The sequence below is a fragment of the Bacillus sp. UMB0893 genome (genome assembly GCF_002858905.1).
In the GTDB taxonomy this organism is placed as follows: Bacteria; Bacillota; Bacilli; order Bacillales; family Bacillaceae; genus Bacillus_P.
The window spans coordinates 1-228276 of the sequence record NZ_PKLB01000007.1 but is presented as its reverse complement, the minus strand read 5'-3'; the positions used below and the strand labels follow the sequence as shown (position 1 = coordinate 228276).

Annotated in this window: 259 protein-coding genes, 1 other RNA gene and 4 riboswitches (1 of these 264 only partly in view); of the genes, 43 read left to right on the top strand and 217 right to left on the bottom strand. The window is 39.7% G+C overall.

Features of this window, described 5'->3' with window-relative positions:
• Positions 1 to 596, top strand: the 3' portion of a protein-coding gene (locus CYJ36_RS16630) for a DUF4397 domain-containing protein (protein ID WP_101568375.1). It extends 166 nt beyond the left edge of the window; only the last 596 of its 762 coding nucleotides appear in the window; its start codon lies off the left edge, out of view; the stop codon is at positions 594 to 596.
• A gap of 170 nt (positions 597 to 766) precedes the next feature.
• Positions 767 to 982: a hypothetical protein gene (locus CYJ36_RS16625; RefSeq protein WP_101568374.1), complete on the top strand. Its 216-nt coding sequence runs from the start codon at positions 767 to 769 to the stop codon at positions 980 to 982.
• A gap of 51 nt (positions 983 to 1033) precedes the next feature.
• Here the strand turns inward: CYJ36_RS16625 and ypmT are convergent, their stop codons facing one another.
• From ypmT to CYJ36_RS16605, 5 genes are all read right to left on the bottom strand, one after another.
• Positions 1034 to 1231 (bottom strand): protein YpmT, encoded by a 198-nt coding sequence (ypmT, locus tag CYJ36_RS23410; protein WP_142382719.1) that lies wholly within the window; start codon positions 1229 to 1231, stop codon positions 1034 to 1036.
• 11 nt (positions 1232 to 1242) lie between these two features.
• Positions 1243 to 2361, bottom strand: coding sequence for a S1C family serine protease (locus tag CYJ36_RS16620; RefSeq protein ID WP_101568373.1), 1119 nt, complete (start codon positions 2359 to 2361; stop codon positions 1243 to 1245).
• 15 nt (positions 2362 to 2376) lie between these two features.
• A complete protein-coding gene (locus CYJ36_RS16615) occupies positions 2377 to 3525 on the bottom strand; it encodes an FxLYD domain-containing protein (protein WP_101568372.1) in 1149 nt (382 codons plus the stop codon).
• Positions 3526 to 3934: 409 nt separating this feature from the next.
• A complete protein-coding gene (locus tag CYJ36_RS16610; RefSeq protein ID WP_101568371.1) occupies positions 3935 to 4519 on the bottom strand; it encodes a YpmS family protein in 585 nt (194 codons plus the stop codon).
• A 25-nt stretch (positions 4520 to 4544) separates the two neighbouring features.
• Positions 4545 to 5333, bottom strand: coding sequence for an SGNH/GDSL hydrolase family protein (locus CYJ36_RS16605; RefSeq protein WP_185772822.1), 789 nt, complete (start codon positions 5331 to 5333; stop codon positions 4545 to 4547).
• A 326-nt stretch (positions 5334 to 5659) separates the two neighbouring features.
• Here CYJ36_RS16605 and CYJ36_RS16600 point away from each other — a divergent pair, with 326 nt between their 5' ends.
• Complete coding sequence (locus CYJ36_RS16600) at positions 5660 to 6823, top strand: oxalate decarboxylase family bicupin (protein ID WP_101568369.1); 1164 nt, start codon at positions 5660 to 5662, stop codon at positions 6821 to 6823.
• Between the two features lie 88 nt (positions 6824 to 6911).
• Here CYJ36_RS16600 and CYJ36_RS16595 read toward each other — a convergent pair whose 3' ends face one another.
• Complete coding sequence (locus CYJ36_RS16595; RefSeq protein ID WP_101568368.1) at positions 6912 to 7496, bottom strand: SCO family protein; 585 nt, start codon at positions 7494 to 7496, stop codon at positions 6912 to 6914.
• 111 nt (positions 7497 to 7607) lie between these two features.
• Positions 7608 to 8585: a nucleoside hydrolase gene (locus CYJ36_RS16590; protein WP_257962508.1), complete on the bottom strand. Its 978-nt coding sequence runs from the start codon at positions 8583 to 8585 to the stop codon at positions 7608 to 7610.
• Positions 8586 to 8699: 114 nt separating this feature from the next.
• Between CYJ36_RS16590 and CYJ36_RS16585 the strand changes: the two genes are divergently transcribed.
• Positions 8700 to 9182, top strand: coding sequence for a PCYCGC motif-containing (lipo)protein (locus CYJ36_RS16585; RefSeq protein WP_101568498.1), 483 nt, complete (start codon positions 8700 to 8702; stop codon positions 9180 to 9182).
• Between the two features lie 57 nt (positions 9183 to 9239).
• Here the strand turns inward: CYJ36_RS16585 and CYJ36_RS23765 are convergent, their stop codons facing one another.
• From CYJ36_RS23765 to ilvA, 4 genes are all read right to left on the bottom strand, one after another.
• Positions 9240 to 9401 carry a hypothetical protein gene (locus CYJ36_RS23765; RefSeq protein ID WP_180850385.1) on the bottom strand — a complete coding sequence of 54 codons (162 nt, stop codon included), beginning with the start codon at positions 9399 to 9401 and terminating at the stop codon, positions 9240 to 9242.
• Between the two features lie 184 nt (positions 9402 to 9585).
• Positions 9586 to 10428 (bottom strand): DegV family protein, encoded by an 843-nt coding sequence (locus tag CYJ36_RS16580; protein ID WP_101568366.1) that lies wholly within the window; start codon positions 10426 to 10428, stop codon positions 9586 to 9588.
• Positions 10429 to 10607: 179 nt separating this feature from the next.
• A complete protein-coding gene (locus tag CYJ36_RS16575) occupies positions 10608 to 10859 on the bottom strand; it encodes a DUF2535 family protein (RefSeq protein WP_101568365.1) in 252 nt (83 codons plus the stop codon).
• A gap of 99 nt (positions 10860 to 10958) precedes the next feature.
• Positions 10959 to 12227 (bottom strand): threonine ammonia-lyase IlvA, encoded by a 1269-nt coding sequence (ilvA, locus tag CYJ36_RS16570; protein ID WP_101568364.1) that lies wholly within the window; start codon positions 12225 to 12227, stop codon positions 10959 to 10961.
• A gap of 115 nt (positions 12228 to 12342) precedes the next feature.
• On the opposite strand from ilvA, the gene CYJ36_RS16565 reads away from it, so the two are divergent.
• Positions 12343 to 12540, top strand: coding sequence for a hypothetical protein (locus tag CYJ36_RS16565; protein WP_101568363.1), 198 nt, complete (start codon positions 12343 to 12345; stop codon positions 12538 to 12540).
• 36 nt (positions 12541 to 12576) lie between these two features.
• Here CYJ36_RS16565 and iadA read toward each other — a convergent pair whose 3' ends face one another.
• Positions 12577 to 13746 carry a beta-aspartyl-peptidase gene (gene iadA / locus CYJ36_RS16560; protein WP_101568362.1) on the bottom strand — a complete coding sequence of 390 codons (1170 nt, stop codon included), beginning with the start codon at positions 13744 to 13746 and terminating at the stop codon, positions 12577 to 12579.
• A 115-nt stretch (positions 13747 to 13861) separates the two neighbouring features.
• On the opposite strand from iadA, the gene CYJ36_RS16555 reads away from it, so the two are divergent.
• Positions 13862 to 14974 (top strand): sigma 54-interacting transcriptional regulator, encoded by a 1113-nt coding sequence (locus CYJ36_RS16555; RefSeq protein ID WP_257962507.1) that lies wholly within the window; start codon positions 13862 to 13864, stop codon positions 14972 to 14974.
• A complete protein-coding gene (gene trhA, locus CYJ36_RS16550) occupies positions 14958 to 15599 on the top strand; it encodes a PAQR family membrane homeostasis protein TrhA (protein WP_101568361.1) in 642 nt (213 codons plus the stop codon). Before CYJ36_RS16555 ends, trhA begins: the two co-directional genes overlap by 17 nt.
• Positions 15600 to 15890: 291 nt before the next feature.
• Here the strand turns inward: trhA and CYJ36_RS16545 are convergent, their stop codons facing one another.
• The 3 genes from CYJ36_RS16545 to CYJ36_RS16535 all read right to left on the bottom strand — a co-directional run bounded on the left by CYJ36_RS16545 (position 15891) and on the right by CYJ36_RS16535 (position 17930).
• Entirely contained in the window at positions 15891 to 16373 is a 483-nt protein-coding gene (locus CYJ36_RS16545; RefSeq protein ID WP_101568360.1) for a dihydrofolate reductase, read from the bottom strand.
• Positions 16370 to 17164, bottom strand: a complete 795-nt coding sequence (locus tag CYJ36_RS16540) for a thymidylate synthase (RefSeq protein ID WP_101568359.1) — start codon at positions 17162 to 17164, stop codon at positions 16370 to 16372. The genes CYJ36_RS16545 and CYJ36_RS16540 overlap by 4 nt, the downstream gene beginning before the upstream one ends.
• A 61-nt stretch (positions 17165 to 17225) precedes the next feature.
• Positions 17226 to 17930 carry an anthrax toxin lethal factor-related metalloendopeptidase gene (locus CYJ36_RS16535; protein WP_101568358.1) on the bottom strand — a complete coding sequence of 235 codons (705 nt, stop codon included), beginning with the start codon at positions 17928 to 17930 and terminating at the stop codon, positions 17226 to 17228.
• Between the two features lie 302 nt (positions 17931 to 18232).
• Between CYJ36_RS16535 and CYJ36_RS23760 the strand changes: the two genes are divergently transcribed.
• Positions 18233 to 18388 carry a hypothetical protein gene (locus CYJ36_RS23760; RefSeq protein WP_180850383.1) on the top strand — a complete coding sequence of 52 codons (156 nt, stop codon included), beginning with the start codon at positions 18233 to 18235 and terminating at the stop codon, positions 18386 to 18388.
• 49 nt (positions 18389 to 18437) lie between these two features.
• On the opposite strand, the gene CYJ36_RS16530 is transcribed toward CYJ36_RS23760, so the two are convergent.
• From CYJ36_RS16530 to CYJ36_RS16455, 16 genes are all read right to left on the bottom strand, one after another.
• Complete coding sequence (locus CYJ36_RS16530; protein ID WP_101568357.1) at positions 18438 to 19214, bottom strand: TerC family protein; 777 nt, start codon at positions 19212 to 19214, stop codon at positions 18438 to 18440.
• 257 nt (positions 19215 to 19471) lie between these two features.
• The gene (locus CYJ36_RS16525) at positions 19472 to 19996 is read right to left on the bottom strand and encodes a phosphatidylglycerophosphatase A family protein (RefSeq protein ID WP_101568356.1); all 525 of its coding nucleotides are present in this window, start codon (positions 19994 to 19996) and stop codon (positions 19472 to 19474) included.
• Positions 19997 to 20012: 16 nt separating this feature from the next.
• Positions 20013 to 20600 (bottom strand): YpjP family protein, encoded by a 588-nt coding sequence (locus CYJ36_RS16520; protein ID WP_101568496.1) that lies wholly within the window; start codon positions 20598 to 20600, stop codon positions 20013 to 20015.
• A gap of 404 nt (positions 20601 to 21004) precedes the next feature.
• Positions 21005 to 21130, bottom strand: coding sequence for a YuzL family protein (locus CYJ36_RS16515; protein WP_101568355.1), 126 nt, complete (start codon positions 21128 to 21130; stop codon positions 21005 to 21007).
• Between the two features lie 27 nt (positions 21131 to 21157).
• A complete protein-coding gene (locus CYJ36_RS16510) occupies positions 21158 to 21940 on the bottom strand; it encodes a class I SAM-dependent methyltransferase (protein ID WP_101568354.1) in 783 nt (260 codons plus the stop codon).
• A gap of 192 nt (positions 21941 to 22132) precedes the next feature.
• Positions 22133 to 22567, bottom strand: a complete 435-nt coding sequence (locus CYJ36_RS16505) for a BrxA/BrxB family bacilliredoxin (protein ID WP_101568353.1) — start codon at positions 22565 to 22567, stop codon at positions 22133 to 22135.
• Positions 22568 to 22640: 73 nt separating this feature from the next.
• Complete coding sequence (gene ilvD, locus CYJ36_RS16500) at positions 22641 to 24353, bottom strand: dihydroxy-acid dehydratase (RefSeq protein WP_224773262.1); 1713 nt, start codon at positions 24351 to 24353, stop codon at positions 22641 to 22643.
• Positions 24354 to 24536: 183 nt separating this feature from the next.
• Positions 24537 to 25301: a type I methionyl aminopeptidase gene (gene map, locus CYJ36_RS16495; protein WP_101568351.1), complete on the bottom strand. Its 765-nt coding sequence runs from the start codon at positions 25299 to 25301 to the stop codon at positions 24537 to 24539.
• 32 nt (positions 25302 to 25333) lie between these two features.
• Positions 25334 to 26044, bottom strand: a complete 711-nt coding sequence (locus tag CYJ36_RS16490) for a class I SAM-dependent methyltransferase (RefSeq protein WP_101568350.1) — start codon at positions 26042 to 26044, stop codon at positions 25334 to 25336.
• A gap of 78 nt (positions 26045 to 26122) precedes the next feature.
• The gene (locus CYJ36_RS16485) at positions 26123 to 27241 is read right to left on the bottom strand and encodes a conserved virulence factor C family protein (RefSeq protein WP_101568349.1); all 1119 of its coding nucleotides are present in this window, start codon (positions 27239 to 27241) and stop codon (positions 26123 to 26125) included.
• Positions 27242 to 27314: 73 nt separating this feature from the next.
• The gene (locus CYJ36_RS16480) at positions 27315 to 27968 is read right to left on the bottom strand and encodes an HD domain-containing protein (protein WP_308315344.1); all 654 of its coding nucleotides are present in this window, start codon (positions 27966 to 27968) and stop codon (positions 27315 to 27317) included.
• Between the two features lie 327 nt (positions 27969 to 28295).
• Entirely contained in the window at positions 28296 to 29144 is an 849-nt protein-coding gene (locus tag CYJ36_RS16475) for a DegV family protein (RefSeq protein WP_101568348.1), read from the bottom strand.
• A gap of 209 nt (positions 29145 to 29353) precedes the next feature.
• Entirely contained in the window at positions 29354 to 30208 is an 855-nt protein-coding gene (locus CYJ36_RS16470) for an amidohydrolase family protein (RefSeq protein ID WP_101568347.1), read from the bottom strand.
• 44 nt (positions 30209 to 30252) lie between these two features.
• The gene (locus tag CYJ36_RS16465; RefSeq protein WP_101568346.1) at positions 30253 to 30741 is read right to left on the bottom strand and encodes a glutathione peroxidase; all 489 of its coding nucleotides are present in this window, start codon (positions 30739 to 30741) and stop codon (positions 30253 to 30255) included.
• A gap of 12 nt (positions 30742 to 30753) precedes the next feature.
• On the bottom strand, positions 30754 to 31281 hold the full coding sequence (locus tag CYJ36_RS16460) for a hypothetical protein (protein ID WP_219621112.1): 528 nt from the start codon (positions 31279 to 31281) through the stop codon (positions 30754 to 30756).
• Positions 31256 to 32941, bottom strand: coding sequence for a formate--tetrahydrofolate ligase (locus tag CYJ36_RS16455; protein ID WP_101568344.1), 1686 nt, complete (start codon positions 32939 to 32941; stop codon positions 31256 to 31258). Before CYJ36_RS16455 ends, CYJ36_RS16460 begins: the two co-directional genes overlap by 26 nt.
• A 131-nt stretch (positions 32942 to 33072) precedes the next feature.
• On the opposite strand from CYJ36_RS16455, the gene metA reads away from it, so the two are divergent.
• From metA to CYJ36_RS16440, 3 genes are all read left to right on the top strand, one after another.
• Positions 33073 to 33981 carry a homoserine O-acetyltransferase MetA gene (gene metA / locus CYJ36_RS16450; protein ID WP_101568343.1) on the top strand — a complete coding sequence of 303 codons (909 nt, stop codon included), beginning with the start codon at positions 33073 to 33075 and terminating at the stop codon, positions 33979 to 33981.
• A 164-nt stretch (positions 33982 to 34145) separates the two neighbouring features.
• Complete coding sequence (locus CYJ36_RS16445) at positions 34146 to 35291, top strand: diglucosyl diacylglycerol synthase (protein WP_101568342.1); 1146 nt, start codon at positions 34146 to 34148, stop codon at positions 35289 to 35291.
• 55 nt (positions 35292 to 35346) lie between these two features.
• Positions 35347 to 36360, top strand: coding sequence for a metal-dependent hydrolase (locus CYJ36_RS16440; RefSeq protein WP_180850382.1), 1014 nt, complete (start codon positions 35347 to 35349; stop codon positions 36358 to 36360).
• 52 nt (positions 36361 to 36412) lie between these two features.
• On the opposite strand, the gene CYJ36_RS23755 is transcribed toward CYJ36_RS16440, so the two are convergent.
• The 3 genes from CYJ36_RS23755 to CYJ36_RS16430 all read right to left on the bottom strand — a co-directional run bounded on the left by CYJ36_RS23755 (position 36413) and on the right by CYJ36_RS16430 (position 38071).
• Positions 36413 to 36589 carry a hypothetical protein gene (locus CYJ36_RS23755; RefSeq protein ID WP_180850380.1) on the bottom strand — a complete coding sequence of 59 codons (177 nt, stop codon included), beginning with the start codon at positions 36587 to 36589 and terminating at the stop codon, positions 36413 to 36415.
• Positions 36590 to 36680: 91 nt separating this feature from the next.
• Complete coding sequence (locus tag CYJ36_RS16435) at positions 36681 to 37376, bottom strand: AIM24 family protein (protein ID WP_101568340.1); 696 nt, start codon at positions 37374 to 37376, stop codon at positions 36681 to 36683.
• Complete coding sequence (locus tag CYJ36_RS16430; RefSeq protein WP_101568339.1) at positions 37373 to 38071, bottom strand: class I SAM-dependent methyltransferase; 699 nt, start codon at positions 38069 to 38071, stop codon at positions 37373 to 37375. Before CYJ36_RS16430 ends, CYJ36_RS16435 begins: the two co-directional genes overlap by 4 nt.
• Positions 38072 to 38190: 119 nt before the next feature.
• Here CYJ36_RS16430 and CYJ36_RS16425 point away from each other — a divergent pair, with 119 nt between their 5' ends.
• On the top strand, positions 38191 to 38418 hold the full coding sequence (locus tag CYJ36_RS16425) for a DUF3892 domain-containing protein (RefSeq protein WP_101568338.1): 228 nt from the start codon (positions 38191 to 38193) through the stop codon (positions 38416 to 38418).
• Between the two features lie 14 nt (positions 38419 to 38432).
• Positions 38433 to 38585, top strand: a complete 153-nt coding sequence (locus CYJ36_RS23750; protein WP_180850378.1) for a hypothetical protein — start codon at positions 38433 to 38435, stop codon at positions 38583 to 38585.
• Between the two features lie 231 nt (positions 38586 to 38816).
• On the opposite strand, the gene CYJ36_RS16420 is transcribed toward CYJ36_RS23750, so the two are convergent.
• The 3 genes from CYJ36_RS16420 to CYJ36_RS16410 all read right to left on the bottom strand — a co-directional run bounded on the left by CYJ36_RS16420 (position 38817) and on the right by CYJ36_RS16410 (position 39700).
• Positions 38817 to 39014, bottom strand: a complete 198-nt coding sequence (locus CYJ36_RS16420) for a hypothetical protein (RefSeq protein ID WP_101568337.1) — start codon at positions 39012 to 39014, stop codon at positions 38817 to 38819.
• Positions 39015 to 39090: 76 nt separating this feature from the next.
• On the bottom strand, positions 39091 to 39357 hold the full coding sequence (locus CYJ36_RS16415; RefSeq protein WP_101568336.1) for a phosphocarrier protein HPr: 267 nt from the start codon (positions 39355 to 39357) through the stop codon (positions 39091 to 39093).
• A gap of 70 nt (positions 39358 to 39427) precedes the next feature.
• Positions 39428 to 39700, bottom strand: a complete 273-nt coding sequence (locus tag CYJ36_RS16410; protein WP_101568335.1) for a hypothetical protein — start codon at positions 39698 to 39700, stop codon at positions 39428 to 39430.
• Between the two features lie 218 nt (positions 39701 to 39918).
• Here CYJ36_RS16410 and cspD point away from each other — a divergent pair, with 218 nt between their 5' ends.
• Positions 39919 to 40119, top strand: coding sequence for a cold-shock protein CspD (gene cspD / locus CYJ36_RS16405; protein WP_029280415.1), 201 nt, complete (start codon positions 39919 to 39921; stop codon positions 40117 to 40119).
• A gap of 57 nt (positions 40120 to 40176) precedes the next feature.
• Here cspD and CYJ36_RS16400 read toward each other — a convergent pair whose 3' ends face one another.
• Entirely contained in the window at positions 40177 to 40383 is a 207-nt protein-coding gene (locus CYJ36_RS16400) for a hypothetical protein (RefSeq protein ID WP_101568334.1), read from the bottom strand.
• Between the two features lie 212 nt (positions 40384 to 40595).
• On the opposite strand from CYJ36_RS16400, the gene CYJ36_RS16395 reads away from it, so the two are divergent.
• Positions 40596 to 40862: a DUF2564 family protein gene (locus CYJ36_RS16395; protein ID WP_101568333.1), complete on the top strand. Its 267-nt coding sequence runs from the start codon at positions 40596 to 40598 to the stop codon at positions 40860 to 40862.
• A 57-nt stretch (positions 40863 to 40919) separates the two neighbouring features.
• On the opposite strand, the gene CYJ36_RS16390 is transcribed toward CYJ36_RS16395, so the two are convergent.
• Together CYJ36_RS16390 and CYJ36_RS16385 are read right to left on the bottom strand one after the other, a co-directional pair.
• Positions 40920 to 41096, bottom strand: coding sequence for a zinc-finger domain-containing protein (locus tag CYJ36_RS16390; RefSeq protein ID WP_101568494.1), 177 nt, complete (start codon positions 41094 to 41096; stop codon positions 40920 to 40922).
• Positions 41097 to 41110: 14 nt separating this feature from the next.
• On the bottom strand, positions 41111 to 41773 hold the full coding sequence (locus CYJ36_RS16385) for a reverse transcriptase-like protein (RefSeq protein ID WP_101568332.1): 663 nt from the start codon (positions 41771 to 41773) through the stop codon (positions 41111 to 41113).
• A gap of 481 nt (positions 41774 to 42254) precedes the next feature.
• Here CYJ36_RS16385 and CYJ36_RS16380 point away from each other — a divergent pair, with 481 nt between their 5' ends.
• Both CYJ36_RS16380 and CYJ36_RS16375 read left to right on the top strand, forming a co-directional pair.
• Positions 42255 to 42656 (top strand): reverse transcriptase-like protein, encoded by a 402-nt coding sequence (locus CYJ36_RS16380; RefSeq protein ID WP_101568493.1) that lies wholly within the window; start codon positions 42255 to 42257, stop codon positions 42654 to 42656.
• Positions 42653 to 43555: a DMT family transporter gene (locus CYJ36_RS16375; RefSeq protein WP_308315329.1), complete on the top strand. Its 903-nt coding sequence runs from the start codon at positions 42653 to 42655 to the stop codon at positions 43553 to 43555. The genes CYJ36_RS16380 and CYJ36_RS16375 overlap by 4 nt, the downstream gene beginning before the upstream one ends.
• 27 nt (positions 43556 to 43582) lie before the next feature.
• Here CYJ36_RS16375 and CYJ36_RS16370 read toward each other — a convergent pair whose 3' ends face one another.
• The 13 genes from CYJ36_RS16370 to CYJ36_RS16315 all read right to left on the bottom strand — a co-directional run bounded on the left by CYJ36_RS16370 (position 43583) and on the right by CYJ36_RS16315 (position 55626).
• Positions 43583 to 43858 (bottom strand): DUF6123 family protein, encoded by a 276-nt coding sequence (locus tag CYJ36_RS16370; RefSeq protein ID WP_101568331.1) that lies wholly within the window; start codon positions 43856 to 43858, stop codon positions 43583 to 43585.
• 79 nt (positions 43859 to 43937) lie between these two features.
• A complete protein-coding gene (locus CYJ36_RS16365) occupies positions 43938 to 44597 on the bottom strand; it encodes an NAD(P)H-binding protein (RefSeq protein WP_101568330.1) in 660 nt (219 codons plus the stop codon).
• Between the two features lie 67 nt (positions 44598 to 44664).
• A complete protein-coding gene (locus tag CYJ36_RS16360; RefSeq protein WP_101568329.1) occupies positions 44665 to 45561 on the bottom strand; it encodes a 5'-3' exonuclease in 897 nt (298 codons plus the stop codon).
• Between the two features lie 125 nt (positions 45562 to 45686).
• Positions 45687 to 45830: a hypothetical protein gene (locus tag CYJ36_RS23745; protein ID WP_180850376.1), complete on the bottom strand. Its 144-nt coding sequence runs from the start codon at positions 45828 to 45830 to the stop codon at positions 45687 to 45689.
• Positions 45831 to 45911: 81 nt separating this feature from the next.
• Positions 45912 to 46178, bottom strand: a complete 267-nt coding sequence (locus CYJ36_RS16355; RefSeq protein WP_101568328.1) for a DUF2533 family protein — start codon at positions 46176 to 46178, stop codon at positions 45912 to 45914.
• The gene (locus CYJ36_RS16350; protein WP_101568491.1) at positions 46162 to 46362 is read right to left on the bottom strand and encodes a hypothetical protein; all 201 of its coding nucleotides are present in this window, start codon (positions 46360 to 46362) and stop codon (positions 46162 to 46164) included. The genes CYJ36_RS16355 and CYJ36_RS16350 overlap by 17 nt, the downstream gene beginning before the upstream one ends.
• Positions 46362 to 49943, bottom strand: coding sequence for a dynamin family protein (locus CYJ36_RS16345; protein ID WP_101568327.1), 3582 nt, complete (start codon positions 49941 to 49943; stop codon positions 46362 to 46364). Before CYJ36_RS16345 ends, CYJ36_RS16350 begins: the two co-directional genes overlap by 1 nt.
• Before the next feature lie 308 nt (positions 49944 to 50251).
• Positions 50252 to 51070 carry a class I SAM-dependent methyltransferase gene (locus CYJ36_RS16340; protein ID WP_101568326.1) on the bottom strand — a complete coding sequence of 273 codons (819 nt, stop codon included), beginning with the start codon at positions 51068 to 51070 and terminating at the stop codon, positions 50252 to 50254.
• A 412-nt stretch (positions 51071 to 51482) separates the two neighbouring features.
• Complete coding sequence (locus CYJ36_RS16335) at positions 51483 to 52712, bottom strand: cation:proton antiporter (RefSeq protein ID WP_101568325.1); 1230 nt, start codon at positions 52710 to 52712, stop codon at positions 51483 to 51485.
• A gap of 16 nt (positions 52713 to 52728) precedes the next feature.
• Positions 52729 to 53217 (bottom strand): cation:proton antiporter regulatory subunit, encoded by a 489-nt coding sequence (locus CYJ36_RS16330; protein WP_101568324.1) that lies wholly within the window; start codon positions 53215 to 53217, stop codon positions 52729 to 52731.
• Positions 53218 to 53360: 143 nt separating this feature from the next.
• The gene (locus CYJ36_RS16325) at positions 53361 to 53987 is read right to left on the bottom strand and encodes a metal-dependent hydrolase (RefSeq protein ID WP_101568323.1); all 627 of its coding nucleotides are present in this window, start codon (positions 53985 to 53987) and stop codon (positions 53361 to 53363) included.
• Positions 53988 to 54299: 312 nt separating this feature from the next.
• Complete coding sequence (locus tag CYJ36_RS16320) at positions 54300 to 54935, bottom strand: FMN-dependent NADH-azoreductase (RefSeq protein ID WP_101568322.1); 636 nt, start codon at positions 54933 to 54935, stop codon at positions 54300 to 54302.
• A gap of 250 nt (positions 54936 to 55185) precedes the next feature.
• A complete protein-coding gene (locus CYJ36_RS16315) occupies positions 55186 to 55626 on the bottom strand; it encodes an SgcJ/EcaC family oxidoreductase (protein WP_374702818.1) in 441 nt (146 codons plus the stop codon).
• A gap of 142 nt (positions 55627 to 55768) precedes the next feature.
• On the opposite strand from CYJ36_RS16315, the gene CYJ36_RS16310 reads away from it, so the two are divergent.
• Complete coding sequence (locus CYJ36_RS16310) at positions 55769 to 56065, top strand: hypothetical protein (protein WP_101568320.1); 297 nt, start codon at positions 55769 to 55771, stop codon at positions 56063 to 56065.
• 335 nt (positions 56066 to 56400) lie between these two features.
• Here the strand turns inward: CYJ36_RS16310 and CYJ36_RS16300 are convergent, their stop codons facing one another.
• The 4 genes from CYJ36_RS16300 to CYJ36_RS16285 form a co-directional block, all read right to left on the bottom strand.
• Positions 56401 to 56955, bottom strand: a complete 555-nt coding sequence (locus tag CYJ36_RS16300) for an isoprenylcysteine carboxyl methyltransferase family protein (protein ID WP_101568318.1) — start codon at positions 56953 to 56955, stop codon at positions 56401 to 56403.
• A complete protein-coding gene (locus CYJ36_RS16295; protein ID WP_101568317.1) occupies positions 56952 to 58052 on the bottom strand; it encodes a type III polyketide synthase in 1101 nt (366 codons plus the stop codon). The genes CYJ36_RS16300 and CYJ36_RS16295 overlap by 4 nt, the downstream gene beginning before the upstream one ends.
• A gap of 179 nt (positions 58053 to 58231) precedes the next feature.
• On the bottom strand, positions 58232 to 58798 hold the full coding sequence (locus CYJ36_RS16290) for a GNAT family N-acetyltransferase (protein WP_101568316.1): 567 nt from the start codon (positions 58796 to 58798) through the stop codon (positions 58232 to 58234).
• A gap of 85 nt (positions 58799 to 58883) precedes the next feature.
• Positions 58884 to 59534, bottom strand: coding sequence for an MtnX-like HAD-IB family phosphatase (locus tag CYJ36_RS16285; protein WP_101568315.1), 651 nt, complete (start codon positions 59532 to 59534; stop codon positions 58884 to 58886).
• 106 nt (positions 59535 to 59640) lie between these two features.
• Between CYJ36_RS16285 and CYJ36_RS16280 the strand changes: the two genes are divergently transcribed.
• A complete protein-coding gene (locus tag CYJ36_RS16280) occupies positions 59641 to 60399 on the top strand; it encodes a L,D-transpeptidase family protein (RefSeq protein WP_101568314.1) in 759 nt (252 codons plus the stop codon).
• Positions 60400 to 60462: 63 nt separating this feature from the next.
• Here the strand turns inward: CYJ36_RS16280 and CYJ36_RS16275 are convergent, their stop codons facing one another.
• The 14 genes from CYJ36_RS16275 to CYJ36_RS16205 form a co-directional block, all read right to left on the bottom strand.
• On the bottom strand, positions 60463 to 60753 hold the full coding sequence (locus tag CYJ36_RS16275; protein ID WP_101568313.1) for a DUF3219 family protein: 291 nt from the start codon (positions 60751 to 60753) through the stop codon (positions 60463 to 60465).
• A 685-nt stretch (positions 60754 to 61438) separates the two neighbouring features.
• Complete coding sequence (locus tag CYJ36_RS16270) at positions 61439 to 62749, bottom strand: nucleobase:cation symporter-2 family protein (protein ID WP_101568312.1); 1311 nt, start codon at positions 62747 to 62749, stop codon at positions 61439 to 61441.
• Complete coding sequence (locus CYJ36_RS16265) at positions 62746 to 63336, bottom strand: xanthine phosphoribosyltransferase (protein ID WP_101568311.1); 591 nt, start codon at positions 63334 to 63336, stop codon at positions 62746 to 62748. The genes CYJ36_RS16270 and CYJ36_RS16265 overlap by 4 nt, the downstream gene beginning before the upstream one ends.
• A gap of 117 nt (positions 63337 to 63453) precedes the next feature.
• Positions 63454 to 63555, bottom strand: a riboswitch (purine riboswitch).
• 387 nt (positions 63556 to 63942) lie between these two features.
• Entirely contained in the window at positions 63943 to 65514 is a 1572-nt protein-coding gene (locus tag CYJ36_RS16255; protein WP_101568309.1) for a carboxypeptidase M32, read from the bottom strand.
• 146 nt (positions 65515 to 65660) lie between these two features.
• Positions 65661 to 67598, bottom strand: a complete 1938-nt coding sequence (locus tag CYJ36_RS16250; RefSeq protein ID WP_101568308.1) for an ATP-dependent DNA helicase — start codon at positions 67596 to 67598, stop codon at positions 65661 to 65663.
• 270 nt (positions 67599 to 67868) lie between these two features.
• Positions 67869 to 68057, bottom strand: a complete 189-nt coding sequence (locus CYJ36_RS16245; RefSeq protein ID WP_101568307.1) for a hypothetical protein — start codon at positions 68055 to 68057, stop codon at positions 67869 to 67871.
• A 59-nt stretch (positions 68058 to 68116) separates the two neighbouring features.
• Positions 68117 to 69268, bottom strand: a complete 1152-nt coding sequence (locus tag CYJ36_RS16240) for a THUMP domain-containing class I SAM-dependent RNA methyltransferase (RefSeq protein ID WP_101568306.1) — start codon at positions 69266 to 69268, stop codon at positions 68117 to 68119.
• Positions 69269 to 69523: 255 nt separating this feature from the next.
• Positions 69524 to 69914: RNase P RNA component class B (gene rnpB, locus CYJ36_RS16235), an RNA gene on the bottom strand.
• Between the two features lie 71 nt (positions 69915 to 69985).
• Positions 69986 to 70291, bottom strand: coding sequence for a cell division regulator GpsB (gpsB, locus tag CYJ36_RS16230; RefSeq protein ID WP_101568305.1), 306 nt, complete (start codon positions 70289 to 70291; stop codon positions 69986 to 69988).
• A gap of 76 nt (positions 70292 to 70367) precedes the next feature.
• Positions 70368 to 70934, bottom strand: a complete 567-nt coding sequence (locus CYJ36_RS16225; RefSeq protein ID WP_101568304.1) for a DUF1273 domain-containing protein — start codon at positions 70932 to 70934, stop codon at positions 70368 to 70370.
• A gap of 65 nt (positions 70935 to 70999) precedes the next feature.
• Positions 71000 to 71416, bottom strand: a complete 417-nt coding sequence (locus tag CYJ36_RS24670; RefSeq protein ID WP_308315328.1) for a CotD family spore coat protein — start codon at positions 71414 to 71416, stop codon at positions 71000 to 71002.
• 344 nt (positions 71417 to 71760) lie between these two features.
• Positions 71761 to 73020, bottom strand: coding sequence for a ribonuclease H-like domain-containing protein (locus CYJ36_RS16215; protein WP_101568303.1), 1260 nt, complete (start codon positions 73018 to 73020; stop codon positions 71761 to 71763).
• Positions 73011 to 75296, bottom strand: a complete 2286-nt coding sequence (locus CYJ36_RS16210; protein WP_101568302.1) for a DEAD/DEAH box helicase — start codon at positions 75294 to 75296, stop codon at positions 73011 to 73013. The genes CYJ36_RS16215 and CYJ36_RS16210 overlap by 10 nt, the downstream gene beginning before the upstream one ends.
• Positions 75297 to 75513: 217 nt before the next feature.
• Positions 75514 to 76014 (bottom strand): PTS sugar transporter subunit IIA, encoded by a 501-nt coding sequence (locus tag CYJ36_RS16205; RefSeq protein WP_101568301.1) that lies wholly within the window; start codon positions 76012 to 76014, stop codon positions 75514 to 75516.
• A 229-nt stretch (positions 76015 to 76243) separates the two neighbouring features.
• Here CYJ36_RS16205 and CYJ36_RS16200 point away from each other — a divergent pair, with 229 nt between their 5' ends.
• From CYJ36_RS16200 to CYJ36_RS24470, 4 genes are all read left to right on the top strand, one after another.
• Entirely contained in the window at positions 76244 to 76648 is a 405-nt protein-coding gene (locus tag CYJ36_RS16200) for an Hsp20/alpha crystallin family protein (protein WP_101568300.1), read from the top strand.
• An 84-nt stretch (positions 76649 to 76732) separates the two neighbouring features.
• The gene (locus CYJ36_RS23740) at positions 76733 to 76891 is read left to right on the top strand and encodes a hypothetical protein (RefSeq protein ID WP_180850374.1); all 159 of its coding nucleotides are present in this window, start codon (positions 76733 to 76735) and stop codon (positions 76889 to 76891) included.
• Between the two features lies 1 nt (position 76892).
• Positions 76893 to 77144, top strand: coding sequence for a sigma-G-dependent sporulation-specific acid-soluble spore protein CsgA (locus tag CYJ36_RS16195; RefSeq protein ID WP_101568299.1), 252 nt, complete (start codon positions 76893 to 76895; stop codon positions 77142 to 77144).
• A 12-nt stretch (positions 77145 to 77156) separates the two neighbouring features.
• On the top strand, positions 77157 to 77291 hold the full coding sequence (locus CYJ36_RS24470; RefSeq protein ID WP_257962505.1) for a hypothetical protein: 135 nt from the start codon (positions 77157 to 77159) through the stop codon (positions 77289 to 77291).
• Positions 77292 to 77388: 97 nt separating this feature from the next.
• Here the strand turns inward: CYJ36_RS24470 and CYJ36_RS16190 are convergent, their stop codons facing one another.
• Positions 77389 to 77682: a phage holin family protein gene (locus CYJ36_RS16190; protein ID WP_101568298.1), complete on the bottom strand. Its 294-nt coding sequence runs from the start codon at positions 77680 to 77682 to the stop codon at positions 77389 to 77391.
• Between the two features lie 82 nt (positions 77683 to 77764).
• Positions 77765 to 78220, bottom strand: coding sequence for a YppG family protein (locus CYJ36_RS16185; protein WP_101568297.1), 456 nt, complete (start codon positions 78218 to 78220; stop codon positions 77765 to 77767).
• A 180-nt stretch (positions 78221 to 78400) separates the two neighbouring features.
• Between CYJ36_RS16185 and yppF the strand changes: the two genes are divergently transcribed.
• Both yppF and CYJ36_RS23735 read left to right on the top strand, forming a co-directional pair.
• Complete coding sequence (gene yppF, locus CYJ36_RS16180) at positions 78401 to 78592, top strand: YppF family protein (RefSeq protein WP_101568296.1); 192 nt, start codon at positions 78401 to 78403, stop codon at positions 78590 to 78592.
• A 118-nt stretch (positions 78593 to 78710) separates the two neighbouring features.
• A complete protein-coding gene (locus CYJ36_RS23735) occupies positions 78711 to 78887 on the top strand; it encodes a hypothetical protein (RefSeq protein WP_180850372.1) in 177 nt (58 codons plus the stop codon).
• A 247-nt stretch (positions 78888 to 79134) separates the two neighbouring features.
• On the opposite strand, the gene CYJ36_RS16175 is transcribed toward CYJ36_RS23735, so the two are convergent.
• Together CYJ36_RS16175 and CYJ36_RS16170 are read right to left on the bottom strand one after the other, a co-directional pair.
• Positions 79135 to 79503 carry a DUF1798 family protein gene (locus CYJ36_RS16175; RefSeq protein WP_180850370.1) on the bottom strand — a complete coding sequence of 123 codons (369 nt, stop codon included), beginning with the start codon at positions 79501 to 79503 and terminating at the stop codon, positions 79135 to 79137.
• Positions 79504 to 79559: 56 nt separating this feature from the next.
• Entirely contained in the window at positions 79560 to 79808 is a 249-nt protein-coding gene (locus tag CYJ36_RS16170) for a hypothetical protein (RefSeq protein ID WP_101568294.1), read from the bottom strand.
• A gap of 194 nt (positions 79809 to 80002) precedes the next feature.
• On the opposite strand from CYJ36_RS16170, the gene sspM reads away from it, so the two are divergent.
• On the top strand, positions 80003 to 80104 hold the full coding sequence (sspM, locus tag CYJ36_RS16165; RefSeq protein WP_101568293.1) for an acid-soluble spore protein SspM: 102 nt from the start codon (positions 80003 to 80005) through the stop codon (positions 80102 to 80104).
• A 150-nt stretch (positions 80105 to 80254) separates the two neighbouring features.
• Here the strand turns inward: sspM and CYJ36_RS16160 are convergent, their stop codons facing one another.
• Complete coding sequence (locus CYJ36_RS16160) at positions 80255 to 81262, bottom strand: DUF2515 domain-containing protein (RefSeq protein ID WP_101568292.1); 1008 nt, start codon at positions 81260 to 81262, stop codon at positions 80255 to 80257.
• Between the two features lie 144 nt (positions 81263 to 81406).
• Here CYJ36_RS16160 and recU point away from each other — a divergent pair, with 144 nt between their 5' ends.
• Positions 81407 to 82000, top strand: a complete 594-nt coding sequence (recU, locus tag CYJ36_RS16155; protein WP_101568489.1) for a Holliday junction resolvase RecU — start codon at positions 81407 to 81409, stop codon at positions 81998 to 82000.
• 42 nt (positions 82001 to 82042) lie between these two features.
• Positions 82043 to 84697, top strand: a complete 2655-nt coding sequence (locus CYJ36_RS16150; protein WP_101568291.1) for a penicillin-binding protein 1A — start codon at positions 82043 to 82045, stop codon at positions 84695 to 84697.
• Between the two features lie 133 nt (positions 84698 to 84830).
• On the opposite strand, the gene CYJ36_RS16145 is transcribed toward CYJ36_RS16150, so the two are convergent.
• From CYJ36_RS16145 to CYJ36_RS16055, 19 genes are all read right to left on the bottom strand, one after another.
• Positions 84831 to 85478: a cupin domain-containing protein gene (locus CYJ36_RS16145; RefSeq protein ID WP_101568290.1), complete on the bottom strand. Its 648-nt coding sequence runs from the start codon at positions 85476 to 85478 to the stop codon at positions 84831 to 84833.
• A 181-nt stretch (positions 85479 to 85659) separates the two neighbouring features.
• Positions 85660 to 86193: a YpoC family protein gene (locus CYJ36_RS16140; RefSeq protein ID WP_101568289.1), complete on the bottom strand. Its 534-nt coding sequence runs from the start codon at positions 86191 to 86193 to the stop codon at positions 85660 to 85662.
• A complete protein-coding gene (nth, locus tag CYJ36_RS16135; RefSeq protein WP_101568288.1) occupies positions 86177 to 86848 on the bottom strand; it encodes an endonuclease III in 672 nt (223 codons plus the stop codon). The genes CYJ36_RS16140 and nth overlap by 17 nt, the downstream gene beginning before the upstream one ends.
• A gap of 24 nt (positions 86849 to 86872) precedes the next feature.
• A complete protein-coding gene (locus tag CYJ36_RS16130) occupies positions 86873 to 87580 on the bottom strand; it encodes a DnaD domain-containing protein (protein ID WP_180850368.1) in 708 nt (235 codons plus the stop codon).
• A gap of 183 nt (positions 87581 to 87763) precedes the next feature.
• Positions 87764 to 89056 carry an asparagine--tRNA ligase gene (gene asnS / locus CYJ36_RS16125; RefSeq protein ID WP_101568287.1) on the bottom strand — a complete coding sequence of 431 codons (1293 nt, stop codon included), beginning with the start codon at positions 89054 to 89056 and terminating at the stop codon, positions 87764 to 87766.
• A 114-nt stretch (positions 89057 to 89170) separates the two neighbouring features.
• Positions 89171 to 90358 carry a pyridoxal phosphate-dependent aminotransferase gene (locus CYJ36_RS16120; RefSeq protein ID WP_101568286.1) on the bottom strand — a complete coding sequence of 396 codons (1188 nt, stop codon included), beginning with the start codon at positions 90356 to 90358 and terminating at the stop codon, positions 89171 to 89173.
• Positions 90359 to 90370: 12 nt separating this feature from the next.
• Positions 90371 to 90862: a cell wall elongation regulator TseB-like domain-containing protein gene (locus tag CYJ36_RS16115; protein WP_101568285.1), complete on the bottom strand. Its 492-nt coding sequence runs from the start codon at positions 90860 to 90862 to the stop codon at positions 90371 to 90373.
• A gap of 11 nt (positions 90863 to 90873) precedes the next feature.
• The gene (locus CYJ36_RS16110) at positions 90874 to 91044 is read right to left on the bottom strand and encodes a YpmA family protein (RefSeq protein ID WP_070878095.1); all 171 of its coding nucleotides are present in this window, start codon (positions 91042 to 91044) and stop codon (positions 90874 to 90876) included.
• Positions 91045 to 91234: 190 nt separating this feature from the next.
• A complete protein-coding gene (gene dinG / locus CYJ36_RS16105; protein ID WP_101568284.1) occupies positions 91235 to 94027 on the bottom strand; it encodes an ATP-dependent DNA helicase DinG in 2793 nt (930 codons plus the stop codon).
• A gap of 263 nt (positions 94028 to 94290) precedes the next feature.
• Entirely contained in the window at positions 94291 to 94674 is a 384-nt protein-coding gene (gene panD, locus CYJ36_RS16100; RefSeq protein WP_101568283.1) for an aspartate 1-decarboxylase, read from the bottom strand.
• Between the two features lie 43 nt (positions 94675 to 94717).
• Positions 94718 to 95566, bottom strand: a complete 849-nt coding sequence (panC, locus tag CYJ36_RS16095; protein ID WP_101568282.1) for a pantoate--beta-alanine ligase — start codon at positions 95564 to 95566, stop codon at positions 94718 to 94720.
• Positions 95563 to 96402, bottom strand: a complete 840-nt coding sequence (panB, locus tag CYJ36_RS16090) for a 3-methyl-2-oxobutanoate hydroxymethyltransferase (protein ID WP_101568487.1) — start codon at positions 96400 to 96402, stop codon at positions 95563 to 95565. The genes panC and panB overlap by 4 nt, the downstream gene beginning before the upstream one ends.
• A 427-nt stretch (positions 96403 to 96829) precedes the next feature.
• Positions 96830 to 97813 (bottom strand): biotin--[acetyl-CoA-carboxylase] ligase, encoded by a 984-nt coding sequence (locus CYJ36_RS16085; protein ID WP_101568281.1) that lies wholly within the window; start codon positions 97811 to 97813, stop codon positions 96830 to 96832.
• The gene (locus CYJ36_RS16080) at positions 97798 to 98997 is read right to left on the bottom strand and encodes a CCA tRNA nucleotidyltransferase (protein WP_101568280.1); all 1200 of its coding nucleotides are present in this window, start codon (positions 98995 to 98997) and stop codon (positions 97798 to 97800) included. The genes CYJ36_RS16085 and CYJ36_RS16080 overlap by 16 nt, the downstream gene beginning before the upstream one ends.
• The gene (gene bshA / locus CYJ36_RS16075) at positions 98990 to 100135 is read right to left on the bottom strand and encodes an N-acetyl-alpha-D-glucosaminyl L-malate synthase BshA (protein WP_101568279.1); all 1146 of its coding nucleotides are present in this window, start codon (positions 100133 to 100135) and stop codon (positions 98990 to 98992) included. The genes CYJ36_RS16080 and bshA overlap by 8 nt, the downstream gene beginning before the upstream one ends.
• Positions 100132 to 100872 (bottom strand): bacillithiol biosynthesis deacetylase BshB1, encoded by a 741-nt coding sequence (gene bshB1, locus CYJ36_RS16070; RefSeq protein ID WP_257962504.1) that lies wholly within the window; start codon positions 100870 to 100872, stop codon positions 100132 to 100134. The genes bshA and bshB1 overlap by 4 nt, the downstream gene beginning before the upstream one ends.
• Complete coding sequence (gene mgsA, locus CYJ36_RS16065; protein ID WP_101568278.1) at positions 100835 to 101263, bottom strand: methylglyoxal synthase; 429 nt, start codon at positions 101261 to 101263, stop codon at positions 100835 to 100837. The genes bshB1 and mgsA overlap by 38 nt, the downstream gene beginning before the upstream one ends.
• A 13-nt stretch (positions 101264 to 101276) precedes the next feature.
• On the bottom strand, positions 101277 to 102074 hold the full coding sequence (gene dapB / locus CYJ36_RS16060; RefSeq protein ID WP_101568277.1) for a 4-hydroxy-tetrahydrodipicolinate reductase: 798 nt from the start codon (positions 102072 to 102074) through the stop codon (positions 101277 to 101279).
• Between the two features lie 13 nt (positions 102075 to 102087).
• Complete coding sequence (locus CYJ36_RS16055) at positions 102088 to 102417, bottom strand: nucleotide pyrophosphohydrolase (RefSeq protein WP_101568276.1); 330 nt, start codon at positions 102415 to 102417, stop codon at positions 102088 to 102090.
• 149 nt (positions 102418 to 102566) lie between these two features.
• On the opposite strand from CYJ36_RS16055, the gene CYJ36_RS16050 reads away from it, so the two are divergent.
• Positions 102567 to 103439: a YitT family protein gene (locus CYJ36_RS16050; protein WP_101568275.1), complete on the top strand. Its 873-nt coding sequence runs from the start codon at positions 102567 to 102569 to the stop codon at positions 103437 to 103439.
• A gap of 74 nt (positions 103440 to 103513) precedes the next feature.
• On the opposite strand, the gene ypjB is transcribed toward CYJ36_RS16050, so the two are convergent.
• The 35 genes from ypjB to CYJ36_RS15875 all read right to left on the bottom strand — a co-directional run bounded on the left by ypjB (position 103514) and on the right by CYJ36_RS15875 (position 142299).
• The gene (gene ypjB, locus CYJ36_RS16045) at positions 103514 to 104323 is read right to left on the bottom strand and encodes a sporulation protein YpjB (protein WP_101568274.1); all 810 of its coding nucleotides are present in this window, start codon (positions 104321 to 104323) and stop codon (positions 103514 to 103516) included.
• A 100-nt stretch (positions 104324 to 104423) separates the two neighbouring features.
• Entirely contained in the window at positions 104424 to 105017 is a 594-nt protein-coding gene (locus tag CYJ36_RS16040; RefSeq protein ID WP_101568273.1) for a DUF1405 domain-containing protein, read from the bottom strand.
• 74 nt (positions 105018 to 105091) lie between these two features.
• Positions 105092 to 105859, bottom strand: a complete 768-nt coding sequence (locus tag CYJ36_RS16035) for a menaquinol-cytochrome c reductase cytochrome b/c subunit (RefSeq protein WP_101568272.1) — start codon at positions 105857 to 105859, stop codon at positions 105092 to 105094.
• Between the two features lie 74 nt (positions 105860 to 105933).
• Positions 105934 to 106608, bottom strand: coding sequence for a menaquinol-cytochrome c reductase cytochrome b subunit (gene qcrB, locus CYJ36_RS16030; protein WP_029280290.1), 675 nt, complete (start codon positions 106606 to 106608; stop codon positions 105934 to 105936).
• Between the two features lie 3 nt (positions 106609 to 106611).
• On the bottom strand, positions 106612 to 107121 hold the full coding sequence (locus CYJ36_RS16025) for a ubiquinol-cytochrome c reductase iron-sulfur subunit (protein WP_101568271.1): 510 nt from the start codon (positions 107119 to 107121) through the stop codon (positions 106612 to 106614).
• A 141-nt stretch (positions 107122 to 107262) separates the two neighbouring features.
• Complete coding sequence (locus CYJ36_RS16020; RefSeq protein WP_101568270.1) at positions 107263 to 107718, bottom strand: YpiF family protein; 456 nt, start codon at positions 107716 to 107718, stop codon at positions 107263 to 107265.
• A 305-nt stretch (positions 107719 to 108023) separates the two neighbouring features.
• Positions 108024 to 114860 carry a type I pullulanase gene (pulA, locus tag CYJ36_RS16015; RefSeq protein ID WP_101568269.1) on the bottom strand — a complete coding sequence of 2279 codons (6837 nt, stop codon included), beginning with the start codon at positions 114858 to 114860 and terminating at the stop codon, positions 108024 to 108026.
• Between the two features lie 328 nt (positions 114861 to 115188).
• Complete coding sequence (locus tag CYJ36_RS16010) at positions 115189 to 115731, bottom strand: ReoY family proteolytic degradation factor (RefSeq protein WP_101568268.1); 543 nt, start codon at positions 115729 to 115731, stop codon at positions 115189 to 115191.
• 82 nt (positions 115732 to 115813) lie between these two features.
• Positions 115814 to 117079 (bottom strand): tetratricopeptide repeat protein, encoded by a 1266-nt coding sequence (locus tag CYJ36_RS16005; protein ID WP_101568267.1) that lies wholly within the window; start codon positions 117077 to 117079, stop codon positions 115814 to 115816.
• Positions 117080 to 117260: 181 nt separating this feature from the next.
• Positions 117261 to 118157: a hypothetical protein gene (locus tag CYJ36_RS16000; RefSeq protein WP_101568266.1), complete on the bottom strand. Its 897-nt coding sequence runs from the start codon at positions 118155 to 118157 to the stop codon at positions 117261 to 117263.
• A gap of 263 nt (positions 118158 to 118420) precedes the next feature.
• Entirely contained in the window at positions 118421 to 119701 is a 1281-nt protein-coding gene (gene aroA / locus CYJ36_RS15995; RefSeq protein ID WP_257962516.1) for a 3-phosphoshikimate 1-carboxyvinyltransferase, read from the bottom strand.
• Between the two features lie 32 nt (positions 119702 to 119733).
• Entirely contained in the window at positions 119734 to 120846 is a 1113-nt protein-coding gene (locus CYJ36_RS15990) for a prephenate dehydrogenase (protein ID WP_101568264.1), read from the bottom strand.
• Positions 120847 to 121017: 171 nt separating this feature from the next.
• Positions 121018 to 122100, bottom strand: coding sequence for a histidinol-phosphate transaminase (hisC, locus tag CYJ36_RS15985; protein WP_101568263.1), 1083 nt, complete (start codon positions 122098 to 122100; stop codon positions 121018 to 121020).
• A gap of 52 nt (positions 122101 to 122152) precedes the next feature.
• The gene (gene trpA / locus CYJ36_RS15980; protein ID WP_101568262.1) at positions 122153 to 122971 is read right to left on the bottom strand and encodes a tryptophan synthase subunit alpha; all 819 of its coding nucleotides are present in this window, start codon (positions 122969 to 122971) and stop codon (positions 122153 to 122155) included.
• Complete coding sequence (trpB, locus tag CYJ36_RS15975) at positions 122934 to 124163, bottom strand: tryptophan synthase subunit beta (protein WP_101568261.1); 1230 nt, start codon at positions 124161 to 124163, stop codon at positions 122934 to 122936. Before trpB ends, trpA begins: the two co-directional genes overlap by 38 nt.
• Positions 124144 to 124800 (bottom strand): phosphoribosylanthranilate isomerase, encoded by a 657-nt coding sequence (locus tag CYJ36_RS15970; protein ID WP_101568260.1) that lies wholly within the window; start codon positions 124798 to 124800, stop codon positions 124144 to 124146. The genes trpB and CYJ36_RS15970 overlap by 20 nt, the downstream gene beginning before the upstream one ends.
• Complete coding sequence (trpC, locus tag CYJ36_RS15965) at positions 124793 to 125554, bottom strand: indole-3-glycerol phosphate synthase TrpC (protein WP_101568259.1); 762 nt, start codon at positions 125552 to 125554, stop codon at positions 124793 to 124795. The genes CYJ36_RS15970 and trpC overlap by 8 nt, the downstream gene beginning before the upstream one ends.
• Positions 125544 to 126563, bottom strand: coding sequence for an anthranilate phosphoribosyltransferase (gene trpD, locus CYJ36_RS15960; RefSeq protein ID WP_101568258.1), 1020 nt, complete (start codon positions 126561 to 126563; stop codon positions 125544 to 125546). Before trpD ends, trpC begins: the two co-directional genes overlap by 11 nt.
• Complete coding sequence (gene trpE, locus CYJ36_RS15955; protein WP_101568257.1) at positions 126544 to 128079, bottom strand: anthranilate synthase component I; 1536 nt, start codon at positions 128077 to 128079, stop codon at positions 126544 to 126546. Before trpE ends, trpD begins: the two co-directional genes overlap by 20 nt.
• Positions 128080 to 128407: 328 nt before the next feature.
• Positions 128408 to 129886, bottom strand: coding sequence for a PH domain-containing protein (locus CYJ36_RS15950; RefSeq protein ID WP_101568256.1), 1479 nt, complete (start codon positions 129884 to 129886; stop codon positions 128408 to 128410).
• Between the two features lie 2 nt (positions 129887 to 129888).
• A complete protein-coding gene (locus CYJ36_RS15945; protein WP_101568255.1) occupies positions 129889 to 130383 on the bottom strand; it encodes a PH domain-containing protein in 495 nt (164 codons plus the stop codon).
• A 139-nt stretch (positions 130384 to 130522) separates the two neighbouring features.
• Entirely contained in the window at positions 130523 to 130891 is a 369-nt protein-coding gene (gene aroH / locus CYJ36_RS15940) for a chorismate mutase (RefSeq protein ID WP_101568254.1), read from the bottom strand.
• Positions 130888 to 131976, bottom strand: a complete 1089-nt coding sequence (aroB, locus tag CYJ36_RS15935; RefSeq protein ID WP_101568253.1) for a 3-dehydroquinate synthase — start codon at positions 131974 to 131976, stop codon at positions 130888 to 130890. The genes aroH and aroB overlap by 4 nt, the downstream gene beginning before the upstream one ends.
• A complete protein-coding gene (gene aroC, locus CYJ36_RS15930) occupies positions 131976 to 133148 on the bottom strand; it encodes a chorismate synthase (RefSeq protein WP_101568252.1) in 1173 nt (390 codons plus the stop codon). Before aroC ends, aroB begins: the two co-directional genes overlap by 1 nt.
• 101 nt (positions 133149 to 133249) lie before the next feature.
• Positions 133250 to 134017 carry a CheR family methyltransferase gene (locus CYJ36_RS15925; RefSeq protein ID WP_180850366.1) on the bottom strand — a complete coding sequence of 256 codons (768 nt, stop codon included), beginning with the start codon at positions 134015 to 134017 and terminating at the stop codon, positions 133250 to 133252.
• Positions 134018 to 134282: 265 nt separating this feature from the next.
• Complete coding sequence (gene ndk / locus CYJ36_RS15920; protein WP_101568250.1) at positions 134283 to 134729, bottom strand: nucleoside-diphosphate kinase; 447 nt, start codon at positions 134727 to 134729, stop codon at positions 134283 to 134285.
• Positions 134730 to 134828: 99 nt separating this feature from the next.
• Entirely contained in the window at positions 134829 to 135791 is a 963-nt protein-coding gene (gene hepT, locus CYJ36_RS15915; protein ID WP_101568249.1) for a heptaprenyl diphosphate synthase component II, read from the bottom strand.
• Between the two features lie 30 nt (positions 135792 to 135821).
• The gene (locus CYJ36_RS15910; protein WP_101568248.1) at positions 135822 to 136517 is read right to left on the bottom strand and encodes a demethylmenaquinone methyltransferase; all 696 of its coding nucleotides are present in this window, start codon (positions 136515 to 136517) and stop codon (positions 135822 to 135824) included.
• A gap of 1 nt (position 136518) precedes the next feature.
• Positions 136519 to 137325 carry a heptaprenyl diphosphate synthase component 1 gene (locus tag CYJ36_RS15905; protein ID WP_374702823.1) on the bottom strand — a complete coding sequence of 269 codons (807 nt, stop codon included), beginning with the start codon at positions 137323 to 137325 and terminating at the stop codon, positions 136519 to 136521.
• Positions 137326 to 137438: 113 nt separating this feature from the next.
• Positions 137439 to 137666 (bottom strand): trp RNA-binding attenuation protein MtrB, encoded by a 228-nt coding sequence (mtrB, locus tag CYJ36_RS15900; protein WP_101568247.1) that lies wholly within the window; start codon positions 137664 to 137666, stop codon positions 137439 to 137441.
• A gap of 176 nt (positions 137667 to 137842) precedes the next feature.
• Positions 137843 to 138409 (bottom strand): GTP cyclohydrolase I FolE, encoded by a 567-nt coding sequence (gene folE / locus CYJ36_RS15895; RefSeq protein WP_101568246.1) that lies wholly within the window; start codon positions 138407 to 138409, stop codon positions 137843 to 137845.
• A 464-nt stretch (positions 138410 to 138873) separates the two neighbouring features.
• A complete protein-coding gene (gene hbs / locus CYJ36_RS15890) occupies positions 138874 to 139152 on the bottom strand; it encodes a non-specific DNA-binding protein Hbs (RefSeq protein ID WP_029280242.1) in 279 nt (92 codons plus the stop codon).
• Positions 139153 to 139674: 522 nt separating this feature from the next.
• On the bottom strand, positions 139675 to 141153 hold the full coding sequence (gene spoIVA, locus CYJ36_RS15885; RefSeq protein ID WP_101568245.1) for a stage IV sporulation protein A: 1479 nt from the start codon (positions 141151 to 141153) through the stop codon (positions 139675 to 139677).
• A gap of 197 nt (positions 141154 to 141350) precedes the next feature.
• Positions 141351 to 142070 carry a hypothetical protein gene (locus CYJ36_RS15880; protein WP_101568484.1) on the bottom strand — a complete coding sequence of 240 codons (720 nt, stop codon included), beginning with the start codon at positions 142068 to 142070 and terminating at the stop codon, positions 141351 to 141353.
• 28 nt (positions 142071 to 142098) lie between these two features.
• Positions 142099 to 142299 (bottom strand): DUF2768 domain-containing protein, encoded by a 201-nt coding sequence (locus tag CYJ36_RS15875; protein WP_101568244.1) that lies wholly within the window; start codon positions 142297 to 142299, stop codon positions 142099 to 142101.
• Between the two features lie 168 nt (positions 142300 to 142467).
• On the opposite strand from CYJ36_RS15875, the gene CYJ36_RS24465 reads away from it, so the two are divergent.
• Positions 142468 to 142599, top strand: coding sequence for a hypothetical protein (locus CYJ36_RS24465; RefSeq protein WP_257962503.1), 132 nt, complete (start codon positions 142468 to 142470; stop codon positions 142597 to 142599).
• 338 nt (positions 142600 to 142937) lie between these two features.
• Here the strand turns inward: CYJ36_RS24465 and CYJ36_RS15870 are convergent, their stop codons facing one another.
• From CYJ36_RS15870 to CYJ36_RS15850, 5 genes are all read right to left on the bottom strand, one after another.
• Complete coding sequence (locus CYJ36_RS15870) at positions 142938 to 143972, bottom strand: NAD(P)H-dependent glycerol-3-phosphate dehydrogenase (protein ID WP_101568243.1); 1035 nt, start codon at positions 143970 to 143972, stop codon at positions 142938 to 142940.
• A 15-nt stretch (positions 143973 to 143987) separates the two neighbouring features.
• Positions 143988 to 145298, bottom strand: a complete 1311-nt coding sequence (gene der / locus CYJ36_RS15865) for a ribosome biogenesis GTPase Der (RefSeq protein WP_101568242.1) — start codon at positions 145296 to 145298, stop codon at positions 143988 to 143990.
• Positions 145299 to 145658: 360 nt separating this feature from the next.
• Entirely contained in the window at positions 145659 to 145850 is a 192-nt protein-coding gene (locus tag CYJ36_RS15860) for a capping complex subunit for YIEGIA (RefSeq protein ID WP_101568241.1), read from the bottom strand.
• Positions 145847 to 146743, bottom strand: a complete 897-nt coding sequence (locus CYJ36_RS15855; RefSeq protein ID WP_101568240.1) for a YIEGIA family protein — start codon at positions 146741 to 146743, stop codon at positions 145847 to 145849. The genes CYJ36_RS15860 and CYJ36_RS15855 overlap by 4 nt, the downstream gene beginning before the upstream one ends.
• A gap of 1 nt (position 146744) precedes the next feature.
• On the bottom strand, positions 146745 to 147338 hold the full coding sequence (locus CYJ36_RS15850) for a YphA family membrane protein (protein WP_101568239.1): 594 nt from the start codon (positions 147336 to 147338) through the stop codon (positions 146745 to 146747).
• Positions 147339 to 147467: 129 nt separating this feature from the next.
• Here CYJ36_RS15850 and CYJ36_RS15845 point away from each other — a divergent pair, with 129 nt between their 5' ends.
• On the top strand, positions 147468 to 147599 hold the full coding sequence (locus CYJ36_RS15845) for a YpzI family protein (RefSeq protein ID WP_101568238.1): 132 nt from the start codon (positions 147468 to 147470) through the stop codon (positions 147597 to 147599).
• A gap of 209 nt (positions 147600 to 147808) precedes the next feature.
• Here CYJ36_RS15845 and fni read toward each other — a convergent pair whose 3' ends face one another.
• The 9 genes from fni to prsW all read right to left on the bottom strand — a co-directional run bounded on the left by fni (position 147809) and on the right by prsW (position 155772).
• Entirely contained in the window at positions 147809 to 148882 is a 1074-nt protein-coding gene (gene fni / locus CYJ36_RS15840) for a type 2 isopentenyl-diphosphate Delta-isomerase (RefSeq protein WP_308315326.1), read from the bottom strand.
• Positions 148883 to 150028: a 30S ribosomal protein S1 gene (gene rpsA, locus CYJ36_RS15835; RefSeq protein WP_101568237.1), complete on the bottom strand. Its 1146-nt coding sequence runs from the start codon at positions 150026 to 150028 to the stop codon at positions 148883 to 148885.
• Between the two features lie 131 nt (positions 150029 to 150159).
• Entirely contained in the window at positions 150160 to 150744 is a 585-nt protein-coding gene (locus CYJ36_RS15830) for a lysophospholipid acyltransferase family protein (protein WP_101568482.1), read from the bottom strand.
• 5 nt (positions 150745 to 150749) lie between these two features.
• Complete coding sequence (gene cmk, locus CYJ36_RS15825; RefSeq protein ID WP_101568236.1) at positions 150750 to 151421, bottom strand: (d)CMP kinase; 672 nt, start codon at positions 151419 to 151421, stop codon at positions 150750 to 150752.
• A 107-nt stretch (positions 151422 to 151528) separates the two neighbouring features.
• Positions 151529 to 151717 (bottom strand): YpfB family protein, encoded by a 189-nt coding sequence (locus CYJ36_RS23730; protein WP_257962502.1) that lies wholly within the window; start codon positions 151715 to 151717, stop codon positions 151529 to 151531.
• A 41-nt stretch (positions 151718 to 151758) separates the two neighbouring features.
• Complete coding sequence (locus CYJ36_RS15820; protein WP_101568235.1) at positions 151759 to 152415, bottom strand: flagellar brake protein; 657 nt, start codon at positions 152413 to 152415, stop codon at positions 151759 to 151761.
• Positions 152416 to 152663: 248 nt separating this feature from the next.
• Complete coding sequence (ypeB, locus tag CYJ36_RS15815) at positions 152664 to 154007, bottom strand: germination protein YpeB (protein WP_101568234.1); 1344 nt, start codon at positions 154005 to 154007, stop codon at positions 152664 to 152666.
• Between the two features lie 13 nt (positions 154008 to 154020).
• Complete coding sequence (gene sleB, locus CYJ36_RS15810; RefSeq protein ID WP_224773422.1) at positions 154021 to 154923, bottom strand: spore cortex-lytic enzyme; 903 nt, start codon at positions 154921 to 154923, stop codon at positions 154021 to 154023.
• Positions 154924 to 155118: 195 nt separating this feature from the next.
• On the bottom strand, positions 155119 to 155772 hold the full coding sequence (prsW, locus tag CYJ36_RS15805) for a glutamic-type intramembrane protease PrsW (RefSeq protein WP_101568233.1): 654 nt from the start codon (positions 155770 to 155772) through the stop codon (positions 155119 to 155121).
• A 277-nt stretch (positions 155773 to 156049) separates the two neighbouring features.
• On the opposite strand from prsW, the gene CYJ36_RS15800 reads away from it, so the two are divergent.
• Positions 156050 to 157018, top strand: a complete 969-nt coding sequence (locus CYJ36_RS15800; RefSeq protein ID WP_101568232.1) for an asparaginase — start codon at positions 156050 to 156052, stop codon at positions 157016 to 157018.
• Between the two features lie 114 nt (positions 157019 to 157132).
• Here CYJ36_RS15800 and CYJ36_RS15795 read toward each other — a convergent pair whose 3' ends face one another.
• The 11 genes from CYJ36_RS15795 to CYJ36_RS15745 all read right to left on the bottom strand — a co-directional run bounded on the left by CYJ36_RS15795 (position 157133) and on the right by CYJ36_RS15745 (position 167245).
• The gene (locus CYJ36_RS15795; protein WP_101568480.1) at positions 157133 to 158101 is read right to left on the bottom strand and encodes a YpdA family putative bacillithiol disulfide reductase; all 969 of its coding nucleotides are present in this window, start codon (positions 158099 to 158101) and stop codon (positions 157133 to 157135) included.
• 91 nt (positions 158102 to 158192) lie between these two features.
• A complete protein-coding gene (locus tag CYJ36_RS15790; RefSeq protein WP_101568231.1) occupies positions 158193 to 159464 on the bottom strand; it encodes a Glu/Leu/Phe/Val family dehydrogenase in 1272 nt (423 codons plus the stop codon).
• Between the two features lie 481 nt (positions 159465 to 159945).
• On the bottom strand, positions 159946 to 160542 hold the full coding sequence (locus CYJ36_RS15785) for a genetic competence negative regulator (protein WP_101568230.1): 597 nt from the start codon (positions 160540 to 160542) through the stop codon (positions 159946 to 159948).
• Between the two features lie 132 nt (positions 160543 to 160674).
• On the bottom strand, positions 160675 to 161589 hold the full coding sequence (locus CYJ36_RS15780; RefSeq protein ID WP_101568229.1) for a MerR family transcriptional regulator: 915 nt from the start codon (positions 161587 to 161589) through the stop codon (positions 160675 to 160677).
• A 138-nt stretch (positions 161590 to 161727) separates the two neighbouring features.
• On the bottom strand, positions 161728 to 162120 hold the full coding sequence (locus CYJ36_RS15775; RefSeq protein WP_101568228.1) for a hypothetical protein: 393 nt from the start codon (positions 162118 to 162120) through the stop codon (positions 161728 to 161730).
• A gap of 40 nt (positions 162121 to 162160) precedes the next feature.
• On the bottom strand, positions 162161 to 162796 hold the full coding sequence (locus tag CYJ36_RS15770) for a CBS domain-containing protein (protein ID WP_101568227.1): 636 nt from the start codon (positions 162794 to 162796) through the stop codon (positions 162161 to 162163).
• A gap of 67 nt (positions 162797 to 162863) precedes the next feature.
• Positions 162864 to 163322: a DUF2663 family protein gene (locus tag CYJ36_RS15765; protein ID WP_180850362.1), complete on the bottom strand. Its 459-nt coding sequence runs from the start codon at positions 163320 to 163322 to the stop codon at positions 162864 to 162866.
• A 109-nt stretch (positions 163323 to 163431) separates the two neighbouring features.
• Positions 163432 to 164112, bottom strand: coding sequence for a LysM peptidoglycan-binding domain-containing protein (locus CYJ36_RS15760; protein ID WP_180850361.1), 681 nt, complete (start codon positions 164110 to 164112; stop codon positions 163432 to 163434).
• The gene (locus tag CYJ36_RS15755) at positions 164099 to 164701 is read right to left on the bottom strand and encodes a CPBP family intramembrane glutamic endopeptidase (RefSeq protein WP_101568224.1); all 603 of its coding nucleotides are present in this window, start codon (positions 164699 to 164701) and stop codon (positions 164099 to 164101) included. The genes CYJ36_RS15760 and CYJ36_RS15755 overlap by 14 nt, the downstream gene beginning before the upstream one ends.
• Positions 164702 to 164705: 4 nt before the next feature.
• Entirely contained in the window at positions 164706 to 166187 is a 1482-nt protein-coding gene (locus tag CYJ36_RS15750; protein WP_101568223.1) for a RecQ family ATP-dependent DNA helicase, read from the bottom strand.
• Positions 166184 to 167245, bottom strand: a complete 1062-nt coding sequence (locus tag CYJ36_RS15745; RefSeq protein WP_180850359.1) for a helix-turn-helix domain-containing protein — start codon at positions 167243 to 167245, stop codon at positions 166184 to 166186. The genes CYJ36_RS15750 and CYJ36_RS15745 overlap by 4 nt, the downstream gene beginning before the upstream one ends.
• Before the next feature lie 293 nt (positions 167246 to 167538).
• On the opposite strand from CYJ36_RS15745, the gene CYJ36_RS15740 reads away from it, so the two are divergent.
• Positions 167539 to 167787, top strand: a complete 249-nt coding sequence (locus CYJ36_RS15740) for a ferredoxin (protein ID WP_029280187.1) — start codon at positions 167539 to 167541, stop codon at positions 167785 to 167787.
• A gap of 263 nt (positions 167788 to 168050) precedes the next feature.
• On the opposite strand, the gene CYJ36_RS15735 is transcribed toward CYJ36_RS15740, so the two are convergent.
• The gene (locus CYJ36_RS15735) at positions 168051 to 168632 is read right to left on the bottom strand and encodes an ECF transporter S component (protein ID WP_101568221.1); all 582 of its coding nucleotides are present in this window, start codon (positions 168630 to 168632) and stop codon (positions 168051 to 168053) included.
• 153 nt (positions 168633 to 168785) lie between these two features.
• A riboswitch (FMN riboswitch) is annotated at positions 168786 to 168927 on the bottom strand.
• Positions 168928 to 169117: 190 nt separating this feature from the next.
• Between CYJ36_RS15735 and serA the strand changes: the two genes are divergently transcribed.
• Positions 169118 to 170695: a phosphoglycerate dehydrogenase gene (serA, locus tag CYJ36_RS15730; RefSeq protein ID WP_101568220.1), complete on the top strand. Its 1578-nt coding sequence runs from the start codon at positions 169118 to 169120 to the stop codon at positions 170693 to 170695.
• A 140-nt stretch (positions 170696 to 170835) separates the two neighbouring features.
• Here serA and CYJ36_RS15725 read toward each other — a convergent pair whose 3' ends face one another.
• From CYJ36_RS15725 to CYJ36_RS15625, 21 genes are all read right to left on the bottom strand, one after another.
• Positions 170836 to 172089: an ATP-binding protein gene (locus CYJ36_RS15725; RefSeq protein ID WP_101568219.1), complete on the bottom strand. Its 1254-nt coding sequence runs from the start codon at positions 172087 to 172089 to the stop codon at positions 170836 to 170838.
• A gap of 282 nt (positions 172090 to 172371) precedes the next feature.
• On the bottom strand, positions 172372 to 173184 hold the full coding sequence (locus CYJ36_RS15720; protein ID WP_101568218.1) for a histidinol-phosphatase: 813 nt from the start codon (positions 173182 to 173184) through the stop codon (positions 172372 to 172374).
• 66 nt (positions 173185 to 173250) lie between these two features.
• The gene (locus CYJ36_RS15715) at positions 173251 to 174111 is read right to left on the bottom strand and encodes a M23 family metallopeptidase (RefSeq protein WP_101568217.1); all 861 of its coding nucleotides are present in this window, start codon (positions 174109 to 174111) and stop codon (positions 173251 to 173253) included.
• A gap of 224 nt (positions 174112 to 174335) precedes the next feature.
• Entirely contained in the window at positions 174336 to 175490 is a 1155-nt protein-coding gene (locus CYJ36_RS15710; RefSeq protein ID WP_101568216.1) for a hypothetical protein, read from the bottom strand.
• Positions 175487 to 176023: an RNA polymerase sigma factor SigX gene (gene sigX / locus CYJ36_RS15705; protein WP_101568215.1), complete on the bottom strand. Its 537-nt coding sequence runs from the start codon at positions 176021 to 176023 to the stop codon at positions 175487 to 175489. The genes CYJ36_RS15710 and sigX overlap by 4 nt, the downstream gene beginning before the upstream one ends.
• Positions 176024 to 176138: 115 nt before the next feature.
• Positions 176139 to 176717 carry a cob(I)yrinic acid a,c-diamide adenosyltransferase gene (locus CYJ36_RS15700; RefSeq protein WP_101568214.1) on the bottom strand — a complete coding sequence of 193 codons (579 nt, stop codon included), beginning with the start codon at positions 176715 to 176717 and terminating at the stop codon, positions 176139 to 176141.
• A 190-nt stretch (positions 176718 to 176907) separates the two neighbouring features.
• The gene (locus CYJ36_RS15695; protein WP_101568213.1) at positions 176908 to 177423 is read right to left on the bottom strand and encodes an ECF transporter S component; all 516 of its coding nucleotides are present in this window, start codon (positions 177421 to 177423) and stop codon (positions 176908 to 176910) included.
• 14 nt (positions 177424 to 177437) lie between these two features.
• A complete protein-coding gene (locus tag CYJ36_RS15690; RefSeq protein ID WP_101568212.1) occupies positions 177438 to 177857 on the bottom strand; it encodes a DUF4430 domain-containing protein in 420 nt (139 codons plus the stop codon).
• A gap of 163 nt (positions 177858 to 178020) precedes the next feature.
• Positions 178021 to 178221: riboswitch (cobalamin riboswitch) on the bottom strand.
• 89 nt (positions 178222 to 178310) lie between these two features.
• Positions 178311 to 180116, bottom strand: coding sequence for an ATP-binding protein (locus CYJ36_RS15685; RefSeq protein WP_101568211.1), 1806 nt, complete (start codon positions 180114 to 180116; stop codon positions 178311 to 178313).
• The gene (locus tag CYJ36_RS15680; RefSeq protein WP_101568210.1) at positions 180113 to 180835 is read right to left on the bottom strand and encodes a response regulator transcription factor; all 723 of its coding nucleotides are present in this window, start codon (positions 180833 to 180835) and stop codon (positions 180113 to 180115) included. Before CYJ36_RS15680 ends, CYJ36_RS15685 begins: the two co-directional genes overlap by 4 nt.
• Before the next feature lie 151 nt (positions 180836 to 180986).
• Entirely contained in the window at positions 180987 to 182162 is a 1176-nt protein-coding gene (gene ccsB / locus CYJ36_RS15675) for a c-type cytochrome biogenesis protein CcsB (RefSeq protein WP_101568209.1), read from the bottom strand.
• A 19-nt stretch (positions 182163 to 182181) separates the two neighbouring features.
• Positions 182182 to 183825, bottom strand: coding sequence for a cytochrome c biogenesis protein ResB (locus tag CYJ36_RS15670; RefSeq protein WP_101568208.1), 1644 nt, complete (start codon positions 183823 to 183825; stop codon positions 182182 to 182184).
• A gap of 16 nt (positions 183826 to 183841) precedes the next feature.
• Positions 183842 to 184363: a thiol-disulfide oxidoreductase ResA gene (gene resA / locus CYJ36_RS15665; RefSeq protein ID WP_101568207.1), complete on the bottom strand. Its 522-nt coding sequence runs from the start codon at positions 184361 to 184363 to the stop codon at positions 183842 to 183844.
• Between the two features lie 99 nt (positions 184364 to 184462).
• On the bottom strand, positions 184463 to 185188 hold the full coding sequence (gene rluB / locus CYJ36_RS15660; protein WP_101568206.1) for a 23S rRNA pseudouridine(2605) synthase RluB: 726 nt from the start codon (positions 185186 to 185188) through the stop codon (positions 184463 to 184465).
• Positions 185189 to 185492: 304 nt separating this feature from the next.
• Positions 185493 to 186020, bottom strand: a complete 528-nt coding sequence (locus CYJ36_RS15655; protein WP_101568205.1) for a spore maturation protein — start codon at positions 186018 to 186020, stop codon at positions 185493 to 185495.
• Between the two features lies 1 nt (position 186021).
• Positions 186022 to 186615, bottom strand: coding sequence for a nucleoside recognition domain-containing protein (locus CYJ36_RS15650; RefSeq protein ID WP_101568204.1), 594 nt, complete (start codon positions 186613 to 186615; stop codon positions 186022 to 186024).
• Positions 186608 to 187762, bottom strand: a complete 1155-nt coding sequence (locus CYJ36_RS15645; RefSeq protein ID WP_101568203.1) for a D-alanyl-D-alanine carboxypeptidase family protein — start codon at positions 187760 to 187762, stop codon at positions 186608 to 186610. Before CYJ36_RS15645 ends, CYJ36_RS15650 begins: the two co-directional genes overlap by 8 nt.
• A 218-nt stretch (positions 187763 to 187980) precedes the next feature.
• Complete coding sequence (locus CYJ36_RS15640; protein ID WP_101568202.1) at positions 187981 to 188469, bottom strand: YpuI family protein; 489 nt, start codon at positions 188467 to 188469, stop codon at positions 187981 to 187983.
• 33 nt (positions 188470 to 188502) lie between these two features.
• On the bottom strand, positions 188503 to 188907 hold the full coding sequence (locus tag CYJ36_RS15635; protein ID WP_180850357.1) for a hypothetical protein: 405 nt from the start codon (positions 188905 to 188907) through the stop codon (positions 188503 to 188505).
• Positions 188908 to 189011: 104 nt separating this feature from the next.
• Entirely contained in the window at positions 189012 to 189596 is a 585-nt protein-coding gene (scpB, locus tag CYJ36_RS15630) for an SMC-Scp complex subunit ScpB (RefSeq protein ID WP_101568201.1), read from the bottom strand.
• Positions 189589 to 190350, bottom strand: a complete 762-nt coding sequence (locus tag CYJ36_RS15625; protein WP_101568200.1) for a segregation/condensation protein A — start codon at positions 190348 to 190350, stop codon at positions 189589 to 189591. The genes scpB and CYJ36_RS15625 overlap by 8 nt, the downstream gene beginning before the upstream one ends.
• A 218-nt stretch (positions 190351 to 190568) precedes the next feature.
• Here CYJ36_RS15625 and CYJ36_RS15620 point away from each other — a divergent pair, with 218 nt between their 5' ends.
• Both CYJ36_RS15620 and CYJ36_RS15615 read left to right on the top strand, forming a co-directional pair.
• Positions 190569 to 190664 carry a YjcZ family sporulation protein gene (locus CYJ36_RS15620; protein ID WP_101568199.1) on the top strand — a complete coding sequence of 32 codons (96 nt, stop codon included), beginning with the start codon at positions 190569 to 190571 and terminating at the stop codon, positions 190662 to 190664.
• Between the two features lie 279 nt (positions 190665 to 190943).
• Entirely contained in the window at positions 190944 to 191477 is a 534-nt protein-coding gene (locus CYJ36_RS15615; protein WP_101568198.1) for a DUF309 domain-containing protein, read from the top strand.
• 17 nt (positions 191478 to 191494) lie between these two features.
• Here the strand turns inward: CYJ36_RS15615 and CYJ36_RS15610 are convergent, their stop codons facing one another.
• From CYJ36_RS15610 to CYJ36_RS15570, 8 genes are all read right to left on the bottom strand, one after another.
• Complete coding sequence (locus CYJ36_RS15610; protein ID WP_101568197.1) at positions 191495 to 191845, bottom strand: GNAT family N-acetyltransferase; 351 nt, start codon at positions 191843 to 191845, stop codon at positions 191495 to 191497.
• A gap of 190 nt (positions 191846 to 192035) precedes the next feature.
• Positions 192036 to 192500: a 6,7-dimethyl-8-ribityllumazine synthase gene (ribH, locus tag CYJ36_RS15605; RefSeq protein WP_101568196.1), complete on the bottom strand. Its 465-nt coding sequence runs from the start codon at positions 192498 to 192500 to the stop codon at positions 192036 to 192038.
• A gap of 16 nt (positions 192501 to 192516) precedes the next feature.
• Positions 192517 to 193713, bottom strand: coding sequence for a bifunctional 3,4-dihydroxy-2-butanone-4-phosphate synthase/GTP cyclohydrolase II (locus tag CYJ36_RS15600; RefSeq protein WP_101568195.1), 1197 nt, complete (start codon positions 193711 to 193713; stop codon positions 192517 to 192519).
• A 14-nt stretch (positions 193714 to 193727) separates the two neighbouring features.
• Complete coding sequence (gene ribE / locus CYJ36_RS15595) at positions 193728 to 194372, bottom strand: riboflavin synthase (RefSeq protein WP_101568194.1); 645 nt, start codon at positions 194370 to 194372, stop codon at positions 193728 to 193730.
• Position 194373: 1 nt separating this feature from the next.
• Positions 194374 to 195465 carry a bifunctional diaminohydroxyphosphoribosylaminopyrimidine deaminase/5-amino-6-(5-phosphoribosylamino)uracil reductase RibD gene (ribD, locus tag CYJ36_RS15590; RefSeq protein ID WP_142382717.1) on the bottom strand — a complete coding sequence of 364 codons (1092 nt, stop codon included), beginning with the start codon at positions 195463 to 195465 and terminating at the stop codon, positions 194374 to 194376.
• 146 nt (positions 195466 to 195611) lie between these two features.
• Positions 195612 to 195757: riboswitch (FMN riboswitch) on the bottom strand.
• A gap of 362 nt (positions 195758 to 196119) precedes the next feature.
• A complete protein-coding gene (locus CYJ36_RS15580) occupies positions 196120 to 196833 on the bottom strand; it encodes a nuclease-related domain-containing protein (RefSeq protein WP_101568192.1) in 714 nt (237 codons plus the stop codon).
• Positions 196811 to 197020: a hypothetical protein gene (locus CYJ36_RS15575; protein WP_101568191.1), complete on the bottom strand. Its 210-nt coding sequence runs from the start codon at positions 197018 to 197020 to the stop codon at positions 196811 to 196813. Before CYJ36_RS15575 ends, CYJ36_RS15580 begins: the two co-directional genes overlap by 23 nt.
• A 119-nt stretch (positions 197021 to 197139) precedes the next feature.
• On the bottom strand, positions 197140 to 197574 hold the full coding sequence (locus CYJ36_RS15570; protein ID WP_101568190.1) for a peptidylprolyl isomerase: 435 nt from the start codon (positions 197572 to 197574) through the stop codon (positions 197140 to 197142).
• A 193-nt stretch (positions 197575 to 197767) separates the two neighbouring features.
• On the opposite strand from CYJ36_RS15570, the gene CYJ36_RS15565 reads away from it, so the two are divergent.
• Positions 197768 to 198649 carry a DUF1002 domain-containing protein gene (locus CYJ36_RS15565; protein ID WP_180850355.1) on the top strand — a complete coding sequence of 294 codons (882 nt, stop codon included), beginning with the start codon at positions 197768 to 197770 and terminating at the stop codon, positions 198647 to 198649.
• Between the two features lie 61 nt (positions 198650 to 198710).
• Here the strand turns inward: CYJ36_RS15565 and lysA are convergent, their stop codons facing one another.
• The 19 genes from lysA to spoIIM all read right to left on the bottom strand — a co-directional run bounded on the left by lysA (position 198711) and on the right by spoIIM (position 214699).
• Positions 198711 to 200033: a diaminopimelate decarboxylase gene (lysA, locus tag CYJ36_RS15560; RefSeq protein ID WP_101568189.1), complete on the bottom strand. Its 1323-nt coding sequence runs from the start codon at positions 200031 to 200033 to the stop codon at positions 198711 to 198713.
• A gap of 131 nt (positions 200034 to 200164) precedes the next feature.
• Entirely contained in the window at positions 200165 to 201640 is a 1476-nt protein-coding gene (locus CYJ36_RS15555; protein ID WP_101568188.1) for a spore germination protein, read from the bottom strand.
• Positions 201600 to 202205: a stage V sporulation protein AE gene (locus tag CYJ36_RS15550; RefSeq protein WP_101568187.1), complete on the bottom strand. Its 606-nt coding sequence runs from the start codon at positions 202203 to 202205 to the stop codon at positions 201600 to 201602. The genes CYJ36_RS15555 and CYJ36_RS15550 overlap by 41 nt, the downstream gene beginning before the upstream one ends.
• Before the next feature lie 9 nt (positions 202206 to 202214).
• Positions 202215 to 202565 (bottom strand): stage V sporulation protein AE, encoded by a 351-nt coding sequence (gene spoVAE / locus CYJ36_RS15545; RefSeq protein ID WP_101568186.1) that lies wholly within the window; start codon positions 202563 to 202565, stop codon positions 202215 to 202217.
• Positions 202565 to 203587 (bottom strand): stage V sporulation protein AD, encoded by a 1023-nt coding sequence (gene spoVAD, locus CYJ36_RS15540; RefSeq protein WP_101568185.1) that lies wholly within the window; start codon positions 203585 to 203587, stop codon positions 202565 to 202567. Before spoVAD ends, spoVAE begins: the two co-directional genes overlap by 1 nt.
• Positions 203588 to 203605: 18 nt before the next feature.
• Positions 203606 to 204061 carry a stage V sporulation protein AC gene (gene spoVAC, locus CYJ36_RS15535; protein ID WP_101568184.1) on the bottom strand — a complete coding sequence of 152 codons (456 nt, stop codon included), beginning with the start codon at positions 204059 to 204061 and terminating at the stop codon, positions 203606 to 203608.
• 14 nt (positions 204062 to 204075) lie between these two features.
• A complete protein-coding gene (locus CYJ36_RS15530; RefSeq protein WP_101568183.1) occupies positions 204076 to 204501 on the bottom strand; it encodes a stage V sporulation protein AB in 426 nt (141 codons plus the stop codon).
• The gene (locus CYJ36_RS15525) at positions 204488 to 205111 is read right to left on the bottom strand and encodes a stage V sporulation protein AA (RefSeq protein WP_101568182.1); all 624 of its coding nucleotides are present in this window, start codon (positions 205109 to 205111) and stop codon (positions 204488 to 204490) included. Before CYJ36_RS15525 ends, CYJ36_RS15530 begins: the two co-directional genes overlap by 14 nt.
• 345 nt (positions 205112 to 205456) lie before the next feature.
• The gene (gene sigF, locus CYJ36_RS15520) at positions 205457 to 206215 is read right to left on the bottom strand and encodes an RNA polymerase sporulation sigma factor SigF (RefSeq protein ID WP_101568181.1); all 759 of its coding nucleotides are present in this window, start codon (positions 206213 to 206215) and stop codon (positions 205457 to 205459) included.
• Positions 206216 to 206226: 11 nt separating this feature from the next.
• Entirely contained in the window at positions 206227 to 206667 is a 441-nt protein-coding gene (gene spoIIAB / locus CYJ36_RS15515; protein WP_101568180.1) for an anti-sigma F factor, read from the bottom strand.
• On the bottom strand, positions 206664 to 207017 hold the full coding sequence (gene spoIIAA, locus CYJ36_RS15510) for an anti-sigma F factor antagonist (protein ID WP_101568179.1): 354 nt from the start codon (positions 207015 to 207017) through the stop codon (positions 206664 to 206666). Before spoIIAA ends, spoIIAB begins: the two co-directional genes overlap by 4 nt.
• Before the next feature lie 142 nt (positions 207018 to 207159).
• Entirely contained in the window at positions 207160 to 208320 is a 1161-nt protein-coding gene (locus CYJ36_RS15505; protein ID WP_101568178.1) for a D-alanyl-D-alanine carboxypeptidase family protein, read from the bottom strand.
• Between the two features lie 118 nt (positions 208321 to 208438).
• Complete coding sequence (locus tag CYJ36_RS15500; RefSeq protein WP_101568177.1) at positions 208439 to 209743, bottom strand: pyrimidine-nucleoside phosphorylase; 1305 nt, start codon at positions 209741 to 209743, stop codon at positions 208439 to 208441.
• A 17-nt stretch (positions 209744 to 209760) separates the two neighbouring features.
• Entirely contained in the window at positions 209761 to 210588 is an 828-nt protein-coding gene (locus tag CYJ36_RS15495) for a purine-nucleoside phosphorylase (RefSeq protein WP_101568176.1), read from the bottom strand.
• Positions 210589 to 210601: 13 nt separating this feature from the next.
• A complete protein-coding gene (gene deoB / locus CYJ36_RS15490; protein WP_101568175.1) occupies positions 210602 to 211789 on the bottom strand; it encodes a phosphopentomutase in 1188 nt (395 codons plus the stop codon).
• A gap of 445 nt (positions 211790 to 212234) precedes the next feature.
• Positions 212235 to 213128 carry a site-specific tyrosine recombinase XerD gene (xerD, locus tag CYJ36_RS15485; protein ID WP_101568174.1) on the bottom strand — a complete coding sequence of 298 codons (894 nt, stop codon included), beginning with the start codon at positions 213126 to 213128 and terminating at the stop codon, positions 212235 to 212237.
• Positions 213129 to 213134: 6 nt separating this feature from the next.
• Complete coding sequence (locus CYJ36_RS15480; RefSeq protein WP_101568173.1) at positions 213135 to 213359, bottom strand: YqzK family protein; 225 nt, start codon at positions 213357 to 213359, stop codon at positions 213135 to 213137.
• Positions 213360 to 213472: 113 nt separating this feature from the next.
• A complete protein-coding gene (fur, locus tag CYJ36_RS15475; protein WP_101568172.1) occupies positions 213473 to 213934 on the bottom strand; it encodes a ferric iron uptake transcriptional regulator in 462 nt (153 codons plus the stop codon).
• Positions 213935 to 214048: 114 nt separating this feature from the next.
• A complete protein-coding gene (gene spoIIM / locus CYJ36_RS15470) occupies positions 214049 to 214699 on the bottom strand; it encodes a stage II sporulation protein M (RefSeq protein WP_101568171.1) in 651 nt (216 codons plus the stop codon).
• A 123-nt stretch (positions 214700 to 214822) separates the two neighbouring features.
• Here spoIIM and CYJ36_RS15465 point away from each other — a divergent pair, with 123 nt between their 5' ends.
• Positions 214823 to 215386 (top strand): GNAT family N-acetyltransferase, encoded by a 564-nt coding sequence (locus tag CYJ36_RS15465; RefSeq protein ID WP_101568170.1) that lies wholly within the window; start codon positions 214823 to 214825, stop codon positions 215384 to 215386.
• 244 nt (positions 215387 to 215630) lie between these two features.
• Here the strand turns inward: CYJ36_RS15465 and CYJ36_RS15455 are convergent, their stop codons facing one another.
• From CYJ36_RS15455 to CYJ36_RS15445, 3 genes are read right to left on the bottom strand one after another with little or no spacing between them, the layout of a single operon-like run.
• The gene (locus CYJ36_RS15455; RefSeq protein ID WP_101568168.1) at positions 215631 to 216245 is read right to left on the bottom strand and encodes a VanZ family protein; all 615 of its coding nucleotides are present in this window, start codon (positions 216243 to 216245) and stop codon (positions 215631 to 215633) included.
• Between the two features lie 46 nt (positions 216246 to 216291).
• Complete coding sequence (locus tag CYJ36_RS15450) at positions 216292 to 217473, bottom strand: endonuclease Q family protein (RefSeq protein WP_101568167.1); 1182 nt, start codon at positions 217471 to 217473, stop codon at positions 216292 to 216294.
• A 1-nt stretch (position 217474) separates the two neighbouring features.
• Complete coding sequence (locus tag CYJ36_RS15445) at positions 217475 to 218026, bottom strand: NUDIX hydrolase (protein WP_101568166.1); 552 nt, start codon at positions 218024 to 218026, stop codon at positions 217475 to 217477.
• A gap of 226 nt (positions 218027 to 218252) precedes the next feature.
• Between CYJ36_RS15445 and mciZ the strand changes: the two genes are divergently transcribed.
• Both mciZ and CYJ36_RS15435 read left to right on the top strand, forming a co-directional pair.
• Positions 218253 to 218375: a Z-ring formation inhibitor MciZ gene (mciZ, locus tag CYJ36_RS15440; protein ID WP_070877628.1), complete on the top strand. Its 123-nt coding sequence runs from the start codon at positions 218253 to 218255 to the stop codon at positions 218373 to 218375.
• A 68-nt stretch (positions 218376 to 218443) separates the two neighbouring features.
• Positions 218444 to 219349, top strand: a complete 906-nt coding sequence (locus CYJ36_RS15435; protein WP_101568165.1) for an aldo/keto reductase — start codon at positions 218444 to 218446, stop codon at positions 219347 to 219349.
• A gap of 316 nt (positions 219350 to 219665) precedes the next feature.
• On the opposite strand, the gene CYJ36_RS15430 is transcribed toward CYJ36_RS15435, so the two are convergent.
• The 7 genes from CYJ36_RS15430 to CYJ36_RS15400 form a co-directional block, all read right to left on the bottom strand.
• Positions 219666 to 219872, bottom strand: a complete 207-nt coding sequence (locus CYJ36_RS15430; RefSeq protein WP_101568164.1) for a hypothetical protein — start codon at positions 219870 to 219872, stop codon at positions 219666 to 219668.
• A 192-nt stretch (positions 219873 to 220064) separates the two neighbouring features.
• Positions 220065 to 220526 (bottom strand): spore coat protein, encoded by a 462-nt coding sequence (locus CYJ36_RS15425; protein WP_101568163.1) that lies wholly within the window; start codon positions 220524 to 220526, stop codon positions 220065 to 220067.
• A gap of 1 nt (position 220527) precedes the next feature.
• Positions 220528 to 220707: a hypothetical protein gene (locus tag CYJ36_RS15420; protein ID WP_101568162.1), complete on the bottom strand. Its 180-nt coding sequence runs from the start codon at positions 220705 to 220707 to the stop codon at positions 220528 to 220530.
• Positions 220708 to 221222: 515 nt separating this feature from the next.
• Positions 221223 to 221477, bottom strand: coding sequence for a DUF3886 domain-containing protein (locus CYJ36_RS15415; RefSeq protein WP_101568161.1), 255 nt, complete (start codon positions 221475 to 221477; stop codon positions 221223 to 221225).
• A 67-nt stretch (positions 221478 to 221544) separates the two neighbouring features.
• Positions 221545 to 222213: a 3-oxoacid CoA-transferase subunit B gene (locus CYJ36_RS15410; protein ID WP_101568160.1), complete on the bottom strand. Its 669-nt coding sequence runs from the start codon at positions 222211 to 222213 to the stop codon at positions 221545 to 221547.
• A gap of 14 nt (positions 222214 to 222227) precedes the next feature.
• On the bottom strand, positions 222228 to 222923 hold the full coding sequence (locus CYJ36_RS15405; RefSeq protein ID WP_101568159.1) for a CoA transferase subunit A: 696 nt from the start codon (positions 222921 to 222923) through the stop codon (positions 222228 to 222230).
• 17 nt (positions 222924 to 222940) lie between these two features.
• On the bottom strand, positions 222941 to 224128 hold the full coding sequence (locus tag CYJ36_RS15400) for an acetyl-CoA C-acetyltransferase (RefSeq protein WP_101568158.1): 1188 nt from the start codon (positions 224126 to 224128) through the stop codon (positions 222941 to 222943).
• A 377-nt stretch (positions 224129 to 224505) separates the two neighbouring features.
• Between CYJ36_RS15400 and CYJ36_RS15395 the strand changes: the two genes are divergently transcribed.
• Positions 224506 to 225411, top strand: coding sequence for a hydroxymethylglutaryl-CoA lyase (locus CYJ36_RS15395; protein ID WP_257962515.1), 906 nt, complete (start codon positions 224506 to 224508; stop codon positions 225409 to 225411).
• A 57-nt stretch (positions 225412 to 225468) separates the two neighbouring features.
• Here the strand turns inward: CYJ36_RS15395 and CYJ36_RS15390 are convergent, their stop codons facing one another.
• On the bottom strand, positions 225469 to 225777 hold the full coding sequence (locus CYJ36_RS15390) for a DUF5316 family protein (protein ID WP_101568157.1): 309 nt from the start codon (positions 225775 to 225777) through the stop codon (positions 225469 to 225471).
• 114 nt (positions 225778 to 225891) lie between these two features.
• Between CYJ36_RS15390 and CYJ36_RS24460 the strand changes: the two genes are divergently transcribed.
• Both CYJ36_RS24460 and CYJ36_RS15385 read left to right on the top strand, forming a co-directional pair.
• On the top strand, positions 225892 to 226020 hold the full coding sequence (locus tag CYJ36_RS24460; RefSeq protein ID WP_257962498.1) for a hypothetical protein: 129 nt from the start codon (positions 225892 to 225894) through the stop codon (positions 226018 to 226020).
• A gap of 132 nt (positions 226021 to 226152) precedes the next feature.
• A complete protein-coding gene (locus tag CYJ36_RS15385; protein WP_101568156.1) occupies positions 226153 to 227088 on the top strand; it encodes an alpha/beta hydrolase in 936 nt (311 codons plus the stop codon).
• A gap of 372 nt (positions 227089 to 227460) precedes the next feature.
• On the opposite strand, the gene CYJ36_RS15380 is transcribed toward CYJ36_RS15385, so the two are convergent.
• Both CYJ36_RS15380 and CYJ36_RS15375 read right to left on the bottom strand, forming a co-directional pair.
• Positions 227461 to 227703 (bottom strand): DUF2552 family protein, encoded by a 243-nt coding sequence (locus CYJ36_RS15380; RefSeq protein ID WP_101568155.1) that lies wholly within the window; start codon positions 227701 to 227703, stop codon positions 227461 to 227463.
• Between the two features lie 13 nt (positions 227704 to 227716).
• On the bottom strand, positions 227717 to 228040 hold the full coding sequence (locus CYJ36_RS15375; RefSeq protein WP_101568154.1) for an iron-sulfur cluster biosynthesis family protein: 324 nt from the start codon (positions 228038 to 228040) through the stop codon (positions 227717 to 227719).
• Positions 228041 to 228276 lie beyond the last annotated feature (236 nt).

The following is a 228276-nucleotide window of genomic DNA, read 5'->3' as shown; positions in this document are numbered from 1 at the left end:
AGACGCAATTAGAGCCTGGAATGTCAAAAGTCCGTGTGATTCATGCTTCACCTGACGCTCCGGCTGTAGATATTTATGTCAATGGAAAATTGACACTGCAAAATGTAAAATTCAAGCAAATCAGTGACTATCTTCAATTGCCTGCCGGGCAATACCGTATTGACCTGTACGCCGCAGGAACAACGAACCGTCCTGTCCTGACAGATATGTATATGCTTCTTCCAGGAATCACATATACTATTGCTGCAGCTGGGAATCTTTCTGCTTTAAGGCTTATTCCTTTCGTCGACAGAACTTTCGTCGCTGCCGGAGAATCAAGTGTAAAATTCATTCACTTATCTCCCGATGCTCCCGCAGTAGATGTAGCAGTAAAAAATGGAGATATACTATTCAAAAACGTTCCATTTTTAGAAGCTACTAAAAATGTGAAGGTGGAACCAGGAAGGGTTGATTTAGAAGTTCGAATTGCCGGAACTGATAACGTCGTTCTGACTGTTCCAAAAGTGCAATTTAAAGCAGATACAGCTTATACTATTTTTGCAGTGGGCTTCGCGAACGGAACGCCGCCATTAGAAGCGTTAATCGCGATTGGGTAATATATTTAGGTATTTTAACAAAATGTAAAAATAATAAGCAAATGTAAAAAGCATGTTCAGTTTTTGTAAAATTGACATTTTTTCTCCAAAAATCGATTATGATGAGTTTGACCAGCTGACAGGCCGGTTAAAAATCTCATTCAGATAGGTTACAAGGGAGGAAAAAGAAAATGAAGAAAGACATGCTATTAAAAGTTGGGGCTTCTTTATTGGCTATATCACTAATGACTGCTTGTAACGACACAGAAACAGACGCACCTGAAGAAGATACAACAACTGAAGAGGGTACAACTGAAGAAGGTACTACTGAAGAAGGTACTGAAGAAGGTACTGAAGAAGGTACTGAAGAAGGTACCGAAGAAGGCACTGAAGAAGAAGGACAATAATATTAAGAAGATATACGAAGAGGAGGCTCCAGGCCTCCTCTTTGTAACATATTAGCCTTTTTGCCGGCTGCTTTTTTCATCTTTTAAATGAAGAGAGTATATAGCGGCGCTCAAGAAAATTGTGCTATAGGAAACATTCAAAAAGACTTCATCCATTTTTTCATCTACATAAGCCAAGTAAGCGATTCCCCCAAAATATAGGGAAATAAACAAGCCGATAATACTAAATAAAAAAAACCCGTTCTTCACTGCACTTCACCTCATTTCTTTTTCTTTTCTGCCACAATCTTCGCCTGCTCATTTTCATAAGCCACAACAAATGATGCTCTATATGTTTTTTCAGCTATTTTTCCGTCTGCTTTTTCCTCAGCTGTTATTTCTGCATTGACCTGAACATTTTCGCCTTTTTTGTCTGTTTGAAGATCAAGAATTTTAATCGAAGCAAGGTTTTTGAACTGATTTCGAAAGGCTTCATATGTCAATTCAGATTGCCAGCTGCTGCCCAATAACGAGTAGGCTGTCACAAAATCATGAAAGTCTAGACTCTCTATGTAATAGCTTATGAGATAATCAGCTGTTTCTAACTTTTTATTTTCACTTATTTCTTCAGAATCGTCAAGACCTATATCTGCAGGCAGGGACTTCATCGGATTTTCAGACCAGCTTTCAGCAAGCGGAAGAATATCTTCTATTGGAATGCTAAAACCAATCTCTCCTTCTTCCATTTTCGCAGAATTCATACCAATAACATAACCATTTTCACGGTCCAGCAGAGGTCCGCCGCTATTTCCGGGTGCTATCGGTGCAGATATTTGATGTACCCCTTTATAAGTATACGGCGGTAAATCAAAGTCTCTGTTCGTTCCGCTTATAATTCCTGTCGTCACTGTGTTTTGCAATCCAAGCGGACTCCCAAGCGCAAGAATTTCCTGCCCTAGCTCCACTTCAGCATTTGCAGAGATTCTAACAGGATCCTGTTCCTTTAATCCTTCAACTCTTACTAATGCAACATCTGTTTCGGTACTGATTCCAATGACTTCCCCATTATATCCCTTTGCATCAGTCGTTCTCACTTTAACATTTTTTTCACCAGCTACGACATGTGCATTCGTGAGTACATCTCCCCGGTCATTATAGAGAAATCCCGAACCAACTGTTCCATCTGCAAGTTCGACCATGACGACTTTTTTTTGGGTTTCCCTGATGATTTCTTTTAAATCCAATTGTGTTTTCTGCTGTTCTCCATTCTTATCCTGAAGAATTTCAGACTCGGCAAAAACTCGATCTGATGCTTGATTTTTCATGTATAAATATCCGTAAATTCCTCCCGTTATTATGATCAGAGTAAGTGTAATACTAATCAGCCAGTTTTTTTTCATAATCCTTCCCTTCTCCTAATTCGCAAACCACGATATATTTTTAATCTTCAACGTTATTTTTTCATTAACCCCGTATGTAATATGCTCAAAATCAGCTTCCATTCCAGGTTTTACTTCATTAGGATAAACGTTCGTTTTCCCTTTCTCAATTTCTTTTCCTTCTTTATTCAAAACTGTAAATTGAACGGTTATCGAATGAATAGGATGACTGGAAGTATTTATTATTTTCCCGGTTGTTGTTGCATCGCCGAATTCGTCAACCTTGACCTCAATGTTCGATATGTCAATTGCCTCTGCTTTCAAGCGCTCTTCCTCTTTGGCTGCAGATACAGCTTTTTCAATTCTTTTTTGTTCAGCTTGCTCAAATGATGCTTTTTCAGAAATGATTTTTTCCTTTAATGATAGGAGTTTTTCATTATCCCCGTCGTATTGAAGAGCTTTATCCACTGTCACAATGGCAGAATTAAATTGCTTATTAGAGAGGTCCTTCTCCGCTTTTACCGAGCCGATCATCACCATTTTGGATTGAATTTGTTCTTTCACCATGTCTGCTTCAATGTCATCAAGCACTGATACAGTTTTCAGCTGCTCAGCAAGCTCATCAATGGAATTTAGTTTATTTATTTGCTGTTTGACTTCCCCAACCGTCACATTCACATCTGCTTTTATTAGATCTTTTTGAATGGTGCTGAATAAAGGCGAAGAGTGAGGACTTACTATTCTCGTAAGGGTTTCAATTTCCTTTGCAGCTTGTTCCAAATCGTTATTTTGGATAAGTTCATTGATGTAATCCATATCCTGATGATAATCTTGAATGCGTGTAATTAAATCTTTTTCATTCTTCAGCACTTCATAATCATTTCTTAAGCTGATGCCCTTTTCTGCATATTGCAGTGCTTTGTCAAAGTTACCTTTTAAAGCTGATTGCTCTGTTTTCTTTTGCAGGGCAATGACTTCTTCATTTATTGCTGCCTCGTAATGATATCCAGCCAGCAATAGACCTGAAACGAAAACAAGACTGGCTGCTGGAAGAATGTACAAGACTCGTTTTGATGTTCGAGATAAGTTTCGTTCTTGATCATTCATATATAATTTTTTACCGCAGTTTGGACAGTAATTTGAAAATCCATCAATTTCCGTTTCACCGCAGTGAAGACATTGCATCGGGGCATCCTCCTATACTGGCAGATTTTATCCTCTTTATTCCGACATTTTCTTCTATAAGTATACATGGTTCGCAATATATCTACTATTTGAACAGTTTTTAATTAGCAAAAAAGGTCATACCAAATACCCGCAACTTACTAATTACACAAAAAGAAAAGGTTTACTTCAACCGCTTCCAAAGAGATTCACTCTGCATCCTTAAATGATTTCCATAAAAATATGAATGAAATTCATTTGAATGTTCGATTATTATGCCATTTGAATCATTTTCTGCAAAAGTGCATGAGCATTGTTTCAAAGTAAGGTTTGCAGAATCGCATACCGTATTTATTCTTAGCTCTCTATTAAATATAGTGATAAAAATAACACCTTTTCCTAAATGGAATAAGGTGTTACCCGAACGTAATCAGTCCTGCAAGTCCATTGGAACAAATAACTTAAATTTAATATCATCATTTTTAAGATCAAACGATTCTGCTTTAGCACGCAAATTATTTTTAAATTTCAGCTCAGTAATTTGAACGTCTATGCTTTCATTTTTAGGATCAATATATACATACTCAGGCAATGGATATTCCTTTTTAATATAGCTCATTACATATGGAACCGGGATTGGCAATCGGCCGATAGATAACCGTTTCACTTTAAGGAGCATGTTTCCGTCCTCTTTTACTTGAGGATCAAATGATAGTGTGAGGTCAATTTCTTTATTGAAGGCCCTTACCTTTCCAAATAAATTGACTTCTTCATCTAGTTCCACACGATAGTTTAACTCATCAGCTCTTGCTTCTTTTACTAAGTAATAGTTTATCAGCTGATTCAAGTCTTTTTTAGAAGAGCTAACTGTAAATGGAATTGTATCTGAGTTTATTTTCTCAGTTGATTCCGTCTTTGGCCGTTCGGCTGGAAGAAACGGTGAAACCACTACAAAGAGCAAAAAAATAAGGTTTAAGCTTAATAAGGTGATAAAGGCTATTTTCCATTTTTTCATTTCATATCATCCAATCTGAATACATCTAGTCTGAGAGGCTTGAATAAACTCGGTCTGCTATTAATGAATACCCTGTTTCACTCGGATGAAACTCATCTGTATAAAGAAGATTTGCAACACTTTTTCTTGAGAATATATCTTCAATAGGAATGAAGATAGCATTGCCGTCTTTCATGACAATGGAAGACGATGTTCGGTTCCACTCTTCTACAATGGTGTCAATCTCACCGAGCTCAGGAAGCATCAATTTAAAAGGATTATACAAGCCAGTATACACGATGACCGCATCTGGATTAGCGGTGCGCACCGTTTGAAATATTTTTTTCATTCTTTTTTCAAAAAATGGCTGTTCTTCCCGATAAGGCTCCAGCTCCAAATCCATAATATGATTTCTGGTAACCTTCATAATATCATTTCCGCCTATCGTCATTAGAATGATATCTGCTTCTCTAAGCTTTTCAAGTACTTTTTTCTTTTGTAATACCTTCAATAAATCCGTTGTTTTATGGCCTTTAACGCCAAAGTTAGCTACATCGACAGACGAAATATTCTCTTCTTTCTGAAGAAGATCGCTGACATCTCCGACATATCCTCCGTTATTTTCAGTATCTCCAACTCCAGCAGTTAATGAATCTCCAATCGCAACAACAGTCAGATTGCTTGGGACAAAATTTCTGGGGATGGGTTTCTTCATAAGATGTTCTTGAACATTATCCGGTTTAACTGGTATATTTGAAGACTTCATGGATAAAGGATTGCATCCTGACAGAAAGAGAAAACCGCCTATAAATATAAGCTTTAAACCTCGAATCATCATCACCATCCCCCTTTTCTTCCTTCTTTTAGCCTATGATTATATCATGTATTTGCGTTCACTTCATCCATTAATAATTTGCAGAACGATTGATATTGGACATCAAATAATGTTTTTCCATGACAAAATGGAGCACATCAAAAATATAACTGTTCTTCATGGTAGAGAGTACACAAAATTTATTACATTTTTCAGTCTATACGTCTGCCTTTTTTTCTGCTCATTCCTTATTTGATTGATTCTTATCAATAATTATCATCGCTTTATAAGCATATATAGTTAAAGCAGAGCAAAAATGCTGGACATAAAAGGGAGGAGAATGTTTAATGAAACGACCCCCGCAGAGAACAATGGATCAAAAGATACCACAGCCAATAAGAGATGACGGTGCAGGCGCAACTGACCTTGGCCCCCGTGATATTATGCGTGACATTGAGAACCCTGATTTACTGGTTCCGCCTGTAACTGATGCCGGAAGTGTACCGAACTTAAAATTCTCTTTCTCAGACACACATATGCAATTAAATCACGGGGGCTGGTCCCGTGAAATCACGATAAGAGAATTGCCGATTGCCACAACGCTTGCAGGTGTTAATATGCGTCTGACACCCGGCGGAGTAAGAGAATTGCATTGGCACCAGCAAGCGGAGTGGTCTTACATGATTATGGGTAAGGCAAGGATTACTGCGGTTGACCAAAATGGCAGAAATTTTATAGCAGATATCGAGCAAGGTGATCTTTGGTATTTCCCGCCTGGAATCCCCCACTCCATTCAAGGACTGGACGGGGGATGTGAGTTTCTGCTTGTTTTTGATGATGGCAGCTTTTCTGATCTAAATACGTTTTCAATATCCGATTGGTTTGCACACACACCTAAGGAAGTTCTTGAAAAGAATTTCGGTGTAACGGAAAACGCTTTTGCTCACATCCCAGCACAGCAAAAATATATTTTCCAGGCTCAAGTGCCCGGACCTCTAGAAAGTCAAATCGTACAAGATCCGCAAGGCGTTATTCCAGAAAACTTAACCTATAAACTGCTTTCGCAAGAGCCAATCGTGACACCGGGTGGATCTGTAAGAATCGTTGATTCAACTAACTTTCCAATATCAAAAAAAGTGGCAGCAGCCCTAGTTGAAATTAAACCAGGTGCAATGAGGGAAATGCATTGGCATCCGAATAACGATGAGTGGCAATATTACCTTACAGGCACAGGCCGCATGACTGCATTTGCAGCAAACGGAAGAGCCCGCACATTTGATTATCGTGCAGGTGATGTAGGTTACGTTCCTTTTGCATATGGACACTACATTGAAAATACTGGCAGCGACAGCCTTTGGTTTCTAGAGATATTCAAAAGTGATTCGTTTTCAGACGTATCATTGAATCAATGGATGGCACTAACTCCGCATGAGTTAGTTCGTAATAATTTAAATGTCGGGCCCGAACTTCTCGACGCGCTTCGCAAACAAAAATGGCCTGTCGTCAAATAATAGGTGCAAGGTTAGATTTTTACCAAAAATCGGAATTAGACACTCGTATTAATCTTATACAAAAAAAATCCGCTGGCTGCGGATTTTTTTACTGGATTTTTTTTACATCTTCTATTATTTCGTCATACGGAGTATTTTCAACTCCATTATAATCCTTCATTACTTTTCCATTTTGATCAATTAAATAAAACAAAGTACCGTGTATTACTTGATCTTGTCCCTCAGGTTTCTGAACAATCGTTTTAAAACTGTTTTTTGCAAACTGATCGATGTCCTCTTGTGAATATCCTGTTAAGAAATCCCAATTTTCAAGGGATAAAGGATATTTACCTGCAAATTCTTTCAATTTGTCGGGTGAATCCACTTCAGGATCGACACTGAATGATACGAACCTGACATCTAATCCTTCTTCTTTTAATTGCTTTTGCAGCTCAGTCATATGTGCAGTCATTGGAGGACAAACCGTATCACAGCTCGTAAAGATAAAGTCAGCTATCCAGATTTCCCCTTTAAGATCATTTAAACTGACAGTCTTTCCATCTTGATTTTGATAGGAAAAATCATCAATCTCATAGTTTAACGCGCCTTTAATTCCATTCGTTCCGCATGCTGATAAGAGACTAAATGTAAGGACGATAAATAGTATAAATAAGCTCCTGGTACTTTTATTCATTTCAAGGTGTCACCTTTCATCCGTAATCTATCATGGAAAGTGTACCAAATCATTGAAAGAATGGAAAGCGAATGAATGAAAGTGGTTTCACTTTTCATAGATTCGACACAATTACCTTTTCATTACCTTGAGAAAATCATTCAAAAAGACATCATAGTTAAATTTGATGGCAATTCGATGGATCGGATAATCGGCAAGCTTCTGATAAGGTCTAAAATCTGCAATACTCTGACCTCTTGCATCTCCCGGTTCAAAAATAATTCTGACCGGCTTCTCAACCAGTGTAACAGCACCCTGATTCCCCACACCCCATAATGTCAGCAAGTCGTGTATTGGTCCACCTGCAATTTCAGGAGTGTTTTTTTTATAAAAACTAGTGTAATAATCAATCATAGGTTTCAAAAGCTTGCCAACCTCATCATTGTTCTCCCTATAATATTGATCTAAATCCTGAATCTTTTCAGGAGGAATAATGGCATAATTTGTTACGTTGAGAGGAAATATCGTAACTTTTTCAGCAAGCGTCATTACCAGATTTGCTGCAAATGGATCACCATAAAAGTTAGCTTCTGCTATAGGTGTTACATTCCCTGGATAAAGGAAAGCTCCTCCCATTACAAAAATCTCCTTTACCATACCCATTACGGTTGGATATAGAACAAAGGCAGTTGCGAGAGATGTTAGCCGTCCTACATTGACAATGGTTAGATTGTAATTGTACTGAATGATAAGACTGCGTATCAGCTCAAAATTTTCAAATTCCTCACCAGAAGAGTCAAATTCATGGGCGAGCGGACCAAAGCCCTGCACTCCATGTATTTCAGGATAAAAAACAGGGTTTTCGCCTGTTAAAGGTCTTGCTGCACCGCCGATAATGGGGATATCCACAGTTTTGGTCAGGAAATTTAAATAACGTGCGCTGTTTATGGCTGTCTGTTTGGATACATTTCCATAGTCCGCTACAATGCCAATAATATTTATCTGGTCATCATAATACCCGTACATTAATGCGACAATATCATCTATCCCAAAATCACCAAAAAACAGAACGTTTTTAGCTGCCATCATTCCCCCCCTCGCTGATTTCATAAATTGTTCAAAAGTTCTTTTCTCTTTTTCCATTAAGTATGCTGCGATATGGTAGAGTATGAGTAACAAAAAAAAGCAGGTGAAAAAATATTGAAACAGAGAGTCCAATTTTTGATGACGACTTTTATGGCAGGATCTGTCCTGCTCACTGGATGCTCAGACTCTGCAAATCAAGAAGATAAGCAAGAGCATAGCGAACATCAATCATTCAAAAACAATGGGGATATCCAAGAAAAAACCTCATCAACAGGTGTGCTTCCGAATTTTCTGGATGATCAGCCTGATGAAATTAAAACGCTATACGCCGCTGCGGGCAAACACGAAGAATTATTAAGCTATATGCCATGCTATTGCGGCTGCGGAGAATCTGCGGGACATCAGGATAATGGGAATTGCTTCATTAAGGAACGGATGGAAGACGGTTCGATCGTGTGGGATGATCACGGAACGAAATGCGGAGTTTGTCTGGAAATCGCAGCCAGAGCTATTATTGAACATGAAAAAGGCATGTCAATGAAAGATGTCCGCGAAATGATTGATGAGCAGTATAAGGATGGCTATGCAGAGCCTACTGACACAAAAAAACCGAAAATATGAACAGCAAAAAACGGAATCCTTTGCTATAGGGTTCCGTTTTCTAACTTGGAACGTATATCAATTTCCACCATGTGTGTTCATTGAATTTCTGGAAATAACCTCTCCGATATGCTCATCCTGTTTTGATTCGTCCGGTAGACTCATGCCTGATTTTTTTTCAAAGAAGATAGCGATCGCACCAATTACCAGCAAAGGACTTATTAATAGTAACCAAAACATACTATTCACCCGCTCTCTTAGGTTTCACTTTGTATTATTATATACGTTTGAAGTTCAATAAAGTTTCAATTTTCAGAAAAATAAAATTGTTAGTGTTAGCAGAAGAAGATCCGTAATCAAAGAAAAATCAGAGATTATCTTTTTCGCAAAATGAAAAACGCATGGAATCCCATGCGTTTTCTATTTATTCAGCAAAATACATAAATCCGATTGCCCCTGGGCCAGTATGAGTTGAAATCACTGGTGTCGTGTAACAAATGTCAATCGGGAAGTCAGCATTCATTTCGAGCAGAGCATTCTTTAAGTTCGTTGCAAGCGCCATAGAATCAGCATGAGCAATACCTACAGCTTTTACTGTTTTGTTTTTTACATCTTCAGCAAATTGCTTAGTTAAAAATTTTACGATTTGTGAATGACTGCGCACTTTTGTAATAGGTGTGTACACCCCGTCTGCAAGGGAGGCAATCGGCTTGATATTAAGCAATGAACCAATCATTGCTTTTCCTCGGCCGATTCTGCCGCCTTTAACAAGGTTATCAAGTGTGTCGACTGTTACATATAGATGGCTATTCTTGCGAATGTGCTCAATCCGCTCAAGAATTTCCTCTTTGGCAGCACCTTGCTTGGCCATTTTCGCGGCTTCAATCACTTGAAAACTTAAGGCTCTTGATATAAACATGGAATCGATGACGGTGACATCTGCTTCCGTCATATCTGCGGCCGTTTCAGCTGAACGAACGGTCCCGCTCATGCCGCCTGTCATATGTATTGAAATAATGCTGCTCCCGTCTGCACTAAGTTCTTTGTAAACCTCAGCAAACTTCCCAGCGGAAGGCTGTGAGCTTTTCGGCAGCTCGTCCGTTTGTTTCATCTTATTTATAAATTCAGCAGGCTCTATATCCACTCGATCAAGATACGATTCTCCATCTATCACAATTGTCAGAGGGACAACATTAATCTCATATTGATCAATGATGTCCTGGCTCAAATCTCCGGTTGAATCAGTTACGATTTTAACCTTTGTCAATGATATCACTTCCCTATTAATCTAACTATCTTGTATTATACCCTCAATTAGTATAGTTTCAATCTAATTTGTTTACAATTTATTAACACTTCATAATTAGTATTTTTGATTCAGACATGAATTTTTATTCTTTTTCAACAAAAAAAGACCGCACTTTATTTGTACGGTCCCATGACTTGCTATGCGTTATGTTTTAAAATGTCAGTTTGAAAGATGGCTTCATAATCAGGCCATTTTATTACTTTCTTTAAGTATTCCCTGAATGAATAAACAGCATTAGGGTTCTTTTGAGCCGTAATCTTTGTTAAAAACGTCTGCAGTCGGATTTGAACGAGAAATCGGTATTGATTATCTTCCTCCAATACTGGAATATCTGTGATCTTTACCTTATGTCCATTTAACAGCTTGAACTCTAGGCTCTTGAATAACAAGTTATCAATCCTCTTTTTCACCCGTTTCCTATATTATACCTCAGGAAAATGCAGAAGTCTGTCTAAATGTGTCACGAAACAATAAAATTTTCAGGAGAATCAGATAAATAGATGAAACAGGCTGCTGTCTTTTTTCACTTCTGTAAACGGGAAACCTTTGCGCTGCATTCTGGATAAAAGGCCGTCATAATCTTCTTTAAGCTTAAGTTCAATGCCGACAAAGGCTGGACCGCTGTCACGATTATTCTTTTTAGTATATTCAAACCTGGAAATGTCATCGTTCGGTCCGAGCACTTCATCCAGAAATTCTCTCAGGGCACCTGCACGCTGAGGAAAATTCACAATAAAATAATGCTGCAGACCTTCATACATGAGGGAGCGTTCTTTCATTTCCTGCATGCGGCCAATGTCATTATTGCCTCCGCTTACAATACATACAACATTTTTCCCTTTTATTTGGTCACGGTAAAAATCAAGTGCAGCAATTGGAAGCGCACCTGCAGGCTCAGCAACAATTGCATTCTCGTTGTATAAACTTAAAATAGTTGTGCACACTTTTCCTTCTGGCACAAGGACGTGATCGGCCACAGCCTCTTTGCAGATCGAGAAAGGAAGGTCTCCGATTCGTTTTACGGCTGCTCCATCTACAAATTTGTCGATCTTCTCCAATTCCACAACTTCACCGGCTGCAATCGATTCCGCAAAAGACGGAGCTCCTTCTGGCTCAACCCCAATGACTTTCGTTCCAGGGGAAACTTGTTTAAAATAAGTGCCGACTCCTGATATTAGACCGCCTCCGCCGATACTTGCAAATACATAATCAATTTCAGCATCGCAGTCATTCATAATCTCTATGGCAACGGTTCCCTGCCCGGCGATAACGTCTAAATCATCAAACGGGTGAATAAAAGCTCTTTCTTCAGACTCACTGCATTCTCTCGCCTTTTTATAAGAATCATCAAAGGTATCTCCGGTTAAGATAATTTCTATATTTCCTTTGCCGAACAGTTCTACCTGTGAAACTTTTTGTCTTGGAGTTGTAGATGGCATAAAGATCTTGCCGTGTATATTCAATTGTTTGCAAGAATACGCAACGCCCTGCGCATGATTGCCTGCACTTGCACAAACAATACCATTAGCTGTTTCTTCCTTCGAAAGCTGCTTAATTTTGTTGTAGGCCCCTCTTAATTTAAAAGAGCGGACTATTTGCAGATCTTCACGTTTCAAATATACATTGCAATCATATTTTTCAGAAAGGCGTTCATCTTTTTGAAGAGGTGTATGTAACACAACATCCTTTAACAAATGGTGCGCCTTTAAGATGTCTGCCACATGAAGAACTGGTTCAAGATTCATCATTTGTTTCATCCGTAAATTCCTTTCTGCATCTTTGATTTAATTGGAACATTATATCATGAATATTCTAAATTTAAAGTTTATATTTAAAAATTCTTACATTTTTTTAACATAAGGTGGTTTTCTAATGGAAATTGAGATAAAGTCAGCGGGCTGTGCCATTCCCTGTCTTATTACAGCAGATGCAGATATCGGGAAATATATGATTCGAAAAGAAGATACAAGCGGTGAAGTGTTTAATTCGCAGGGAGAATTAAAACAATGGATTAATGAAAATTTGGTTGAAGAGATCAATCACAGCATGGACGTATGCTTGAACTCCTAAAAAGGGATTGATGCTCTTTGCATCAATCCCGGACCGTTACTCAAATGTACCTTTAACAAGTGCTTCCTTTTCATGAACCATTAACGTTCCTTTTGCAAAAACAGATGAAATTTCAAGCGATTTTTTATCAACGAGAACTAGATCTGCTGCTTTTCCCTGTTTTACTTCTCCTTTATCTTTCAGTTTTAGAACAGCTGCAGGGTTTAATGTAATGACACGCAGCGCCTTTTCAATCGGTACATTTTCCAAAAGAATGGCGTCTTTTACTTCTTTGTATAAAGAAGAAACTTGTCCGATCTGCAAACCGATCAGCACCCCATGTTCATCAAATTCAGGCAAACTGGCTTGTCCGTCTGAAGTAAAGGTAATGTTTTCAATTGGAACACCTGCATCCAGCATTTCTTTAAGACCACTGCTGCATTTTACTTCTCCCTTTTCAAGGAACCGTCTCACAGTGCTAGTTGTAAAATCAACATAGCCTCCGTTTTTCGCGTATTCAATCCCCGCTTCAAACAGATTACGGTTACGATTGATGTGGGTAGGGTGAAACGTTTTTACAGGTATATCCGTTTTTTCCACTACATCCTGCAATAATGAAAGCTTTGATGGACTATCGCCTAAGTGAACATTTACAATTCCAGCTTTGCCTGAAAGCATCCCGCCAATTCTGGCTGCAGATGCAATTTTAGCCATTTCTTCGAGTGTAGGCTGTGAGGAACGGTGATCGCTAATGGCAATTTCGCCAGCGCCAATAATTCTGTCAATCAATATAATATCATCTTCAATTTTCCCAGTGAGTGTTTTCACTGGAACCTGATAGCTGCCAGTATGCACGAAACATGTGATGCCCTCTTCTTCAAGGCCTCTTGCTTTTGCAATCAGACTTTGCATCGTTCTTGTCGTGCCATCTGTCCCGATGACACCAACCAGAGTCGTAATTCCGTTCATTGTCGCTTGGGTTAGCTGAATTTCTGGTGTTCTCGTGCGGTAGCTTCCTTCACCGCCCCCGCCTATTATGTGAACATGTGAATCAATAAAACCCGGAAATATGTACTGTCCATCCGCATCGATGATTTTAACAGGTATAGCTGATGGCCATTCAATAGCATCTTCAATAAAACCAATTTTCTCATCTGTGATAAGAATATCTTTTTTTCCTATATACTCTGGCGCATAAACTTCTCCATTTTTTATCAATGTAAGCAAAATCATCTCTCCTAATGTTAGCTTGATCATTATCTATTTTCTGAAAAAAATTACTTATTGGTTCCATTTAGTTGTATTTGGGTGTTATAATAAACCCAATTCATAAATCCGGGAGTTGAAAGACATCGATAATCAATTAACAGCAGCCTATACATTCGATGAAATCATTGGAGAGCATTCCTTAATGATCGAAAAAAAATTTATAGCAAAAAAACTTGCAAGAGCTGATTTACCGATTATTATAGAAGGTCCAACCGGAAGTGGCAAGCAGATGTTTGGCAACGCCATCCATAATGAGTCCAATCGAAAACTGCTGCCTTTTGTATCAGTGAATTGCAGCACATTTTCAGATGAACAGCTTCAGTATGAACTTTTCGGATCGGAACACGATGAAAAAGCAGGACTTTTTGAAAAAGCTGAAGGCGGTACTATTTTTCTAAATGATATTTCAAGCATCAGTCTGCAGCTTCAAGCTCAATTGCTGAGAGTGCTTCAAGAAAGACAAGTTCAAAGAATTGGATCTGCCCATTTTAAACTAGCGGATGTCCGAATCATCGCCTCATCTGCAGCCGCTCTACAGCCATTAGTAGCAGAAGGAAGCATGCGTGAGGACTTATATTATCATTTAAATGTCCTTAGAATTACACTGCCTTCTTTAATTGATCGCAGCAGTGACATTCCCCTTCTCGCTGCTTCTTTTTTGAAGAAGCGACAGCAAGCTTTGCGGATAGACAAAAAAGTAATGGATATTCTAATGAAATATCATTGGCCTGGAAATGTGCTTGAACTGAAAAACATATTCGATTATTTAATGACAGTGTGTGATGGCCGTTCGATTCAGCTGCATGATCTGCCGAAAGAACCTTTTTTAACCAAAGAGCCGAATAAACAGAAAAAAGAAACGAAAAACCAAAAGGATAAGCCGCTGACGCTTATGGATAAACAAGAATACCTCTTTATATTAGAATCCATTCGTGCAAGCAATGAAGAAGGAGAACCCGCAAGCAGGCGAATTATTTCGGACAGCAGCAAAAATTCCCGCCATCCGCTCACACCGCAGCAAGTTCGTCACAGACTCGATTTTTTAGAAAAAAATGACTATATAACAAAAGGCCGTGGTCGTGCCGGGACAAAAATCACGCTTGAAGGCTTGGATTTTCTGCAATCATTAACCGAAAATCTTCAAACGATCCAAAAGGAGGCAAACCAAAATGCAATACTCGATTAAAGAAGAAATTGCAAATGCCATAACACACGGAATTGGAGTTCTCCTGAGCATTCCGGCTCTCGTTTACTTAATTATTTTCGCATCTAAGTATGGCGATGCATGGCATGTCGTCAGTTTTTCGATCTTTGGCGCTACAATGATTCTCTTGTATCTCTTTTCAACCTTATTGCACGCCATCCCACATCGAAAAGCAAAAGATGTCTTTGAAATCCTGGATCATTCAGCCATCTATTTACTGATTGCAGGCACGTACACACCCTTTCTTCTCGTTCCTTTACGCGGCACATTAGGATTTACCCTGCTTGGTATCGTATGGGGGCTGGCCATTGCAGGAATCGTACTTAAAATATTCTTTGTTAAGAAATTTATCATCCTGTCAACACTTGCCTATATTTTAATGGGCTGGCTGATAATCATTGCGATTAAACCGTTATATGCATTTTTAAGCCCTGAAGGATTCACTCTCCTCCTAACTGGCGGGCTGCTGTATACAATCGGGGCTATCTTCTATGTATGGCGCAGAATTCCATATCATCACGCCATTTGGCACGGCTTTGTATTAGCAGGGAGTGCAGCTATGTTTTTCTGCATCCTGTTCTATGTGCCGGATGTGCCGTTTATCTAAGTTCGAAAAAAGAGACCCATTCGCGGTCTCTTTTTTTTGATTTACACTAAGATGGAATACATATAAGCACGAATGAGCCAGCCCAATCTTTTGGCAGCTTATGAATAGTTTTATCCTGTTTTTTAACAGATAAACGATGTTCGATCTTCTTCACTCTGTTTAACGTCGGCAATCTGCAGATTAAGATCCAACTCCAAAAATAACGGGAAACAACATTCTTAACATTCTGAATGATCCACCAGCTGCGTTTAAAAAAAGCCTCCCGTCTAAAGGGAGACCGCTGATTCGCTTCTATTTTTCAAAAATGAGAAACTCATAATCATAAGGATTTTTTTCATCTTTAGGACCTTTTTCACGATAAATGATTTTGTACTTCTCTTCTTTGAACTCAGGAAAATAAGTATCTCCCTCAAACGTATTATGAATTTTTGTTACATAGAGCCTGTCTGCTATGTGCAGGCACTCTTTGAAAATCTCGGCTCCGCCGATGATAAAGAGATTCTGATCTGTATAAGCTTCATTTACTAGTGCTTTGTCAAGAGAATGAATGACCGTCACACCTTCATGTGAAAACCGCTCATTTCTTGTAAGTACAATATTTTCTCTCCCTGGAAGCGGTTTTCCAATGGATTCAAACGTTTTTCTTCCCATTAAAACCGGTTGTCCCATCGTTGTCTTCTTGAAATAAGCCAAATCCGCCGGTATTCTCCATGGAAGGTCATTATTACGTCCAATCAGCTGATTTTCGTCCATCGCAACAATCATCGAAATCATACGCTCACAGCCCCTTTTATGTGCGGATGAGGATCATATCCTTCTAATGTGAAATCCTCATATGTAAAATCAAAAATAGATTTCACATCAGGATTCAGTTTCATTTGTGGAAGGGATCTCGTTTCTCGGCTTAATTGAAGGTCTATCTGCTCAAGGTGATTTTTGTAAATGTGAGTATCTCCCATTGTATGTACAAACTCACCTGGTTCTAAATTCGTTACATGGGCAACCATCATGGTTAACAATGCATAGGATGCAATATTAAAAGGCACTCCTAAAAAAACATCTGCTGAGCGCTGATACAGCTGACATGAAAGCTTGCCATCAGCAACGTAAAACTGAAAAAAACAGTGACATGGCGGCAAAGCCATTTTATCAACATCTGCAGGATTCCAGGCGCTTACGATTAAGCGGCGTGAATCTGGATTGTTCTTAATTTGTTCAATCAAATTTGAGATTTGATCAACGGTTTGTCCGTCCGCGCCTGCCCATGACCGCCACTGATGTCCATAAACAGGACCAAGCTCCCCATTCTCATCAGCCCATTCATTCCAGATCCGTACGCCATTTTCCTGTAGATACTGTACATTTGTATCACCGCGCAAAAACCAGATTAATTCATGTATGATTGACTTTAAGTGAAGCTTTTTGGTTGTCAGAAGGGGAAATCCTTCTTTTAAATCAAATCGCATTTGATAGCCGAATGTACTGATTGTTCCTGTTCCAGTCCGGTCCTCTTTTAATGTTCCATTGGCCAGAACATGCTTGCATAAATCCAAATATTGCTTCATTTAACGACACTTCCTTCATTTTATTCATAGTGATAATTGTATAGGAAGTCTTATGTGTTTTCTAGAGACTTTTATATAGATTGGCAACAAATCTGTAGGATAGCGGCGCCTGTTCACGCAGCTTCTCCTTCGTGCTTTCATTTAAATAATACATTGCAAAAATTTCCGCAAAATATTCTTCTGGAAAATGCTCAAAGTATGTTTTTCCGGGAAAAAGCATGTGCGCCTCTTGTTTCCATATATTCAAATATAGAGGATTGCTTCTTACATTTGAAAAAACATTGCGGTCAGCCGCATGAGCGAACTCATGAAGCTCTAGTGCGACTGAACCATGCCCCATTCCATACTTGCTGTGTCCGATTTTCACGTAAACGAATTCATCGTCACTCATCCCAGGCACGCTGTCCCATGTTGAATTTTCCGCATAGCCCCGGGGAGTAAGCCCTGCTAAATGCTTAAGACCGTCCTCATCTGTCAGATCACCAGTGAAAAATTTGATTTTTACATTCTGCTGAAGGGCTCTTTTTAAAATGACCGGGTGAACACGATTCAGGTTATGAAGCATGAAGACTGTATCAGCCTCAGAAATAGAATGTTCAGGCAAATATATCATTTGCAGCAGCGGAGAGTTTGAAGAAATGGAACCCTCAGAAGAGAAGGAATGATCTTTAAGCAGGATTCCTGATGGAGCGTCTGCAAAAACAAATTGATAGATTGAAAACACCACCCCAAACGAGATGATGAGCACTATTAGTTTTATTTTCATATCATATGTAAGACTCCTTAAAGGATTTTCATAATGTTCCGGTAAAGTGAAATTTCACTCAGTGGGGTTTTCGCTGGGTTTTCGCTGAACCTTTCGGACCTTTACGGGCAGTTATCCCCAACTTACCTCTTCGATTTCTCTGAGTCTTAAAGAGAAGCAATTACTGCCCGTTAAGGCGGGGAAAATATATATATATGAAAATAGTAACATATAGTTTTTGGAGGGACTAGACTTTTTACCCTGTAACTTTTATGCAAACTTCACCATATGATGGAAATTATAATGGAAATTAGGTGAATATCATGAGGTTGTTAATAAACAGGAATATCCCTTATAAACAAAGACAGCAGCTGACACAAGAAGTCATAGAGGTTATGACTCTTAAAAGCTATATGATTCTGGATGGCTTGACATCGATTGGACTGATATCGATTTTTTATTTGTATTTCAGCAGCTGATAGCCAAAACAAAAAAAGCCGCATGAATGCGGCTTTGTAAACTGACGGATTAAACGCCAGTGCTTTTGCTTTGGTTTGATTTATTTCTGAAGTAGTTAAGCACGAATGTACCGATAAACATAACTAATATAATGATAAAGAATACAGAGTGCTCAATATGAATATGTGCAACGCTTAAACCCATTTTGACAGCGATAAGCGCAATCAGGATATAAGCAGTTGTTTCGAGTTCAGGAACTCTGTCGATCAGCTTAAGGAATACACCAGCAACTCCACGCATCATCAGAACGCCAAGTACTCCTCCTAAAAGAAGAACCCATACTTGTTCACTAACTCCGAATGCAGCAAGCACGCTGTCTACAGAGAATGCAATATCCATTAATTCAACGGCAACAACCGTTCCCCAGAATGTACCGAATAAACGGATAAGAAGACCTTTTTTGTTAATTCCGCCGTGTTCTTCTTCACCTTCGTCACTTTGTTTTGATTTATCAATAAAGTACTTTACAGCAAGCCAAGCTAGATATGCAGCACCTAAGATCTTAACCCACCATAGTTTAATTAAGAATACACCGACACCGATCGCAATGAATCGGAAAATGTATGCTCCAAGCAAACCGTAGAATAAAGCTTTTTTTCGTTGCTTTTCTGGTAAATGTCTTACCATTACAGCAAGTACTAGTGCATTATCTGCTGATAGTAATCCTTCCAGAATAACTAATGTGCCAATAAGTCCCCAAGCAACTGGATCTGTAAGAACTTGTCCCCACATTTCCCAATTGAAAAATTGTGCGTACGTGTCAAGCATTCCTTGCAAAATAGACATCTGCCATTTCCTCCTAAACATTACGTTAACTTTTTCATTATACTGAATAAAAGATTGCTTGTTAAGTATTTTGATCTTTCTTCGCTAAATTGACATATCTTGTTTTGACTTCGCCTCCCATTTGTTTATATACGAATGACTATTAAAAAAGTTTCAAAATATCCGATGCCAAATAATTCATCTTCCTATTATACCAACGTACTTTCACATACTGCCAAAAGAAAAAACGCATTATTTGCAATGCGTTTTGATATTCCTTATACAATTGTAGGAGTCTGGCGTCCATCTGCAATATCCCGGGCACGATGCGCCATCCGGCTTGCTGCAGCGGCTGCAAGGGCTGCAACTAAATCATCAAGAAATGTATTTACCCGGTTGCCGCTGTGTTCATCAAGCGCTTTTATGATTCCAAACTTCTCCTTATCCAAATAACCAAAGTTTGTTAAACCGATCGAGCCATAGACATTTACGATGGAAAGCGGAATGATCTCATCTATGCCGTAAAGAGGTTCATCTGTTTCAATGAGATGCTGCAGAGGCTGAGGCAGCATCTTTTGCTCTGCCAGCTGATCTAGTGCCAAACCTGTTAGAACCGCATGAACAATTTCACGTTTATTTAACACCTTCTCCACATTTTCAACACAATCTTCGAGCGTAATATTCGGAATGTATTTGCGCTGCAGCGTCATGACAATATCCGCAATATCCTCTAACGTTACACCCCGATCAATCAGCATTTCTTTTGTTGTTTTCACCATTTCATCGATTGTGTATTTGCTCAAAAGTCATTGCACCCCTTTAGTGTGTCATCCAATTTGGCGGCATATTCTGATTCCAGTAAATACTGCCAAGCTCGTGATGCTTTTGAAATGAGTCGTGGTGAGTATGATAATGAAAATTAAACCAATATCCCTGCTGCGGGGGATGATCGCGGCGCACATGAAACCTTAAGACGTCCTGTCCTGTTTGTTTGTTGTAAAGATGAAAAATTTTCTCGCCTTTCCCATCTGCAGGTTTTTTTGAGATAACCAAATCCCGAACATCTTCATCAGAGTATTCATCTGTATATTGGATGATGGCTTCCTCCATCTTCGGCAGAATAACAAGACGGAATTCATCTTCGATAACTGAGCCGATTCTGTCACCGAATTTTTGAAAGGATTGAGTTTCAGCAGCTTCTAAAAAAGATGATAGATACGTTTCTTTCTCTTGAAATTCGTAAGCGGTTTCATCATTTAAATAATGCCTGTGTGAGTTGGTTAATTTAGCGGCTGTATCTTCTTCAGAGGAATGTTCCTCGACTGTGAGGGCAGCTGGAGGAGCAACCAATCCAAAGGTTGCAATCGTAAATAAGATGACAAGCGTTTTTCTTAGCCATTTGTTCATCATGGTTTTCTTCCTCCCAGTCTTCCTATTATAATATTATTCTATCATAGATAAATTCTAAATTTATAGAATTTTTTTGTGAAAAGATAAATTCTATTAACGTGTAAGGGTTTTAAAAACAGATAAAAAAGTTTACACTATAAGAGATGTTGGAAATAAAATACTTCTCACATATTGGAGTGAATAATAATGGGCTTTGAATCAGTATTTATTATTGCATCTTTCGTGACGCTTGCTTATTTTATTTTCGCAGAGATTACTGATTAAAAAAGCTCATGGCGGCCGCCATGAGCTTTTTTAATTTGTTCGCAAAGATTGTTGTTTTTCGTAATAAAGTAAAGGTTTTGTGCTTGAAGTTGACCTTGAGAAAACGAGTGAAAAGCAAATGATTTAGAAAAGATCCGTTATTTTTTCTGTTTTTTATTTGCTGATGATTGTTTTCGGCCAGTTTCACTTACTGTAGTACCTTGGCCTTCAGGTTCCGGTGAACCAAGCTGTGATTTTGATGGATCGCTTTTTCGTTTTGACATTGGATGAGCACCTCCTCATCCTATTTTTTACGAATCTTCCATTTCTATCACACCAAAATGAAATTTTGCCGTTTTCCGTTTGAACACTTCAAAACCAAACGAATCAAATGACGGGCTTTTCCAATGGTTTTTTAATACAACTCTCTTTGCTGCAACCCGTTTTGCTTCTCTGATGACTTCATCCGTCAGCGGCTGATCGAAACTTAAGGTTCTTAATTGTTCAATTCCATTTGATTCTTCTATTTCTTCATCAAACATCGGATCAAAATAAACGACATCAAATGCGTTTGTTTTCAATGATTTTAAGTAATCTAAATGATTAATATGCGTAACATTAATTCTCCGCATACTTTCATCAAATTCTGAAATGCCTGTTTCCCACTTATTGAGTCCTGTTTTTACAAGATACGCAACCAGTTTCCTTGCTTCTGCAGCAGTGACGATTCCTTTCTCTCCGACTGCAAAGCTTGCAATGATGCTGTCTGAACCAAGTCCAAGTGTACAATCTAAAAAGCGGTCTCCCTTTTTTAAGTCTGCAGCAGCAAGCAAGGGATCGCTTTCCCCTTTCTGTACCCGCTTCAGACGAAACATAGCGGAATTAGGATGAAAGAAAAAGGGATTTGGCGTGTTCAGTTCATGGAGCTCGAGCCGATTTTGACCAACTACGAGAACATCAGAATGATATGCTTCCTTCATTGCTATTACCGATTTTTTCTTACGAGGCTTATACTCAGCTTTTAGATCAAAAGCAATCATTTCCGCCATTTTGATCATCATCAGATTTGTCCTTCCGGCTGTTGTCACGATCAATCTTTTTCACTCCGTATCGTTTTATCGTTTGCGGCTAGAAACCTGGGAACCGCACGGGGTATTTATCTGCCAAAATAACCGGTATATCCCTGAAATTATCATTATATCGCCCAAATTAAATATAAATACATTTCGGCAAAATCCTTCCTTTTCTAAAAGAGAAAAAGGATGCCATCTAGACATCCTTTATCACTACTTATTAGATTGAAACGCATTTAAAAGATTTTCCATAATATGTTCAATGGAACTTCCTTCAATTTCATGACGCGGAATAAAGTGAACCACTTCTTTGCCTTTAAGCAATGCCATAGATGGAGATGATGGCTCCAGTCCTTCAAAGTAATCTCTCATGGCAGCAGTTGCTTCTTTATCCTGGCCGGCAAAAACAGTCACAAGGTTTGCAGGGGCATGATCGGTTTGCATAACAGCCTGGGTGGCAGCCGGTCTTGCAAGTCCTGCCGCACATCCGCAAACGGAATTTATAACAACCAATGTGGTACCTTCTGCCTTTTCCATGAAATCTATTACTTCTTCTTCAGTTGTAAGTTCATTAAAACCAGCGTTTGTAAGTTCCGCACGCATAGGCTTCACCATTTGACGCATATATTCTTCATATGCCATTGACATTGTTTATTCCTCCTAAACCTTCGCATGTAGTAAAAGAATACTACAGGAAGAATAACAATTCAACATCCGAGCCTCAGTGTGTTTTTTGCGGTTCTTTAACATCTTCAAATGCATCTGTAACCGCACCTTGAGATGCACATGAAACCGTTCTTGCGTATTTCCCTAACACTCCGCGTTTGCGAAGCGGCGGAGCAGACCATGTAAGTCTTCTTTCTGCCAATTCTTCATCTGAAACGTGAAGGCGCAGCTCTCGGTTATCACTATCAACCGTAATTAAGTCGCCTGACTTTACAAGTGCAATTGGTCCGCCTACTTGAGCTTCTGGTGTGATATGACCTACTACAAGGCCATGAGTGCCTCCTGAGAAGCGGCCATCTGTCAGAAGAGCAACACTCTCTCCTAAACCCTTCCCTACAATGATGGAGGAAAGAGATAGCATCTCAGGCATTCCTGGACCGCCTTTAGGCCCTTCGTAGCGGATAATCAGAACGTCGCCTGCAACAATTTCATTGGTTAATACAGCTTCTGTTGCTTCCTCTTCTGTATCAAACACTTTTGCTGGACCTGTCATCTTCGTCACTTTGAGGCCGGAAACTTTGGCAACAGCTCCGCTTGGAGATAAATTCCCCTTTAAAATGACAAGCGGGCCATCTTTTCTCAATGCCTGTTCAAGTGGATAAATAACTTTTTGACCTTCTCTCAGACCTTCCTGATCTCTAAGATTTTCTTCAATTGTTTTGCCTGTAACCGTTAAACAGTCACCATGCAGCAGCCCATGCTCAAGTAAAAGCTTCATGACGGCTGGAACACCGCCTGCTTCGTGTAGGTCCTGCATTACATATTTTCCGCTAGGCTTCAGATCTGCAATGTGAGGAACTGTTTTTTGTATGCGTACAAAATCGTCCAAGGATAGATCAACATCGATTGAGTGCGCGATCGCCATCAAATGTAGAATGGCATTTGTTGAACCGCCTAAAGCCATTACAACAGTAATTGCATTTTCAAATGCTTTTTTCGTCATGATATCTTTTGGATAAATGTCTTGCTCAAGCATGCGATAGACAGCTTGGCCAGCTTCATAGCAATCATTTTCCTTATATTCTGATTCAGCAGGGTTTGAGGAACTGCCTGGTAAGCTCATTCCCATCGCTTCAATTGCAGAAGCCATTGTGTTTGCAGTATACATTCCCCCGCATGATCCTGCGCCTGGACATGCATGACACTCAATTTGATGCAATTCTTCGCTGTCAATATCTCCGTTGTTGAATTTGCCAACTCCTTCAAATGCGGAAACAATGTCGATATCTTTTTCATTCAGTCTGCCCGGTTTAATCGTGCCGCCATATACGAAAACAGCTGGAACTTCCGCACGTGCTATAGCAATCATACAGCCTGGCATGTTTTTATCACACCCGCCGATTGCGACAAACGCATCTAAATTTTCAGCTCCAACAACGGTTTCAATTGAATCTGCAATGACTTCGCGGCTTGGAAGAGAGTAGCGCATCCCTTCAGTTCCCATAGAAATCCCATCAGACACAGTAATTGTGCCAAAAATAAGAGCTGCACCGCCAGCCGAATTTGCACCTTTTTTAGACAGCTCTGCAAGCTTATCAATATGTATATTACAAGGAGTAACCTCACTCCACGTAGAGGCAATGCCGATCATCGGCTTTTTGAAATCCTCATCCTGCATCCCTACCGCACGAAGCATGGCACGGTTTGGCATTCGTTTCATATCATCGCTGATTACCTTACTTTTGATTCTTAAATCCTTTTTGCTCACTTTCATCACCCCGTTAAAATGTATTGTTATATACTATAGTCCGAATTCTTTAGTATTTCAACAATATTCGCATAATTTACAAAAATAATAAATATTTATTATTAGGTCAACAGAAAATTTTAATCTTTGTTAAAGCGGTTACACCATTAAAACAGATCAGTCTTTAAATAAAAAAGCGATCTCCTAGGAAATCGCAATCTCTTTTTGATCTGTTAAAATTAATGGTCCATTTTTCATAATGGCAACAGTATGTTCATATTGTGCAGACAGTTTGCCATCAACAGTCCTTGCTGTCCAGCCATTATCGTCCATTTTCGAATACCATGTGCCTGCATTAAGCATTGGTTCTATCGTAATAACCATTCCTTCTCTAAGTCTTAGCCCTTTGCCCGGTTTTCCATAATGAAGAACGGTGGGCTCTTCATGCATTATTTTTCCGATTCCATGACCTGTAAAGTCTCGTACTATAGAAAAAGACTCTCCCTCTGCATAAGACTGAATTGCATGGCCAATATCACCTAGGCGATTTCCGGCAACAGCTTGCTCAATTCCTTTATACATCGCGGTTTTAGTCACATCCATTAATTTTTGTGCATCTTCAGATATGGTGCCTGCAGAATGGGTCCAGGCAGAATCAGCCAATGCCCCGTTTAAATTGACAACAAAATCAATCGTCACGATGTCTCCGTTTTTCAGCGGCTTTTTGTTCGGAAACCCATGGCAAATCTCATCATTGACAGAAGCACAAGTTGCATACTCATATCCTTTATATCCCTTCTGTTCAGGAGTTGCCCCATGTTTCTTTAGATAATTCTCTACAAATGCATCAATTTCAAGTGTAGTCACGCCTGGTTTAATAAATTGCGCCACCTCTTTATGACATGCAGCCAAAAGTTTGCCGGCCTCATGCATTTGCAAGATTTCTCTTTCACTTTTTAAAATAATCATTGTTTTCTTCTCCTCTTTCGACATTATCTTAATCATTTTCTGGATGTAGCTTTTACGATAAGAAAATGCGGATTCGTCATGACGTATTCATAGTTTGTCGGATGATTTCTTTTAAAATTCTCTGTGCCCCGTGGTTCAGATAGAGCATCAATCGCAAAATAGCAGCTCGTATCCGTTATGATTTTCTCCATCGGCTTTCTGTAAAAACTGACTTCAACCGTCATACCAGCTTTCTTCCAAACGTCATGCAGCAGAACTTCTTCAAAATAGCTTTTGCAGTCAAAGTTTTTAAAATCCATAAATGGATGATGGGTTGAAAATAATAAAATCCCTTTTGGTTTTAACACTCTGCTGAATTCTTTGAATATTGGCATCCAGTCCTTACAATAGTGGAGAGTTAGGGAACTAACAACCATATCAAATGTATGATCATCAAATGGCAATGGTTCATTCAAGTCGTGGCACAATATACTGGCTGCGCCTCCAACTCTTCGCTTTGCCGCTTCTGCCATTTCATGACTGATATCAATAGCAGTAACATTCGCTCCTTTTTCAAGAAAGGTTTCAGTGTACCAGCCTGCAGAACAGCCTGCATCCAGAATATTCAGCCCGCCCAGCCGCTCAGGAAGCATCTTCATCATGGCAGGCCGTTCATAATCCGTATTGTATGGGCTATCGTAATCAACATTCTTTTCATAAGCGCCGGCTAATTTATCAAATGCATCCCTGGCAGAATATGTCATTCACGGACTCTCCCTTTCTTTTTTACTCTAAAAAAGACTAAATCGTGTGCTGATTTAGTCCCTTTTTATAAAAATAGGTTACTGTCTGCTTTCAGTCATTTGCTTCCAGACGGAGCCTTTTGCTTCTTCTCCGCCTTCAATTCGTTCAATTGCCATTTTCACTTGAAGACTCACTTCAAATTCAGGGTCATTTTCTGCTTCTTTGAGAGCGTCCAATGCTTTTTCATCGCCAACTTCATATAGGAACATGGCTGCTCTCCATCTGACAAGCTTATTTTTATCCTTGAGAGCGAGCATCATTTCTTGCATCGCACTTGGATCGCCAATGTCTGACAGGCAATCTCCGGCTGTTCTGCGCACAGTAACGGACTTGTCTTTTAGCGCTTTGTATAGGTATAGAAGGACTGACGGTTCTTCAATCATTCCTAAATAGACCGCCGAAAGTCTGCGAATGGACGCTTTCTCATCATCAAGAGCTTTGTCTAAAACCGGCAAATCGCTTTCTTTAGGTTTCATCTGTTCCAAATGGGCATATCGAACCGTCCAATCAGGATCATCGAGCATATCCAGTGTAACCTCATATGATTTACGGGCTGGTACAGGTTCTGATTTATCTTTTTGCAAAAGGGCTTCTGTCATTTTAGTTAAACGCTCATCGCTATATGCAGCAGAAAGCTCCTCGACTACATCTTTTCCGATTTCATCAAAATCGCCGTATCTGACACCTTGTTCCTTCCACTTTCTTTCAAGAACGACATTGTCAGCATTTTGCTGTGCTTGTAAGACAGCTTTTTGAAATCGTTCCGGCAGACCGAATCTCCGCTCTGCTTCTCCATCAGAAAGCTTCACTTGCATAGGAATCCCGCTGAACATTTGGATATGCACATTTACTTCTCCAAAATGGTCATTGATTTGCGCCTTGCTGCCGTCTTCTTCAACACGTTCTCCGAATGCTGCTCGGACTTTTGGCAGAATTTCCTTCCAGTCGAATTTTGCATTGCGTTCCACTGCAAGAAAATCCGCTACGTGATACACGCCTTTTACACCTTCCACTTTAAGGATCTCCTGAATGACAGCAGGTGCTCCGTCTGCCGTTTCTTTTTTATAATTATTGCTTTTTCCTCCGGGAAGCTCTTCGTCTAAAATAACCTTCATTGTATTTGGACTTGGAGTCGGTTCAATCGATTTAATATTCAAAGCCATGTCACTCCTTGTTTTCACTCTGTTCTTATTCTATCACAGGAAAAAGGAGTCTTTCCATTTAGAGAAACTAAGCCTGATTGCTCCGGCGGGGTCCTTCCCATTCAAGAAAGAATTGTGATAAATAATTCAGCATAAATTGATGCCGCTGCTGAGCGACAATTTTACCTTCTTCTGTATTCATTAAATCTTTCAGTTTTAGCAGTTTTTCATAGAAATGATTAATTGATGTGGATTTCATATTTCGATATTCATCATATGTCATGCTGTCGCGGGCTGGTATGGCCGGATCGTAAATGAGATTTCCTTTTGAACCGCCATATGAAAACACTCTTGCAATTCCAATCGCACCCATTGCATCAAGTCTATCAGCATCTTGAACAAGCTGTGCTTCAATCGACGATACAGGTTCGCCAGTTCCGCCTTTATATGAAATAGTTGAGATTACTGACAGCACTTCCTGAATGGAATCGCGGTCCAGTCCTTCATTATCTAAAAACTGTTCCACATCATCTGTTTTCAAGCGGATTTCAGGACTGAGCTTATCATCAATGACATCATGCAATAGCGCTGCAAGTTCAACAACAACCTCATTGCACGAGTATTTTTTCGCAAGAGTAACAGCGGTCCTTCTTACCCTGTCAATATGCATCCAGTCATGTCCAGTACCTTCCGCTTCAAGTTGTTTTTTAACAAATGCCTCTACATTTTCTATTAATTGCACCAATTTGACACTTCCTATTCTATCAACGGTTAATGCTCTTCCCCGCCGTTTTTTGCAAAGGCTGTTTTCGCATTGATTGTTGTTTTTGGTTATAATTTTGCCCGTGGATTTTACGCTGCAGACACTTGCTTTCCGCGGGGAGGGATGTGAGCCTCTTTTTCCCTCAGGAGTCAAGTGCCTTCCGCTCCAACCCACTCAAAGTTTATAATCATTTTTTCTAAAAGCAACAAACTTTACGAAAATTGCAAAAGATGCAGGTTGCTAATTTACGGCAAATATCAGAGCTGGTTACACAAATCTTTACTAGATCTTAGCAAAAACTGAGTGTTAATCTGTAATAAACCACGATACTCCAACTACATCTTCACCTGTATGAACGCCAATCGTTGTACATAATGGAACAAGCTTAAGATGAATGTCCGGAAATTCCTTTTTGATGACATCGTATAATTTTGAAGACTTAACCCGTTTGGAGCTGAATAAAATGGCCACCTCATCAATGGCATGATTTTGATTTCCTTCTCTAATAAGATTTACAATATACTGAAACGCTTTTTTCTCTGACCTTACTTTTTCAGCTGTAGTAAGCTTGCCAGACTCTACCCTGATAATGGGCTGAATATTCAGCAGGCTGCCGAGATAATATTGTGTCCCGGTCATTCTGCCGCTTTTATGCAGTCTTGTTAAGTCGCCGATTAAGACATACGTTCGATGATTTTCACGTATTTTTTCAAGCTTAGAAGCGATTTGATTGATTTCGATTCCCGCTTCATGCATTTTCATTGCCGCCTTTACCAGCCTTGTTAAGGGCTCTGTTAATGTCAATGAATCGACAACTGTGACCGGAATGTCAACTTCAGCAGCAGCCTGTACAGCCGATGTATATGTACCGCTAAGCAGACTTGACAGATGAATCGAAACAATTTCATCATACTCATCTGCAAGCTTTTTATAAAGTTCCACAAACGTACCCGGTGATGGCTGTGATGTTGTGATTGCATTCGAGGAATCTTTCAGCAAGACATAAAGATCTTCTGCCTTTAGGTTTACCCCATCTAAATATTCTTCATCATTTATGCAAATAACCATTGGGACCCAGTAAACATCCGGATGGTCTGTCAGTTCCTCATCAATACTCGCTGTACTGTCTGTTACCCAAGCAATTTTTCTTCCCATTTATGACTTCCCCTTTGCATTTTTTTAAACGTTTCCCATCTTCAATTATTATGCAAAAACCTTTAAGAATCCTCTATTAGAGCATTTTTTTATTTGGTTCTTTCTAAAACGCTATTCAATCCAATTCAGTACGTTTAATCGTTTTATTAGAAGAGAGCACGAAATTTTAATAATAGACGTGCATGAGTTTACCTTTGAAGAAAAAAAATCTATGCGAACACAGCCTTTATTTTTGGAAATAAATGAAGAGCTGTATCATAAAAAAATGCCTGATGATGCTTTTCAGGGATTATTTCTTTGAACAAATCAATATAAGGCTTTACTCTGATTAATGGCCAATCCGTACCAAACAGCAGCTTTTCATAATGGTCACAATAGGCTAAAGCATGAAGAAGATGATCAAAAAATCTCGTATTCTTCTTTTCAGCGATATTTTCTTCAGTCCCTACGATCAAGCCTGATAAATCAGCAAACATATTTTCATTTTTATAAACAACTTCCGCACCATCAAGGACCCACGGATCACCCAAGTGCGCCATCATAAATTGAATGTCCCGATGACTAACGGCCACTTCATCCAGTGTAAGCGGAAGGCTGTACTTTAGCAGTCCCCGGTCAGAATAGGTATCCCCTGTGTGGAAAACGACAGGCAATTGATAAGCTTTAGCCAGCTCATAAACAGGTCCGTAATTTTTGTCATAGGCATAGTATGGATAATAGCCCAAGTAAATTTTGATCCCTGCCGTCTGTTTCTGCTGCAATGATTTTTCCAGAGCCAGCAGATTCTTTTCGTCTAATTTTTCCGGGTTAATACCCGGACAGCAAAAGAAAGATGCCGGCATCGATCCATCAAGATCTATCCCCATTGGAGTTTCGGCTGCCGGGTCCGGAAAAGAACCCGCTTTTGTTTCCGTTACTCCCATTGCAATTGCTGCCACAACACCTGCATCCTTATATTCCTTTTGCAAACCCTCTATCGAATAATCAATAAGAGATAGTGTGTCTGCCGTTTGTTTAAAGCTTTGAATTTTAGAAACATGCATATGGGCATCAATGATTTTCATGCTTTATCCTCCTATCGGCACGTAAAAGAAAAGAAGCCGATTGCTCAGGCTTCCTCTTTTAACAACTGCTGAATTTTTTCTTCCATTTCCTTTGGATCTGTGTTAGGTGAAAATCTTTCGGCAGCTTTGCCGTTTTTGTCCACGAGAAATTTCGTGAAGTTCCATTTCACTGCTTTTGAACCGAGTACACCTGGAGCCTCTTTTGTTAAGTGATTAAAGAGCGGATGAGCATCTGACCCATTAACATCCACTTTTGCATACATAGGAAATGTAACCCCGTAGTTCAATTCACAGAAGCTTTTGATCTCCTCTTCATTTCCAGGCTCCTGGCTCATAAATTGATTGCACGGAAATCCAAGGATTTCCAAACCTTCCGATTGGTAAGTCTCGTAAAGCTCCTGCAGCGCTTTATATTGGGGTGTGAACCCGCATTTGCTCGCTGTGTTCACAATGACCAGCACTTTTCCTTTAAAATCGCTCATTGATTGTTCCACACTATTTATTGTCTTGATTTTAATATCGTATATACTCATCAATTCATCTCCTTATCTCTTTTTTTCAATTTCATCAAGAGTATCGATGGCATGTTCAGCCATAGCTATTAAGTCATCCATTTGGTCTTCTCCAATAAGTCTTCTAAAATCAATGACAAACGTATGCTTATAAGTTTCTGCCGGTATAGTGTGTGATAGATGATGAGTGACTGAGTGATGTGCCCCCCAATTTTCTATCACAATGGACCTGGCATGAGTTTGATCATAGGGTGAGTATACATGAAATTTCAAGTGGACTTCACATCCAGGATTTGATTCCTTCTTGAGAAGCTCTCCCGACAATTGTGATGTGCTCATTTTTAAACTAAATTCAGCAGCAGCATTACGATTTCCTTCTTTTAAAGAAAATGTGTTTTGATAGGTTCTAGACATAGCTGCCAAGTCAACTATGTCTTTACGCTTGATGACTTCTATGATGCCTTCGAGGTCTGCATCATAGATTTCGCCTTCGAGGACAACCTTCAAGTTATCAAAAGCAGTTGGATCAAACATCTTAAAATAGCCCTGTTGCCTTTCCAAAGTCGTCGACATTCATGCTAAGCGCGGCAGGTTTTTTAGGGAGTCCAGGCATTGTCATGATATCTCCTGTTAAACAAACGATGAAGCCTGCTCCAATTGAAGGTTTCAGTTCACGAATTGTAAGGGTAAAATCCTTTGGCCGGCCTAAAAGCTCAGGCTGATCCGACAAAGAATATTGGGTTTTTGCCATACAGACCGGCAAATTCGACCATCCATAGCCTTCAAATTCCTTTATCTGCTTTTCAGCTTTAGAGGAAAAATCTACGCATTTTGCACCATAGACAGTTTGAGCAACTTTTGTGATTTTGTCTTTGATGCTATCGTTTAAATCATATAAGAAATCAAACTGATTTTCTTCTTGATCGATTGTTTCCAGTACTTTTTCCGCAAGCTTAATTCCTCCAGCACCGCCTTTTTCCCATACCTCAGTCAGGGCAGCCGGATGTGAATGCTCCTCACACCACTTCATAAGTGCAGCGGTTTCTTCCTCTGAGTCTGTAATAAAACGATTCACTGCTACAACGTAAGGCAGACCGAACGACTGAATAGATTCAATATGCTTAGCAAGATTTTCTGCTCCAGCAAGCATTGCTTCTTTGTCGGATTGTCCAAGCTGATCTTTCGGTACACCTCCGTGCATTTTCAAAGCCCTGATTGTCGCAACAATGACGACGGCAGATGGAGAAAATTCTCCAGCTCTCGTTTTTATATGCAGGAATTTCTCTGCTCCAAGATCTGCACCAAATCCTGCTTCAGTGACAACATAGTCCCCTAGCTTAGCAGCCATTTTTGTTCCCAGCAGACTGTTGCAGCCATGTGCAATATTGGCAAATGGACCGCCATGAATGATGGCTGGGGTATGTTCAAGAGTTTGAACAATGTTTGGCTTGATTGCATCTTTTAAAAGAAGGGTAAGAGCCCCTTCGAATCCTAATTCGCCAACTGTTACTGGTTCTTTATGATAAGAAAATCCGATAACAATCTTAGATAGTCTTGTTTTTAAATCATTCAGGTCTGCTGCCAAACATAAAATAGCCATGATTTCGGATGCTACTGTGATATCAAAATGATCCTCACGCGGTGTACCATTCGCTTGCCCGCCTAAACCAATCACTACATTCCTTAGTGCACGGTCATTCAAATCCAAAACCCTTTTCCACATGATTCTTCTCGGATCAATCTGACATTCATTTCCTTGGTGAATATGATTGTCTATCAATGCTGCAAGTGCATTGTTAGCAGTTGTGATCGCATGGATATCACCTGTGAAATGCAGGTTAATATCTTCCATCGGAATCACTTGTGAAAATCCGCCGCCGGCTGCTCCCCCTTTTATTCCCATTGTAGGACCTAATGATGGCTCTCTCATGGCAATGACAGCTTTTTTATTCAGCAGATTTAGTGCTTGCCCAAGACCAACAGTAACTGTGGACTTCCCCTCGCCTGCAGGTGTCGGATTAATAGCTGTTACCAAAATGATCTTACCGTCAGGCTTTGTTTTTAGCCGATTTAATAATTCCAAAGAAATTTTAGCTTTATATTTTCCAAAGTATTCAATTTCATCAGCTGTCATATCAAGTGCCCCAATTACCTCTTCAATCGGCTTGATTGGTGCTTCTTGAGCGATTTCGATGTCTGATTTATGTTTTGTAATTAACACACAGCGCCCTACTTTCTCCTATTAAATATGTATTTCTCGCACAATTGTAACATAAAAGCAAATTGAATTATTATTCTAAACTTTCTATAATAGAGAAAACTTAGAATGTAATAGAAAGTTGAGGTTCGTTCATGCCAATTAATATTCCAGCCGACCTTCCAGCCAAAGAAATTCTTGAAAAAGAGAACATTTTCATAATGGACGATAAGAGAGCCTATCAGCAAGACATCAGGCCATTAAATATTGTCATTTTAAATATTATGCCCGAAAAGCAAAAAACAGAGGTGCAATTATTGAGACTTCTCGGCAACTCGCCGCTGCAGCTTAATATTACTTTTTTGCGGCCAAAAACTCACGTTTCAAAAACAACGAAGCAGCAGCATCTCGAACAATTTTACACAACGTTTGAAACAATCAGGCATAGAAAATTTGATGGAATGATTATTACTGGTGCTCCAATCGAGCATTTGGAATTTGAAGAGGTTTCATACTGGGAAGAACTAAAAGAGATTTTCGAATGGACAAACAAAAATGTCACCTCAACTTTGCATATTTGCTGGGGTGCACAAGCAGGACTTTTTTATCATTACGGCGTAAATAAATATAGTCTGCCAGAAAAATGCTTTGGTGTTTTCAAGCATGACATTTGTAATCCTTCTGTAAAAATTGTCAGAGGTTTTGATGATCAATACTATGTGCCACATTCTCGGCATACGGATATAAAGAGACAAGATGTTGCAGCCATCGCTGAACTGGAAATTGTCAGTGAATCTCCTGAAGCAGGCGTTTGTCTTGTCGCCTCAAAAGATGGAAAACAAGTATTTTTAACAGGTCATCCTGAATATGATTTGCTCACATTAAAAGAGGAATACGAACGTGATGCGGCAAAAGGAATGAACACAAGCATTCCGCTGTCTTATTTTCCAGACAATGATCCTGCCAGAAAGCCTGTTCAAAAATGGAAGTCTCATGCTCACCTATTGTTTGCAAACTGGCTGAACTATTGTGTTTATCAAGAAACACCATATGAGTGGGAGTAGGGAAGATAATTTTTCCATATGCACGAATTGGTTTTATTTGTTAAAATTTAAGCAGAATTTAATTAAATTTTTATTTAAACTTTATATTTCAGCAATATTCGTATGTTACGCTTGTAATAGTAATCGTACTTCATGTGTTTTAGAATAAATTTGAGGTGAATGCATTGTTAAAAAAACCAAAAGTGTTGATTTTAACAGCGAAATACGGGAATGGACATGTTCAAGTTTCAAAAACACTAGTAAAGCAATGCAAGGACTTGGGGATTGAAGAAGTGGTCGTCTCGGATTTATATGCAGAATCAAATCCAATCTTTACAGAGATTACTCAATACCTTTATTTAAAAAGCTTTACAATCGGCAAACAGTTTTACCGTATGTTTTATTATGGAGTTGATAAAATTTACAACAAAAAACTATTAACTCTATATTTTAAGCTTGGCAACAAAAGGCTGCATGAGCTTATTGAAAAAGAACAGCCTGACATCATTATTAATACGTTCCCTATCATCGTAGTGCCTGAATACAGAAGGCGCACAGGGATTGTTATCCCGACTTACAATGTTTTAACAGATTTTTGCCTTCATAAAATATGGGTTCATAAAAACATAGACAAATATTATGTTGCAAGCAAACGGGTAAAAGAGAAAGTCATGAGTCTCGGAATACATCCCGCTGCAGTAAAAGTAACCGGCATTCCGATCCGCTCACAATTCGAAGAAAATTTAGATGAAGATGCCATATATGAAAAGTACAATTTAGACAAAAAGAAGAAAACTCTGCTCGTAATGGCGGGAGCTCACGGAGTATTAAAAAATGTAAAAGAGCTGTGTGAATCGTTTATAGAGAATGAAAACCTGCAGACAGTAGTCGTTTGCGGAAACAACAGTGCATTAAAAGAGAGTCTTGAAGGCATTTCAGGAAAAAATAAAGAGAACTTAAAACTTCTTGGCTATGTTGAGCGTGTAGATGAATTATTCCGGATTGCATCATGCATGGTCACGAAACCAGGGGGAATCACACTCAGCGAAGCTGCTGCAGTTGGTGTTCCTGTCATTCTCTATAAGCCTGTACCGGGACAGGAAAAAGAAAATGCGTTATTCTTCCAGGAAAATGAAGCAGCGCTAGTTGTAAACCGTTCTGAAGAAGTATACGATGCGGTCAGCAAACTCCTGCAAGATGATAAAAAGCTTAAGCGAATGAAACGGAATATAAAGAAGCTGCATCATCCGAACTCATCTTTAACCATAATGGAAGATATCGTAAAAGAAGCTTCTCTATTTAAAGAGAATAAATATATAAAAGCACAATAAACTAAACTGTCATTGCTTTCAGGATGGAGGGGAAATGAAATCCTGGAGGTCACATATGGATACAGGCACACATATTACGATGGGATTTGGTTTAGCTGGTCTTGCATATCTTGATCCTGCGGTCTCAGCTCAGCCAGAACTGGCATCAGCTGTCTTGTTTGGCACTGTACTCGGCTCAAATGCGCCAGATTTTGATTATGGCATCAAGATTGTTAAAGGAAATGGCATGTATACCGAACATCATCGCGGCTTCTCTCACTCCATACCTGCATGGTTTCTGTGGACCGGGTTCTTAACAGCCCTTATTTATCCATTTTATTCGAATCTATCGTCCTTGGATTTCCTGCATTTGTCAGGCTGGATTTTTCTTGCTGTAATTCTGCATGTGATGTTTGATATTTTTAATGTATATGGAACTCAGGCGGGAAGGCCTTTTACAAATAAATGGCTTTCGCTTAACTTTATTCCATTATTTGACCCGCTGATTATCTTTTTACACTTATTAGGCTTTGCTCTTTGGGGCTTGCTCCAGTCTCCCGGAATGATTTTTTTGATTGTCTATGGTTTGATAGGACTGTATTTGATAGAACGTTATTATAGTTCAAAAAGAGTTTTAACCCGAGTAAAAAAACAGACCGAAACGAATGGAACAATCACGATTATTCCTACTATTCTCTGGTCGGTCTGGCACATCGTGATTGAAACAGAGACTGAATTCCAAGTCGGCGAAATGCGTTCAAGAAATATCGTATGGATTCATTCTTTTGAAAAGAATGACCAGGATCCTGATATCATTGCTATCGCCAAAAACGAAAAAAATATAAAGCACTTCTTAAATAATTCAAAGTATGTTCATGCTGTGGCAATTCCAATCCACTCTGGATATGAAATTCGATTTTTCGATCTGCGCTTCCGGACAAAAAATCATTATCCATATATGGCCGTATGTCAAATGAATTCCACCCGCGAGATTGTCTCGTCCTGTACAGGATGGTTTCATCAAACAGAAAAAATAAAAAACAAGCTGCTTACACAAGAACGAGCAGCAAAGACGCGGATTCAAGCGTAAAAAACAAAGGATGACCTATTGAACGCAGTTTGCGTTTATAGTCATCCTTTTCTTATTGTTCTTTTTTTAATTCTTCTTCAAAGTAAAAGGTAGATGGATATTCCTTAAGAATGTAAGAGTAGCGATTCATATTTTTTATATACTTTGATTGCATAACGGTCACAATTTCACCTGTTTTCACAATTTGAACAGATTCACCATTTTGAAACTTGCTGGCATTACTCTTCATTCTGCACTTCCTTTCAACATATTCCTATTATACCATAGCAAGAGGAAGGATTTTCAGGAAAGAAGACAACTATACATCCAGAGCTGATCTATTAACTTGTTGTATCTCTGAAGTAAACCTCTTCATATGGCTGGACAACAACAAATCCTTCACCTGAGAACTTCATTTGAATGGATTCTCCGCTTCCCCGTCCCAAGAATGTTTTAAACGAAATATCGGTAACGAATTCAGGTGTTAAACTCCCTGACCACGCTACTGTGGCGTTTGGATCCGTATAAACAGGGTCACCTTGTTTGACAATTAACGTCAAAGGTTCATAATGAGATGTTATCGCAATCATTCCTCTGCCTTCAAGCTTCACATTAAAAAGACCTCCTGAAAGCATTCCAGCTATTTTTCTCATCATTTTAATATCCCATAAAATCGAGGGTTCAAATGCAAGCAAATCATTTCCATTTACAAATAATGTTTCTCCATTCAGATTGAGAATGGATATTTTCTTCCCCTGATCAGCTAAATAGAGCTTTCCCGAGCCTGTTGCCTTCATTAAGGAGGTGCCTTCACCTGTGAAAGCTTTTTTGAATAATTTACCAATACCATGCTCAAGAATTCCTTCACGCTCATACTTTATCTGGCCTCTGTATGAAACCATCGCACCTGCCTTCGCCCATATTTGTCCATTTAAATTGATCTCAAGCAGCCGCTCCGTTTCAAGTTCAAATAAGCCTTGTCCTTTGTCCTTCTGTTCTGTCTTCTCCACGAATTCCTCAATTGAATATCGGTTCATACGTTCCCTCCTTCTTTCTTTTGAAGCATAAACAGCCATAAAAAAGAGAGTGACTGCTTTAATTCAGGTGACAGCTTACCAATCATATCTTCGGTCACTCCCCGTTTGTAAACTCCCTGACTATCAGCCAGTTCCCATCCGTTCTCAAGCGCCATTTTTTCAAACTCCCAAGGCATCATTGTATTACATATCACAGGTTTTCCGTAAAGCCTGTCAAAGCTGTTTGTTCGGGGATGAGCTGTAGGACCTAATATGGCGATACATAAATAGCCATCATTTTTCACCACTCGTTTTAATTCGTTTAAAGCAGCTAATGGATCTTCTGTCCACTCAATACAGTTAATTGTCAGCAGCGCATCCGCTTTTGCATCTGCAAAAGGAAGGTCCAGCATATTGGCCTGAATAAATTCGAGCTTATCTGGTTTTTCATGCTTTTTCGCGAGTTTAATCATTTCAGGTGAAAGGTCAACTCCAGTGACGTTCATCCCCTCTCTCGTCAGAAGATAAGAACCATATCCGTCTCCACAGCCAATATCAATAACTTCAGCTTCCGGGTTCACGTACTTCGAGAAAAAAGGCACGATCGAACTTCTGCTACCCGAATCCCACATTTCTTTGCTTCCTTTATTCCAGAATGCAGCGCGTTCATCCCACTTCTTTTCAGCTTCTTTTTCCCAATCATATGTATTCTTCATATTCAATCAGCTCCAAATTTTAGCATTCTCTACTTATTTCTAGAAATCATCCGGAAATCCTTTTCTAACGAATATTTCAATGTAACTGTTAAACACTATTCAAGAAAGGGGTGCTGATCATGCAGAAAGAATCCTTTGTAGCCGCACAAAAAAACGGAGACGGAGATCTAGTATCATTTAAAACCTCTGCCGGAAGAACATTATCCTATCAAGAAGCACTCATGGAAATTGACAGAGGTGCTATTGAAGGTGTAAACACCTTTAAAGGAAAAGACGGAGAAATGTACATTCGAAGCAATCCTGACCACAATAAAGCAAATAATCTAGATTCTCTACCACCATTTTAAAAGGAGACCTATTTATGACAAAAAAAGTAAACAAAGGCAGCGAAAACGGCAACTCGCCTAAAAAAGGCCACTTTCAAGAAGAGTTCGGCCAGGAAATCATATCAGGTGATAACAGCAAAGGAAACAAACGTAACAAGGATCAGAAATCAAAGACTTCAAACAAGTAAGGCGAAAAAGCCAGTCCGTTATACTGTGGACTGGCTTTCTGTTGGCGAAAACTGTGTTAATCAGTGACCCCCCGCATTTTCGCACTTCGTGTTTGACTGATCACTTTTTCTTTCTGAGCTGCCCTTTCCCTTTTATAAGCGCTGACAACTTATTTTTGACCGTTCAGCCTATTTTCCCTATGCGAATACAAAAAAAAAAACGCAGGCACCAGCCTGCGGGCCACAGGTATCTTAATCTTCCCTGTCAAACTCATTTCCATTTCTTCCTTTGTCAATCGTTATCGCTGCCGTTTCATTATTCATATACAACGGTACTTGCATTTTATCTCCATTGTCGTAAAATGCTTCGTTGATCTTGTCATTTGCTTCATTTACTTCTTCTGCTTCTTCGCTGCCAATGTAGGATGTTTTCTCTTTTTTTTCATGCATATGCTCGCCTCCATTCGTTCCTAGCCTTCCCTATACAACAAAAAAATCTCCCTGAATGAAGGAGATTTTTGACTGATTATTCGCCTAATTGTTCAGCAAGGATTACTCTCTCTACTGCTTCGATTGCATCTTTTTCATCGCTGCCTTCTGCTGTTACAACGACTGTTGTTCCTTTAGAAATACCAAGTGACATCACACCCATAATTGATTTTAAGTTTACAGTGCGTCCGTTTGCCTTTAGGTTTACATCAGCTGTAAATGAGTTGACTGCATTTACAAGTGAAGTTGCCGGACGTGCATGTATACCTGAATCACTTGTAATATTAAATGATTTTTGTTCCATCGTACTGCCCCTCTCCGATTTGTTAACAAAACATATTATAATCGATTTCTCATAAAAGAGAACTGTTTTTTTATGCAAGTTTGATGATTTCTTCCTGAAGAATGTAGCTATGAAGATAGATGGTGCATGTTTCTGTATTCTTTTTCTCAATAATAATCGTATTTTGAAGCGCGTCCTTAATAATAATGAGCCGTTCCCGTTCAAACTGAGGCATGGTTTTCATTGCCTCAAGCTGTCTGCATGCCAGGAGAAAACGCTCTTCACTCATTTTGCGGTCTTTTTTAAAAATAACCTGCATATCTCCAATGCTTGTTTTATACACGTTTTCCACATCCCTTTTCAAGTCATTTCACCCTATATTAAAAATATCTGAAATTTCAGTAAAAATCTATAGGTAACTTGACGACAAATTTCCAATAGTGTATATTATAATCATCATTTGGCGAATAGTTTGTGAAATAGAGTGATTTCAACTTTTGTTTACGCATACATATTTTGCTTTGTGATAAATATTTCCAGGTAGCAAAACCTTGTGCTACAGTATTAGGAGGATAAAGTACTATGCAAAACGGCAAAGTTAAATGGTTCAACAACGAAAAAGGATTTGGATTTATCGAAGTTGAAGGCGGAGACGATGTATTTGTACATTTCTCAGCAATCGAAGGAGACGGCTACAAATCTTTAGAAGAAGGCCAGGAAGTTTCTTTTGAAATCGTAGAAGGCAACCGTGGACCACAAGCTGCTAACGTAGTGAAATTATAATTACTAACGTAATTTATATCTGATCATATACGAATGCAAGAAAGAGGCTGAGTTTTCTCAGCCTCTTTCTTTCGTTAAATCTTGGCTGATCATTAAATACTCTACTGCCTTCAGGTTTTGTTTAAGCTTCTTTTCAATTCTTGTTACTTCAAATTGATTGAAGACATTACCGTTTTTCGCCATAAAAATGAGCATGTCTAAATCCCCATATATCTCATAAAATGCATTTTTCACATCTTCATTAATGCTGATATTCGTCCTCATCATGTCCGCTCCTTTTACCTTCATTATCGTCTGTATAGTCTAAAAGTTTCAATTTTATTTTATTTTCTACATATTTCTGTTATAAGGAACGAAATTCCTTCTTTTTAACGAATAATTATATATTCAGAAAATTTAATTTGTTTCTTTAGACTCATGATTCAAATGTATATTTTATGAAAGATGTCGAACGCTATGTAGTGGAGGTGACGAACATGGATCAGATTAAACATACGGGTCTTATCAGTGGCTTCAATAACTTAAAACAATTAGAAATGGCTGTTGCGGCAGCGCAAAAAATGACAGGCTCTGCAACGATGAGCATGGATCCTGAAGCGATTCAAAACGCAGAACAGGCATTGAATGATGCCAAGGCACTCTATCAGACTGCAGGTGATACTGGCGTTGACCAAGCCTTTCTGAGCAACCAGAATGAACTGCTGCTGCAATGTGAGCATCAGCTGAACGAGGCAAAGTCCTGAACCGTATTTATTATAATAAGAAATAAAAAATCCGCTGATTCTTTATCAGCGGATTTTTTATGTTAATTTTTTTCCGAAGTCTTTAATCATTTGGCCTACCGTACATTGTTCAATGCAAAAAGCGTGAGCATAATTTTTTCCGTATTCTTTGCGAAAGGTTTTTTTCAATAAACAATCTGTACAATATGTGTCCAGAAGCTGATCAATTTCTCCAACAACTTGTTTTTTCTCCAATTCATTCATCTCCATCAATCACTGTCCAATTTCCATTCACTTGCTACGGATATCCCCTTTAATCCTTGTGATGCAAGCTTATCGGCTTCCTCATTCTCTTTTCTTGATATGGGAACATAGGCTGGGAGTATTTTCATTTTTTTCAGGGCTGCTTCTATTTTATCCAGCCAATTGTTATGTGCGTCTTCATAGCATGGCCATTCTCCTGATAGCTGCTTCAGGACAACTTGTGAGTCTCCTTTAAAGGTGACATCCTGGTGACGTACACCCAGTTCTTCAAGCTGCCGGACCATATAGAAAAATGCCATATATTCCGCCTCATTATTCGAATCGGCACCCTCAGCCTTTGCACTGAATCTCATTCTTGTTCTTTTGTCATTAAGCGTGTAAAAAACAACGGCTCCTAAGCCTGCTTCTTTCGTCTGTTTATTATAATTCCCATCGAAATAAGCTTCTACCTCTGTCGGCTCGTAAGCTACTTCTATTTTTAATTTCTTTAATTCTTTTAGTGACCACGAAGTACCCCTTGAATCAATGAAATCAAGAGACTTCATCCGGCCTGTTTTTTCAAGATCATCCCCGATTGAGATTGCTGAATCAAGGTCTGTTTCATCAGAGGTGAAAAGTATGCTCGTTTTTTTCGGGCTGCTGTACATCCATTGTATTTGATATTTCACATGTCCCACTCCTCAAACGGTCCTGAGCTTGTCATGTATTAGTTTTGCTCATACCATCAAATGTATTCACTGTGCTATAATCATATTCGGTTATTCCTATTTGCAGCGTTAATGATTGTATGGCTCGTTTTTTATGTTAATCAATTTTATCATTGTTTTTTTATTTTATAAACTATTCGGCAATAGCTGGTTGTTCATCTGGATGGGAACTGCAACTGGCTGTTTTCCAAAGGCTGTTATCGTAAAGTTTGTTGCTTTTAGAGAAATGCTTAAAACCTTTAGTGGATTGTAGCGGAAGGCACTTGACTCCTGCGGGAAATAGAGGAGAATGGGAAGACCCCACGGGCATAGCCGAGGAGGCTCCATCCCTCAAAGCGGAAAGCAAGTTGCCTGCAGCGGAAATCCACGGGTTATATTTATAACTAAAAACAACAATCAATGCGAAAACTGCCTTTCCAAAAGAGAAGGAGCTGAAGTTAAGTTGATAGAAGTTTATGTCGATGGTGCCAGTGCAGGAGATCCTGGTCCGTCTGGAGCTGGCATTTTTATTAAAGGTCATGGAAAAGGAGAGCAGCTTTCGATACCCCTTGGTTTGATGACGAACCATGAAGCGGAGTATCATGCATTGATAAAAGGTCTTGAGATTTGTCTTGAAAAAGGCTTTTCCATCATATCAGTAAGGACCGATTCACAGCTTGTCCAGCGTGCCGTTGAGAATGAGTATGTAAAAAACCAAGCTTTTATCCCTCTTCTTGAAAAAGTGATCGTGCTTTCCTCTCAATTTGACTTATTTTTTATTAAATGGATTCCAAGTAAGCAAAACAGTGTTGCTGATCAGCTATCGAAAGCAGCCATTCGCATGAATGAAGAAAACGAATCATGATGATTAAAAAATCTGTTATTGCTGATCTCAGTCTGCTGCTGGTTGCATTTATATGGGGATCTACCTTTGTCATTGTTCAAAAAGCCATTCACATCATGCCGCCCAACTTTTTTAATGGCATACGATTTTTTGCCGCTGCAATCATTTTGACGATAATTTGTTTGATGGTAAATCGTTCCAGGCCATCAAAGGAAACACTTTTAGCTGGAATGGCACTTGGAAGCTTCTTGTTTTTAGGATATGGATTTCAGACTGTTGGCTTATTGTATACCACATCATCAAAAACTGGATTCATCACCGGATTGAGTGTAATTATCGTACCGCTATTATCCATTTGGCTTCTAAAGGAACGTGCAAGGAAAACGGTTTATCTTGCCTCAGCGCTTGGCACAACTGGATTATACCTATTAACGTTAAGTGATTTTTCAACGATGAATTTGGGGGATCTTCTCGTTTTGTTTTGTGCCATTGCTTTTGCCCTGCATATTATTTTCACTGGTAAATTTTCTGGAAATCATGATGCTTGGATGCTTACGATTGTTCAGCTGACAACGGTTTCCGTATTGAGTTTTTTCGCTTCTGGACTGTTTGAAGCTCAAACTGTAAAAGAGAATTTCAGAAGCATGTTCACGTTCGATGTCCTATTTGCTCTTATCATTACAGCTTTATTTGCTACTGCCTTCGCTTTTTTTGTTCAAACGAAGCTTCAGCAATATACAACTGCTGCAAGAGTCGCTCTCATCTACGCGTCAGAGCCTGTTTTTGCTGCACTAACCGCATTTCTGTATATCGGTGAGCGTCTTACATCATTTGGGCTAATTGGCTGTCTTCTTATTTTGTCAGCAATGGTTGTGGCGGAATGGAAACTGGACAGCGGGGAAAAATCGCTTTCATCATAAAAATCTCGGGAAATCTCCCGAGATTTTTTAAATTATATGAAGATTTTGTGCAATGTGGATTGCCTGCTTCCGTGTTGCTGCCTTTTCTTTAGTCAGCGTTTCAAGGAGAGACACGAAAAAAGATCCATCAAATTCTTTTTGTGCTTTTAACGTTAGTTCAATTGCAATAATCACCAATTCATCCTCTGCACCTGTGTAATGCTTGCCGAATTCAATGAAGCCACGCGCATCTTCCTTCAGCTGAAATCCTTTCCCTTTTAAGTGCAGCAAAAAATCAGCTAGTGACTGTTTCGTTTGTAGCAATGGGGACCCCGCCTTAGGTGTAAAGTATAATCTTCTCTAATTTTAGCCGATGGAAGAATTAAATTCCATACGATTTTTGTTAGTAATAGCCCTGCTCCTGAATTTCATCTGACTGAAACGTAATGACAAGGGGATCTTTATTTTGTGCTTCCTTCACCATCGCTTTTGCAACAGTTTTCGCATGGATCGGCTTCATCATTTTTAATTTTCCGATAAAAGCAAATCCAAGTCCTTTATAGAGCCATTCCCCCATCTTTTCACCAAAACGGAACTCTTCTCTCTCACCAAGCAGCAAAGATGGCCTGAATACGATGACAGAAGGAAGTCCCATATTCCTGAGGGCATCTTCCATCTGTCCCTTTACCCGATTATAGTAGAAAAGCGAATCACAATCAGCTCCAATCGCTGAGACAGCAAGCACTTTTTCAACACCATGCTGTTTAGCAAGCTTGGCTGCTTCCACTACATATTCATAGTCGACTTTATAGAACTCTTCCTTTGTTTTCGCTTGTTTCATTGTCGTTCCTAAACAGATAAACAATTCATCTACAGCAAATTCTTCTTCCTGTTTTGCTAAATGATCGAAATCCGTAACGATATTTTTATATTTAGCATGTTCCCGGATTAATGGTTTCCGTGTAATTGCCTTTACCTCTGCGTACTGCTTTGATTCCAGCAGGAGACTCAGAAGTTCACTTCCAATCAAACCAGTAGCTCCAATAATCATCGCTTTCTTCATGATCGCCACTCCAATCTTATAATTAGAATCATAAAGGAATATGGGCTATTAATCAAAAAAAGAGAGGTCACATTGCCTCTCTTACAGCAAGGGCATCTGATAAAAACGTATGAAGCCCTCTAAGTTCAATCTCTTCTATCATCTTAATTGCCCGTGTATGTTCAACATTTAACAGTGCTTGATCAAGCTTGCATTCTACTGGAACATCACATGAAATTTCAGCAAGCTTTCTTGATAAATGCAGCATTTCGATGTCCTGCTCAATTTTGGTGCGCTGTGCTTTTGTCAGTTCTTCCAAGCTGCTGAGCAAGACTTCAATTGATTTGTATTTAGCAATCAGCTTATAAGCCGTCTTTTCTCCGATTCCGCGAACGCCAGGATAATTATCACTGCTGTCGCCCATCAGACCCTTAACATCAACAAGATGTGCAGGCAGGATGCCAGTTTCTTCAGTAAAGAAGTCATGTGTATAAATTTTATACTGTCCAATTCCTTTTTGCATAAGGACGACTTGTACACCTTCGCAAAGTAATTGAAGCAAATCACGGTCACCAGTTAAGATTGAAACATTCATTTCATTTCCATATTGTTTTGCAAGCGTCCCGATGCAATCATCAGCCTCAAAACCTGCAAGTCCAATATTTGGAATATTTAAAGCTGCCACTACTTCTTTTGCTAAATCAAATTGTGGCAGCATTTCTACCGGAGCTTCCGGTCTATTTGCTTTGTAATGATCGAACAATTCCGAACGGTATGTTTTGCTCCCCATATCCCAGCAGCAAATGACATGACTTGGATTAAAATGTTTAATAGAAGCAAGCAAATGTTTTAAGAAACCATTAACGGCATTCGTAGGAATCCCTTTGCTGTTTATCATAAAGTTGCCGTATACAGATGTTGCATAAAACGCTCTGAAAAGAAGCGCCATGCCATCGACGATAAGCAAATGCTGTTTTTCATTCATATAATTGAAAACCCCTATCTAAAAAATTCAAGTACCTCTATCATACCATAATTTTAGGATAAGGCTGTAAGGGAAAAACATGAAAAAGGCCCTCGCGTCACGCGATGGCCATCTTGGGGAAAAACTTATTTAAACTCTTCGTTTTTTTTGCTGTTCATTTTCTTCACTTCATTCTCTGCATAAGAAGCGAATTCTTCATTAAAACCATTTTTCTTTTTGGCATTATTATTTCGCTGTGCATTTGCATTTCCGCTTTTTGTTTTGCCCATTCGTAAGCACCTCTTTTCAGTTGTGTTATGAATTAGTTTTTCCGAAAAGGGTTCCAGCTTACACACAGTATTTATTGGTTATTAGCTTTTATATTTACGATCAACAAACTCCTGCACCATTTCATCTGACACGATTTTTCTTGTTGGAATGATCCCTTGTTTTGCAAGTTGGTTGATTTCAGCTGTTACTGCATTAATGCCGCTCACAGAAAATGGCTGTGATTGCTTGCATTGCTGAATTGCCTGCTCAATAAGAGCTTCTCTTCTTTCTTCAAGCACTATAAATTTGGATACAATCGCATGCTGTTTTTTACTGTGTGCTGATATTTCTTCATGTACGTTCGTCATTAGGCAGATCTCCTCTTTTTTTCATCAGTTTAATCACGGTGTCTGTTGGTGTCCAGCAATCAAATGAATAGTCAGGCTTTGTTTCAAAACCGAGCCGTTTGCAGCGGTAGGTCATTCTTTGATCTGTCCTTGTGCTTTGAAAATGAATGCACGTGGCACAAACCTGATATTTATTACTTATCATCATACAGCATCCCGCTCCCCAAGCTCTATAATAATTTGCTTAAGAGCTTGGTTCCCGTCTTGATAGCGGGTCAAATCTTCGATTGAATAGGCTGAAAGCAATGCTTCGTAAAAATTTTCTGCTTGATTGGTCAGGTTTTGAATAAGCATTCTGCATTCTTTCATGAATAAGCCGCAGTAATATTCACCGAATTGATTTTCATGAGCAGATAAAATATCAGTAATGGGCTGATCAAGCTTTATCTGCAGGTCATCGCTCATGTTTTTCTTCTCATTCTTCTCGAAAAATGATTTCGTATTTTTAAACTTTTTCAGCGGCTGCCGGATTTCACTGGTATTCATTTCTTTTAAAGCCACATACAGCTTCGGAGTTTCAAACGAAGCAAGGTCAGGCAGTACTGTACGAAGCTGGATATTCACTAATGCCATTTCTTTGGAATGACGTTTGAAGACGTCGTTAAGCAATATATGACTGTATTTTTCAAGCCGCAATGTCGTCGCTTGAAGCTCCTGAACCAGATGAAACTGAAGAGAAACAAGCAAGTCTTGAAGACAGTTCTCAAGAATTTCTTTTGTCTGCCTAGTTGCACCTGCAAAAGCACCAGGATGAAACGCTTCTTTAAATAAATCTGGGAACCTGAGCAAAGTCCGTTGTTTCACATAGAAAAGCTGCTCTTTTATTTCCTGCAGGACTTGTTTTTGTTCAAGCTCATGAAGCTGCGAACTGAGCATTGAAACAATCTCTGTCCGTTCTTTTGCGAGTTTCTCTTTTTCAATCTGTCTTTTTTCCAGATCATCATCCGCTGCATCCAGAATGGATTGCAGCTGCTGCTGTGCAATGGACAATTCCACTTTGGCTGACATGATCATTGAGGCAGATAGATCATTATTTATATAGTGCATAAAGTCATCTTGAAACACATAAAATTCTGACGTGCTTGGATCAGACGTTTTTTCCAGTTCCATCATACTTGAAATTCCATACAAGCGCGGATTTCGAATCTCATGCGTCAACAGCTGTCCTGTAATATAATCTTTTACCATCTCGATTTCTTCTTTGCTTTCTGCTAGATCAATTGCGTTAATAACAAAGAACATTTTATCCATTGCAAATGTATCTTTAACTCTTCCAAGCTGCTTTAAAAATTCGCGGTCCCCTTTTGAAAAAGGATGGTTGTAATACGTGACAAAAAGGATGGCATCTGCATTTTTAATGTAATCAAAGGCTACTTCCGTGTGTCTCGAATTAAACGAGTCTGCTCCTGGCGTATCAACAATGGTTATACCATTTCGTGTCAGCGGGCTGTCAAAGTAGATGATGACTTCTTCTACCGTACAGGCTTTCTCTTCGTTTGCCACAAATTCTTTATATTCCGCCCGGTCCACCACTTTTGTTGTTCCGCTGAAAGATGGAAAATCTCTGAGTGCGCTAATATAAAGAGGCAATAGTGATTTCAGTCTTTCATTTGCACCAGACAGCTTCTCCAACTCAGATAGAGCAGTCCCTGCAGATGCAGCTTCAATTGAAAAGAGATCGGCAATTTCCTGCAATAGCCCTGCTTCTGATTTGAATTTAACTTCAATTAAACCGTGCGGCTTATCAGCTGTAACCGGTACTATTTTATTGATTGTAGCTGTTGTCGGCGTCGGAGAAGATGGTAATAATTTTTCTCCAAGAAGGGCATTTGCAAAAGAAGACTTACCTGCGCTGAATGCCCCGAATAAAGCAACTGTAAATGTCTGATTCCCCAGGGAATGAGCTTTTTCCAAAAGAGATGATGACAGCATATTAAAGCCAGGAATATGTTCCACTATTTCTGAGGCTTTCTTTAGCTGCTTTGAAAAGAAAGTATGGTCAACTTCCTGTACAGCTGCCGATTGCTCTTCAATTTTTTTTGCATCTACAGTTAAAATAGGCTGCAGGTTTTCAAGTACGCCTTCAACCGGTTCCATCATTGGATTTTCAGCCATCCAATCTGAAAGACTGATATCAGTCGAGCTTTGAGGATCCATTATTTCATATAAGTCATTCTTAACTTGTTCGAAAGAGATCAGCTTATGATACATTTCATTCATTTCCTCAAGCTGTTGATTCGCTTCTTGTACCTCATTTTCAAGATTCCCGATTTGATCTCCGCTCTTGTTTTTTAATTGAAGTTCAATTTCCTCCAGCAATGGCAGTATCTGCTGTTTGCATTCTTTTTTCACAGCTTCGCTTAAATCATTTGAGTATGTAAGTGTATATTGAGAATTGACTGTAGCCCCCTTTTGAAGGGATTCCTGCAGCAGCTGGGGTTTTATCTCAACTTTAAATGAATGTATTTTGTTTAATAGAACAGAATCATGAATTTCATATTCAGTGATTTTCTTCTTCATAAGCTCAGAAAGATGCCACGTGACTTGCGACTGCAAATGGTCTGTCAATTCCACAAACAGCTCAGTCTCCCGTTTTAGGCGTTCCTCAGCCGTTTTTGCTTTTGAGAAGAAAAGGCCGACTTTAAAGTCAGGCTGGGACGCAGCTATGAATAATTCCGCTTTTGATCTTGTCTCAAAAGGGATGAGATTTGCATTCTTCAAAATATATTGCAGCTGCTCTTTCATTTCAAAAATAGCACCGCTTACTGTCCTTAATAAGGCTTGAAGCGCAGCAGATGATATTTCTTTTTTTGTTTGTACCTCTTTCAATTGCTGGATTAATTCATCTGCGTGAATATCTTTTATCTCCAGGTCATCCTCTTTCCACTGCAAATATTCATCTGCCAATGATTTCAGAGTTACCTGCGCATTATCTAACACGAGATGATCTTGCTTAATTGTTTCACGGATTAGCTTTTTAACCGTTTCCAGCTGATTGAGAGGGTTTTTTGAATCAATCAGAGATGTATAAAAGATATGATTCCTTAAAAGCCCTGCCCCTCCAAATGTCATTTCAATCTGTGATTTAAAATGAGAAAAAGAAACTTCTTCTTCACGATGTTTGTCAATTTGATTCACAATAAGGCATACATTTTTGCCTTTGTGTATCATTTCACTAATAAATGCTACATTTTCTTCTGATTGAACGTGGTTATAGTCTGTTACATAAAAAATTAAATCAGCAAGGTGCATTGTCGACTCGGTTGACATTCGATGAGCTGCATCTGTCGAATCAATGCCAGGTGTATCCATAATCACCACATTTTCAGGTAACGCTTGATATGTATCGCTTATTTCCACTTTGATGATCTCGTCGCCTTGCTTGCAGTAATCTTTTACTTGCTGAATAGAATATTCTCCAGCCAGTTTCAAAAGATTTCCGCTGCTGTCATGCAAAATAACAGACTTTTCCCCTTTTTGAAGCAAGACAACATTGGCGCTTGTCGGAATCGGGCTTGTCGGCAAAATCGCTTCTTCCAGAATTGTATTGATCATCGTAGATTTCCCTGCGGAAAAATGTCCTGTAAAGGCAATATGCTTCGTATCTTTATGAACTTTATAGATTAGCTCTTTTATTTTATCCCCTGCTGCAGTATTTTCTTTCACTTTTTCAAAAATAGCAGCTGTGCGCGGAAGCAATTGATGTTTTAACGTTTTCGTGCTCATTGCATAAACCCCTTTGTGTAGCGTATACTGCTATTTTACTTGATTTTTTGCCTTTTTCCCATCATATTATTGAATGAGTGAATTGTTCTTTCCTTAATTTGAAACTTTTTTTACAATAGGTCCTCCCTGCAGCCTACTGACAACCCGAGTTTCCTATAAGTTTATTACTCGACTCGTGTTTACTGACGGAGTCAGCAGCGTTGATCATGATGAAATTATTATACAGACAAATTAGGTGGAAAAAGGGTGACTTGGCATCGTGCTCAAGTCACCCTTTTAAATGTTTACTTTTTCTCAAAAAAGTAATGTTAGATTTTCTTTCCTATATACAGCAGATGTGAAGAAATTCCAAGCAGATAAGGATCCTTTGCTGTCTCGATCAGAAGCTCGGTCAGTTTGTTTAATTCAGAGTCCCCTTTCTCACGCCACAGGTTCCAGCTGCTCTCATTCAACGCTGCACCGAGACCGGTTGAACCAATCAATTTGCTTGTTTGAAACCCATTCGATTCCATGAAAGGACAAATGTCTTCTACGTTATAGAAGTAGGCTCCTGTAAATCGCCCTTTTTCTTGATGGTTAAAAATTCCTGTTTCTAAAAAAGTACGGATTGATTCAATTGAATCATTTGGTCTCCAATTGTCTGGCGTTTGAAGAGAAGCATACATATGATGAGACCTGGATCTGAAAGCGACAAAAACATACCCATCTTTTTTAGTGATCCGGTTAAGCTCTTTTACCGCTTTATGCCTCGCTTCATCTGTCTGCAAATGATAAAGAGGGCCCATCATAAGGGCGGCATCGAATGCTGCATCTGGAAATAGAGTCAGATTTGCTGCATCTGCTGTGTAAAAACCATTAAATTGATTGGAGAGATTAAGCTCCTTCGCTTTTTCTTCTGCTAGAGCAACAAGCTTTGGAGTTACATCTGAAAGGGTGATTTGATACCCATTTTTGGCAAGTGCCATGGAGTATTTTCCAGGTCCAGCACCATTATCCAAAATGTGTGCGTTCTCTGGCAAATAGTGTTTTATGTAATGGAAGTTCACAATAAATTCTAATGGCTCACGGTCTAGCCGCGTCCACTCTCTTTCAGCAAAGCCTGTATAATAGTTAATCACCGATTCCATCCTGCTGCCCCCTATCATTCCGTCAAAATATTTACAATTATACCATTATCATTCCATTTTCTGTTATCAAAATGGCTAAAAATGGACGTAAATAGGAGTTTGATAATGAAACCGATCTTTTTGATAATTGGATCATGGTTTTCGCTCATATAATCACATTTTTGAAAAAGAATGACTCTTTTTTAATAGTTGGACTGGATTTTTGATGTATTATCTTCAACCTGCCCGTCTTTAGATGTTTTCGCATGAATGTTGTTATAGTTATAAATTTTACCCGTGGATTTCCGCTGCAATCCACTTAAGGATTAATCATTATTTTAAAAGCAAAAAACGTTTTGATAAAAGCCTTGATATTAAAAGAAGCTGCCGCAATGACAACTCCGATTCATTTCGTACTGTTTATCAAAACAATTTAATTTTCCGGCTGTTTCACCTTTTGAATGGTATTCTTCGGAACTTTCCATTTAAAGATTTTATTAAGGACATTGTAAATTGCTTTCGATTCTTTTGTTAACAACGGTCCGAGAATCGCTAATATTAAAACATATAATGCGGAGAATGGTTTTAAAATCGGCATTAATCCGCCTGCTATTCCTAAGTTAGCCATGATGATTGAAAATTCACCGCGGGAAACGATGGTCAAGCCAATGTTTAATGAACCTTTGTGAGATAATCCAGCTCTTCTGCCTGCTATCATACCCGCTGTAATATTCCCGAGAATCGTTAACACAACGGCACCTAAAGCAAGCCATACAGCTCCACCCAATGAAAACGGATCAATGCTTAAGCCAAAGCTGAAGAAAAAGAGAGCTCCAAAGAAATCACGAAATGGAACGACTAAATGTTCAATGCGATCGCTGTGTTCTGTTTCTGAAAACACAAGACCTAATAAAAGGGCGCCAATTGCTTCAGCAACATGGATTGTTTCTGAAAAACCGGCTACAAAGAAGAGGGATGCAAAAACGACGATGATAAATATTTCATCAGATGAAATATTTAATAGTTTGTTGAGAATTGGTGTTGCTTTCCGGGCAACGATGAAGAACAATAACATGTACCCGAGGGCAATAAGAATTGAGGTTACCGCTCCGCCAAATGACGTTGCATCTCCAAGAACGAGGCCTGATATGACTGATAAATAAACAGCTAAAAAGATATCCTCAAACATGATAATTCCCAAAATCAGTTCTGTTTCCGTATTACCGGTTCTTCTTAAATCGACCAATACTTTAGCGACAATCGCGCTTGAAGAAATCGTAATAATACCGGCAATAATCAGAATTTCAAGCAGAGGAAAACCTGCCAGAAATGCAAATAGCAATCCTAAGGAAAAGTTAATTGAGATATAAATTGAACCCCCAATAACAATTGACTTGCCTGATTTTATTAATTTTCCGATAGAAAATTCCAAACCGAGGTAGAAAAGGAGAAATAGCACACCCATGCGTCCCATAAATTCAATGATTTCGGCACTCTCTATGAAAGTTAAATCAATGACTCCTATTTTGGGAGCGTGAGGCCCTACCACCATGCCAAGGACAATAAGGAATGGGATAATGGAGAATTTAAACTTACCTGCCAATAGAGCTGCAATTGCAACTAAAACTAATGCTGTACCAACTTCAAATACTAAATGATCCATCTATACATACTCCCCCTTAAGTAGATAATAAATTTTTAATTAACGCTTTCAAATCCTTTCTTTCTCCTGAAATAACTAAAGTGTCACCAGCTTCAATCATCGTTTCCGGTCCTGGATTCAATACCTTTTTCTGATTTTTTTTCATGATAGCGATTACCGTTACACCGTACTCGTTTCGGATATCAATGTCTAAAATGGATTTATTCATTGCAGGAGCACCAGGCTCGACTTTGAACCATTCAATCACAAGGTCATCAAGAGCTATTTCAATGGACTCCAATGCTTTTGGCTTGTAAACCATGCCGCCCAAAATGGCTGCAATTTGTCTTGCTTCAGAATCATTAAATGTAACACTTGAGATGCTTTCTTCATGATCATCACTATCAAAATGATAAATCTCTCTTCTTCCATCATCATGAATCACGATGACAATTTTCTCATTGGTTTTCGTGATGACTTCAAACTTTCTGCCGATTCCCGGCAATTCACTTTCTCTGCAATTCACACCTATTCCTCCTTCACTTTTGGGCAAAAAAATAGAGGCCTTTTAATAAGGTCTCCAATTTTCTTACTTTCATTGTATCGAATTTTTTTGATGTATTCAAATAGTTTGTATGTTTATTCACAAAATGATCAAAGCTTACTCCATTAAAGCTCTTTTGATGAAAAAGGCAAAAAGTATTTAACCCCTCTGCGATTAAATGGAAGCATCTTCATATCTGCAAGCAAATGACTCCCATAACCCGCAGTGCTTACTAGAAAAGCTCCATCCAATCCAATCGCCTGCTCAAATTGAAAGGCAATCACTGCAAAAAAACCAAGGCCTAACAATGAATGGGTATAGCTTCGATGAGGAACAAAGGAAGCAATCACGATAAACACTCCAAGCAAAATAAGCCAGTTTTCCTGAAGTGAGATTCCTCCTGCAAGAACTCCAAAGCCAGTCATTGTCAGCATGTGCCTTTGTCTTATAAAAGCAGAAAAGACAATGATTGCAGCTCCTGCTCCCATTCCAATCCAAATTTCACTGCCTCTCCCTTGAAAAAAACTATACATGATCATTAAAAAACCAATAACCTGAGCCAATGTACGAATAAAACGATGGGAAAAAGTGATGCGGTTGCTCAATTTACCATCGATATCAATATCAGGCATCAATGCGGCCAGACCTCCAAGACCTGATAAGATAAGTGTTGTCTGAAAATCAGTCTGCATTGAGCTTGCGATCACAAACCCTGTTCCAGCCCCAATGGCCATGTGTGCTGTCCCGTTCATAGATGTTTAGAATCTCCTTTTTGTTTGATTCTCCTATTCTAATATAAAAATGGAATACTGGGAGGATTTTTTATTAGAGAAAGTTTCATTGAGGAAATTATTATACACCAATGAACCACACTGGGGATTTATCGTCAAAATTGAAGGATATACCCGAAATTTTCAATATATCGCCCAAAAATCTCAATATAAAGACGTTTTGACAAAATTCTTCATCTATTTCAAAAATTATCTTACCTGAACGTTCCAAAAGGTATAAAATGACGCCAAAAACTCCATAAAAAAAGATCCCCAATTGGAGATCTTTTCTGCTTAGAATGTATGTGCCAAGTCTTTAGCGCGTGCAATTCCATTTTCTTTAATTTCTTGAGCTTTGTCAGGCATTGCAGCGTGACCTTCGATGAATAAGCCTTCAAAAGATGGAACTCCGAAGAAATTCATCATGATGCCCAGGTAACGGTGTCCCATTTCCATTTCAGCTGCCGGGCCTGTTGAGTAAATGCCGCCGCGAGCTTGAATGTGAAGAGCCTTTTTGTCAGTTAATAAACCAACTGGACCTTGCTCTGTGTATTTGAATGTTTTTCCTGCAACAGCTACTGAGTCAAGATATGCTTTCATCACTGGAGGGAATGAGAAGTTCCAAAGCGGTGTTACGAAAACAAATTTATCAGCTGAAATAAATTGTTCGCTTAGCTCAGATAGACGGCCTACTTTGCCTTTTTCTTCTTCAGAAAGCTCTTCAAAGCCTTTTCCTGTTTGAAGCTTGCCCCATCCGCTGAATACGTCAGCATCGATATGCGGGATATTTTCTTTATATAGATCGATGTGTACGATCTCGTCATTTGCATTTACCTCTTTGTATGTGTCAAGGAATGCTTTTCCTGCAGCCATACTGAAAGAAGCTGTATCGTCGTGCGGGTGTGCTGTGATGTATAAAACTTTTGCCATTTTGTCATTTCACCTTTCTTTTTTTTAAATTAGAGACATTTTATTATTGATTTAAATTGTAAAATTAAAACAATAATTTATGAATCTTTAAATTAAAAATCTTTAATTCGAGATAATAATATCTGAGATTTGTTTTTTTGTCAATCGATTTGATTTCAAAATAAAATGATATAAAAAAATGTCACCTAATATAAAGGTAACATGCTTAACTATGAGTATTCGATAAGGTCTCTGCCATCGACACCGTTCATTACGAAAGCAATTGTCTCAGCTCTTCTGTCATTTCTTCTACTAAGTGAGGTCTGCCGTGAAACATTGCAGGTGTATTCTGAAAAAGCTGGATCAGCCATTTATTCTCCTCTTTAACGGCAACTAGAGTGTGATGTGTATTTACATCTGGGTTAAGATCTGATTTTCCATGCGGCACCATTCCTGCAATAGCGCGTAAAACAGCTGCATCAGGACCGAGGAAACGAATGTTCTTCACTTTGGTTACAAATGGAGCAGTAGGATGATTTGAAAATATGTGGCTAAGATGAGAGAAGATCTTCTCCCGTCCAATCTCCTGACTGCCATCAAATCCAATTATCTCGCCTTCCATAGTAAATAAATCTGCCATTTCACGGGCATTTCGGCTGTTCCATGCCTCTATTAGCTGCTGATAGACAGAATGTATTTCGTTCGAAATCAAAATCATTTCCTCCTAAAACTTCAAATTCACTTAAGATTTCATTCAATATAGAACGATGATACCATATTTTTTTCAGAGCTCTCTCATATAAAATATCTATAGTTGAATACTATAAAAAAATGGTTACACGAGGATGATACTAATGACCGAATTTCCTGTGATTCATACAAATATTTGGGATGCTGTCATTGCTGTTCCAACAGTATTGATAGTAACCCAGCTATTAAAAATCCTGTTCCATATACCTGGAAAGTTTGTTCCGACCATAGCCGGGCTTCTGGGACTTGGAATCTCTATTTTATTCAGCCATCCCCATCATTTATCAGCAGGCATATTTATGGGGTTTTTTTATGGCGGTGCAGCGGTGGGATCTTACTCTTCACTAAAAACATCAATCCTTGCTTTTCGTGAGCATTCTAAGTATAGACATGAGCCATGATGAAAATACAAAAAAAACTGCCTTATAGGCAGCGGATTTATTCAAGCTGAAGTATTTACTTTTTTAAGTATGTAACCAATTAACAAGCTGTAGGCTAAGACGGTTCCTAATAAGAAAAACATTGTCATTGTCTCACACAACCTTTTCGATGAGAATGATTCTTAACGAAAGTGTATCACGAATGAAAATCATTTTCAACAACAAAAGCGAAAGCGCCCTGGTCAGCTCGCAAAGAAAATAGGAATTTCACGGGGAAGGCGCTTTTTGCCTTTTCCGGGAAATTGTCTTTTTCACAGTGAGCTAGGCACCGTAGCTGGATGATGTTTATCTCGCAATTACTCTTTTCTGGGAAGAAACCTTCTTTTAGTCATAAACAATTCTTCATAATCTGTATGCTGCAGCAATGCTTTTTCTTCTGCTGGAATACGGATGGCCATGATCACGGCATTGAGGACTGTAAATAGTATGGCCGTGGCATATGCTTGAAATAAAACTGGCAAAAAGAGAATTTCTACAGCGACAACCAAATAGTTTGGATGCCTCATAAATTTGTATGGACCTTTTGCAACGACTTCAAGATTCGGTACGATTATGATTTTCGTATTCCAATTTGATCCGAGGCTGAAAACGGCCCAGTATCTAATGATTTGGGTAATTGCGATAATCGGCAGAATTACCAGCCATAGCGGTGAAACTTCCTTATTAAAAACAATCACTTCAATCATTAAGGAAAATAGAAACAGGATATGCACAGCTACAATTATAGGGTAATGTTTTTGTCCGTATTCTTCTCCCCCCATTGTTTTCATATATGCTTCGTTTCGCTTCGCAATAAATAATTCAGTCAGTCTTTGAAGAATGATAATGACAAGAAAAATATAAAAGATCATGCTACCTTCTCCCACTCGACCAGTAAAAGCTCAGAGCAAAAGCCTGGCCCGAGGGCTGCTATGATTCCTAAATCAGAATCATCTGCAAGCGTGCTGGTTAAATATTGCTCGATGACATACATAACGGTTGCAGATGACATATTTCCATGATTTCTCAAAACGTTTTTGGAAACTTCCAGCTGGCTTTCTTCAAATCCGAGACTGGCCTGGTATGCCTGAAGCACTTTTTTGCCGCCTGGATGGGCTAAAAAGTGCTTTATTTCGCTGAGGGGAACTTGTTCTTCTTCCAGATACCTTTCAACAGTCTCCCTGAGCCAATTTTTTATAATACTTGGAATATCTCTGGAAAAAATAACATAAAAACCGTTGTTTTTAATGTCCCACCCCATGACCTCTTCGGAATCTTTCATGAAAGTTGATCTCGTAGAGCGTGTTTTTGGTACGTTTATGAGTGCAGAAATGTCATCCAAAAGAACATCTTCACCAGCCAGAAGTGTGCAAGCTACACCATCAGCAAACAATGAGGTGCCGATGAAGTTGCTTTTCGAAAGATCGTCATGCTGAAACGTAAGGCTGCATAATTCAACGCAAACGACAAGCACCTTAGACTGCGGATATGCCTTGCAGTAATCATGAGCTCTTGCTAGACCTGAAGCTCCCCCTGCGCAGCCAAGACCCCAAATTGGAACCCTCTTTGTTGACTCTCTAAACGGTAATTGATTCATAATTTTTGCATCAATGCTGGGTGTGGAAATGCCTGTGCTTGAAATAAAAAAAATCACATCAATTTCTTCAAATGCAATGTCTCTTTTCAAAAAATTCTTCGCAGTCAAACAGTTTACGATCGCGTCACTGCCGAGTGCTACAGCTGCTTCTATATAGGTATTATTTTTATCTTCAAAAGAATGCTGAGCAGTATACCATTCAAGATTTTTAACGAACTGTCTGCTTTCAATATCGCCATTTTTAAACGCAGGCAGCAGTCTGTTTATATCTTTAAAAGTACCTTCAAACAGTTCCTTTGCAAATTCAACTGTCGCCTCTTGGGGCAGCTTATTAGGCGGTATGCTCTTTCCAACCGACAAAATGTATGCCATAAACACACCTCATTCTCACCTGTTTGAGGTTATTTTTTCCATTATCACGTTTATTTATGTAGAAATTCCCACCCAAACGAAAAAAAGCTCTTCCCTGTAATGGGAAAAGCAACGTTTTAAAGGAGTTGTTGTTGTGCTCTTTTATTATACCCTGAAATCCATGATTGAAAAGAAAAGATTTAATGGGAATTATTGTCTAATGTGTTTGAAAAGAAGTATGCCATGTGGATTTCATCATCAAACTTCCCGTTCAGTACGGCTTGTTCCCGCTGTATTCCTTCAACGACAAAACCGTACTTCTTATACAGTTTCAGCGCAACTTCATTTGAAGCAAACACAGTTAAGCATAGTTTGTGAAGACTGTTTGTGCGGCACCATTCTAATGTGGCGCTCATCAGTTCTTTTCCAATTCCCAGTCCTTGAGCTGAATCGCCAAGCCATGTCCGAAAAAGTCCTGTATGCTTTTTCATCTCCAGCTCGCCGCGAATCACTCTGGCAATCCCCACTATTTTCCCTTTAAGTTCAACGCCAAGATAAAGATTATTTTTTTCTTTCATATCTGAAATAAAATCTATTTCTTCTTGAATGGTTCTTGGTCGCTCTTTTTGTATGTAAGCGCCAGAATCAATGATGCTTTTTACAGCTTCGATGATGTCCTGTGCATCTTCTTCTCTTACTTTCCGCAAAGTCACCTGCTCACCGTTTTTTGCTGTAAAGACTGTTTTTTTTACCTCTTGAGTTATCATGACGTCAGCTCCTTCTTTTTAGTATATCTCTGGCACCCAAGAAGTAACACATTATACAGCGTATCTCACTTCTTTTCAAAGAATCTTACATCAGTCTTCCCTTTTCGCGCAAATAGGCTTCTACATCCTTAAAATTGTTCACACCGATATATTTGATCCCCTTCTCTTCTAACAGCTCACACAGTGCATCCTTTGCAAAAGTAACGTCTGCATAAACAGCCGGATGTGAATCTGGCTCGCTGTCTCCAAAAAAATAAATGGTTTCATACTCTTCTTTTAACTTTACGATCACTTTGGATTTATCAATCCCATAACGCTCTGAATATTTCCAGTCTTCTTTATCAATTTTCAAATGTACATTCCGGCTATGAAAATATCCTTCATTTGAAAAGATTTCTACATTTTCTGCCCCTATTTCATTCAAAATATGGCGGATGTAATAATCCGTCCCTGCACTTAAAACATAGAAATCCCCGCCGTTTTTTTCAACCAGCTTTATAAAATCCCGGATGTGTTCATCAATTGGCAGCAGCTTTATCGCCTCAATTAAAGCGTCCTCATCCTGATGAATGGATGCAAAAACTTGACTTAGAAAATCAATATCAAGCAGCTTTCCAGACTTCCATTGTTTATACAGCTCCCTTCCTTCTGGAAAATAATTCTCTAAAACAAGATGATAAAAATCTTTTTTCGAAATCGTTCCATCGAAATCAGATACAAAAGCCCATTTTTTCATACAATTCCACTCCTGAATTTTTATTTTTTTCGATTGGAAATAATTTGAAGCAACCTTCATATGATGAAGTAATTGCGTTTTATTTTGACATCAAAGGGGTTACTCAATGAAAAAAATTCTTCTCATCTTCACTCTTGCCATCGTCATGTTTTTTGGTGCTGGAATCAGCAAAAGTTCTGCTGCAGGAAGCGACTTTATTATCATCAACAAGTCAAACAACCAGCTCGCTTTTTATCAAAACAGCAAACTGAAAAGCGTCTTTAAAGTTGCGACTGGCAGACAGCCTTCTTATACGCCTGAAGGAAAGTTTAAGATTGTTAGCAAGATTGTGAACAGACCGTATTACAAAAAAGGAATTCCTGGAGGAGACCCTCGGAATCCTCTGGGCAATCGCTGGCTTGGCATTAATGCACGGGGAACTTGGGGAACGACTTACGCCATTCATGGCAATAATAACCCAAGTTCCATTGGAAAGTACATCAGTGATGGCTGTATTCGAATGTATGACAATGAGGTCGAATGGCTTTACGGTCAGGTGAATATGAATACAACTGTCATTATTACGTCATCCGGCAAAACATTTGATTCCATTGCACTTGCAAACGGTTATAAAATCAGCGGCAGCAATGGTACTCCTTCAAAACCTGCATTTTCATCCGGGCAGAATCTTAAAAAAGGCAACCGCGGAAGTGATGTAAAGGTTCTGCAGCAGCTATTAACCTCCCGCGGCTACAGCACGAAAGGCATAGATGGCATTTTCGGGAACAATACGGATCAGGCAGTAAGAAAGTTCCAAAGAGATAAAAAGCTGAGCGTTGACGGAATCGTCGGACCTGCTACAAGAAAAGCACTTAGTATGTATTAAAAAAGCTGCAGATCAAGAATTAAAAAGAAAGCCCTAAAACTTGTTTTAGGGCTTTCTTTTTGTTTAGACCTCTATTAATTCCAGATGAAAATCGCCAACTGCACCTTCTTCATACAGGTTGATAAGGGACGTGATATAGTTGCTGATCGTGCCTTGAAATGCAAGGTTGACGCCAGGGACATTCACTTTAAAATTCTGATTATATAATAGAGTTGTAATCTCATGGTATTCTGATGATTTAACTTTAAAATCCAATGTGATTTTGTGCAATGCTCTTCCTTCTTTAACAACCACTTCATGTTTGAAAGAATAGGGTTTGATTTCTGTGTGATTTAATAGAACTGTATCTGTCATTGCAGTCACATCTCCTGAAAGTTGATAGAGAAATCGTACCACTCTTTCCAGACTTTTTACAAAAATTTTGCCTAGTGCCCTTTAATCTTTGGAGACCTCAGTGCTGAACATTCATTGATCATAAATATTTCTGCCTGAAACTCTGTAAAATATATGTGCGTTCTCCCTGCTTTTGTGGGCTCATCAATATTTATCCTCACTCATTTTTCCCGCGCTTCCTGCCAATAATCTTCAAAATCCGTACAGCAAATTTTCCCCAGCACCTGTCCTACCAATGGACAAATCTCTTAAGCTGAGATAAGGACCCCAAAGGAGCTCTTTGAGGCACAAAATACGCTCTAAAGCAGAAATATTGGTCTCACTGGCGCACTTTGAAGGCACAAAATACGCTCTTAGGCCGAAATATGGGACTCAACGGAACCGATTGAAGTCCAAAATTCTCACTTAAACAGATATATGGACCTCAATAGCGCACTTTGAGGACCTAAATACTCTCTTATACAAAAATATGGGACTCAACGGAACCGATTGAAGTCCAAAAAACTCTTTTATACAGATATCTGAACCCCAACGGAGCACAACTCCTTCTATCCCCTATAATAAAAAATCGAGTTTGAGAAGACTAATTTTATACTTTTTTTATCTTACAAAAAAAATCCTCACAGCACTGTGAGGACACAAATGATTAAGAAGCCTGCTTACCTTCTAAGTTCACAAGACCGCTTTTCTTTTCCGTACGAATGACGTTAAAGAGAATGTTTAATAGGATGGCTGTTAAGCTTCCGGCGACAATCCCGTTGTTCGTTACTATTTTAACGGATTCCGGCAAATTAGCAAACATGTCTGGAACAGCTGTAACACCAAGTCCCATTCCTACAGAACAAGCAATAATCAGCAGGTTTTCCTGTGAAGCAAATTCAACATTGCTGAGCATCTTGATGCCATAAGCGATCACCATGCCGAACATTGCTACCATTGCCCCTCCAAGCACTGCTTCAGGAATAATAGTTGTAAATGCGGCAATCTTCGGAACAAGTCCAAGTACCATTAACATTCCTGCTGCAGTGTAAATGACATTTTTAGATTTAACACCTGAAAGTGAAATAAGCCCGACATTTTGAGAATAAGCCGTGTAAGGAAATGCGTTAAAAATGGCTCCAAGCAAGTAGGCAACACCCTCTGCACGATATCCTTTAGCAAGGTCTTCTTTTGTAATCCTCTGCTTCGTAAGATCTCCCAGAGCAAAATACACACCTGTTGACTCAACCATACTTACAATTGCAACTAAAATCATTGTAAGGATCGGTGCAATTTCAAACGTCGGGGTTCCAAAGTAAAAAGGCTGGCCAATTTGAAACCATGTGGCATCATAGACTGGCTGCATATCCACTTTTCCCATAAAAGCGGCAGCGACTGTTCCGGCGAGCAAACCAACTAAAATAGATATCGACCGAATAAACCCTGTGAAGAATCGATATAAGAGAATGATAAACATTAGGACGCCAAAAGCCAGCCCAATGTTGGCAATCGAGCCAAAATCAGGAGCACCTTGACCTCCAGCCATATTGTTCATGGCAACAGGAATTAATGTTATACCAATGATTGTTACGACAGATCCTGTAACGACAGGCGGGAAAAATTTCACAAGCTTGCCGAAAACAGTTGAAATAAGGATGACAAAAATCCCGGAAACTAGGATAGCACCGTATATGGAAGAAATGCCATACTCTGTTCCGATCGCAATCATTGGTCCTACTGCCGTAAATGTACAGCCGAGAACGACCGGCAAGCCGATCCCAAAAAATTTATTTTTCCACACTTGAAGAAGTGTGGCTAATCCGCACATAAAGATATCAATGGAAACAAGATACGTTAGCTGTTCTGCTGTAAGACCAAGTGCACTGCCAACGATAAGCGGCACAATAATTGCCCCCGCATACATAGCAAGAACATGCTGAATGCCTAATGAGAAAACTTTCAATGACCCATTCTTCATACTGCCGCCTCCGTTTCTTCAAGAAATTGAACTTCATTATTTTCCAATGACTTTATTCTTGCGAGTGATTCAACACGCAGTCCTCTTTCACGAAGCATTTTACCGCCTTCTTGAAACGACTTCTCAATCACAATTCCAATTCCGGCAAGTGAAGCCCCAGCTTGTTCAACTATTTCTGCCAGTCCCAGGGCAGCCTGTCCATTTGCAAGAAAATCATCAATAACTAAAACACGGTCAGATGAAGTCAAATGCTGGTTTGAGACAGCAATCGTATTTTCCTCTTGTTTTGTAAAAGAATAAACAGACGCCGTTAGAAGCTGATCCGTTAACGTCAGTGATTTCCGTTTTCGCGCAAATACAACTGGAACGTTAAGCTCAAGAGCTGCCATTACAGACGGTGCAATCCCTGAAGATTCTATTGTAACAATTTTTGTGATGCCTTCGTTTTTAAAACGGGCTGCAAACTCTTTTCCCACTTCTTTCATTAAGAATGCATCAATTTGATGATTCAAAAAGGAATCTACTTTCAGTACTTGATTCGAAAGAACCTTGCCCTCGTTTATAATTTTATCTTGTAGCAGCTTCATTAAGATATCCCTCCAAATATGCAAAAAACGGCATTGTCTCACATAGAGTGAGACAATGCCGTCATATCCGGAACAAAAGAAAGAAATCCTCATATTAATCAGGAGTTTTTTCGAATAGAAACAACACTGCTCACTCATAGTCAGATGTTTTACGGTCATCCGGTAGAAACTTGCAGGCCATATCCCTGCGATTATATGAGTGCTCGTTTATTTGATTATTTGCATTATAACAAGGAATTTTACGATTGGGAAGTATTTTTTCACGAAAAAAACGAATAATACAATCACAAATGATTTCAATTATTCGTATTTTTCTATTAAATCGCTTCATTTTACATGATAAAATGGACGAAAAAGACATTCAAGTATTCTCGCCCTTTGCCTGCCCTGTGATAATAAAGCAGCATGCAGGAACGTTCCATTTTCGTGGTGAAGAATGCTTTTTATTTCTGATCCGTCAAAGATTGAAAGATAATGTTTTATTGCTTCCTATGCTTTACCACTGAACATTAATAACGGTGTAATTTTTGATCATTCATACCCATCTCTCCTTTACCAATAAAATAAGACCGCACTATAATCAGGATAATGTGCGGCCTTTTCCTTTTACTTAGCTTTTTCTAATTGATACAGCTTAGAATATTTCGTTTCAAGATGATCGATTAAATATTGCGCATTCAAACCTTCGCCTGTAACATCATGAAGAATTTCAAGCGGCTGTTTCATTTTTCCGTATTGATGAATGTTTTCAGTCAGCCAGTTTTTAATCGTTGCAAATTCCCCAGTTTCAACAAGTTCATCAAAGTTTGGCAGATCCTTCTGCATCGCATTTTTAAACTGTGCTGCGTACATATATCCCAACGCATATGAAGGGAAATAGCCGAACATACCGCCTGCCCAGTGAACATCCTGCAGAACGCCCTCTCCGTCATTTGAAGGCGTTACACCTAAGTATTCTTCATATTTCTCGTTCCAGATACGAGGAAGATCTTCAACTTGAATTTCATCATTGAATAAACCTTTTTCAATTTCATAGCGAATCATGATATGCAGCGGATATGTCAATTCATCTGCTTCAATACGAATAAGCGATGGTTTTGATTCGTTTATCCCTCTGTAGAAATCCTCTAATGAAACGTCATCGAATTGCCCTGATGAATGCTGTTTCAGTGAATCATAGTAACGGTTCCAGAATCCTGGGTTTTTCCCGATGAATTTTTCATAAAAAAGAGATTGTGACTCATGAATTCCCATGGAAGTTCCATCACATAAAAGCGTACCTTCTAGGGTCTCAGAAATATTTTGTTCATAAATCGCGTGTCCGCACTCATGAATCGTGCCAAATAGTGCAGTCCGGAAATCTTTTTCGGCATACTTCGTTGTCACCCTGACATCCCCGCGGTTCAGACTGATCGCAAATGGATGCACTGTTTCATCGAGACGTCCTGCTTCAAAGTCGTAGCCAAGTTCCTTTAGGAAAAATTCAGAGATTTCCCGCTGCTTTTCTTTTGAAATCGGCTCGTAAAGAAAACTAGTTTGTGGCTGATTCGGCGAATTTGTAATGGCTTTAACAAGAGGAACAATACGCTCTCTTAATTGACCGAAAACACGATCCAGCACATCAACCGTTACCCCTGGTTCATATTGATCTAAAAAAGTATCATATTTGTTGTCTTTATAACCCCAGTACTCGAGGAATTTTTTATTTGCATCAACAAGTTTTTTCAAATAAGGAGCGAACATACTAAAATCTGATTTCTCTTTTGCTTCTTCCCATACCGATTCTGCTTTAGATTTAAGGATGACATATTCCTTAAACTCATCTTGCGGAATCACTTTGTTCAGCTTGTATTCTTTCTCACATTCAAGTGCTGCCTTGTATGCAATTTCTGAAACCTCATTTTTTGCCTGCAGGACTTGATCAATATAGGACCTCATTTGATCTGACGTGATCATTTGAAAGACTTCAGTTGACAGCACTCCAATAGCCTGCGATCTCTGATCTACTGCTTTTTTTGGCGCACCTGTTCTTAAATCCCAGAACATTAGGGAAATCGCTTCATTATAGCTTTTCATTTTTTGAAGATATTCTAAGAATTCTTTTTCAGCGGATTGAATAGACAATCTGTTCACCCCTTCGAATTTGTATGTAAATAAATAGTAATAATTTTCTAACATTTTTAGATTAAATGAACCCTCAGGTTTTTGTCAACCGTTTTACAGACTGGAGAGTCGGTTTTATGCTCCATTTACCGCTTGACGCACTTATTCCATAAGTGATGCACTAATTTTCAACAATAAAAAAAGCGAAGGAATCCCTTCGCTTAAACGATTTCTGCCTCAACAGGCAAAATAGCTTTTACTTGATCTAATACGTTCAAATCACGTTCGTTTGATAAGAAAATCGAAATTTGTCCTTGATCAGAGCTTGTTCTGATCAGACGTCCGATCCCCTGCTTCAGTCTTAAAATCATATATGGGAGGTCTACATTTATAAATGGATCAGCTGAGCTATTGCGTTTCGCTTCAAATACAGGATCTGATGGAGGAAACGGCAGTGACCACAGGATAACATTAGAAAGAGATGGACCTGGAACATCTAGACCTTCCCACAAATGGACTGCACATAAAACAGACGTTTCGTCATTTTGAAACTCAGATACAAGCTGGCTGATTTCCTGATCGCCTTCAAATAAAAATGAATATGAACTGCCATTGCTGCTCACATGCTTTTTAAAGACTTCAAGTTCCTCCATTGCACTAAACAAAACGAGAGCACGCCCATTTGACTTCTCAATTTCTTTAAGAGCCCGATCACATTTTATTTTGTTTAAATCTTGAGCAGATGATAAGTTATGCAAGGATATTTTCATATTTTCCTCATAATCAAACGGAGACTCCACTGTAAGGGATAAGTAATCTTTAATTCCAAGGCTATTTGCTATAAATTCAAATGATTTATCACTTGATAAAGTAGCAGATGAGAAGATATATGGCTTCTTCTGTGAGAAAACTTTATCTCTCAGCACTTCTTCAACTGTTCTCGGCATGATGATCAAAGAAAAATCTTCATCACGCGTTTCAATCCAGTAGATGGCCCCTTTTTGCTGATTAAACAAAGAAATGGAGAATTCCATTGAATCCAAATATTCTTCAACGATTTTCAGCTCATAGGAATCTATCGTATACATTTCACTTTCAAATACAAGTGCTTCTCCGATTTCTGAGAGCATTCGGTGCAGCTGAACCCCTTGTTTTTTTAACGTATCATTCATAACTATTTTAGAACGATGTGATCCCGGCACTTTCTCAGATGCCGCAAGCAGGCCCTCAAAAAATTCTTCATTAATGACAAGTGTGTCTTCTACGAGATGTGCAAACTCTTCGCGAATATCATTTTGCAGCAATCTTTCAAGAAGTATCGCTAAAGTGCTGCTTTTCACACGGTATGTTAATGCTTTTTGAGCTGCATACTCAAGCAGATGCCCCTCGTCGAAAACAACACAGCTATGCTCTGGAAGAAGCGGCAGCTGGCCTTCTCGTTTTCTTGAATCAATTGTCCAAATATGCTCCATGTAAAAGTCATGTGAACAGACAATTAGATCAGCGGCTTTTCTATAATGATCACGCGATAATGTTAAACCGCAGCGGTGTCTTTGATCGCATGACAAACAGTCTTGAAATGAATCATAATTAATCGCATTCCATTCTTCATCTGTCAAGTGCGGGTATTCTTTCCGGTCGCCATAGTGCTGGAAAGATTGCATGCCTGCTTTTTCATGCACGAAGGATGGCAGGGATTCAAATAAATCAAGGTAGATGTCTTCCCCCGTTCTCTGTACGGTTTGATCCAATTTCTTCAGACACAAATATTGATCCTGTGACTTGCCAAGGCGTACATCAATATTCAAGTCCAGATGCTTCCGCAGTTTTGCAATGTCTCCTTCATTTTTAACGAGCTGTTCGATCAAGGTTTCGTCAGCACATGCTACGATGGCCGGTTTTCCGACATATCTTGCATAGCTAATTGCATAAAGCAAGTAAACAAGTGTTTTTCCCGTTCCAACACCCGCTTCTGCAAACATTACATTTTTTTCCCGAAACGCTCTTTCAAGCTGAAAAGCCATAAAAATTTGTTCATCTCTAAGTTCAAAGCCTTTTTCAGGCAAAATATCATAAAAAACATCGCCGATCCAATTGTTTAATCCTTCATAGAAGTTTTCATTTTTTGATACGGCAAAAGGCAGACGTGACGTCGGCATGTATCAGATCCCCCACATTCTTTTATACTCGAAAGGTCATTATTTCACTTTATGCCTGTATAGTCAAGATTTCAACATTAAGCATAGGAAAAGCGCAAGCGCCCGTTTAGCGCAGGCAGACAGAAAAGAATCCGGCAGAAAAGTCCGGTTTTGACTTTTTTGACGGATTTGTTTGGCCGGGGAGTTAGGCGATTCCGCTCGTCATCAATGCGCAAAATATACTTTTTCACTTTAAAAAAGATAGGCTTTCGTTATCAGAAAGCCTATCCTTTATCTGTTGTATAACGTATCTATCATTACTTTTTGATCAATTGCAGAAGCATGGGCAAAAGCTTTAAGAAAATCAGAACGAGCACTATTCAGTGATTGAGCTGCAGCTTCTTGCCCGTTTTCAACAAGCGATAGATAAGAAGACGACAACGCCTTCGAAATTAAGTTAAAGTCTTCGTTTACGTGCAAAAAGACCACCCCTTGAATTTTATCAATACTGATTCTATTGTATTCAAGGATGATTCATACTATACCTGCTTATTTTCACGAGGAGGACGTTTACCCCAAAATTGATAATAATCCGTTTCAATAAAGCCATTAAACAGTTTTCGTTTTTTTGTCGCTTGCTTGCCGTAAAAATGCTCGAAGCTTTTATGTGAAGTCAGCATGTAAACAGACCATGTGTCATAAGGTGCAAGCGCACGGCCTAATTGCTGATACATTTCCTCAACTTCTTCTTTTTCACCGAGCCGTTCCCCATACGGCGGATTGCCGACAATCACTCCGAACTCTTTTCGTGTCGTAAAATCACTGACTTGCATTTGTTTAAATTGAATAATTCCCCCGAGACCTGCTTCATCTGCATTTTCATCGGCAATCCGGATCATGCGGTGATCAATATCATAGCCTGCAATATCAAGAGGCTGATCGTAGTTTGCAAGGTCCTCAGCTTCAACTCTGGCATTATTCCAGTGCTTCTTGTCAATCCAATTCCATTGTTCCGAAATAAATTCACGATTAAAGCCAGGTGCAATATTTTGACCGATCAAAGCTGCTTCAATCGGGATCGTTCCTGAACCGCAGAAAGGATCAGCGAATGGACGATCAGGTGTCCAGTTTGTCAGCATGACAAGAGCAGCCGCCAATGTCTCTTTTAAAGGGGCTCCGCCTTGATCAAGCCTGAATCCTCTTTTATGAAGACCGGCACCGCTTGTATCAATTGTAAGCGTGGCTGTGTCTTTTAAAAGTGCAATTTCCACTTTAAAAACAGGACCTGATTCTTCATACCAATCTGATGTTTTTTTATAATGCAGCTTTAATTTTTCTACGATCGCTTTTTTTACAATTCTTTGACAATCCGGCACACTATAAAGCTTTGACTTCACTGATTTTCCGGTAACGGGAAATTCTGCCTTCTCTGGAATAATCTCTCCCCAGTTCAATGCTTTCGTTTTTTCAAAGAGCTCATCAAATGAATAAGCTTTAAATTCAGCTACCTTCAGCTTGACACGATCAGCCGTGCGCAGCCATAAGTTCACGCGTGGTATGTCTTTCTCTTCTGCTTGAAATGTTACTTTTCCGTTCTCAGTCGTGCATTCATAGCCTAAATCCTTTACTTCCTTGGCAACAAGCGCTTCAAGACCCATTGCAGCAGTTGCAATTAATGTGACTTTTCCCAAAGAAAATCACCTTCTTTTCTTTATTAAAATGTTTGTATGTCTTCTCAAAGATTGTTGTTTACTGCAGTTAAACATGTTGTCGTTTATTCGACAGGATACCGTGCTCTTTCCACAAAAAAGCTTTCACTGAAAAAATCGATTAAAGATACCAAATAAAATTGTTATTTTCGAATTGAGCCAGATGTTTTTATGTAAATGAAAAGCTCTCATCTAATGAAGAGAGCCTGTTTCTCATTATGGTAACCTATAATAACGTTCTGTAAGCCATGTTTTGTCCCTTTGTACTGCAATCGGCCGGTATACCTCGTACTCCGGTGGTAATCATCTATCTACAGAAGCTATGCTTCCGGCCTTCTCCTTGTTCAATTCCTAAGAGAAGGTGCCCCTACCTATATTTGGGTTTCTCGCTCGAGGGGTTTACCGCGTTCCACTCTTCAGGTTTCCCGGAAGACTACGTCACTGTGGCACTTTCAAGGTATTCAAGCCATATCCCAAAGGGACTTAGGCTTTTTCCCTGCCGTCAGCCAAGATCCTTGACTGCCCTAGCTTATGACTTCGCTAGGCACGAACACTACGGGCATCTCAGCACCGTGCGAGCATGGACTTTCCTCTACAGCCCTAAAGACTGCAGCGATTACCTGAACGTTATTATTTTTTAAGAACAAGTATTAGTATAGTTAATTAATACGATTATTGCAAGTGGAAATAAATTGGAAATCAATCGTACAGCTTGCTGCCAAATACGTGCTTCTCCAAGTTGGATAATCGTTTTAAAATATCAAAGTTTGTCGTATTTGTCTGTACCGGCTGTGCCTGCTTGCGGTTAAATGAATCTTCAAGCTGCTTTGTTAACCGGAGGTTTTCCTGCTGCAGCTCTTCAATTTCCTGATGGAATGTTTCATAGTCTTTAATGACCAAGTCTAGAAATTTATCAACATCTTCTGGTTTATAGCCGCGCATTCCTTGTTTAAATTCTTTTTCTAAAATTTCTTTAGCCGTTAATTTAATTTTATCAGAAAGCATCTCTCTCACCTCGTCACACTGAAATCATCACTACATATTTTTTCACATTCTAATTGCCGTTGTCAATTTATCATCTCTAAGTTGACCAAAATCCATCCGACTTGCTCTGTTCTTCTTCTACAATCATCTGAAGATCTGAAAAAGAAATCATCATTAATGAATATTCGTTTGCTTCTGACCATTTTCTGGCGGTTTCAAGCAAAAATTTTGGTGAACCATGATTATCTTCATCATAAACAAGCAGCAATCCTTCACTTTTCGAAACAAAAAATTGATTTTTCAAACGAAATTGGTTTGGATTTTCGTATTTTCTCTTTGTGATGCTGTCAACAAAATCCGCTTGAGACAAAATGAATTCATAGGCTTCCTTATTGTCTTCATTCCAGTTTTCTTCCTGGTTTAAAAAAGGTGTTAGCACACCCAGCTTTAATTCATCATACTCTAACTGTAATTCAAAGACAACCTCTGCTGCCCAGAGCTCCACACCTAGCTGTCCGCTAATCAATACCCATTCTAAGCCTTCTTCAATCAGAGGACGCAGTGATTTTTCAATAGCTTTTTTTATGTATATGACAGCAGGATCATCTTTTTTAAAGATTCCCAGCTCAAATGGCTTGTAGCCTGAAATCGTCAGAACTTTCATCTGTGTCCGTCTCCCTTCTAAAGAAGATAGGAGCTGACATGTTGCATCAGCTCCTACTAAAGATGTTAACGGCCGTAAGGACTAAATGGTGGTCTTGGACCGCCGCCGCAGTTGAATTGTTGGTTGGAAACTTCATTTACAAAAGATTGTGTTTGAGGGAAGTAATGTTTATGCTGGTACATCTGATGGTTAACTACAGTAGTATGAGTAGGATGAATGTGCGGAACAACTGTTGTAGAACAAATATGCTTTACACAGCATTTTGTTGGATGAACAATCGGCGGACACATATTTGCAGGTCCCATTGGCCCCATCATGCTTGGTGATACCATGCTTGGAGCTGGCATATTCGGTCCCATCGAACTAGGTGATACCATATTTGGCATATTCGGTCCCATCATGCTCGGCGACACCATATTTGGCATATTCGGTCCCATCGAACTTGGCGACACCATATTTGGCATATTGTTATTAGGCATCATGTTTGTTGGTCTCCTTTCCTTCATTTCTTATCTGTCTTACAGTGATAGTCTATGAAGAAAAGTGTGTACATGTACTGATATAAAAACCTATTTTTTACAAGAATGCATAGAAACTGTCTTTGAAGTTTGAAAAGATGAAAACTGTAGCAAATAAAACGATGAAAAACAAGTAGAAAATCCCTTTATACATATTCCGCTCACCTCAGGTAAATAGTGTGTACAGTCGTTTATTTTACACGGTTCTACACAGTTCTACAATTACCTATTTGCATCTTCGGAAAATTTCACAATATCGACAAATTTTCTGCGAAAAAGTGCTGTTTTTGCGCTTACCCGGGGAATAATTACTCAAGTTTATTTCCTAATCTCTTCATTCTTTTTAACAGTTCCATTTTTACCTTTTCTGAGTTCGTTTTTAGAGCTTGATCCTTATCTTTAATTGTTAAATAGGCAGTTGTCGCATAAGTTAGGGCAAGCTGATAGTTTTTTTCCTTATGTTCATAGTATTTGGCAAGCTCAACAGCTGCTTTTGCTTTCTGCCTCATGCTGGATCCTTCTGCCACAGATTTAAATAAAGGCAATGCTTCCTGCATGCTTTTGTTCCTTTTATAGTGCATGGCCATTTCGAATTTCGCCTCAAATTCCCTTGTTTCACTTCGGTCTGCAACAGCTTTAAATGTGTCGAAAGCTGTTTGATTATCACCTGATGCAAGAAGCCATCTGGCCACCTCAAATTGTTCTGAATCCGATGCTTCGACACCCGGGAACAAGATTCGGTATGAAAGATGAATATAAAGCGAAATCAGTGAAAGGATGTCAATTTCATTATGTGTCAGAACTCCTGAAATTTGGTCAGGATCCTGCGTTTGTACATAGCTGAAATAAATCATGGGAGCAAGGTAGCCCGGAACATCATGTTCACGCTGAATCATCAGGATTTCCCGTTCGACAATGCTGAGCTTGACAGAATCCAGCCTGTCTTTCCACAATCTTCTCGCCGCATGAAATAAATCAAAGTGGCCAAAAGCGGGCAGTCCAGGCACTAGATCCCGAACGAGCGTATGACGTGTTTTCACTTGTGGCCAGTCGAATGCTTTGCCATTATAGGTAACAAGTGTCTTTGTATTCACATCACTTAAAAAGCTTTGATACAAAGCAACTTCATTTCCCGGCTTCGGCAGAAAGTGCTGTTTCACCACAATCCTGTCTTGAAAGACTTGCGCATGTCCGAGCAGAAAAATCGTGTTTCCTGCCCCTCCCCCAAGTCCCGTTGTTTCCGTATCAAAGAAAAACAAGTCAAATGAATCGTGGTCTTTACTGGACAGTGGATGTAAACTTTCACTATTATTCCACAGAGAAACGGCTCTGTGAAATTCTCCAAGCTGATAGAGACCATGTTGATAATCGAGCGGATACGTTTTTTCTCTAACAAAGCAATATTGCCCATCAAACCAAAACGGCTTCGCATCTAGGTTTTCCCACTTCTCTATATACGGAATTTCATCTGTTTCTCTCTTGTCAGAATGGATTTCCTCTGAAGGTGCAGAATTCTCAGCAAGCGCCATATGAGATTTTAAACGATTTAACTTTCCTTTTAATGACAAGAATCTTCTGCTCCTTTTAATTGAAATAATAGACGAAGGGTATCTTCTTTTTGGTGTTCTGAGCCTTCCAGTCCTGTACACGAAGGACAGCCAGATTCGCAAGGACAGCTTCGGATCATGGTCAAAGCCTCTTCAAGCACCGTCTCCATCGTATCGTAAACTTTGTTTGCAAGTCCGACTCCCCCTGGATAGCGGTCATAGAGGAACACGGTCGGCTTTTCGTTATGAGTCGCCTTCAATTGCGGAATCACGCTTATATCAGAAGGATCACACATTACACTTAACGGAACGATATGATTTAGAGCATGTGATATACCAAGAAGTGCTTCCTCGAGCCTATCCTTTTTCATTGCAGCTGTAAGTTCATCTGATAAGCTGATCCATGCTGCATTTGTATGAAGCTCTTCCTCAGGGAGGTGAATCGGTCCAGAGCCGATATTTTCATGTGTATCGAATTTAATTTTTTTAAAAATGGTGGCCATCGCCTGAACGGTTACATCTCCAAATCCGAGCTGATGAGAATGCTTTCTTCTCGTTTTATCTTCTTCAAGTACCTTTAATTGAACGGCGAGATTAGCGTCTGTAAAATAATCAGCATCCACTTCTCTGACAAAAGCTTTTTTTTCTTCCCAATCAAGCTTTTCAACCTGATATTGAATCCCCTGGTGCAAATAGATTGCTTCGTCATGCAGCAGTGTCATCGCACTGAACCTGTCCATTTCTCCAATAACTTTTACATGTGCAGTATTTGACTGATCAATGATAATGACATTTTCCTGTGAGGCTGACCTTAGACTGATGTTATGAGCCGGAAAGGAATCGTTCATCCAATGATACCGTTCACGATTATAATAAAGGACTTTTTCTTCTGTCAAAAACTCAAGGATATCTTCAAGTTCTGTATTTCCAAAGGTTTCGCCTTGTTTAAATGGCAGCTCAAAGGCAGCACATTTTACATGATCAACTAACACAATTAGATTATCAGGATTTATGATTGCTGTTTCAGGATTTTGCTTAAAAAAGTAGTCTGGGTGCTGAATAATATATTGATCAATAGGAGTTGATCCGGCCACCATGACAATAAGCGCCTCACCGCTTCTTCTTCCCGCTCTACCTGCCTGCTGCCAGGCACTTGCAATGGTTCCTGGATATCCGGTCATAATACACACTTGCAGCTGTCCAATGTCAACGCCAAGTTCTAAGGCATTCGTACTGACGACACCAAGAATTTCACCATTCCTGAGGCCACGTTCAATTTCACGCCGCTGCTTCGGCAAATAGCCTCCGCGATAGCCGCGAATGGTCTGTTTCCCTACCTCTCCTTTTATGAGCTCCTGCAAATAAGTTAAGATAATTTCAACTCGCACTCTGCTTCTTGCAAAGACAATAGTCTGTATTTTATTTTTTAAAAGTTCGCTTGCAATCTTTCTGACTTCGAGCGTTGCACTCTTTCTAATATTCAGAGGTTTGTTAACAATCGGAGGATTGTAAAAAAGAAAATGCTTTCTGCCTGATGGCGCACCGTTATCATCAACAAGCGTCATCTCTGTTTCCAGCAGATTTTCTGCAAGCTCTTTCGGGTTTGCAATTGTAGCAGATGTGCAAATAAACACAGGACTGCTTCCATAAAACTCGCAAATGCGTTTTAATCGCCTTATGACATTTGCAACATGACTGCCAAAAATCCCTCTATATATATGAAGTTCATCTATGACGATATATTTTAAGTTTTCGAAAAGGGAAACCCATTTTGTATGATGCGGTAAAATCGCAGAATGGAGCATATCAGGATTCGTCATCACAATATGACCCGCTTTACGGATTACGTTTCGAATCGTTGGAGCAGTGTCCCCGTCATATGTATAAGAATTAATATTTACGCCTAATTCAGTGATTAGCTCGTTCAATTCACTTTTCTGATCTTGCGCAAGTGCTTTTGTCGGAAACAAATAGAGTGCTCTGCTCGTTTCATCATCCAGAATTTGCTGAAGAACCGGCAAATTGTAGCAGAGAGTTTTCCCTGATGCTGTAGGCGTTACCGCAACAAAGCTTTTTTTCTTATTTGCAAGCTCATAGGCCGTTGCCTGATGAGTATATAATTGCTGAATCCCTCTTGCCGATAGAGCATCAGTTAATCGATGGTCAACACCAGAAGGCATTTTGACTGTCTTCGCTTCTCTTGGTTCGATCGTTTGGGCATGTACAACCTGATGTTTAAACTGGTCATCCTTTTTCAGGAAATCAATGATTTCTGCCAGTGACTGCTTACGTCGCATTCGTTTCACCTCTTCTTCCATTTTAACAGAATAAACGTTCGATTTTAAGCAGAATCAATATTTATTAATGGAGGAAAAGAAAACCAAGACTTTGCAATTAATGACCAGAAGAAACGCGCTGAAGCCGGACGCAGATACCTATTTTCAATATCCACAGCCTTTTTCCTTTTATAATTTCCTGAAAAATAAAGAAAAAGCGGACCGCAGCCCGCTTTCCTCATTTCACTTTTACTTCAAGTACTTTTGCACTGCCTCGTGCAACTTGACCTAAATCTGATTTTACAACATTTTCAATGATATCACCGTTTGTGATGATGATTGGTGTAATTGTGCTAGCCGCTTTTTCTTTTATCAGGTTAAGATCAAACGTAATTAATTTATCACCGACTTTTACTTTGTCGCCTTCTTTTACAAATGCTTCAAAGCCTTCACCGTTCATAGAGACAGTTTCAAGGCCAATATGCAGAAGAAGTTCCATACCTGTAGCACTTTTTATTCCGATCGCATGCTTTGTATGGAACAGCTGAATAATTTCTCCATCTACTGGTGAAACAAGCACTCCCTCAGCAGGCTCAATCGCCATTCCGTCACCCATCATTTTTTGAGAAAAAACCGGATCTGGAACATCTTCAAGGTTCAATAGTGATCCTGTCAGAGGAGCATATACCGTTTCCTCAGTTTGTTTTTCTGTTTTTTTGCCAAATAGTTTTTTAAGCATTTTCATTCTCCTTTTAGTTTAAGCTACTATTATTAGAAATACCCTGTACCCCTGAAATTAAACGCTTACCGCACTGCCTGACCTAGTAAAAACATCCATCCAATGCAGATTCAATTACCCGTCCCCTTTCAATAAACACCATTATTTAACCATAAAACGCTTAAATCAAGCAACCAAATCGGCCTTTCTTTCATACTTTAGCGTAAAAGAATACTTGGAGGGTCTAACAATGAAGGAAAACGATCAAAAGCGTTTTTTTGAAATAGCTGAACGCTTCTTTAACGATAATCCCCTGAAGGAATATACAAATGAAATAAAACAGCAATTCCAGCAAGGAATGAACATCCCTTACATGAACATCTCAGTTCTTGAAGAGGAAAACAAATTTATTGTTAAAGCAAAGCTGCCCGGCATAAAAAAAGAACAAATTCACTTTGACTTGCATGAACGCTATTTAACCATTACGATAACACATTCTGAAAAAGCCGAAGTTCGGCAGCCAAACATGTATAAAGCATCTCATACACATAAAAAACTATCAAAAACCGTTTTATTGCCCTTTGAACCAGATCGAAATGTACTCGAAGCTTCAATTAAAGATGAAAGTCTGATCATTTCATTTCCTGTAAAATAATAGAAGTTTCCAAATCCCTGACCAAAAATTAACACTATAATTTGACCGGACCTATAAGAAACTAAAGGCAGGAGGTGCTGGACCATGAAAAATGAGCACACAACAAGAATTAGCGCTGAACCATCGGAATCCCCAAGGCTGGTTATAAAAACAAATTTAGATGCTTCATCCCCTGCTGAAGAGAATCCTTATTATGAGAAAAGCGATAAAGAAAAAGCAAAAGCCTATTTTGAGGAGCAGTAAAATGGATAAATCATTAAGCTATTTGCGTGAAGTCTTATCAAATTATTTAGACGAGCATGAGGTAAGCAGACATTTGTATCAAAAGCTCTCGAAGCACTCTTTTGAAAATGAAGAACAATTTGCCAGAGCTTTATCTAATAAGGAACAATCCTTCTTGAATCAAATGCTTCCCCATGAAATCAAACATGCAATGGGAGAGCAGGATTACTTGCGTGCCGGCCAGCTCAATGAAGTGTATGAACAATTATTATAGAGGTGTACTTTTATGAAAAATCAAGGAACAAAACAATACAGCAATACCGATATTAGCAAAGTAAAACAGCTCAATGCCGAGTCCGGCATGTCCTATCAGGAAGTGAAGCAGGCACTGGCCGAAAAGTATATTCAGAATAAAAAGTGAGTTAGAGCCGTTCTGACCAAGGAGTCAGGCACTGGAATAGGTAATTTTTTTCCTGCAGCATAAAAAAACGCGTGAGATAGACTACACGCGTTTTTTCTTATTCTTTTTGCTCATTGGATCTTTCGACAACAGATTGCTTATATGCTTGATGAGTCGTAATCGCTGCCCCGGCTGCAATAAATCCATTTGCAATGCTGCTTACCGATAATCCGAGTGTGAAAATACTGGCTAGGATGCCTGCTCCAAGCAAGATCCAAATGATCATCCAATCTTGCACTTTAGGTGTTCTTTTCAATGCATATCCTAAAATCATTAAAGCCGGAACGACAATTACTAATTGCGGATGGACACTAATCTGATCGAATATACCTGATAGTGCGGATGTAACCATTTTTGATCTCTTCCCTTCACTATGCTTGGATTACTGGAATTTCTTAATCTTCGGTAAACATGCAGATATCTTTTTTCAGCCACTACACTTTAAACATCGAAGTTACACCTTTTACTAAGGAACTCATTTGATTCACAGCTCCCATCATCTGTCCCGCTGTGTCCATTACTTTGTTGAAATCCATTTGCCCGTCCGGTTTTTTGAATTGCGACATAACGGTTGAGATTCCGCCTGTTTGATTTTTCGGATTTGGCATTGGCTTTGGATATGGATTAGCATACATGGACTGTGCAGGAAAATTTTGAGGCTGCTGGGCATGATATCCTTGCACCGGATACCCATTCATTACAGGCGGCAATTGACTTTGCTGATAAAAAGCTTGAGCTTGATTATGCGGCATTTGTTGATAATTATGTTGACCCTGAGGCAAATATGTCGGGTTTTCATATGGCAGGTATCCTTCGTATGGATAATAGTAGCTGATTCTTTCTTTTCTTCTTCTGTGATTTTTAAACGATTCTGGTCCACTCGAAAACATTTTAATTCCCCTTTCTGGTACATTAGGCTATTTCATAGGTATGCAAAAAAAACGTCTTCGTGCTTGACTAATTGAACTGATAAATGTGTCAATTTATGTCGGAAGTCTAAATTTTACAAAAAATTCACAATAAAAAATGACATGTTACTATATGGATAAGGGAATGGGAGGAGATTTAAGATGAATTTGGAAAGCATTAAATCTGTATTTTTCGAAGCTAAGCAATATGAATCAACAAGCATGAGTGAGCTATTGAATTTCATTAAAACCATGTACATCAAAGGCGACTTATCCATCAGCGAGTACAGAAAAGCCGTTATGCTGCTTGAAACGTCCGAAACATCTAATCCCGAACAAACAACACAAGTATAGTTATTTTCTTAAATCAGCGAGGAAGCCCCTCTCTGATTTTCTTTTTTTAATACATAAAGCACTCTATTTGAAACCATATTAGTAATGGATTCTTATTTATAATATGGAGGTTTTCTAAATGGGAAGAGGCAAGGATTTCAATCACCAGAAAAAGGGACAGGATCGGACAATTTCAAAAAAAGGACAGCCTGTGCCAGCTAAACATTCAAAGGATGTTGAATACGCAATTGAACCCGTCGCAAGTGAAGGAGAACCTGCTGTTACCTTTCAGGAAGCTCGTGAAATTGATGAGTAACTGAATTCTATTAGTTGAAAACCGGTGATACTTTCGCCGGTTTTCTTTTTTCCAGTAAAAGCAAATAGTGCAGTTGCCTAGGTTCAGGACAGACTGATAATGCTCTGACCGCGGATTTAGGAAGGTTAGCTGAATATCAATGCTCCGAAATTTATATCATGTAAATGTAAAACCATGATGCACTTTTTTCTACTGTGAAGCACTTTACGACAATTCTATAGTCTCTTAACAAAGAAAAAGCCCCTATTTAAACGGAGCTTTCTTTACGTATATGATCGATGACCTGTTCAATGACATAATCAACAGATTGCTTCATGTTTTTAAATCGGATCGGCTTTGAATCTTTATAAAAGGATTGCAGCACCAGCTGTTCAAAGTTTTCTACTGTGGAATCAATCTGAACGGGAAAAAGGTATTTCGGCCTTGCATCTATCCGCCATTTCAATACGTCTTCCTTCCATTCATTCATGGTTTTCATTGCCTCTTCAAATGCAGGCTTTACTTCATTAAAAAAATCAACCTCTTCTTTCTTTTTTGCATCATTTTCAAATCGGCTGACACATTCGCCTGTTATATGAAGAAGTTTATTCGAATTGTTAAGAATTTTGTTTTCCATGTTCCGTTCACCTCTATGGGGTATCTTACCAAACATGGACATGAAATGCCATCGTTCTAATAACTCAATCGATATGAGGCATGCGCTATGGAGTTTGCATCTTCCCTGTTCTTTTCATCCTGAATAAATTGCTGCAGTTCAAATAAATGCTGATTTGCGCTTTCCAGATTTTCAGAAAATTCCTCTTCACTCTGACATATGGTTTCTGATACTCTCTTCTGTATGGCAAGCTCTAATTTCGTCATCTCTTCATCAAGTTCCATTAACAATTTTTCAACAACCATTTTAGGTACGAGGTGCTCCACGCTGACTCCTCCTTTCAATCTACCGTTACTATTCGAGAAGCTTCTCCTCCCTCCCTTCAAGAGTGACAAAACTAGTTCGCATTCGGCAAAGAAAGAAGAAAATATTGGAAAAAACGTATTTTTCGACACCTTCATATGCGACAAGAAGTATGAAATGTTTCTGCGTGCAAACAATACGATTAGGAGGTGTTGACATGGCAAAAGAAACGAAAAAGAAGCAGCAAAAACAAACTCAGCAAACTTCGAAGAATGATTTAGATAAAAAGCTTGGAGGGCCAAATCGCCCTTCGACTTAATGAAAAGAAGCTGGGTAAAGTTTTTTTTAGCAGTAAGGTTAGTTGGGTTTCAAAACGATTGAATCTGCTCTTGCACATCGATAAGAAGCTCCAAATCTGATTGTAAATCTATATTGGTTTTAGAAAAGAGCCTAAAAAAGCAAGGATGCATTAATCCTTGCTTCTTTTTCCTTTGCTGAACAAGTACTCCTTTAATAAGGCAAAGGCATGCATCTCATTTTGTTTTTGCCGAAGCCAATACGTAAAATCTGTTTTTTTCGGTTTAGCCAGGGGTTTATACCATTTCTTCACTGACTGGCCATGAAACCAATTTCTCTCTTTTACGTCTAATTGGTGAGAGATTACCGGAAAGGCTGTTCTTAGAAAAGGTGAAATCCGTTTACAATCAATATCTGAATATTTTTCATAATCATACCTGGAACCCGTATGAACATTCCTTTCTGAAAAAGCAAAAAATCTTGAATAATAGTCTGGATGAAAAAGCAGCCATGATAGATTTCGCCCAAGTTTAATCCGGCTGTCAAGACTTCTGAAATTGTGCACGGAAAATCCAAATAACCTGCCTTCTATAGTCGGAAAAACGACTGTGCTAAAATGAAAGAGGTCCTGAAAAAGAAAAAGAGGCGAGTGAAAGACCTTTTTCTTGAAGATAGACTTTTCAATTATCGGCTTCTGGATTAAGTTCTGTTCATTGATTATTAATGAGGTCATCAGTCTTTCTTCCTTTTTCGTATTCCAGAAAAAAAACCATTCCTTTATCATAAATGAAGAAACATGGAACTCCTTAAGCAAGTGAAACATCGGACGCTGCAGTGTTTTTGAGATCTCGTATAGCATCAGCTGAGGATATGCATCAGAAAAAATAAGCCAGTTTGCATCCTCATACGTTAAAAACAAAGCTTTAATCATTTTTTTATTTAAAACTTTTTGAAACCAAGTGCCTTTTAAATCCGTCATACAGTAGCCGGCATTTCTGGAAACCATGCTTGCAAGGAAAGACCATTTAATTTCAGGGTTTCTTTTATAATATTCTTGATAACTTTTTGTTCTTGAAATATTGTCGTAATTTTTTCTTGCTGTCGTATTCTTTATAAGTGCTATAATATTATTTTCTTCCTTTGTTCTATGAATGGCTGCTTCAGAGTGAAAGTCGTGCATGTCGTCACCTCACTTCTATAGCGTATCCCAGAAAAAGCTGTAGTACACATACGCGACGTTAACAAAATCGAAACTTTTTCGCCATGTCTTTTTCATTTTTTTTGATATGATAAGTAGTAGTTTTACCTGAGGAGGGAAGAAATGATTTTTCGTTATCCTAACGGAAAAACGTATAATCCAAGTTCGGCTTCTCCTAAAGAGCGCCCTCAAAAAGAGACTTACAGCAATAGAGGGATGTCACTTGAGGAGGATTTGAACGAGACAAATCTTTATTATTTAGACAGAGGAATCGCTGTTATTCATAAAAAACCTACCCCTGTTCAAATTGTAAATGTTGATTTTCCAAAACGAAGTGCAGCTGTTATCAAAGAAGCCTATTTTAAACAATCGTCAACAACAGACTATAATGGTGTTTATAAAGGGAAATATATTGATTTTGAAGCAAAAGAAACTCAAAGCGCCACTTCATTTCCGCTTCAGAATTTCCATGAACACCAAATCAGGCATATGAAAATGGTGCTGGATCAAGATGGCATATCCTTTGTCATTCTTTCTGCCTTCCAATCATTTTATTTAATGGAAGCAGCCATACTCCTTGAATTTTGGGAAAGAAAAGAAAGCGGCGGCCGAAAATCGATCACAAAAAAAGAAATCGAGTTAACAGCCCACCCTATTCCGCTTGGCTATCAGCCTAGAATTGATTATATTAAGGTATTGGAAAAACTATATTTTCTCTAAATCCTTTAAAGCGGATCTTGTAAATGAAAGGTTGGAAATGCAATGTCAGATCAATATAAAAGCCGTGAAGAGCGCAGAAAGGCGCTATCACAAAACAGCAAAAGCAAAAACAAAAAACCAAATAAACCAGAACGAGGTTCCATTTGGAAACGAATTCTATTCATCCTCGTCTCCATCGGACTTATTGGCATGATTGCAGGCGGAGCGACCTTTGCCGTTATCGCAGCCGGAGCACCGAAGCTAGATGAGAAGAAATTAAAGGATTCATACTCTTCAACGATTTTTGATAAAGATGGAAATGAAATAACCGAAGTCGGCGCTCAAAAACGAACCTATATCTCATATAACGATATTCCCAAAAAGCTTGAAGAAGCCGTTTTAGCAACCGAAGATGCCCGGTTCTATGAGCATAGCGGGGTTGACATCATCCGCCTTGGCGGGGCTGTAGTTGCCAATGTCACACAAGGTTTCGGCTCACAGGGCGGAAGTACCATCACTCAGCAGGTTATTAAGAATTCATTTTTCACACATGAAAAAACTATCACCAGAAAGGTTCAAGAACTTTGGATGGCCTTTCAATTAGAACAAAAATATTCTAAACATGAAATTTTAGAAATGTATTTAAATAAAATCTACTACCATCCTGAATATTACGGAGTAGGCAAAGCTGCAGAAGGATTTTACGGCAAAGAACTTAAGGATCTTGAATTGCACGAGGCTGCAATGCTTGCCGGCATACCGCAAAGTCCAACTAGATTTGATCCGAGAAAAAATCCTGAAGCTGCTGAAAAAAGACGAAACATCGTACTTAATTTAATGGTAAAGCAAGGATTTATTACAGAACAGGAAGCGGAAGAAGCGAAAAAAGTTCCTGTCCAGTCTACAGTCGTTGCTGAAAAGGAAAAATCAAATCCATACAGCGCTTACGTGGAAGAAGTCATTGAGGAAGTAAAAGATAAGACGGATATCGATGTGAGCTCAGCTGGCGCAAAGATCTATACAACACTCGATACAAATGCACAAAAATATGTAGAGGACCTGTTAAATGGAAATGAAATCAGCTATCCTGACGATAACTTCCAGGCAGGTGTAACCCTCATTGATACAGAATCAGGCGAAATCCGCGCAATTGGCGGCGGACGCAATCAAAATGTCGGGGACTTCAACTATGCAATTGATACGAGAAGACAGCCTGGGTCCACCATTAAGCCTGTTCTTGATTATGGTCCGGCCATTGAATACTTAAAATGGTCGACATACGAACAAATTGTTGATGAACCATATACTTATTCAAACGGAGTCAAAATCAATAACTTTGACAGAAGCTTTAAAGGACAAATGACAATCCGCGAAGCTCTCGCACAGTCCCGGAATATCCCTGCTTTAAAAGCGATGCAGGAAGTAGGACTTGATAAAGCACGCGATTTTGCAGTAGGACTTGGCATACCGCTCGAAGAGGAAATTCCGGAAGCCTATGCAATTGGAGGCTTTAGAGACGGCGTCTCCCCTCTTAATATGGCAGGAGCGTTTGCTGCTTTTGGCAACAATGGAATTTACACTGAGCCTCATGCTGTTACAAAAGTGGTTCTCAGTGACGGGACAGAAATTGACCTATCTCCTGAACCTGAATCAGCCATGAGCGATTATACGGCTTATATGGTAACGGATATGATGATTTCAGTCGTAGAGAGAGGAACAGGAACTGCTGCAAGAGTTCCTGGCGTAACAGTGGCGGGGAAAACAGGTACAACGAACTTCAGTGATGATGAAAAAGCAAAATACGATGTACCTGCAGGCGGTGCAAAAGACAGCTGGTTTGTGGGCTACACCCCAAAATATGCAGCAGCTGTGTGGACTGGCTACATGAAAAATGATGAAAAAATGCATTTGACGAAAACCGACCAGCAGCTTGCAAAAAAAATCTTTAAAGAAGTCATTTCTGAAGTCTCAGATGGTGACAGTTCTAATTTCAAAAAGCCAAATTCTGTTTCAAGGGTTACGGTTGAAAAAGGATCTAACCCTCCGAAACTAGCGGGTGAATTTACACCTGATAATAAGAAAATCAGTGAGTATTTTGTAAAAGGCACTGAACCTACAAAGGTTTCTGAAGAATATAAGAGAATTGCGAAGCCTTCTGACTTCCAAGTCGATTACGATCAGGAGAAGAATGAAATTCTCCTTAGCTGGAACTATACCGATGACCTAAAAGATGCCGTATCGTTTGAAATCAGTCAATCCGTTGATGATGGACCTGCACAAGTCATCAACAAAACCAAAGATACAAGTATGGTCATTCCTAATGCCGTACCTGGGGCAACCTATAAATTCCAAGTTTCAGCAGTAAGCGATGATGACAGCTCAAACCGCAGCGATGCCGCAGCAGCTGTTCTCAAAGTTCCTGAAGCCATCATTGAAGAACCAGTTGAACCGGAAGAACCTGAAGAAGGTGAAGAACCGGAAGACGGTGAGGGATTACCTGATGAGGGATTACCTGGTGAAGGTCTCCCTGGTGAAGGTGATGGAGATGACGGCGGAGATGGTGATGGAGAGCAGCCGCCTGTTGAACCTGGTGAAGGCGAAAATCCAGAAGATCCAGCCAACCCGATTGTCCCCCTTCCTCCTGGTAATGGAAATAATGGGAATGGGAATGGAAATGGCAACAATAATAACGGAACTACAGAAGGAACAAACGATTAATAAGCCTATGAACCCCCTGCTTTTTTGCAGGGGGTTCTGTTATTTAAGTAGAAAGTTTTAGGATCCTTTTTAAAGGTAAAAGACAAATCTTTTTACCTCCTTCTTCTTGTTGTTAGCTTATTTAATTTATCTTTTAGGGCCAATATTGCTGATGCTGAGGGAAATATGGAGTTTGTTGGAATTGCGGTATATATTGCAGCTGTTGATACTGCGGATTTATATTTTGTCGTGGTATATTTTCATATTCTCTGTTGCAGTTCTTGTATGGACCTATATATGTTGTGGGTTTAACTGGTTCAATTGCTTGTTTCCATTGACTTTCATCCATACAATACGTATGCGCCATGATATTTGCAGGAGTGAATTTTAATAGGTCAGAACCTAAAATCACTTCTGGAGTTGATGCATCAAAGATTGCCAAAAGATGAGTATTATCAACTGAAGCTACCTCATAATGCCACCAGCCTTGTGGAACATTTGCCACTTGTCCAGGTGTAATTGAGAAATTCAGAATTTGTTTTGTAAATGGATTCAGAATTGATACAATTGCAGCACCAGAAATACAATAGACTAGCTCAGCTGCATTTTGGTGATAATGCGGTTCTACAACATTATCAGCACTTAGAAAAATGTCCAACAGTGACACATTTTCCAGTGTATTCAACTGTTTTACACCTAATACATTAATATAATTTTTGTTATCTTTTCTGAATAAAGGACTTTTATTAACATCAAACGTGTATTGAACGGATGGAGATGTATAATCCATATATGAAACCATAACCTCACCACTCCTATTAAGTGTAAGAGAAAACTTTATAGGCATGTTATGCACTTCCAATTAGTTCCGTGAATTCAGTTTAATAGGAGTGCGAAACATCATGGATAATAATTATTCAAATATCGTCAAGCCCTATAACAAAAAAAGCGCACGGACCTATACTGATCCATACGCATAAACTTTATAATTTGTTCTTATTAGTCATAGCATTCTTTTTATAGAACTGCTTAAGTGTTTCTTCTATAAGCTGCTGCAGCTGAACAAATGAATGATACTGCTCAGGCTTGGAAATAAGATATATAAGCCTTTCAGCTGCGTTGATTGGTTTAATTTGCAGGCTTCCCATATCAGAATGCATTACATCCAAATGATCGACAGGTCTATCGTTGCTCCAATTAAGCAGACAGATCAGGATAGAGATTCCATGATTCATATCCGCTTTGTCTGCGTTTCTTGCTTTCGCTTGAAATTGGTTTATTATTTTGAGCTGAACGGCATCCCATTCCTTCAGCAGAAGCGGCACATATAATGCTGAATTTGTCCATGGAGAGATTGCCATATCTATGTTGGCTTTTGCACAAATATCATAGAAAAAAGGATTGTTTCTTAATACTTCTTCGATTGAATTTCCAGAAAGGTCAGAAACGCATTGCACCTTTTCTGAAAAAAATGGTTCATATCTAAAGTCTTTCGGAAGTTCAATTGACGGCAGCATGTGTTATGCTTCCTTTTTTCATTCTCTTTTGGCCTTCTCTGCACATGTGAAGGAGCGGACATTCTGTACATTTAGGTGCCTGGGCTTTACAGTGATATCTGCCGAAGAAAATCAGGCGATGATGCGTTATCGACCATTCATCCTTTGGAACTTTTCTCATCAGCGTTTTTTCCACCTCAAGCACTGAATCTTTCCATTTGCAAATCGCGAGCCTTTTGCTGACTCTTTCAACATGTGTATCAACAGCAATTGCCGGAACTCCGAATGCTACAGATACAACGACGTTGGCCGTTTTTCGGCCTACACCGGGAAGCTTTGTCAGTTCATCACGGTCTTTTGGTACAATTCCCCCATATTCTTCAAGCAACAGCGTGCAAAGCTTTTGAATATTTTTCGCTTTATTTCGATACAAGCCGATTGACCTGATATCATTCTGCAGTTCTTCTATTGATACAGATAAATAATCCTCAGGTGTTTTATATTTTTCAAAAAGCTGTTTCGTGACCTTGTTTACAAGAACATCTGTACACTGTGCAGACAGTGCAACAGCGATCACCAGCTCAAAAGGGTTGCTATGTTTCAATTCACAATGTGCATCAGGAAACAGCTCTCCCATCATATCAAGAGCTTCCCTGATTTGTTTCATATTCAGCATGATATCACCTGTTTAGTTTATGATTTAGCTTTCCAGCCAATTATAAAAAGGCACTTTCCGTTTATATTCTTCGTCGCTGCTTTGATTTTGTTTGGCAGGCTGAGCCTGATGCTGGCGGAATCGTTTTCCATAATTCCTCGCCTGATCAATCGTTCTGATGCCATTTTTCTTCCATTCAAAAAGAATTCTGTCAATATATCTGAAATTCAATTTTCCGGATATCACAGCTTCTTTTAATGCGGCTTTAATAATGAGCGGATCGTGATAATCCTGATCCATCCAAATCGAAAGCGTCTCAACTTCAAATGGTGAAAGAGGCCTTCCAAATTCACTTTCAAATACAGGATACAAATTAATGTTATCCTGCTCCTGTTTTTCTTCTGTTTTCTTCTCATTTTTAGACATCATAAATTCGTACAATTTTCCCCAGAGAGGTTTTAAAGAATACCGTTCATACTTAATGGAAGATTGTTCATATTCCTCGATGTCCAGAAATCCTCTTTGCATTAAGCTTCTTAAAAGGGAGGTACATGCAGATGTCGTGATGGACATATGATTTGAAAGTTCGTTCGGGGTAGGAAACTGATTTCCGCTCTGAAGATGCAGATTGACTTGCAGCAGTAAAATCAGCTCTTCTTCTTTTACTCCAAGCTGATGGTAGTACATGATTAAAGACGCAGGAACAGATAAGGATCCATGCTCTTGCATCTGAACAAATTGTTCTTTCTTCAATTCGAGTCACCTCTCCTGAATAGTATAACACGTCCTCCCTGAAAAACGCTGCATGTTTTCCATTAGGATCTTGTTACCAAAGCGGGGGCAACTATTCAGCGCTCAGCCGCCAAAAAATCTTTTTTTTTATTTGCTATCAAAAAAACAAGAGCCTCCTTCAAGAGGAGACTCACACTATTTTTATTATGGATAAAGCCGGTTAAGCAAACGAGGGAACGGAATGGATTCACGGACATGTTCCACTCCGCTGATCCATGCAACCGTACGTTCAAGACCTAAACCAAAACCTGAGTGCGGGACAGATCCGAATTCACGAAGCTGTAAGTACCATTGATAAGCCTCTGGTGAAAGATCATGCTCATCTAAACGGCTTTTTAATAGCTCATGATCGTGAATTCGCTGTGATCCGCCAATGATTTCGCCGTATCCTTCTGGCGCAATTAAGTCTGCACAAAGTACAACATCATCACGGTCAGCAGCAGGCTGCATGTAAAAAGGCTTAATTGCAGTAGGATAATGTGTAATGAAGACTGGTTTATCAAAGCTTTCCGCAATCGCTGTTTCATGCGGTGCTCCAAAGTCGTCACCCCAATTGATATCATCAAAGCCCTTTTCGTTAAGGAACTTGATCGCATCATCATAAGAGATGCGAGGGAAAGGCGCTTTAATTTTTTCAAGTTTAGACGTGTCACGTCCGAGTGTTGTTAATTCAAGCTTGCAATTCTCAAGTACACTTTGCACGATATAAGAAACGTAATTTTCTTGAACGACAAGGTTGTCTTCAAATTCATAAAACGCCATCTCGGGTTCAATCATCCAAAATTCAATTAAGTGGCGTCTTGTTTTTGATTTTTCAGCACGGAATGTCGGTCCGAATGAGAAAACCTTTCCAAGTGCCATTGCTGCTGCTTCCATATACAGCTGTCCGCTTTGAGACAGATAAGCATCTTCATCAAAGTATTTTGTAGCAAAAAGCTCAGATGTACCTTCTGGTGCGCTCCCTGTTAAAATCGGAGGATCAACTTTTGAAAATCCTTCTTTGTTAAAAAATTCATATGTCGCACGAATGATTTCATTTCTGATTTTCATTACAGCATGCTGACGTTTAGAACGAAGCCATAAATGACGGTGATCCATCAAGAATTCCGTACCGTGTTCCTTCGGTGTAATCGGGTAGTTTACAGACTCGTGAATGACTTTAATTCCAGTCACACCAAGCTCATATCCAAATGGAGAACGCTCGTCCACTCTTACCACGCCGGTCACGTAGATGGAAGACTCCTGTGTAATGGATTTCGCTGTTTGAAAGATTTCCTCATCCACTTCAGCTTTTACGACGACACCTTGAATAAAGCCTGTTCCATCGCGCAATTGTAAGAATGCAATTTTTCCGCTTGAGCGCTTATTAGCAATCCAGGCACCAATTGTTACTTCTTTATCTACATACTTGCTTACTTCTGAAATTGTTGTTTTCACGTAATTGTCCCTCCAAAAACCGTATCAAAATATATGTACATAATTGCTATTATACATTCGTTGCATGCTTCAATCAAACATAAATGTGAGCCGTCAAAAAGACGACTCATGTTTTTAATGGATTGAATTTTCTTTCACAAACCGCTCAATTCTTACAAGTGCTTCTTCAATCGTTTGAAGAGAAGTCGCATATGAAAGTCTGACATTGTCTGGCGCACCAAAACCGGAACCTGGAACGAGCGCAACTTTTTCCTTTTCAAGCAATGCTTCAACAAAATCATCAACGCTTGCAAAGCCGGTGATTTCTGCGGCCTGCTTGGCATTCGGGAATAAATAGAATGCTCCCTGAGGTTTTAAACAAGTAATTCCCGGGATTGAAACAAGTTTATCGAAAATGATGTTAAGGCGTTCTTCAAATGCTTTTCTCATTTCTTCTACTGGTTCCTGTGAGCCTGCATATGCTGCAATAGATGCATATTGAGCGATAGATGTCGGATTAGACGTGCTGTGGCTGGCCAAGTTTGTCATGGCACCAATGATTTGTTCATTGCCCGCAGCATATCCAATTCTCCAGCCTGTCATTGAGTGAGATTTTGAAACACCATTAATGATAATCGTTTGCTGCTTTAGTTCTTCAGAGATCTCAGCAATTGAAACATGCTTGTTATCATCATAAATCAGCTTTTCATAAATTTCGTCTGAAACGATAAGAACATTATGATCAAGACAGATTCTGCCCAGCTCTTCAAGCTCTTCTTTTGAATAAAGCATTCCTGTAGGATTGCTTGGAGAGTTAATCAGGACTGCCTTCGTTTTTTCAGTAATGGCAGCACGCAGCTGCTCCGGCGTCATTTTAAACTGGCTTTCTTCAAGGGCTTCAACATAAACCGGCACACCGTCTGCCAGCTTAACCTGCTCTGGATAGCTTACCCAATATGGGGCTGGAATAATGACTTCGTCACCTTCATTCAGCAAAACTTGAAAAAGGGTATAAAGAGCGTGTTTTGCACCGGTGCAAACGATAATTTCATTTGGCTTATAAGTGAGACCCTGATCATTTTGAAATTTGCCGATAATTTCTTTTTTCAATTCTGCCAGACCTCCAGAAGGAGTATATTTCGTCTGGCCTTCATTCATTGCTTGAATAGCTGCATCAATAATAAACTGCGGTGTGTTAAAGTCAGGTTCGCCGGCACCAAGGCCAATGACATCATGTCCGGCAGCTTTCAGTTCTTTTGCTTTTGCTGTAATTGCTAAAGTGGATGAAGGTGTTAATGCTGATACTCTATCGGCTAATTTCATGGACGTGTCCCCCTATTTCTTTATGGCAATATGTTTTTGAATTTCACCATTTGTAAAATTCACAAAATCATATGTATAGCGATTTTGTTCATCAATATACTTTATTTCCCAAAGTGGTACGTTTTTTTCCATACCCAGCTTTACACTGATTATTTTTTGAGGATTTTGTTCTCTGTTCACGATTTCAAGCGCTTCTTTTTCAGAAATGCCATCTGATGCAAGTTTGAGAACTGGTTTTTTCTTTGAATCCTCCGCCACCCAAACATAAACATTCTTATTGCTTTCATTTTTTCCAGCAATAACAAAATATTGTTCCAGACCGTTAAAAGTGTGGACACTTTCTGCATTTTTTAATTCTGTTTGTCCGGCGGCCCGATCGATTGCTTGATCATGTCCGCTGTTTTTCTGAGTCATGGCTGATTGATATACATGTATAAACCCGCTAAGAGCAATCAGCAGCACTATGGCCAAAACAATTGAAGCTATAATTAATTTTCGTCCCATTCTGCAGATCCCTACGTTCTGTAAATCGTAAATACGGCTTTATTTTTATCATCCTGATCAAGTGCAAGCCCAAACATGAGATTTTCTCTCTTCAACGTGCGATTCAGTCCATCGACAATTTTATAGAGATCATCCGAATGCTCTACGGTTACGGTTGATAAAATTTCAATTTTACTTTCCATGACCTATTCCTCCTAAACAAAAACAAAAATTGTAACTTATATGTCAGCCTCAAAGGGCAACAATAACAAATACAGACAACAACAAGTTGTTTTATGTACCCATTATAACAGTAACAATATCAATTAGTGAAAATAAATTTTCTCCTACCACACCATTGCCTGTGCTGCTCACACAGGCATTTTTTTGCCATCAATTTTTCTTCCAAAGCAGGATTTCCTGATGAAGGCGTTCCATCGGCTCCACATGTACATCAATGGATGGCAGTGAGGTAATAAAGTGTTTTCCATATTTCGCATCTACAATCCGTTTGTCAAAAACAAACAGCAATCCTTTATCGTTTTCAGTCCGAACGAGTCTGCCAAATCCCTGTTTAAATTTTAGGATCGCTTCAGGCAAAGAAAAATCATAAAAGGCATTTTTCCCTTGCTTGGTCAATTGTTCGCATTTTGCTGCAACAAGCGGATCATCAGGAGGTGAGAACGGCAGCCTAACGATAATCAAGGTCGTCAGCTCATCACCTGGAAAATCAACCCCCTCCCAGAAACTGCTTGTTCCGAGCAAAATCGCTTTCTCAAATTGGCGGAAATTCTTTGTAAGTTTCGTAATGCTGCCCCCGCCTTGGCCCATTATCATAAATTCTTCAAGCTCTGAATCGGATTTCAGCATCTGATGTGTTTTTTTCAGCATGTCATAGGCAGTGAATAAGACAAGCAGCTTTCCTTCTGTTGCTTTGGCGATTATTGATATATTTTTAGCAATCGACGATGTATATTCCTCTAACGTGACATGCTGTATCGAAGGAAAATCTGCTGGGATCATTAACTTAGCTTGTTTTTGATAGGTAAAAGGCGACTCTAAAATGAGACTTTTCGGATAATAATCAGTCAGACCAAGTTCTCCTATAATGTAGTCAAAGGATTTATTAACTGTCAAAGTCGCTGAGGTCAGCACCACACTCTTCATATCCGAGAAAAATCCATCTGCTAATTGTTCTGAAACAGAAATAGGCTGTGAATAGACGCTGACTGCATTTTTTGCTCCTCTTGATTCAATTTCAATCCAGCAGACATTTTCGTTAGTTTCCTTGAAAAACAATAGATCTAAGTCTCTGTATGACTTCTCGAATTTATCAAGAATGGCAAAGTACTCGTATAAAATGAATGATTCATTTTCATTTTTTACTTTGTGGAAGTCTTCTTTTTGTTTTTTCATCATTTTGATCAGATCATGCAGTTCAAACTTCACTCTCGCAGCTGCTTCTAGAATAGAGAGCCATTTTCTTGTCCGCTTTTGATCATGTCTATAACGGTGAGTGATCCGATTTGTTTGAACATCTTTTTCATTTTGAAGGACATATGTATGCAGGGAGCTGAAGAGGACTTGATTATCTTCAGCAAGCTGTTTCAGTATTGTATCCATTTCAAGGAATGTGCCGTTTAAACGCTTCTCCGAAAATAAGTCTTGTGTTCTTCGCAGCAGTCCGTCCGTATAAATATTTCCAAGCCGATTTGTTAATGCCTGCAAGGTTAAGTAGTGCATTCTGGTTCCTAAATGCTCGCTTGCAATTCGTTCAAAATGATGGCCCTCATCAATTATGACTTCATCAATCTGATCAAGGAGATCGCTGGATGAAGAAAGATTCGACATTAAAAGAGAATGATTTGTAATCACAATATCTGCCTTTTTTGCCTTTTCATAAGCGCGCTGATAGAAACAGCGCGTTCGCCAAGGGTTTTTTTCTGATTTTGAAGAAATGGCATCATAATGAAGCCTCTGCCACAGCAATTTCCCTCCAGACGGCAAATTCAGTTCATCAAAATCCCCTGTTTCTGTCTCTGTCAGCCAGATTAAAAGCTGTGCCTTCGTTAAAATATTATCATAGTTAAAATCATCTTCATGCAAATACTTTTCAAATTTGCGCAAACACAAATAATGAGATTGGCCTTTTAAAACGGCCATGTGAAAAGGATGATCAATGGCTTTTCTGAGCATTGGATATTCTTTTGTCATCACTTGCTGCTGCAAAGCCGTCGTATATGTACTTACTAATACACTTTTCTTTTCAGACAATGCATAGTGAATGGCAGGAATTAAATAAGCGAGTGTTTTTCCTGTTCCCGTGCCAGCCTCGATTAATGCATGCTGATGAGATTGAAAGGATTCATGTATTTCTTTTATCATCTTTGCTTGTTCATTCCGTACCTCATACTGCTGAAATTGCTTTGCTATTGGACCTTCTTTTTTCATTAATTCATCAGAAAATGACTGAAAATCTTTTGTTAAGTTTATGGAATGATCTTGTACAGTATCTGCCATTTTTTTTATGGCCATCGACCGGAATATTTCTATTTCTTCTTGCTCCTTAAGGAGCAAGAGACGTTCGGAAATGATATCTTCCAATACTTCTTCTATATCACTGATAAAGGACCGCGATAAGCGTTTCAGTGCCTGAAGTGTTACTGGAGGAAGCTGAGATAATTTCCTTAGGATATGTAAAAGGAGTTCCCCTGTTACTTCGGCATCGCTGTCTGCCCGGTGGGGATTAAGATGCGTGATGTTTAATTCTTCGCACAGCTCAGACAATTTATAGCTGGCTGCGTGCGGAAATACAATTCTTGAAAGCTCCACAGTATCTAATACAGGTCCGGTAAATCTGGGATACCCGCACTTGTGGAGTTCTTCTTGTATGAAGGATAGATCAAAATGAACGTTATGCGCCACAAAAAAAGCATCTTCTAATAGGGCTGAAACATTTTCAGCAATATCTTCAAATGGAGGGGCATCCTTTACCATCTCATTTGATATTCCGGTTAATTGTTCAATAAAAAGCGGAATCTTTTGGCTCGGATTGATAAAACTTGAAAATCGTTCTGCCACTTTTCCGTTTTCAATGACGACGGCTGCAAGCTGAATGATGCGATCCCCTTTTTTAGGTGAATTGCCGGTCGTTTCAACATCTATTACCACAAATTTTTGATTCATGCTTACACACCTCTGCTATATCAAGACTGCTATCGAACAAATAGTTGTTTTACGCACCAAAATCATTCACGTATTAAAGTTCATATCGTACTCTTATCCGATATAATAAGAAATGGAATACATTTAGCTGCGATTTCTACTGAAAATCCAATCACCCGGTTAATTGCTAAGTGTACGAAAAACGCCTATATCAAAAACCATTATCGTTATTTTACCACTTTAAAAGCAAAATCCCCCAAACAATCGGGGGATTTTTTTAAAAGTTATAGAATTGTTACAGCTGGCTCCTGTCCTAGGATCTCTACGATCTGATTGTTTTCATCCATAATCGCAACTTTAGGTATATGTCCATGAACCTTTTCTTCCGAAACCATTGCATAGCTGATGATAATGACGACATCGCCTTCTTGTACAAGGCGGGCCGCAGCCCCATTTAAACAAACAATGCCAGACCCGCGCTGCCCTGGGATAATGTAAGTTTCAAAACGTGCCCCGTTATTATTGTTAACAATCTGCACTTTTTCATTTGGAAGCATATCAACTGCATCCAGTATATCTTCATCGATTGTGATGCTCCCGACATAATTCAGGTTAGCTTCTGTTACACGGGCACGATGAATTTTCCCTTTCATCATTGTACGGAACATAAAAAATCTCCTCCACTGACTTATCTATCTTTAAATTCATTTATTAATTCAGTTCAAACGTTATATTATCAATCAGCCTCGCTTTTGTAAACTTGACAGCAATCGCAAGAATACCTCTGCCTTTGCGAACGTGTAATTCCTCAAGCTCAGGATACGAGTAAATTTCTGCATAGTCAATGATTCCATCTGTATGTTCAGAAATGTATTCAGATACGAATTCAATAATACTTTCAGGTGATTTTTCCCCATTAAGAATCATTTCTTTCCCGGCCTGTAATGCTTTGTAAAGATGAGGCGCCTGTTTTCTTTCTGAGTCAGTCAAATAAACATTCCTTGAGCTTTTAGCAAGACCATCTTCTTCTCTGACTGTTTCTACTGGAACAAGTTCAATCGGAAAATGAAAATCCGAGATCAGACCGCTGACGACAGCTACTTGCTGTGCATCCTTCATTCCAAAGTAAGCACGGTCAGGCTGAATAAGGTTAAACAATTTTGTTAACACAGTTGCTACACCGTCAAAATGGCCAATTCTGGACTTTCCGCATAATACGTTCGTACGCTTTTCAACCCTGACTGTAACGGATGGCTCATTCTCATACATTTCACTAACTGATGGAGCGAAAATATAATCTGCTTGAGCTTCTTCTGCAATAAGAGCATCTCTTTCCATATTCCTCGGGTATGAATCAAAATCTTCATTCTCACCGAATTGAAGCGGATTTACAAAAATGCTTAAAATCAATAAATCATTTTGTTGTCTGGCCTCGTTCAATAATTTCAAATGTCCTTCATGGAGAAAGCCCATTGTCGGAACGAAGCCAATGGATTGCTGACTTTTTTTATGCTCTTTTACTATTTGCTGGAGTTCTTCTATCGTTGTAATCATCTTCATTTGGCCGTTCCTCCGTATAAAGACTGAAGCTCTTCATCTTTCATAGTGAAAGTATGTTTCTCTTCAGGAAATTGTCTGCTTTTTACCTCTTGTACGTATTCACTCAATGACGTTTTAATTTGTCCGTCAATAGCAGTGTATTGCTTAACGAATTTAGGCACCCGGCCTACACCATAGCCAAGAACATCATGGTATACAAGCACTTGTCCATCCGTTTCTGCACCTGCGCCAATTCCAATGACTGGAATGCTTAATCTATTTGAAATTTCTTCAGCGAGCTGTCTTGGAACACACTCAAGCACAAGTGCGATCGCTCCGGCTGCCTCACATTGTTTTGCATCATGCACTAATTTTTTTGCGCTTTCAGCATCTTTTGCCTGCACTTTGTATCCGCCTAGTACACCGACTGACTGCGGAGTTAGCCCTAAATGGGCAACAACCGGAACACCCGCATTTGTAAGCGCTTCGATAATTATCAGCACTTCATCTGCACCTTCAACCTTGACAGCATGTGCACCGCTTTGCTGCATGATTTCAGCTGCGCTTTTTAACGATTGTTCTTTTGAATAATGATAAGACATAAACGGCATATCTGTCACAATGAAAGTAGAAGGAGCCCCTCTTTTGACAGCCTTTGTGTGATGAATCATATCACTCACCGTAACAGGAACCGTAGAGTCATATCCCAGCACAACCATTCCAAGTGAATCACCGACTAAAATCATATCCACACCAGATTCTTCTGCAAGCTTTGCAGAAGGAAAATCATACGCTGTAAGCATAACAATCGGTTCGTGCTGCTGCTTCATTTTCATAAAATCTAATCTTGTTTTCATTTTTTCCCCTCCCGTAAATTGCAGAGGAATTTCGTAACCGAATGACATGAAAAAACCTTCTTCGAATAGGAAGAAGGATTGTTGGTATCAGATCGGCTGTTCATCCCTCTGTCCCAGTCCGCAATCGGATCAAGGCAGAACTTTTATTCATCATTTGTTATACCAATAGCAGGTGCAGTTCCGCAAAAGGATACTACCCGACTAAAATTATAACAGAAAATAAAAGGGGATACCAATTTATTTGGCCCTATATTACGTTGAAAATGCAGGATATTTTGATGCGGATCATAAGATCTCGTTTCAGGCTGATAATAACTGGATTCCGGATAATAAATAGGCTTTTAGGATTATAAACCCAAGACCAAATTCAAACCCATGAAATTTGGTGAAGAGCCCTATTTCAGGCTCTTCACCAATATCAAAATGATTAAGGTTGAATTTCAATATCTGCAGAATAAATTTTTTCTATTTTCCCTTCTGCTGTTTCAAGCAAAAGCACACCTTCGTCATCGATTCCGGCTGCCCGGCCGCGAATAGCGCCATGAAGGGTACGGGCTATCAAATTTTTATTCAAACTGATTGCATAGCTTTCCCAAAGCAGCTTAACAGGCTTAAATCCATGAATTAGATAACTGGTGTAAAGTTTTTCGAAATTTTTTAATATGGCTTGAATGACTTCTGCCCTGTCACTTGGTTTCCCTGTTTCTATTGCAATAGACGTCGCAACTGACTGCAGTTCTTCAGGAAATTGATCCAGTGCGTGATTAACATTCATTCCTATGCCAATGATGACAGAGTGGACCTGATCTGCCTCTGCCTGCAGTTCTGTCAAAATGCCGACGATTTTTTTGCCATTGATCAGGATATCATTCGGCCACTTGATTTCTGGTGTTAGACCTGTCACTTCTTCAATGGACTGTATGAGTGCCACAGCCGTTAATAACGTTAATTGCGGCGTTTTGTTAATTGGAATTTTCGGTCTGAGAATCAAGCTCATCCAAATTCCAGTCTGCTTTGGGGAATACCACACTCTCGCAAGTCTGCCTCTCCCGCTGGTCTGCTGATCGGCTACGACAATAGTCCCCTCTTCTGCACCATTACCTGCTAATGAATGGGCAATCTTTTGTGTGGAGGGAACCACTTCTTCAAAATGTATGTGACGCCCCATAAACTTTGTTTTCAGTCCAAGCTGTATTTCATTTCCGCTGATTTTATCAGGTTTATGCGTAATTCGATACCCTAGCTTTCTTACTGCTTCGAGTTCATATCCTTCACTTCTCAAGTCCTCGATGTGCTTCCATACTGCAGTTCTCGAGCAGCCAAGTGTTTCACTTAGCTTTTGACCGGATAGAAATTCTCCTTCAGATTCTGAAAAAGCTTGCAATAATCGTGTTCTTAAATCAGATTGCACGATTTTAACATCTCCTTAATAGCTTCCTTGCTGTTATCGACTTCATCGTTCACAACGGCGAGCTCAATCTTTTTAATTAATTCACCCATCCACGGACCAGGTTTTTGATTACTTAGCTGCAGAAGGTCGGTTCCTCCAAATTCGAGTTCATTTTTAGAATGAATCGGAAGACTTTGATAGAGAGCTTTAAGCTCTGATCTGCCCTCATTTGAAAGTACATTTCCCTCGATTAGGTTTTTCACAGCTTCGACTTGAAGGGCACATTGTAAACCTGACTCATATAGAAGCTGCTTTGTCCATTTTCTATTTATACGTTCCTTCAAAAAAAGGATGTTCTTCGCAATCATCTCAATTTGCCGATTGGAGAGTTTCCATTCTCTTAAAAATTGTTCTGTTTCACTAATCTTTAACACATATATCAAGGCAGTCCACCGCTCTTCATTTGCAGACAAAAGATAGAAAGGCAGGCCACTCAATTGCAGAAACTGCTGTTTTTTTGTTTTCAGGCATGGAAGATGCTCATATATTCCTGTGTCAGCCACAAGCTTTAATGCTCTCTCACTGCCCCTTCCTGCCATTATTTTTTCAAACTCCATGGTTTTTCTTTCAACAGAAATTTTTGATAATAATTGAGCATTTTCACGAATGGAAGAAAGTGTATCTGTACTTAATGTGAATTCAAGCTGACTGACAAACCTGATAGCCCTAAGCATGCGCAATGCATCTTCTGAAAAACGCTCATGTGGACTGCCTACTGTAGTAATAACCTTAAGATCAGCATGTTCTCTGCCCCTAAAATAGTCAATGATGGTTCCTTCTTCGTCCATCGCCATTGCATTTACAGTAAAATCACGTCTTTTTAAATCCTCTTTTAACGATGAAACAAACGTAACTTCACTCGGTCTGCGGTTGTCATTATAAGCTTTTTCAGTTCTGAATGTCGTCACTTCATAATGTATTCCATTCAAAATGACAATCATGGTGCCATGTTCTGAACCGATATCAACTGTTCTTGAAAAAAGAGATCTGACTTGATCCGGGGTTGCAGAGGATGCGATATCTACATCTTTTATCTTTTTTCCAAGAAGCGCATCACGTACAGATCCTCCTACAAAATAGGCTTCATAACCATGCTCTTTTAATCTGCGGATGACTGGCAGCGCTTCCTGAAATTCCTTATTCATCCCGATCACCCTTGTCAAGCAAACTATAATAAAGATCCTCGTACTGCTTGACGATTATGCTGGAATGGAACTCTTCCTTTGCAATTCTTATGGATTCTGCTGACATTCTGCCATACAGCTGTTCATCCATTAGAATGGAAATGGTTTTTTCAGTTATCTCCTCTATATCCCCTACATCACACAAATAACCTGATACTCCATCTTTAATGACTTCAGGAATTCCCCCAATATTTGTTGCAACGCATGGAACACCGCAAGCCATAGCCTCTAAAAGCACCAGACCAAAACTTTCTTTTTCAGAAAGAAGAAGTTTTAAGTCACTAATGGAATATAGTTCTTCCAAGTGATTCTGCTTTCCGAGGAAAAGGACTTTCTCCCCAATTCCCAACTCTTTGACAAGCTTGCAAATAGATGTCATTTCTGGCCCATCGCCTACTAACAGAAGTTTTGCTTTCACTTTTTCCGAAACACGTGAAAAGACTCGGACAACATCATGAACACGTTTCACTTGACGGAAGTTTGAAACGTGGATCATAACCTTTTCATTTTCTGATATCCCGTACTCACTTCTCAAGTGTGCTGCGCTCTGTTTATGGTAGATGCGTTCATCAATAAAATTATAGACCGTTTGAATCTCTTTATCCGGGTTAAGCAATTGATAGGTTTGTTCGGCTAGTGCTTTTGAAACAGCAGTAACAGAGTCAGATGCTTCAATCCCGAACTTGATCATATTTGAAAGTGACAGATCCTGTCCAAGCACGGTTATGTCCGTGCCATGCAATGTCGTCACAATCTTCAGCTGATCTCCGACCATTTGTTTGGCTAAGTGCGCACAAACGGCATGAGGAACGGCATAATGAACGTGAAAAAGATCCAATTTCTCTCTTTTTGCCACTTCAGCCATTTTACTGGCAAGAGCCAAATCATACGGCGGATGTTTAAAAACAGAGTATTGATTCACTTCCACTTCATGGAAAAAGATATTGTGATACATCTTTTCAAGACGAAACGGCCTGCTTGATGTTACAAAATGAATTTCGTGGCCTTTTTCCGCAAGCTTCTTCCCAAGCTCTGTAGCAACTACGCCTGAACCGCCGACTGTCGGGTAACAGGTAATCCCTATTTTTAATTTTTTCATATCGTTTCCCCTAATAAATCTTTGTGTATTAAAATCGGTGATTTTGTTAAAAATCCCTCTGCGTAGCTAACACCTGCTTCTTTTCCAAATAGTCGCTCACGGCTTTCGACACCTTCAATGTACCCGTTAATCAGTGGGGTGTTTAAAGAAGCATCACTTTTAATAAACTGACTTTCATAAGCTCTAAGACTTGAAAGCTTTTTTTCCATTGTTTCTGTCACATCAATCACGAAGTCGGGTTTATGATACCCATTGATCATATAATAATAAAGATGACTGACACGGTGTGGAGGAAGATCGTAATCATCTTTCACTTTTTTCACTCCTGAAGAAAAACTGGCTTCCTCTACTAATTTCGCACAATTTCCATGATCAGGGTGCCGGTCTTCAATCCATGGTACAAATACGATCCTTGGCTTGTGCTCGCGAATAACAGATACAATTTGCTGAATGTATTGCTCCTTCAAGAAAAGTCCCCGATCAGGAAGATTGAGAAAAATCCGTTTATGTATACCAAGGATGCGAGATGCTTTCTCAGCCTCTGAGTGCCTGAGTTTTACATTGCCATTTGAGGAGAGCTCAGCTTCTGTTAAATCACAGATGCCTGTTTTATATCCCTTCTCAGCATATTTAGCGAGTGTTCCCCCCATCCCGATTTCAACATCATCCGGATGAGCTCCGAAGGCCAGAATATCGAGCTTATTTTTTTCCATAATCGTTTTCAATTTCATTGTCATTTACAATTGATCTCCATTTCAAATCACCGCGTTCAAGTCCATGAATAAGGATTTCAGCAGTGCCCATATTCGTTGCAAGCGGAACTGCGTATACATCACATAAGCGGATCAGAGCTGTTACATCCGGCTCATGAGGCTGTGCTGTTAGAGGATCCCGGAAAAAAATCACCATATCCATTGCATTGTTTGCAATGCATGCACCGATTTCCTGATCGCCGCCAAGAGGTCCTGATTGAAAACGGTGAATATTGAGTCCTGTTGCTTCTGTCACTTTAAATCCTGTTGTTCCTGTTGCATATAGCTTGTGTTTCTCAAGAATCCCTTTGTAGGCAGTCGCAAATTGAACTAAGTCATTCTTTTTCTTGTCATGAGCAATCAGTGCAATATTCATCAGACATTCCCCTTTAGTCGATTAGATTTTCTAGACCGTAAACCAAAATATCAAGTTTCATGACTTGCTCCACGCACAGCTTTACACCTGACATGAATGATGCCCGATTAAAAGAATCGTGGCGGATCGTTAACGTCTGACCGTCTCCTCCAAATAATACTTCCTGATGGGCTACTAATCCTGGCAGACGAATGCTGTGCACATGAATTCCCTGGTAGTTCGCCCCTCTTGCTCCTTTAAGCGTTTCCTTTTCATCAGGATGGCCCTGTTCTTTCGCTTCTCTTACCTCAGCAATCATCTCGGCCGTTTTCAGACCTGTTCCAGATGGGGCATCCAGTTTTTGATCGTGATGCATTTCAAGAATTTCAACATCATGGAAGTATTTCGCTGCCATTTTCGAAAATTTCATCATTAAGATTGCGCCAATCGCAAAATTAGGGGCAATAATGGCACCGATTTCTTTCTCTTCTGTCAGTTCTTCCAGCTCTTTTAAATCGGCATCTGAAAATCCAGTTGTCCCAACTACAGGTCTTACCCCATATTCTAAAGCTTTTTTAGTATGTATTTTTCCGATTTCAGGAGTTGTCAGATCAATTAAAACATGTGGCTTTGTTTCAGCAAAACATTTATCGATGTCTGTGTAAATCATGGCATCACTTTTAAAATCATCTGCTTCACTAAGTTTTTGACCTTCATATTTATGATCTATGACACCAGCAAGTGTAAAATGCGCTGTATCTTCCACTAGCTTTACTGCTTCTCTTCCCATTCTTCCCCGTGGGCCTGCAATGACAATTTTTATCGTATCCATGGTTTCTTTCTCCTTAAGAATCTATTTTTGTCCAGCGGTCTTTATCTCTCGTATTAAATTTTTTCATTACAAGGTTATGTGCTTCTTCTAAATCAATATTCAGGGAATTAGCTAGGCAAATTAACACAAATAAAATGTCACCCGCCTCTTCCTCAATCTTCTTTTCCTGTTCTGACTGCTTTTTCGGTTTTTCACCATATGTATGATTAATTTCACGGGCGAGCTCGCCCATTTCTTCAGTCATCCTTGCCATCATCGCAAGCGGGCTGAAATAGCCTTCTTTAAACTGGCTGATATAGACATCAACTTCTTTTTGAAGATCTTTCATTGTTTTATCACTCATGATTGTTCACCTCTTCTTATTCCTTTCCATGTTAGCCAATCTAAGCCTTTTTGACAAATTTTTAAGCATTGTCACTGACTGTCATTGCACCTTTTGTTTCCATCATCTATAATATTATCGCTAAGACTAGTCAGAGAAGGAGATACAGAATGTTCTTTCATCTAAAAATAAAAAATATTTTATTTATTTTACTTGGTTCAGCTATATTCGCTTTCGGACTAGTACATTTTAACATGCAGAACAACTTGGCTGAAGGCGGTTTTACAGGAATTACACTGCTTTTATTTTTTATTTTCAAGATTGATCCTTCCATATCAAATCTTGTACTCAACATTCCGATCTTTTTTATCGGCTGGAAGCTGCTTGGACGGACAACCTTTATTTATACAATTATTGGAACCGTATCCCTTTCAGTCTTTTTATGGCTGTTTCAGAGATATCAGATTGTGATGCCCCTGAAAGATGATCTGACATTAGCTGCTTTATTTGCAGGAGTATTTATTGGTGCAGGTCTTGGAATTATCTTTAGATACGGCGGAACTACCGGCGGAGTCGATATCATCGCCCGGCTTGTACATAAGTATAAAGGCGTCAGCATGGGAAAAACAATGTTCATGTTTGACTTCATCGTCATCGCCCTCTCTCTTGTCACCTATTTATCCTATAAAGAAGCGATGTATACACTGGTTGCTGTGTTTATTGCAGCAAGAGTAATTGACTTTATGCAGGAAGGTGCTTATGCTGCTAAAGGCGCTACTATTATTTCTGGTCGGAACGCTGAAATTGCAGATAAAATCATACAGGAAATGGACAGGGGCGTCACTGTTTTAAAAGGGCAGGGATCTTTTACTAAAATGGACATCGATGTTTTATATTGTGTTGTTGATAAAAATGAAATTGTCCGGTTGAAGATGGTCATAACTTCTATTGATCCCCACGCTTTCGTCGCCGTAAGCGATGTTCACGATGTACTTGGCGAGGGTTTTACTTTGGATGCAGATAAAAACCCGATACAACGATAAAGAGCCTCTTTTGAAGGCTCTTTTTTATATTGGTGTCCAGCACCTAATTCTCTGACAATGGTGTTTCCGCTTTTTTATTTGTTCATATCCCGTTCCCGATTCGCTTTTTCTTTTTCACCTTTAAATTTGCGCCATCCAGTATAAGAAAGCGATAACAAGATGATACTTCCCGTTGAGATCATCACCCATAGCAAAGATGGATCAGCCTCATCTTCTTTTATTCTGTCAAATAAGTTCTGCAATTCTTCTTCCATCAGTGATAGCTGATTTACTTTAGACTCTAAGGGAATTTGCTTGAAAACTGAATCCTCAACAACTGATATGTGAGCATCAATGCGCTGCACCTGTTTTGTGTCGGTGTCCATCATAATACTCGGATAGATCATTTCGTAGAGAGACACAAACTCGCTCCAATCCTGTTCAAAAGATTGATGATCTTTGTTTTCTACATCACCTATCAAATTGGCAAAAACGGTCATGATCGGGTCTTCCATTGAAACCCATAAAGGCTGGTGTTCTGATACCATAGCATCGACGACAAGTCTAAGCTGGATAAGCGATCTGACCTTTTCATCCGGTGTATTGTTTTTTTCTTGCAGAGTATCCAGTGCAGTATGCTGCGATGAAGATATCGTGCGGATTTGTGCTGCGGAAATACTTTCATTATCTTTAGTCATCTCTTCAAACTCTCTTGAAAAATATTCGACCAGCTGAACCGATTCCTCAAAACGGCTTTGTTTTGAGAGCTGAAGAGCTGTATCGGAGAGTTTGTTCAAATCTTCCCACGAACCGCTGTGCCCTTCATGGTGATCTGCATAAAATAATGCTGGATATGTGAAGATCATCAAAATGGAAACTGCGATTGCGATCATTGTTTTTTTCATCCTTGTCCCTCCCAAAACTTCTAATAAAAAAGTATGAAAAAGTGGACAAGGTTAGACCACCTTTTTAAGCGATTCATAAAAAATCAAAGGTGGTCCAAAATTAAACGAGATTCAATTTTAAAGAATTCTTTCGAACGACAAAATAATAGGCAAGAAAAATGGAGAACAAGCTTAGCCAAAACGTAAAATATCCGATTTCAGGCAAGTAGTCCATCAGCACGCTGTATTTAGGCATCATTCCAAATACGTAATCAATGATTTCGTTATGGAGTGTCCAGATTGCAGCAACAACTAAATGCCAGACTTTAAATCTGTAATAAGGAGCATACAATAAACCCTGCACTGCCATTCCGAGATGGGACAAGATCAGCATATAGCCGACAGGATCGAGAACTCCTGTCTCTTTTAATACAAGGAGATTCATGACGACTGCCCAAATTCCGTATTTAAAAAGAGTAATAATAGCAAGTGCTTCAATCAGCGGAAGGTTTTTCTTAAATAAAAATGCAAGCATGACAATGGTAAAAAACAAGCTTGCAGTTGGACTGTCCGGAACAAACGGGAGGAAGATGGCCGGTGTTTCAAACAGCTGATACCGATACCAGTAATATCCGTAAATGGTTCCGAATAGGTTTACCGTGAACATGAGAAATAAAAAAGGCTGTTTAACGAGCAAATACTGAAACCACTTCATGTCTGTTCATCTTCTTTCATTCTTTAATATGTAATTAAACGCAGAAAAAAAGCTGACGTTTTGTCAGCTTTCACTTATTTTGAAGTAACAGTTGAAACGAATTCAGAAAGCACTTTCAATTCTTCATCTGTGCCTTTAAAGATCCCAGCCGGCATTCCGCCCTGACCTTCCTTTGCAATCTTAGCAATTTCTTCTGGTGATAGTCCATTATCAACTAATGAAGGTCCTGCAGCACCACCTGCTAAGTTATCGCCATGACAGGAAACACAAGTCTGCTCAGTGAAAATTTTGTAGCCCTCGGCTTCTTTGTCAATTTCTGCTTCAGCTTTAATTTTCCCTTGTTCTGCAGCTGCTTCCCAGTCATGTGTAGCAACTGATTCCCATGTTAAGAAAATGGTAGCTGCAACAGCCAGCAGCATCATCCCAACTGCTACAGGACGTTTTGAAGGTTTTCTCTCAGGTCCGCGGTCGATAAACGGTGCAAGAAGCAAAGCTCCAAAAGCTAGTCCTGGCATAATAAATGCACCAATTACCGTATATGGACCAGCTGCATATGTGTATTTCAATAATTGATATAAGAATAAGAAATACCAGTCAGGCAATGGAATATATCCAGTGTCAGTCGGATCTGCAACACGCTCAAGCGGCGATGGATGCGCCACAGTCAAACATAAATAGCCAATCAGGAAAACGGCGCCGACGAGCCATTCTTTTAATAAGAAGTTCGGCCAGAACGCTTCCGTTTTACCCGGGAATTCAGAATAATCTTTTGGAATATTCGGTTTTCTTTCAGCTGGAACACGTGAATCTCCAACAAATTTCATCCCTTTTCCGCGATGCATGATTTCCCCTCCTTCTTTGGTAGTACCGCAAATGAATTACATATCATTTGTGGACAATCGTTTTTCTGATTATTTTATAGAGGTCCAGATATACCCTGCTTACGAATCATAATGAAGTGAGCTCCCATTAAACCAAATAATGCTGCAGGCAGGAAGAACACATGAATAGCAAAGAATCGCGTCAATGTCTGTGCACCGACAATTTCCGGATGTCCGGCAAGCAGTGTTTTCACTTGAGTTCCGATCAGCGGTGTCGCTTCAGCAATCTGAAGTCCAACCTTAGTAGCAAATAGCGCTTTCATATCCCAAGGCAATAAATAACCTGTAAAACCTAACCCTAACATAACGAAGAAAATTAAAACACCAACTACCCAGTTAAGTTCACGCGGTTTTTTATAGGCACCCTGGAAAAATACACGCAATGTATGTAAGAACATCATAACGATAACAAGACTCGCTCCCCAGTGATGCATGCCGCGGACTATTTGTCCGAAAGCGACTTCATTTTGCAGGTAATAAACAGATTCCCATGCATTTTTAATATCTGGAACATAATACATTGTTAAAAACATTCCAGAAAGAACTTGAATAACAGTAACAAAAAACGTCAGTCCGCCAAAGCAATACACAAAAGCTGAAAAATGGTGCGCAGGATTAACATGCTCCGGCACTTCATGGTCAGCGATGTCTCTCCACATAGGCGTAATATCCAAACGTTCATCAACCCAGTCATAAATCTTGTTTAACATTCATTACGCCTCCTTTCGTGGTTTCGCTGAACCAAGATACAAAAATCCATCTTTCACTTCACTTACGAACACATCAAGTGGTGCAAGCGGCGGTGTACCAGGTACATTTGTTCCGTCTTTTTCATATCTTCCATAGTGGCAGGGACAGAAAAATTGGTTAGGATTAGCCGGATCACTGTTCCAGTTAACCGTACATCCTAAATGTTTACATACAGGCGACAGAGCCACTATATCCCCTTTGTCATTTTTAAAAACCCATGCAGCTCGTGGTTCTTCAGACTTGTGCCAAGCATCAACTTGTTTAATTTTAAAATTAAAACGTTGAGGTTCTTCAGTAATTTCGTCTACTTTCACAACCTGTACAAGATCTTGCTCTTCAACCTTGCCAAGTACAGGGTCGAGCGCAAAGCGAACCATTGGCATTAGCATACCCGCAGCCATGAAACCGCCTACACCTGTCAGCGTATAGTTGAGAAATTGTCGTCTTGAAACCCGATGTTTTTTCTCGCTCATCATTTTCCCCCCTCTATCTTAAGCTGAAGTCCGTTCGGACATACGATAAAACCATATAAAACTAGGACAATCTCATGATATATCAATCTTCCAGTAAGGTCAATATTATCCTTTTTTGGAACAATAAAAATGTAAGGGTTTTTATGAGGCCTTCCAAGATTGTAAGAAAATGTTCAAAATTTGGCTCACTTGATCCTCAATCATTTTTCTTTTAAGGGACTCGTCCATATGTTCCAATGGAATAGCCGGAAGATAGATCACCATGTCTTTATGTAATTCTTCCACATTTCGCCACAAATCATCACTTGTAATGAAAAAAATATGTTTGAAATTGTCCTTTACTTCATGGTACCATTGTTGAATTGTTTTTTCTCCATCTGTCATTTGCCCTGAAATGTACGTGCAGGCTGGAAATAAAAAGACCCTTCCCTTAAGCTGACGTTCAAGATCTTCTGTGATCAGCGCAGTATACTCCCCTTCTTCAGCCAAAGATTTCACGTTATTTCCAAATCCTATTTGGACAAGCGGGATGATGGCGGTATCTACATATTCCTTTGACTGAAGATACATGCTTGTGTCTTCTGATGTCCATTTCATGACTTACAGCTCCCTCTATTTATTATGTAATAATTATATAGGTATTATTTGTGTTTGTTAATAAGGTTTTGAAATAGAGGGAGATATTGGTTTCTGTGTTTCATTTTAAAGAGCCTTTTGTGCCAAAATCCGTTTTATCAATTTTTAGGTTATAAGTGATTTTTGCTTCACTGAATTTTTCACCCCATTCTTCTCGGCTTCTCTCAACCAGCATTCCAAAATCAATAAAACTTTAATAAATCATAGCATTGGATCTCCTTCTATTAAAGAAGTGAAGCCCCTTCAATTAAGAAGAGGCTTCACTTTTAAGTTTTAGTGCGCAGTCTGCGGTACCATACAATACCTAAAGCACCTATTGCCAATCCAATCAGCAAGATAGAATAGGAGTTCATTGCAGTATCTGGCAGGCTATTTTCAGTACTTGATGAGTCTCTGCCATTCCTATTGTCTGATGCTGGATTCATGTTATAATCCGGATTCTCTGAACCAGGATCATCAGTTCCGCTATCTGTCCCCTCTGGATTCCCTCCGTCATTGTCAGCTGGATCTCCGCCGTTGCCATCTCCAGGTACTTCCCCGCCAGGTGGTGTAACTGAATCGTTTTCAAGTGCAAGAATAAAAGTACCTCCTTGTTTACGGCCTGGCAGATCAACTGTTACTTGCTGTTCATTCGAGACGTTATATTCCTTTCCGCTATATAAATCAATAACCTTATCAGATTTCTCGAATGGTACGTCAAGAATAACCTGCTGCTTTTCTTCAGTTGTATTAATACCTACTAAAACAGCATGATCATTGTATTCCCGTGAGAAAACCAGGTATCCATCTTCATTGCTGCCTGCCGTTTTTTCACGTGTTCCTTTTGAAAACACTTTTGAAAAATCTTTGCGGATGTTAAGCAATTTTTGATAATGAACTAATAAATCATTATTATCAGTATCTGCCCAATTCAGATTATAGCGATTTTCATTGAATTCGCCTTTATCCATATCACCTGCATGCTTGCCTGTTTGACCGAGCTCTTCTCCATAATAAATGACTGGCTGGCCTTTTGCTGTTATTTGCAGAGAAGCTGCTATTTTTTGTTTGCTTAAATCGTTGCCTGCGTGAGCCATGAGGAAGCCATCTTCATCATGACTGCTCAGAAATTGTCCCATTGTAGCCGTATTCGAAAGCTTGTCATTTCGTGATTCCAATCGTGCTTCAACCTCGTCTATGTTTCCATTGATAAAGTCGCGGGCATCATACTTGAAATTAAAGTCTAAAAGCGAATCCATTTGTCCGCTATTTAAATAACCGCCCGTATTATCAATGCCTGCTCCATAGTACTCGCCGATCATTTTGAAATTCGGGTTCACTTTTGTTAATTCATTTTTAAATGCCTTCCAGGTCGTTTCTTCAACATGCTTTACTGTATCGACGCGGAAATAATCAATAGATTGACCTGTATCCGTTTTATGTGCTGCCCACTTTGTTTGCCATTCAATGATTTTTTTGCGAACTTCAGGATCTTCTGTTTTTAAATCTGGCAAGCCAGCGAGTTCACCTTTGATGACATCTGTTCCGCCATCACGGAGCATACCTTTAAAACGGCTGCGATCTTCGTCTGTCGGAAAGTTTGGGATGCCGTCATTATTAGCATCGTTTTCTTTCAGACCATATCCGGTATGATTCAGCACAACGTCAACCATGACTTTTATATTCCGTTCATGTGCTTTATCAATTAATTCATTAAAGTCTTTTATTTCTCCTAAATGTTCATCAATCTTGGTAAAATCTTTAGCCCAATATCCATGATATCCATATTGATTGCCGTCTTTATTGTGTCTCAGATCCCAATCAATATTATCCAAGATCGGCGTGATCCAGATTGTATTAATTCCTAAACCTTCAAGGTAATCCAGTTTGTTTGTGATTCCTTTAAAATCACCGCCATGATATGTTTCTGGATGCTTTTGATTATAATTTTCATCATTGGGATCATTATTAGATGTATCCCCATCAAAAAATCGATCTGTCAGCATGAAGTAAATTCTTGCTTCATCCCAGTCAAAATCACCTTCATCAGAAGAAACTCTTGTTTTTACTGTTACTTTTGCGGTTGTCGTGTGTTTGTTTCCAAACTCATCTACTGCTGTTACCGGAATTTCCTTCTCACCTGCCGTTACTGAATCTTTTACTGAAAGAGTAATTTCGTTCAATTGAGGATCAATCTGCAGCTCTTTAGATCCTCCAATTGAAGATGCGTCTGCATACAAGCTGGTAAATTTTATACCCTCCCGTTCAGAAGTGATCTTTAAGCTTAAAACGGCATTCTGATTGGATTGGATTTCATTTGGATATACACTTGCGTCCATCTTCACTTTTGGAACAATGTACTCAATAAACGATTTCTCAAAATAAGGATCTTTAACCTCTGTTGTCACTCCGACTTTTGTTACAAGATACGTATATTCGTACTTTCCTTCTTTCGGAATATCAAATGTATGCTTGAAATATTCATTTTTCTCATCATATTCCATATCATAAAGATTTCCGTCGATCCTCAGCTTTACTGCTTCAATCGTATGCATTGCATTATTTTCAAACAGCTCCTGATCACGATAAAAGAATGTCGCTTTCCCATCAGAAATAACAGGTCCTTTAACTGCAGGAACGGTATGAAACTCTCCTTTGCCGCTCTCAACAAAAACCTTTGTGAATGTCTGAAAAGGATCTGCTTCTATATAGCGGTCTTGATCGTAAGGATCTTTTTCAGCCCAATCCTGCCCTTTTCTTAACACGAAGCCAATCCTTGAAGCATCAGGCCCTATTTCAAATGTAGAAATAGCTCCTTTATCATTTTCCTTCGTAAAGCGCTTTTCACCATCCTCAAGTCCTGTTTGCCACGTCCAGATATTCCAATCTGTATAATCGTTTCCTTCTCTGGAATAGGTGAATTGGATGTATCTTTTCTCATATTTTTTCACGGTTAATTCTAATTGAGCTTTTACATCGCCAGCTTGTGCTGTAATTGTTGCTTTTCCTTGTTTTAGAGCCCTTACTTCTCCATTCGAATTCACGGAAGCAACAGATGCATCGCTTGTATTCCATTTCACATCGGCCTGTGAAATGCTTTGTCCAAATTGATCTTTTACTAAAGCAGTCATCTGTGAAGTAAAGCCTTCGAAGATGCTTTCTGCGCCTGTCAAAGTAATCGATGAGGGAATTAAATCCGCAACTGTTACATGAATCGTTGCTTTCACATCACCGATTGCTGCAGTGATTTCCGTTTTCCCTTTCTTTAGGGCCGTGATTTTCCCTGCCTGATTGACAGTTGCAATCTTATCATTTTTTGCAGACCAGACGATTTTCTCTATACTTGGATTTCCGTTTTGATCTTTCGCAATAGCACGAATGACTCTTGTGCTGCCTGGTTCTAAGCCTAATTCTTTAGGGGTAACATCAATCGATTCAACAACTGGTGTGTAGGTTTTTTCTTCATCGAATAAAACCATCATAGAAAGCGGCTGTACTTCTGCCTCAGCTTTGTCTATTGTTCTAAGCGATTTTGTACCAGCATCTTTATGATCAACAGCTACATTCCATTTGACATCGTCAGGCAATGTCACTTTTTTGGCTTCATTGTTTCCGTTATAGATAACGACAATGTTATTCCAGCTGTCGCCATTAGCATGATTTTTGAGCTTATAAGCAACAATATTTCCGTCTTGCTTAAAGACTTCAATGTTCTTCTCGGCAGCTTCTTTTGTACTCATTCTGAAAGCAGGATGCGTTTTTCTCATTTCAATTAATCCTTTGTAATAATCAAAGACTTCCTCGTACTCTTTTTTATCAGCCCAGCGAATTTGATTGATTGCATCCGGACTTTTGTAGCTATTGTGATCCCCGAATTTTGTGCGCAGCAGTTCATCTCCTGCATGAATGAATGGAATTCCTTGAGAAGTGAGGGCAATGCCATTTGCCAACAGGCTGCGCTTAACTGTTTCATTTTCCATTACGTAATTCTTATCTACTGCATGATGAGGGCTGGCTGCAGCAACCGCTTCTTCAACTGAAGAGTATTTTACGGCATCCTCGCCTTGAAGGATTCCATCTTTAATTTCAACAAAGCCTTCTTGCTCCTCAAGTCCTTGTGTTTTAATGACTTTATCCCACATGTTCAAGTTATCATGTGCTGTTACGTAGTTGATTGTTTCTGTAGGACTGTTTGTGAAATCATTAATTGCTCCATACACACCTTTTAAAAGATCTGCTTCTTTACCTGTTTCCCCTGTAGCGAATCCTTTTGAAGCATCATCACTGCCGCCTTTAATTGCCCCTCTTAAATTATCATTGAAGACTGCAAAATGTTTGTCTTTTTGAGAACCTTTTACGGTTTGCTGATTTTCGGGAAGCGGTGAACCGCCAGCTTGCCACGGTTCTCCATAAACCAGGATGCTTGGATCAACCTGCTCATGCAATTCCTTCGTAATTTGTTCCATTGTAGGAGTATCAATTAATCCCATCAAATCAAAGCGGAATCCATCAACATTGTACTCTTCAGCCCAATAACGAACTGAATCTTTAATGTACTTGCGAACCATAGGGCGTTCGCTTGCAATTTCATTTCCTACACCTGATCCATTTGCAAGCTTGCCTGTATCCGTTGTCCGGTAATAATAACCCGGAACAATTTTATCAAACGGACCATTTGGCACATCAAAGGTATGATTGTATACAACATCCATCACGACGCGAATCCCCTGATCATGCATGGATTGAACCATTTCTTTAAATTCTTTTACACGTACTGCCGGATCTTGCGGATCAGTAGAATATGATCCTTCAGGTACATTGTAATTTTGAGGATCATAGCCCCAGTTGAACTTAGGGTTTTTAGAATTAGGATCATCAACGGTTAATTCATTTACTGTTTTAAAATCATAAGAAGGCAATAAATGAACGTGTGTTACACCTAAATCTTTTAAATGATCAATTCCAGTACTGTTTCCGTTATTATCTGTTGTTCCTGTTTCTGTAAATGCCTTGAATTTCCCTTTATTTTTCATCCCTGAATTTTCGGCAATTGAGAAATCACGTACATGGAGCTCATACAAAATGGCATCTGTCGGTTCGATATGAACAGGCTTGCTTGATTGACTCCAATTCACAGGATCTGTTTTGTCCAGTGAGAGAATCGCTGATCGCTGACCGTTTGCACTAACTGCAACAGAGTAAGGGTCAGCCACATAATTTATTTTCCCATCTGCAAATTCAACTTTAAACATATAGAATTGACCGTTTAAATCACCAGTTATCTCTTTTGACCAAACACCGTTATCTGAGCGGTCCATTTCCCGTTCAGAGCCATTTGTATGGTCTTCAACAAGGCCTGCTTCGTTATAAGTTCCAGCATCGTCAAATAAAGCAACACTCACTTTTTCAGCTGTCGGTGCCCATAGTTTAAATGTGCTTTTTGAAGATTGATAGGTTAATCCTAAATCTTTTCCATTATAGTAATACTTCTTATCATCTAAGATTTTTCTCATTGTGACCTGTGCCGGAGCAAAATGATCGCTTCTTACTTCATATGGCTTTGTTACATCAACATCTTCCGGATTCTCGATTGTCAGCAAAACTTGATTGTCCCTTACTTTTTTCACGTTTGCTTTTAACTCTTTTTTGCTTTCATTATTTGTCACTCTAAACGTATCAATCTCTGAATCTTCAACTGGATGAGTGGTAGTAACAGTAATCGTATCTGCACTATCCATCATAGCAGCCTGAACTCTTTCTGAAATATTAGCTTCCTCTTTGCTGTAATAAACCGTTTCAACCCCTTCTACAATCCAGGCCTCTACTTCTTTCTTTCCATCAGGAACCGAGATGGTACGCTGCATTTCCTGACCGGCCCAGCTTCCAGGACGGGTAATGATATTGATTTTAGAAGATGAGAATTCTTGAGATGCAGAGGCAAATCCATCAGCTGTCCCATTAAAATCATATTCCTTGCCGTCTTTTCCATCTTCCCAAATCCACATATCCCATTCATTTTGTTTGCCGTCAAAACGGAAGTAATTGATTTTGAATGTATAGAGTGATTCACTATTTGTTTCAAAGGAAACGGAAAGGTCCTTATCCAAGGAAGTTTTAGAAACCTCGCCTAAAATGGCTTGCTTAGGAACCGACAGTATATACGATTTAGCTGTTTGCAGTGCTTCAGGCTTAACCGTTACTTGAGTTCCATTTGCCTTTATCTCCGATTTAACAGCTTGTCCTTCGCTGTCTTTAAGCTCGATCAAATCTGGCTGTGCCAGCTGAACCGATTCATTATAAGTAAGAGTAATAGGAGAAGCGGTCTTAACATTTTTTTCTCCATTAGCAGGAGATGATGAGATCAGGTTGAGTTTTGCTGCCTGATCGATCCCGCTGACTTTATATTCACTGCTGTATGCAGATTGAACATTAGGATTGTCTTTTTCATTCCATGATTTCGCTGTGGCATTTCCGTCTGCTTCTGGACTAACGTCAAAAGCGCCATGTTCAGCAGCATTATTTCCGCTCAAAACGGCAATTGCTTTTAGCGTGTCATCATTTTTTAATCCAAGTTCGCTCAAAGGAATTTTACCTTCAAACCCTTGTGTCCGGTCAACAGCAAACTCTGCAGCCTTTGCGCCGTCCCACGTTGAAAGTATAGGTATACTTAAATCACTTGAACTGTAAAGAGCAGCTCCGTTCATTTCATTATCATTTTTGATTCTTGAAACAATATGAAACTGCGGTTTTTCATCCATGCCTCCAAAATGAAACGGAGCTCCCCATGGATTTTCTTCCACTTTTGAATCAATGTCATTTACGTTGAGTGCGAGATTGAGATACATCCCATTGTCTCCCCAATTCGGGATATTCTTAGCATCAACCCAATAATATAAGTACTGACTGTCATTTTTCAGGTAGACATCCCCAAGCTGAAATCCTTCATAGCCCGCGGCCGCAGAAGAAGAAAGAGATTGAGTTTCTTTCCAGTCTTCTTTGCTTCCATCAACTGTTATCCCTGTTTCTGCTGCTTCAGAAATGACAGGCCAAGTATTGGTCATCCCGCTGAATAACAACAGCCATATAAGAAACATCGCTGTCCATTTCTTTTGACTTCTCCTCATCCCTTTTCCCCCTTATGCTTGTTTGTGAAATCGTTTGCACAAACTGGCAATTAAAAAAAAATTGCCATATATGTAAACGGTTACATATAACAATCATATTTTGTCATGTTCTGACCGAAAAATCAATTGAAAATTCAGAAAAATTTATTTAGTAGTAATCCTCACTATCTAACTTAGAGATTTACCATTACTTTCAGGTTTTATCAGTCTAATTCCTGGTTTTATCGGTCTAATTCCTGGTTTTATCGGTCTAAACTAAGATTTTATCAGTATAAAACACAGTATGATCAGTTTAATAAAAAAAAGAACCTCTTCTCTCAGGAGGTTCTCACTTATTCAAGCATTTCAGTTTTTCTGTTAAACTTGCAAATGCTTCTTTATCTTGTCGGTCAAGCGCGTCATCAATCATTTGCAGCAGCTTTTCTTTTTGGAAAGTCTGAATGGATTCTTCCAAAATTCTTTCAGCGATAACACGGTCTTTTTCATTGATGTTCAAGTGTTTTGGCATAAATGGATTTGCTTCAAGCACGGCTGCGTAATTCGGCGACTGGTAGGCCGAACGGAAGTTAAGCTGAATGAACAGATCCTCGTCTTTATTTAACCGAATATCATGAAACGATTTTTCTGCATCCGTTGTCATGACATTTTCTTTGTAAAAACGAAATGGCACTTCCTCTACACAATGCGTTGACATGATAATCCCACGCGGACAATACTGAGCCTGCTCGACGAAATGCACTTTTTCCATCAGCGTATCGTGACTCATTAAGTAATTCAAAATCCAAACACACTCTCGTCTCTTCAACTGATAATGATTTAAGAACCACCTGATAAAATCCTTCTTCTCAATGACAGATACAGGGGCCATCATATGCATTTCCCTCCTCTGCTAACTGTAGATTCTTATCTTTTAAAGTTCAACAGATCTTAGGTGAAATCCTTCTGTTTGCGAGTTAAAAATCATCCTCTAATTGCATCAAAATCTCTTCGATTTCGACATTCGCCGGATCGTACTTCAAAGCTTGACGGAACATTTCCTGAGCAGCAGCGCGATTTCCATCTTCTAACAAGTAATAGCCATACTCCATAAGAAAATCTGGTTCTTCCTTGAAGAAATTATATGCGCGCTGGTAATGGTTTAATGCATCTGAATATTGCTCCGTTTCATGATAAGCCCGGGCTAATTTCCGGTCGTATTCCGGATCTTCCTCTCCGTACCTCATCACTTCCTTCAGACAATCAATCACGTCTTCAAATTTTTGTTCCTGCATGTAAATATTTGTCAGTGTTATTGTTGCCTCAACATGGCCTGGATCAATCGCAATTGCTTCACGAAGCAATTTTACAGCTTCATGCGGTTCATTGTTTTTCAAGGCTACTTTCCCGCCGTAGACGAAAAGTTCTTTATTATATTCATCTACCTTCAGCCCATCTTTTACTGTTTGCAGACTTTCTTGCAGCATGCCTTCTTCTTCGTATGCTTTTGCTAAATATAAGTAAAGAGATGTATATTCATGATCGAGCTCTTTTAATTTAATAAACTGATCGATGGCTGTTTTTGTATAATTAGCCTGCAATGCCGTGAATCCATATCCGAATAGGGTATGCAGATCCACTTGTTCTTCTACTGCTTTCTCATAATACGGAAGAGCTTCTTCAAATTCGCCGGAGGCACTGATTGATTCTGCCAGCCTTTGATAGACATTGACTCCCGTTATCACCGCATGCTCTTTTAACACATCTTTAAAATAGGGAATGGCTCTATGGTAGTGACCTTGATGAAAATAAAGTTCACCTAAAGCAAAGTCAATTACAGGTTCTTTCGGCACTATTTTTTTTGCAGCAAGCAGCTTTTGCTCGCTTACTTCGTTAAGCCCCTGCATTTGATACAAATCTGCAGATAAGATTAGTGCCTGCACATAAGAAGAATCTGTTTCAGGAATTGTGTTTAAAAGTTCAAGTGCCTTTTCTTCCTCATCCATATCAATATAGAGTTCTGCTAAAAACACCGTAATCTCAGATTCTTCCGGATACAGCAGCTGCATGTCTTCCATAATATTCAGCGCTTGTTCTGTATTGCCCCACTGATAGTATTTTTCCGCAAGCAGAAATTTCTCCTCATCATGCAGAGTCTTTTCGATCGCTGTCAGTTTTTTCAAGCCTTCTTCTGCTTGTCCTGACTCAACTAATTCTATTGCTTCAGCTAATGAATTTTTCAACTTGTAACGCCCTTTCTAAGAAAAGCGCAAGCACCTTTATTCCTCCGGCAGGCATAATTGGGGTTGACGCTGAAGTCCCGGTTTGACTTCATCGGCAGCACCGCTTTGACCGGGTTGTCAGGCGCTGGAACTGGACACCAATGCGCAAAATTTTATAGTTATAAACTTTCAGGGGAACTCCTTATGGGACAGCATTTGCAGCAAACCTGCCAGACATGGCAATTTCACAATATTCTCCAAATCCTGGTTTTAAGCAAATTTTCTGACCAACTTTGATCAGCTGTCCTTTATGAATCGTAAATTCAGGAATATGAATATGATACCCTCCAGAGAACTTTTCTTCAACTGAATTGAACTCATTTAGCCCATACAGGTTATAATCAACTTCGCCGCCGATGCGGATATCTCCTTTTTCTGGGTAAATGCCAATTTTCATTAAGAGCGGTTTTTCAATCTGGACATGCTCCATTGGACACTCCAGTTCTGCTGAAATTCGGTGTTTCTTCATCAATTGTATGAATTGCATTTTCTTTTTATTTAGAGAAGCATGCTCTCTCCAAAGCGGCAGTAACGTCATTGGAAAACCATAAATGCTGTTTCTGATCCATTCCCATGGGAAATCGGCAATGGAATCTTCTGCGTTGATCTCGATAACAAGCAGCGGGATTTTATTTTTTTTGCAGTTTATGAGCAATGATGGGGTCAGTTTTTTCAGCGGAACTTTTACACCGATGCAGTAATCGATAGGAGAATTAATCATGATTTGTTTCTTTTTTCGAATCGCTTCTGGAAGATCCCGTTCATATTCTGCTGAAGCAACTGCAATCACGGTCGTACAGCCTTTTACAATCAGTTTTTCCATAAAGATTCTTTTAATATCAGAAAATGCACCTTCAAGAGAGAAATCAAGCATCACGTGTCCAGGTGTCAGCACATAGGACCCTGCATTCATTTTCATAGATTTCATCCGTTTTAATGAAGGACTTATATAATCAATTCTGTTATTCCGAATCAGCAGAGAGCTTTTTTCAAAACCATTGTTTTTTAAGACATTCGCATCTTCAATGATATACGCCAAAGACTATCATCCCACCCTTCGATTCTTCTTAAGACAAGCTATGATGAGTTCGGGCTGGTTATGACAATTATATGAAAAGCGCAAGCGCCAGGGTCACGACAGGCAGAAAAGGAGCTGACAGAAAAGTCCGGTTTTGACTTTACTGGCAGATTCGTTCTGACCGAGGAGTTAGGCGCTTGCGCTGGACATCAATGCGCAAAACTTTATACTTTCTCTTATCTCTTTAAAAAACCTTTCGGGACCATGTCCCGAAAGGTTTTATCTTACTTTACAGCGAGCTGATCCAAATGCTCAAAGAATTGAGGATAAGATACATCTATCGCTTCATGTCCCGAAAGTGAAACATCTCCTTTTGCAATTAAAGCTGCTATTGCGAGCATCATTCCGATTCGGTGATCACCATGGCTTGATACAGATGCTGAAGATGTTAAAGTCTGTTTCCCGCGGATGATCATACCATCATCAGTTGGTTCAATCACGGCACCAAGCTTGTTGAGCTCTTGTACAACGGTATCAATACGGTTTGTTTCTTTCACTTTTAATTCACTTGCATCCTTAATAATGGTATCTCCTTCAGCTTGTGTCGCAAGCAGGGCAATGACAGGAATTTCATCAATTAAACGAGGAATCAAATCACCAGAAATAGTTGTTCCTTTTAATTCGGATGTTGAAATCGTCAAATCAGCAGCCGGCTCGTGGGCATGTGTGCCTTTTTCCTCGATTGTTAACTTTGCCCCCATTTTCGTAAGGACTTCAATGATGCCAATTCTAGTTGGATTAATTCCTACATTTTTTAATGTGATTGTACTGTCTGGCACGATGGCGCCAGCTACTAAAAAGAAAGCAGCAGAAGAAATATCTCCAGGCACTTGAATGGATGCCGCCTTAAGGGACTGTCCTCCGGTAATTTCTACCGATAAACCCTCTTCCTTTACTTCTGCGCCAAAGGCTCTTAGCATTCTTTCCGTATGATCTCTTGATTTATGAGGCTCTGTTACTTTTGTTTTTTCATTATGAGCCTGCAGGCCTGCAAGAAGGATAGCTGACTTGACTTGGGCACTGGCTACAGGTGATTGGTACTCTATCCCTTTAAGCTTACCGCCCCGAATAGAAATTGGCGTAAAATTTCCATCTTGTCTTCCATCAATCGATGCACCCATATTTTTTAAAGGGTTCGTTACACGTGTCATCGGTCTTTTCGCAATGGACTCATCACCAATGATGCAGGCATGAAACGTTCGCCCTGCAAGGATCCCAAGCATGAGACGGGTCGTTGTTCCCGAATTGCCGACATCCAATATGCCCTCTGGTTCTATGAGTGCATCTATTCCTTTTCCGGAAACCCTCACCTTTGTTCCATTTTGCTCAATGTCAACGCCCATTTGTCTAAAACAGGCAATTGTTGATAAGCAATCTGCCCCTGCAAGGAAATTCTCAATCTCAGTTTCACCGTGAGCAAGAGCACCAAACATGACGGCTCTATGAGAAATTGATTTATCACCTGGTATGGCAATTTCACCTTTTAAACTCTTTGCTCTCCGCAGTTTTTTTTCAATTGACATAACGAATCACCTCATTAACTAAAAAATGTTTTGTAATCTGTATATTTTTCAATGCATTTTTGCGCTCTTTCACGATCAACATCCGTTTGAAAGCTGAGCCTTAACACTCCATATATTTCCTCGCGCGTTTCAATAATCCGGATGTTTGTAATGCTTATTTCCTCCATTGCCAAGTACCCTGTAATTTCAGAAATCACCCCGGGATAGTCGGGAACATCGACGTATAAATCGTAAAAGGATGGAATTGCGCCTTTCTCCCGTTCAGGAAGGCCGTCTCTAAAATCCTTAGCCTCCTGAAAATAAGCAAATAAAGCATCTCCATCAAGTCCATGAACTAGCTCTTTTACATGATTCATTTCGTTTTGCCAGTCATCAAAAAGGGCAATCAGCTTTTCTCTATTGTGCAGCAGAATATCCCTCCACATCGCAGGACTGCTTGATGCAATCCGGGTAATGTCTCTAAATCCGCCAGCTGCCAATCGTTTAATGACAGGATGACTTCCTTCAAATCTGCCTGCTTGATGAACAAGACTCGCAGCGACGATATGAGGAAAATGACTGATGACCCCTGTCACTCCGTCATGCTCGCCCGGCGTCATTTCAACAAAATGAGCTTTTGTTCCTTTCAGTACATTTTTCAGAAGCATAAGAGATTTCTGAGACGTGTGGTCTGTTGGAGTCAGTATATAAAATGCATTTTCAAAGAGATGGGCCTTTGCAGCAATGACGCCTGATTTATGCGATCCGGCCATTGGGTGGCCGCCAATAAACTGCACGGCTCTTCCGAAAGCCTTTGTAGCGTATTCGATAATCTTTTGTTTTGTGCTGCCCACATCCGTTATGATGACACTTTCTTTTAAAGAAAGTTTGCTTAAAGACTGAATAATGGAAAGAGTCTGTTCCACTGGAGTGGCAAGGATGATCACATCCGCCGATTCGATGCCGGCAAATTGATGCAAGGCTATTTCATCAATTACTGTCAGAGTCTTTGCAATCTCAGCCTGGCTCTGATTTATATCATACCCGACTATTGTTGAATCAGGAAACTCTTGCTTGATTGCAAGGGCTATTGAACCGCCAATTAATCCTAGCCCGAGCAGATGAATTTTTTCGACTTTATGTTCCATTCTCATCACCTTTAGCTGCGCAATTATGTATGAAGAAAGAGGTGATGGGCATCACCTCTTCTTTTATTCGTGCGATTTATTGTTATTCAGGGCAAATTCACGCGATTTTATTAGGAAAGAGCACGTGAATGGGTCTTTTTACGAAAAACACAATCTATGCGAAAACAGATTTTATGAAATCAGCTCTGATAGTATTTGCAGAATTTCTTCGTTTTGTTCTTTCGTTCCAACCGTAATACGAATTGATGTCGGAAAACCGAGTGCTTTTCCCGAACGGACGATATAGCCTTTTTCTAAGAGGGCCTGAAACACTTCATCTGCATCACGGTTAAAATCAATCAGAATAAAGTTTCCTTCTGAAGGATAGTAGCTTAAACCATTGTCTTTGCTGAATTGATAAAATTGCTCAAGACCCTGTTTATTTTTTTCTGCACATTTTTTAATGAAATCCTGATCATCTAATGCATGAAGTGCGGCGGTTTGTCCTAAACGATTTGTGTTAAACGGCTCTCTTGCCGGTTCAATGCTTCTGATTAATTCATTATTTGCGATTCCATACCCTACACGCAGAGCTGCAAGTCCGTATGCTTTTGAAAAAGTCCGCAGTATCATGACGTTTTTATACTTTTTAATTAACGGCAATGTTTCTGGGAAATCTGAAGCTGTGACATATTCATAGTACGCTTCATCAAGAATAACAAGCACATGTCCAGGCACCTTTTTCATAAAATCATGCAGAGATTCCTCATTAATATAAGTCCCTGTTGGATTATTTGGCGAACATAGCCAAATCACTTTTGTTTGCTCATCAATGGCATCAAGCATTGCATTAAGATCATGTTCTCCATTAATCAATGGAATTTCCTTTATTTCTGCACCTTCAATAATTGCATTGTGCCGGTATTGAGGAAAGGTCGGTGTCGCCATGACAGTATTTGTGCCTTTTTTCAAAAAAGCACGGCAAATAATCTGCACAATTTCGTCTGAACCGTTTCCGAAAATAATCTCGTTTTCTTCTACTTTTAAAAAGGTAGCAAGTTTTTGGCGAAGCAGTGCACTGTATCCATCAGGATAAATGGCCAATTGATTTAACTCATCCTGAATGGCTTTTTTTGCCTTTTCAGAGCTGCCGTAAGGATTTTCATTGGAAGCCAGTTTCACGATGTGTGTTAAGCTGTATTCTCTTTTCACTTCTTCGATTGGCTTTCCTGGCTGGTAAGGCTTTAAATTAGTAAGCTGGTCTTTAATCTGCACGATGGACACCTCTCCTGTTATAAAAGCGGAGTGCTCCGCTTATCTGCACATTTCATCCTATGTTCACTTTAGCATCTGAAACAAAAGAAGCGGCTTTTTCTTCAAATTCCAAAAGAGCAGTTCTCATTGAATCTGGATCTTTCAATCTTAAAGCTAATCTCTCAACCTCTTCAATAAGGGCGCTGCCTACAACAACTCCATCACATACCCTTGTCAGTTCGTCAACATGCTCCTTTGAAGAAACACCAAAACCGACAACGACAGGCACTGAAGCTTCTCGTTTCACGTCGCTTAGAAAATCAAAGATGCGTTTATCAAATGTCTTCCTTGAACCTGTGACACCTAATGAGGAAACGCAGTATAAGAAGCCTTCAGCACTTGATACGATTTTCTTGAGACGCTGTGATGATGTAGGAGCAACCATGGATATAAATGTAACCCCACGCTGCTTGCATGACTCTCTTAAGTCTGCACTTTCTTCAAAAGGAAGATCTGGAATAAGCAGTCCGTCAATTGTGTTTTTCTCCGCTAAAGCAAAAAAGGATTCTTTCCCTAATTGTAACACAGGATTATAATACGTAAAAAGAATTATTGGAATAGTTAGACCTCTTTCACGCATTGAAGGAACAAGCTCCATTGCTTTTACGATATTCATTCCTTCAGAGAGTGATCTTTGTGACGCACGCTGGATAACTGGTCCGTCCGCAAGAGGATCTGAATAAGGAATGCCAAGCTCAATGGCAGTTGCCCCTTTCTTCTGGAGAGAAAGGGCCAGCTCGATTGTAGCATCTCCGCTCGGGTCTCCTGCTGTAATAAAAGGAATGAACAATTTCTTATTTTGCTGCAGCTGATTCTGCAAGTATGCTTGCATTCTTATCGCTCCCTTCAAGAGAATCCATCAGTGTATGAACATCTTTATCCCCGCGTCCTGATAAACAAATGAGCAGTGTTTCTTCAGGATTCATTTGCTTGGCAAGCTCGAATGCTTTTGCCAGAGCATGAGCTGTTTCAATTGCCGCAAGGATTCCCTCTTCCTTCGCTAAAACGGTCAGCGCTTCTAATGCTTCATCATCCGTTACGCTCTCATATTTCACTCTGCCGCTGTTTGCTAAATGGGCATGCTCTGGTCCGATTCCGGGATAATCAAGACCGGCTGAAATGGAATACGGTTCAATAATCTGGCCGTATTCGTCTTGCAGAAGATACGTCAGCGAGCCATGTATAACGCCTTTTGTGCCTTTCGTAATCGTTGCAGCATGCAGAGGTGTGTCAACACCTTTTCCCGCTGCCTCAACTCCTACCAGCTCTACATCCTCTTCAATAAAAGCCGCAAACATGCCGATTGCATTGCTGCCTCCGCCTACACATGCGACTACTTTATCGGGCAAACAGTTCAGCCGTTCTTCCAGCTGCTGCTTTGCTTCGTCCCCTATAACTCTTTGAAACTCTCTAACCATTAATGGATAAGGATGCGGGCCGACTACAGAGCCAATCATATAGAAATGGTCTTCACAATGCTGAACCCAGTACCTGATCGCTTCATTAGTAGCATCTTTCAGCGTTTTATTGCCGCTGTGAACAGGAATCACTTCCGCTCCAAGGAGTTTCATTCGAAAGACGTTAAGCTGCTGTCTGTTCACATCCTCCTCACCCATGAATACTTTGCATTCCAAGCCGAACTTAGCAGCAACTGTTGCTGCTGCTACTCCATGCTGCCCTGCACCTGTCTCAGCAATAATCTTTGTTTTTCCCATCTTGCGCGCAAGCAGGGCTTGACCAATTGCATTGTTAATTTTATGGGCTCCTGTGTGATTAAGATCTTCACGTTTTAAATAGATCTTCGCTCCGCCAAGTTTTTTCGTAATGTTTTCGGCGAATGTCAATGTTGTAGGTCTGCCGGAATATTCAACCAGCAGTCTATAATACTCGTTCATAAATTCTGGATCATCCATTGCTTCTGCAAAAGCTGTTTCAAGCTCAGCCAGCGGCTGCATTAAGGTTTCAGGTACAAATTTTCCTCCAAAATCTCCGAATCTGCCATTTTCATCTGGAAATAAATACATGCTGATTCACCCTTTCTTCTAATCTATCCAAAAGCGCCTTATCTTTTTTCTCGTTTTGTTCAATTCCGCTCGAGATATCGATTCCCTCCGGGTTATGCCCAAGCAATTCAACAACATTGTCCGGCTGAATGCCTCCTGCAATGAAAAGAGTTTTGTTCATTTTCTTTGCTGCATTCGAGTAAAGCGGAACTCTCGACCAATCAAAGGTTTGACCTGTCCCTCCGAATGCATCTTTAACCTTGGAATCTATGACAAATCCATCGGCTGTATCCTTAAAAGCTCTCATAGCTGACAACGTCCCCTCAAAATGGGGCAATGCTTTCCAAACCGTTTTATTAAAAAGAGTTTTTATTTCAGCTGTTTCATTGACACTCTCTGTGCCATGACATTGGATGACGTCTATTGGCAGTTCATTCATTACGTTTTCGAGCTCTTTAAGCTTAGCATTCACAAATATCGCAACCAGCTGTTTATCATTAATATCCACTTCTTTAAGCCACTCTTTTACTTGGTTTGGTTCAACTCTGCGTTTGCTTTTGGCAAATATGAATCCAAGATAGTCTGCGTTGGATTGACTGGTGATCTGCAAATCTTTCAGGGATCTGTTGCCGCAAAGCTTGATTAGCGGCTTAGTCATTTTGTTCTCCATATAAAACTTTGATTGCCAGCGCCTGATCTTCCTGCCGCATAAGAGATTCCCCGACTAAGATAGCATTTGCGCCATATTTTTTCACCGTATTTACATCTTCAAACGTAAAAATGCCGCTTTCACTAACAAGCAATGTTTCTTCAGGAACAAATTTGCTGATTTCCTTCATTTGATGCAGATCGGTTTGAAAGGTAGATAGATCTCGATTATTGACACCTAATATATTAGGAATGAATTCAGGTAAAAGCTTTTCTAAAACAAGTAAAGAATGCACTTCTACTAAAACATCCATATCCAGTTCATATGCATGCAGATAGAGTTCATGCAGCTTCCTTGGCTCAAGAGCTTCACCGATTAAGAGGATGGCATCTGCTCCAATGTTTTTTGATTCTTCCACTTGCTTATGATCAATAATGAAGTCCTTCCTTAAAACAGGCAGACTTACATTCTTTTTTATTTCTGCAATAAAATCACGATGTCCTTGAAAAAAGCTTTCATCCGTCAAAACAGAAAGACAATCCGCTTTTCCCGCTTCATATGCTTTCGCAATTTCAACTGGATGAAAGGATTCCTTTATAACACCTTTAGATGGAGAGGCTTTTTTCACTTCTGCAATTAATGCAGGCTTTCGGATTGAATGCTTTAAAGCTTTATAAAAAGAGCGGTTCGAGACCTGTGCTCTCTCTGGAATAATGAGCGTGCTGATTTCTTCTCGTTTTTTTTCAAGAATCTTAGTAAGCATATTGCTCCTCCTTCTTTCTCTGAAGACGAGTAAGCTGGTGAATGGCGGTTCCATTATGAATGGCTTCAAGCGATAGTTTCACACCGTTTTTAAGAGAATCTGCCTTTCCAGCCACGTACAGCGCAGCACCAGCGTTTAATGCGACAATATCTGCAGCAGCACCTTTGCGATTCCCTTGAAAAACATCTAGAATAAGATTTGCGCTTGCCTTAGGACTTTCAACTTGAATATCTTTCAATTTCCCTCTGCTAAGTCCCATTTCTTCAGGCGTAATTTCATAGCGGTCAATCTTGCCATTTTTCAATTCCACAATATCTGTAACATCCGTTATGCTGCATTCATCAAGACCGTCTCTGCCTGTCACCAGCAGTACATGCTCTGAACCAAGCTCCCTCATGGCATACGCAATTTTCTCTGCATATTCTGTAGAAAAGACGCCCATTACCTGACGTTTTGCATTCGCTGGATTCGCTAAAGGTCCGAGTAAATTAAAAACAGTCCTGAATCCGATTTCCTGTCTCGGGCTCACCGCATGTTTCATTGATGAGTGATAGAGTGGTGCAAAAAGAAAACTCATATCAAAATGCTGCAAAGCAAGTTTGGCCTCTTCAGGTGTTGTCTGAATTGAAATGCCAAGCTGTTCCAGTACATCTGCACTCCCGCTTTTAGATGAGATCGCCCGATTTCCATGCTTTGCTACTTTTACTTGAAGAGAAGAAGCAAGAATCGCAGAAGCAGTCGAAATATTGAATGTTGATGCCCCGTCTCCTCCTGTTCCGCACGTATCAATGAGATCATCCGCATACTCAATTTGTGTCATGTGCTGCTTCATTGCTTTTGCAAAGCCGACAAGCTCTTCAACGGTTTCGCCCCGGAATCTGAGAATCGAAATGAAGCTTGCAATTTGGCTGGAAGTGGCCTTTCCTTCCATCACTTGATTCATGGCAGTCATCGCTTCTGCCTCAGATAGCGTATGACCTTCTATGCATTTACCGAGCAATGTTTTCATTAAAAGCCGCCTCCTGTTTCCCAAATACTTTTTCGGTTAGTTCAATCGTTTTTATTAAGGCACTCGCTTTATTTCTAGTTTCTTTCCATTCCAGCTCAGGCTTTGAATCTGCTACGATTCCTGCGCCTGCCTGTACATATGCCTTTCCGCCCTGTAATGCAATTGTCCGGATGGTAATGCAGGAATCAATATTTCCATCAAATCCGATATAAGCAATACAGCCCGCATATGCATTTCTTGCAGTTGGCTCAAGCTCCTGCAAAATCTGCATTGCCCTTACTTTTGGCGCACCTGATACAGTTCCTGCCGGAAATGAAGAAAGCAATGCATCTATAGGATGGGTGTCGCTTCTTAATTGACCTGTCACTTTTGAAATTAAATGCATCACATGTGAAAAGAGGCCAAGTTCCATTAATACAGGGGTTTGAACCGTGCCATAATCAGCTACTCTGCCAATATCATTTCGTGCAAGATCAACAAGCATATAATGCTCTGCTTTTTCTTTTTCATCATTTCGAAGATCTTGTTCAAGCTGCAAATCCTCTTCTTCCGTCTTTCCTCGTTTTCTTGTGCCGGCAATCGGATGGATTTCCAAATAACCGTCCTGTACGTATATCAATCTCTCAGGAGAACTGCCAATCAGCTCTGTTTCATCAAATTTGATATAAAACATATAAGGAGATGGATTCACCACTCTGAGCATTCGGTACAAATCAAAACCCTTAGCTGTAATCGGGATTTCAAACCTTTGGGAAAGTACCCCTTGAAAGATATCCCCGGCTCTGATATATTCTTTTATTTTTTCTACAGCACCCAGAAATTCATTTTTCCCAAAATTAGAGCTGACTCCTTCAAATGAAACGGATGCTTGATCCATCGGTGCCAGCATCAAATCATTGAATTCCCGTTTCTCGGTTAATTGCGAGATGAGCTGATTGATTTTCGCTTCTGCAATTTCATAAACTGCTCGTTTGCCTGCTACAGATTCGTTTCCTGACAGCCGTTCATAGTGAATAAAGGAAAGAGTTTTATCAATATGATCAAATGCAATCATCGTGTGACAAACAAATAATAAACACTTTTTAAAGTTCAAATCTTGATTCGCATGCTTTTGAACGCGTTCAAACATCGTGACAGAATCATAGCCTAAATAGCCGACAGCCCCTCCTGTAAAAGGGATATCAAGATCTGGAAGCTTTACTTTTAAATAGCCGTCCATCCAGAGAAAGATATCTTTCAGAGACGAGGATTCATAAATGGTCGTTCTCTGCTTAGACCTTACATAAAAACGATCATTCTCTTCTTCAATGAACAGGAAGGGATTTAATCCAATAAAGGAATAGCGTGACCATGATGATTCCTCGTCTTTGCTTTCCAATAAATAAACCGCTTCATCTTCAAATACTTTAAATAGCTGGATCGGCGTAAATGTGTCAACTTGAAATGACTTAATAACAGGAATTGTTTGATAGCTTAAACTATCATGATTAAATGAGGCAAAATCGGTATGAACCATAAAGTACTCACTCCTCCATCAATATGGAGAATAAGTATTTAGGAGGTTTTATGCGGAAAAGCTACGGATGAAATAAAAAAACCCAAAAACAATGAATCTCTGTTTTTGGGTAGTCTTTACCGTAACGAAATATAAAAGACCTCAGCTAAACTCACTCATTCTCAGCTACCCTAAACTCATGCTCAACTAAAAACTATTTAAAACTGCTCTGACTTTCTGAACTCTATTCTCGGCTAACGCACTGGAACATATTAGAAGCTCTCTTCTAATTTCTATTCTTGTGGACTATGTTAATACACCCGCTTCCGTATGTCAACGATAAATGCCCTTAGGAATTTTGATTGGCGTACCACAAATAAATGCGCACTGCTTCTTTTTTTGGGAGATCCCGAATTTCAGCCTCATGCATTGGTGTACCGCGGGTGATGATTTTTACAGCAGCCAATCCAGCTTTTCGCTGCAGCCATGATTCGGTCACAATGACTTGTTCAATTTTACTCTTTTTCGTAATAAAAAAGTCTGAGGAAAAGGATCCCGTTCTCATTTGAATAAACGTACTATCCAGAAGATAGGCGCTGTTTACATATTCAAGGATTCGATGAACGGTAATCAGCACAAAAAGTCCAATTAAGATATACCATTTATCTGGCCAAAAATACAGCAGCACTGCTGTACCAATGATCCAAAAGTAGCTCGGACGGATCAGCTTGATCCAAAGTGCTATTTTAGGCAATGGGTTCATTTCATTTTTAATAATGAAATCCGGCAGCAACTCTGGCATGAGCTGAATTGCACGTTTTTCTGCAATAAAAGGGAACAGCGTGTTGGACTCTATTTTTTCATCCCCGTTTGCACCCGCGCATATCAGGTCTGCTCTTACAATTCCAAACCAGCGGCGGAAAAAGGATTGTTTCATGCTGATACCCTGTATTCTTTGTTTGGCAATCATCCATTCGGAATGACTTAAAACTCCTTTATGAATGTAGAGGCGATTCTCATCTGCTGAAACTGTAAAATTTCCGTACCGCAAATAGGTAATCGTGATGCCAAAGAGAATTGAAATAACAAGCAAAATGAAAATCGTAATGACAAGGAATAGCCAAGTCTGCTCAAGAAATGTCAGCACTTGTTCTGCTGTATTCCAGATTGAGAAAAAATCATCGATATTGGAATATATTCCTGATAATACCGGCAAAAATGCGACAAAACTTAATGATGTCAGGGAAGCAAAGATGATTTCTTTTCTTGTTATAGAGTAATGCTCCTTTTTCAGTAGCTTCCGTTCATCTTCTTCTCTTACTCCAACATCTTCGTCTTCAGATTGCTCGTGTTTTTCCCCTGCAAGATACTCCTGAATTCGTTCTGCTTCAGACTGGCTGATGCATTTCAATTTGACCGATGAATCCTCAGCACTTGCAGCCGTGTCTATCGTCAAGGATGTCAAGCGGAACACGCGGTGCAGAAAAGGTGAATCCTGCTGAACACCTTGAATGCGTTCAAGCGGAATAAATCGTTTTTGCCTTACAAACCGGCCTTCTTTAATTTTCAGCTCATCTTCACTCAAAGAATAGCTGAAATTCCACCATTCAAACAGGATAGAGATGATTCGGTAAACAAGTAAGATGGCAACTCCATATCTTCCGGCTGTCATGATGAGTGAATCAGACTTGGCGTTGACGACTAAAATCAGGACGATAGGAATAATAAAGTCTTTTATCATATGGCCAATCGAAAATAAGATCCACAAGGGATGGAGACGATGCGGTTTTAAACACGATTCATTTGTCATCATTTCAGTCTCTCTCATCCTTATTCGCTCCCAGTAACCTTAGCAAAAATTGCAATTTGTGATCTTAGCATTTCTGCTTCTTCTTCTAAAATAGCCGGTATTTCATGTGAAGATGCAGTAGTTCCGATTGTAATCGTTGCAAGTCCATATTTTCGCAGAATCACCCCTTGATTGGTATTAACATATTGAACCTTTGTCATTGGTATAATGGTATGTGTTTTTTCCAGTGCACCATGCTTCAGATGGATATGTTCAGCGTCGACTTCATATCTCCACGTCCGCTGCATAAGGGCAGGATAATAAAAGATGCCATAGATGGAATGAAGCGCTGTAATTGCAAGCAGCACATAGCTTGCATGTCCAATCCATCCATACCAGTCAAAATGCTGCTGCATAAAGATTATCGCAACGAAAATAATGATTGTCACAATATGAGAAATGATGGATGAAATCCGCCATACTTGTATGGCATAAGGTGAAATTTGTCTCTGGGGTTCTGGTATCGTTTCTATCATTCTAATTACCTCTCTTTCATTATGTATTGTTCTAATAGAAATACGAATGAAAATGGAAAAAGTTTCATGTCGGGTGATGAGATATACGCAAAACATACACACAAAAAAAGCAAGGGAAAACTCCCTCGCTTCACTGATTTCAATCTTTCCCTGTCAAATCAGGTCTTAGAACGACAGCCTGACCTTGATAAACATGCATTACTTCCCTTTGGTTTAAAGAAGTCTGCACCGTCATCATGACTCTGATGCATTTTTCAAGGCTGCCTGCTACAGGAATTTCCTGCATGCACATAACCGGTACATATTCCCATCCTTCAAAGTTGCGTAACGCTTTTGCTGGAAATACAGCATCTAAATCTGCCGTCATAGAGAGAAGGACAGAAACGACCTCTTCTGGATAGACGCTGTTTTTTTCGATCATTTCAAGAACTAGGACTTCAGTTGCTTTGATGATTTGTTGTTCATCGTTTTGATCAACTGTTGCTGCTCCTCTGATTGCACGAATCAATCTGATCCCTCCTGTCTCCATTTTTCTAGTAAGGATCTTAATTGATCGCTTTCGAATGAAGAAGTTCCTGCTTCTCCTATAGCATTTAATAACACCATTGTAATCGTGCCTGAGTGAGATTTTTTATCTTTCAGCATTCTGATTATTAAGGATTCAGTAGGTAGTGAATTTGGTACTCCAATAGGAAAACCTAATCCTTTGAACCATTTTTTGATTTTTTCGTAGTGGAGGTCTTTTTTATTTACCTTCTCGCTAAGCCAAATGGCAAATAGCATTCCAATTGCGACCCCGTCACCATGACTGATTTTCCCATAGCCTGCTTCCGCTTCAATCGCATGACCAAGAGTATGCCCAAAATTCAGGTGTGCTCTGACACCCGTTTCCTTTTCATCCTCTTTTACGACTGCCGCTTTTACACGAATACCCTCAATAATCATGTGCTGAAGCTTTTCATCATCAATATCGTCAAGATTATAAATTCCAGCAGCAAGCTGCTTAAACAAATCGATATTTCCAATGAGCCCGTGTTTAATCACTTCTGCAAATCCTGAACGCAGCTCGTTTCTCGGCAATGTTGAAAGGAATGCAAGATCGTAAATGACACCGGCTGGCTGATAAAAGGCACCGATCATATTTTTCCCTTCAGGATGGTTGATGGCGACCTTTCCTCCAACTGCACTATCATGAGCAAGCAGCGTTGTCGGCAGCTGAATAAATGGAATCCCTCTCATATATGTCGCAGCCACAAAGCCAGCTAAGTCGCCAATCACTCCTCCTCCAAAAGCAAGAATGAGAGATTTTCGATCAAGTCCCAGTTTAAGAGCGTAGGTTTGAATATCGTAAAAGCTTTCAAATGATTTATGCTCTTCACCGCTTGGCAGGACATATACTTCCGTTTTGTAAGATTTTCGCAGTGCTTGCAGGAGCTGCTCGCCATAAAGGGTTTGAACAGCAGCATCAGCAATAATTAGAATGCTGGACGGTTTTAGTTCAGAAATTTTTCCCAACAGCTTTGTATCTATAATATTTCTCCCAACCGAAACCGGATATGATCCGGAAGCTGTTTCTATAAGCAGATCCTTCATTAGAATTCCCTCGCGTACTCACGCATTTCCTGAACATGCTCCCGAATAGCGTCCATGCGGTCAACCCCAAATTGCTCAACTAATGCATTGGCGATTTCCCAAGCCACAACTGCTTCAGCCACTACACTTGCTGCCGGCACTGCGCAGCTGTCCGAACGCTCGATGCTTGCTGAAAATGGTTCCTTGGATTCAATATCCACACTTTGCAAAGGCTTATACAGCGTTGGGATCGGCTTCATCACACCTCTTACAACGATTGGCATTCCTGTTGACATGCCCCCTTCAAAACCGCCTAAACGATTTGTTTTACGTGTATAGCCATTTTCCTTGCTCCAGATAATTTCATCATGGACTTCACTCCCAAATTTGCGGGCTGCTTCAAAGCCTATGCCAAATTCTACACCTTTAAACGCATTGATGCTTACGATTGCACCTGCAATTTTAGAATCAAGTTTGCGGTCATAGTGAACGTAGCTTCCAACACCTGCAGGCATACCTTCTACTATTACTTCAACAACGCCGCCAATTGAATCACCATTGTTTTTTGCATCATCAATTGCTTTCATCATTTTTGCTGCTGCGTCCCCATCCAAACAGCGGACAGGGGATTCTTCAGTAATGCGCTGCAGTTCTTCAATGGATGAGTATTCCGTGCTTTTTGCCTTTATTGATCCAATTTCAACGACATGGCCAGCTACCTTGATGCCAAGCTCAGACAAAATCTTCTTTGCTACTGCACCCACCGCAACTCTGACCGTTGTTTCACGGGCTGAAGAACGTTCGAGCACGTTGCGTATATCTCTGTGGCCATATTTAATAGCACCGTTTAAATCTGCATGTCCAGGACGAGGGCGGCTTATTTGACGTTTAATATCTTTTTCTTCACCATCTTCCAAAGGTTCAATGCCCATTATTTTCGTCCAATGTTTCCAATCATTATTTTCAACAACAAGTGCGATTGGAGAGCCCAGTGCTTTTCCATGACGGATTCCGCTTGTGATCTGAACCTCGTCCTTCTCGATCTGCATTCTTCTTCCTCTTCCATGACCCTTTTGTCTGCGCGCAAGATCAACGTTAATATCCTCTGCGGTAATAGACAGACCCGCCGGTACTCCTTCAATTATCGCGGTTAATTGCGGTCCATGTGATTCTCCTGCTGTTAAGTATCTCATCTCCAGCTCTCCCTTCAGCGCACTAACGCTTTTAAGTAACACTATATTATTTTAAGTAACACTATATCATATGTAGAGACAATTGAATAGAAAGTTTGTCCCTAGCTTTTCTTATAAAAAAAAGTACCTGCTGATTCCAGATTATATTGATCGCTGTAAAAAATCTGCTCTGTGCTTCCAACAAAAAAAATCCCATCTTTTTTCAGCGCTTTTGAAAACTTGTGATACAATAAGTTCTTTGCCTCTTCGGTAAAGTATATCAGCACATTCCTGCATACGATTAAATCGAATCCATCTTCAAAAGGTTCTGCTAAAAGATTATGCTTTTTAAATTGCACCGTCCGAATGATGTCTTTACTAATTTTATATCCTGCCCCATCTGCTTCAAAATATTTGCGTTTCATATCTTCCGGTAGTTCTGCCAGACTCCGTTCGGGATAAATGCCCAGCTTTGCTCTGGCAATTACATTTTCATCCAGATCTGTTGCCAGAATTTTAATCGAATGCAATGGCATATATTTTGAAAGTATCATGGCGATCGTATACGGCTCCTCACCAGTTGAACATGCAGCACTCCATATTTTAAGCGATTTTGACCGTTTAAGCATTTCCGGCAGCAAATCACTTTCTAATAGATCCCAACGTTTTTTATTTCTATAAAACTCTGAGACATTGATGGTAATCCGGTCGAGGAGCTCATAGAGAAGCTGCTCATCCTTACAAAGGGCCAAATAAAACCGTCGAAAATCTTCAAATCCTTTTTTCATAAAAAGGGAAGTGATTCTTCTCTTCATTTGTGATTCTTTATACAAAGAGAGATCGATTCCTGTTTTGCTCTTAAAATCTTTCGTAAAATGTATGTAATCCACGCTTTTCAACTCTCCTACTGCAAACTTACTCTATGAATAGTATATCGGATATTGCATAGTTCTTGTGATATAAGTATAGAAAAAATCTGAATACTCTTAGAAATAATGTGATTTGCAAGTCTTAAACGGGGATTTATACTGCATATGAACCTTTCTAAAAGGCTGCATGATTGAAGATTGGAGATACAATACACGCGGTTCTAATGTGCCATATCTTAATTTTGAGGTACAAGAAAAGCCAGCATCTCTGCCGGCTTAAAATAACTTAATAAATCCAAGTATTGATTGCTTTATCGTATTCTACTAATTCTTCTTGATTGAAGAACAAATTGACTTCACGCTCAGCACTTTCAGGTGAGTCAGATCCGTGAATAATGTTTTTCCCTACTAATAAACCGAAATCTCCTCTGATTGTACCCGGTAATGCCTCAGCAGGTTTCGTTTTGCCCATCATTTGACGTGAGATTTCAATTACATTTTCACCTTGCCAAACCATTGCAAATACTGGTCCTGATGTAATAAATTGAACAAGCTCATCAAAGAAAGGCTTGCCTTTGTGCTCTCCATAATGCTGCTCAGCTAATTCGGCTGAAATTTGCATAAGCTTAGCGCCAGCAAGCTGTAAGCCCTTTCTTTCAAATCTGGCAACTATTTCCCCAATTAGTTGACGCTGTACCCCATCAGGCTTAACCATCATAAATGTTTTTTCCATATCAATTCTCCACCCCGCGATTGTATGTATAGGTTTTCTTAACCCATGGAAATCGTACCATTTTTTCATTTTTTTCGCAATCACAGGATGAAGAAGTATTTAAAATTTTCTTTTTCCAATATATTTTGCAATGCTGGATAAGGTTGATCTTGCTTTGTTTCTAGGCAATTCATTCAGAACGCTGAAACCTTTTTGAAGGTACCTGTCACTAATCTGTATAGAGCGATCTATTGCATCAGAGCCTGCAATAGCCGCAATGAGGTCATTCATTTCCGGTAATGAAGTTTCACTCGTTACTTGGCTGATTTTCTTTTTCAGTTCCGGGTTCTCCATTGCAAACAGCACAGGAAGCGTAATGTTTCCTTGAAGCAAGTCTCCGCCTACAGGTTTGCCAAGCTCTTCTTCTGTTGAAGTGAAATCAAGGATATCGTCGGTAATTTGAAAAGACATTCCAACATAGTAGCCAAAAAGGAATAATTTTTTATGTATAGATTCCGGGACTCCGCCAGCAATTCCGCCAAGCTGACAGCTCGCGGCAATCAATAATGCCGTTTTCCGTTTGATGCGTCTTAAATATGTACGTAAGTTTTGCTCATAATCATATTTATCTTTAATCTGTTCGATCTCACCTAGTGAAACTTCAACTATTGTTTTTGAAAGAATTTGATGTGCTGTAATATTTTCTAAGGACGTCATGATTTCTAGTGACCTTGCAAATAAGTAATCTCCTGTATACATGGCGATGCGGTTATCCCACTTCGCTTTAATTGTCGGTCTGCCTCGTCTGAGCTCGGAATCGTCGATCACATCATCATGTACTAAAGATGCCATATGAATGATTTCCAAGGCAATGGCCACTTTTTTCACTTTGTCAATATCATATTCGCCGAACATTGCTGACAGCAATACAAAAACAGGGCGGATACGCTTTCCCCCTGCCTGAAGAAGGTGAAGCCCTGCCTCGCTTAATAAAGGCTCATTGGAGCTTACCGTTTTTTCAAGTTCCTGTTCAATCAGATCAAGATCTGCATTTAAGAACGAATACGTCATTTTAAATTTCATTCTATTCACCTAAATACTCGCATTTTTAAATCATTTACTGCCGAGATGCATTGCGGCTACCCCGCCGGTAAAAGGTTTAACTTCTACGTTTTTAAAGCCTGCCTCACTGAACATCTGTGCAAGCTCGCGCATCCCCGGGAAGTCTCTGGCTGATTCCTGCAGCCATGAATACTCTTTATAGCTTTTAGCAAATAGCTTTCCGAAAAGAGGCATAATATACCGGAAGTATCCGAAGTAAAGCTGTTTAAATCCGATCATTGTCGGCTGGGATGTCTCCAAGCAGACAACTTTTCCGCCTGGCTTTACGACACGGTGCATTTCTTTAAGCACCGTCATGTAATCTGGTACATTACGCAATCCAAAACCAATCGTTACATAATCAAATGTATTATCCGCAAACGGGAGATCCATCGCATTTCCATGGATTAATTCAATATTGGAATAATCCTTAATTTTCTCTCTGCCAATTTTCAGCATATTATTGCTGAAATCAAGGCCTGTTGCTTTTCCTTGCTCTCCTACTGCCTCAGCCATAGCAATCGTCCAGTCAGCTGTTCCGCAGCATACATCAAGGGCGGATGAACCCTTTTTGACATTCATTCTTTTCATTGTCTCTTTGCGCCATGCAATATGACGCTGAAAGCTGATAACTGAATTCATCTTGTCGTAGTTTTTATATATTTTTTCAAAAACTGAATGAACTCTCTCTTCTTTGGATTGCTGCATTTCATAAACCTTCTTCCGCTAACGTAGTGTACCTTATGTCCTGATTATACTTGAATGAATGCAATCTTGCTAACAGGATCTTTTGCAGGGAGGATGGTTGCTGAAAACAGTTTTCTAAAAGATCGACCGTTTCGTCGAAATAACGGTTGCAAAACTCTTTCAAATAGACGCCGGTCAATTCAAGCGTCCCGACATTTTTTTTCTTTTTCTCCAAATTCCTCATTAGTGATATAGATTCTGTGCTGTATTTGTTTTTTTCTAAGGAAAGCCGTTTGTAAGAAAGGAATTTTGTTGATAGCTTTGAAAACAATCCAGCATGGAAATAATCTGAAACATGCTGGAAAAGCGCTGCTTCTACTTTAGACAAACTCGCTACAAATGAATCAAAATCGCTTGCTGACTCTTCATACAGGCGAATTTTGTGTTCATTGATTTCTTTTATTGCCGTTGCTAACGTTCGAATCATTCCAATGTCCTGCATTTCTGATAGTAAAGCGTAATACAGACCGCTGAAGTAGTCTCCTGCAAGAACAATAAGCTGTCTTTGCATAAACTCTTCCTGCTTTAAATGTTCGGAAGTGGATACTTCTTCATGAGTATCAAGGGCAATTTGCACGAGCATCGCTGTAATTATGTAATTCTCTTTCTTTTCGTTTGGAAGATCAAGCTGATCAAACAAAGCATAGAAAAGGAGCAGTTTATCTTCATCAATAACAGGAGATGGAATATATTTTGCTAAAAATGGATGAGTGAGCTTTACGTTTAACATTTCTTTAATCTTAGTCATTTGTACATAGATGTCTTGCAAATAAATCACCCAATCCCCATGTAAATAGAAAATTTTTTCGAAAAGCTAGCAATAGCAACAAACACTATTAGTTTGACAATAGTCATTATACCATAATCTCTATCAGCAGAAAATTATCTTCTAGAGTCGCTTTCCATTTCACCGTAGCTTGTTTGAATGATTGCTTTTCCTCTTATTTTGATTGCTGATGTATGTTCCGTAAACTGGGCAATCATAACCTCGCCTTTATCAAGCTTTTCAGAATGATGAAATCTAGTATCTGATCCGCGCGTTAATCCGATGACATTGACTCCGTCTTCTTCTGCTTTTATCACTAAAAAATCGTTCGTGCTGTCTTTCATAGGTTCACCCCCAAATCCTTATTCTTGGCTTTGTGCGTAAGATTGTATTTTTCGCAATAAGCTCGGTTCATGTCTAGCAGCAGGTTCTAATCCAGTACTGTTGCTTGGAATCAACCCTATAATAAAATGAAAACACTATACACACCTGTAAAGCAGCAACTTTTCAGAAAAAAACCTTATTCTTTAATGAATGATAATACTTCAGCTCTTGCCGCCGCATCCTTAACAAAGATGCCTCTGACAGCAGAAGTCACTGTTTTGCTGCCTGGCTTTTTCACACCGCGCATCGTCATGCACATATGTTCTGCTTCTACTACAACCATCACGCCATGAGGCTCGAGTGAGTCAATTATGCTGTCGGCAATGGTAGATGTAATTCTTTCCTGAAGCTGAGGTCTTCTGCAGACAGCCTCTACAGCTCGTGCAAGCTTGCTAAGTCCCGTTACTTTTCCGCCCTTTGGGATGTATGCGATATGAGCTTTCCCAAAAAACGGGACTAAGTGATGCTCACACATAGAATGGAATGGAATATCTTTAACCAAAACTAGTTCTTCGTGATCTTCGCCAAAAACGGTTTTAAAATGTTCTTTTGGGTCTTCGTTCAAGCCGGAGAAAACTTCGGCATACATTTTGGCAACCCTTTTAGGAGTATCCAGCAGTCCTTCGCGATTTGGATCTTCGCCAATCGCTTCAAGAATGAGTCTTACCGCCTGTTCGATTTGCTCTGTATTGATTTGCCCCATACAAATCCTCCTAAAAAACAATATATTTGATACAGATTCTAGCATAAGTAAGAGTTTAAAAGCAAAGAAATGACGTGCTTTGCGGGACTTGAGTGTGTGTTTTTCGGAAGAATTTCCAAAAAGGATCAGTTCTAAGACATTTATGATTTTCAATTCTTTTAAGAAGGAAAAACTTGTTTCTTTAAAACTTACTAGAAAAGAGCACGATTTCCATATAATCAGTCTAATAAGGGAAAACAACAATATATTCTAACACAACTCATTCAGGCACTTTGTGGCCCCCTGTTTCTGCTTTTCTGCTGTTTTTGGGCTTCATTCACTTCTTTTGAAGACCTCATTTCGGGCTTTTGAGCGCTTCTTAGTCCCAAAAAGATGCCAAAACAAAGGAAAAGCCCCTTTAAAAGGGGCTATCCATGTTCATTGTGTATGTACTATTAGCTTTATCATACACGGGTTAGAGCACATTATTTTCCAGCTACAGCGTCTTTAAGAGCTTTACCTGGTTTGAACGCAGGCACTTTGCTTGCTGCGATTTCGATTTCCTCGCCAGTTTGTGGGTTGCGTCCTTTACGGGCAGCGCGCTCACGTACTTCAAAGTTACCAAAACCGATCAATTGTACTTTATCACCGTTTTTAAGTGCATCTAAAAGTGTATCGAAAACAGCATCAACAGCTTTCGTTGCATCTTTTTTTGACAATTCGCTAGCTTCTGCTACCGCGTTGATAAGTTCTGTTTTATTCATGCCTTTCACCTCCTCCCAAAGATTGACTGTTAAGCAATAAAAGTTCTGTTAATTTCATTTCTTTACAGATTATGCATAATCTATACATGATAGATAGGCATTTTACTGTTAACACGCTAATCTTATACGATTAACGGTCAGAATTCAATGATTTTCCGCATGAATATTGGGTTTTTAGGAAGAATCGCCCAATGCAGAAAATAATTTCTGATAGTAGATTAACACATCCTATTTCGCTAAGCAAGGAGAAACCTTGATAAAACCTAAGTAAATCAATAATTGAAGATGCTTTCAGGCGAACAAGCATTCCTATAAAATACTTATTTTACTAAAAAATCCGAAATGTGATAATTATTATCCTACAATATATAAAACATGATAATGACTCTAATATATAAAGAGAAAGATGTAAAGTTAAATTTTATTAAAATAAAATTTTGTAAGGTATTTGTTATGAAACTGAAAACTATTTTTAAAGACAAAAAAGATGACCCTATTTCGTGGTCATCTGTTCAAATACATTTATAGAATGATCGCGATTAATCCGCCTGATCCTTCGTTAATAATTCTTTCCAGCGTTTCTTTCAGCTTGTATCTCGCATTTTCAGGCATTAAAGATAGTTTCGCTTGAATTCCTTCTCGTACGATTGAGCTCAAGCTTCGTCCGAAAATATCTGAATTCCAGATAGAAAGCGGATTATCTTCAAAATCCTGCATTAAGTACCGTACCAGTTCCTCACTTTGCTTTTCTGTACCGATAATTGGAGCAAACTCTGATTCCACATCAACTTTAATCATATGAATGGAAGGAGCCACTGCCTTTAATCGGACACCAAACCTTGCACCCTGACGGATGATTTCAGGTTCATCCAGGCTCATGTCGCTAAGAGCCGGCGCTGCAATGCCATACCCTGTCTGCTTTACCATCCTAAGAGCATCTGACACTTGATCATATTCAGCCTTTGCGTATGCAAAGTCCTGCATCAGCTGCAGCAAATGATCTTTTCCCCGGATTTCTACTCCGACTACCTCTTTTAGGATCTGATCGTACAGATCATCTGGAGCATACAAGTCAATTTCGGCAATTCCTTGCCCCATTTCAATTCCAGCAAGACTTGCCCGGTCAATGAAGTCATATTCGCTGAAATATCCTACTACACGATCAACATCTCTAAGGCGTTTAATATCCTGAACAGTATCTTTAACAGCTTCCTGGTAGCTTTCGCGCAGCCAGTGGTTATCACGAAGGACCATTACCCAGCTAGGAAGATTCACATTTACCTCTAGGACTGGGAACTCATAAAGTGCTTCGCGAAGAACATTGATTACATCTGTTTCGCGAATACTTTCAACACTCATCGCAAGAACCGGGATGTCATATTTCTCGCTCAGCTGTCTGCGGAGTGTTTCTGTTTCAGGGTGATATGGCTGTACAGTATTAATGATCATAATGAATGGCTTGCCGACTTCTTTCAATTCCTCTATTACGCGTTCTTCAGCTTCGATGTAGTCTCTTCTAGGAATTTCTCCAATGGAGCCATCTGTTGTAATAACAACTCCGATCGTTGAATGTTCCTGTATCACCTTACGAGTGCCGATTTCAGCTGCTTCATGGAATGGAATCGGCTCCTCATACCACGGAGTGTTAATCATTCTTGGACCGTTTTCGTCTTCATATCCTTTTGCTCCAGGCACTGTATAGCCTACGCAATCTACCAATCTAATATTGACGTCAAGTCCCTCATCAACATGGATTGAAACAGCTTGATTCGGAACAAATTTAGGCTCTGTCGTCATGATGGTTTTTCCGGCTGCACTTTGCGGCAGTTCATCCTGCGCCCGTGCTTTATCTGCTTCATTATCAATATTCGGAAGCACGACAAGCTCCATGAACTTTTTAATAAAAGTAGATTTGCCTGTTCTTACTGCTCCCACTACTCCAAGATAGATATCGCCGCCAGTGCGCTCAGCAATATCTTTGAAAATATCTACCTTTTCCAAGTGATCCCCTCCCGATCATAGGCTTCTTGGGTTATTGACCGTCTTCTTCTTCGTGTTTTAGGACACTATATATTTATGACGTTGTCCTATTTATTTATGACAGTATCCGAAAATTTTTTCATTTCATTTTCTTATTATGATTTTAAAAATGAAAAACCCCTCTTTCAGAGTTTATTCTCTTAAGAGGGGTTCATGCCTTATTTATCTAAAAATACAGGTTCATTTTTTTCATTAACTGTATATGGCAGCGAAAAAGCAGGAACAAATGGGGAATCTTCCACTAAAAGATCTCTTATGTCTTCACCTTTTGCGATTGTTCTTTTCTTTTTGTTTAATACTTTAAACAAATCAATCCTGTAATCTACATACACTTCGCCTTTATTATCAATTACAAAAGGCAGCATTTCGCCTGAATACGGACTTATTGCCTGCGGGGCTTCCTTGTAACCCAGCTTTTTATAATCTAAAGTAAATACATTTTCAGCCACAATATCTTTATATGGCGGATACCCGTTCGAAGCTTTATACACATTTAATCTTGTTTTCAAATCACGGATTTCTTCTGAAATACGGAGATCAATCAGCTTTACTGTCGGATTCTCTTCAACATCGATGAGAACATACAAGTAAATTCCTCCGTTTTCATAAGCGGTTCCAGGCGGTTCAGCCATATACCCAGGCACGAGCTGGGCAAAGTCAACGGGGTACTTTTGATAGATCGGGGTTTTCATATCTCTAGTTTTTATTGGAAGCAGTCCCCCGGAATCTTCTTTAAAGCGATCTACCGTATTTTGAACACCTGCAATTTGATCTTCATAAGCTACCTGATTTTTGGTCAGTTCCTGATCAGGATATAAACAGCCTGAAAGCAATGTCATGAGTAAAAATACAGGGATAATAGCTGCAAACTTTTTCATGAAAATCTTCCTTTTATTTTGAAATTCATTATTCATTTACAGGACCGCTGAATACAACAAAAATAATCATTAATCCTGCTAGAATCATAAAAAAATAGGCAATTGAGGCAAAAATAACCTTTAAAAACCCTTTCATTTTATATCTGCTGAAATAGATTGATATGATCGCAACAAACATAAACCCCATTGAAGCGAGAGCAATCCACATCTTTAATAACGCTGGACTCATTCTCTTTCCTCCCCTTTTATTCCGAAAATATTATATCACAAGAAAAGCGGAAGCGCCTGCATAGAAAAGCGGAACCGACTGCTTAGCTCCGACAGACAGATAAGGAGCAGACTGCAAAGTCCGGTTTTGACTTTTCAGGCTGATCTGTTCTGACCGAGGAGTTAGGAGGTGGAGCTGGACAAAAGAAAAGCGGAAGCGCCTCCTTCTCCCGCAAAGCAGCTAAGAATTGTCCAAGGTCAATTAACGCTATCATTCAATGAGATGGCAATTGACCAGAGGATACGCTTATTGGGTAAATAATAAAGCCTGTCCCCTCATTCCATAAAAAAACTGAAGTAAAGAGGGGCAGCTTTACTCCAGCTATTTTTACTGCAGACTAATCGAACCCAAAAGATTAGAACAACTCATAATTTACTACGATGCATTTTATGCGAATTTCAGAGCATTTGCATCCTCTAATGCCTATTTTCACGGATAAAGTCTGCCGATTCAGGAGCCAAGAGGAGATGTAAGTATATGATTCAATGCTAAGTGTGATTCACGCATTTGCACCTAGTGGTCCGTTTCATGAGTAAGATCCTTATTCTTTTACAAACTCAACCTATAGTATGCTCACTCCAAACCTTATGCCACACGACTCAGCTGCGATTTTCACTAATATTCACAAGATCTTCCATCTCATGTGTTTTCACTCGTGCCATTAATGAATCAACTGCATCCTCAACTTCTTTATCATTAAATAAAACATCATATAGGGCTGCCGTGATAGGCATTTTTACGTCATATTTTTGTGCAAGCTGGTAGGCTGCCTTTGTTGTTCGAACGCCTTCAACGACCATGCCCATATTTTCAAGCACATCTTCAAGTTTTTGGCCTTTTCCGAGCAGATTGCCAGCTCTCCAGTTTCTTGAGTGAACACTTGTACAAGTTACAATAAGGTCGCCAATTCCAGTTAATCCTGAGAATGTCAGCGGGTTTCCCCCCATTATGCTGCCAAGGCGGGCAATTTCAGCGAGTCCTCTTGTGATAAGTGCTGCTTTTGCGTTATCTCCATAGCCTAAACCATCCGTAATTCCAGCAGCAAGCGCAATGATGTTCTTTAATGCCCCGCCTATTTCAACACCAATCATATCTGGATTTGTGTAAACCCTGAAATGATGGTTCATGAATAAATCCTGAATAAGTTCAGCTGCTTCAAGATTGTCTGATGACGATGTTACAGTTGTCGGCTGTCTTAAGCTTACCTCTTCGGCATGACTTGGACCTGATAGGACTACAACATCCTCAAGCAGTCTTTCAGGCATTTCATCTTTAATGATTTCGGAAATGCGAAGAAGGGAATCTGGTTCAATTCCTTTACTGACATGAACTACCGTAATCGGCTGATCAATTACTTTGATGACCTCTTGCAGAACTTCTCTTATTGCCTTTGTCGGAACAGCAAGGACAGCAATTTTTACATCATTTAAAGCTTCCGCCAAATCCGTATAGCCTCTAATTGCATCAGATAATTCCACATCCGGCAAATATTTATGATTACGATGAGATTCATTGATCTGCTGAATTAATTCCGTCCGGTGCCCCCAGAGCCTTACTTCATGGTTATTATCCGCAAGTACGATGCTCAGTGCTGTGCCCCAGCTTCCTGCACCAAGAACTGCAATACGTTCCATATCTATTCACCCCTATTATTTTCTTGCTCTTGGAAAGATTTTAATTGGTGTGCCTTCAAAGCCGAATGCATCACGGATTCGGTTTTGTAAAAATCGTTCATATGAAAAATGCATCAATTCAGGTTCATTTACGAAGATGGCGAATGCCGGCGGTTTAACTGCAACCTGTGTCGCATAATAAATCTTTAATCTCTTCCCTTTATCTGTTGGAGTCGGATTCATTGCCACCGCATCCATAATCACATCGTTAAGGACGGTAGTTTGAACACGGAGTGCATGATTTTCACTTGCTGTAATAATTTTTGGCATCAGGGTATGGATTCTGCGCGTTGTTTTTGCCGATAAGAAAACAATTGGTGCGTAATCTAAAAACAAGAAATGATCTCTAATATTCGTTTCAAAATCCTTCATTGTTTTTTCGTCTTTTTCAACGGCATCCCATTTATTAACGACAATTACAACAGCACGTCCAGCTTCATGAGCGTAACCGGCAATTTTTTTGTCCTGTTCAATAATTCCTTCTTCACCATCTATGACAACAAGAACTACATCAGAACGGTCAATTGCTTTAAGGGCGCGGAGAACACTGTATTTTTCAGTTGACTCGTATACCTTCCCTTTTTTTCTCATTCCAGCCGTATCGATAATGACAAAATCTTGTCCTTCATAGCGATAGCTTGTGTCAACAGCGTCACGTGTCGTGCCTGCAATGTTGCTCACAATAACACGTTCTTCCCCGAGCAGGGCATTGACAAGCGATGACTTCCCTACATTCGGGCGTCCAATTAAACTAAATTTAATTGTTTCATCGTCATAATCTTCTGTCACGATATTTTTAAAATGCTCAGCAACGGCATCGAGCAAATCACCAAGACCAAGTCCATGAGATCCAGAAATCGGGTATGGCTCTCCAAATCCAAGTGCATAGAAATCATATATACTTGCTCTCATTTCAGGATTGTCCACTTTGTTAACGGCAAGTACTACTGGTTTTTTGCTGCGGTAAAGAATTTTAGCGACTTCTTCATCTGCAGCTGTCACGCCCTCGCGTCCATTTGTCAAAAAAACAATAACATCAGCTTCATCAATCGCAATTTCAGCCTGCTGGCGAATTTGAGCTAAAAACGGCTCATCTCCAATATCAATTCCTCCCGTATCAATCACGTTAAATTGATAGTTCAGCCATTCTCCGGAACTGTATATTCGGTCTCTAGTAACTCCTGGTATATCTTCAACGATTGAAACACGCTCGCCTACGATTCGATTAAAAATTGTCGATTTCCCGACATTCGGACGGCCAACGATCGCTATTATCGGTTTTGCCATATGCTATCTTTCCTTTCAGCTTACAGGTTTATGTATTTGACTGTTTTCGCATTTTTTATGTTTTTAGTATAAATTTCACCCGTGGATTTCCGCTGCAGGCACTTGCTTTCCGCGGGGAGGGTTGGGAGCCTCTATTTCCCGCAGGGGTCAAGTGCCTTCCGCTACAATCCACTATAGGTTTTATCCATTTTTTCTAAAAGCAGCTAAATTTACGAAAAGAGCCATGTATTTTAATGCGGGCAACATATAAGTTTATATCTTACATTATAAGCTTTCCCTTTTCATGAAAGAAACCCTTCTCATATTAACAGGGAAGGGCTTAACTTTTATATATTAGCAGAGATTAGCATGTTTCACAACTCAATGCTTTACAATAATATAAAGATCTTCGCCAATTCCATGTGCAATTCCGTCGAGAATCGCTTCAAGATTTCTAGCGTAAAAATCCATTTCTTCTTTTGTTTTCACAATAAATACAGCCGTTCCTCCTGCTACTTTTTCAGGGCTTGTCGTTATAGCTGCAAGAATATATTTTTCGAGTGATGTTTTCACTTATTTGACCTGCCTTTTTTATTTGCCTTTGACTCACTTGGCATCCTGATGGCATTTTCAAGTGTCGGAACTTCCCCTATGACAGTTTTCGCAAGTTCAATATCCCCGCCTTGAGGAAGAACAAAGACCCCAACTCTGCCATCATCCAAATCACGTTTTGCAAGAGGCACTAATGATGGCTCTCCAGAATCACGGTGTACCCCAAGAGCTGTCGATACATCGTGAAGTATGGCCTGTCTCTGTCCAAGATTTGCAATGGTCGTTTTCGCATTATAATTTTTTGGAGTCAGAATAAAACCCATCCCATATTTCAAAACAGACTCTTGCTTTGATGGAATTCCGATATTCATAATATATATGTTATCGATATATAAACCGGCGCCATCAAAATGGGGCTGTTTATATTCAATATGAACGATATCCTTCAATTTGCTTCCAGCCATTAATTTTTTTGCAATGATGAGGCAAATCACACCAACTGCTATAGCTGCCCATACATTCACTACTAAATACGCGAATGTAGTCACAAGAGATGTAAAAATAACAAGATAATTTCTGCTTTCGAACGCCACAGCAATCCCCTCAATATATGTACTTCCACGAGGAACCAGCTCATAGCCATCCAGTTCTGCCAAAGTATTTCTTTCCATATTTCGTACTTCTCTGAACTGAGAAGCTGCAAGTGTCAAAAACGTAATAGCCGTAAACTCTTCCTCCATAATGGCAGGAATCGCGATAGTCCCAAGACCTGCAGCAATAAATCCAAGTGCAACATGAATTATTTTTCCATGCAGGTATGTAGGGTACTGCCGGTAATCCGTTCGCAGCATATAAAGTCTTGAAATAACACCGAAGGCTACTCCAAATAGGATTGGAAAAGTATATTCATTCATCTTATGCCCCATTCCCCTTTGCAGATTTCTGAACATGCTGATTAAATGCTGCCGTAGTTGATCCCAGATAAGTCCAAACACAAATAATTGCAAACCCTGCTGCAGCCATATTTAAATAATCAGAAGTTCCGATTGTTAACCCTTGATGAAATTTCCCTAATATCACCCAGAATAAAAATTCGCCCTGGCTCATCGAGAGAATAAATATGCCTAAACGTTCCGCCATACTTTTCCCTAAATATATGGAAAGCATACCCAATAGCCCAGTAATAACCGCACTCCTGTCAATCAGAAACCACACGGGATCATAGATCTCAAATAAATGAATTCCGGCATAAGCGCTAGTAAGTGCCATGACAGAGAGGAAAAAATATACCTTACGTTCATTTTTAGCTGCTAAATAATAGCCTGTGCTTATTATTAATAAAAACGCTGCCCGTATATAAAACGAATCAAACTCAATAAAAAGGTCAACCAAACCGATGCACAGCAAAATAATCAGGGATATTATCGTTCTGCCTGTTGATTTTTTCATAAAAAAAGCTGCGACGATCCAAGCCGCCCACATGATCCAATAAAAAATAACATGTTCCACCATTACCACTCCTATTTTTATCATTATGGCTGGATTTAATGTTCTTTAATCCAGGACACAGATAAAAATTAAACTCATGAAGTGCTGCAGCTTGAGAAATAATAAAAACAGGAAAAGGAGGGATATAAAATGGGACGTGACCGTCAAGAAAAAAAGCTGAAAGAAAGTAAACGCGTAGAGTCAGATCGCGATCAATCGCTAAATTATAAAGGAGCAACTTCACTCGAAAGCCCTGAGGAGTCAAGGTCGAGGAATAAATAAAAGACGGCTGGGCAGTCAATTTCTGCCCAATAAAAAAGAAGTTCGCATCCCTGGGAAAAGGCGCGGACTTCTTTTTATTATTGGCTTGTTCGAATAGATTGCTGTTTTTCCTGAACAGACTTATTTACATTTATCATTATAGTTTAGCGCTCTCTTCTTATAATATCGCTTTCCTTATAATAACAATTGCAGGTAGGGTCCTTGCCGTTTTACTTTTGTATCATTCGATTACTGAACGATTTTGTATGAATATTACGTTCATTTAATATATGATGCGTTTGACCTGATAAAATCAATGGAGCACTTTGCAATTGCCTGATATCATTAGCCCCAAGCGCTGTCATAATCATTTTTAGATCATCTACTAAGCTTTTTATTTCACTGATGAGAGCATCATATCCCTCTTCAATTAAAATCTTAAGGAAAAAACCAGCCATACCTGCTCCAGAAGCTCCCAGTGCAATCGCTTTTGCTGCATCCATCGCGTTTTGAATTCCGCCAGAACCAAGAATGGAGACGTCTTTTACTGATTGTGAGAGCTCAGCAATCGATACTGCAGTAGGAATTCCCCAGTCGTTAAAATAGGATAAGATTCTATTTCTGCGTTCGTTTTCAATTTTGGCAAAGTTCGTTCCGCCAAAACCTCCAACATCTATCGCAGCAACACCGATTTCCTGCAGTGATTTGGCAGCTTCACGGTTCATGCCAAATCCGACTTCTTTAACGATAACAGGAACCTCCGCAGCCTCTACAATGTCTGAAATTCTCTCAAGAGCTCCTTTAAAGTTACGATCACCTTCTGGCATGACCAATTCCTGTACAACATTCAGATGAATTTGAATCGCATTTGCTTCTATCATTTCAATGGCAGCTTTAGCTTGATCTGCTGTTGCCTCGCTGCCGAGATTTGCGAATAAAATACCTTTTTGATTCACTTTTCTTACGATCTCATATGACGGCCGTTCACTCTCATCACGAATCGCTGACATTTGTGAGCCTACAGCGAGCGGTATCCCGCATTCTGCTGCAGCAGATGCCAGTGCTTCATTAATTTTGACGGTTTCATCTCCGCCGCCGCCAGTCATTGCATTGATAAAAATTGGCGAACTTAGAACAAGTTCGCCAATTTTAGAATTCAGGTCAATGTGATGAACAGCTGTATCAGGCAGGCTTTGGTGCAAAAACATGATATCGTCAAATCCGTTTTCTCTAAGCTGTCCTGTTTTTAAGGCATGTTGGATATGGTCAATCTTTCTCTTAGCTCTGCTCACTGTCATCACCATTTATTTCAATTTATTTAATTTATCGCCAATCAAATCGCCTAATTGAAAACCAGAAGATTCTTCTTTCGCCTGATAATTTCGGTAATCCTCTTCATCAGCTTTTGAAGGGCCTTCTATCTCTCTTATGCTTAGCGAAATGCGCTGTTCGTTTTCATTTACATCGAGCACCTTAACTTTTACTTCTTCATTCTCAGAAAGAACCTCATGGGGTGTTCCAATATGCTTGTTTGAGATTTGGGAAATATGGACAAGTCCTTCTACTCCTGGAAGGATTTCGACAAAGGCACCAAAAGATACGAGTCTTTTCACTGTACCATCCACTACATCACCAGCTTTAACTTTATCTGTGATGTTTTCCCAAGGTCCAGGAAGCGTTTCTTTAATGGACAGTGAAATTCTTTCGTTATCACGATCAATGGATAACACTTTTACTTGTACTTTTTGGCCTTCTTCAACAACCTCAGAAGGTTTATCTACATGGTTATGCGACAGCTGAGAAATGTGTACAAGTCCGTCAATGCCGCCAATATCAACAAAGGCGCCGAAATCTGTTAAACGCTGAACTGTTCCTTCGAGCACCTCTCCTGCTTTGATCATTTCTAATCGCTGCTGTTTCTTCTCACCTTGTTCTTTTTCGACAACTGCACGATGAGAGAGGATGACACGATTTTTCTCACGGTCAATTTCCACTACCATAAGAGATAACGATTTTCCTTTATAATCTGAAAAATCTTCCACAAAGTGAGATTCCACTAGAGATGCTGGTATGAAGCCTCTCACGCCAAGATCAACGACTAGCCCGCCCTTTACAACATCCTTTACTTCAGCTTCAAACACTTCTTTTGATTCAAATTTAGCTTGCAGCTGACCCCAGGCAAGATCTGCATCAATTGCTCTTTTTGAAAGGATAAGAGCCTCATCCTCGACTTTTGTCACTTTTAATTGAAGTTCTTCATTTTCACTTACAACATCAGAAGCTTTTTCAACGTGCAAGCTGGAAAGTTCACTGATAGGAATTATTCCAGTGTGTTTCACGTTTTCAATTTCAACAATTACCTGTTTGTCTTCCACTTTGGTAACAATCCCTTTCAGGACGTCGCCTACTTCTGGTGTTTTTACTTCTACATCATTCATGTCTTCAACCATTCCAATTACCTCCTTGGTCACAACCTACGACTTAGTTGGATATGTATGAAATCACTTTTTTTAGAATAAAGTGAAAATACTCTTTTTATTAACTTCTAATAAATGTTACATTTTGTCAAGTACAAAGACTTTTATGATTGATGTTTTTCGAGAAGTTCAGCAATTTTTGACATGATAAATTCTGTTGCCTCTTCAGCTGTTGCTTTTCTTTCCCTTAATGAATCCAGGTTAATAGGTTCACCGAAATATACTCTTACTTTATTGAAAGGCTTATAAGTGCCTATAACTGCACATGGAACGACTAATGCATCTGACCTAAGGGCGAAAAAGCCGGCTCCTGCAAGGCCTTTGCCAAGCTTTCCATCTTTGCTTCTCGTACCTTCTGGAAATAAACCGAGAACTCCTCCATCTTTCAGTACGTTTAATCCTTTTCTTAAAGCTTCACGGTCACTCATTCCTCTCTTGACAGGAAACGAACCTACTTTTCTGACTATACCCCCTAATACAGGGACCCGAAACAATTCTTCTTTTGCCATAAAATGCACTTGCCGCGGCGCTGAAATACCCACAGTGGGAGGATCTAAATTATCAATGTGATTCGAACATAATAAAACAGCGCCATCTTTAGGGAAATGTTCTTTTCCTTTCACTTCAATCCGATAAAGAGGAAAAAAAACGGCAGCAACAACGCCTTTTGCAAATTGATAAAATGTCATCTTCATCAAAGCCTCTCTTTAACGATTTTCTTAATTTCCTCTACTACTCCCTTAATAGATAAAGAGGTTGTATCAATCTCAACAGCATCATCTGCTTTTTTAAGCGGGGCAATTACTCTTTCAGAATCCAGTTTATCCCGTCTTGCAATATCAATTTTCAATTGCTCAAGATCCGATTCAAAGCCTTTTGAGAGATTTTCATCATGCCGTCTTTTAGCCCGTTCGAGGACTGACGCTCTCAAAAATATTTTCACTTCAGCATTTGGAAGAACATGTGTACCGATATCTCTGCCATCCATCACGACTCTTCCGCCTCTTGCCATTTCCCGCTGTCTTTTTACCATTTCTTCACGGACATAGGCATGTTTTGCCACGATTGATACTGAGTTTGTAACATCATGAGTGCGGATTACTTCCGTGACATTCTCCCCATTGATCAGAACGTGCTGTCCATTTTCACATGGAACTAGTTCAATTTTAGTGGCAGACAATATCTTTTTAAGCTGTTCCTCGTTTTCTAAATCAGCATTATTTTGTATTGCTTTATAAGTAAGAGCGCGGTACATCGCACCTGTGTCAATATAAACGTATGAATAATCTTCAGCTAAGATTTTTGCAACCGTGCTTTTCCCAGCTGCTGCCGGTCCATCAATTGCAATTGAAATATTATGATCCATAGTTCCTCCTTGATAGTTTCCTAGATACATATTGCAGGAATTCTTTGTGTTGTTATGATTTTTAGGTCAGAAATAAAAACAATGCAGGTCTGCTTATCCTGCATAGTTTACTGTTTAAATGTTTCAAGCCATTCGTTAATTGTCAGCTTATTAACACCTTCATATTGTACCACACGTGAAATGTGAGGCTGCAAGCTTGGGATTCCAAGGGCAGCTTGAGCACAAATTAGCAGCACCAGCTGAATGATTACCATTTTAATCAGAATTCTTTCAAACCGCAGCATACTTGTATACATCTCCAGGGTTTTATTACTAGTATGATGCAAAAGGATCCTGATTATTCGCTAAAAGCTCCCTTTTTCTTTAGAAGCAGCTGCTGATCAAAACAAAATTGAAGCAGTTTTTTGCGATCGGTTTCTGTTAAATCAAGAAATTGAAGGGTTGCCATTTCTTTTTTATCACTTTTTATAACCCTTACCATTTTTGCTTTAATTTTCGCATATTCAATTGTGCCTTTTTGAAACGGAAGAGAAAACCAAGCAGTTACTTCCTCATTTTGTTCAAATGATTGTTTACCGGGCAGATTAACTGCTGCTCCGCCAGCACTAATATCTATTGTCGTAGTAACAAATGGCTGAAATCGCTGACTTGCGGAATGAAGAGCTACATCTATCGCAGTTTCGATTCTAACGTACTCTCTTCTTTGTATTCGGATCAGTTCATGTGCTTCCGGCATTTTAAAAGTCAGCATCGGAATTTTTTCTTTACAGCGCCCCAGCACTTCCGTATGAAAAAGATAAGCATTTTGATCGTTTCCTACAAAAGAAGCTTTCAAATGAGTCCCATTCAGCAGAAAAGCTGTTTTCCCATTCTTTTCATATACTGGATAATCAGTATATAATACCTGGTTCTTTAGGTCGACTGCTTTGCATTTTAATTTTGACGCTTGATCGTCTTTTAACTCAAAAATTAAACTATCTCCAATATTCAGCATACGATCACACTCTCTTGTTCGGACTCTACTCTTTCATTAAATCATGGAATATAAGAAAAGCGCAAGCGCCCGTTTAGCGCAAGCATGACAGATAAGAATCCGGCAGAAAAGTCCGGGTTTGAATTTTCCTGCGGATTTGTTCTGGCCGAGCGAGTTGGGCGATTCCGCTCGCCATCAATGCACAAAATTTAATACTTTTTCTCAAAAAAAAAGGAAAAGAGTATTTCACCTTTTCCTTTCTTTTTTCATTAAATTTCCTGATAGATTGGCTCTGAGTTATCAAGCTTTTCAACCTTTTCCTCTGACCCATCATCTGCATTAACGAAAATCCGGTAAGTATCATTTTCCATCGTTCCTAAGAATTCATAGCAGAGAATCTCTTCACCGAGTTCATTTGTAATGATTGCGAGTCTGTCTTCTTGAACCAGCAGGTTAGGATTTACAAATCCTTTAGCCTCTGCAAGTGTCAGCCCGGCATTTGGAATTTCACGTTTACGGTGTGAAGCCAGATAATCTCTTGCTGAAAATCCAATAACTTTCCCGTCATCAAGAGCAACCTTCATCCTTATAGCATCTGGGTACAGCCTCACATTTTCATAAACCGAGACAAATGAGAAAATACCTATATTCTCAAATTGAGCACTTTCGTACAGAACTAAATCTTCAAAACCCTGGTCCTTTAAAAACTTTGCTGCATTATTTGATGCATCATTCAGGCTTATTTTTTGATCTTTAACTTCACGTTCTTGTATTAGCCAGATCGGGTATCCTCCTTTTTTGGTAATATCCAAAAATACATTTGATTTATGTTTAGGATCATTTACTTCAACACTGTAAAATTCTAATCGCGATCCTTTTCCGCTAGGAGTGATTTTCATATTGCCGGCTGCACTTGGAACAAACTTTTTAATAATTTGAGGAACTTCTTTTTCTGTCACTGTTTTTCCTTGTAGGTGATTAAAGCCCTCTTCTGATTTTTTGACCGAAGTAAACGATGGATCAAAATCTGTTTCTGAATATGCATTCACATTTTTTTCTACCGTCTTAAATCCGTTGATTATCGTGTTGTCCATTTGTTTTTCACCTGCTGCAAGAGCAAGTTCAACATCCATCCATCTCAGATTATTATCAATGACAAGATGCTGTACATTTCGAAGTTCTTTCTGAATATCTTCAGATTTCGTATAAAGCTGCTTTAGTGTTGCATATTCTTTATCTGATAATGGTTCCTTATCTAAATCTCTGACAGCTGTTCGGTAACTGAAATCTGCAATACTTGCCAGAAATTCTTCTGTTTTATTAAAAGGCAGAAGTGTCAGTGGAAGCTGCCCGACATCAGATTGGGCTTCAGACGTAATTCTCCAAACATCTACAAGTCCAGGAGAGAGTGATTTTTTAGAATTCATCGCCAGAGTGGCGCCTATTTTATCATTAAGCTGATCAACCTGATACGTTAAATCATGAAATGCTCGCTGATAATTATTTTCTGCGTGTATCAGTACTGCATTTTTCTCTTGATGCTCTTTGTAGCCCCAATAAGCTGTTCCGACAATACCTATTGTCAAAATGGCAATCAATATACCTCTGATCATTTGCTTTCACCTCTTAATTACAGAATATGTGCTTACCGATTTGCTTAATTTGAGGGCGTCCCCAAATCCAGGCACTTGTCGCTGTATTCGGATTGAAATAATACTCGGCTTCTTCTGTAGGATCCCAGCCGTTAATGGCATCCATGACAGCCTTTTTCGCAGTTTCATTAGGAGTCAGCCAGATTTGTCCATCTGCTACAGCAGTAAAAGCTCCTGGTTCAAAAATGACACCTGAAACAGTATTAGGGAACACCGGACTGTTCACACGGTTTAAGATAACTGCTGCCACTGCAACTTGGCCGATATAAGGTTCTCCGCGCGCCTCACCATACACCGCATTTGCCATAAGCTGAATATCATTTTGAGAAAAGCCTTCAGGCATATTTACTGCAGTTGTTTTTGCTTTTGCTTTTGATTTCGGTTTAGGCGCTGCTTTCTTTTGAGGTGCTGCCTGTTGTTTAGGCTGTGTTTGTTGTTTTTGAGGCTGTTTTTTTTGAGCAGCTTGCTGCTGATTCCCGCCTGCTCCACCCTTGCCGCCTTTCGCAGCTTTCATTTTTGCTTTAAATTCTTTCGAAGGAGAGCTTTGTTTGCTTAGAGGAACTCCTCCATAATGAGTAAAGTCCTTACCAGAATTAAGCTGTTTATGAACAAAATCCCGATAGTATTTCGTAGTCTGCGTCAATTTTTGCTTTGTTGACTCACCGACCAGGCCGTCAATTTCCTTTAAGCCAAACTCATATTGAAAGTTGCGGACCGCCCAGTAAGTACTCCAGCCATAAACTCCATCGATAGAACCGTTATAATACCCGTTGTATTGCAATCTTGACTGCAGTTCAACAACATCATCGCCAACAGCGCCTTTTTGAATCACTTGATTCGAGAACGCATGTGCTTCATTTTGATTTAAAATTGTCATATGAAAAACGAGGGCAATAAGTACTGCACCTGCCGTCATCCAAATGAAACGATATTTCTGCATGCTGCTGCCTCCTCATACTTGATGGTTTTCCTTACAAAGTATTTTTTGTAGTAAATGGCATTTTATACAACATGATTTAGAAGTTCTCTATATAATAAAAAGCAACCCTTCTTTCAGGATTGCTTTTCAGACTTATACAGGCTGTTTCAAAATTCTTGCTTTTTTCGCTTTATGCAAAGCAAACCACCATAAAAAGAACATAAAAGGCACCATAAAAAATGGCCAAAGTTCGTGTGAAATCAATATGTAATCATATAATCCATGCAAAAGAACCGGAATAGCCAAAGAAAACAGAATCCATTTCTTTTTATCAGATGGACTGGAAAATTTGCCTTTTCCAAGATAATAACCCATGATCACACCAAATAGGGCATGACTGGATACAGGAAGTAATGCACGTCCGATCGCAAAATCCAAACCATTTGCAAGCAAATATAAAATATTTTCTAAAGTGGCGAATCCAAGCGAAAGTGATACTCCATATACAATCCCGTCATAATGCTCGTCAAAATGTACATGTGGATAAATGGTAACAAACAAAATAAACCATTTAAAAAATTCTTCAAGCAGCCCGCTTGATAAAAAAGCATTCACTAAACTGGATGGAATAGCACCTTCAGCTTCCAATACATACTGAATAAACATAATAGGGAAAACGAGCAATGCCCCAATAACGAACGACCTGAAAACCATATAAAAAGGCTCCGAATCATACTGGTCTTTTAAATAGAAATAGCTTAAAATAGCTAAACCGGGGGCTATGCCGGCAGATATAATTGCAATCATCTACAGGCCTTCTTTCTTCTAGTTCTGTGTGCACAAAGATTCGTTCTTTTTGTGTTAAGGCTCATTCATATCAGATAATAGGATTTCGTGTTCTTTCCTAATTAAATGTCCTTGCATAACAGATACACGCTCTATATACGATTGTGAAACAACAATGCTTTAGAAATGAGCCTTCTTCTAAATTCTTCTATTTATTAATGGTATCATGTTATCGTAAAATTGAAAATGAATCGTGAACTTTTCAGAGAAAAAGATTTTTTAACAGACGGAGGAACTTATGAAACATATTTTTGTCATTCACACGGGCGGAACCATATCAATGAGCGAAGATGAAACAACCGGGGAAGTGAAACAAGGAGAATCGAATCCTCTTCTTCATAACTTATTGAAATTTAACGATTTAATAATTACGGCAAAGGAATTGTTTTATCTTCCTTCGCCTCATATTACACCAATCGAAATGCTTCAATTAAAAGAAACAATCGTAAATGCCTGTAAAAAGGATAAAATTGATGGCATTGTTATAACACACGGGACTGATACACTCGAAGAAACAGCTTATTTCCTTGATCTGACTTTGAACATTGATATTCCTGTTGTCATTACCGGCGCAATGAGATCGAGCAATGAGCTTGGTTCAGACGGCCTGTATAATCTTGTCTCCTCTATACAAGTTGCCGCTTCAGATCAAGCGGCTTCCATGGGAGTGCTTGTCGTAATGAACGATGAGGTGCACTCGGCACAAAATACCACTAAAACCCATACCAGCAATGTGGCGACCTTCCAAAGTCCTCAGTATGGACCGATCGGCATTGTGAACAAAAGAGGAGTAGCCTTTCATCATAAGCCTGTTAACAGAACCTTCCTTGAGGTAAAAGAACTTACGAAGCAAGTTTTACTGTTAAAAGCCTATGCGGGCATGGATGAAGCAATTTTGAATGCAATTGAAGGATTAAAACTGGATGGACTTGTAATCGAGGCTCTCGGCCAAGGCAATTTGCCGCCCAAAATGATGCCTGCATTGAAGAGATTAATTAGCTCAGGGGTAAAAATTATCATCGTATCAAGATGCTTTAATGGAATTGTTCAAGATGTCTATTCCTACGAAGGCGGCGGAAAAACGCTAAAAGACAGCGGAGTTATTTTCAGCAATGGTTTGAATGGACAAAAAGCTAGACTAAAGCTGATGATTGCACTTGAAACAACTCAGGATGATCAGGAATTGCAGGCAATCTTTTCATATTGAAACTGTTAAAAGACATCATCGGAGCGATGATGTCTTTTTCTTTGGAAATCAGGGAATTATTGAAATGTAATTACCAAGGTTCCGCTACAGCGCCTTTAGCTTTTGTTCATATCCTTATTCTTTTTTCCCTTGAATATGATCGGCAAGTATTCCGCCATGAAATCGCCCATTCTCAATAAAAATTTCATTGGCATTGTTTCCAGCTGCAATCACACCGGCAATATAGATTCCTTCTACATTCGTTTCCATTGTTTCAGCTGAAAAAGCCGGTCTCCCTGAAGTTTCATCTATTGCTACACCCATTTTTGATAAAAAAGAGTGATCTGGATGATAGCCAGTCATCGCAAAAACAAAATCGTTTTTTATCGTTCTTTCTTCATTGCAGTCGATTTCATAGGTAATGGAATCTTCTCTAATGTCTTTTAATAAAGAGTTAAACTCCATTTTAATCGTTCCATTGCGGACAAGTGCATCAAATTCAGGCAATATCCAGGGCTTCACGCTAGGTGAATACTCTGCACCTCTATAAATGACTGTTACACGCGCGCCTGCATTTACAAGTTCAAGCGCTGCATCCACACTTGAGTTTTTGCCTCCAACAACCGCAACATCTTTGTCAAAAAACGGATGACCTTCTTTAAAATAATGAAATACCTTCGGCAAATCTTCCCCGGGGATATTCATGTAATTCGGGTGATCGTAATAACCCGTTGCAATGACTACGTAATTCGAATGGTACTTATCTTTCGTTGTACTTACAATAAAACCTGCGTCTTGTTTGACAACTTCTGTTACTTTTTCAAAAGCATTAATTCTCAGTCTGCTTCTCTTTACAACTTCACGATAATAAGAGAGAGCTTGATTACGATGAGGTTTTCTATTTTCAGTTATGAATGGAATACCGCCAATCTCAAGCTTTTCACTGGAACTGAAAAACGTCTGATGGGTGGGGTAATGATAAATAGCATTTACAATGTTTCCTTTTTCAATAACGAGCGGAGTTATCCCTTTTTCCTTTAGAGCTATGGCTGCTGCTAAACCGCAGGGTCCGCCTCCAATGATAATAACATCTTCCTTTTTCAAAACGTTCACTCCTGTATCAAAAAACATAAGTACAAAAAAATCTCCTATCGGTAATGATAGGAGATTTTAAGATGTGATGCAAATATTTGGTTTAGATCCAGCCTCTGAAACGAGATGCTTCGGCCATTTTACGCACTCCGACCATGTAGGCAGCCAAACGCATATCTACACGGCGTGTTTGTGCAGCTTCATAAATGTTATTAAATGATTTAACCATCACTTTTTCAAGCTTTTCTTCCACTTCTTCTTCCGTCCAGTAGTAACCTTGATTGTTTTGGACCCACTCAAAATAAGAAACCGTTACGCCTCCAGCACTTGCTAATACGTCAGGTACTAAGAGAATGCCGCGATCTGTCAAGATTTGAGTACCTTCTAGCGTTGTAGGGCCATTAGCAGCTTCTACCACAATGCTTGCACGGATTAAATGAGCATTTTCTTCCGTGATTTGGTTTTCGATCGCTGCAGGAACTAAAATATCACAATCCAGTTCGAGCAGTTCTTTATTTGAAATTGTATCGTTAAATAGCTTCGTTACTGTTCCAAAGCTGTCGCGTCGATCAAGCAAGTAATCAATATCAAGGCCATTTGGATCATGAAGACCGCCATATGCATCTGAAATACCGATAACCTTTGCTCCTGCATCATGCATAAATTTAGCCAGGTAGCTTCCTGCATTTCCAAATCCCTGAACTACGACACGGGCTCCTTTAATATCAATGCCCTTTTTCTTTGCTGCTTCATAAATACAAATCGTAACACCTTTTGCAGTAGCCGACTCACGTCCATGTGAACCGCCAAGTACAAGCGGTTTTCCTGTAATAAAACCAGGAGAGTTAAATTCATCTATTCTGCTGTACTCATCCATCATCCAAGCCATAATTTGCGAGTTGGTGAAGACATCAGGTGCAGGGATATCTTTTGTTGGCCCAACAATTTGGCTGATTGCCCTTACGTATCCTCGGCTCAGACGTTCTAATTCACGGAACGACATATCACGGGGATCGCAGACAATACCGCCTTTTCCTCCGCCATATGGCAAATCAACGATACCGCATTTTAAACTCATCCATATTGATAGCGCTTTAACTTCAGTTTCGGTTACACCCGGATGAAAACGAATTCCGCCTTTTGTAGGACCAACAGCATCATTGTGCTGGGCACGGTAGCCAGTAAAGATTTTGACTGAACCATCATCCATTCGTACAGGTATTTTTACCGTCATCATTCTCAGCGGTTCTTTTAATAGTTCATAAACTTCTTCAGGGTATCCTAGTTTCTCTAGGGCTTTATGTATCACCGTTTGTGTTGATTTCAACACATCATGCTTTTCATGTTTATGATCGGTGCTTTTTTCGGCTACCATTCGAGTAAACCTCCTACTGTCTTTTCAGTTGTGTGGAAATGTCCACCTTTCATGACATAGTATACACCTTCAAATGTTTTCTGCAAAGTAGAAAAATCAGAAATACTGCAAAAACAAAATCATTTTTGTAAGCGATTTCAACGAAGTGGTTTTAATGGATATAACTGGATGAAATTCAGGGAATATAGTGAGAAAATAGCGAATTTTATAAAAACATTTTCGAAGAAATTAATGTGCCTTTTTTAGTGGAGCCGTATTTTATTAAAACGGGATTTGGATAAAGGTCATGGACTTCGCTTATTTCATTTCTAGGGCACCAATCAGGTCACAATTTTGCTGGGATTGCTAAGATATTGGTTTGCGAACCAAATATACTTTAGTACCCCTGAGCAGTAACTCGCCGAAAGCTTTTTGAACCCTTGGCCAAGTTTTCATTTTCACAAAAAAACCCACAGTCACTATCACTGTGGGCTATAGTCTGCTATTTATTTTTACTCCAATAATAATGATAAAGCTGTTCGATTGCCTGTTCTGGTATTAAGCATTTTCCATATTCCTGCAGCCAATGAATGGAGATCATGGATGGATTTCCATACTCCGCAAGGATAGAGACTAGTGAATCGATTTCAATCGGCTGATGTTCATCAAGCATGAAGTAAAATCTATTCTGATAAGAATACACGGCTCCTTCTTTTATCCCTTGATGGCAGAGTGCATTCGATAATTGAATGATGTCTTCAAAATCCTCAAATTCAAAGATAATATCATAGCTTTGATCGAGACTGACCTGCATCTCAATGTAATCGTCTGCGTAATCTTCATCAACCTCTTCTTCCTCATGGTTTTTCGTCACGATAATGACCATCCCCTGAGCTTGAAGAGAGTATACTTCTACAGCAATTGGACCGATTGCTTCAAACCCTAATTCCTCACTTGCTTCATCCATCATTTCCCGAAAAAGCTGGTGCACTTTTAGAGAATCTTTCCATAAGTCTTCTTTCGTAAGACCTCTGTCCATCAGATCGTCTATAGTTAAGAAGATTTTGATTTTGTTATAGTTCAATCGCTCTAGCCGCATCCCTTACCCTCCTGCCGTCAGAACGCCCTTTTCCTTATCATATGAAATGTAGGTGGGATGGTTCATTGATTTTGTAACAAGTTTACACTCTCTTATGGAGTTTAGACAAGCAAAAGATTCTGGAATAAGAAGTTAGACGGAAAGACGTTCCTTCAGCCATTCATCCCACTGGTTTTTCGTGTCTCCGACGAATAAGGTTTCATAATTTTCCTGCTTTACTTTTGGGGCTATGTTAAATCCAGTTCCCCCGAGTCCGATAATCAGCTTTTCATATTTTTTTGACAATTCATTAACCGTATCAACTGTTTTTGCTACATTTTCCTTCATTGTACAGGAAAAAAATAAAAATCTTGGTTTGACTTCTTCAAGGACGCTATCAATATCCCCTTCAGCAATGCTTGTCCCAAGATAAATCACTTCAAATCCTTTTCTTCTTAAATACAATGTAAAAATAAGCAGGCCTAATTCGTGCAATTCGCCAGGTCCGCATACAGATACAACTTTTGGAAGCAGGCCATTTACCGGCAGTGTGTGGAGGATAATTCCGATGCGGGAGCGAAGAAAGGAGGAAGCAAAGTGCTCATGCGCAGATGTTATTTTCCCGTTTTCCCACGAGTCCCCTATTTTCACAAGTACTGTTCCCAGAATATCAATAAGCACTTTATCAATTGAATAAAGGCTAAACGCTTTATTTAATAGCTCATGAGCATGATTTTCATCAAAACTAAGCAATGCTTCCAATAGTTCCTCTGTTAAGTCCAGAGCATAATCAGGTGTGCTCCCTGGAATAGTGACGGGCTCTTCACTGGTCAGATCGCTGTTATCCAATAAATTCACAGCCTGGCTGATTGTAAAGCCTTTATTCACTTTGTTAATCAGCCATTTTAAAATTCTTATATGTTCCTCTGTATATAAACGGTGACCTGAATCATTTCGAACCGGTGCAATCATATTATAGCGTCTTTCCCAAGCTCTTAATGTTCCTGGTTGGATTCCAAGCATTTTGGAAACTGCCTTAATGTTGTATTTGCCTTCTTGACTAGACATATCTAATCCTCCAATAACAATAATCACTGTAGTAAAAGTATATAGGATTAAACAGTACGTGTAAACTTTGTATAACAAATGAATAATCACTGCTGATATCAGCAGTGATCTGCTTTCACTAGTATGTACTTCTTAATGCTAGTAAGCATTTTTCAGAGAATATCTCTTCCTGTTTATTGTGGCAAGTCCATAGATGACTGTAAAACCCGCTAACATCAATGTTTGCCAAAATCCTATTTGAAATAATATATAAAATTGAATAAAAACACAATAATTAATCGCAGTTTCCAGCACATTTCCTTCATTTTTCAGCAGAATCCCGATCGTAAGTCTCCATGCCTCTTTTAATAGATAAGCGTTTAGCATGAATCCTGCTGTAAATAGAAGCATTGAAAAAAATGATTTTAACGGATTTAATACAAGATGCATCATAAATTCAGGCAAATAAAAAGGCAGCTGTACTGTAATCCACTGACAGACAAGATAACCTGATAAAAATCCAAGTATTAAACATACCGCTGATTTTAACAAAAAAATCCCTCCCCTACACTTTTATGTAGGAAAAGGATCTTTATTCATCTTCATGAATATCAAGCACTCTGAAACCTGCTTTCTCAATTCTTTCAATAAAGCGCTGAATATTGTCCTTTTTTTCGATTTTCATGACAATTCTTCTGACCATCTGTTCTGTTTCATCAAACGTAACAAGTGAAATGATCTCTTCGTGAAATTGTTTTGCAAGCTCTGTCAGCCTTGCAATCCGCCCTTCCGTCTCAACAGAAGTAAATGCAATGCGTACACCTTTCTTATTCATTCCAAAGGCACTTTGAAATTGTTCAAGAACGTCATATCTTGTAACAACTCCAAGAAACTCCTTTTCTTTTCCTACAACTGCAATCAAGGGAAAATCCTTAAGTTTCAGCAGCGTTTTTTCAAAGATTTCTTTCCCTTCAAGGAAAACATCGCCATGTATGGCTATCTCTTCAGCTGCTGTATTTTTCAAAAACAGTTCTTTTTGGACATTGGAATGGAAGTATTGCTCATACAGATGGTACCTGGTGATGACACCTATGTACGAGGTCCCCTTTAAAACTGGTATACCATCGATTTTATGAGTTTCCAGCTTTTCAAGTACTTTCAACAGGGAATCCTCTGCTTCTGCATGAAACGTTCTTCCTTTTGGAATCATTGTACTTTTCACAAACATCGCATCACCTCATTCACGTTTTAGCTTACCTTCAAGATTGTTTGCTAAACTCCTTTAAAGCAAGTCATTATTTACTCTCGAAATACAAATTAATGTCAAAATTCTTTTTCATCATGTCATAGACTTCAGCTCTCTTTTTCCAATGGTACGGCTGCGGCCAGAGTTCAGAGCTTTTTCTGATAATCTCTGTCCTTAAGCCATGATATTCTTTCTCATACTTCTCTTCCTTTTTCTTATGATAGTGGGCCGTTGCATAACTTGCACCAATGATCAAAATGATGAAAAAATGAAAGGAATTTCCGACTAGCTCCCCTAGCATGTATGAAATATTGGTCCCGTTTGGAATGACTGTGAACTGGTAAAAATAAAGTAAAAAAAACATGCCTCCCGAAAGAGTAAAAAGCTGCCATCTAAAACAGTTTCTTTTATAGCGGTCATATTTTCGTTTTTTATTCAGCACGCTTTGCAGCATTTGTTTTGTTGCTAAATCCGTTGAATCATTAAGCAGCTGTATTTGTTTTTCCAAACCGCTCACACCCCTACCGAAATGTCTTTTCTTTCTATAGATTATATGATGTTGTCCAATATGATATGAAACTAGGAAAAGAAAAAACGCATGATGTGATTCCATGCGTTTATTGTTTAATGGGTATTTTAAGGACCTGTCCTTCAAATACGCTGTCCCCGCTTAGCTGGTTCCACTGTTTGATCAGCGCTTCACCTGAGCGGTCACTGTAATATTTAATTGAGATCCTGAATAGGTTTTCTTCTGGACCGACAGTATGTTCAATGATTTTATAATCTTCCTTCTGCTGCTTTGGTTCTGGTTTTGGTTCTGGTTTTGGTTCTGGCAATTCTTTTTTTGGCTCTGGATCCTGTACAACAGGTACTGTTTTCTTTTGTTCTGGCTGTGCAGATGCTGTTAGAGCATCCGATTCATCACTTTGAACAGAGCCCACAGCAGCTTCAGCTGTATTTTCTTCAGGATCTTCTAAAGATTGCTCATCAGGCTGCTCAGATTCTTCCTCGTCATCACCATACTTAATTAGTACATCTTCATAATCGGAAATATTTTCGCCATTGACCGTTTTAGAACGGTTATCGAAATATGAAATACTATAGTAAAAAAGGATCGGCAGCAGGAAAAAAAATAAGGCCAGTAAACTTATCGCAGGATATTTATATTTTGACTTTTTCTTCTCTTTCTTTTTATGAATTTCGCTTCTTGATGGATAGCTTCCTGTCTTAGACTTGTATTCATCAATTACCTTCTGTCTTAATGTATCAGCTTGATCAGAATTTTCATTTTTGTTCAATTTGTTCACCTCCGTTAATGAATTGCAAACGAATTTGAATGGCAAAGACTAAATCAATTATAAAATGAGCAAAGACTGTTACAAATAAATTGCCCGTCCAATCGTAAACAAATCCAAGCAAAATACTAATCAACATAACCATACTAAATAATAAAACTTTTGTTAAATAACGAAAATGCAATACGGCAAATATTATACTTGCCGTCCAGATTCCGAATTGGGTCTGGATGACACCCCGAAACAAAAGCTCCTCAGTAAACGAAATGAAAAGACAAAGAATAAAGATGTGCGGTATAGATCGATTCCTAAACATCTTTTCATTGATTCCGCCATCATCGTACCATTTTTCAGGCATAGTCTTCATAATGAGCCAATCCATAAATACTACAATGACTGCGGTAAATCCTCCGATAATAAGGATTTGTGAAATCTCTGGTTTCCAAATTATTTTAAAATCAGACATACTATTAAATAACATCATACTCAATATGACCGAAATTGTAAGTAGTAAAATTTGAGTAAAATAGAGCTGCTGCAGCAATTGCTGATCTGACAGTCTTTTCACAAGTTCATTTTGGCGCTTAAACATTTCATCACTCGCTTTGGCCGAAAATAGCCTTTAGTTCCAATCTCCAGTTAAGAGGTTTTTCAATTTCTGACTTCTCTTCTCTTTCCATAAATGACAATAGGGAAAGTCCGCACCTGTCACAGCACATTTTCTGTGAAAGGATGTTTTCTTCATGAAAATAGCTGATAATCCCTTTTCGTCTGCAGTCCTTCGAATGAAGCCATTTTAACACAGCATTCAGCTTTGATTTTTTGAACTTGAGCCGCTCTTCAATTTTTGAATAGATTTCTGCTGCAGCTTTTTTTTCATTATGATACAAAGGATAGGTGAGCCCATCTAAATGATGGAGAATAAATCTCCCTTGAGTCTCCGTAATCGCTGTCCGCCCAAATACATCCTCTTCTGTTAACCCGTCAGCTTTAGTTAGAAGATGAAGCGCCTCATGAAGCTGTTCATAGTTCGAAAACTCTGATTGGAGCAAGGTTAACTGAATATCCATATCACCCTGGCTAATAAGAGAAATAGCCGCACTTGGCAAGCCATCTCTTCCTGCTCTTCCAATTTCTTGCACATATGATTCCATTTGCGAAGGAAAATGAAAATGGATCACATATCTGACATTGGGTTTGTTGACACCCATTCCAAATGCATTCGTACAGCAAACAACATCCAGCTGATCATAAATAAACTGCTGCTGGATAAGCGTACGCTGTTCCTGTTCCATCCCAGCATGATAATAGGCAGAATGTTGTATGCCTTCCATTTTTAAAAATTGAGCAAGGTTTTCAGTCCATTTTCGGCTGGAGCAGTAGATAATCCCAGGACCTTTCAATGATCGCACAAGCTCTGACACTCTTTTCATTTTATCATCAAGAGAAAGGCATTCCTCAATCGCGATGGCAATATTGGTGCGGTTTACAGATTGAATATGTTTTTTTACATCCTTCATTTGCAGTGATTTTTCGATATCTATTAGCACATCAGGTGTGGCTGTTGCAGTTAAAGCTAAACATGGAGCTCCGCCAAGCTGTCTTCTTATTCTTCCGAGTTTAGAGTAATCAGGTCTGAAGTCATGTCCCCATTGTGAGATACAATGTGCTTCATCAACTACAAACAATGAAATTTCCACATTGCTTAACGCCTCTGCTACTGCTTCTGACTGCAGGATCTCAGGAGAAACAAAAATATATTTGTATTGATTCAGGTTCATTAACGCCCTTTGCCTCCCGAGATAAGACAGCGTGCCGTTTAATCCAATCACTCTCTTTTCCCCCCGCAGCCTGATCTGCTGTATCTGGTCTTCCATCAATGAAAGCAGAGGTGAGATAATTAAAACCCTTCCTTCTAGCAGATAAGCAGGCAGCTGATAGCAAAGTGATTTACCGCCTCCTGTCGGAAGCATTGCCAGTACGTCGTGACCGTTTAAGACATCATTTATTATCTCTTCTTGGCCATTCCGAAAGTGGCTATATCCAAAATGGCGTTCTAATATATGCTGTACGTTCATGACTGCCTCCTTATCCGAGTAAATGCAAGTCTGATCTGGAAATACGAATATTCATCATGTAACGCTTCTTTTACAGCTCTAAGCTGATGTGTTTGTAATTCTTTGATTTTGTCAGCGATGATTAGCAAATGATCATCATTTAAAAACATGGAGATATCAAATGTACCATCATTCAAAGCGATTTCTACAACATGATCCTCGATTGTACTGTGCTTCAAATTGCGTATATTTGAAATTTCCTCTAATGATTTACCTAAATGGATCAATTGAAGAGTTTTGGAGGTGGATTCAGTAAGAGGATTTACTTTAGAAAGGTCTCTGATCATTTGGAATAGCATTGGAAAAGGCGAATGAGGCTTCATGCATTGTTCCATCATACGGTGAATGATGTTCCAAAACGTAATCTTTATATAATCTGCATCCTCATTGAATATTTCTGCAAGCTGTTCAAACGTTGATCCAATCCGATCATGTGAGGTAAGTCTATAGACAAAAATTTCTGCTTCTCTCTTTGTAAAAGCCTGAAGCTGAAGCAGCAATTCGTTATGTATTAATTCTGAAAGCCGCTTCTTGCTGACAGTTGAACGCTTTAAAAATTGCTTGACCCACCCCAATACTCTTTCGTCTTTTGTAACCGGCAAATATTTCTTGCTGCCGGAGGAATCATGGGATAATACTTGGGTAATCAGCATGAGCCTTTTCCAAAAAACAAATCCTCCTGATCCATAAATAGTTCCATTTAAACTAGAAGGAATCGGGTGTGTGTTTAATGTGTTCACCAATACATTATTCGCTGAATAGGTTAGTACATAAGCATCGTTTTCATCATGATATAAATAACCTTCTGAAATCAGCCTTTTCATATCCGCATCAAACTTTTCCCTTGGCAGCGACGGATACATTCCAAATAAATTGGACAAGTGGAAAAGTTTGCTGTCCTGAATGGTTTGCGATGATTTTTTGCCTTTCAGTAAATGATAAACGGCAGAAGGAGACCGCTCTCCGCCAAATTGATTCAAACAATTTAAATAGAGAATATCCAAGTAATTTAGACTCATCAACATCACCTTACACTTTTTGACACGATTCGTGCATTATCTCTATTGTATCAGATTCCAGTATGAAAATGGCGTTTAAACTTATTCATAAAGGGTACCTTAAATACTATAAAGCCTTGTATGATAAGCATTCTCAATGTATTTTTCTATTGAAAAGTTTCGAAAACAGTTTTACAATGGATAAATATAAAGAGGTACGAACTCGTTCCCGTTTGATTTTTAGGGCTGCACGCTGACAAACGAATGAATGTACCATATCATATAGTGTAATCATTTCAGAGGAGGTTTTATTGATGGCAAAGTATACAATTGTTGACAAAGATACTTGCATTGCTTGCGGTGCATGTGGAGCTGCTGCACCAGACATTTACGATTATGACGATGAAGGCATTGCATTTGTAACACTTGATGATAACCAAGGTATTGTTGAAGTACCTGAAATTTTAGAGGAAGACATGATGGATGCTTACGAAGGCTGTCCGACTGATTCCATTAAAATTGCTGATGAGTCATTTGACGGCGACGCTTTAAAATTCGAATAGAAAATCAAAGCCCTCTGCGGAATCCGCAGAGGGTTTTTTATTGTTTAGGAAATTATAAAATGCAACAAGTTGTGGATAATGAAATAAAGTTATCTACTGCAAGCTCCGGCGCCTAGCTCACTGTGAAAAAGACAATTGCTCAGGAGAAGGCAAAAAGCGCCTTCTCCGCTTAAATGACACTTGATTCTCAGGTGCGTCATTTAACCCAGGTCAATTCCTATTTTCTTCGCGAGCTGACCAAGGCGCCCTCTCGCTTTTGTTCTTTATGCTGCCCGTTTATAGTTCGCTTGTGCATGGATCCATGTTTTAAGCTTCGCGAATATAGCCATAAACACAACTGCCATCACAATTCCTTTAATTATGTTAAACGGCAAAATTCCTGTTGCAATCAGCGCACGCATTTCTGGTCCTGCCATTGCCGGTGCATTCATGAACCAGGTGTAAGCCGGAAGGAACAAATAGTAATTTAAAATACTCATGACTCCTGCCATAACGACCGTTCCAATTGACAGACCAATTGCAAGGCCTCTCATTGAGTTCATCTTACGATACATATAAGACGCAGGCAGTATATATAAAACCCCTGCAATAAAATTAGCCAGCTCTCCGACAGGAACTCCTGTCGCATTTCCCATAATGATATAATGCAGAATGTTTTTTATGGCTTCAACCATAATTCCGGCTCCAGGACCAAACAGTACGGCTGCAATAATAGCCGGTACATCTCCAAAATCAAGCTCTAAAAAGCTTGAAAAGCCAATCGGGAAGTTAAAAATCATTAATATGAATCCTATACTGCTCAGCATCGCAATTGCGACTTGTTTCTTCAACTTGCTTTCTTGCATGTTACTCTCTCCCTTTTTCGATCCATCCGGAAAGAAAGGAAACGTCCTGCTTCTTCCTTACAAAAATAAAACCCTTTGCACGTAAATGAGCAAAGGGAGAATTTTTTGAAAGGTTAAATAAACGGTTAAAATTAACATTTTAATCGTCAGAACCTCCATCTTCTCCCATCCAGACTATACTGTCGGCTCTGGAGTCTCACCAGATCCTGCCAAACTGCAAACGGCTCGCGGGCTTAGAAATAAAACGCATTTCATCACCGCCGGTCGGGAATTGCACCCTGCCCCGAAGATAGACCATATTATTTTGTTTTCGAGATAAGTATACTTCATACCTTGCATTTTGTGAATCAAAATGCTCAAAATCATTACTATCATTGTTTTCCATTTACAATTTCTTTACCCTTTTAACGCTTTACCGTTATTGACATAATAATCTTAATATGATAAATTATCTGATATTTACAGTACACCTTAGGGGGAAAATCATGTATCGAATTTTAGTTTCAGATTCAATGAGTGCAGAGGGTCTGCAGCCTTTACTGCTCGCCCAAAATGTGGAAGTTATTCAAAAAAAAGCTGCGGATGCAGAAGATGAGCTGCATACGTTTGACGCTCTGCTGGTCAGAAGCGCAACAAAAGTGACTGAGGAATTAATCTCAAAAATGACGTCACTGAAGATGGTCGCAAGAGCCGGGGTTGGAATCGATAACATTGATCTTGACGCCGCTACAAAGTATGGAGTTGTTGTCATTAATGCTCCTGACGGAAATACCATTTCGACAGCTGAACATACTTTCGCGATGATGACCTCTCTTCTGCGCCATATTCCGCAGGCTAATGTATCAGTCAAATCAAATGAGTGGAATCGCACAGCGTTCGTAGGAACAGAGCTTTATGGAAAAACGTTAGGTATTGTCGGTTTAGGAAGAATTGGAACAGAGATTGCCAAACGCGCTCAAGCTTTTGGAGTAAATGTCCTCGTTTTCGATCCATTCTTGACCCGTGACCGCGCTGCAAAAATTTCAGTTAAAAGTGCAAGTTTAGATGAACTCCTTGAACAGGCAGACATCATTACCGTTCATACACCGCTCACAAAAGAAACACGAGGTTTAATCGGTGCTGAATCTTTACCTAAAACAAAAAAAGGCGTTTATTTGCTCAATTGTGCACGAGGCGGAATCATTGATGAAGCAGCAATTATTCCCTATTTAGAAAGCGGGCATATTGCAGGTGTTGCACTTGATGTTTTTGAAACAGAACCTCCAGTTGATCATCCGCTATTGCGCTATGACAATGTTATTGCTACACCGCATTTAGGGGCATCCACTAAAGAAGCCCAGTTAAATGTCGCTGCACAGGTGGCACAGGATGTTCTTGATTTTCTAGATGGAAAGATGGTTACAACCTCTGTCAACCTGCCGACATTAACAAAAGAAGTTTTTGAAAAAATTCAGCCCTTTTATAAGCTGGCCAAAAAAATGGGCAACGTTGTCTCACAATGCATGAAGGAGCCTGTACATGAAATAGCTATTCAATATGAAGGATCCGTTGCTGAACTTGAAACTTCTTTTATTACTAAAAGCTTAATTTCCGGTTTTTTAACACCGCGTGTCGCATCAAACGTAAATGAAGTCAACGCAGGAATGATTGCAAAAGAACGCGGAATCAGCTTCAGTGAAAAGATTACTTCAAATCAGTCTGGCTATGCCAATTGCATAACCGTAACAATTTATGGAGATCAAACAACATTTGAAATGAAAGGGACACATATCCCTCAATACGGTGAGCGAATTGTCGGCATAAACTCATTTAATATTGATTTCTATCCTACTGGTCATCTCATATACATTCAGCACACAGATAAACCTGGGGTCATTGGACGTGTCGGACGTATTCTCGGAGACCATGAAGTAAACATCGCGACCATGCAGGTTGGCCGTAAAAATGTCGGAGGAGAAGCGATCATGATGCTTTCCTTCGACCGTTCATTAGATGACGCCTTGCTGAAAACACTTTCTGAAATTGAAGATATTGTTTCCATCAGAGCGATTGAACTGCAATAAATAAGAAAAACGCAAGCGCCTTGGAAAATAGCAAGTTCACAGGGTAGGCGCAGCCTTTTCTTTAGAAATTGTCTTTTGCTAAGCGAGCTAGGGTTTTCCTATAACTAGAAAAAACAGAGAGCAACATTGCTCTCTGTTTTCTATTTTCTTATCATAGGAATCTCAATTTCAACTTTTGTTCCTTCTCCGACCTTGCTTTCAAAAGAAATTTTCCCATTGTGCGATTCAATGATCCGGTAGCTTACTGTTAAACCAAGCCCTGTTCCTTTTTCTTTAACGGAATAAAAAGGTTCTCCTAACCTCTTAAGCCTTTCTTCCTCCATACCGCTGCCATCATCTGAGATGACGACTTTCACGCGTTCCCGGCGATGGAAAACTTTAATATCAATTGTGCTGGAGCTTGCTTCTATTGAATTCTTGATTACATTAATAAACACTTGCTTCAGCTGATTAGGCTCGCAATCCATTTCAGGCATTCCGACAGCTGGCTGATAATTAATTTTAACGTTATACATATTGGCCTCTGATTCTAAGAGAGAGATGACATTGAACACCAGATCATTTAAACTCGTTTTTTTAAATAAGATCTCCTGCGGTTTTGCAAGGACAAGCAGCTCGCCGACAATTTGATTAATCCGGTCAAGCTCCCCCTCCATAATTTCATAATACGTTCTGTTCACACTGTCATTCTTATTCATCAGCTGAACAAAGCCTTTAAGCGATGTCAAGGGATTCCTGATTTCGTGGGCTACACTTGCAGCCAAGCCCCCGACAACGCTTAATTTTTCCGCTTTTTGCAATCGGTCCTCAGCCGCTTTCATTTGAGTAATATCGCGTCCGATAACAACCAAAGCTTTTCTTGATCCGTCTTCATTAAACAATGGAACCTTTATCGTATCAAACGTTTTAAAGTTTCCATCAGGCAAAGGAATCATTTCTTCGCTGCGTGAAACAGCCCCGCTTTTCCAAGTGAGCTCATCTGATTCTTCACAATAGCGAAGTGCCTCCTGGTAAAACTCGCTATACTCCGCAAGCTCAGAGTCCTTCTTCCCTTTATAGTCCACACCTTGAAGCTGAAATAATTCCAGGCCAAAAGTATTCACTTCAATCCATCTGCCCTGTCCATCTTTAAAATTAACAAAGTCAACCATTGAATTGATCAAAGAGAGCAGTTTTTCCTTCTCACGCTCTAATTCTTGAATTTGTTCATTTTTATTAATTAAATAATAAATAAAAACACCAGTGAAGAGAATAAAAACAACAGCTTTAAATTTTGAGATCAAAATAAACATGAAAATATCATAATTTAAAAATGATAGCAGATGATCTGTTCCGAACACCCAGATAATACTTATCAAAATATATATATATAGAATTTTTTTCTTTTTCGACATGATCGTCTCCTGTAAAAATGTGTGTAGATATCCATTTTACTATTAAACCGGACCAGATAGGTAGATATAGTTTAAAATCATTTATTTCCAAGTACAAAAGCGCAGGCGCCCTGGCCAGCTCGCTGCGAAAATAGGAATTTCACAGGGAAGGCGCTTTTTGCCAATACTTTTGTGAATTTTTTTCACCGTATACCTAATCGCCGAATTGGACGGAGATATCCAAAATATCTTACAACACAAAAAAGTGTTATTTCAAAAATGAAATAACACTGCACGATATGTCTATTTAAGCGGAACTTCCTTTCGAACTCCTTTTTGAAACGTCATTAATGAGGAATAGCCAACTTTTTTCGCGAGTGCGATCGCTTGGTCATAGTCCGCACCAACGTCCTCTGGCACATGGGCATCCGATGAAAGCACGATCGGAATTTCCTTCTGAAAACACATGGTTAGAAGCCGTTCATCAGGATACAGCTCTCCTACCGGCTTTCTTAAACCGGCAGTACTGATTTCCACGCATGTTTTTGATGAAGCTAACGCATCGGTTGCCCGGTCATATTGCTGCAGCAAAAACTCTTCATCGTTAGGTACATAATTAAAGATCTTAACTAAATCAAGATGCCCGACAATATCAAACAAATCCGACTGGGCGAGCGTTACAACCTGTTCGAAGTATTTTTCATAGACATCGTTTACATTGCGCTTGTCCCACTCATGGAGATATTCTTTTAAATCAATTCCAAAGTTATCGACCCAGTGAATGGATCCTATTACATAATCAAAATCGTATGTATCTATGAAAGCTTTCATTTCAGCGTGTTTTCCTGGAGTATAATCCATCTCAATCGACATTTTAACATCAATATCACGACTCCATGCTTCCTTAAAAAGATTAACATAGTCATTCATATCGTAATAGCGTCTTTCTTCAACCCATGGATTGCTGAGAATATCTTTCGTTTGATAAAAATGATAGGCATGCTCCGAAATTCCGAAATGCTGAATCCCTTTTTTCTGAGCTTCATTTGTAAATTGCTTCAAATAATCCAGTGTCAAGCTGCCTCGTTCTAAATGATTATGATAGTCTGTCCGCATCGTCTGCCCCCCGTAAGTTTTGTCTATTATATCTTTTTTTGGGTTTTGTGACAATGCATATTCACTTTATTCTGAAGAACCTGAATTCTTTGTAATCATTAAATGCTGCAAAGGAAAAATGACTTCTGTTTTTAAGTTGTTTTCTTTCTTTAATTGATGTATCGAAACGTCAAACTGATCTGCAATGGAGTAGAGTGTATCCCCTTTTTTCACAGTGTATGTATTCGCTTCTAGCCTTTCATTTATGTAAAGCTTCTGACCAGCCATAATTTCATTAGACTTTAGCTGGTTCAGCTCTTTCAGAGACTCAACAGAGGTTCTGTGTGCAGCTGAAATACTCCATAGTGTATCACCTTTTTTCACCGTGATCTGCATGGACCCGTCAAGCTGAGCTGCAGGCTTTGTCATCGCTGGCATTGCTTCAATCGTATTCGCTGCTACCATTAGAAATGGATCAACAGCATTTTTTTTATCTAATGTCCAATTTCCCTTATGTACTTCAAAATGAAGATGTGTTCCTCTCGATAAACCTGTATTGCCGATCGTGCCAATCTTCTGGCCTTTTTTCACCTTCGCAGACTCTGCAACAGAGCGTTTGTGCAAATGGGCATATACCGTCTCGTATCCTTCAGGATGCTGAATAAATACTACGTTCCCATACGTATCTGAATAATAGGATTTTGTAACAATCCCTTCTTGAACAGCTAAAATCTTTGTTCCTTCAGGAGCCGCAATATCGATGCCTTTATGTTTTCCGCTTCTTGTCCCAAATGTATCAGTAATAGTGCCCCTGATTGGGTGCGACCAATTTATTTCTGAAGCCCCTGATGATTCTTCTGCTTTTGCTTGAGTTCCGCTTACGAATAAAAGAACGATGCATACTCCTACTAATAGTGCGATTGATAACCTTCTTAACAAATCTAACATATTCTCCCCCTAGATTTATGTTTGACCCAAATTGACCAATATTAGTATTATGCAGCAATTTCCATTTCATACATAAAAATGTAAAATAAAAACGTTATTTTGCATAAATAAGAACTTTTAGGACCGAGATAACCATCTTGTGATCCACGATCAATCGTTTATAAAGGTTCCCGCACCATAAAAAAGAACCTCAGCTTCATAAGCTGCGGCTCGCACATAATGTTTTATTTCACATCTACCGGATTAGGGGAAAATGGAACGGGAACGGCATTCGTAACATCCATTTCTCCAACTCTTTCAACATTTAAACCTTCAAATTTCACATTTTCATATCCAAATTCTTTTGCTGTCAGTAAAATGGCTTCAAGCATCAGTGTATCTGTTTCGTTATCTTCAATAGTAGATTCATTCGTAAATTCGATGATGACATCTTCATCTTTTTCTTTAATATTTTTTATCATAACTGATTTTTCGATGACAGGTTTTAATCCAAGCGTCCCATTTTCTTTCATGGCTGAGAGAGCTTCAGATAATTTATTAAAAGGAAGGATTGATGGTGCAAGGAGTTTAGGAGCTTCCATACTCTCCTGGTAGAGAAAGTAACCTTTTCGCTTTTCTTTGCTCAGGGTCTGCCCTTCCTTAAACCCATAGGCACCAAGTTCAATTCCTTTTTTTCCGTCTTTAAAGTATTCTGCTTCTTCAATCCCCTGCCAGCGAAACGATTCTTCAATGCCTTCAGCAAATAATTTATTTTCACTTTCAACAGCAGATTGAGCATACGAATTTTCATTTACATTAATTAATAGCTCTTTTGTTGTTCCTTCAGCATATTGAATGTCTGTTCCTGTCAATGAGGAAGAACTTAATCCAAGAGGTGCCGGGTCCAATGTTGCTAGTAAAGATTTATATTGATCTAAATAATTTCCGCTTTTCTCTGTCTGGATGCTGATTGGAATCATGTTTTGAACTTGCAGATCGGGATAAGCGAGGGTAACAATGGAAAATTTATCTTCTTCACGTGCAACAAAGGTGCTTTTTTCCGGCTGCGGCTGTATTGAAAGCTCTGCTTCACTTTTATAAGCCGAGTCCTGTACTGATTGTTTTGCCTGCTCATTACTTGCCATATCCATGTTTGAGTCTGATTTATTGCTCTCATTTGATTGAAATTGATTTAAGAAGTAAGGTGACATTAATAATAGAATAAAAAGTGCGGCAACACTGGCGAAAGCAGGCGTTATCCATACCTTCCCCTTCTTGTGCTTTGTTTCTTTTTCTGAAATATGAGCAAAAATTTCAGATGAAGTTCGCTGATCCTTAATGGACGGCAGCTGTTTTAGGGCATTGACGAGCTGATCTTCATTCCAATTCTTTTTATTCATCCTTTTATGATCTCCTCCTTTCTCTCAGTGTTGTCAATTAAATGATTTTTTAATGCTTTTAATGCACGGTGCTGAGTTGTTTTCACTTTACTTTCCGTCCATTTAAGAGCTGAAGCCGTCTCTGCGATAGACAACCCCTGAAGATAGCGCAAAATAATGACAGAGCGCTGATCGACAGTACATCTATCAAGTGAATGGTAGATTTGCTGCATTTCTTCGTTTTGTGCAGCTACTTCATCCGGCAGAGGCTGAACATCCTGGATTTGCTGACGATCCCAGTCAAATTTCTCAAGAATTCGCTGCTTCAAGTTTTTTTGCTTCCGAAACCAGTCGATGGCGACATGACGTGAAATAGAAAGAATCCATGTTTTTTCACTGCTTCTGCCTTCAAAACTGTCGTAAGATTTTAAAATGCGTATATATACTTCTTGAACGAGGTCTTCAGCCTGCTCACGATTTTTCACCATATAAAATAAGAACTGAAAAATATCCTGGTGATACTTTTCATAGATTCTCTGAAAGGCCTCTTCCATGAATGAACCCCCGATCAAACAATTAGTCGATTTTTTAGTTAAAAAGTTACAACTTTAACTATATAATGACGCAAAACAAAAAGGAAGGTGCTGCCTTCCTCATTTTCCAACTTTTTTATGACTGTTTGGGCTTTGTAAAAACGATTGCGCTTCTTTCGTATTCGACATCTTTAGAACCGAGCCGTGCATTTGCCACTCTTGCAGCTGCAAAGAAATAGTCTGAGAGCCTATTCATGTAGGTTAAAACTTGATCATTAATCTCTGTTTGCTTCTGCAAGGATACAATGCACCGTTCTGCACGTCTTGCTACTGTTCTTGCGATGTGAATAGCCGATGCTGCCTGTGTGCCGCCTGGAAGGATAAAACGCTGTAATGGAGGTGCTTCTGCGGTATATTGATCAATTCTTTCTTCCAGAAATGCAACCATGTCAGCCGTTGTTTTATACGGATGTTTCTGCTTGCCATGAATAACGGCGAGATCGCTGCCGCAATCAAATAGCTCATGCTGTATCTTTTCAAATTCATGATACAGATCAATCAGGTTTCCCCCCTGAAGCCATGTCATCGCAAGTCCTACAAATGAATTGACTTCATCAATTGTGCCGTATGCTTCGACTCTTAAATCATCTTTATCGACCCGTCCTCCTATAATGCTTGTTTTTCCTTTATCGCCGGTTCGTGTATATAAGTTCATTTAAAACAGCCCCTTTATTTTTATAGGCTCTTTTCGTAAACATTGTAGCTTTTGCAAGTGAGTAAAAAATCGGGTTTTAGACTTTTTACACTAGTTACGGCAGTGCTTATGCAATAACCACAGGCAAAGCAACAATCAATGCGAACAGAGCTTTTATATAAGAAAAGAGCGACACGTCGCTCTTTTAAGTTTACTGCATAGTTATGCCAAAATCCTTTTTATTCAAGAAATACTGAAACGTTTTGTACATGACAGGGTACAGCACGATAAAGAAGATGCCATTTCCAATTGCATGCGCTGTATCAAATGGCAATCCCGCCAGATAATAAGCTAAACCATTTTCTGTTAAAACAAACATATTCAGAGACACAACAAATCCAAAGAAATATCCAGACAGCACGGCAACTGGTGTAAAAACAAAGAGTCTTTTTGATGTAATATATTTCCCTAAAACACCTGAGATCAATGCAACCGCGCCCCAGGCCAGCATTTGCCAGATCGTCCACATTCCCATACCGAGCAGCAAATTACTGACGAAGCAGCCTAATACAGCTACGATGATTCCGTTAATAGGACCAATCAAAATCGAAGTAATGATGATGATGGCGGTCATTGGCTGGATGTTTGGAACAAATTGAAATGCCAGTCTCCCTATCACTGATAATGCTATCAATAACGAAAGCAGACTGATTCTTCTAGTCGTCATTCTGAGCTCCCGGCTTACTCATAATTTCTTAAATCAAATTCTATTTTATCTCCATCTTTAAGCTCGATTTCATTTGCACCTGTCATCGCATCTTCACCATTAACGACAAGATGCCAGTATGTTTTTTCGCTCTCGCTAGCCTTGATTCCATCGATGCCGTTAATAAAACCCCCGGCTTCTTCCACTTCAAAGTTTTCTTTCATGACATCCATAAGAGTCTGTCCTTCTTTGATGGCAACTTCTTTTGAATCGACTTCCTCTTCCATATTGTTTTTAGTCAAGGCAACAGTGGCTTTTGTTTCTTCAGCTGTTTCCTTATTTTCAGCTGCCTGCTCTGAATTTGATGTTTCTTTTTTAGGCTCTTCTGCAGTATTTGCACAAGCCCCCATTACCATTAAAAGTAATATTCCTAGTAACCCAAAAACCTTTTTCACAAACAATCTCTCCTTTTATGTATCCATCTATATTGTATAGCTTAAAACAAAAAATGAAAAAGCCCATCTTGGAGGATGGGCTTAAAAACGGCATATGAAGATTCTGAAGGTGAATGCAAAGACAGAATCTTGCCGTCTCTATGCTCAACCCCCGAAGAATACAAACTTTGTAAGAGATTAGGCAGGTCTACTGACTATTGCTTCATTCTAACTGATCCTTCCCATACAACAAACAGCATAGCTATGCCATTGGATTATACAGTGGATATTTTCAGGTCGTCGGCAAATACAGTTGCGGGGACAGTTCAGGCTTTTCACCTGATTCCCTATTAAGCGGCAAGCACCTATATCTCAAAATATTTAATTATGTTAATTCAGTATTATTTTACAAAAAAATCCTCACAGCTTCAACAGAAAATTCAGACGGTGTTCCTTATGAAACAAGAATTTTCGTCACATTCTTTCAGAATCATCGCTTTTTCGTGGCAGATAGAAGCTGAAGGTTGTGCCTTCATTTACTTTGCTGTGCACTGTTATCGTTCCTAAATGTGCATCTACGATATTTTTTGCAATCGCAAGACCCAAACCAGTTCCAGAACGGCCTCTTGTTCTTGCTTTATCTGCTTTATAAAATCGTTCAAACACAAATGGCAAATCTTCCTCCACAATTCCTGTACCGGTATCCTTCACATCGATTTTTATTCCGTGAGACACACTCTGTACATGAATTTCGACAGAACCGCCTTCAAGCGTATGTCTAATGGCATTATCAACTAAATTGGTAAGGACTTGTTCAATCTTGTCAGGATCAAGCACAAATTCCGGCTCAACTAAGATGACAGATGAGGATAAAGAAATTTTCTTATCCTTTGCCAGCCCCTGAAATTTACGATTAATTTTTTCTATAAATTCATGGATGGAGATTTCCTCATAATTTAGAGTAATATGTCCAGCTTCCATTCGGGCGAGGTCAAGAAGATCGTTCACGAGTCTTCCCATACGAAGTGACTCATCGTAAATGACTTGAGCAATTTCTTTCTTTTCCTCTTCAGAACTTGCTATATCGTCTACAATGGCTTCGCTGTATCCTTGAAGCATCGCAATCGGTGTTCTTAGCTCATGACTGACATTCGCAATAAAGTCTTTCCTCAGCTTATCCAGTCTTCTCTCCTCAGTCATATCTCTGAGGACCGCAACCGCACCGCGGACATATGACTGGTTATATAGCGGACTCATAACCATGACCCAGCTTCTGCCCTGCAAATTCACTTCCACGATATGCTCTTTCTCCGTATTGACCACTCGCTGAAATAATTCTTTTGCTTCTGGCGGAATTTCCTCACCTTCATTGATTTGCATTTTTTGCTCGTAATACCATGCCTGTAAAAACCGTTCCGCAGGAGGATTTGTTACAAGAATCGTGCCATCAATGTTGAGCGTGATTACGCCGTCTGCCATACTGCTTAAAATGCTTGTCAGGTGCTCTTTTTCCTGATTGAGCGCATTAATGTTGAATTTAAGCTGTCGGCCCATTTGATTAAAGGCTATGGCAAGTTCGCCAATCTCATCATGACTTAAAATCGGCACCTTTGTATCAAATTTCCCTCTTGTCAGCTCTTGTGTCACTTCACGCATTTTTCTAAGCGGATAAGTGATTCTTGTTGAGAGAAAAAAGGCGAAAATGGTTGTCAAAATGATCGCAATTCCGGCAGCAAGCAAAATATACTTTGTCGTATTCTTTGTTGTTTCATGAACTGCAAGGAGGGATTGCGACATAAATACAGCGCCATATTCTCCATTCTTACGTTCATATGGTACACCTACGACCAGCACTTCATCATTATTAGCCGTATTCAATTTTTCTTCTTCAGACAGTTCCGCAAGCTTGCTTACATTTTTTTGATCTGAAAACACTTTTGACAGTTCTTTGTCATTTTGTATATCCTGCATTTCGAAAGTCGGGGTGCTTTCATATTTTTCGGGAGAAAACCAGTATCGATTCTCATCCTCAACAATAATAATGCTTGTCAGTTCATCTGCAAGTTCCCAAGAAATCGAACGTGCCAGGTCCTGATCTTCGTGGCTTTCTAAAATTACCGATATTTTATTAGCAAGCTGCGTCAGTTCACGCTCGGCTTCCCCTACATGGTAATTCTCCATAAATTCAAGAAGCAAAACAGTCAGTATAAATAAAACAAATGAAACGAGCAATAAAATGGTAAACCAGAGTTTACCGACTACACTTTTCCAAAACATCATTCACTGCCGACCTCAAATTTGTAGCCTACTCCCCATACAGTTACGATCATGGAGGCTGCATCAGGCGAAACTTTGCTTAATTTTTCTCTCAGGCGTTTTACATGGGTGTCTACCGTTCTTAAATCACCAAAAAATTCATATTGCCACACTTCTTTTAATAATTTTTCGCGGTCATAAACTTTATCAGGTGTTTTCGCGAGGAAATACAGCAATTCATACTCTTTTGGAGTTAAACTCACTTCTTTGCCGTCTGCTGTCACACGGTGTGCGTCATGATCAATTGATAGATGAGGAAAAACAATCACATTCTTCGCTTTCGTTTCTGTTTTCAGGAAAGAGGTTGTTGATGATCTTCTTAGCAGAGCTTTTACTCTCAAGACAACTTCTCTAGGGCTGAAAGGCTTCACAATGTAGTCATCTGTGCCGACTTCAAAGCCTTGGACTCTGTTTACTTCCTCACCCTTTGCTGTCAGCATGATGATAGGCGTCGCTTTTTTCAGGCGCAGCTGGCGGCAGACTTCAATCCCATCCATACCAGGCATCATCAAATCAAGCAGAATTAAGTCATATTCAGCTGACAAAGCCATTTCAAGGGCATCATTGCCGTTGTCTGCTTCTTCAATTTGGTAGTTTTCTCTCTCTAAGTACATTTTTAAAAGTCTTCTAATTCGATCCTCGTCATCAACGACCAGAATTTTATAGTTATTGTTATTTTCCATCGTGTGTCTCCTCCTCCGAATTATCCTATATGATTATCTTACCAAAAAACCTTCACTTTATATGGAGTGAAGGCTTTCTTTTAAATGTAAGAAGTGTCATGAAGTGAAACTTATAATAAGACTTTACTGTTTTTACTAGCTTTAGTGGCGCCTAAGCGTAGGAATGCAATCCGGCAATGACAAGATTGACAAATATCAAGTTAAACATGATGATTGCAAACCCGATAACTGCAAGCCAGGCTGATTTCTCGCCTTGCCAGCCTTTTGAAAGACGCAAATGCAAGTACGCAGCATAGAACAGCCATGTGATAAGAGCCCAGACTTCTTTAGGATCCCAGCCCCAAAAGCGGGTCCATGCAATTTGCGCCCAAATCATTGCAAATATTAGAGCGCCCAATGTGAAGACCGGAAAGCCAATCGTTACGGATCGATACCCGATTTCATCTACTAAATCAAGATTGACATTTCTCGTGAGAGGCTGAAGGAAAGCTGAGATTCTCTTTCTCAGGATTAAACGGATCGCTCCGTATAATAGTAAGCCAGTGCCGATAGACCAGATTACGGTATTTAACTTTCTGGCAGAAATTAAAGCGGGAACTTCAAAGAAAGCTTCCATTTTGCCTTCTGTTAAAAGTTCACCTTGATGCGGTCCTACCAGGGCCGGCATATTATAAACCATTTCAGAATTCTGCTCATTTTTGTCGGTCCATTTATAAACTGCTTCATAGTCCATTAATCTGAAGGTACTGGTAATGGCTATAAAGGCAATAGTAGCAACAAGTGTATACATGACAACTTCCAGCCAGAATGTTTTCTTAGAGTTTTTTGTCTGATCTACTGCTCTGATCAGGTAAATCACACCTGCAATAAAGCTTATGGCGAGAATCGCCTGTCCAAGTGCAGCTGTTGTTACATGAATATGAAGCCAGCTACTTTGAAGAGCAGGAATCAATGGTGAGATATCTGTCGGAAACATACTGGCATAAGCAATCAGCAGCAATGCAACCGGCAGTGTAAAAAGTCCTAAAATGGATACTTTATAAATAAAGTAGAGAACTATGAATGCAAGAACAAGCATCATGCCAAAGAATGTAGTAAATTCAAATAGATTACTGACCGGAGCATGTCCAGAAGCAATCCATCTTGTAATAAAATAGCCAACTTGTGCTGCAAAAGCCAGAATGGTGATAGCAATACCTGCAGACGCCCATTTACTTGGCTTTTTGTATTCCTTTCTCTTATCGCGAATCGCTCCGCCAAAGAGAAATGTCGCAGTCAAATATAAAATGAAAGCTGCAAATAGCAAATTACTGCTTAAAGCCGCCACACCTTTTCCTCCTCTATGACTAGTCTTTTTTCTCGTCTGACTGATCGATCGGCTTTTCAATCATCGTTCCTTCAAGCACAGAATCAATCTCATTTTTAATGCCATACCAGTTTTTATTCGTATGTCCGGCTAAAAGAATGCCTTCTCCGCTGCGTCTGATCCAAATGCGGCGATGGTTCCAATACATACCTTGAGTAACTCCAATCATGAAAATGGCTCCGCCAAGTCCAAGAAACCAAAGTGTGTTGTCTTTCCGAACGGTAAGGGCTGATAAATTCTTCGTTTCAACCCCTTCAAACTTCATTTTCAGCTGATTGTCCTCATTCGGCTCAATCGTTTGCTGAATGGCGACAAAGCTTGTCTCCCCTTTAGGATTATCAGGTGAAATCATTTTAAAAACAAAGGCAGGATTATCAGGAATTCTTGTTTTCGTAGCCGGTTCACCCTCGCTGTTAAAATAGAAATCAGGGAGGTAGCTCGCTACTTCAACTTTATAGCCATTGCCCAAATCAAAATCCTTTTGCGGGTCGAGCAGGTCAATCGTCAGCTGGCCGAAGTTTTCTTCTGTCTCTTTGTCTACTAAACTGAATGTCATTTTATTTAATTCATTCAGCTTATAATCGACCTGATACAGTGCATATGAATCATGCTTGAGCGGCTGATTCACCTTTATTTCGCCGTCCTTCACTTTTTGCAGCTCAGGCTCTGCTCCAATCACTGTCTCGCCTTTGCGTTCATACAGGGTTACATTCGTCTGATAATTTTTCACAACGTTCCCATCGCCCACTCTCGTAAGGGCATCCTGAAAAACTTCATCTTCATTTTTCTTTTGATACGTTTCCATAATAAACGAATCGCTTTTCAGAAAATATTGACCATCTGTACCTGGAATCACATTTGTTTCGCCTTCGCGTATCCAAATGACATCATCCACGTACATGCCAGGCACAAACCGAAGCATAGCGCCAAATAGGAAAATAATAAGGCCGATATGATTGACGTAAGGTCCCCATCTTGAGAACCTGTTTTTTTCCGCCAGTAAATTTCCGTTTTCTTCTCTGACATGATAGCGTTTTCTCTTCAAGCCTTCTTTGATATGTACCAGCTGTTTATCAGCATCCTGGACAGAACTTGTTTCACTGAATAGCCGCTGCCTGCGCATAAAACTTTCGTGGCGAGTCACGCCCTGTTTTTTTAATGCACGATAAAGAGGAATAAATCGGTCCAGGCTTGCAATGACAAGTGATGCTGCAAGGGCACCGATCAAAATCATGTACCACCAGGAACTGAATAATTCATGAAAGCCCATTTGAAAATAGAGCTGGCCAATGACACCATATTCCTCACGGTAAAACTCTTTTGGCGTCACATTTGGCGGTATGTACATTACTTGCGGCAGAATGGTGCCAATTGCTGACGCAATTAAAATCAGGACAATAATCCAGATGCCAACTTTAACAGACGAAAAGAAGTTCCAAATCTTATCGATTGGCGTCTTCTTGTATGTCTGTGAGCGTCTGGCACTTCCATCATATTTCATATCCAATAGTTTACCAGGTACGGTTTGCTTCTCTTCCTCTTCTCCGACCTTACGACCGCAAGATTCACAAAGAACCGTCCCGTGCGGATTGCTGTGACCGCACTTGCATTTCACTTCTTTCATGATGAAAACTCCCCGTTTACGGCTTGATTGATTCCATGTAATCTCTGACCATCCGCTCAGTCATTTGGCCAGTGATAATTTTCACTACTTTTCCATCTTTATCAATCAGGAATGTAGTCGGAAGAGGTACAACTCCGTATGCATCTAACACTTGTCGATCTTTATCCAGTACGACAGGAAAAGATAAATCATATGTATCTGTAAAATTTTGAACGGCAATCTTTGATTCTGCGATGTTGACGGCAAGTACCTCTACACCTTGGTTTTTATAGTAGTCATATTGATTTTGCATGTAGGGCATCTCGCGTTTGCACGGTTCGCACCAAGTACCCCAGAAATTAAGGAATACGCCTTTCCCTTTGTAATCTGAAAGCTGATGCTTTTCCCCGTTAATGTCTGTTAAAACAAAATCAGGGGCTTCGCTTCCAGCCTTTACTTTTTCCTTGCTTGAAAAAAAATTCGTATACAGTGTATATCCAAGCGCAGCGACCAACACGAAAAGGATGATCGATCTCATGAGCAACCGTCTTTTTTTCATTAAAAACTCTCCCATATCTCATGCATTTCAACTCATTATATCACTGTTTATTTCAAACGTTTTCTTGATAATTTGAAGTTTATGTGAAAATTAAAGGGCTTACTTTCCGAATTTAGCCAATGATCTCAGCTGTTTTACTTCATGCGGAGATAATTCCCGGCCGTCTCCCGTTTTTAATCCTTTTAAGTCGAGAAAACCATACGTTTCACGCTTGAGCTTTAACACAGGATGGCCAATCGCCTCAAACATGCGGCGGACTTGACGGTTTCTGCCTTCGTGAATGGTCAGCTCAATTATGCTTGTTTGCTTCTTTTTATCCAAAGAAACGAACTTCACTTTTGCCGGTGCTGTTTTCCCGTCTTCGAGCATGATGCCTTTTTCAAGCGCTTTTAATTTTTCGCGGATAGGAATTCCTTTCACTTTAGCAACATACGTTTTCTCTACTTCACTGCTTGGGTGCATAAGGAGGTTAGCAAAATCACCGTCGTTGGTCATAATGATGATGCCGGACGTATCATAATCAAGTCTTCCAACCGGATAGATGCGTTCCTTTATTTGCGGGAAAAAGTCAGTTACTGTTTTTCTGCCTTTATCGTCGATTGCAGCTGAAATCACGCCGCGCGGTTTATATAGAATAAAATAAACGGGTTCTTCTTTTTCAACTGGAACCCCGGCCACTTCTACACGGTCATTTCCAGAAACTTTGATTCCAAGCTCTCTTACAACTTTACCGTTCACCGTTACCTTGCCTTCTAAAATAAGCTCCTCTGCCTTTCTTCTTGATGCAAGACCTGCATGAGCTATCACTTTTTGTAAACGTTCCATTTCTTTCACCTCGTTAACATCTTACTTCTTATCATTTTTTTATACAAGTTTCCATTAAAACGATCCTTTGTGAAAAATTGCATGAAGTCCTATTATCTCATAAAAGGGGAGCAAATGAGCAAAAAGTTTTGATGATTATAAGAAAAGCGCAAGCGCCCGTTTAGCGCAGGCATGACAGAAAAGAATCCGGCAGAAAAGTTCGGGTTTGACTTTTTTTGTTATGGTCGAGGAGCTGGACAGAGATAACCTTATTTCTGCACAACATAAAGAAGCTGCCTAAACATAGGCAGCCTCTCTCATCTTATTAAAAAAGCATCATGACTATTACGATTGAAGCAATAATCCCCATAAGATCAGCAAGCAGGCCTACCTTAAGCGCATCACCCATTTTTTTCACTCCAACTGCTCCAAAATACACGGTCAGAATATACAGAGTCGTATCTGTGCTCCCTTGCATAACCGCAGCAAGTCTTCCAATAAAAGAATCGGGGCCATACGCGGAAATTAAGTCTGTTGTCATGCCTAGGGCAGCAGTACCCGATATGGGTCTGATAAAAGCCAGCGGTACAATCTCGCTTGGCACCCCGATTGCATCTAAAGCAGGCTTCATCATCCCGACAAAAAATTCAAGGGCCCCTGAAGCTCTGAAAATCGTAATGGCAACGAGCATTCCTACTAAATACGGAATGATGGAAAAAGCGATATCGATCCCTTCTTTTCCTCCTTCAACAAATGTTTCATATGTCGGCACTTTTTTGAATGTGCCATATAGCAGAATAAATCCGATAATCAGCGGGATCATCCATAACGAGATTAAACTGATCATACCCATTCTATTTTCGCTCCTTCCGCATTCTCCTATGGTAGAAATAGCGGTCAATCAAAATGGCGCCTATTGCTGAAATAATCGTTGCAAGCAACGTAGGGCCAACAATATCTGTCGGAGAGTTTGACCCATATGTCATCCTGACAGAAATAACCGTCGTTGGAATCAGTGTAATGCTTGATGTATTAACAGCCAAAAAAGTAATCATCGATCTGCTGGCAACCGGCTTATCGCCATTTAATTTCTTCATTTGTTCCATCGCTTTTATTCCAAGCGGGGTTGCTGCATTTCCCAGTCCAAAGAGATTTGCAATCATATTTGATAGAATATAGCCCATTGCCGGATGTTCTGCCGGAATCTCCGGAAACAGTTTACTGACAAATGGTTTGAATAATTGTCCAAGTTTTTCAAGCAATCCTGCTTTTTCAGCAACTTTCATTAATCCAAGCCAAAAAACAAGAACACTGATCAAACCGATGCTGATGGTGACAGCATCTTTTGCACCTTTAAAAACGGCAGCATTCACTTGCTCCATCGTCCCATTTATCATCGCAAAGATAATCCCGATGATTGTCAGTCCAACCCAAATGATATTAATCATAATGGATGAAACCTGCACCAATGAAAAATAACTTGCGGAACTTCTCCCAAATTGCAGCATTTGGTTTATTCGTCAGCCCATTATCAAAATAAATGGGTACTTCGTCCACTCTTTCATCCTCAACAATAAAAGTCATTTTACCGACAACGTTCGGAACATCCTCAGGATCGTGCCAGCTTTTTTCAGGTTTTATCAGAGAGACATTGATTTTAAGCCTATCTTCTTCCTCTTCTGTTAACGGATAAAAAACATCCCTTTTAATAAACAATTTATTTTTATACATTTTATCTTTGATATCTTTTAAGGTCCCTGCTTCTTTTATTTTAAATAAGTCATAATCGCTGAAGCCCATGTTAAACATCCCGATATGATCATTCCAATCATCTGACGCATCAATTGTCACTGCCACCAGATCCATTCCATCTTTAGATGCAGTCGAAACAAGAGTGCGCTTAGCCCGTTTCGTATAACCCGTTTTTCCGCCTGTGCTGTATTCATATAAGCTTGTCAGCAGTTTATTTTTATTTTTCCATACCCTGTCCCATTGCTCATTCGGATTTGGTGCTCGATGAACTTTTGTCCCCTGAATTGTTCGGTACATCGGATTTTCCATGGCGTATCGTGTCAGAATCGCCATGTCATAAGCAGTGGAATAATGATTTTCGTGATCATCTAGTCCATGCGGATTAGCAAACTCCGTGTTCATCATGCCGATTTCCGCTGCTTTTTGATTCATTAAGTGCACGAAGCCCTCGACACTACCGCCGACATGCTCTGCTATAGCGACAGCTGCATCATTTCCGGATCGAAGCATAAGACCATATACAAGGTCCTCAAGCTTAATTTTTTCTCCTTCCTGTATATATACAGCCGACCCCTCTGTATGTACCGCACGATTGCTTACCTTTACCTTTTCCTCCATTTTTCCTGATTCAATTGCAAGTATCGCTGTCATAATCTTTGTTATGCTGGCAATTCTTCTTTTCGTATGGGCGTCTTTTTCAAAAAGAATTCTCCCAGATTCTTGTTCAATTAATATCGCACTTCTTGCACTCACACCTATTTCAGCAGAAGAATGGTGCGGAAACCCCGACAAAAGCAAGAAGAAGATGAGTACGATCACTGTTATCGCTTTCCGTTGCCGCATAACACCCACGTCCTTTTATTGTTTTGTACAAGTTTATGCGGGTGGACAAAGGTTATGAACGTAAAATTCTAAAAAACGGGCTCATTCTATTAAGCCTCATCGCGTTATTTTGGTTCTAATCTATTTATACTTCTACTTGATAACCAACACCGTACGCGTAATTAGCAACTATAAAATCACAAAAAAAACAGCCCTGATGAAAGAGCTGAATCCTTTACTTACTTCGACTGGATCATTTTCGTGCGGTAATCTGTCTCGTAATATTCCAATTCCTCACGAATTTCCTGAAATCCGCTTTCTAAAGATGCAATCATCACCTTTAATGAATCAGGTGCAGTGTGGCGGTATTTAATCGCATTTTTCCCTGTATAGGCTGATCGGCTGTCTTCGTACCAAACGTCATTTTTAGGATTATAAAACTCCTCAATGCATTGGTGATAAATTTTATATAGTACTTTTTCAGCAGCCTGTTTTCGGAACGGCTCATTTTGAAGAACGATGTGACAAGCTTCCAGTCCTTCCTCGCAATAAACAGATAGTCTTCTCAAGTTGCGGAATAAATCTCCATAATACGCCTCATCCCCTGCAGTCTCATCCAAAAATGATGAGATTGTTGCATGATTCAAAAACGAATTCAGTTCGTTTACGACATTTCCTAAAAATCCTTCTACTTGTTCTGTTTGTGCTTTTACTAACGTATTTCCCATACTGACACATCCTTTCAAATTCTTGATCTTCTTTTATGTATGGCTGTTTTTCACTTTTTCAACGACTTTATTATAGGGTACATCTTGATGCCTGTTCATTTCATCAGCCGCCATAAGCGCTGCACGGATATCTATCCCTTTGAGATAACTCTGGAATTCTTCTTCCGTGTTTATATACAGCCTTTTTCGCATCAAGAGTGATTCATTTTGAATGATGCATATAAGCGCCAGAATATCTTTGAGGCGTAAATCCTGCCCTGCAAAGAGTTCAGCATTTTGCTCAGTGAATACCTGTTCGAAATACCGTACATATAAAACATGAAAAGTCTTTTCAGTCTTGCTTGAAACAAACGTGACTTCAGAGCGGTTAAAAAAATCCTCAGATGTATTTGGCATCTCTTTCTCTAACTCATACCCTCTGCCATTTTTTATAATCACCTAATTGCACCCCTATGCACTTTTTCGTTCAAAAAAAGGAACAAAGATATTCCTTTGCCCCGTTCTTTTTTATTTTATCATAGGTTATTATGCAATAGTGAAAATTATTTGATTTCTTCAAAAGTTTGATTGAAATTTTCAAAAAAGAGATCCGCTTCTTCATTAAAGGACTCGTCATCCACTTTATCAGGAAGCGGAGGAAGCTCTTTAATGGTTTTTAACCCGAAATACTCAAGAAATTCCTTTGTTGTTCCATATAGGATCGCTCTTCCGGTTCCCTCTGCGCGCCCAACTTCTTTTACAAGAACCTTTGAAACAAGAGTTTGAAGCGGCCGTTCTGATTTCACTCCGCGGATATCTTCTATTTCAGTTCTTGTAATCGGCTGACGGTATGCAACAATAGCAAGAATTTCAAGTGCAGCCTGTGATAAGGCTGTATGGTTCGGGGTTTCAACAAGCTTCTTTAAATAAGCTGCATGTTTTTTCTTTGTCGTTAATTGAAACACACCAGCTACTTCAATGAGTTCAATTCCGCGCTGTTTTTTCTTATAATCATTTTGTAATTCCTGCGTCACGTCTGTTATGGTTTCTACTTCTATTTCCAGAACTGACGTCAGCTGTTTCATTGATAGTCCCTCATCGCCAGCTGCAAAAAGAAGAGCTTCAATGATGGATTTCCATTTATCCAAGGTTTTCTAACCTCCCTAGAATATAAATATCTGAAAAATTTTCTTCTTGTTCAATCATGATGCTGTTTTTTTTCATCAATTCCAAAATGGCAAGAAACGTGACGACTAAATGATCCTTTTGATTCGATGGAAAAAGATCCGTAAACTTTCTGCGCCGCGGATTTCTTCTAAATTCTTCCATAATTTCATCCATACGTTTATCAATCGGTATTTCCTGTCTTGCAATTCTTGTCTGAAGCGGTTTTTGCAGTTTTTTCCTCCGCATCATCTTTTGAAATGCTCCGAGCATATCATAAATGGATACATTCATCGATTCTTTCGTAAAGACGGGTTCTCCCGCATACTCACTTAAATCACTTGGCGGTTTTGTGAAAACCTGTGAGCGTTCTTCTTCCATATGTCTAAGGTCATCAGCTGCCTCTTTGTATTTTCGGTATTCAATCAGCCTTTTCATCAGTTCATCCCGCGGATCCTCTTCAGATTCGAAGCCAAATTCATCCTCCATCAGTTCTTCCTCATGCTTAGGAAGAAGCATTCCGCTTTTAATGGACAGGAGGGTTGCCGCCATCACCAGATATTCTGATGCGACATCAAGCTGCAGTTCTTTCATCGTATGTATATAAAGCATATACTGCTCTGTAATTTCAGCAACTGGTATATCGTATATATCAATCTCCAGTGTATTGATTAAATGCAAAAGAAGATCCAAAGGTCCTTCAAATGCGTCGATTTTCACTTTGTATTGCAACTTCATCCCACCACTTCATTCTGTACCATTCATGTCGGCTACCCTATAGTATAGAACATTCTCGTCCCAGGTCCAATACTTATTTTTTCAGCAAACATCCTTTTTACGGATCTTTGACTTAGCCGAAAAATGGCCAGAACCGGGATATACGCCCAAACAATCGGGCAGACCCGGTCATATGATAACTATGTAAAATGTATGTTACTTTAAGGAGGAGCACAAAAATGGGAGATAAAGGATTTAATTATGGCTCAGGCTTTGCTTTAATCGTTGTTCTTTTCATCTTATTGATTATTGTTGGAGCTGCTTGGCTTTATTAATGATTGAAAAGACGCTCTATCATATGGGAGCATATCATCAAAAACCCCTAGCCTGCTGGCGGGGGGTTTTTGAATTCGTTTATTTCATTTATCTGTCTAAATTGAAGATTCATCAGTTAAAATCAGGATATTATCAGTGTTAATGTATCATTTAACAGTGTAATAGGTATCAGCACACAAATTTTCGATTCTTGCCCTTGCCAGTTCGATTAAAAGCCTTATTCCTTTTCTTTTATGCTACACTAATTCTAAATTAGGGCATGAAAAGAGGGTGAGGAATTGTATCCGAAAGCATATATTGAGTATCTTGTTCATTTCCATGGAGACCGTGATTATTTTGAATGCCATGAGGTGCTTGAGGAGCACTGGAAGGAAGAGCAGCCAAAACAGCGCAAGGCATATTGGGTTGGCCTTATCCAAATGGCAGTAGGTCTTTATCACCATCGCAGAAATAATTGGAAAGGCGCGCTAAGAATGATGACGAACGCCTTGGCCATTTTGGAAAAAGAAAAGGAAGCACTGCTCGAGCTTGGCTTAGATCCTGCGAAAACAGCATTGCTTTTAAGGGAAAAAGTGAAGGATATTCAAAACAAAGTCCCATATCAAAGCATTCAATTGCCGATTTCTGATGAAAACCTTCTGAATGAATGTATCGAATATTGCACTAAACATCAGCTTCAGTGGGGCAGCGTCAGCAATATGAATGATGAGTTTCTCTTGCATAAGCACACACGCAGAGACCGAAGCGAAGTCATTATTGAACGAAAAAAAAGTCTCGCTTTGAGACAACAGAAAAAAAGAGATGAAACGTAAGCTTCATCTCTTTTTCCTTATTCAGAATCCGTGCACTTTTCAAAAAATGCCTTCGTATGTTCGTCAGGAACAACTGCTTTCGTTTTGTACTGTTCTTTTAATGCCGTCACCATTTTCTTGCCGATTCCTTGATGACGATGAGAAGGGTTCACACTTACATGCTGAATCTTCACGTGATCATCATCCTCGAACACTACTCCGATTGTTCCAATGATATCTTCATCTTTCCATAGAAACAGCTGCCATTTCTCATCTGTTTCATATTGCTTCATCGTTTGCTGCAAATGCTTTAAATCTTTTTCATTTGGCATAAAAGATAGAAGACCCATTGCAATTTTTTCAAAGCTTTTCTTATAGCGAATTAACATATGAACCCCTCATTAACGAAATAACCTTCCGATTAGAGAAAGCAAAAATAATAAACTTGCGCCTATCATCATGTAAAATAAGATCTTTTCCTGATATCTTCCTTTATCCTTATCATCATGATTCAAGAAGAATCACTCCTCAAAACATTATAAACAGTTTTTCACGCATTTTAAACACTTTTGCTGAAAATTAATCCAAAGTACGCATTAAATTCGCCATTTCAATGGCAGCAACTGCTGCTTCATAGCCTTTATTCCCAGCTTTTGTTCCTGCTCTTTCAATTGCCTGCTCAATGGATTCTGTCGTCAAAACACCGAAAATAACCGGTACGCCTGTAGAGATGGAAGCTTGAGAAACCCCCTTAGCTGCTTCATTACATACATAATCATAATGCGTCGTTGATCCTCTGATCACCGTTCCCAATGTGATAACAGCATCATAGTTATTTGTTGAGGCCATTTTTTTAGCAACTAATGGAATTTCGAATGCGCCGGGAACCCATGCAAGTTCCACATTATCATCTTCTACTCCGTGTCGTTTGAGTGCGTCCACTGCACCGCTGAGAAGTTTACTCGTAATGAATTCATTGAATCTCCCGACAATGATCGCTACTTTTAATCCTGATCCGACTAAGTTTCCTTCGTATGTTTTCATGTTTGTTTCCCCCATATTATAAGTTTAGTATGTGTCCTAATTTTCCTTGCTTTGTTTTCATATAGCTTTCGTTTTCCTTTTTTGAAGGCATTTGAATCGGAACGCGATCAACTACTTTCAGCCCGTATCCTTCAAGCCCCGCTATTTTCCTTGGGTTGTTGGTCAGCAATTTCATCTGAGAAACCCCAAGATCCCGCAGGATTTGAGCTCCAATTCCGTAATCTCTTAAATCATCGGCAAACCCAAGTTTCTGGTTCGCTTCAACGGTATCATAGCCTTCCTCTTGAAGTTTGTAAGCTTTCATTTTATTTAAGAGGCCAATTCCTCTGCCTTCTTGTCTCATATACAAAAGAATTCCATTTCCAGCCTCTTCAATTTGCGCAAGCGCTGCATGAAGCTGGGGACCGCAATCACAGCGGTTTGATCCAAACACATCGCCTGTCAGACATTCAGAATGCACGCGGACAAGAGTTGGCTGATCAGGTGAAATCTCACCCTTCACAAGTGCGATATGTTCTTTCCCATCCAATACATTTGAATATCCAACCGCTCTGAATGTTCCAAACTCAGTCGGCAGCTGAATGTCAGCTTCTCTTTTTACTAGAACATCTGATACATTTCGGTAATGAATTAAGTCCTTAATGGTAACCATCTTCAAATCTAACTCTTTTGCAATTTCAATTAAATCCGGCACCCGGGCCATTTCGCCGTCTTCTTTAATAATCTCGCAAATAACGCCTACAGGACTTGCACCGCAGAGCTTTGCTAAATCTACTGCTGCCTCTGTATGTCCAGCTCTTCTTAAGACGCCTCCTTCTTTTGCAATAAGAGGGAAGATATGACCTGGCCGTTTAAAATCAAGTGATTCTGCGTCTTCATTTAAAATAGCTTTAATGGTTTCTGAACGCTCAGATGCACTGATTCCGGTTTTCGTTGTTTTATAGTCGATGCTGATTGTAAAGGCTGTTCCGTGCGGATCTGTATTTTCACCGACCATTGGATGAAAATTGAATCTTTCAGCATATTCTTCTGTTAACGGCACACACACTAAGCCTCTTCCGTGCTTGATCATGAAATTAATAATCTCTGGCGTCGCATAATCTGCAAGAGCGATAAAATCTCCTTCATTTTCACGATCTTCATCATCTACTACGATGACGGTTTTCCCTTGTTTTAAATCGTCTAATGCTTCCTTAATGGAATGAAATGACATGATAATCCCCCATTCTAGTAAAAGCCATTTTCTTTTAGAAAGTCCGTTGTTAAGGATGAAGATGATTCCGTTGATTGCTGTACAAACTTTTTGATATATTTCCCAATCATATCGCATTCAATGTTTACAATATCTCCTGCCTGTTTGCCTCCCAAAACGGTTTCGGATAGAGTGTGCGGAATAATCGAGACGGTTACTTTACCATCCTCTAATCCGAAAATCGTTAAGCTGATGCCATCAATGGCAATCGATCCTTTCATGACCAGAGATGAAGTGATATCTTCACTCACTTTAATGTCATAATAAACCGCGTTTGCTGAAGGCTTTTTACGTATGATCGTGCCAATCCCATCCACATGGCCAGTGACAAAGTGGCCGCCGAATCGTCCGTTTGCTGCCATCGCCCGTTCTAAATTAACGGATGACCCTGCCTTTAACGAATTCAAAGATGTAGCTTTTACCGTTTCAGGCATCACATCAACCGTGAATGACCTGGCAGTAAATTCAGTTACCGTTAAGCAGACGCCATTTACTGAAATACTATCCCCAAGATTTATATCATGTATGATTTTTGCTGCATGAATCGTTATCTGGATTGCATCCTCTGATCCTTGCATATTCCCGATTGTACCTATTTCTTCAATGATGCCAGTAAACATCTTAGTCACCCTCCTTTTTCGCACAAACGATTTTGAAATCTTCTCCGAGCATTTCTGTTTCTATTATTTTCAAGCGCAGCGCTTCATTTATATGTTCGAATCCCATTCCTCCTACGAGAGGATAAGCATCCTTGCCTGCGATGAGTACTGGTGCAACATAGCTCACCACTTCATTAAAAGCTCCTTCTTTTACAAAGCTTCCATGTATGGCGGCTCCACCTTCTACGAATAAAGATGTGATGCTTCTTTCACCCAACAGCCGAAGCAGATCCGAAATTTCAATTTTAGACGTTTTCATTTGAATGATGGCAGCCTTTTTATTCTGAAAAGAGCTGATCTGCTCAGGGCTGACAGCACTCCCTGTAATAATCCAGGTTTCTGCCAATCCATCATTGAGAACAGCTGCTGATTGTGGAGTTCTCAAGTGAGTATCCAAAATAATTCTGACTGGCTGTTTTATTGGATTATCAAGTCGGCATGTAAGCGATGGATCATCTTTTAACACGGTTTCGACACCTGTTAAAATGGCGTCATGAATCTCCCTGTAACGATGAACATCCTTTCTTGCCTTTTCTCCCGTAATCCATTTGCTCTCTCCAGTTACAGTTGCCGTTTTTCCGTCAAGACTGCCGGCCCATTTTAATGTGACGTATGGCCGTTTTGTCTTGATGTAGTGGAAAAATACTTTATTCAGCTTCTCCGCTTCTGTCTTCAACATTCCGGCCGTTACTTGAATTCCGGCATCTTCGAGTTTTTTCAACCCTTTTCCGGCAACAAGCGGATTCGGATCTTCAGCCGCAACAACAACTCTTTTTACTTTTGAAGAAATAAGCAAGTCTGCGCACGGCGGTGTTTTTCCATGATGACTGCACGGCTCGAGCGTTACATAAACAGTTGAATCTTCCGCATTTGCGCCAGCCATCCTGATCGCATGAACTTCTGCATGCGGTTCACCCGCTTTTAAATGTGCACCCATTCCAATTATTTGACCATCTTTTACAACAACAGCTCCAACGAGCGGATTCGGACTTGTTTGTCCAGATCCCTGTTTTGCGAGCTGAAGAGCCACTTTCATAAAATCCTGATCCTCCAATATGCCACCTCCCTTTTTTAGTATGAAAAAAAGCCTCAGGTAAAAGATACCTGGGGCTTTGTAAGGGATTTCAGTCACATATGCATGTCAAACAAGAGTACTATTCATCTGTTTTTTCAGAAAAATAATACCCGTACGTTCACATTGTGTTCCTTCTCCCATCCAGACTGTACTGTCGGCTCTAGAGTTGCACTAGATCCACCGCTCACAAAAATGCGAGTCGGGTCACGGACTTAAAAGCAAATGCTTTATCACCGCCGGTTGGGAATTTCACCCTGCCCCGAAGGATTTCAATGAATTATGAAGTTTACCTTTCTAATATATTATCGGGATTAGACGAAGAATGCAATTAATTAATCTCTGAGTTTTTAGATTGGAGATGATTTTATGATGGTGGTTGGGTCTGGAAGGAAGTGATAGGCGCTGTACTTTTTAGAGTCGTATGGGGCCCTAGAAACGGTGGGATTAAAAATTCAGGGTACCATTGGAGCTGTTTGGCGCCCTTGAATCAGGAATATCTCAAATCCAGGGTACCATTGGGGCTGTATGGCGCCCTCGAATCGGGAAAATCTAAAATCCAGGGTACCATTGGAGCTGTTTGGGGCCCTCGAATCGGGAAAATCAGAAAACCAGACATTCATTGACGCTTCATCATTAAGAGTTAACAAAATGAGAAGACTTCCCGTGCCCCACATGTTCAAAATGATCATACAATATTTTCCGTATCTTTTTCTTGGATTTAATTAGCTTACACCATTCTTGAATTTGATCAGTCGTAATTTTCCTCTCGGGAAAAAGAAACTTAAATTCTTCAATACTGCTCAAAACTGCCGGTAAATAGGCTTCTGTATTTTTATAGTTTCCACATATAAAAAAGGATTTGTTAAAAGAATAATACAGAGATTTACACATCCTGCAAACAACTCCCTTTCTAACATCATCATACCTATATTTTGGCAAGCGTGAGTATGGAGACTCTTCCACATGAAGTGCCAAAAGCTTCTCGGCAAGCTCCGAGTGAACCCCTTTTAGGGGACCCGTTTTTCTATTCATTTTTTTTGCAAAACGATTCAGCTGTGATGGAAAAATGATCGGCAATCCTGGAGAAGCTTGATAGAGGTGAAATTCGGGGTTAATAAAAACAAGGTACCCTTCGACTGAAAAGGAGAAGTTATTTTCCTGCAGTAATCTCCTAAATAAAGATTCGCTGCGCCTCAGCTGGATCAGCGGATTTTTCATTTCGAGTTTATAGGATGAATACCATTTTTCTCCTTCAAGATAAAAATCACCTTCATAGTTTTTCACTTCAAACAGATAGATTGTGTCCGGTGTAAGAAACAAAGTATCAGCTTGAGCTGCTTGTTTCAAACATTAGATCGCTTAAAATTGTTCCTCTTCCCGCATTTGCAATAAGCCAGTCATCAAACTTCTTCTCCCCTTCATAACCTTTTTCAAGTTTCAAATAGTAATTTTTTTCTTCAGAACGGAGATTCATTCGCGGATGCAAATATCTATAAATCATTAGTTCCAGGGGTTCAGAACGATTTTTCATCAAAATAAATCACCTCCTTTTTCTCATCATATGACAAGTAAGCTATACCATCAAATCGTTAAAATCTGATTTTCAGCCCACTAAAAAAAGCTGCCCCTTATAGGACAGCTTTAAAACCTTGCTTATTCTTCCCAAACTTTAACTTCTTTCATAACATCGCCTTGCTTGATTTTATAAATGTTGTCCATGCCTTCAATAACTTGGCCGAAAACTGTGTGAACGCCATTTAAATGCGGCTGCGGCTCGTGAACGATGAAGAATTGGCTTCCGCCTGTGTCTTTTCCTGCATGTGCCATTGATAGAGCACCTGCTACGTGTTTGTGAGGGTTTCCAGCTGTTTCACACTTAATGGAATAGCCTGGGCCGCCAGCTCCTGTTCCTGTTGGATCGCCGCCTTGTGCTACGAAACCAGGAATAACACGGTGGAAGTTTACTCCATTGTAAAATCCCTCGTTTGCAAGCTTCTCAAAGTTTTCAACCGTTTTAGGTGCAGCTTCTGGATAGAATTCAATGACTAACGTGTCGCCGTTTTCCATTGTAATTTGACCTTTTTTCATATGTATGAAACCTCCTGCTTCTTTTTTTCGTCTAATAGACTGAACGTTATACATTCTACTATATTACGTTCAAGAAAGCCAAGGAGATCGATTGCAGCCGCAGCAAGAAAATCGCACAGCCAAAAAACTCTATCGCCGATTAGAAAAAAATACTATAATGAAGTTTGTTGTCATGAACTAAGGAGGTCTTTTTTTGAAAAAGATATTGGTTTCAATTATGGCGATTGCTTTGTTTGCTTTCCCAACGATTGGGTTAGCTGATGCAGCCGTCGGAGATAAAATTGTCACACTCGGCAAAAATTTAACGGAAGATCAGAAGCAGACTATGCTTAATGAAATGGGAGCTGACGATCAATCACAGGTCATTGAAGTTACAAATGAAGAAGAACATAAATATTTAGGAAACTATATTCCAAAAGCACAGATCGGCACGAAGGCTATTTCTTCTTCTGCCATAACAATTGAAAAAAGCGGCTCAGGCCTTGAAGTAAACACGAAAAACATCAATTGGGTAACAGACGAAATGTATTTGAATGCATTAATGACAGCAGGCGTAAAGGATGCAACCATTCAGGTTTCCGCTCCGTTTGAAGTTTCTGGAACCGCGGCACTAACAGGATTGCTAAAGGCATATGAAGTCACTTCGGATGAAGCAATTCCTGAAGAAGTGAAACAGGTCGCAAATGAAGAGCTTGTGAAAACGGCAGAGCTTGGCGATAAAGTTGGCGAAGAAAATGCTAGTGCGTTAATGGCGAAAATTAAAGAAGAGATTGCAAATAACGGCGTTCCCAAAACAGATGCAGAGTTTCGTGAATTAATTGAAAAAGCGGCAAACGACCTTGGTATTACCTTATCAGAAGAAGAAATCAACAGTCTTGTGGCATTGTTCAATAAAATGAAAGATGTGAACGTAGACTGGGATCAAGTAGGACAGCAGCTTGATAAAGCAAAAGATAAGATTTCAAATTTCATAGATTCAGAGGAAGGACAAAACTTCCTTGATCAGCTGAAGGAGTTCTTTATCGCACTTTGGGATGCGATCATCTCCATTTTCAGCAATAAAGACAATGCTTAAAATGTAAAAAAGACGAGCTCCTTTTGGAGAGCTCGTCTTTTTTTGATGGTTATTTGATGACTTATCTTTGAGTAACCTTGGATTTTAACGGTAAATCTAATGCAACTAGATCTTGAAACGTTTCCCTCTTAATGACCAGCTGCTCTTCGCCATTTTCGGCAAATACCACTGGAGGGCGCGGAATGCGATTGTAATTGTTCGACATCGAATAACCGTAAGCCCCTGTACAAAATACGGCTAACAGATCATCTGGATTTGCTTTAGGAAGCGGAAGATCCCAAATTAGCATATCTCCGCTTTCACAGCATTTGCCTGCTATCGAAACAGATTCATCATTTTTATCATTCATCCGATTGGCAAGCGCTGCTTCATATTTCGCCTGATAGAGTGCAGGACGGATGTTGTCGCTCATTCCTCCATCAACAGAAACGTACTTGCGGATGTTTGGCACTTCTTTCTCAGATCCTATGGAATAAAGCGTTGTTCCGGCGTCTCCTACGAGAGAACGGCCTGGCTCAATCCAAATCTCCGGCATCTGCATACCGCTCTCAGAAACGTGGCCTTTTATGCTTTCAACAATTTTTTCTACATAATAAGTAGCCGGAAGCGGTTCATCCTCTTCGGTATAACGAATGCCAAAGCCTCCGCCAAGGTTGACAACTTTCGGTTCGTAGTGAAATGTCTCTTTCCAATATCCGACTTTCGTGAATATTTTTTCTGCAGCAAGTACGAAACCTGTTGCATCAAAAATCTGGGAACCGATGTGACAATGGTAGCCGAGCATGTTAAAAGAAGATGAGGATAAAACTTTTTCCATCGCCTTCTCTACTTGGCCATTCTGAAGATCAAATCCGAATTTAGAATCCTCTTGTCCTGTCGTAATATAATCATGGGTATGCGCTTCAACCCCAGGGGTCACCCGCAGCAGAATTGGCACAACTGTATTCTCTTGTGCCGATAGTTCTTTTAGAAGTTCGATTTCATGAAAATTATCGACTACGATACAGCCAATTTTCAGCTTAATGGCCATTTCCAGTTCTTCTTTGCTTTTGTTATTGCCGTGAAAGTGAATACGTTCTGTCGGGAATCCAGCCGTGACAGCTGTATAAAGCTCCCCGCCTGAAACAACATCAAGCGATAAGCCCTCTTCTTCCACAAGCTGAAACATAGCAACAGATGAGAATGCTTTGCTTGCATACGCAACTTGAGCTTTTACACCATGCTTTTCAAATGTATTCTTAAAGCTTCTTGCACGGTCGCGAATAAGCGCAACATCATAAATATATAAAGGTGTTCCATATTTCGCCGCTAATTCAGCCGTGTCAACCCCGCCGATTTCAAGGTGATTCCGCTCGTTTACTTTACTGCTTCCATGTAAGAACAATTTAACATTCCCTCTTTCATCTCGGGTAGACAAAAAGACAGTCGTTACCCCATGGCTGCCAACTGTCTATTCATTCTTTTCCTTCAGGTAAATTAAACTTACAATATCATAAAAGCAACGCACTTTCAATGTTAGTTTGGCTGTTTTCTTACATTTTGAGGATGAACGATACTCGGTCTGATTTTTGCACCTGGAACAGTCGTACGAATGATAATTTGCCAAAATGCCTTTGCATTAAACGGCAGGAATGGCCAAAGGTACGGCGTATTAAGCGAGCGGATACTCGTTAGGAACAAAAATAATAAGGTTGTTCCAATAACAAGCCCTTCTGCCTGAAATAATGCTACTGCAAGCAGCAGAACAAGCCTCATCATCTTGTTTGCTATACTGAGCTCATAGCTAGGGGTAGCAAACGTTCCGATCGCAGCGATCGCTACATATAAAATAACTTCTGGTACAAAGAGCCCTACATCAATCGCAATTTGACCGATCAATGCTGCAGCAATTAACCCCATTGCTACCGACAAGGCAGTCGGAGTATGAATGGCAGCCATCCTTAAAAATTCTATTCCGAGATCGGCCATGAATATCTGAACGAAAATCGGGATATTTTTCTGCTCATTTGGTCCAATGTATGATATTTTCTCTGGCAGAAGGGAGGGTTCCAGAACATATAAAAACCAAAGAGGCACAATGAATATCGATCCAATAATTCCTAAAAATCGAACCCATCTTAAAAACGTCCCAACCGCTGGCGCCTGACGATACTCCTCCGCATGCTGCACATGGTGAAAAAACGTTGTTGGTGTAATAATGACACTTGGTGAAGTATCCACTATGATAAGGACATGTCCTTCTAACAAGTGGTTGGCAGCAACGTCTGCTCTTTCCGTATACCTGACAAGCGGAAACGGATTATAGCCTTGCTTAACTAAAAACTCTTCAACCGTTTTGTCAGCCATTGTTAATCCATCAATCTTTATTGTTTCAAGTTCTTTTTTTACAACTTCAATTAAATTCGGGTCTGCAACATCTTCTATGTAGCAAAGACAAATATCTGTTTTTGAACGCTCTCCAACTTTCATCATCGAGTATCTTAAGCGCTCATCTCTAATTCTTCTTCGAATAAGTGCTGTATTTACAATAATATTCTCTACAAACCCATCCCTGGATCCGCGGACTACTTTTTCAGTATCAGGTTCTTCAGGATTTCTTCCTGGATAGCTCCTTACATCAACAACAAGCCCGTAATTGCACCCTTCAATCATGAAAACAACAAGTCCTGACAGAACCTGATCGACAGCTTCATCAATTGTTTTGATTCTTTGAACCTGCTGATTTACTAGGCGGTTTTCGATAATATCATTTACCTTCATCTGTTCATGTTCATAATCATTAATCTCAATTAGTTCTTTTAATAGCTGAATGATATAGGCGGTATCACAAAGCCCATTCACATAATACAGGTTAACCGCAATGTTCATTACTGTAATTTTACGGACCCCTAAATCAAAACTTTGGTTCAGTCCTACGTGGTCTTTAAAGTAATTTTCATTCACTGCGAGCTTAGGAGAGATTGATGTCTTTTGTTTCACGTTTTCGCTCATCCGCCATGCCGCTCCTTTCAAGAATCAGTTCTACTGCTTTCATAGTAATCGGAGACCCATGATCCAGACTGTCTTTTCGGGCCATTTTGCCAATGTCGCCAATACCGACAATAATCGGAACATCCAGTTTATCGAGACAATAAACCGTATCTCCAGTCATTTTCCCGACTTCATATTCACGAATGCCGCTCTTGTCTACACCGTATTCAGATATCAGTCCGTCCCTATCAATGGACACGTCAATATTTGTCCATTCTGATCCGTGAGTCTTTGCAGCCACAGCAATAACACCCATAACATCGATTTGCGGATGTTCGGCCACATACAGAAGCGCCCTTTCACCTGGTCCCTCTTCTAGTAAGCCGCAATCATCAAACATGACAAAAACAGGATCATAAGGAGTTTTCAAGATCAATTTTACAATCTCAGGGCCTGATAAAAACGTCGGATTGCCTTTAGATTGCGAAATACACCGTCCGCCAATTTGTTTTGCAGCATATGCAATTGTTTTGGCTGCATAAACATCCCCATCTGTTACTAAAATGACCCTTCGTGTTTCTGTCATAGGATGATCTTATCCTTTCGGTTTGAAAATAACTGCTACAAAGAAAGCAAAGACGATAGCTGATGATATACCAGCAGAGGTTAATTCAAAAATTCCGATTCCAATTCCAATAATTCCGTGTTCTTCTGCCTGGTGCATCGCACCATGAAGCAGTGAATGACCAAAACTTGTAATGGGAACGGTAGCCCCTGCTCCTGCAAATTTAATAAAATTATCATAAATGCCGAAACCGTCAAGAATCGCACCGATTACAACAAATGAACTCATAACATGGGCAGGTGTTAACTTAGCTACATCCATCAGCAATTGACCAATGACACAAATGGCTCCGCCTACTACAAACGCAATAAGATATTCCATTATCCGTTCCCACCCCTGTTTACTCGTTCAAATACAACAGCATGAGCAATCGTAGGTATTGATTCCTTTTGCTGAATCATTGTCGGACTAAGCAATGCACCCGTTGCCACAACCATAACACGCTGCAGGTTTCCGCTTTTCAATTCATTAAAAATATGGCTGTAGGTCACAACTGCGGAACATCCGCATCCGCTTCCGCCAGCAAAAACATTTTGATCAGGACGATAAATCATCAGGCCGCAATCGTTATGATTTGCATAAACATCATAGCCATCCTCTTTGAGCAAGTCCTTTAAAATCGGACTTCCGACTGATGCCAAGTCACCTGTCAGGATTAAATCATAGTCTTCAGGCTTTGAGTTCAAATCTTTGAAATGCTGGGCGATTGTATCAGCTGCTGCTGGCGCCATGGCAGAACCCATATCGAATGGATCTGTTATTCCGAGATCGGCAACTTTACCAATTGTAGCTGAAGTAATCATTATGTCACTTTCATCACGGCTCACGATAACGGCACCTGCACCTGAGATCGTTGATTGAGCCGTATCCGGTTTTTGGCCGCCATATTCTGTAGGATAACGAAATTGTCTTTCAGCGGTTGCATTATGACTGCTCGTTGCAGCCATTACCCGATTCGCAAATCCACCGTCTACCAGCGCGGATCCTACTGAAAGAGTTTCCATCGAAGTTGAACAGGCGCCAAACATACAAAGAAAGGGAATTTTATTTTGTCTGGCTGCATAATTTGCCGTTACATTTTGATTTAAAAGATCTCCTGCAAGGAAAAAATCAATATCCTCTTTTGTATAATTTCCTTTTTTCAAAGCATGCTCGATCGCATCTTCCATTAACCGCCGCTCTGCCAGCTCCCAATTATCTTCCCCGCAATGCAGATCATCGTATGTTTTGTCATACAATTTCCCAAATGGCCCGTCTGCTTCTTTTGGACCTGCAGCTGTACCGCTGGACTGAACAAATAATCGATTTTCAAATTGCCACGTTTGTTTTCCCATCAATCTCATCTGACTGTCACCTCCTTTTTAAAATGCCAGACCATATACATATCGAATGATACCAACCACATAGGCAGCAACAACCCCGAACACAATAACAGAGCCTGCCAGCTTAAACATGTTCGTCGCCACTCCAAGAACAAGACCTTCACTTCGATGTTCAAGCGCTGCACTTGTCATCGAATTGGCAAAACCAGTTACGGGAACAGCAGATCCTGCACCTGCAAATTGACCAATCCGATCATAGACTCCAAATCCTGTGAGGAGCGCTGATATGAGAATTAATGTGGCTACTGTCGGATTGCCGGCTGTTTTTTCAGTAAAGTCAAAAAAGTGCATGTACATATTTTGAATTCCCTGCCCTAATATGCAAATAAGGCCCCCTACAACGAAAGCCTTTATGCAATTTAAAAGGTACGGCGGTTTTGGCTGATATGTTTTAATTTTGTTTTTGTAATCATCTTTTAAATTAGAAGTTTCCACTTTTTACCCCACCTTTATTGATATACAAAATAGAGCCAATGAAATAATGAGCCAGCTATCTTGCCAAAGACAATCGCCATAAGAAGAATCACGATCTTATCAGCAATGCCTATTCGTTTTGCCAAGATTGGAAAAACATTTAATACTTCTGTGAGAGCTGCAGCGAGCATTCCAATGAAAATGCCATTTATTAAACCGATTGGAACGAGAAAAAGGTCTGATAAATAAAGCTTAGTATCTCTTAGGCTTACCCACCCTCCAGTTATTGCGCCTGCCACAATCGCCCACTCATATGCTTGGATGAGAGCAACAGTTTTTGTTAGCTGTGTAAGCCTCGGAATGATCCCAAGCACAGTTAAAAATGCTACAAATCCAGAGCCGACAGCCAAACCACCTGCGAGCCCAATGAAAATCGCGATCAAAATATTAATCGTCGTCATCAATTTTCTTCATGCTCTCTTTGTTTTCTTTCATCGCTACATACATGTCCATATCAAGCTGATAATTGAACATTTCTACTTCTAAAGGACTCGGCTCCTCATTAATTCTCTTTTTGAAAAGATGATTAAAGAACAGAATCATGCCTAATCCTAATCCTATGGAATAAGGAATCTGAAGCAGCAGCGGATGTTCGGATGTGCGGCCCGTTATGATTGTATAAAGGCGTTTATGAACAAGCTGCATACTGACATCCTCATGAAAGTTCATGATGGCAAGTGCCGCTCCTACAAAAAGCAGCAGCCATACGAGTGCAAACAAAGCAGGCGAATAGGTCTTTTTGTCATATACAATCTCAACAATGGTCTGTGCTGGTCCAACCGACTGCACATCTATTTCCGGATCTGTTTTATGTACTTCTGAAAGTACTCGCATGACATCAATTACGACAATGTTTTTATCACTAGGCTGAACCTTGTAAACCTGCAGTTCTCCAATATAGTCGCGCAATGGGCGAGCTGCAACGACCTGTGCAATTTTCGAGATGGTTATACAATCGTTCGGATGGACCTGAACGCGATGACGAAGTCTAATGTACACCGTTTTTTCCATCACATTTCACTTCCTGAAAATAGGATTGTATATGTAGTATGCATTGGAAGAATTTATATCATGCAGAATGCATTCATGGACCATTAATTACCAAAACTATATTCCCGACATTGATTATGCGTTTGCTCATACGATGGAACATTGCTTACTTTCTGGATTTGTCTTTTATCAGCGGATTTTGGTATCTTACTCGCTACAAACAGGCTTCTAATCCGCCTCTCTCTAGTTTCACGGAAAATTCGAATTCATCGGCTTTTTAGTTTTTCGCAGAAAAGTATGCCCGCTTAGCAATTTTTAGATGACCAAACAAAAAAGACATACCCCAGTCGGATATGTCTTTTCCAATTATTGATCCATACGATCTTTCATTTGCTGAAGAATTTTTTTCTCAAGCCGTGATACTTGAACTTGAGAGATGCCTAGTCTTTCGGCTACTTCAGATTGGGTTTGATCCTTGTAGTATCTTAAATAGACAATTAATTTTTCCCGTTCATCGAGTTCTTTAATTGCATCCTTAAGCACAATTTTATCGAACCATTTATTCTCTCCTGAATCTGCAATTTGATCAAGGAGCGTGATAGGGTCTCCGTCATTTTCATAGACGGTTTCATGGATGGAGGAAGGTGCGCGTACGGCTTCTTGTGCAAGAACGACTTCTTCTGGTGTAATTTCTAAGTAGGCTGCAATTTCCGAGACAGTTGGCACCTTGCCTAAGGATTTCGATAAATCATCTTTTGCTCTTCTGATTTTATTGCCTAACTCCTTGAGAGAACGGCTCACTTTTACAGTTCCGTCATCTCGGATAAAGCGTTGAATTTCACCAATAATCATCGGTACAGCGTAGGTTGAAAATTTAACATCATAGGACAAATCAAATTTATCCACCGATTTCAAAAGCCCGATGCAGCCAATTTGAAAAAGATCATCCGCTTCATAGCCCCGATTTAAAAATCTCTGAACAACAGACCAAACAAGACGCATGTTCTTCTCAACTATAATGTCTCGTGCTGTTTGGTCGCCTTGCTGACTGCGCTTAATCAGTTCTTTTACTTCATGGTCCTTTAATTGTGTTTTTGAGATATCGTTCTTGACCTCCACATCCATAGCAAGTCTCCTTAATTTACTAAAGCTTTGCTTTTCGCTAAGTGTTTAGTAAGCTTTACCGCTGTACCTTCTGATTTTGATGATTCAATCTGAACTTCATCCATGAAATTCTCCATAATTGTAAAACCCATTCCTGATCGTTCAAGTTCCGGCTTCGTCGTATACAATGGCTGTCTCGCTTCTTCTACATCAAGTATCCCAATACCCTCATCCCTGATTGAAAGCTTCACAACATTGTCATCCAGCGTTACGGAAATATAGACGATTCCGCTTGGATCATTGTCATAGCCATGAATAATTGCATTGGTAACTGCTTCTGAGACAACCGTTTTTATTTCTGTTAATTCATCTAGTGTTGGATCAAGCTGTGCAATAAATGAAGCAACGGTAACACGCGCAAACGATTCATTCTGGCTCAGCGCTGAAAATTGAAGGTTCATCTCATTTTTCATGATGCCACCCCCAAAGTCATAAGCGCCTTTTCCTCTGATGTTTCTAGACGAATAATTTTAAACAGACCTGACATATCAAATAGTCTTTTCACTGCAGGTGAAATTGCACAAACGACCATTTCTCCGCCGAATTGCTTTACCTGCTTATATCTTCCAAGAATCACGCCTAAACCTGAGCTGTCCATAAATGACAATTGCTCTAAGTTTAAAACGATATGCTGAATGTCTTTTGATGCAAGTGTTTCTGTCACTTTCTGACGCAATTCCTCCGCCGTGTGATGATCCAATTCTCCGATCAGCCGTATACACAGGACAGATTGCTTCACATCAAGCTCAATTGCTAGACTCATCCATTCTCCTCCTTCTATTCTGGATAATGACTGATTCGAGGTTTTGATATGCTTTTCCTGCCCTGTGACAAAACTAGTGCTAATTCGGCAACATCAGCTAGACTTCGGGAAGTTTCTATACTGTCAGGAACTTATTTGATGTTCATCCTGATTTGGTAAAATCTGACAATACTCGTTTATACAAAGTCCACCAGCTTGCTTGGGCAATATCCCCTTCAGCTACAAGGGGGCTCTCGACGACAACTTTGTCATCTTTTTTAAGGATAAGCTTACCGAGCTCATCGCCTTTTTTCAGCGGTGCTTTCAAGTTTTGCTTCATGACAACTTCCTGAGTGACATCCTTTACACTGCCGCCTTTTTTCGTTAAAACAGAAATCGGCTCAGATGTAACTAGATTCAGATTCTTGCTGTTTCCTTTGCTTATTTTCATTTTTGCTACAACTTCATTTCTTTTAAAAAGTGGATGTGTCTCGTACTGGCTGAAAGCATAATCAAGCATTTTCGTAACTTGTGCATTTCGGTCCTTTGGTGACGGGGCACCCATTATCACTGCTATAACACGCATGTTTCCTTTTTTAGCGGTTGCTGTTAAGCAATACTTTGCTTCATTCGTAAATCCTGTTTTGACACCATCGACACCTTTATAAAATCTGACTAAGCGATTAGTGTTCACGAGCCAGAATTTTTTATCAGTATCTTCACGCAGGTAATCCTCATATTGACCTGTATATTTCGTAATCTCATCAAACTTCAAAAGTTCTTTAGCCATCACAGCCATATCATGTGCAGTGCTGTAATGATCCTTTTCAGGAAGACCTGTCGGGTTTTGGAAAGAGGTATGTTTGAGACCAAGTTCTTTTGCCCGATCGTTCATTTTATCTACAAAAGCTTCTTCTGAACCTGCAATTCTCTCGGCCATGGCAACAGATGCATCATTGCCAGAGGCGATTGCAATTCCTTTCAGCATTTCATGAACGGTCATTTCTTCTCCTGGCTCCAGGAAAATTTGCGAGCCTCCCATTGAGGCAGCATATTCGCTCGTACGGACTTTTTCATCCATTTTCAGCTGGCCCTTATCGATTTCTTCCATTATTAACAGCATCGTCATAATTTTTGTCATACTTGCTGGAGGAAGCTGTTCATCACTATTTTTATCATATAGAATATTTCCGGTATCACGCTCAATCAGGACTGCAGATTTCGCTTTGTCTGCAAGCTGAGCTGAACCTTCTTTTGCAAAAACCGGTGTTGCAATGGTTAATATCATGGTGCATAGCGTTACGGTTGATAGTAGACGTTTCATCTCCAAACCCTCCATTCATATACATCCCATTTTTTCCAATTGTTGAAAAAATATACTAATGGACAGTAAAATTTTGCATAGAAAAAGCCGAGATTTTCATCTCGGCTTTTTGCGTGTTTTATTCCTTAATTGTGTCGTGAACAAGCGGTGGAGCTTCCACTGAATTTCCGGACACTTTAATGCTCTCATATAACTTTGTTTTCACTTGTTCGACGTCTTCCTTGTTGCTGTAAATAGTAACTAGTGAATCGCCTTTTTTAACAGCATCGCCAATTTTTTTATTCAGCATCAGGCCAACAGCAAGATCAATTTCAGACTCTTTCGTAGCCCGTCCTGCACCAAGCCACATTGCAGCTACTCCAACGGAATCTGCCACAATTTCAGAAACGAAGCCGTCTTCTTTTGCTTCAAGTTCTACTTTGTAGCTTGCCTGCGGCATTTTACTTGGGTCATCAACTACAGAACCGTCTCCGCCTTGAGCTTCTAAGAAGATTTTCAGCGTGTCAAGCGCTTTTCCGTTTTGGATAACTTCCTCAAGCATTGCTCTTGCTTCCTCAAGTGAAGATGCTTTTTCAGCCAAGAATACCATGTAGCTTCCAAGCGTTAAGCAAAGCTCATGAAGATCTTCAGGTCCTTCGCCTTTTAATGTATCAATCGCTTCTTTAATCTCTAAAGCATTACCGATTGCATAGCCAAGAGGCTGGCTCATGTCTGATATTACTGCCATTGTTTTTCTGCCGACTGCATTTCCGATTTCAACCATCGCCTGTGCAAGCTCTCTAGCATCATCAAGATCTTTCATAAATGCGCCTGCGCCTGTTTTCACATCAAGAACAATGGCATCAGCACCTGCTGCAATTTTTTTGCTCATGATTGAGCTTGCAATCAATGGAATGCTGTCAACTGTTGCGGTTACATCACGCAAAGCATAAAGCTTTTTGTCAGCTGGAGTCAGGTTTCCGCTTTGGCCGATAACAGCAATTTTGTTTTGGTTCACTAATTTAATGAACTCTTCATTTTCGATTTCAACGTGGAAGCCTGGTACAGCTTCAAGCTTATCAATTGTTCCGCCAGTATGGCCAAGGCCGCGGCCAGACATTTTCGCAACTGGAACACCGACAGCTGCAACGAGCGGTCCAAGAACAAGCGTTGTTGTATCGCCAACACCGCCAGTGCTGTGTTTATCTACTTTAATGCCTTCAATTTTGCTTAAATCAATCGTATCGCCTGAATGGACCATTTCCATTGTCAATTGAGCGCGCTCCTGTTTCGTCATTCCTTTGAAATAGATCGCCATTGTTAATGCACTCATTTGATAATCCGGAATATCTCCATTTGTATAGCCTTTAATGATAAAGCTGATTTCTTCTTTCGTCAGTTCTTTGCCGTCACGCTTTTTTTCAATCAAGTCAACGATTCTCATTATTTACCCACCCTTTGTTAGTTTGTTTCGTTTATGTCTGCTACAATTTTCTTAACTAGATTCAAGAAATTTGCTTTAACCATTTCTGTCGTTTCCATTACTTCATCATGAGATAATGGCTGGTCCAAAATGCCGGCTGCCATGTTTGAAATGCATGAAATCCCAAGAACTTTCATGCCTGCATGATTAGCGACAATGACCTCAGGGACGGTGGACATCCCTACTGCATCTCCCCCAAGTACACGAGCCAGACGCACTTCTGCTGGTGTTTCATAAGCAGGTCCGGTGTTTCCTACATAAACACCTTCCTGAACGTTAATGCCAAGCTCTGAAGCTGCATTCTTCGCAAGCTGTCTCAGTTCACGGCTATATGCTTGTGACATGTCAGGGAACCGGGCACCTAAGCTTGAGTCATTTGGTCCGATCAAGGGACTTGTTCCCATATTATTTATATGATCAGTGATGATCATTAAATCGCCTGGTTCAAACGATTCGTTTACTCCTCCTGCTGCATTCGTTACGATGATCGTTTTCACTCCCATTTCCTTCAGCACACGAACAGGAAATGTCACTTTTTTCATATCATAGCCTTCATAAAAATGAAAACGGCCTTGCATGGCAACAACGTTTGCCCCCTTTAAAGTTCCAAATACAAGCTGTCCTGCATGGCCTTCAACAGTGGACACAGGGAAATTTGGAATTTCCTCATAAGGAATTTTCACTGCATGTTCAATTTCATCTGCAAGGACACCAAGTCCAGATCCTAAGATCAAGCCAATTTCAGGCAGTTCTTTCACTTTTTCTTTCATATATTTTGCAGATTGTTGAATTTCTTGAATGTTCATGTATCCATCCCCCTTAGTTCTTTAGTTCATGCAAAAAACTTTTTCCGTGCTTTGGCATTGCAACTTTAAAATTGTCAGCAATCGTAGCGCCGATATCTGCAAACGTTTCTCGGATTGGCAGCTCAGAACCGCTTTCCCATTTCGGACTGTAAGCAAGCAATGGCACGTACTCACGTGTATGGTCTGTGCCATGATGAACAGGGTCGTTTCCGTGGTCAGCTGTAATGATCAGTAAATCATCGCTCTTTAATTTTCCCAATACTTCAGGAAGGCGGGCGTCATATTCTTGTAGAGCTAAACCATAGCCTTCAGGATCGCGTCTATGTCCAAACAGAGCGTCAAAATCAACAAGATTTACAAAACTGATTCCAGTAAAGTCCTGATCTGCTGTTTCAGCAAGTTTGTCCATGCCATCCATGTTTGATTTTGTACGGAGTGCTTTTGTAATCCCTTCTCCATCATATATATCAGAGATTTTTCCGATAGCAATTACATCTAATCCACCGTCTTTCATTTCATTCATGACGGTTCTCTCAAACGGTTTCAGAGCATAATCATGACGGTTCGGCGTTCTTTGGAAGTTTCCAGGATTTCCAACAAACGGACGTGCAATGACTCTCCCTACCATGTATTTTTCATCAAGCGTCATTTCACGAGCCATTTCACAAATTTTCAGCTGTTCATCGATTGGAACAATTTCTTCATGAGCTGCAATTTGCAAGACCGAATCTGCAGAAGTATAAACAATAAGAGCTCCTGTTTTCATATGCTCTTCGCCAAGCTCATCAAGAATTTCGGTACCCGAAGCCGGCTTATTGCCAATGATTTTTCTGCCTGTTTTTTCTTCAAGTGCTTTAATTAATTCATCAGGGAAGCCATCAGGGAAAACTTTGAAAGGTGTTTCAATTTTCAGTCCCATGATTTCCCAATGGCCTGTCATCGTATCTTTTCCATTTGAAGCTTCCATCATCTTTGTATAGAAAGCTTTTGGCTTTTCCTGAAGGGGTATACCTTCAATTTCCTTAATATTGCTCAAGCCCAGTTTCGCCATGTTCGGCATTTGCAGCCCGTTCATATGTTCAGCAATATGTCCAAGTGTATTAGAACCTGTGTCGCCAAATTCAGCTGCATCAGGCGCTTCACCAATACCAACCGAATCCATGACAATTAAAAATACTCTTTTATATGTATAATCAGACATGTACATCCTCCTTTAATCCTATACAGATTACTCTTTGAATAACATTCCCTACTGTTTCAGAATGATTAGCAGATATTTATTGGTCAGAAGTCTGACATCTCAATTATAAACCGTTTTCACGCCTTCTGACAATAGATAACATGATAATATTCTATACTTCTCTTTTCCTTTAGCAGCTTTTATTAAAACATCAGCTTGATTTGGCTAATTCCGCTTCTCATATCGTATTTTGCTTCAACTTCCCGTTTTCTCCTTTTAAAGCTTTCATTCAGATTTCAATTTGTGTTGCATAATTCCCTGGTTTTTTCCCGAAAACTGCAGCTTAAAATACTGAGTGTATCTTAGGCTCACAGCTTATGTTCGACCGCTCAAGGAACTTATAACCCATCAATTTTTTTGTGCGTTACAACACAAAAAAGCCATCGCGCAGCAGCGCAAATGACTTTTAAGCTCGGGGATGATATTGCTTATAAACATCTTTTAATCTAGTTTTTGAGACATGTGTATAAATTTGAGTCGTTGATATATCGGCATGTCCGAGCATTTCCTGTACAGCTCTCAAGTCAGCCCCATTTTCAAGGAGATGGGTTGCAAATGAATGACGAAGTGTATGAGGGGTTAATTCTTTGTTGATCCCTGCTTCAAGTGCAATTTTCTTAAGATTTTTCCAGTACCCCTGTCTTGTCATACGATTTCCATGATGATTTAAAAAAAAGGCATCTGTCTGGTTTTTCTTTGAAGCTAATTTTATCCTGCCTTTATCAATGTAAGCTTCTAAGGCTTCGGATGCCGTCCGGCCAATTGGAACAATACGTTCCTTGTTCCCTTTTCCGAAGCAGCGGATGAATCCCATGGTCAGATGGACATCATTCATATCTAGATTAATCATTTCACTTACCCGGATTCCCGTTGCATAAAGGAGCTCCAGCATCGCTTTGTCCCGGTAGCCATATGCAGAGATCAGTTTTGGTGTATCAAGCAGCTTTTCGACTTCAGTGAGAGATAATACTTTCGGAAGCGTCCGTTCAACCTGAGGGGATTCAATGTGCACAGTCGGATCATGATCGACTGCTTTTTCTCTAAGAAGAAATTGATGAAAATTACGGATGGATGCGGTGTGGCGCGCAATTGTTTTGCTTGATTTGCCGGCATCCTTTAGTGATTTAAGAAATTGGATGATTGTCAGTCTCGTCACATCTTGGAATGCTGTCATTTGCTGCTGTTCAGCAAGAAATTGATGGTAACTTCTTAAATCTCGTTCATACGAGACGATTGTGTTATGGGAAAGACCCCGTTCCACAACCAGATAATGCATGAAATCCTGAATTTGATCCTTCAATCTCCTCTACTCCCCGTTTAAATAGAAGAAAAACAATCGATTCAGCCAGTGCTCCTCTTCATCGGTCACCATCTTTGTCACTTTTAAAGCCGCACCTTCAGGCTGGTCATAACGATGCATTTCTTCATACTCTAAGTTAACCCAAATGATAGCATAATAGAAAAGAATCGTAAATCCAGTAAACAGGATAAACACTTTTATCATATCAAATAAAGTTCTTGCCCAATTCATTGCAGCAGTCCTCCTCAGCCCAGTCTTTCATTCTTACCTAAAACATATGCCAAAAAGGACAAACTTTATACTAGAAAATGCACAAAAAACCTTTCCTGCTCGATAGGAAAGGTTTATTGTTCGTCTTCTTTCTGTTCTTTTTCCTGACAGCGATAGCAAATGCCATGAAATGTCAGTCTGTGATCTTTAATTTTAAAGCTGAAGTCGCGTTCTACAATCTGTTCAACATCTTCTAAAAGATCCTCTTCTATCTCAGCGACAGAACCGCATTCAATGCAAACGAGGTGATGATGAAAATGAGCTGCGCCTTCTTTTCGTAAATCATAGCGTGAAACGCCATCTCCAAAATTTATTTTATCGACAATTTTTAATTCAGTAAGTAGCTCTAACGTCCGATAAACAGTTGCTAAACCAATCTCTGGCGCCTTTTCCTTAACGAGGAGGTAAACATCTTCAGCACTCAAGTGATCTTCTTCGCGTTCAAGCAAAACCCTGACGGTTGCTTCGCGCTGAGGAGTCAGCTTGTAGCTGGATGAATGCAACTGCTTTTTAATTCGATCAATTCTGCCTTCCATAACACACATTCCTCCCTCGCCACTTTCCTCATTCATTATATCAAAAGAAAGGGATGTGTCCAACTAAAATAATTACAATCTAATAAATGAAATGATTATCATGTTAAAATTATTCTATTTAGAAACCAGTTCTATGACGTTCTTCATTAAAATGGGTGACGCATACGCTTCAAGACCAGAAGCAATTACGGTCAGCACAGATATAAACAGGAAAACAGCTGCGTATCTTGTGAAAAGGGCGAATGGCGATTCGGTTACATTTGTTTTTTTCATCAGCAGCTGCTTTACAATTTTTAATGAAAAGGAAATGGCAACCGTACCCATAATAATAAAAGCCGGTATTAATATTATATTTTGAGGCAAAACCGATACAAATGAAAGCATAAAGCCTTGCCATCCCATTTGATTCACGAGAAAACCAACCGTGAAGCCGACTACCATGCCTTTTAAGAATAACATAATCAAGATAACCGGCAAACCGATAATGGAGATGCCGAGCACCCACATCAGACCAAGATACTTCAGGTTATGAAAGAAACTCTGCTGAAGCATTTCAACGGAGCTTGCCACTTTCCCCTCAGAAATTTGTCCGAAAAATCGGCTTAAATAAAAATACAAATCCTCTTTTTGCGTAAAATTCATGCTGTTGACTATGACCGCACCGAAAATGACCCCCATCAAAAACAAAACAAATACAAAGAGATAGAGTGAAGAGCGTTCTTTTATATGCTGAATAATCATTGCTTTTAATGGTTGTTTGCGCATATTTTTTCCTCCTAGTGTTCTCTTACTAGATTGTATGAAAAAAGGAAGAAACTATGTCATTCTATCATTGCATTTTTTTCCCAATATTATATAATACATTAAAATCAGAGAGGCGGTTTTGTCATGAAAAATCCACTATTATTTGATTTCCCCACAGAACTTACTACTGATAGGCTCTATATTCGAGCGCCGCGTCCAGATGATGGAAAAGCAGTGAATGAAGCCATCAATGAATCTATGAATGAGCTTAAGCCATGGATGCCTTTCGCACAAAAACCGCAAACGCTTGAAGATACAGAGGCAAACCTTAGAGAAGCTTGTGCCAAGTTTATCTTGCGGGAAGATCTGAGACTGCTGATTTTTGACCGTAAGCATGGACATTTTATTGGAAGCACAGGGTTTCATCGCATAAATTGGAATGTGCCAAAAGTGGAGATTGGGTATTGGATTTCCACAAAACATGCTGGAAATGGCTACATGACCGAAGCCGTTGAAGCATTAGCGAAGTTTGCAGCAGAAGAATTCGGGGCCAAACGCGTGGAAATCAGGTGCGATCCTGAAAATATCAAAAGCCGCCGCATCCCAGAAAAATTGGGATTTATTCTTGAAGGTGTTCTGAGACAGGATGATGTGTCAGCGGACGGCAAGACATTACGTGATACGTGTGTATTTTCAAAAATCTTTTAATCTTTTTTTAATAGATAAGAAAGAATAAAATTTTGCGCATTGATGGCGAACGGAATCGGCCACCTCCTCGGCCAGAACAAATCCGCAGGAAAAGTCAAACCCGGACTTTTCCGCCGGATTCTTTTCTGTCTGCCTGCGCTAAACGGGCGGTTCCGCTTTTCGGTATTGTCTAGCTCCACCGCCCAACTCCTCGGCCAGAACAAATCCATCAAAAAAGTCAAACCCGGACTTTTCTGCCGAATTCTTATCTGTCTGTCGGAGCTAACCGGGCCGTTCCGCTTTTCTTAATAGAAACTGTTTTTTCGAAGATTGGATAAACAGCATATCCCGTAAATACACCGAGCAAATTCAGAATAAGATCATCAACATCAAGACTTCCCCGGCCAGTGAGATATTGGGCTGTTTCAATAATAGAAATGACGAAAAACGCCACTAAAAATGCAGATTGTTTCTGCATTGCTTTTATTTTCAGTAAAAAACCATAAGGAACAAACAAGCCGATGTTGGCTGCTAGATTATAAAAGGCAATGATCAGAGAAACTTGCCCTGAAAAATAATAGCCGATTGTTTCAAATGGCACCAGATTATAGCTGTTATTTTGTGCTTTTGGCCGAATAAACAGCAAGATCAGCAGACTGACTGTATATAGTATCAAACAACCATAGACTAGCTCATACGGCACGATCATTACTTTTTTAAACGATAGAAAGACACTGAATACGATTATTGCCGTTAGACAAAACCACACAACAATCGTCACAATCGGATGCAAATACTCAGTTAAGCTAAGCCATATTGGAAGCAGCAAGAAAAACAGGCTCTGTGAAACTGCAAGTGATATCCAATAGATTTTTTCCATACATATTAACCTTTCAGTGCAGTATATTGCTGGATAAATGGGCACTTCACTGTGAAGTGCCTTGTTTTGTGGAGATTTTCCCGTACACTCCGCCTCCGCCAGGTACGACACTAAGCTTTCCTTCTCTCGCAGCGAGAATATAATCTGCTGTTTTTGCCGGTATAACCTGTGTGAGTTCATCTCTTAAGATTTGATTTAAAATGACCATTTCGGTTCCAAACGCCCTTTTTAGTTTCTCCAGCGTCTTTGGACCAATACCAGGGATGAATTGCAGCGGGACTTGATGTATATAAGGAGGGCGAGCTGGCTTCAACACATTATCATCCGCCAGTTCTTTCAGGCGGGTGCTCACTCCTTTTGTGGATCTTATGCTCCTGCATTTTCCACATGCACTGTCAGTTTTCACTTTCGGCGCACCGCATTTCTCGCAGGTTGTTCCGTAATACTTCCCAAGCAGCGGATTTAATCCATTATTGGAAAGAATGCATCGATTATCCTTCTTTTTCAGAGCCTTTTTCAGCTCCTCGAAAGAAGGCTCATTTAATTGAAGTTTCTGATACTCTCTTCCAATTTTAACATGAGAGTGTGCATCAGAATTTGTTAAAAAAGGATACTCATTCAGCTCAGAAACTTGTGAGGCCATCTCCGTATCAGAGCTTAAGCCAAGTTCAACCGCATCAATCAGTTCAGGATCAAACACTTCTTCAAGCGATGACGTCACCCCGCTCCCATAAAGGCTTTTATGTGGTGTGAAAATATGAGCAGGGATAAATAAGCCTCCAAGTTCCTTCACTTTTTTCTGCAGATTCCTGCCGCTTTCATACACTCTTTGCGTACTTAATGTTATGTTTTTAACCCGCTCTGCCAGCCATTCTGAAAACTGTTTCATCTCATGCATAGCAGGCATAAAAACCAGTACATGCAAAGGGCCTTTGCATGAGCTGTCATAAACTTCGATTTCAGAGCCGAGAATCATTGTTGTTTGTTTAAATTGTATGCCGCCCCCGGCAATCTCTGTCCATATTCCCTCTTGCAGACCCTGTTCCAATGTTTCCAAGATCTCCGGAACGTGGCAATCAATGATTCCGATTATATCCATTCCTTTATGCTCGCTTGCTTCTATGAAAATCGTTTCAAGCGTGAGCTGGTTTGAAGCGGTAATTTTAACAGGCTTGCCAGAACGTGTCCGGCCAATATGAATATGCAAATCTGCAAAATATGTATTCATCTTATTTTTGAAGAGCCAGTTTCAGCTGCAGATACTGAACGGCGTATGCTGTTTTAGCGTCAAAAATACGCTGTTCGTGAATCATTTGCTGCGCTTCCTCAAGTGTCACCTCCAGAACATCTACAAATTCATCCTCATCAAGTTCTGCTTTCTCGGTTAAAATCTCCAATTCTTCCGTAAAATATAAATGAACCAGCTCATCTGCAAATCCAGGCGATGTGTAAAAGGAGATTAAGTGCTGAAGGGAATCCGTTGTATAGCCTGTCTCTTCTTCTAATTCCCGTTTTGCCGTAACCTCTGGAAGTTCTCCTTTTTCAAGCTTTCCTGCGGGAATTTCGACAAGCACGCGTTCCATCGCTTTCCGGTATTGCTGCACCATGACAATTTTGTTCTCTTTAGTGATTGCGATAACAGCAACCGCACCTGGATGCTTAATAATTTCCCGTGTGCTTGTTTTGCCATTCGGAAGCACGACTTCTTCTAAATACAAATCAATAATGCGTCCGGAAAATAATTTTTCTGATGATTTAGTTGTTTCTATTAAATGATTCATACTCATTCCTCCACGTTCTACAAATTCTGCTTTTCACATACATTCTATCATATTAAGAAAAGCATATTGGCCCGTTTAGCTCAGGCATGACAGTTGAGAATCTGTCAGAAAAGTCCGGGTTAGACTTTTCCTGCGGATTTGTTCTGGCCGAAGAGTGGAGCTAGACAAAGATGAGAAAAACTTTATACCTTCTTATCAAATAACAAAAGAAACGAGGCGAGCGGATATGAAGATCTACCTTCTTGACAAAGGCGTTGTTCTGGTTGGCAAGGCATGGGAGGTTCGCGAAAAACTGAAGGAGTACAGCCGGAAATATGAAACGGTCGAGCAGTGGACAAAAGATAAATAAGCGTCTCAATTGCTTTTTATCCGCTCTTGTACTAATGTCGAAGAAAGACAAACTGCAGGAGTGATACGATGAAAAAAAGACAGTTGGGAACGTCAGACTTACTGGTCAGCGAAATTGGACTTGGCTGCATGTCTCTTGGCACAGATAAAGAGCAGGCAGAATCCATCATTGATGCAGCGGTTTATGAAGGAATTAATTATTTTGATACAGCGGATTTGTATGATTTCGGACTGAACGAAGAATTTGTCGGTGATGCACTTAAAAATCGAAGACACGATATCATCCTTGCAACGAAGGCTGGCAACCGCTGGAACGAGAATAAAGACAGCTGGGCGTGGGACCCATCTAAAGCCTATATTAAAGAAGCAGTGAAGCACAGCCTTAAACGATTGCAAACGGATTATATCGATCTGTATCAGCTCCATGGCGGCACAATTGAAGATAACATTGATGAAACAATTGAGGCGTTTGAAGACCTAAAAAAAGAAGGCGTTATCCGGTATTACGGAATCTCCTCGATTCGCCCAAATGTCATTAAGCAGTACTTGGAAAAATCATCGATTGTTTCCGTCATGATGCAATACAGCCTGCTTGACAGAAGGCCTGAGGAATGGTTTTCTCTTCTCAAGGAACACAATGTCAGCGTTATTGGAAGAGGTCCTTTAGCAAAAGGTCTGCTGACAGATAAATGGGAATCCAAGCTTTCTGAAGAAGGCTATCTATCATACAGCGAGGATGAACTCCGTAATCTGCTTCCTTCTATTCATGCAGAATCAGATTTATCAATGACAGAAACGGCCCTGCAGTATTGCCTGAAGCAGGATGTGGTTGGATCTATCATTCCTGGGGCCAGCAAAATTGAACAGGTTCAAGCAAATTGCTATGCAGCAAGCGCACGTCCTTTAACTGGTGAGGAATATATTGCTCTGCAGGCTTTGACGAAGTTTGAAAAGTATGGGCAGCACCGCTCGTAATTTATTCCCCAGTCGTCTGAGAAAAGCCTCTTCGAAAGCATCAGCTGGAATGAAAACAATTGTTCATTCTGGCCTACAATAAAATCAGGCAGTATAAAGCTTGTGGATTCTTCCTATTTTTTCGGGATAAATCCCTTCTTTTGCTGCCGCTTGAGGATAATAAAAAGTGTTGTTCAAAAATAGCAAGGGAAAGACATTAAAAGAGGCTGACTCAAAAGGCCGTTGCACAACGGCCTTTTGAGTCAGTTTTTTAGTTTAGAATATATTTTGGTTATTTATTGGTGTTTTTCGGTTGTATAAGAGAGATTTCCCTCTATTATATAGCCTTTTTGATATGTACTGCCATATCCCCAATCGGCAATGATCGAATTTGGTTTTGGTCGGTTATACGTTTTAATAGGTTAAAATGTGGAATGAGACATCCTGTATCACCTGAACGCAGGTGAACACTGAAGCCTGTGATAAATTGATTATTGATTTTCAGTTCCAATTTGCGCATTGTACCCAGCTGCCCATTTTTCATATGTCTTCCTTCATCGCATAAAAGTCGCAGCCCGATCAGTCTTCGAAAGCTGTCGCTTCGCTTTTTGAAGCGTGCGATTTTTTGGTTAGTTGAGAGGCGCTCTCTACGGTGTTTGTTGTGGTAACTTCAATGCACAAAAAAGGGTGCCCAAAAGCTAGACTTTTGGTACATCACCCTCTTTTTAAGTCAGTTTTAAAGAATATCCAAGCTAATAGCTAATGCTGCTAAAACTTGAAGTAAAACTTGAATTGTAATAACAACATCCAGATCTAAAGCACCAACATTAATATTATGAGAATTATTAATAATAATCTCTTGTTCATTAATTTGTTCAATGCGGGCAAACTGGAACAATTCTTCTGTAAATCTATCTGCACCCTCAATATCGTCTGCAAATGAAATTCTAACAATTAGAGTAATTGCTGCCTGTATAGCTGCTTGAAGTGCCGCAGCCGCCTGCACATCAATAGTTAATAGGTTAACATCTGTAGAATCTACAATCTTAATTCTTTCTGAAGATCTTTGAGAAATGCGAGTACTGTTTCGAGCACTTTGAGATACATTAGTTCCAGCAGATTGAAAGTTTTCATCTTGAGTTTCATTGTTGCTATTGTTTCCATTAAAATCTGAGAAAATAACTCTGCTTCTAGCCATTCTATTTCCCCCCTTTCTGTGTCATTACATTTTGAAGAAATTCCTCTACTTGCCCATTTAACTGATTAACCATTTTTCTAAGAGGCTCTTTCTTTTCCTCTGGAATGGCTTTAAGCTTTGAATCAATACCGTATTTTTCCAAAAGTAGTTGAACAAAAAGATTTGTTGCATTCTTATCCATCTCAATCTCTCCTTTCACCATATTTTATTCATACAGTGAGTTTTCGTCTGGGGGAACAACCTCTGATAAAAACACATTTTTCGACAATTTTTATAATATTTCGGGGGGATATGGACTATATGTCATTATCAAGTTAAAGAATCTTTATACTTTTTTATTTTTTTCCGACGGCAACTGACAAAAAATGTGTCATTTTGCACTTATCATTTACCTATTCAACTATTTCAAGCTTGCATACCCTTTAAGTACTTTCATTTTTATCTGAGAATCTATTATTCAATTATCTGTTGTATCCTAATCTATAAAGCTTTTAATATGTTGATAATACATAGCAGCGTTGTTTTTCAGTGACTTTCATAATACTTGATTCATTTAGGTACCGAAGTCGTAATCATTGAATGCCAGCGCATTCGATCCAACGCAAAATCTTTATCATTTTCCAGGGCTTGAGTCAAAAAAAACTGACTCAACAAAGGCGTTGTTTCTCAGCCTTGAGAGTCAGTTTCTTTTTTTGTTTATTTATAATCATTCCACTTCAGATTGCTGTCATTCAGCAGCTCTTCGAAACTTTTGTTCTTCTCTTTTTCTTTTTTCTCTTTTATTTTCTGAAGACGCTCTTCTTCAATCTTCTGTTCTTGTTCTTCCATCAAGCCTTTTTTCATGTTGGAAAGCTGCTGGAACAAGTCAGACTCTATATGATCTTTTAAGTTTAGTTTATCGTCTGCTTTTTTGGGCTGCGTCTTTTGCTGTTTCTTTTGTTTTTTAGCCATGATGATCACTCCCGTATCCTCTCATTATATACAAGAAAGACGGTTTTTAGAAAGCGATTTTACCCGATTAATAAGCATCAAGTTTTACATCGTCTCCAATTATCAGCTCTGGCTCTGTTGATTTTTTAATATCTTCGATTGTATATCCTTTTGCCACTTCAACAAGCTTCAGGCCAAGCTCTGTTACATCAATAACAGCCTGATCGGTAATAATGCGGTGGACGACCTTTTCGCCAGTCAGCGGCAAAGTGCAGGAATTCAAAATTTTTGGCTCTCCATTTCTGTTCACATGATCCATGATGACAATGATTTTCTTGGCGCCATGCACAAGATCCATTGCCCCTCCCATGCCTTTAATCATTTTTCCGGGTATCATCCAGTTTGCAAGATCTCCAGCTTCTGAAACTTCCATTCCGCCTAAAATTGCCACATTGACATGACCGCCGCGGATCATTGCGAAAGACTCGGCACTGTTAAAATAAGCTGAACCAGGGATGGCAGTTACTGTCTCTTTTCCAGCATTAATCAGGTCAGGATCAACATCTGATTCCTTTGGATACGGCCCAATGCCTAGCAATCCATTTTCTGATTGAAGGACTACCTGTTTAGATTCATTTATATAGTTAGCCACAAGCGTCGGCATGCCGATGCCCAAATTAACATAGAAACCGTTTTCAATTTCCTGTTCCGCTCTTCTCGCTATTTTTTCACGAACAGCTGCTTTATCCTGTATCATCGTTTTTCCTCCCATCAAACTGTCTTTTGCACAGTTAACCGTTCAATGCGCTTTTGCTGTTCTCCAAGTATTAAAGATTGCACATAGATGCCTGGAGTATGAATCTCACTTGGAGCAATCTCTCCAGCTTCAACAAGTTCTTCGATCTCAGCAATCGTTACTTTACCAGCTGCAGCAATCATTGGATTAAAATTTTGGGCTGTTTTATTGAATATCAAATTCCCCATTTTATCGGCTTTCCATGCACGAATCAGGCTGAAATCCGCAGTGAGCGCTTCCTCAAGCAAGTAATCTTTCCCGCCGAATTGACGTGTTTCCTTGCCTTCTGCAATTGGTGTCCCTACTCCAGCTGGCGTGTAGAATGCAGGAATACCGGCACCGCCTGCCCGGATTTTTTCAGCAAGCGTTCCTTGCGGGACAAGTTCAACTTCTATTTCCCCTGAAAGCACTTGTCTTTCAAATTCCTTATTTTCACCGACATATGAGCTGATCATCTTTTTAATCTGCTTATTTTTAAGAAGCAGGCCAAGCCCCCAATCATCTACGCCGCAATTGTTTGAGATGATCGTTAAATCCTTTACACCTGTTTCTACTAATGCAAGGATCAGATTCTCAGGGATTCCGCATAGGCCGAAACCGCCTACCATTAATGTTGATCCGTCTTTTATGTCTTTCACTGCATCTGTAAAAGATGTATGCACCGTTTTCATTTTTTTCACCCCTGGATTTATAGATTTTCGACGATTGTTGCTACACCTTGGCCTCCGCCGATGCAAAGTGTTGCTAAACCGCGTTTTGCATCTCTGCGCTTCATTTCGTGAATAAGTGTAACCAGGATTCTTGTGCCGCTCGCTCCGATTGGATGGCCAAGAGCGATCGCGCCTCCGTTAACATTCAGTTTTTCTTTATCAAAGTGAAGTTCGCGGTCAACTGCGATGGACTGTGCTGCGAACGCTTCATTTGCTTCAACAAGGTCTATATCTTCCATCGTTAACCCGCTCTTTTGAAACGCTTTTTGCACGGCTGCAACCGGCCCAATTCCCATAATGCTCGGGTCAACGCCTGCGTTGCCATTTGCCGTAATCTTTACCAGCGGCTGAATACCAAGTTCTTCTGCTTTTGCACGGCTCATGACAACGACTGCTGCAGCTCCATCGTTAATTCCAGATGCATTGCCTGCTGTTACTGATCCATCCTTTTTGAAAGCCGGTCGCAAGCCAGCGAGTTTTTCAGCCGTTGAACCAGCTCTTGGAAACTCGTCAGTGTCAAATGTGACAGCATCTCCTTTGCGCTGAGGAATGACGACAGGCGTGATTTCATCTTTGAACGTTCCTGCCTGGATAGCGTCTGTTGCTTTCTTTTGGCTCCAGGCAGAGAATTCATCCTGCTCTGCTCTTGAAATTTCATATTTATCGCATAAATTTTCAGCGGTTACTCCCATATGATAATTGTTAAAAGCGCATGTTAACCCGTCTGATATCATCGTATCAATCAGCTTTTGATCGCCCATTTTAAACCCGTCGCGCGCATTTTTTAATATGTACGGTGCCTGACTCATATTTTCCATACCGCCGGCAACAATGATATCAGCATCCCCAGACAAAATGGCCTGTGCAGCAAGATGTACGGTTTTCAGCCCTGAGCCGCACACTTTATTGATTGTCATAGAAGGAATGTTTTCCGGCAATCCTGCTTTAATCGCTGCTTGACGTGCCGGATTTTGTCCAAGTCCTGCTTGCAGGACATTCCCCATGATGACTTCGTCTACTTGCTCTCCTTGTAATCCTGCTTTTTCTAAAGCTGCTTTTATTACGATTGCTCCAAGTTCAGGTGCAGATACACCTTTCAGCGCTCCTCCAAAGCTTCCAATTGCTGTTCTAACGGCACTTACGATAACCACTTCATTGTTGCTCATTTTCATTCATCCCCTTTTCATTGGATCATAGTTGGTTTCGCTAAATAAAGATAAATTCCTTCAACATTTTTAAGATTCAAATTTCATTTGCATCTAATGCTAGTAAACTACTAATATAGAAATATGTAAACCCTTACACCGAAAAGCGGAACCGACTGTTTAGCGCAGGCAGACAGATAAGGATCCGACAGAAAAGGCGCTTTTTGCCTTTACTGGCGGATCCGTTCTGGCCAAGGGGGTAGGAGGTGGAGCTGGACACCACAGAAATGAGGAACCGCCCATTTGCTTCGCCACAGAAATTCCACTCAGGCTGCGCCAATTTACCGGCTGCAGGCATCTATCTGCTTATACCCATTTTAGAAAGGCTGGTGCTTTTATTGAATCTTCCTGAACATGTGACCTTAATTGAAGTTGGTCCGCGCGACGGGCTTCAAAATGAAAAAAATGAAATACCGACAGAAATTAAAATTGAATTCATTAAATCATTAAAAAATGCGGGTTTTAAGGAAATGGAGCTGACTTCTTTCGTCTCTCCCAAATGGGTTCCTCAATTGAAGGATGCGGAAGAAATCATTCGATACTGCACAGATGAGCATCGAAATATTGTACTGACTCCAAATGAAAAAGGCGTGGAGCTGGCAAAAGAGGCAAAGTGTGACAGTGTTGCCTTCTTCGTTGGCATAAGCGAGTCCTTTAATCTGAAAAATATTAACAGAACAACGAAGGAAAGCATGGCGTCCCTGCTGCCGGTGATTCGTCAGCTGAAAGCGGAACAATTCTTTGTGCGCGCCTGTATCTCTACTTCTTTTTATTGTCCTTACGAAGGGAGAATTCATCCTGATGATGTACTGACTATTTGTCAGCAGTTTGCAGATGCAGGGGTCGATGACCTCAGTGTAGCAGATACGATTGGCATGGCAAATCCTCTTGAAGTTTTTGAGCTGTTTTCCCAATTAAAATCACGATTTCCCGACGTGCTGCTGACTGCTCACTTTCATGATACACGCGGCATGGCTCTGGCCAACATTTTTGCTGCCTTGCAGGCAGGAATTGACAGATTTGACACCTCTGCAGGAGGGCTTGGAGGCTGTCCATTCGCACCAGGTGCTACTGGAAATGCGGCGACAGAGGATGTCCTCGGCATGCTTCATGCTTTAAATATTAAAACTGGAATTGACATGAATCAGCTTTTTAAAGCCGTCGAATTAATCGAACCTCATCTTGCAGGAGCAATTCAAAGCAAACAATACCATTTAAACAAACGGTCAAATGCTGTTAAATAAGGTTGAGTTCACTTTGGCTGGTTTTTTTCATGTCTCGTTATGCCTAAAGGCTTTTATTTAATGAGAAAAGCCTTTAAATAAGAGAATGAATGCTGAAGCTACAGCAGCCGCACAACTTGGCAAACCTATTAAAAACACTTGAATCGCCCAGCTTCTTCTTGCGTCTCTTTGTTTCTTCGACTCAGCATGGAAATTCGCTCTTACTCTGTCGCCATTTACAAATGCATTTATCAGCAGCCCTGAGATGCCAAAACAAATGAGGACAATGGCAGACATCATGATGAAAAACAATTGCAGGTCTTTCAAAACGAAACTGATGATACCCGCGATACATGCTGTTAAAATCCCAATTCCAAATGCTTTCATGTTTTTCACTCTCCTTTCTCTTTATACGGAATGGATAAGCAGGATGTTGCAATTATTCGTATAAATTCTTTTCGTTTTCCAAACGTTATGAAATATAGAAAGGAGTGATGTTCCATGTCACATGAAAAAGCATCCAAAAGCCAAAAGGGAAAACCGAATGCTGATACTGTTAAACAAACGGTAGCATTCGAAGAAATGGAAAAAGCCGTTCATCCAACAAAGCGGCAAAATTCTGAGCAGTGATTGTGCAGCAAGCCATGGGGCTTGCTGTATTTTTTTAGACAGTTGTGCTGCATCTGAGTTCTCTTTACATATTTTCCACTGCCCTAGCTTCATGCTAAAATAATGTCATGAACTTAGAGAGGAAGAATGTGGATGAAAAAGTGGCTAATCGGAGCAGGCATTGTCCTCTCCTATATCTTCATCGTCGGTTTCTTTTTTACGAACCAAATGATGTATATGAAAAAGAAGACAGATAAAGAAATTATTGATCGTGAAACGAAAGACGGACATTTCGATGAGAAGGAATATGATGCCTATAACAAAATTGAAGTTTCCATTCCTTCGCAATTCGGCTATGACATTAAAGGCATTCTTATTGCCCCTCATAAAACTTATTCCTATGTGATCATTTGCCATGGAGTCACGATGAATCGTTATAATTCCGTGAAGTATATGAAGCTCTTTTTAAACAGGGGAATCAATGTGCTCATTTATGATCATCGCAGACATGGGGAAACCGGCGGAAAAACAACAAGCTTTGGGCATTATGAAAAATTTGATCTGCAATCTGTTGTGAACTGGCTCAAAGATCGCGTTGGGGATGAACTTCATTTAGGAATTCACGGGGAATCTATGGGAGCCGTTACGACGCTTCTTTATGCTGGTCTAGTTGAAGATGGAGCTGATTATTATATTGCTGATTGTCCTTTTTCTGATTTGCAGGAGCAATTGCTCTATCGCTTAAAAGCAGATTTTCGTCTGCCAGGCTATTTAGTGATGCCGATTGCAAGACGTTTTTTGAAGCTTCGTGATGGCTATTCCCTCCAGGATGTATCACCGATTTCCGTGATTGACCGGATTCAGCATCCTGTTTTATTCATCCACAGCAAGGATGATGATTACATTCCTGCCGCGATGACTCAGCAATTATTTGATAAAAAACCCGGCTTCAAAAAGATCTATTTTGCTGAAAAAGGATCCCATGCTATGTCCTATACAGAAAACCGTGAAGAGTACGAACGCATCATTGACGAGTTTTATGAGGATTTGAAGTACCATACAGAAGCTGAATTGAAACTTCATTCATAAGAACAAAAGCGCAGGCGTCTTGTTCAGCTCGCGAAGAAAATAGGAATTGACCTGGGTTAATTGACGCACCTGAGAATCAAGTGTCATTTAGCCGGAGAAGGCGCTTTTTGCCTTCTCCTGAGCAATTGTCTTTTTCACAGTGAGCAGGCGCCGGAGCTTGCCGTAGATAACTTTCTGTCATTATCCACTACATAATGACTTTTATAATTTCCTATACAATAAAAAAGCGCAAGCGCCTTGATCAGCGCAGTCAGTCAGATCCGTTCTCAACAAGGAGTCAGGTGCATCCGCTTGCCATTAATGCACAAGAATTTATTCTTATCTTTCGAAAAAAACGCTTGAATCTGTTAAAAGATCCAAGCGTTTTCCTATTCACCCTAAAACATCTGTAATTTCTTTCATATTCTCATCCAGCCAGGCAATGGCTTCATCAATCGTCGCAAATTCTGTTGCTTCAAAGGTCATTTCGTCTTGAAGAAGCCAGACATCTTTCTTGTCCTCAAACACTCCCCCGATCGACCAATGAAGCAGTGTATAAGGGTGGTTGCTGTTTAAAAAGGAAACCCATGTTTTATTCAGCGCAATATTTTTAAGTGACGTTAAACGATCCTTCATCTTCTCCCCCACCTCACTTTACAGTTAAGCTCATACGGGGATTTAAGATTTGCGAAGGACATGTCAGCATGTATGTGTTTGCTGTTTCGTTAAAATCAATTGTCATTTTTTCATCCAAGAAAACCGTTTTCGATTTCTCAACCAGGACTGGATATTGGTTTGTTTCAATTTGGATATCATCGCTGTCTTTTTCATCTGTGAGCCAAAGTGCCGTAACACCGCTGACGACACAGCCGCAGCCGTCCGTATCATATTTTAATTTAATCTGCTTATTTGGATTTTCTTGTACTTTCGCCGATATTTTAGCCATTGCACGGTCTGTCCATTTAATTTCCATCTGACAATTCTCCTCTTTTCAGTTGCTTACGGCCATTTTATCATAAGTTTCCAAAACTCGCATAAGGTGAAACTTCCATCAGCGGAGGCTTTTCTCCCGTTAATGCTGGAAAAATACCCGCTTTGTCATATCAGAATCCCTGATTGAATACTTTTACGTATAGAAAAAAGGAGCATTCCTGTTAGAAGGATTTTCGGGCACTTGAACAAAAAAGAGCCCTCTTGGTATGATACGGG

What these genes read in the sequence shown, in the direction of transcription:
- CYJ36_RS15410 (WP_101568160.1), bottom strand. Translation starts at nt 222,213, where the DNA reads ATGATACAGGATAAAGCAGCTGTTCGTGAAAAAATAGCGAGAAGAGCG.
- CYJ36_RS15750 (WP_101568223.1), bottom strand. Translation starts at nt 166,187, where the DNA reads ATGAACGTACAGCATATATTAGAACGCCATTTTGGATATAGCCACTTT.
- CYJ36_RS15700 (WP_101568214.1), bottom strand. Translation starts at nt 176,717, where the DNA reads ATGAACTTATATACACGAACCGGCGATAAAGGAAAAACAAGCATTATA.
- trpB (WP_101568261.1), bottom strand. Translation starts at nt 124,163, where the DNA reads ATGTATTTATTTCCAGATGAAAATGGCAGATTCGGAGATTTTGGAGGA.
- CYJ36_RS15435 (WP_101568165.1), top strand. Translation starts at nt 218,444, where the DNA reads ATGAAAAAAAGACAGTTGGGAACGTCAGACTTACTGGTCAGCGAAATT.
- CYJ36_RS16080 (WP_101568280.1), bottom strand. Translation starts at nt 98,997, where the DNA reads ATGAATAAGGAATTTCAGGAAGCGCTGCCAGTCATCCGCAGATTAAAA.
- CYJ36_RS15910 (WP_101568248.1), bottom strand. Translation starts at nt 136,517, where the DNA reads ATGCAGCAATCCAAAGAAGAGAGAGTTCATTCAGTTTTTGAAAAAATA.
- CYJ36_RS16365 (WP_101568330.1), bottom strand. Translation starts at nt 44,597, where the DNA reads ATGAAGAAAGCGATGATTATTGGAGCTACTGGTTTGATTGGAAGTGAA.
- CYJ36_RS16400 (WP_101568334.1), bottom strand. Translation starts at nt 40,383, where the DNA reads ATGAGGACGAATATCAGCATTAATGAAGATGTGAAAAATGCATTTTAT.
- prsW (WP_101568233.1), bottom strand. Translation starts at nt 155,772, where the DNA reads ATGATTGCAATTATATCTGCCGGCATAGCCCCCGGTTTAGCTATTTTA.
- sigF (WP_101568181.1), bottom strand. Translation starts at nt 206,215, where the DNA reads ATGGATGTGGAGGTCAAGAACGATATCTCAAAAACACAATTAAAGGAC.
- aroB (WP_101568253.1), bottom strand. Translation starts at nt 131,976, where the DNA reads ATGAAGGATCTGCTTATAGAAACAGCTTCCGGATCATATCCGGTTTCG.
- CYJ36_RS15530 (WP_101568183.1), bottom strand. Translation starts at nt 204,501, where the DNA reads ATGACGACGATTAATATTTTGATCGCGATTTTCATTGGGCTCGCAGGT.
- sspM (WP_101568293.1), top strand. Translation starts at nt 80,003, where the DNA reads ATGGCAAAAGAAACGAAAAAGAAGCAGCAAAAACAAACTCAGCAAACT.
- CYJ36_RS23740 (WP_180850374.1), top strand. Translation starts at nt 76,733, where the DNA reads ATGAAAAATGAGCACACAACAAGAATTAGCGCTGAACCATCGGAATCC.
- CYJ36_RS15430 (WP_101568164.1), bottom strand. Translation starts at nt 219,872, where the DNA reads ATGAAAAATGGGCAGCTGGGTACAATGCGCAAATTGGAACTGAAAATC.
- CYJ36_RS15420 (WP_101568162.1), bottom strand. Translation starts at nt 220,707, where the DNA reads ATGGATAAGAATGCAACAAATCTTTTTGTTCAACTACTTTTGGAAAAA.
- CYJ36_RS16110 (WP_070878095.1), bottom strand. Translation starts at nt 91,044, where the DNA reads ATGGAAAGTAAAATTGAAATTTTATCAACCGTAACCGTAGAGCATTCG.
- CYJ36_RS16195 (WP_101568299.1), top strand. Translation starts at nt 76,893, where the DNA reads ATGGATAAATCATTAAGCTATTTGCGTGAAGTCTTATCAAATTATTTA.
- CYJ36_RS16430 (WP_101568339.1), bottom strand. Translation starts at nt 38,071, where the DNA reads ATGAAGAATACATATGATTGGGAAAAAGAAGCTGAAAAGAAGTGGGAT.
- CYJ36_RS15695 (WP_101568213.1), bottom strand. Translation starts at nt 177,423, where the DNA reads ATGACGACTAGAAGAATCAGTCTGCTTTCGTTATTGATAGCATTATCA.
- CYJ36_RS16490 (WP_101568350.1), bottom strand. Translation starts at nt 26,044, where the DNA reads ATGACATATTCTGCCAGGGATGCATTTGATAAATTAGCCGGCGCTTAT.
- mtrB (WP_101568247.1), bottom strand. Translation starts at nt 137,666, where the DNA reads ATGAAAGACAGCACGAACGATTTTTTAGTGATAAAAGCAGAAGAAGAC.
- CYJ36_RS16055 (WP_101568276.1), bottom strand. Translation starts at nt 102,417, where the DNA reads ATGAGTGATAAAACAATGAAAGATCTTCAAAAAGAAGTTGATGTCTAT.
- yppF (WP_101568296.1), top strand. Translation starts at nt 78,401, where the DNA reads ATGAATTTGGAAAGCATTAAATCTGTATTTTTCGAAGCTAAGCAATAT.
- dinG (WP_101568284.1), bottom strand. Translation starts at nt 94,027, where the DNA reads ATGAATCAAAAATTTGTGGTAATAGATGTTGAAACGACCGGCAATTCA.
- ilvA (WP_101568364.1), bottom strand. Translation starts at nt 12,227, where the DNA reads ATGAAACAAATGATGAATCTTGAACCAGTTCTTCATGTGGCAGACATC.
- trpD (WP_101568258.1), bottom strand. Translation starts at nt 126,563, where the DNA reads ATGAAAACATTGCTCGGTAAATGCATAGAAGGTCATACGCTATCTGAG.
- CYJ36_RS16185 (WP_101568297.1), bottom strand. Translation starts at nt 78,220, where the DNA reads ATGTTTTCGAGTGGACCAGAATCGTTTAAAAATCACAGAAGAAGAAAA.
- CYJ36_RS16465 (WP_101568346.1), bottom strand. Translation starts at nt 30,741, where the DNA reads ATGAGTATATACGATATTAAAATCAAGACAATAAATAGTGTGGAACAA.
- CYJ36_RS15945 (WP_101568255.1), bottom strand. Translation starts at nt 130,383, where the DNA reads ATGATAGAAACGATACCAGAACCCCAGAGACAAATTTCACCTTATGCC.
- map (WP_101568351.1), bottom strand. Translation starts at nt 25,301, where the DNA reads ATGATTATTTTAAAAAGTGAAAGAGAAATCTTGCAAATGCATGAGGCC.
- CYJ36_RS16335 (WP_101568325.1), bottom strand. Translation starts at nt 52,712, where the DNA reads ATGGATCATTTAGTATTTGAAGTTGGTACAGCATTAGTTTTAGTTGCA.
- CYJ36_RS16140 (WP_101568289.1), bottom strand. Translation starts at nt 86,193, where the DNA reads ATGCTGCCGTCAATTGAACTTCCGAAAGACTTTAGATATGAACCATTT.
- CYJ36_RS15600 (WP_101568195.1), bottom strand. Translation starts at nt 193,713, where the DNA reads ATGTCATTTCATTCCATTAAGGAAGCATTAGACGATTTAAAACAAGGG.
- CYJ36_RS16625 (WP_101568374.1), top strand. Translation starts at nt 767, where the DNA reads ATGAAGAAAGACATGCTATTAAAAGTTGGGGCTTCTTTATTGGCTATA.
- CYJ36_RS16605 (WP_185772822.1), bottom strand. Translation starts at nt 5,333, where the DNA reads ATGATTCGAGGTTTAAAGCTTATATTTATAGGCGGTTTTCTCTTTCTG.
- CYJ36_RS15990 (WP_101568264.1), bottom strand. Translation starts at nt 120,846, where the DNA reads ATGGAACATAAAGTCGAAAAAATTCATCTGCTCGGGCTAGGATTAATT.
- panC (WP_101568282.1), bottom strand. Translation starts at nt 95,566, where the DNA reads ATGAAGATGATTACAACGATAGAAGAACTCCAGCAAATAGTAAAAGAG.
- hbs (WP_029280242.1), bottom strand. Translation starts at nt 139,152, where the DNA reads ATGAATAAAACAGAACTTATCAACGCGGTAGCAGAAGCTAGCGAATTG.
- CYJ36_RS16425 (WP_101568338.1), top strand. Translation starts at nt 38,191, where the DNA reads ATGCAGAAAGAATCCTTTGTAGCCGCACAAAAAAACGGAGACGGAGAT.
- ribH (WP_101568196.1), bottom strand. Translation starts at nt 192,500, where the DNA reads ATGAAAACATACGAAGGAAACTTAGTCGGATCAGGATTAAAAGTAGCG.
- CYJ36_RS16320 (WP_101568322.1), bottom strand. Translation starts at nt 54,935, where the DNA reads ATGGCAAAAGTTTTATACATCACAGCACACCCGCACGACGATACAGCT.
- CYJ36_RS16545 (WP_101568360.1), bottom strand. Translation starts at nt 16,373, where the DNA reads ATGATTTCGATGATTGTTGCGATGGACGAAAATCAGCTGATTGGACGT.
- CYJ36_RS15610 (WP_101568197.1), bottom strand. Translation starts at nt 191,845, where the DNA reads ATGTTAATTCGCTATAAGAAAAGCTTTGAAAAAATTGCAATGGGTCTT.
- spoIIM (WP_101568171.1), bottom strand. Translation starts at nt 214,699, where the DNA reads ATGCGCAAACAACCATTAAAAGCAATGATTATTCAGCATATAAAAGAA.
- CYJ36_RS16115 (WP_101568285.1), bottom strand. Translation starts at nt 90,862, where the DNA reads ATGGGACGAAAATTAATTATAGCTTCAATTGTTTTGGCCATAGTGCTG.
- spoIIAA (WP_101568179.1), bottom strand. Translation starts at nt 207,017, where the DNA reads ATGAGTCTAGCAATTGAGCTTGATGTGAAGCAATCTGTCCTGTGTATA.
- ribE (WP_101568194.1), bottom strand. Translation starts at nt 194,372, where the DNA reads ATGTTTACTGGCATCATTGAAGAAATAGGTACAATCGGGAATATGCAA.
- CYJ36_RS15875 (WP_101568244.1), bottom strand. Translation starts at nt 142,299, where the DNA reads ATGAGTCCAGCGTTATTAAAGATGTGGATTGCTCTCGCTTCAATGGGG.
- rluB (WP_101568206.1), bottom strand. Translation starts at nt 185,188, where the DNA reads ATGGAACGTTTACAAAAAGTGATAGCTCATGCAGGTCTTGCATCAAGA.
- CYJ36_RS15855 (WP_101568240.1), bottom strand. Translation starts at nt 146,743, where the DNA reads ATGAATGAATATACTTTTCCAATCCTATTTGGAGTAGCCTTCGGTGTT.
- CYJ36_RS15390 (WP_101568157.1), bottom strand. Translation starts at nt 225,777, where the DNA reads ATGAAAGCATTTGGAATTGGGATTTTAACAGCATGTATCGCGGGTATC.
- CYJ36_RS16040 (WP_101568273.1), bottom strand. Translation starts at nt 105,017, where the DNA reads ATGAAGTGGTTTCAGTATTTGCTCGTTAAACAGCCTTTTTTATTTCTC.
- fni (WP_308315326.1), bottom strand. Translation starts at nt 148,882, where the DNA reads ATGGTGATGACAGTGAGCAGAGCTAAGAGAAAGATTGACCATATCCAA.
- CYJ36_RS15455 (WP_101568168.1), bottom strand. Translation starts at nt 216,245, where the DNA reads ATGGAAAAAATCTATTGGATATCACTTGCAGTTTCACAGAGCCTGTTT.
- CYJ36_RS15720 (WP_101568218.1), bottom strand. Translation starts at nt 173,184, where the DNA reads ATGCGGACAGACTATCATAATCATTTAGAACGAGGCAGCTTGACACTG.
- CYJ36_RS16440 (WP_180850382.1), top strand. Translation starts at nt 35,347, where the DNA reads ATGGATACAGGCACACATATTACGATGGGATTTGGTTTAGCTGGTCTT.
- serA (WP_101568220.1), top strand. Translation starts at nt 169,118, where the DNA reads ATGTATCGAATTTTAGTTTCAGATTCAATGAGTGCAGAGGGTCTGCAG.
- CYJ36_RS23755 (WP_180850380.1), bottom strand. Translation starts at nt 36,589, where the DNA reads ATGAAGAGTAATGCCAGCAAGTTTCAAAATGGTGAATCTGTTCAAATT.
- CYJ36_RS15655 (WP_101568205.1), bottom strand. Translation starts at nt 186,020, where the DNA reads ATGGGTATGATCAGTTTAATCTCGTTATGGATGATCCCGCTGATTATC.
- CYJ36_RS24460 (WP_257962498.1), top strand. Translation starts at nt 225,892, where the DNA reads ATGTCACATGAAAAAGCATCCAAAAGCCAAAAGGGAAAACCGAATGCT.
- CYJ36_RS16295 (WP_101568317.1), bottom strand. Translation starts at nt 58,052, where the DNA reads ATGGCATACATTTTGTCGGTTGGAAAGAGCATACCGCCTAATAAGCTG.
- CYJ36_RS15685 (WP_101568211.1), bottom strand. Translation starts at nt 180,116, where the DNA reads ATGATGTTTTGGAAAAGTGTAGTCGGTAAACTCTGGTTTACCATTTTA.
- CYJ36_RS24670 (WP_308315328.1), bottom strand. Translation starts at nt 71,416, where the DNA reads ATGATGCCTAATAACAATATGCCAAATATGGTGTCGCCAAGTTCGATG.
- CYJ36_RS15785 (WP_101568230.1), bottom strand. Translation starts at nt 160,542, where the DNA reads ATGCGGCTAGAGCGATTGAACTATAACAAAATCAAAATCTTCTTAACT.
- CYJ36_RS16150 (WP_101568291.1), top strand. Translation starts at nt 82,043, where the DNA reads ATGTCAGATCAATATAAAAGCCGTGAAGAGCGCAGAAAGGCGCTATCA.
- ypjB (WP_101568274.1), bottom strand. Translation starts at nt 104,323, where the DNA reads ATGAAAAAAACAATGATCGCAATCGCAGTTTCCATTTTGATGATCTTC.
- cmk (WP_101568236.1), bottom strand. Translation starts at nt 151,421, where the DNA reads ATGGATCATAATATTTCAATTGCAATTGATGGACCGGCAGCAGCTGGG.
- CYJ36_RS15830 (WP_101568482.1), bottom strand. Translation starts at nt 150,744, where the DNA reads ATGACATTTTATCAATTTGCAAAAGGCGTTGTTGCTGCCGTTTTTTTT.
- folE (WP_101568246.1), bottom strand. Translation starts at nt 138,409, where the DNA reads ATGGGGCAAATCAATACAGAGCAAATCGAACAGGCGGTAAGACTCATT.
- CYJ36_RS24470 (WP_257962505.1), top strand. Translation starts at nt 77,157, where the DNA reads ATGAAAAATCAAGGAACAAAACAATACAGCAATACCGATATTAGCAAA.
- CYJ36_RS16515 (WP_101568355.1), bottom strand. Translation starts at nt 21,130, where the DNA reads ATGTCAAAACGAAAAAGCGATCCATCAAAATCACAGCTTGGTTCACCG.
- CYJ36_RS16435 (WP_101568340.1), bottom strand. Translation starts at nt 37,376, where the DNA reads ATGAACCGATATTCAATTGAGGAATTCGTGGAGAAGACAGAACAGAAG.
- CYJ36_RS15620 (WP_101568199.1), top strand. Translation starts at nt 190,569, where the DNA reads ATGGGAGATAAAGGATTTAATTATGGCTCAGGCTTTGCTTTAATCGTT.
- CYJ36_RS15570 (WP_101568190.1), bottom strand. Translation starts at nt 197,574, where the DNA reads ATGAAAAAAGGTCAAATTACAATGGAAAACGGCGACACGTTAGTCATT.
- CYJ36_RS15800 (WP_101568232.1), top strand. Translation starts at nt 156,050, where the DNA reads ATGAAACATATTTTTGTCATTCACACGGGCGGAACCATATCAATGAGC.
- CYJ36_RS15710 (WP_101568216.1), bottom strand. Translation starts at nt 175,490, where the DNA reads ATGAATAAAAAGAATTGGAATGAAGATCAGCTCGTCAATGCCCTAAAA.
- panD (WP_101568283.1), bottom strand. Translation starts at nt 94,674, where the DNA reads ATGTTCCGTACAATGATGAAAGGGAAAATTCATCGTGCCCGTGTAACA.
- CYJ36_RS15375 (WP_101568154.1), bottom strand. Translation starts at nt 228,040, where the DNA reads ATGGAAATTAAATGGACAGACCGTGCAATGGCTAAAATATCGGCGAAA.
- CYJ36_RS23730 (WP_257962502.1), bottom strand. Translation starts at nt 151,717, where the DNA reads ATGTATACAAGTATGCTGCGGTTTGAAAGAATTCTGATTAAAATGGTA.
- CYJ36_RS15950 (WP_101568256.1), bottom strand. Translation starts at nt 129,886, where the DNA reads ATGAGAGAGACTGAAATGATGACAAATGAATCGTGTTTAAAACCGCAT.
- CYJ36_RS23750 (WP_180850378.1), top strand. Translation starts at nt 38,433, where the DNA reads ATGACAAAAAAAGTAAACAAAGGCAGCGAAAACGGCAACTCGCCTAAA.
- CYJ36_RS16595 (WP_101568368.1), bottom strand. Translation starts at nt 7,496, where the DNA reads ATGAATAAAAGTACCAGGAGCTTATTTATACTATTTATCGTCCTTACA.
- CYJ36_RS15820 (WP_101568235.1), bottom strand. Translation starts at nt 152,415, where the DNA reads ATGCTGAATATTGGAGATAGTTTAATTTTTGAGTTAAAAGACGATCAA.
- CYJ36_RS15670 (WP_101568208.1), bottom strand. Translation starts at nt 183,825, where the DNA reads ATGAAAGAAGTGAAATGCAAGTGCGGTCACAGCAATCCGCACGGGACG.
- nth (WP_101568288.1), bottom strand. Translation starts at nt 86,848, where the DNA reads ATGCTGAATATGAAACAAATCAGGGAAGCTCTTGATATGATGGGAGAG.
- CYJ36_RS16420 (WP_101568337.1), bottom strand. Translation starts at nt 39,014, where the DNA reads ATGCATGAAAAAAAAGAGAAAACATCCTACATTGGCAGCGAAGAAGCA.
- CYJ36_RS15425 (WP_101568163.1), bottom strand. Translation starts at nt 220,526, where the DNA reads ATGGCTAGAAGCAGAGTTATTTTCTCAGATTTTAATGGAAACAATAGC.
- CYJ36_RS16025 (WP_101568271.1), bottom strand. Translation starts at nt 107,121, where the DNA reads ATGAGCGAGAAAAAACATCGGGTTTCAAGACGACAATTTCTCAACTAT.
- CYJ36_RS16340 (WP_101568326.1), bottom strand. Translation starts at nt 51,070, where the DNA reads ATGGAATCGGTGATTAACTATTATACAGGCTTTGCTGAAAGAGAGTGG.
- CYJ36_RS15505 (WP_101568178.1), bottom strand. Translation starts at nt 208,320, where the DNA reads ATGAAACGTCTACTATCAACCGTAACGCTATGCACCATGATATTAACC.
- rpsA (WP_101568237.1), bottom strand. Translation starts at nt 150,028, where the DNA reads ATGGTTGAAGACATGAATGATGTAGAAGTAAAAACACCAGAAGTAGGC.
- CYJ36_RS23735 (WP_180850372.1), top strand. Translation starts at nt 78,711, where the DNA reads ATGGGAAGAGGCAAGGATTTCAATCACCAGAAAAAGGGACAGGATCGG.
- CYJ36_RS15550 (WP_101568187.1), bottom strand. Translation starts at nt 202,205, where the DNA reads ATGACAGAAACACGAAGGGTCATTTTAGTAACAGATGGGGATGTTTAT.
- CYJ36_RS16470 (WP_101568347.1), bottom strand. Translation starts at nt 30,208, where the DNA reads ATGAAAATCATTGATGCCCATATGCATGTTTCTAAAATTCAAAGCTTT.
- bshA (WP_101568279.1), bottom strand. Translation starts at nt 100,135, where the DNA reads ATGAAAAAATTAAAAATAGGGATTACCTGTTACCCGACAGTCGGCGGT.
- ndk (WP_101568250.1), bottom strand. Translation starts at nt 134,729, where the DNA reads ATGGAAAAAACATTTATGATGGTTAAGCCTGATGGGGTACAGCGTCAA.
- CYJ36_RS16205 (WP_101568301.1), bottom strand. Translation starts at nt 76,014, where the DNA reads ATGCTTAAAAAACTATTTGGCAAAAAAACAGAAAAACAAACTGAGGAA.
- CYJ36_RS16275 (WP_101568313.1), bottom strand. Translation starts at nt 60,753, where the DNA reads ATGACAGATACAGTTCTATTAAATCACACAGAAATCAAACCCTATTCT.
- CYJ36_RS15525 (WP_101568182.1), bottom strand. Translation starts at nt 205,111, where the DNA reads ATGGAAAAAACGGTGTACATTAGACTTCGTCATCGCGTTCAGGTCCAT.
- spoIIAB (WP_101568180.1), bottom strand. Translation starts at nt 206,667, where the DNA reads ATGAAAAATGAGATGAACCTTCAATTTTCAGCGCTGAGCCAGAATGAA.
- CYJ36_RS23745 (WP_180850376.1), bottom strand. Translation starts at nt 45,830, where the DNA reads ATGGGCAAAACAAAAAGCGGAAATGCAAATGCACAGCGAAATAATAAT.
- CYJ36_RS16255 (WP_101568309.1), bottom strand. Translation starts at nt 65,514, where the DNA reads ATGTTAGAAAATTATTACTATTTATTTACATACAAATTCGAAGGGGTG.
- gpsB (WP_101568305.1), bottom strand. Translation starts at nt 70,291, where the DNA reads ATGCTTTCTGATAAAATTAAATTAACGGCTAAAGAAATTTTAGAAAAA.
- mgsA (WP_101568278.1), bottom strand. Translation starts at nt 101,263, where the DNA reads ATGAATATTGCACTGATTGCTCATGACAAGAAAAAGAATGACTTAGTT.
- CYJ36_RS16540 (WP_101568359.1), bottom strand. Translation starts at nt 17,164, where the DNA reads ATGAAGCAATATTTGGATTTATGCAAGCATGTTCTGGCCAATGGAACA.
- CYJ36_RS16010 (WP_101568268.1), bottom strand. Translation starts at nt 115,731, where the DNA reads ATGATGGCCCCTGTATCTGTCATTGAGAAGAAGGATTTTATCAGGTGG.
- dapB (WP_101568277.1), bottom strand. Translation starts at nt 102,074, where the DNA reads ATGGATACGATAAAAATTGTCATTGCAGGCCCACGGGGAAGAATGGGA.
- CYJ36_RS16035 (WP_101568272.1), bottom strand. Translation starts at nt 105,859, where the DNA reads ATGCATCGCGGAAAAGGGATGAAATTTGTTGGAGATTCACGTGTTCCA.
- CYJ36_RS16280 (WP_101568314.1), top strand. Translation starts at nt 59,641, where the DNA reads ATGAAAAAAATTCTTCTCATCTTCACTCTTGCCATCGTCATGTTTTTT.
- CYJ36_RS15725 (WP_101568219.1), bottom strand. Translation starts at nt 172,089, where the DNA reads ATGTCGAAAAAGAAAAAAATTCTATATATATATATTTTGATAAGTATT.
- CYJ36_RS15770 (WP_101568227.1), bottom strand. Translation starts at nt 162,796, where the DNA reads ATGTTTGTGAAAAGTACAATGATTCCAAAAGGAAGAACGTTTCATGCA.
- CYJ36_RS15790 (WP_101568231.1), bottom strand. Translation starts at nt 159,464, where the DNA reads ATGGTAGCCGAAAAAAGCACCGATCATAAACATGAAAAGCATGATGTG.
- trpC (WP_101568259.1), bottom strand. Translation starts at nt 125,554, where the DNA reads ATGCTTACTAAGATTCTTGAAAAAAAACGAGAAGAAATCAGCACGCTC.
- deoB (WP_101568175.1), bottom strand. Translation starts at nt 211,789, where the DNA reads ATGTCTGATTATACATATAAAAGAGTATTTTTAATTGTCATGGATTCG.
- trpA (WP_101568262.1), bottom strand. Translation starts at nt 122,971, where the DNA reads ATGCAAGCATACTTGCAGAATCAGCTGCAGCAAAATAAGAAATTGTTC.
- metA (WP_101568343.1), top strand. Translation starts at nt 33,073, where the DNA reads ATGCCAATTAATATTCCAGCCGACCTTCCAGCCAAAGAAATTCTTGAA.
- CYJ36_RS16415 (WP_101568336.1), bottom strand. Translation starts at nt 39,357, where the DNA reads ATGGAACAAAAATCATTTAATATTACAAGTGATTCAGGTATACATGCA.
- der (WP_101568242.1), bottom strand. Translation starts at nt 145,298, where the DNA reads ATGGCAAAACCGATAATAGCGATCGTTGGCCGTCCGAATGTCGGGAAA.
- cspD (WP_029280415.1), top strand. Translation starts at nt 39,919, where the DNA reads ATGCAAAACGGCAAAGTTAAATGGTTCAACAACGAAAAAGGATTTGGA.
- CYJ36_RS16565 (WP_101568363.1), top strand. Translation starts at nt 12,343, where the DNA reads ATGGAAATTGAGATAAAGTCAGCGGGCTGTGCCATTCCCTGTCTTATT.
- trpE (WP_101568257.1), bottom strand. Translation starts at nt 128,079, where the DNA reads ATGGTTCATACCGATTTTGCCTCATTTAATCATGATAGTTTAAGCTAT.
- CYJ36_RS16175 (WP_180850370.1), bottom strand. Translation starts at nt 79,503, where the DNA reads ATGGAAAACAAAATTCTTAACAATTCGAATAAACTTCTTCATATAACA.
- CYJ36_RS16050 (WP_101568275.1), top strand. Translation starts at nt 102,567, where the DNA reads ATGTTCTTTCATCTAAAAATAAAAAATATTTTATTTATTTTACTTGGT.
- CYJ36_RS15445 (WP_101568166.1), bottom strand. Translation starts at nt 218,026, where the DNA reads ATGAATCATTTAATAGAAACAACTAAATCATCAGAAAAATTATTTTCC.
- CYJ36_RS16600 (WP_101568369.1), top strand. Translation starts at nt 5,660, where the DNA reads ATGAAACGACCCCCGCAGAGAACAATGGATCAAAAGATACCACAGCCA.
- CYJ36_RS16520 (WP_101568496.1), bottom strand. Translation starts at nt 20,600, where the DNA reads ATGAACAAATGGCTAAGAAAAACGCTTGTCATCTTATTTACGATTGCA.
- trhA (WP_101568361.1), top strand. Translation starts at nt 14,958, where the DNA reads ATGCAATACTCGATTAAAGAAGAAATTGCAAATGCCATAACACACGGA.
- CYJ36_RS16505 (WP_101568353.1), bottom strand. Translation starts at nt 22,567, where the DNA reads ATGTCAATGGCATATGAAGAATATATGCGTCAAATGGTGAAGCCTATG.
- CYJ36_RS15880 (WP_101568484.1), bottom strand. Translation starts at nt 142,070, where the DNA reads ATGAAAAAGTTTGCAGCTATTATCCCTGTATTTTTACTCATGACATTG.
- CYJ36_RS16535 (WP_101568358.1), bottom strand. Translation starts at nt 17,930, where the DNA reads ATGAAAATAAAACTAATAGTGCTCATCATCTCGTTTGGGGTGGTGTTT.
- CYJ36_RS16020 (WP_101568270.1), bottom strand. Translation starts at nt 107,718, where the DNA reads ATGAAATGGACATCAGAAGACACAAGCATGTATCTTCAGTCAAAGGAA.
- CYJ36_RS23765 (WP_180850385.1), bottom strand. Translation starts at nt 9,401, where the DNA reads ATGTTTTGGTTACTATTAATAAGTCCTTTGCTGGTAATTGGTGCGATC.
- CYJ36_RS15745 (WP_180850359.1), bottom strand. Translation starts at nt 167,245, where the DNA reads ATGAGTCTAAATTACTTGGATATTCTCTATTTAAATTGTTTGAATCAA.
- hepT (WP_101568249.1), bottom strand. Translation starts at nt 135,791, where the DNA reads ATGAAATTTAAAATGACGTATTCGTTCTTAAATGCAGATCTTGATCTG.
- CYJ36_RS16475 (WP_101568348.1), bottom strand. Translation starts at nt 29,144, where the DNA reads ATGGGAAGAAAAATTGCTTGGGTAACAGACAGTACAGCGAGTATTGAT.
- CYJ36_RS15845 (WP_101568238.1), top strand. Translation starts at nt 147,468, where the DNA reads ATGGGACGTGACCGTCAAGAAAAAAAGCTGAAAGAAAGTAAACGCGTA.
- CYJ36_RS16585 (WP_101568498.1), top strand. Translation starts at nt 8,700, where the DNA reads ATGACGACTTTTATGGCAGGATCTGTCCTGCTCACTGGATGCTCAGAC.
- pulA (WP_101568269.1), bottom strand. Translation starts at nt 114,860, where the DNA reads ATGAGGAGAAGTCAAAAGAAATGGACAGCGATGTTTCTTATATGGCTG.
- spoVAD (WP_101568185.1), bottom strand. Translation starts at nt 203,587, where the DNA reads ATGAGATTGATGGGAAAACAAACGTGGCAATTTGAAAATCGATTATTT.
- CYJ36_RS15870 (WP_101568243.1), bottom strand. Translation starts at nt 143,972, where the DNA reads ATGGAACGTATTGCAGTTCTTGGTGCAGGAAGCTGGGGCACAGCACTG.
- bshB1 (WP_257962504.1), bottom strand. Translation starts at nt 100,872, where the DNA reads ATGACAATGAAATTGAAAACGATTATGGAAAAAAATAAGCTCGATATT.
- CYJ36_RS16345 (WP_101568327.1), bottom strand. Translation starts at nt 49,943, where the DNA reads ATGAGCACGAAAACGTTAAAACATCAATTGCTTCCGCGCACAGCTGCT.
- fur (WP_101568172.1), bottom strand. Translation starts at nt 213,934, where the DNA reads ATGGAAGGCAGAATTGATCGAATTAAAAAGCAGTTGCATTCATCCAGC.
- CYJ36_RS16290 (WP_101568316.1), bottom strand. Translation starts at nt 58,798, where the DNA reads ATGATAACTCAAGAGGTAAAAAAAACAGTCTTTACAGCAAAAAACGGT.
- panB (WP_101568487.1), bottom strand. Translation starts at nt 96,402, where the DNA reads ATGAAAACAAGATTAGATTTTATGAAAATGAAGCAGCAGCACGAACCG.
- CYJ36_RS16270 (WP_101568312.1), bottom strand. Translation starts at nt 62,749, where the DNA reads ATGAAGAATGGGTCATTGAAAGTTTTCTCATTAGGCATTCAGCATGTT.
- CYJ36_RS15625 (WP_101568200.1), bottom strand. Translation starts at nt 190,350, where the DNA reads ATGAAGTTGCAATACAAAGTGAAAATCGACGCATTTGAAGGACCTTTG.
- CYJ36_RS15385 (WP_101568156.1), top strand. Translation starts at nt 226,153, where the DNA reads ATGAAAAAGTGGCTAATCGGAGCAGGCATTGTCCTCTCCTATATCTTC.
- spoVAE (WP_101568186.1), bottom strand. Translation starts at nt 202,565, where the DNA reads ATGGAATATCTTATTGCGTTTGTAGTAGGCGGAGCCATTTGTGTCATT.
- CYJ36_RS15415 (WP_101568161.1), bottom strand. Translation starts at nt 221,477, where the DNA reads ATGGCTAAAAAACAAAAGAAACAGCAAAAGACGCAGCCCAAAAAAGCA.
- CYJ36_RS16310 (WP_101568320.1), top strand. Translation starts at nt 55,769, where the DNA reads ATGACCGAATTTCCTGTGATTCATACAAATATTTGGGATGCTGTCATT.
- CYJ36_RS16285 (WP_101568315.1), bottom strand. Translation starts at nt 59,534, where the DNA reads ATGAAAAAATGGGCTTTTGTATCTGATTTCGATGGAACGATTTCGAAA.
- CYJ36_RS15740 (WP_029280187.1), top strand. Translation starts at nt 167,539, where the DNA reads ATGGCAAAGTATACAATTGTTGACAAAGATACTTGCATTGCTTGCGGT.
- CYJ36_RS16360 (WP_101568329.1), bottom strand. Translation starts at nt 45,561, where the DNA reads ATGAATGAAAAACAGCATTTGCTTATCGTCGATGGCATGGCGCTTCTT.
- mciZ (WP_070877628.1), top strand. Translation starts at nt 218,253, where the DNA reads ATGAAGATCTACCTTCTTGACAAAGGCGTTGTTCTGGTTGGCAAGGCA.
- CYJ36_RS15715 (WP_101568217.1), bottom strand. Translation starts at nt 174,111, where the DNA reads ATGTTAGATTTGTTAAGAAGGTTATCAATCGCACTATTAGTAGGAGTA.
- CYJ36_RS16190 (WP_101568298.1), bottom strand. Translation starts at nt 77,682, where the DNA reads ATGGTTACATCCGCACTATCAGGTATATTCGATCAGATTAGTGTCCAT.
- CYJ36_RS15450 (WP_101568167.1), bottom strand. Translation starts at nt 217,473, where the DNA reads ATGAATACATATTTTGCAGATTTGCATATTCATATTGGCCGGACACGT.
- sigX (WP_101568215.1), bottom strand. Translation starts at nt 176,023, where the DNA reads ATGGAAGAGGCCTTTCAGAGAATCTATGAAAAGTATCACCAGGATATT.
- ypeB (WP_101568234.1), bottom strand. Translation starts at nt 154,007, where the DNA reads ATGATCAGAGGTATATTGATTGCCATTTTGACAATAGGTATTGTCGGA.
- CYJ36_RS15645 (WP_101568203.1), bottom strand. Translation starts at nt 187,762, where the DNA reads ATGCGGCAACGGAAAGCGATAACAGTGATCGTACTCATCTTCTTCTTG.
- resA (WP_101568207.1), bottom strand. Translation starts at nt 184,363, where the DNA reads ATGAAAAAAAGACGGTTGCTCATGAGATCGATCATCCTTTTCGTGTTG.
- CYJ36_RS16395 (WP_101568333.1), top strand. Translation starts at nt 40,596, where the DNA reads ATGGATCAGATTAAACATACGGGTCTTATCAGTGGCTTCAATAACTTA.
- CYJ36_RS15500 (WP_101568177.1), bottom strand. Translation starts at nt 209,743, where the DNA reads ATGAGAATCGTTGACTTGATTGAAAAAAAGCGTGACGGCAAAGAACTG.
- CYJ36_RS16145 (WP_101568290.1), bottom strand. Translation starts at nt 85,478, where the DNA reads ATGGTTTCATATATGGATTATACATCTCCATCCGTTCAATACACGTTT.
- CYJ36_RS16250 (WP_101568308.1), bottom strand. Translation starts at nt 67,598, where the DNA reads ATGCCGACGTCACGTCTGCCTTTTGCCGTATCAAAAAATGAAAACTTC.
- CYJ36_RS15400 (WP_101568158.1), bottom strand. Translation starts at nt 224,128, where the DNA reads ATGAGCAACAATGAAGTGGTTATCGTAAGTGCCGTTAGAACAGCAATT.
- CYJ36_RS16615 (WP_101568372.1), bottom strand. Translation starts at nt 3,525, where the DNA reads ATGCAATGTCTTCACTGCGGTGAAACGGAAATTGATGGATTTTCAAAT.
- aroC (WP_101568252.1), bottom strand. Translation starts at nt 133,148, where the DNA reads ATGAGATACTTAACAGCAGGAGAATCACATGGACCGCAATTAACCGCG.
- CYJ36_RS23760 (WP_180850383.1), top strand. Translation starts at nt 18,233, where the DNA reads ATGAGGTTGTTAATAAACAGGAATATCCCTTATAAACAAAGACAGCAG.
- CYJ36_RS15495 (WP_101568176.1), bottom strand. Translation starts at nt 210,588, where the DNA reads ATGAACATTCAAGAAATTCAACAATCTGCAAAATATATGAAAGAAAAA.
- CYJ36_RS15555 (WP_101568188.1), bottom strand. Translation starts at nt 201,640, where the DNA reads ATGAGCGAAAACGTGAAACAAAAGACATCAATCTCTCCTAAGCTCGCA.
- CYJ36_RS15755 (WP_101568224.1), bottom strand. Translation starts at nt 164,701, where the DNA reads ATGTTTAAGCGCCAAAATGAACTTGTGAAAAGACTGTCAGATCAGCAA.
- CYJ36_RS16160 (WP_101568292.1), bottom strand. Translation starts at nt 81,262, where the DNA reads ATGCACGACTTTCACTCTGAAGCAGCCATTCATAGAACAAAGGAAGAA.
- CYJ36_RS15680 (WP_101568210.1), bottom strand. Translation starts at nt 180,835, where the DNA reads ATGGAAAATAACAATAACTATAAAATTCTGGTCGTTGATGACGAGGAT.
- CYJ36_RS15640 (WP_101568202.1), bottom strand. Translation starts at nt 188,469, where the DNA reads ATGGGAAATACGTTAGTAAAAGCACAAACAGAACAAGTAGAAGGATTT.
- CYJ36_RS16350 (WP_101568491.1), bottom strand. Translation starts at nt 46,362, where the DNA reads ATGATAAGTAATAAATATCAGGTTTGTGCCACGTGCATTCATTTTCAA.
- CYJ36_RS16355 (WP_101568328.1), bottom strand. Translation starts at nt 46,178, where the DNA reads ATGACGAACGTACATGAAGAAATATCAGCACACAGTAAAAAACAGCAT.
- CYJ36_RS15405 (WP_101568159.1), bottom strand. Translation starts at nt 222,923, where the DNA reads ATGAAAACGGTGCATACATCTTTTACAGATGCAGTGAAAGACATAAAA.
- CYJ36_RS16610 (WP_101568371.1), bottom strand. Translation starts at nt 4,519, where the DNA reads ATGAAAAAATGGAAAATAGCCTTTATCACCTTATTAAGCTTAAACCTT.
- CYJ36_RS16530 (WP_101568357.1), bottom strand. Translation starts at nt 19,214, where the DNA reads ATGTCTATTTTGCAAGGAATGCTTGACACGTACGCACAATTTTTCAAT.
- CYJ36_RS16590 (WP_257962508.1), bottom strand. Translation starts at nt 8,585, where the DNA reads ATGAAATCAGCGAGGGGGGGAATGATGGCAGCTAAAAACGTTCTGTTT.
- CYJ36_RS16120 (WP_101568286.1), bottom strand. Translation starts at nt 90,358, where the DNA reads ATGAAATTAGCCGATAGAGTATCAGCATTAACACCTTCATCCACTTTA.
- CYJ36_RS16200 (WP_101568300.1), top strand. Translation starts at nt 76,244, where the DNA reads ATGAAGGAAAACGATCAAAAGCGTTTTTTTGAAATAGCTGAACGCTTC.
- CYJ36_RS16210 (WP_101568302.1), bottom strand. Translation starts at nt 75,296, where the DNA reads ATGCGACGTAAGCAGTCACTGGCAGAAATCATTGATTTCCTGAAAAAG.
- CYJ36_RS15735 (WP_101568221.1), bottom strand. Translation starts at nt 168,632, where the DNA reads ATGCAAGAAAGCAAGTTGAAGAAACAAGTCGCAATTGCGATGCTGAGC.
- CYJ36_RS16300 (WP_101568318.1), bottom strand. Translation starts at nt 56,955, where the DNA reads ATGATCTTTTATATTTTTCTTGTCATTATCATTCTTCAAAGACTGACT.
- CYJ36_RS15970 (WP_101568260.1), bottom strand. Translation starts at nt 124,800, where the DNA reads ATGACTAAGCCGCTAATCAAGCTTTGCGGCAACAGATCCCTGAAAGAT.
- CYJ36_RS15480 (WP_101568173.1), bottom strand. Translation starts at nt 213,359, where the DNA reads ATGAATTGGGCAAGAACTTTATTTGATATGATAAAAGTGTTTATCCTG.
- CYJ36_RS15380 (WP_101568155.1), bottom strand. Translation starts at nt 227,703, where the DNA reads ATGAAGGATCGTTTAACGTCACTTAAAAATATTGCGCTGAATAAAACA.
- CYJ36_RS16620 (WP_101568373.1), bottom strand. Translation starts at nt 2,361, where the DNA reads ATGAAAAAAAACTGGCTGATTAGTATTACACTTACTCTGATCATAATA.
- CYJ36_RS16225 (WP_101568304.1), bottom strand. Translation starts at nt 70,934, where the DNA reads ATGAAAGTTCTGACGATTTCAGGCTACAAGCCATTTGAGCTGGGAATC.
- CYJ36_RS15780 (WP_101568229.1), bottom strand. Translation starts at nt 161,589, where the DNA reads ATGTCTAGTCAAGAAGGCAAATACAACATTAAGGCAGTTTCCAAAATG.
- CYJ36_RS16375 (WP_308315329.1), top strand. Translation starts at nt 42,653, where the DNA reads ATGATGATTAAAAAATCTGTTATTGCTGATCTCAGTCTGCTGCTGGTT.
- CYJ36_RS15465 (WP_101568170.1), top strand. Translation starts at nt 214,823, where the DNA reads ATGAAAAATCCACTATTATTTGATTTCCCCACAGAACTTACTACTGAT.
- qcrB (WP_029280290.1), bottom strand. Translation starts at nt 106,608, where the DNA reads ATGTTAAACAAGATTTATGACTGGGTTGATGAACGTTTGGATATTACG.
- CYJ36_RS16325 (WP_101568323.1), bottom strand. Translation starts at nt 53,987, where the DNA reads ATGAACGGGACAGCACACATGGCCATTGGGGCTGGAACAGGGTTTGTG.
- sleB (WP_224773422.1), bottom strand. Translation starts at nt 154,923, where the DNA reads ATGACAATTTTAAATCAAAATGAAGCACATGCGTTCTCGAATCAAGTG.
- CYJ36_RS16265 (WP_101568311.1), bottom strand. Translation starts at nt 63,336, where the DNA reads ATGAAGCTGCTACAAGATAAAATTATAAACGAGGGCAAGGTTCTTTCG.
- CYJ36_RS15650 (WP_101568204.1), bottom strand. Translation starts at nt 186,615, where the DNA reads ATGATTAATATCATTTGGGTTGGACTGACAATCATCGGGATTATCTTT.